Source organism: Zhenhengia yiwuensis, from assembly GCF_014384995.1.
Lineage (GTDB): Bacteria > Bacillota > Clostridia > Lachnospirales > Cellulosilyticaceae > Zhenhengia > Zhenhengia yiwuensis.
On sequence record NZ_JACRSY010000001.1, the window covers coordinates 1 to 230,686 of the forward strand.

Annotated in this window: 198 protein-coding genes, 2 tRNA genes, 3 riboswitches and 1 other annotated feature (1 of these 204 cut by a window edge); of the genes, 166 read left to right on the forward strand and 34 right to left on the reverse strand. The window is 34.6% G+C overall.

The genetic code is table 11. From position 1 onward, the window contains the following. Nucleotides 1-298: 298 nt before the first annotated feature. The 9 genes from H8718_RS00005 to H8718_RS00045 all read left to right on the forward strand — a co-directional run bounded on the left by H8718_RS00005 (nt 299) and on the right by H8718_RS00045 (nt 10,737). A complete protein-coding gene (locus tag H8718_RS00005; RefSeq protein WP_177671326.1) occupies nt 299-739 on the forward strand; it encodes a MarR family winged helix-turn-helix transcriptional regulator in 441 nt (146 codons plus the stop codon). Nucleotides 740-824: 85 nt separating this feature from the next. Further along, nucleotides 825-2,561 carry an ABC transporter ATP-binding protein gene (locus H8718_RS00010; RefSeq protein WP_249331068.1) on the forward strand — a complete coding sequence of 579 codons (1,737 nt, stop codon included), beginning with the start codon at nt 825-827 and terminating at the stop codon, nt 2,559-2,561. After that, on the forward strand, nt 2,554-4,413 hold the full coding sequence (locus H8718_RS00015; protein ID WP_330597554.1) for an ABC transporter ATP-binding protein: 1,860 nt from the start codon (nt 2,554-2,556) through the stop codon (nt 4,411-4,413). The genes H8718_RS00010 and H8718_RS00015 overlap by 8 nt, the downstream gene beginning before the upstream one ends. A 165-nt stretch (nt 4,414-4,578) precedes the next feature. Then, the gene (locus H8718_RS00020) at nt 4,579-6,021 is read left to right on the forward strand and encodes a sulfatase-like hydrolase/transferase (RefSeq protein ID WP_177671323.1); all 1,443 of its coding nucleotides are present in this window, start codon (nt 4,579-4,581) and stop codon (nt 6,019-6,021) included. A gap of 192 nt (nt 6,022-6,213) precedes the next feature. Then, nucleotides 6,214-7,521 carry an MATE family efflux transporter gene (locus H8718_RS00025; RefSeq protein WP_249331196.1) on the forward strand — a complete coding sequence of 436 codons (1,308 nt, stop codon included), beginning with the start codon at nt 6,214-6,216 and terminating at the stop codon, nt 7,519-7,521. A 79-nt stretch (nt 7,522-7,600) separates the two neighbouring features. After that, a complete protein-coding gene (locus H8718_RS00030; protein ID WP_249331069.1) occupies nt 7,601-7,831 on the forward strand; it encodes a hypothetical protein in 231 nt (76 codons plus the stop codon). Between the two features lie 223 nt (nt 7,832-8,054). Beyond that, entirely contained in the window at nt 8,055-8,666 is a 612-nt protein-coding gene (locus H8718_RS00035; RefSeq protein WP_249331070.1) for a hypothetical protein, read from the forward strand. Nucleotides 8,667-8,916: 250 nt separating this feature from the next. Then, entirely contained in the window at nt 8,917-10,203 is a 1,287-nt protein-coding gene (locus H8718_RS00040) for an HD-GYP domain-containing protein (protein ID WP_249331071.1), read from the forward strand. A 3-nt stretch (nt 10,204-10,206) separates the two neighbouring features. Next, the gene (locus H8718_RS00045) at nt 10,207-10,737 is read left to right on the forward strand and encodes a DUF5317 domain-containing protein (RefSeq protein ID WP_177671318.1); all 531 of its coding nucleotides are present in this window, start codon (nt 10,207-10,209) and stop codon (nt 10,735-10,737) included. A 46-nt stretch (nt 10,738-10,783) separates the two neighbouring features. Here the strand turns inward: H8718_RS00045 and H8718_RS00050 are convergent, their stop codons facing one another. After that, nucleotides 10,784-11,386 (reverse strand): TVP38/TMEM64 family protein, encoded by a 603-nt coding sequence (locus tag H8718_RS00050; RefSeq protein WP_283246115.1) that lies wholly within the window; start codon nt 11,384-11,386, stop codon nt 10,784-10,786. A gap of 618 nt (nt 11,387-12,004) precedes the next feature. Between H8718_RS00050 and H8718_RS00055 the strand changes: the two genes are divergently transcribed. From H8718_RS00055 to H8718_RS00065, 3 genes are all read left to right on the forward strand, one after another. Continuing rightward, a complete protein-coding gene (locus H8718_RS00055) occupies nt 12,005-14,101 on the forward strand; it encodes a DEAD/DEAH box helicase (protein WP_249331072.1) in 2,097 nt (698 codons plus the stop codon). A 69-nt stretch (nt 14,102-14,170) separates the two neighbouring features. Beyond that, nucleotides 14,171-14,214: riboswitch (PreQ1 riboswitch) on the forward strand. A gap of 98 nt (nt 14,215-14,312) precedes the next feature. Continuing rightward, a complete protein-coding gene (locus H8718_RS00060) occupies nt 14,313-15,281 on the forward strand; it encodes a nucleoside hydrolase (RefSeq protein WP_249331073.1) in 969 nt (322 codons plus the stop codon). Between the two features lies 1 nt (nt 15,282). Continuing rightward, nucleotides 15,283-15,972 carry a radical SAM protein gene (locus tag H8718_RS00065; protein ID WP_177671315.1) on the forward strand — a complete coding sequence of 230 codons (690 nt, stop codon included), beginning with the start codon at nt 15,283-15,285 and terminating at the stop codon, nt 15,970-15,972. A 188-nt stretch (nt 15,973-16,160) separates the two neighbouring features. Here H8718_RS00065 and H8718_RS00070 read toward each other — a convergent pair whose 3' ends face one another. Next, nucleotides 16,161-17,429, reverse strand: a complete 1,269-nt coding sequence (locus H8718_RS00070; RefSeq protein ID WP_249331074.1) for a dicarboxylate/amino acid:cation symporter — start codon at nt 17,427-17,429, stop codon at nt 16,161-16,163. A 228-nt stretch (nt 17,430-17,657) separates the two neighbouring features. On the opposite strand from H8718_RS00070, the gene H8718_RS00075 reads away from it, so the two are divergent. The 5 genes from H8718_RS00075 (at nt 17,658) to H8718_RS00095 (ending at nt 21,254) form a co-directional block, all read left to right on the forward strand. After that, on the forward strand, nt 17,658-18,227 hold the full coding sequence (locus H8718_RS00075) for a DUF5317 family protein (protein ID WP_177671313.1): 570 nt from the start codon (nt 17,658-17,660) through the stop codon (nt 18,225-18,227). Between the two features lie 16 nt (nt 18,228-18,243). After that, nucleotides 18,244-18,711, forward strand: coding sequence for a hypothetical protein (locus tag H8718_RS00080; protein WP_177671312.1), 468 nt, complete (start codon nt 18,244-18,246; stop codon nt 18,709-18,711). Beyond that, nucleotides 18,704-19,375, forward strand: coding sequence for an accessory gene regulator ArgB-like protein (locus H8718_RS00085; RefSeq protein ID WP_177671311.1), 672 nt, complete (start codon nt 18,704-18,706; stop codon nt 19,373-19,375). The genes H8718_RS00080 and H8718_RS00085 overlap by 8 nt, the downstream gene beginning before the upstream one ends. Continuing rightward, nucleotides 19,362-19,493: a cyclic lactone autoinducer peptide gene (locus H8718_RS00090; protein WP_249331075.1), complete on the forward strand. Its 132-nt coding sequence runs from the start codon at nt 19,362-19,364 to the stop codon at nt 19,491-19,493. Before H8718_RS00085 ends, H8718_RS00090 begins: the two co-directional genes overlap by 14 nt. 63 nt (nt 19,494-19,556) lie before the next feature. Then, a complete protein-coding gene (locus H8718_RS00095) occupies nt 19,557-21,254 on the forward strand; it encodes a bifunctional diguanylate cyclase/phosphohydrolase (RefSeq protein WP_249331076.1) in 1,698 nt (565 codons plus the stop codon). Nucleotides 21,255-21,355: 101 nt separating this feature from the next. On the opposite strand, the gene H8718_RS00100 is transcribed toward H8718_RS00095, so the two are convergent. Next, nucleotides 21,356-22,483: a GNAT family N-acetyltransferase gene (locus H8718_RS00100; RefSeq protein WP_249331077.1), complete on the reverse strand. Its 1,128-nt coding sequence runs from the start codon at nt 22,481-22,483 to the stop codon at nt 21,356-21,358. 86 nt (nt 22,484-22,569) lie between these two features. Here H8718_RS00100 and H8718_RS00105 point away from each other — a divergent pair, with 86 nt between their 5' ends. After that, nucleotides 22,570-23,331, forward strand: coding sequence for a YdcF family protein (locus tag H8718_RS00105; protein WP_249331078.1), 762 nt, complete (start codon nt 22,570-22,572; stop codon nt 23,329-23,331). A gap of 46 nt (nt 23,332-23,377) precedes the next feature. Here the strand turns inward: H8718_RS00105 and H8718_RS00110 are convergent, their stop codons facing one another. Beyond that, the gene (locus tag H8718_RS00110) at nt 23,378-23,836 is read right to left on the reverse strand and encodes a hypothetical protein (RefSeq protein ID WP_177671306.1); all 459 of its coding nucleotides are present in this window, start codon (nt 23,834-23,836) and stop codon (nt 23,378-23,380) included. Nucleotides 23,837-23,863: 27 nt separating this feature from the next. Beyond that, nucleotides 23,864-25,132: an ArsB/NhaD family transporter gene (locus tag H8718_RS00115; protein WP_249331079.1), complete on the reverse strand. Its 1,269-nt coding sequence runs from the start codon at nt 25,130-25,132 to the stop codon at nt 23,864-23,866. A 266-nt stretch (nt 25,133-25,398) separates the two neighbouring features. Here H8718_RS00115 and H8718_RS00120 point away from each other — a divergent pair, with 266 nt between their 5' ends. Continuing rightward, the gene (locus H8718_RS00120; protein ID WP_249331080.1) at nt 25,399-27,213 is read left to right on the forward strand and encodes an oleate hydratase; all 1,815 of its coding nucleotides are present in this window, start codon (nt 25,399-25,401) and stop codon (nt 27,211-27,213) included. Nucleotides 27,214-27,433: 220 nt separating this feature from the next. Here the strand turns inward: H8718_RS00120 and H8718_RS00125 are convergent, their stop codons facing one another. Beyond that, entirely contained in the window at nt 27,434-28,351 is a 918-nt protein-coding gene (locus tag H8718_RS00125; protein WP_177671303.1) for a dihydrodipicolinate synthase family protein, read from the reverse strand. Between the two features lie 308 nt (nt 28,352-28,659). Between H8718_RS00125 and H8718_RS00130 the strand changes: the two genes are divergently transcribed. The 5 genes from H8718_RS00130 (at nt 28,660) to H8718_RS00150 (ending at nt 32,026) form a co-directional block, all read left to right on the forward strand. Further along, nucleotides 28,660-29,346: an N-acetylmannosamine-6-phosphate 2-epimerase gene (locus H8718_RS00130; RefSeq protein WP_177671302.1), complete on the forward strand. Its 687-nt coding sequence runs from the start codon at nt 28,660-28,662 to the stop codon at nt 29,344-29,346. A 71-nt stretch (nt 29,347-29,417) separates the two neighbouring features. After that, entirely contained in the window at nt 29,418-29,678 is a 261-nt protein-coding gene (locus H8718_RS00135; protein ID WP_249331081.1) for a hypothetical protein, read from the forward strand. 140 nt (nt 29,679-29,818) lie between these two features. Continuing rightward, nucleotides 29,819-30,274 (forward strand): YhcH/YjgK/YiaL family protein, encoded by a 456-nt coding sequence (locus H8718_RS00140; RefSeq protein WP_177671300.1) that lies wholly within the window; start codon nt 29,819-29,821, stop codon nt 30,272-30,274. A gap of 5 nt (nt 30,275-30,279) precedes the next feature. After that, nucleotides 30,280-31,161: an ROK family protein gene (locus tag H8718_RS00145; RefSeq protein WP_249331082.1), complete on the forward strand. Its 882-nt coding sequence runs from the start codon at nt 30,280-30,282 to the stop codon at nt 31,159-31,161. Between the two features lie 10 nt (nt 31,162-31,171). Next, on the forward strand, nt 31,172-32,026 hold the full coding sequence (locus H8718_RS00150) for a MurR/RpiR family transcriptional regulator (RefSeq protein WP_177671298.1): 855 nt from the start codon (nt 31,172-31,174) through the stop codon (nt 32,024-32,026). A 40-nt stretch (nt 32,027-32,066) separates the two neighbouring features. Here the strand turns inward: H8718_RS00150 and H8718_RS00155 are convergent, their stop codons facing one another. Next, nucleotides 32,067-33,641, reverse strand: a complete 1,575-nt coding sequence (locus H8718_RS00155) for a sialidase family protein (protein WP_177671297.1) — start codon at nt 33,639-33,641, stop codon at nt 32,067-32,069. A 734-nt stretch (nt 33,642-34,375) separates the two neighbouring features. Between H8718_RS00155 and H8718_RS00160 the strand changes: the two genes are divergently transcribed. The 19 genes from H8718_RS00160 to H8718_RS00250 all read left to right on the forward strand — a co-directional run bounded on the left by H8718_RS00160 (nt 34,376) and on the right by H8718_RS00250 (nt 61,957). Further along, on the forward strand, nt 34,376-36,367 hold the full coding sequence (locus H8718_RS00160; protein WP_249331083.1) for a hypothetical protein: 1,992 nt from the start codon (nt 34,376-34,378) through the stop codon (nt 36,365-36,367). Between the two features lie 27 nt (nt 36,368-36,394). After that, nucleotides 36,395-39,298, forward strand: a complete 2,904-nt coding sequence (locus tag H8718_RS00165; protein WP_249331084.1) for an extracellular solute-binding protein — start codon at nt 36,395-36,397, stop codon at nt 39,296-39,298. A gap of 15 nt (nt 39,299-39,313) precedes the next feature. Then, on the forward strand, nt 39,314-40,258 hold the full coding sequence (locus tag H8718_RS00170) for a carbohydrate ABC transporter permease (RefSeq protein ID WP_249331085.1): 945 nt from the start codon (nt 39,314-39,316) through the stop codon (nt 40,256-40,258). Between the two features lies 1 nt (nt 40,259). Further along, nucleotides 40,260-41,147, forward strand: coding sequence for a carbohydrate ABC transporter permease (locus tag H8718_RS00175; protein WP_177671293.1), 888 nt, complete (start codon nt 40,260-40,262; stop codon nt 41,145-41,147). Nucleotides 41,148-41,163: 16 nt separating this feature from the next. After that, nucleotides 41,164-42,633, forward strand: a complete 1,470-nt coding sequence (locus H8718_RS00180) for an NHL repeat-containing protein (RefSeq protein WP_177671292.1) — start codon at nt 41,164-41,166, stop codon at nt 42,631-42,633. Nucleotides 42,634-42,645: 12 nt separating this feature from the next. Continuing rightward, nucleotides 42,646-43,272 (forward strand): YIP1 family protein, encoded by a 627-nt coding sequence (locus H8718_RS00185; protein ID WP_177671291.1) that lies wholly within the window; start codon nt 42,646-42,648, stop codon nt 43,270-43,272. A 6-nt stretch (nt 43,273-43,278) separates the two neighbouring features. Next, nucleotides 43,279-45,852, forward strand: a complete 2,574-nt coding sequence (locus H8718_RS00190) for a DUF5696 domain-containing protein (protein WP_177671290.1) — start codon at nt 43,279-43,281, stop codon at nt 45,850-45,852. 15 nt (nt 45,853-45,867) lie between these two features. After that, a complete protein-coding gene (locus tag H8718_RS00195; RefSeq protein WP_177671289.1) occupies nt 45,868-46,770 on the forward strand; it encodes a carbohydrate ABC transporter permease in 903 nt (300 codons plus the stop codon). Beyond that, entirely contained in the window at nt 46,760-47,806 is a 1,047-nt protein-coding gene (locus H8718_RS00200; protein WP_177671288.1) for a carbohydrate ABC transporter permease, read from the forward strand. The genes H8718_RS00195 and H8718_RS00200 overlap by 11 nt, the downstream gene beginning before the upstream one ends. Before the next feature lie 134 nt (nt 47,807-47,940). Further along, on the forward strand, nt 47,941-50,262 hold the full coding sequence (locus tag H8718_RS00205) for a glycoside hydrolase family 95 protein (protein WP_249331086.1): 2,322 nt from the start codon (nt 47,941-47,943) through the stop codon (nt 50,260-50,262). Nucleotides 50,263-50,288: 26 nt separating this feature from the next. Next, nucleotides 50,289-51,710 carry an alpha-L-fucosidase gene (locus H8718_RS00210; RefSeq protein ID WP_177671286.1) on the forward strand — a complete coding sequence of 474 codons (1,422 nt, stop codon included), beginning with the start codon at nt 50,289-50,291 and terminating at the stop codon, nt 51,708-51,710. Between the two features lie 36 nt (nt 51,711-51,746). Beyond that, entirely contained in the window at nt 51,747-53,987 is a 2,241-nt protein-coding gene (locus tag H8718_RS00215) for an ABC transporter ATP-binding protein (protein WP_249331087.1), read from the forward strand. A gap of 4 nt (nt 53,988-53,991) precedes the next feature. Then, a complete protein-coding gene (locus H8718_RS00220) occupies nt 53,992-54,465 on the forward strand; it encodes a DUF1854 domain-containing protein (protein WP_177671285.1) in 474 nt (157 codons plus the stop codon). Between the two features lie 28 nt (nt 54,466-54,493). Then, nucleotides 54,494-56,671, forward strand: a complete 2,178-nt coding sequence (locus H8718_RS00225) for an ABC transporter ATP-binding protein (protein WP_177671284.1) — start codon at nt 54,494-54,496, stop codon at nt 56,669-56,671. A 34-nt stretch (nt 56,672-56,705) separates the two neighbouring features. Continuing rightward, nucleotides 56,706-58,136 (forward strand): arylsulfatase, encoded by a 1,431-nt coding sequence (locus tag H8718_RS00230; RefSeq protein WP_249331088.1) that lies wholly within the window; start codon nt 56,706-56,708, stop codon nt 58,134-58,136. A 297-nt stretch (nt 58,137-58,433) separates the two neighbouring features. Continuing rightward, a complete protein-coding gene (locus H8718_RS00235) occupies nt 58,434-58,634 on the forward strand; it encodes a hypothetical protein (RefSeq protein ID WP_177671282.1) in 201 nt (66 codons plus the stop codon). Between the two features lie 184 nt (nt 58,635-58,818). After that, on the forward strand, nt 58,819-59,019 hold the full coding sequence (locus tag H8718_RS00240; RefSeq protein WP_177671281.1) for a cold-shock protein: 201 nt from the start codon (nt 58,819-58,821) through the stop codon (nt 59,017-59,019). 143 nt (nt 59,020-59,162) lie between these two features. Further along, nucleotides 59,163-60,092: a DnaJ domain-containing protein gene (locus H8718_RS00245; protein ID WP_249331089.1), complete on the forward strand. Its 930-nt coding sequence runs from the start codon at nt 59,163-59,165 to the stop codon at nt 60,090-60,092. Nucleotides 60,093-60,253: 161 nt separating this feature from the next. Next, the gene (locus tag H8718_RS00250; protein ID WP_249331090.1) at nt 60,254-61,957 is read left to right on the forward strand and encodes a M23 family metallopeptidase; all 1,704 of its coding nucleotides are present in this window, start codon (nt 60,254-60,256) and stop codon (nt 61,955-61,957) included. 27 nt (nt 61,958-61,984) lie between these two features. Here the strand turns inward: H8718_RS00250 and H8718_RS00255 are convergent, their stop codons facing one another. The 5 genes from H8718_RS00255 to H8718_RS00275 form a co-directional block, all read right to left on the reverse strand. Continuing rightward, the gene (locus H8718_RS00255) at nt 61,985-62,683 is read right to left on the reverse strand and encodes an amino acid ABC transporter ATP-binding protein (RefSeq protein ID WP_249331091.1); all 699 of its coding nucleotides are present in this window, start codon (nt 62,681-62,683) and stop codon (nt 61,985-61,987) included. An 11-nt stretch (nt 62,684-62,694) separates the two neighbouring features. Beyond that, nucleotides 62,695-63,357 carry an amino acid ABC transporter permease gene (locus H8718_RS00260; protein WP_249331092.1) on the reverse strand — a complete coding sequence of 221 codons (663 nt, stop codon included), beginning with the start codon at nt 63,355-63,357 and terminating at the stop codon, nt 62,695-62,697. A gap of 25 nt (nt 63,358-63,382) precedes the next feature. Continuing rightward, nucleotides 63,383-64,204, reverse strand: a complete 822-nt coding sequence (locus H8718_RS00265; protein WP_249331093.1) for an amino acid ABC transporter substrate-binding protein — start codon at nt 64,202-64,204, stop codon at nt 63,383-63,385. Between the two features lie 158 nt (nt 64,205-64,362). Continuing rightward, on the reverse strand, nt 64,363-65,769 hold the full coding sequence (locus H8718_RS00270) for an MATE family efflux transporter (RefSeq protein ID WP_249331094.1): 1,407 nt from the start codon (nt 65,767-65,769) through the stop codon (nt 64,363-64,365). A 93-nt stretch (nt 65,770-65,862) separates the two neighbouring features. Continuing rightward, the gene (locus H8718_RS00275) at nt 65,863-67,059 is read right to left on the reverse strand and encodes an alanyl-tRNA editing protein (protein ID WP_249331095.1); all 1,197 of its coding nucleotides are present in this window, start codon (nt 67,057-67,059) and stop codon (nt 65,863-65,865) included. Nucleotides 67,060-67,221: 162 nt separating this feature from the next. Here H8718_RS00275 and H8718_RS00280 point away from each other — a divergent pair, with 162 nt between their 5' ends. From H8718_RS00280 to H8718_RS00340, 12 genes are all read left to right on the forward strand, one after another. Next, nucleotides 67,222-68,112, forward strand: a complete 891-nt coding sequence (locus tag H8718_RS00280) for a DUF445 domain-containing protein (RefSeq protein ID WP_249331096.1) — start codon at nt 67,222-67,224, stop codon at nt 68,110-68,112. Nucleotides 68,113-68,132: 20 nt separating this feature from the next. Further along, on the forward strand, nt 68,133-70,385 hold the full coding sequence (locus H8718_RS00285; protein WP_249331097.1) for a HelD family protein: 2,253 nt from the start codon (nt 68,133-68,135) through the stop codon (nt 70,383-70,385). A 26-nt stretch (nt 70,386-70,411) separates the two neighbouring features. Beyond that, a riboswitch (cobalamin riboswitch) is annotated at nt 70,412-70,590 on the forward strand. 122 nt (nt 70,591-70,712) lie between these two features. Then, nucleotides 70,713-71,846, forward strand: a complete 1,134-nt coding sequence (gene cbiD, locus H8718_RS00290; protein ID WP_249331098.1) for a cobalt-precorrin-5B (C(1))-methyltransferase CbiD — start codon at nt 70,713-70,715, stop codon at nt 71,844-71,846. A 2-nt stretch (nt 71,847-71,848) separates the two neighbouring features. After that, on the forward strand, nt 71,849-72,529 hold the full coding sequence (cobI, locus tag H8718_RS00295) for a precorrin-2 C(20)-methyltransferase (RefSeq protein ID WP_177671270.1): 681 nt from the start codon (nt 71,849-71,851) through the stop codon (nt 72,527-72,529). Nucleotide 72,530: 1 nt separating this feature from the next. After that, entirely contained in the window at nt 72,531-73,286 is a 756-nt protein-coding gene (gene cobM / locus H8718_RS00300; protein WP_249331099.1) for a precorrin-4 C(11)-methyltransferase, read from the forward strand. After that, entirely contained in the window at nt 73,283-74,323 is a 1,041-nt protein-coding gene (locus H8718_RS00305) for a cobalt-precorrin 5A hydrolase (protein ID WP_249331100.1), read from the forward strand. The genes cobM and H8718_RS00305 overlap by 4 nt, the downstream gene beginning before the upstream one ends. Then, nucleotides 74,320-75,057, forward strand: a complete 738-nt coding sequence (gene cobJ, locus H8718_RS00310) for a precorrin-3B C(17)-methyltransferase (RefSeq protein ID WP_177671267.1) — start codon at nt 74,320-74,322, stop codon at nt 75,055-75,057. Before H8718_RS00305 ends, cobJ begins: the two co-directional genes overlap by 4 nt. Then, nucleotides 75,047-75,799: a precorrin-6A reductase gene (cobK, locus tag H8718_RS00315; protein WP_249331101.1), complete on the forward strand. Its 753-nt coding sequence runs from the start codon at nt 75,047-75,049 to the stop codon at nt 75,797-75,799. Before cobJ ends, cobK begins: the two co-directional genes overlap by 11 nt. 1 nt (nt 75,800) lies before the next feature. After that, the gene (gene cbiE, locus H8718_RS00320; protein WP_249331102.1) at nt 75,801-77,021 is read left to right on the forward strand and encodes a precorrin-6y C5,15-methyltransferase (decarboxylating) subunit CbiE; all 1,221 of its coding nucleotides are present in this window, start codon (nt 75,801-75,803) and stop codon (nt 77,019-77,021) included. Continuing rightward, on the forward strand, nt 77,018-79,021 hold the full coding sequence (locus H8718_RS00325; protein ID WP_330597561.1) for a cobyrinate a,c-diamide synthase: 2,004 nt from the start codon (nt 77,018-77,020) through the stop codon (nt 79,019-79,021). Before cbiE ends, H8718_RS00325 begins: the two co-directional genes overlap by 4 nt. A 205-nt stretch (nt 79,022-79,226) precedes the next feature. Then, nucleotides 79,227-80,306 carry an RNA polymerase sigma factor RpoD gene (gene rpoD / locus H8718_RS00335; protein ID WP_249331103.1) on the forward strand — a complete coding sequence of 360 codons (1,080 nt, stop codon included), beginning with the start codon at nt 79,227-79,229 and terminating at the stop codon, nt 80,304-80,306. A gap of 80 nt (nt 80,307-80,386) precedes the next feature. Continuing rightward, nucleotides 80,387-80,947 carry a DUF3793 family protein gene (locus H8718_RS00340; protein ID WP_249331104.1) on the forward strand — a complete coding sequence of 187 codons (561 nt, stop codon included), beginning with the start codon at nt 80,387-80,389 and terminating at the stop codon, nt 80,945-80,947. Here the strand turns inward: H8718_RS00340 and H8718_RS00345 are convergent. Beyond that, the gene (locus H8718_RS00345; RefSeq protein WP_177671262.1) at nt 80,944-81,930 is read right to left on the reverse strand and encodes a TDT family transporter; all 987 of its coding nucleotides are present in this window, start codon (nt 81,928-81,930) and stop codon (nt 80,944-80,946) included. The genes H8718_RS00340 and H8718_RS00345 overlap by 4 nt on opposite strands. Before the next feature lie 123 nt (nt 81,931-82,053). On the opposite strand from H8718_RS00345, the gene H8718_RS00350 reads away from it, so the two are divergent. Further along, nucleotides 82,054-82,962: a LysR family transcriptional regulator gene (locus H8718_RS00350; RefSeq protein ID WP_249331105.1), complete on the forward strand. Its 909-nt coding sequence runs from the start codon at nt 82,054-82,056 to the stop codon at nt 82,960-82,962. Here H8718_RS00350 and H8718_RS00355 read toward each other — a convergent pair. Continuing rightward, entirely contained in the window at nt 82,929-83,561 is a 633-nt protein-coding gene (locus tag H8718_RS00355) for a superoxide dismutase (protein WP_177671260.1), read from the reverse strand. The two genes, H8718_RS00350 and H8718_RS00355, sit on opposite strands and share 34 nt — an antisense overlap. Before the next feature lie 147 nt (nt 83,562-83,708). Between H8718_RS00355 and H8718_RS00360 the strand changes: the two genes are divergently transcribed. Genes H8718_RS00360 through H8718_RS00370 form a run of 3 tightly spaced genes read left to right on the forward strand, consistent with a single transcriptional unit; the run spans nt 83,709 to nt 86,747 of the window. Then, on the forward strand, nt 83,709-85,187 hold the full coding sequence (locus tag H8718_RS00360; protein WP_249331106.1) for a YjjI family glycine radical enzyme: 1,479 nt from the start codon (nt 83,709-83,711) through the stop codon (nt 85,185-85,187). Continuing rightward, complete coding sequence (locus H8718_RS00365; RefSeq protein WP_283246116.1) at nt 85,184-86,020, forward strand: YjjW family glycine radical enzyme activase; 837 nt, start codon at nt 85,184-85,186, stop codon at nt 86,018-86,020. The genes H8718_RS00360 and H8718_RS00365 overlap by 4 nt, the downstream gene beginning before the upstream one ends. A 22-nt stretch (nt 86,021-86,042) precedes the next feature. Next, nucleotides 86,043-86,747 (forward strand): hypothetical protein, encoded by a 705-nt coding sequence (locus H8718_RS00370; RefSeq protein ID WP_320651528.1) that lies wholly within the window; start codon nt 86,043-86,045, stop codon nt 86,745-86,747. 29 nt (nt 86,748-86,776) lie between these two features. Here H8718_RS00370 and H8718_RS00375 read toward each other — a convergent pair whose 3' ends face one another. Then, nucleotides 86,777-87,883 (reverse strand): SLC13 family permease, encoded by a 1,107-nt coding sequence (locus H8718_RS00375; RefSeq protein ID WP_249331107.1) that lies wholly within the window; start codon nt 87,881-87,883, stop codon nt 86,777-86,779. Nucleotides 87,884-88,043: 160 nt separating this feature from the next. Here H8718_RS00375 and H8718_RS00380 point away from each other — a divergent pair, with 160 nt between their 5' ends. Then, entirely contained in the window at nt 88,044-88,415 is a 372-nt protein-coding gene (locus tag H8718_RS00380) for a VanZ family protein (protein ID WP_249331108.1), read from the forward strand. 19 nt (nt 88,416-88,434) lie between these two features. On the opposite strand, the gene hcp is transcribed toward H8718_RS00380, so the two are convergent. Further along, the gene (gene hcp / locus H8718_RS00385; protein WP_249331109.1) at nt 88,435-90,075 is read right to left on the reverse strand and encodes a hydroxylamine reductase; all 1,641 of its coding nucleotides are present in this window, start codon (nt 90,073-90,075) and stop codon (nt 88,435-88,437) included. Between the two features lie 102 nt (nt 90,076-90,177). Here hcp and H8718_RS00390 point away from each other — a divergent pair, with 102 nt between their 5' ends. Next, nucleotides 90,178-90,867, forward strand: coding sequence for a Crp/Fnr family transcriptional regulator (locus H8718_RS00390; RefSeq protein WP_177671255.1), 690 nt, complete (start codon nt 90,178-90,180; stop codon nt 90,865-90,867). On the opposite strand, the gene H8718_RS00395 is transcribed toward H8718_RS00390, so the two are convergent. Beyond that, nucleotides 90,864-91,721 carry a DegV family protein gene (locus H8718_RS00395; RefSeq protein WP_249331110.1) on the reverse strand — a complete coding sequence of 286 codons (858 nt, stop codon included), beginning with the start codon at nt 91,719-91,721 and terminating at the stop codon, nt 90,864-90,866. The two genes, H8718_RS00390 and H8718_RS00395, sit on opposite strands and share 4 nt — an antisense overlap. Before the next feature lie 149 nt (nt 91,722-91,870). On the opposite strand from H8718_RS00395, the gene H8718_RS00400 reads away from it, so the two are divergent. The 14 genes from H8718_RS00400 to H8718_RS00465 all read left to right on the forward strand — a co-directional run bounded on the left by H8718_RS00400 (nt 91,871) and on the right by H8718_RS00465 (nt 109,009). After that, nucleotides 91,871-92,371 (forward strand): DedA family protein, encoded by a 501-nt coding sequence (locus tag H8718_RS00400; RefSeq protein WP_249331111.1) that lies wholly within the window; start codon nt 91,871-91,873, stop codon nt 92,369-92,371. Nucleotide 92,372: 1 nt separating this feature from the next. Continuing rightward, complete coding sequence (locus H8718_RS00405; RefSeq protein ID WP_249331112.1) at nt 92,373-93,869, forward strand: carboxypeptidase M32; 1,497 nt, start codon at nt 92,373-92,375, stop codon at nt 93,867-93,869. An 18-nt stretch (nt 93,870-93,887) separates the two neighbouring features. Then, complete coding sequence (locus tag H8718_RS00410; protein ID WP_249331113.1) at nt 93,888-94,727, forward strand: Cof-type HAD-IIB family hydrolase; 840 nt, start codon at nt 93,888-93,890, stop codon at nt 94,725-94,727. A 54-nt stretch (nt 94,728-94,781) separates the two neighbouring features. Then, a tRNA-Leu gene (locus tag H8718_RS00415) sits at nt 94,782-94,865 on the forward strand. 82 nt (nt 94,866-94,947) lie between these two features. Beyond that, nucleotides 94,948-96,660 carry a family 20 glycosylhydrolase gene (locus H8718_RS00420; protein WP_177671250.1) on the forward strand — a complete coding sequence of 571 codons (1,713 nt, stop codon included), beginning with the start codon at nt 94,948-94,950 and terminating at the stop codon, nt 96,658-96,660. Between the two features lie 144 nt (nt 96,661-96,804). Continuing rightward, nucleotides 96,805-98,541, forward strand: a complete 1,737-nt coding sequence (kdpA, locus tag H8718_RS00425) for a potassium-transporting ATPase subunit KdpA (RefSeq protein ID WP_283246117.1) — start codon at nt 96,805-96,807, stop codon at nt 98,539-98,541. Nucleotides 98,542-98,563: 22 nt separating this feature from the next. After that, nucleotides 98,564-100,636, forward strand: a complete 2,073-nt coding sequence (kdpB, locus tag H8718_RS00430) for a potassium-transporting ATPase subunit KdpB (protein ID WP_177671249.1) — start codon at nt 98,564-98,566, stop codon at nt 100,634-100,636. A 29-nt stretch (nt 100,637-100,665) separates the two neighbouring features. After that, nucleotides 100,666-101,271, forward strand: coding sequence for a potassium-transporting ATPase subunit KdpC (gene kdpC / locus H8718_RS00435; RefSeq protein WP_177671248.1), 606 nt, complete (start codon nt 100,666-100,668; stop codon nt 101,269-101,271). A 21-nt stretch (nt 101,272-101,292) separates the two neighbouring features. Next, nucleotides 101,293-102,168 (forward strand): hypothetical protein, encoded by an 876-nt coding sequence (locus H8718_RS00440; RefSeq protein ID WP_249331114.1) that lies wholly within the window; start codon nt 101,293-101,295, stop codon nt 102,166-102,168. A 101-nt stretch (nt 102,169-102,269) separates the two neighbouring features. Then, the gene (locus tag H8718_RS00445; protein ID WP_177671246.1) at nt 102,270-104,972 is read left to right on the forward strand and encodes a sensor histidine kinase; all 2,703 of its coding nucleotides are present in this window, start codon (nt 102,270-102,272) and stop codon (nt 104,970-104,972) included. Beyond that, nucleotides 104,965-105,672: a response regulator gene (locus H8718_RS00450; RefSeq protein WP_249331115.1), complete on the forward strand. Its 708-nt coding sequence runs from the start codon at nt 104,965-104,967 to the stop codon at nt 105,670-105,672. Before H8718_RS00445 ends, H8718_RS00450 begins: the two co-directional genes overlap by 8 nt. A 255-nt stretch (nt 105,673-105,927) precedes the next feature. Further along, nucleotides 105,928-107,349: a pyruvate kinase gene (gene pyk / locus H8718_RS00455; RefSeq protein ID WP_249331116.1), complete on the forward strand. Its 1,422-nt coding sequence runs from the start codon at nt 105,928-105,930 to the stop codon at nt 107,347-107,349. Nucleotides 107,350-107,960: 611 nt separating this feature from the next. Then, nucleotides 107,961-108,332, forward strand: a complete 372-nt coding sequence (locus tag H8718_RS00460) for a CidA/LrgA family protein (RefSeq protein WP_177671244.1) — start codon at nt 107,961-107,963, stop codon at nt 108,330-108,332. Then, nucleotides 108,329-109,009, forward strand: a complete 681-nt coding sequence (locus H8718_RS00465) for an LrgB family protein (RefSeq protein ID WP_177671243.1) — start codon at nt 108,329-108,331, stop codon at nt 109,007-109,009. The genes H8718_RS00460 and H8718_RS00465 overlap by 4 nt, the downstream gene beginning before the upstream one ends. A gap of 272 nt (nt 109,010-109,281) precedes the next feature. On the opposite strand, the gene H8718_RS00470 is transcribed toward H8718_RS00465, so the two are convergent. Continuing rightward, nucleotides 109,282-109,354: transfer RNA gene (locus H8718_RS00470), tRNA-Thr, on the reverse strand. A gap of 158 nt (nt 109,355-109,512) precedes the next feature. On the opposite strand from H8718_RS00470, the gene H8718_RS00475 reads away from it, so the two are divergent. The 4 genes from H8718_RS00475 to H8718_RS00490 all read left to right on the forward strand — a co-directional run bounded on the left by H8718_RS00475 (nt 109,513) and on the right by H8718_RS00490 (nt 113,580). Further along, the gene (locus H8718_RS00475; RefSeq protein ID WP_249331117.1) at nt 109,513-110,139 is read left to right on the forward strand and encodes a CBS domain-containing protein; all 627 of its coding nucleotides are present in this window, start codon (nt 109,513-109,515) and stop codon (nt 110,137-110,139) included. 82 nt (nt 110,140-110,221) lie between these two features. Continuing rightward, complete coding sequence (locus H8718_RS00480; RefSeq protein WP_249331118.1) at nt 110,222-111,088, forward strand: DegV family protein; 867 nt, start codon at nt 110,222-110,224, stop codon at nt 111,086-111,088. A 423-nt stretch (nt 111,089-111,511) separates the two neighbouring features. Continuing rightward, nucleotides 111,512-113,050, forward strand: a complete 1,539-nt coding sequence (locus H8718_RS00485) for an AbgT family transporter (RefSeq protein ID WP_177671240.1) — start codon at nt 111,512-111,514, stop codon at nt 113,048-113,050. A 122-nt stretch (nt 113,051-113,172) separates the two neighbouring features. Further along, nucleotides 113,173-113,580, forward strand: coding sequence for a hypothetical protein (locus tag H8718_RS00490; protein WP_249331119.1), 408 nt, complete (start codon nt 113,173-113,175; stop codon nt 113,578-113,580). A 21-nt stretch (nt 113,581-113,601) separates the two neighbouring features. On the opposite strand, the gene H8718_RS00495 is transcribed toward H8718_RS00490, so the two are convergent. After that, entirely contained in the window at nt 113,602-114,795 is a 1,194-nt protein-coding gene (locus H8718_RS00495) for a cation diffusion facilitator family transporter (protein WP_249331120.1), read from the reverse strand. A 123-nt stretch (nt 114,796-114,918) separates the two neighbouring features. On the opposite strand from H8718_RS00495, the gene H8718_RS00500 reads away from it, so the two are divergent. Both H8718_RS00500 and H8718_RS20730 read left to right on the forward strand, forming a co-directional pair. After that, nucleotides 114,919-115,743, forward strand: coding sequence for an HAD family hydrolase (locus H8718_RS00500; protein WP_249331121.1), 825 nt, complete (start codon nt 114,919-114,921; stop codon nt 115,741-115,743). Nucleotides 115,744-115,796: 53 nt separating this feature from the next. After that, the gene (locus tag H8718_RS20730) at nt 115,797-116,648 is read left to right on the forward strand and encodes a hemolysin family protein (protein ID WP_249331122.1); all 852 of its coding nucleotides are present in this window, start codon (nt 115,797-115,799) and stop codon (nt 116,646-116,648) included. Between the two features lie 41 nt (nt 116,649-116,689). Here the strand turns inward: H8718_RS20730 and H8718_RS00510 are convergent, their stop codons facing one another. Then, nucleotides 116,690-117,208 carry a QueT transporter family protein gene (locus tag H8718_RS00510; protein ID WP_249331123.1) on the reverse strand — a complete coding sequence of 173 codons (519 nt, stop codon included), beginning with the start codon at nt 117,206-117,208 and terminating at the stop codon, nt 116,690-116,692. Nucleotides 117,209-117,389: 181 nt separating this feature from the next. On the opposite strand from H8718_RS00510, the gene H8718_RS00515 reads away from it, so the two are divergent. The 11 genes from H8718_RS00515 (at nt 117,390) to H8718_RS00565 (ending at nt 129,832) form a co-directional block, all read left to right on the forward strand. After that, nucleotides 117,390-118,127, forward strand: a complete 738-nt coding sequence (locus H8718_RS00515) for a class I SAM-dependent methyltransferase (RefSeq protein ID WP_177671234.1) — start codon at nt 117,390-117,392, stop codon at nt 118,125-118,127. A 21-nt stretch (nt 118,128-118,148) separates the two neighbouring features. After that, on the forward strand, nt 118,149-118,295 hold the full coding sequence (locus H8718_RS00520; RefSeq protein ID WP_177671233.1) for a hypothetical protein: 147 nt from the start codon (nt 118,149-118,151) through the stop codon (nt 118,293-118,295). A gap of 113 nt (nt 118,296-118,408) precedes the next feature. Beyond that, the gene (locus tag H8718_RS00525) at nt 118,409-119,998 is read left to right on the forward strand and encodes an ABC-F family ATP-binding cassette domain-containing protein (protein ID WP_177671232.1); all 1,590 of its coding nucleotides are present in this window, start codon (nt 118,409-118,411) and stop codon (nt 119,996-119,998) included. A 67-nt stretch (nt 119,999-120,065) separates the two neighbouring features. Further along, the gene (locus H8718_RS00530; RefSeq protein WP_249331124.1) at nt 120,066-121,334 is read left to right on the forward strand and encodes an L-cysteine desulfidase family protein; all 1,269 of its coding nucleotides are present in this window, start codon (nt 120,066-120,068) and stop codon (nt 121,332-121,334) included. Between the two features lie 62 nt (nt 121,335-121,396). Further along, the gene (locus H8718_RS00535; protein ID WP_249331125.1) at nt 121,397-122,782 is read left to right on the forward strand and encodes a cation:dicarboxylate symporter family transporter; all 1,386 of its coding nucleotides are present in this window, start codon (nt 121,397-121,399) and stop codon (nt 122,780-122,782) included. Then, nucleotides 122,779-124,119, forward strand: a complete 1,341-nt coding sequence (locus H8718_RS00540; RefSeq protein ID WP_249331126.1) for a CoA-disulfide reductase — start codon at nt 122,779-122,781, stop codon at nt 124,117-124,119. Before H8718_RS00535 ends, H8718_RS00540 begins: the two co-directional genes overlap by 4 nt. Before the next feature lie 185 nt (nt 124,120-124,304). After that, nucleotides 124,305-124,952: a hypothetical protein gene (locus H8718_RS00545; RefSeq protein WP_249331127.1), complete on the forward strand. Its 648-nt coding sequence runs from the start codon at nt 124,305-124,307 to the stop codon at nt 124,950-124,952. Between the two features lie 33 nt (nt 124,953-124,985). Continuing rightward, nucleotides 124,986-127,586 carry an ATP-dependent chaperone ClpB gene (clpB, locus tag H8718_RS00550; protein WP_249331128.1) on the forward strand — a complete coding sequence of 867 codons (2,601 nt, stop codon included), beginning with the start codon at nt 124,986-124,988 and terminating at the stop codon, nt 127,584-127,586. Nucleotides 127,587-127,743: 157 nt separating this feature from the next. Next, on the forward strand, nt 127,744-128,484 hold the full coding sequence (locus tag H8718_RS00555) for a polymer-forming cytoskeletal protein (RefSeq protein WP_177671226.1): 741 nt from the start codon (nt 127,744-127,746) through the stop codon (nt 128,482-128,484). Between the two features lie 11 nt (nt 128,485-128,495). Next, nucleotides 128,496-129,206 (forward strand): hypothetical protein, encoded by a 711-nt coding sequence (locus tag H8718_RS00560; RefSeq protein ID WP_249331129.1) that lies wholly within the window; start codon nt 128,496-128,498, stop codon nt 129,204-129,206. Further along, a complete protein-coding gene (locus H8718_RS00565; protein ID WP_249331130.1) occupies nt 129,206-129,832 on the forward strand; it encodes a DUF4004 family protein in 627 nt (208 codons plus the stop codon). The genes H8718_RS00560 and H8718_RS00565 overlap by 1 nt, the downstream gene beginning before the upstream one ends. Nucleotides 129,833-129,961: 129 nt before the next feature. Here the strand turns inward: H8718_RS00565 and H8718_RS00570 are convergent, their stop codons facing one another. Next, nucleotides 129,962-130,816: a YitT family protein gene (locus H8718_RS00570; protein ID WP_249331131.1), complete on the reverse strand. Its 855-nt coding sequence runs from the start codon at nt 130,814-130,816 to the stop codon at nt 129,962-129,964. Between the two features lie 216 nt (nt 130,817-131,032). On the opposite strand from H8718_RS00570, the gene H8718_RS00575 reads away from it, so the two are divergent. Genes H8718_RS00575 through pduL form a run of 3 tightly spaced genes read left to right on the forward strand, consistent with a single transcriptional unit; the run spans nt 131,033 to nt 133,841 of the window. Then, a complete protein-coding gene (locus H8718_RS00575; protein WP_249331132.1) occupies nt 131,033-132,325 on the forward strand; it encodes a hexokinase family protein in 1,293 nt (430 codons plus the stop codon). Between the two features lie 21 nt (nt 132,326-132,346). Continuing rightward, on the forward strand, nt 132,347-133,252 hold the full coding sequence (locus H8718_RS00580; RefSeq protein ID WP_249331133.1) for a type I phosphomannose isomerase catalytic subunit: 906 nt from the start codon (nt 132,347-132,349) through the stop codon (nt 133,250-133,252). Between the two features lie 10 nt (nt 133,253-133,262). After that, nucleotides 133,263-133,841: a phosphate propanoyltransferase gene (pduL, locus tag H8718_RS00585; protein WP_249331134.1), complete on the forward strand. Its 579-nt coding sequence runs from the start codon at nt 133,263-133,265 to the stop codon at nt 133,839-133,841. A 57-nt stretch (nt 133,842-133,898) separates the two neighbouring features. Here pduL and ilvA read toward each other — a convergent pair whose 3' ends face one another. Continuing rightward, nucleotides 133,899-135,098, reverse strand: coding sequence for a threonine ammonia-lyase (gene ilvA / locus H8718_RS00590; RefSeq protein ID WP_249331135.1), 1,200 nt, complete (start codon nt 135,096-135,098; stop codon nt 133,899-133,901). Between the two features lie 801 nt (nt 135,099-135,899). On the opposite strand from ilvA, the gene H8718_RS00595 reads away from it, so the two are divergent. The 8 genes from H8718_RS00595 (at nt 135,900) to H8718_RS00630 (ending at nt 144,129) form a co-directional block, all read left to right on the forward strand. Next, nucleotides 135,900-137,357: an efflux RND transporter periplasmic adaptor subunit gene (locus tag H8718_RS00595; protein WP_249331136.1), complete on the forward strand. Its 1,458-nt coding sequence runs from the start codon at nt 135,900-135,902 to the stop codon at nt 137,355-137,357. Further along, a complete protein-coding gene (locus H8718_RS00600; protein WP_177671217.1) occupies nt 137,344-138,036 on the forward strand; it encodes an ABC transporter ATP-binding protein in 693 nt (230 codons plus the stop codon). Before H8718_RS00595 ends, H8718_RS00600 begins: the two co-directional genes overlap by 14 nt. A 13-nt stretch (nt 138,037-138,049) precedes the next feature. After that, on the forward strand, nt 138,050-139,258 hold the full coding sequence (locus H8718_RS00605; RefSeq protein ID WP_177671216.1) for an ABC transporter permease: 1,209 nt from the start codon (nt 138,050-138,052) through the stop codon (nt 139,256-139,258). A 10-nt stretch (nt 139,259-139,268) separates the two neighbouring features. Continuing rightward, on the forward strand, nt 139,269-140,312 hold the full coding sequence (locus H8718_RS00610; RefSeq protein ID WP_177671215.1) for a TolC family protein: 1,044 nt from the start codon (nt 139,269-139,271) through the stop codon (nt 140,310-140,312). Nucleotides 140,313-140,434: 122 nt separating this feature from the next. Then, the gene (locus H8718_RS00615) at nt 140,435-140,815 is read left to right on the forward strand and encodes a hypothetical protein (protein ID WP_249331137.1); all 381 of its coding nucleotides are present in this window, start codon (nt 140,435-140,437) and stop codon (nt 140,813-140,815) included. 27 nt (nt 140,816-140,842) lie between these two features. Then, the gene (locus H8718_RS00620) at nt 140,843-141,715 is read left to right on the forward strand and encodes a hypothetical protein (protein WP_249331138.1); all 873 of its coding nucleotides are present in this window, start codon (nt 140,843-140,845) and stop codon (nt 141,713-141,715) included. 74 nt (nt 141,716-141,789) lie between these two features. Then, nucleotides 141,790-142,851, forward strand: coding sequence for a GerMN domain-containing protein (locus H8718_RS00625; protein ID WP_249331139.1), 1,062 nt, complete (start codon nt 141,790-141,792; stop codon nt 142,849-142,851). A gap of 12 nt (nt 142,852-142,863) precedes the next feature. Next, nucleotides 142,864-144,129, forward strand: coding sequence for a transglutaminase domain-containing protein (locus H8718_RS00630; protein ID WP_249331140.1), 1,266 nt, complete (start codon nt 142,864-142,866; stop codon nt 144,127-144,129). A gap of 26 nt (nt 144,130-144,155) precedes the next feature. Here H8718_RS00630 and H8718_RS00635 read toward each other — a convergent pair whose 3' ends face one another. Then, on the reverse strand, nt 144,156-144,350 hold the full coding sequence (locus H8718_RS00635; protein WP_177671210.1) for a hypothetical protein: 195 nt from the start codon (nt 144,348-144,350) through the stop codon (nt 144,156-144,158). Between the two features lie 147 nt (nt 144,351-144,497). On the opposite strand from H8718_RS00635, the gene H8718_RS00640 reads away from it, so the two are divergent. The 5 genes from H8718_RS00640 (at nt 144,498) to H8718_RS00660 (ending at nt 149,995) form a co-directional block, all read left to right on the forward strand. Then, nucleotides 144,498-145,361 carry a hypothetical protein gene (locus H8718_RS00640; protein WP_249331141.1) on the forward strand — a complete coding sequence of 288 codons (864 nt, stop codon included), beginning with the start codon at nt 144,498-144,500 and terminating at the stop codon, nt 145,359-145,361. A gap of 76 nt (nt 145,362-145,437) precedes the next feature. Next, on the forward strand, nt 145,438-146,808 hold the full coding sequence (locus H8718_RS00645) for an MATE family efflux transporter (protein WP_177671208.1): 1,371 nt from the start codon (nt 145,438-145,440) through the stop codon (nt 146,806-146,808). Between the two features lie 63 nt (nt 146,809-146,871). Further along, on the forward strand, nt 146,872-147,123 hold the full coding sequence (locus H8718_RS00650) for an NAD(P)H-dependent oxidoreductase subunit E (protein WP_177671207.1): 252 nt from the start codon (nt 146,872-146,874) through the stop codon (nt 147,121-147,123). Further along, nucleotides 147,114-148,823: a [Fe-Fe] hydrogenase large subunit C-terminal domain-containing protein gene (locus H8718_RS00655; protein WP_249331142.1), complete on the forward strand. Its 1,710-nt coding sequence runs from the start codon at nt 147,114-147,116 to the stop codon at nt 148,821-148,823. The genes H8718_RS00650 and H8718_RS00655 overlap by 10 nt, the downstream gene beginning before the upstream one ends. Then, nucleotides 148,823-149,995 (forward strand): SpoIIE family protein phosphatase, encoded by a 1,173-nt coding sequence (locus tag H8718_RS00660; RefSeq protein WP_249331143.1) that lies wholly within the window; start codon nt 148,823-148,825, stop codon nt 149,993-149,995. The genes H8718_RS00655 and H8718_RS00660 overlap by 1 nt, the downstream gene beginning before the upstream one ends. 65 nt (nt 149,996-150,060) lie before the next feature. On the opposite strand, the gene H8718_RS00665 is transcribed toward H8718_RS00660, so the two are convergent. After that, a complete protein-coding gene (locus H8718_RS00665; RefSeq protein ID WP_249331144.1) occupies nt 150,061-150,987 on the reverse strand; it encodes an exonuclease domain-containing protein in 927 nt (308 codons plus the stop codon). A 269-nt stretch (nt 150,988-151,256) separates the two neighbouring features. Between H8718_RS00665 and H8718_RS00670 the strand changes: the two genes are divergently transcribed. The 5 genes from H8718_RS00670 (at nt 151,257) to H8718_RS00690 (ending at nt 156,993) form a co-directional block, all read left to right on the forward strand. Next, a complete protein-coding gene (locus tag H8718_RS00670) occupies nt 151,257-152,090 on the forward strand; it encodes a DUF4358 domain-containing protein (protein ID WP_249331145.1) in 834 nt (277 codons plus the stop codon). 14 nt (nt 152,091-152,104) lie between these two features. Next, nucleotides 152,105-153,490: an MBOAT family O-acyltransferase gene (locus H8718_RS00675; RefSeq protein ID WP_177671202.1), complete on the forward strand. Its 1,386-nt coding sequence runs from the start codon at nt 152,105-152,107 to the stop codon at nt 153,488-153,490. A 10-nt stretch (nt 153,491-153,500) separates the two neighbouring features. Continuing rightward, entirely contained in the window at nt 153,501-154,622 is a 1,122-nt protein-coding gene (locus tag H8718_RS00680; protein ID WP_249331146.1) for a DHHW family protein, read from the forward strand. 345 nt (nt 154,623-154,967) lie between these two features. Continuing rightward, entirely contained in the window at nt 154,968-156,224 is a 1,257-nt protein-coding gene (gene hflX, locus H8718_RS00685; protein ID WP_249331147.1) for a GTPase HflX, read from the forward strand. 610 nt (nt 156,225-156,834) lie between these two features. Continuing rightward, complete coding sequence (locus H8718_RS00690) at nt 156,835-156,993, forward strand: YfgJ family double zinc ribbon protein (RefSeq protein ID WP_177671199.1); 159 nt, start codon at nt 156,835-156,837, stop codon at nt 156,991-156,993. Between the two features lie 38 nt (nt 156,994-157,031). Here H8718_RS00690 and H8718_RS00695 read toward each other — a convergent pair whose 3' ends face one another. Beyond that, nucleotides 157,032-158,114: a phosphodiester glycosidase family protein gene (locus tag H8718_RS00695; RefSeq protein ID WP_249331148.1), complete on the reverse strand. Its 1,083-nt coding sequence runs from the start codon at nt 158,112-158,114 to the stop codon at nt 157,032-157,034. Between the two features lie 175 nt (nt 158,115-158,289). Here H8718_RS00695 and H8718_RS00700 point away from each other — a divergent pair, with 175 nt between their 5' ends. Beyond that, nucleotides 158,290-159,777: a TRM11 family SAM-dependent methyltransferase gene (locus H8718_RS00700; RefSeq protein WP_249331149.1), complete on the forward strand. Its 1,488-nt coding sequence runs from the start codon at nt 158,290-158,292 to the stop codon at nt 159,775-159,777. Nucleotides 159,778-159,973: 196 nt separating this feature from the next. Further along, on the forward strand, nt 159,974-160,549 hold the full coding sequence (locus H8718_RS00705; RefSeq protein ID WP_177671196.1) for a flavodoxin family protein: 576 nt from the start codon (nt 159,974-159,976) through the stop codon (nt 160,547-160,549). A 55-nt stretch (nt 160,550-160,604) separates the two neighbouring features. Here H8718_RS00705 and pdaA read toward each other — a convergent pair whose 3' ends face one another. Further along, nucleotides 160,605-161,369, reverse strand: a complete 765-nt coding sequence (gene pdaA, locus H8718_RS00710) for a delta-lactam-biosynthetic de-N-acetylase (RefSeq protein WP_249331150.1) — start codon at nt 161,367-161,369, stop codon at nt 160,605-160,607. 290 nt (nt 161,370-161,659) lie between these two features. On the opposite strand from pdaA, the gene H8718_RS00715 reads away from it, so the two are divergent. From H8718_RS00715 to H8718_RS00725, 3 genes are all read left to right on the forward strand, one after another. Further along, on the forward strand, nt 161,660-161,926 hold the full coding sequence (locus H8718_RS00715) for a hypothetical protein (protein ID WP_249331151.1): 267 nt from the start codon (nt 161,660-161,662) through the stop codon (nt 161,924-161,926). 90 nt (nt 161,927-162,016) lie between these two features. Beyond that, the gene (locus tag H8718_RS00720) at nt 162,017-162,514 is read left to right on the forward strand and encodes a GAF domain-containing protein (protein ID WP_330597562.1); all 498 of its coding nucleotides are present in this window, start codon (nt 162,017-162,019) and stop codon (nt 162,512-162,514) included. Next, the gene (locus H8718_RS00725; protein WP_249331152.1) at nt 162,514-162,957 is read left to right on the forward strand and encodes a metallophosphoesterase family protein; all 444 of its coding nucleotides are present in this window, start codon (nt 162,514-162,516) and stop codon (nt 162,955-162,957) included. The genes H8718_RS00720 and H8718_RS00725 overlap by 1 nt, the downstream gene beginning before the upstream one ends. A gap of 287 nt (nt 162,958-163,244) precedes the next feature. Here the strand turns inward: H8718_RS00725 and H8718_RS00730 are convergent, their stop codons facing one another. Then, nucleotides 163,245-165,851: a cation-translocating P-type ATPase gene (locus tag H8718_RS00730; RefSeq protein WP_177671191.1), complete on the reverse strand. Its 2,607-nt coding sequence runs from the start codon at nt 165,849-165,851 to the stop codon at nt 163,245-163,247. Nucleotides 165,852-166,181: 330 nt separating this feature from the next. Between H8718_RS00730 and H8718_RS00735 the strand changes: the two genes are divergently transcribed. The 7 genes from H8718_RS00735 (at nt 166,182) to H8718_RS00765 (ending at nt 175,572) form a co-directional block, all read left to right on the forward strand. Next, on the forward strand, nt 166,182-166,796 hold the full coding sequence (locus H8718_RS00735) for a hypothetical protein (RefSeq protein ID WP_249331153.1): 615 nt from the start codon (nt 166,182-166,184) through the stop codon (nt 166,794-166,796). A gap of 59 nt (nt 166,797-166,855) precedes the next feature. Further along, nucleotides 166,856-168,760, forward strand: coding sequence for an ABC-F family ATP-binding cassette domain-containing protein (locus H8718_RS00740; protein ID WP_249331154.1), 1,905 nt, complete (start codon nt 166,856-166,858; stop codon nt 168,758-168,760). Between the two features lie 128 nt (nt 168,761-168,888). Continuing rightward, on the forward strand, nt 168,889-170,637 hold the full coding sequence (locus H8718_RS00745) for a cache domain-containing sensor histidine kinase (protein WP_249331155.1): 1,749 nt from the start codon (nt 168,889-168,891) through the stop codon (nt 170,635-170,637). Further along, entirely contained in the window at nt 170,637-172,211 is a 1,575-nt protein-coding gene (locus tag H8718_RS00750) for a response regulator (RefSeq protein ID WP_177671187.1), read from the forward strand. Before H8718_RS00745 ends, H8718_RS00750 begins: the two co-directional genes overlap by 1 nt. A gap of 81 nt (nt 172,212-172,292) precedes the next feature. After that, nucleotides 172,293-173,681, forward strand: a complete 1,389-nt coding sequence (locus H8718_RS00755; protein ID WP_177671186.1) for a carbohydrate ABC transporter substrate-binding protein — start codon at nt 172,293-172,295, stop codon at nt 173,679-173,681. Nucleotides 173,682-173,795: 114 nt separating this feature from the next. Continuing rightward, nucleotides 173,796-174,707, forward strand: a complete 912-nt coding sequence (locus H8718_RS00760; RefSeq protein WP_249331156.1) for a carbohydrate ABC transporter permease — start codon at nt 173,796-173,798, stop codon at nt 174,705-174,707. Between the two features lie 13 nt (nt 174,708-174,720). Beyond that, entirely contained in the window at nt 174,721-175,572 is an 852-nt protein-coding gene (locus H8718_RS00765; RefSeq protein WP_177671185.1) for a carbohydrate ABC transporter permease, read from the forward strand. 58 nt (nt 175,573-175,630) lie between these two features. Here H8718_RS00765 and H8718_RS00770 read toward each other — a convergent pair whose 3' ends face one another. Beyond that, entirely contained in the window at nt 175,631-176,983 is a 1,353-nt protein-coding gene (locus H8718_RS00770; protein WP_249331157.1) for a sodium-dependent transporter, read from the reverse strand. Between the two features lie 211 nt (nt 176,984-177,194). Here H8718_RS00770 and rpsA point away from each other — a divergent pair, with 211 nt between their 5' ends. The 4 genes from rpsA to H8718_RS00790 all read left to right on the forward strand — a co-directional run bounded on the left by rpsA (nt 177,195) and on the right by H8718_RS00790 (nt 182,230). Beyond that, nucleotides 177,195-178,361, forward strand: coding sequence for a 30S ribosomal protein S1 (gene rpsA, locus H8718_RS00775; RefSeq protein WP_177671183.1), 1,167 nt, complete (start codon nt 177,195-177,197; stop codon nt 178,359-178,361). A gap of 51 nt (nt 178,362-178,412) precedes the next feature. Then, nucleotides 178,413-179,069: an HAD family hydrolase gene (locus H8718_RS00780; RefSeq protein ID WP_249331158.1), complete on the forward strand. Its 657-nt coding sequence runs from the start codon at nt 178,413-178,415 to the stop codon at nt 179,067-179,069. Nucleotides 179,070-179,106: 37 nt separating this feature from the next. Next, nucleotides 179,107-179,318: a binding site (T-box leader), on the forward strand. 50 nt (nt 179,319-179,368) lie between these two features. Continuing rightward, nucleotides 179,369-179,566 carry a hypothetical protein gene (locus H8718_RS00785; protein WP_177671181.1) on the forward strand — a complete coding sequence of 66 codons (198 nt, stop codon included), beginning with the start codon at nt 179,369-179,371 and terminating at the stop codon, nt 179,564-179,566. 21 nt (nt 179,567-179,587) lie between these two features. Next, nucleotides 179,588-182,230, forward strand: a complete 2,643-nt coding sequence (locus tag H8718_RS00790; RefSeq protein ID WP_249331159.1) for a valine--tRNA ligase — start codon at nt 179,588-179,590, stop codon at nt 182,228-182,230. 70 nt (nt 182,231-182,300) lie between these two features. On the opposite strand, the gene H8718_RS00795 is transcribed toward H8718_RS00790, so the two are convergent. Further along, on the reverse strand, nt 182,301-183,674 hold the full coding sequence (locus H8718_RS00795; RefSeq protein WP_249331160.1) for a citrate/2-methylcitrate synthase: 1,374 nt from the start codon (nt 183,672-183,674) through the stop codon (nt 182,301-182,303). A 167-nt stretch (nt 183,675-183,841) separates the two neighbouring features. On the opposite strand from H8718_RS00795, the gene H8718_RS00800 reads away from it, so the two are divergent. The 17 genes from H8718_RS00800 (at nt 183,842) to H8718_RS00880 (ending at nt 200,971) form a co-directional block, all read left to right on the forward strand. Then, on the forward strand, nt 183,842-184,276 hold the full coding sequence (locus H8718_RS00800) for a hypothetical protein (protein ID WP_177671178.1): 435 nt from the start codon (nt 183,842-183,844) through the stop codon (nt 184,274-184,276). 446 nt (nt 184,277-184,722) lie between these two features. Continuing rightward, nucleotides 184,723-186,468 (forward strand): ABC transporter substrate-binding protein, encoded by a 1,746-nt coding sequence (locus tag H8718_RS00805; RefSeq protein ID WP_249331161.1) that lies wholly within the window; start codon nt 184,723-184,725, stop codon nt 186,466-186,468. A gap of 167 nt (nt 186,469-186,635) precedes the next feature. Then, nucleotides 186,636-187,604 carry an ABC transporter permease gene (locus tag H8718_RS00810; protein ID WP_177671176.1) on the forward strand — a complete coding sequence of 323 codons (969 nt, stop codon included), beginning with the start codon at nt 186,636-186,638 and terminating at the stop codon, nt 187,602-187,604. Nucleotides 187,605-187,618: 14 nt separating this feature from the next. After that, on the forward strand, nt 187,619-188,620 hold the full coding sequence (locus tag H8718_RS00815; RefSeq protein WP_249331162.1) for an ABC transporter permease: 1,002 nt from the start codon (nt 187,619-187,621) through the stop codon (nt 188,618-188,620). A 17-nt stretch (nt 188,621-188,637) separates the two neighbouring features. Next, on the forward strand, nt 188,638-189,795 hold the full coding sequence (locus tag H8718_RS00820) for an ABC transporter ATP-binding protein (protein ID WP_249331202.1): 1,158 nt from the start codon (nt 188,638-188,640) through the stop codon (nt 189,793-189,795). Beyond that, the gene (locus H8718_RS00825; protein WP_177671174.1) at nt 189,796-190,770 is read left to right on the forward strand and encodes an ABC transporter ATP-binding protein; all 975 of its coding nucleotides are present in this window, start codon (nt 189,796-189,798) and stop codon (nt 190,768-190,770) included. Then, entirely contained in the window at nt 190,757-191,038 is a 282-nt protein-coding gene (locus H8718_RS00830) for a hypothetical protein (RefSeq protein WP_177671173.1), read from the forward strand. Before H8718_RS00825 ends, H8718_RS00830 begins: the two co-directional genes overlap by 14 nt. Before the next feature lie 124 nt (nt 191,039-191,162). Further along, nucleotides 191,163-192,530: an MATE family efflux transporter gene (locus H8718_RS00835; RefSeq protein ID WP_249331163.1), complete on the forward strand. Its 1,368-nt coding sequence runs from the start codon at nt 191,163-191,165 to the stop codon at nt 192,528-192,530. Between the two features lie 12 nt (nt 192,531-192,542). Then, entirely contained in the window at nt 192,543-193,430 is an 888-nt protein-coding gene (locus tag H8718_RS00840) for a YitT family protein (RefSeq protein WP_177671171.1), read from the forward strand. 30 nt (nt 193,431-193,460) lie between these two features. Continuing rightward, nucleotides 193,461-193,562: riboswitch (purine riboswitch) on the forward strand. An 81-nt stretch (nt 193,563-193,643) separates the two neighbouring features. Further along, nucleotides 193,644-194,180 carry a nucleoside-triphosphatase gene (locus tag H8718_RS00845; protein WP_249331164.1) on the forward strand — a complete coding sequence of 179 codons (537 nt, stop codon included), beginning with the start codon at nt 193,644-193,646 and terminating at the stop codon, nt 194,178-194,180. Between the two features lie 15 nt (nt 194,181-194,195). Further along, entirely contained in the window at nt 194,196-195,293 is a 1,098-nt protein-coding gene (locus H8718_RS00850; protein WP_177671169.1) for an ABC transporter substrate-binding protein, read from the forward strand. Beyond that, entirely contained in the window at nt 195,290-196,261 is a 972-nt protein-coding gene (locus H8718_RS00855) for a FecCD family ABC transporter permease (protein WP_177671168.1), read from the forward strand. Before H8718_RS00850 ends, H8718_RS00855 begins: the two co-directional genes overlap by 4 nt. A gap of 26 nt (nt 196,262-196,287) precedes the next feature. Beyond that, nucleotides 196,288-197,073, forward strand: coding sequence for an FAD binding domain-containing protein (locus H8718_RS00860; protein WP_283246124.1), 786 nt, complete (start codon nt 196,288-196,290; stop codon nt 197,071-197,073). Nucleotides 197,074-197,085: 12 nt separating this feature from the next. Then, on the forward strand, nt 197,086-197,544 hold the full coding sequence (locus tag H8718_RS00865) for a (2Fe-2S)-binding protein (protein ID WP_177671166.1): 459 nt from the start codon (nt 197,086-197,088) through the stop codon (nt 197,542-197,544). A 1-nt stretch (nt 197,545) separates the two neighbouring features. Further along, nucleotides 197,546-199,816 (forward strand): xanthine dehydrogenase family protein molybdopterin-binding subunit, encoded by a 2,271-nt coding sequence (locus H8718_RS00870; protein WP_249331166.1) that lies wholly within the window; start codon nt 197,546-197,548, stop codon nt 199,814-199,816. 1 nt (nt 199,817) lies between these two features. Further along, nucleotides 199,818-200,411 carry a nucleotidyltransferase family protein gene (locus tag H8718_RS00875; RefSeq protein WP_249331167.1) on the forward strand — a complete coding sequence of 198 codons (594 nt, stop codon included), beginning with the start codon at nt 199,818-199,820 and terminating at the stop codon, nt 200,409-200,411. Continuing rightward, nucleotides 200,399-200,971, forward strand: a complete 573-nt coding sequence (locus H8718_RS00880) for a xanthine phosphoribosyltransferase (RefSeq protein ID WP_249331168.1) — start codon at nt 200,399-200,401, stop codon at nt 200,969-200,971. Before H8718_RS00875 ends, H8718_RS00880 begins: the two co-directional genes overlap by 13 nt. A 66-nt stretch (nt 200,972-201,037) precedes the next feature. On the opposite strand, the gene H8718_RS00885 is transcribed toward H8718_RS00880, so the two are convergent. Beyond that, nucleotides 201,038-202,597 carry a hypothetical protein gene (locus H8718_RS00885; RefSeq protein WP_249331169.1) on the reverse strand — a complete coding sequence of 520 codons (1,560 nt, stop codon included), beginning with the start codon at nt 202,595-202,597 and terminating at the stop codon, nt 201,038-201,040. A 149-nt stretch (nt 202,598-202,746) separates the two neighbouring features. On the opposite strand from H8718_RS00885, the gene glgB reads away from it, so the two are divergent. Both glgB and H8718_RS00895 read left to right on the forward strand, forming a co-directional pair. After that, entirely contained in the window at nt 202,747-204,954 is a 2,208-nt protein-coding gene (gene glgB, locus H8718_RS00890; RefSeq protein ID WP_249331170.1) for a 1,4-alpha-glucan branching protein GlgB, read from the forward strand. 179 nt (nt 204,955-205,133) lie between these two features. Beyond that, nucleotides 205,134-205,670 (forward strand): transposase, encoded by a 537-nt coding sequence (locus H8718_RS00895; RefSeq protein WP_249331171.1) that lies wholly within the window; start codon nt 205,134-205,136, stop codon nt 205,668-205,670. Nucleotides 205,671-205,692: 22 nt separating this feature from the next. On the opposite strand, the gene argH is transcribed toward H8718_RS00895, so the two are convergent. Continuing rightward, the gene (gene argH, locus H8718_RS00900) at nt 205,693-207,072 is read right to left on the reverse strand and encodes an argininosuccinate lyase (RefSeq protein WP_249331172.1); all 1,380 of its coding nucleotides are present in this window, start codon (nt 207,070-207,072) and stop codon (nt 205,693-205,695) included. A gap of 13 nt (nt 207,073-207,085) precedes the next feature. Next, complete coding sequence (locus H8718_RS00905) at nt 207,086-208,300, reverse strand: argininosuccinate synthase (RefSeq protein ID WP_249331173.1); 1,215 nt, start codon at nt 208,298-208,300, stop codon at nt 207,086-207,088. Nucleotides 208,301-208,494: 194 nt separating this feature from the next. On the opposite strand from H8718_RS00905, the gene H8718_RS00910 reads away from it, so the two are divergent. The 8 genes from H8718_RS00910 to H8718_RS00945 all read left to right on the forward strand — a co-directional run bounded on the left by H8718_RS00910 (nt 208,495) and on the right by H8718_RS00945 (nt 217,228). Then, nucleotides 208,495-209,247, forward strand: a complete 753-nt coding sequence (locus tag H8718_RS00910) for a YesL family protein (protein ID WP_249331174.1) — start codon at nt 208,495-208,497, stop codon at nt 209,245-209,247. A 34-nt stretch (nt 209,248-209,281) separates the two neighbouring features. Next, nucleotides 209,282-210,562, forward strand: coding sequence for an O-acetylhomoserine aminocarboxypropyltransferase/cysteine synthase family protein (locus tag H8718_RS00915; protein ID WP_249331175.1), 1,281 nt, complete (start codon nt 209,282-209,284; stop codon nt 210,560-210,562). A 54-nt stretch (nt 210,563-210,616) separates the two neighbouring features. Then, the gene (locus H8718_RS00920) at nt 210,617-210,955 is read left to right on the forward strand and encodes a YHS domain-containing protein (protein WP_177671155.1); all 339 of its coding nucleotides are present in this window, start codon (nt 210,617-210,619) and stop codon (nt 210,953-210,955) included. A 76-nt stretch (nt 210,956-211,031) separates the two neighbouring features. After that, nucleotides 211,032-211,820, forward strand: coding sequence for a divergent polysaccharide deacetylase family protein (locus tag H8718_RS00925; RefSeq protein WP_177671154.1), 789 nt, complete (start codon nt 211,032-211,034; stop codon nt 211,818-211,820). A gap of 53 nt (nt 211,821-211,873) precedes the next feature. Continuing rightward, nucleotides 211,874-214,777: an insulinase family protein gene (locus H8718_RS00930; protein WP_249331176.1), complete on the forward strand. Its 2,904-nt coding sequence runs from the start codon at nt 211,874-211,876 to the stop codon at nt 214,775-214,777. A 127-nt stretch (nt 214,778-214,904) separates the two neighbouring features. Then, complete coding sequence (locus H8718_RS00935; protein WP_249331177.1) at nt 214,905-215,669, forward strand: glucose 1-dehydrogenase; 765 nt, start codon at nt 214,905-214,907, stop codon at nt 215,667-215,669. A 10-nt stretch (nt 215,670-215,679) separates the two neighbouring features. Beyond that, nucleotides 215,680-216,240: a hypothetical protein gene (locus H8718_RS00940; protein ID WP_177671151.1), complete on the forward strand. Its 561-nt coding sequence runs from the start codon at nt 215,680-215,682 to the stop codon at nt 216,238-216,240. A gap of 13 nt (nt 216,241-216,253) precedes the next feature. Beyond that, complete coding sequence (locus H8718_RS00945) at nt 216,254-217,228, forward strand: RluA family pseudouridine synthase (protein WP_249331178.1); 975 nt, start codon at nt 216,254-216,256, stop codon at nt 217,226-217,228. Between the two features lie 12 nt (nt 217,229-217,240). Here the strand turns inward: H8718_RS00945 and H8718_RS00950 are convergent, their stop codons facing one another. Then, a complete protein-coding gene (locus H8718_RS00950; protein WP_177671149.1) occupies nt 217,241-217,963 on the reverse strand; it encodes a hypothetical protein in 723 nt (240 codons plus the stop codon). 200 nt (nt 217,964-218,163) lie between these two features. Here H8718_RS00950 and H8718_RS00955 point away from each other — a divergent pair, with 200 nt between their 5' ends. The 8 genes from H8718_RS00955 (at nt 218,164) to H8718_RS00990 (ending at nt 227,593) form a co-directional block, all read left to right on the forward strand. Further along, on the forward strand, nt 218,164-218,703 hold the full coding sequence (locus H8718_RS00955; RefSeq protein WP_177671148.1) for a Holliday junction resolvase RecU: 540 nt from the start codon (nt 218,164-218,166) through the stop codon (nt 218,701-218,703). A gap of 39 nt (nt 218,704-218,742) precedes the next feature. Further along, nucleotides 218,743-219,945 carry a glycosyl hydrolase gene (locus H8718_RS00960; protein ID WP_177671147.1) on the forward strand — a complete coding sequence of 401 codons (1,203 nt, stop codon included), beginning with the start codon at nt 218,743-218,745 and terminating at the stop codon, nt 219,943-219,945. A gap of 81 nt (nt 219,946-220,026) precedes the next feature. Next, complete coding sequence (locus H8718_RS00965; RefSeq protein ID WP_249331179.1) at nt 220,027-221,949, forward strand: PrkA family serine protein kinase; 1,923 nt, start codon at nt 220,027-220,029, stop codon at nt 221,947-221,949. 9 nt (nt 221,950-221,958) lie between these two features. After that, nucleotides 221,959-223,134, forward strand: a complete 1,176-nt coding sequence (gene yhbH / locus H8718_RS00970) for a sporulation protein YhbH (RefSeq protein ID WP_177671145.1) — start codon at nt 221,959-221,961, stop codon at nt 223,132-223,134. Continuing rightward, nucleotides 223,134-224,414, forward strand: a complete 1,281-nt coding sequence (locus tag H8718_RS00975; protein ID WP_177671144.1) for a SpoVR family protein — start codon at nt 223,134-223,136, stop codon at nt 224,412-224,414. Before yhbH ends, H8718_RS00975 begins: the two co-directional genes overlap by 1 nt. A gap of 146 nt (nt 224,415-224,560) precedes the next feature. Next, on the forward strand, nt 224,561-225,361 hold the full coding sequence (locus H8718_RS00980) for an MBL fold metallo-hydrolase (RefSeq protein WP_249331180.1): 801 nt from the start codon (nt 224,561-224,563) through the stop codon (nt 225,359-225,361). Nucleotides 225,362-225,397: 36 nt separating this feature from the next. Continuing rightward, nucleotides 225,398-225,994 (forward strand): zinc dependent phospholipase C family protein, encoded by a 597-nt coding sequence (locus H8718_RS00985; RefSeq protein WP_249331181.1) that lies wholly within the window; start codon nt 225,398-225,400, stop codon nt 225,992-225,994. A gap of 114 nt (nt 225,995-226,108) precedes the next feature. Then, nucleotides 226,109-227,593 (forward strand): magnesium transporter CorA family protein, encoded by a 1,485-nt coding sequence (locus H8718_RS00990; protein WP_249331182.1) that lies wholly within the window; start codon nt 226,109-226,111, stop codon nt 227,591-227,593. Here the strand turns inward: H8718_RS00990 and pepF are convergent. After that, nucleotides 227,590-229,383, reverse strand: coding sequence for an oligoendopeptidase F (pepF, locus tag H8718_RS00995; protein WP_249331183.1), 1,794 nt, complete (start codon nt 229,381-229,383; stop codon nt 227,590-227,592). The two genes, H8718_RS00990 and pepF, sit on opposite strands and share 4 nt — an antisense overlap. Nucleotides 229,384-229,521: 138 nt before the next feature. On the opposite strand from pepF, the gene H8718_RS01000 reads away from it, so the two are divergent. Continuing rightward, nucleotides 229,522-230,322 (forward strand): M55 family metallopeptidase, encoded by an 801-nt coding sequence (locus H8718_RS01000; RefSeq protein WP_177671139.1) that lies wholly within the window; start codon nt 229,522-229,524, stop codon nt 230,320-230,322. Nucleotides 230,323-230,377: 55 nt separating this feature from the next. Continuing rightward, on the forward strand, nt 230,378-230,686 hold the beginning of the coding sequence (cbiB, locus tag H8718_RS01005) for an adenosylcobinamide-phosphate synthase CbiB (protein ID WP_249331184.1). The gene runs 660 nt beyond the window's last position; 309 of the gene's 969 nt are visible here — the first part of the coding sequence; it begins with the start codon at nt 230,378-230,380; its stop codon lies beyond the right edge, outside the window.

A 230,686-nucleotide genomic window follows, 5' to 3' on the forward strand; every position in this document is an offset into this window, starting at 1 on the left:
TAGAGGCTGCTTGAAAAAAATATGCAGTTGGCGAACTATTCAATATGCCTTAAGGCATTGCTAGTAACATGCCCTTATAGGGCTAGAGCAAACCACCCGTTAGACGGGTGGTTATGATTATGGAATACATCCTTAATTGTAGGTTATTTTTACAGAATAAATTATAATAGGTAGAAAGAGCTTGTAACTTTTTACTTTTTAAGAAACGGGAAAAAATTTATGGTGAAAAGAAGGAAGTTGACAAATAAGAAAAATAAGATAAAATATATAGCATGCTATATATTTGGAGGATAAAAAAGTGAAATGTACAGATCATCATCAGCATATAGGGTTCTTAATTAAATGCATTGATAAGACTATTGTTAATGAAATTAATAAGGAGTTAGAAAAATATGATATAACAGCAGTACAACAGGAAATTCTCGTTTATTTATATTTTTCAAAAAATCAAGGACCTGTGTATCAAAAAGATATTGAACACTATCTAAGGTTGTCCAATCCAACTGTGGCAGGCATTGTAAAACGTCTAGAAAGCAAGAAGATGATAAATCGTTTTCCGGCAAAAGAAGATGGTCGTTTTAAATGTCTAGTACTTACAGAAAAAGGTGAAGAAGTTGTACTTGAAACTTTAAGTATTGGTCCTAATAAGATAGAAGGCTATTTAACAAAAGGATTAAACCAGGAAGAGCGTAAGGAACTGGTGACACTGTTAAATAAAGTGCTTAAGAGCATAAAATAGATAATTATCAGTAAATAGATAGCTTGCTATATAGTTGTTATACCGGTATATAGACAGAATTAAAACAACAAGAGGGGTGACTAGAATGATTAAAAAACTTATGCCGTATATGAGTAAATATAAAAAGGCACTAGGCCTAGCTGTCATGTTTGCAGCATTAGAAGCGGTATTTGAGTTGTTGATTCCATTAGTAATGGCTCGTATTGTAGACGTTGGAATTAGTACAGGAGATATGAGCTATACAGTAATGATGGGTATACTTATGGTTGTAATGGCACTTATTTCATTAAGCTTTGGATTAGCACTTTCTAAGTATGCAGCTATTGCGGGGCAAGGATTAGGAGCGGAGCTTCGTGAAGCTGAATATAGAAAAATACAGACTTATTCCTTTAAAAATATTGAGAAGTTTAGTACAGCTTCTTTAATTACACGTTTAACAACAGATGTTACAGCAGTACAAAATGCTGTAACAATGGGAATTAAATTATTAGTTCGTGCACCAATGATGCTTATTTGTGCATGTATTTTAGCAACGCTCATTAGTCCTAAATTAGCATTAATTTTCCTTGTTTCAATGCCAGCATTAATTTGTGCTATAGGTTTTATTATTATGAAAGTAAGACCTAAGTTTGAAATGATGCAAAAACGTATTGACCAAATGAATACGACTGTTCAAGAAAACTTAGTAGGTATTCGTGTGGTTAAGGCATTTGTTAGAGCAAAGAAAGAAAAAGAAAAGTTTAAAAAGAGTAATGACGAATTAAGAATGGCATCAGAGGGTGCATTTAGCATTGTTGTATTTAGTATGCCAGTAATGCAACTTGTAATGTTTGCAAGTATTATTGTTATTTTATGGAATGGTGGGCATTTCGTCTATAATGGAGAGCTTACTATTGGGAATCTTACAAGTTTTGTTGTGTACTCTAATCAAATTTTAATTTCTTTAATGATGTTAGCTATGGCACTTATGATGATTTCACGTTCAATTGCATCAATAGCACGTATTATTGAGGTATTAGAAGAAGAAGTAGATATTAAGAACCCAGAAGTATCTCCTATTTTGGAAGTTAAAGATGGTGAGATTGAATTTAGGAATGTAAGCTTTAAGTATGAAGAAGATGGTGACCAAAATAATTTAGAAAATATAAATCTTAAGATTAAGGCAGGTCAAACAATAGGAATAATAGGTGGAACAGGATCAGGAAAAACAAGTCTTGTACAGCTTATTCCAAGATTATATGACGTAACCCAAGGAGAAGTATTAGTAGGTGGCGTTAATGTAAAAGATTATGAATTAGAAACACTTCGTAATGCTGTAGCTATGGTACTTCAAAAAAATACTCTATTTTCTGGTAGTATTAGAGAGAACCTTAAATGGGGGAATGAAAATGCTACAGACGAGCAAATAGATAAGGTATGTGAAGCTTCTTGTGCCAATGAGTTTATTAGCAGGCTACCAGGAGGCCTTGAGATGGACCTTGGCCAAGGTGGAGTCAATGTATCTGGCGGGCAAAAGCAAAGATTATGTATTGCAAGGGCACTTTTAAAAGAGCCTAAAGTACTTATATTAGATGATAGTACAAGTGCTGTGGATACTGCAACAGATGCTAAAATTAGGGCAGCATTTGGTAAGAATCTAAATGGAACAACTAAGATTATTATTGCACAAAGAGTTAATTCAATTTGTGAAGCAGATCAAATTATTGTATTAGATGATGGGAAGATTTGTGCAGTAGGTACCCATGATGAATTGATGATTCATAGTGAGATCTACCGCGATGTATACAATTCTCAACAGGAAGGAGCTGGTTTTAGTGAGTAAGGAACAGCAAATAAAGAAAACTAACAAGATGAAACAAACCCTTGGTAAACTAGCTGGCTACCTAGGTAAATATAAATTAATACTTGTGCTTGTAGCATGTTTTATTGTAGTCAGCTCATTTTCTATGGTAGCTGGTACTTATTTCTTAAAGATTATTATTAATGACTATATCTTGCTTGGAGATTTTGCAGGACTTCTTAAAATGCTAGTGATACTCGGAAGTATCTACCTTGCAGGAGCAGCAAGTGCTTATATTTATTCACGTCTTATGGTACGTGTTGCACAAAGTACAATTCAAGATATTCGTACAGATTTATTTAATAAGATGCAACAACTTTCTATTGCATACTTTGATAGACATACACATGGTGACCTTATGAGTCTTTATACGAATGATATTGACAATATTAGTGAGGCACTTAATAACAGTTTGACTAATATTATTTCTTCACTTTTAACTTTTATAGGAATTATCATCATGATGGTTGTTTTAAGTCCAGTATTAAGTCTTGTGACATTTGTAATGCTTGCTTTGATGTTTGGCATTATCAAAATGTTTGGTAAGAAGAGTAAATATTACTTTGGTATGCAACAACAAAAAATGGCAGATGTAAATGGTTATATTGAAGAAATGATTGAAGGGCAAAAAGTTGTTAAAGTATTTTGCCATGAAGATCAAGCATTAGAAGACTTTAAAGGATATAATGAAGCATTAAGAGAGGCTTCAACAGGTGCACAAACTTATGCAGGGATGATGATGCCTGCACTTGGAAATTTAACACACATTAGTTATGCTATTACTTGTTGTATCGGTGGACTTATGACAATTGCAGGTGCTTTTGATGTAGGGTCACTTGTTTCATACTTACAATATGTACGTCAAGTATCTCAACCTATTGCACAAGTATCGCAACAGGTTAATATGATTTTGGCTGCATTAGCAGGGGCAGAACGTATTTTTAATGTACTTGAAGAAGAACCAGAAGTAGATCAAGGTACAGTAACACTTTGTAAAGCTGAAGTAGATAGTAAGGATTGTTCTAAATTGACAGAAACGGATCAGTATACAGGTCACTGGGCATGGAAAATGAATGATGCACAAGGTACTTTAAAAGAACTTCGCGGGGATGTACAGTTTAAAAATGTAGTCTTTGGATATAATGAGAAGAAGACTATCTTAAAAGGTATTTCCCTTTATGCAAAACCTGGCCAAAAAATTGCCTTTGTTGGTTCAACAGGAGCAGGTAAAACAACAATTACCAACCTTATTAATCGTTTCTATGAAATTAACTCAGGAACGATTACTTATGATGGAATTGATATTAAAGATATTAAAAAAGATGACCTTAGAAAATCAATAGGTATTGTCCTTCAAGATACCCATCTTTTCACAGGAACAATTACAGAAAATATCCGTTATGGTAATCTACATGCTACAGATGAAGAGGTTATAGCAGCAGCAAAACTTGCCAATGCTCATAGCTTTATTAAGCATTTACCACATGGATACGATACTGTTCTAACAGGAGATGGGGAAGGTCTTTCACAAGGACAAAGACAGCTTCTTGCTATTGCTAGAGCAGCGGTTGCCAACCCACCTGTATTAATTATGGATGAGGCAACAAGTTCTATTGATACAAGGACAGAGAAGCTTATTGCAGCAGGTATGGACAAGTTAATGGAAGGCAGAACAGTATTTGTTATTGCACATAGACTTTCAACTATTCGCAATGCCGATGCAATTATGGTACTTGAACAAGGTGAAATTATTGAAAGAGGAAACCATGAGTCTTTATTAGAACAAAAAGGACGTTATTATCAACTTTATACAGGTAAAGCTCAATTACACTAAAAATAGAAGCTGTCGTAACACTCAATTAAAGAGTTGTTTGCGACAGCTTTTTGCACATAAGTATTTAATTTTTTCAAATAAGCATTTAAATTCATGTAAAATTATTTATAATAGGTTATAGGATTGCAATTTATTTTAATTATGAAACTTCTAAGGAGAATAAGTATGCGTAAAAAACCCAATATTATATTTATATTAACAGATGATCAAGGGGCATGGGCTATGAACTGTGCAGGTAATGCAGATATTAAAACACCAAATCTTAATTATTTAGCAGAGAGTGGTATAAGATTTGATAATTTCTTCTGTGCATCTCCTGTATGCTCACCAGCAAGAGCTTCTATTTTAACAGGATGTATTCCTTCACAGCATGGTGTGCATGACTGGATTCGCTCCGGAAGCTTAGATAAGGAAAAATTAGGGGAGAAGAAAAATGATCCTTACTATAGCAATGAAGATAGACCTATTCAATATTTAGAGGGCTTAAGAACTTATACAGATATTTTAAGTGAAAATGGCTATACTTGTGCACTAGCTGGAAAGTGGCATCTTGGAGATAGTATGACACCACAGCATGGATATTCCAAGTGGTTTACCATAGGCCGAGGAGGTTGTTATTACTATAAAGCAGATGTTATTGAGAATGGTGAAATCTATTATGAAAATCGTTATATTACAGATGTCATTACAAATAAAGCTATTGAGTATATTGAAGAGCTTAGTAGTAAAGAAGAGCCTTATTACATAAATGTCAATTATACAGCACCTCATGACCCTTGGGATGAAAATCAGCACCCGAAGGAATTTGTAGACCTTTACAGAGACTGTGAATTTAATGCAACACCAAATGAACCTATCCATCCAAATCAAATTCATAGCGCACCAATTGGCATAGGAGAAGAAAGAAAGAGACTCTTAAGAGGTTACTATGCTGCAGTAAGTGCTATGGATGCAGGTGTAGGACGAATTTTAGACAAGCTTAGAGAAAAAGGTGAACTTGAAAATACCATGATTATATTTAGTGCTGATAATGGTATGAATATGGGACATCATGGTATTTGGGGAAAAGGCAATGGAACTTTCCCGATGAATTTATATGACACAGCTGTTAAAGTACCTTTTATTATAAGTTATCCGAAGGCATTTGAAGGTGGCAAGATAAGTTTTGATATGGCAAGTCACTATGATATTATTCATACATTAGTAGATTGGCTGGAAATTGATGAAGAGCTGAGTGACCGCTTACCAGGTAGAAGCTTTAAACACAGTCTTCTAGGAGAAGAGGCCGAGGATCAAAGCATTATCATTTTAGATGAATATGGTCCGAACCGTATGATTCGTACAAAAGAGTGGAAATATATACATCGCTATCCTTATGGACCACACGAACTTTATCATCTAAGTGAAGATCCAGGAGAAAAGAATAATTTAATTGGCCAGTTAGAGTACAAGGAAATAGAAGAAAAACTTCGTAGTGAACTGGCGAACTGGTTTACTAAATATGCAGATCCAAAGTTAGATGCAGCAAAAGAAGCTGTAACAGGTTGTGGACAGCTTAGAAAAGCTGGTGTTTATTCTGAAGGAAAGATGACATACCATCCTCTTTAGTTTTCTAAAGAGGATTTTTTTATAGACTTTAACTTTAGATGAAGGTTTAGAATAAATAAATTGAAATACAAGATAAATTTGAAATATAATAATTTAGTAACTGAATCATACTAGAAGAAAGAAGAGACAAATGTGGAAACTGATTTTTCAAAGGGAAGTGTCATAGGTAGTATATTAAAACTTGCTGTGCCTATGACATTAGCACAACTGATTAATGTACTCTACAATGTAGTAGATAGGATGTACATAGGGAGGATGCCAGAAAATGCTACTTTATCTTTAACTGGGCTAGGGTTAGCATTGCCTATTATTACAATTGTAATTGCTTTTGCCAATCTATTTGGTATGGGTGGTGCACCACTTTTTTCTATAGCAAGAGGGGCAGGGGAGGATGAAGAAGCAGAACATATTATGGGAAATGCTTTTGTACTACTCATAAGTTTTGGAATACTGCTTACTCTATTAGGCTTACTCTTTAAGAAACCCCTGCTCTTCTTGTTTGGAGCAAGTGAGTCAACCTTTCCTTATGCAAATGACTATATTACTATTTATCTTTTAGGGAGCTTATTTGTGATGATAGGACTAGGTATGAATAGTTTTATCAATGCGCAAGGATTTGGAAAAATAGGTATGCTAACTGTAGCTATTGGTGCTGTAGCTAATATTATTTTAGACCCAATTTTTATATTTGGTTTTAATATGGGGGTTCAAGGAGCAGCTTTAGCTACAGTTATTTCACAAATCCTATCAGCTATATGGATTATAAAGTTTTTAACTGGGAAGAAAGCTCTTCTAAAGCTTAAAGTAACTTGTTTTAAGCTTAAGAAGGAGCGTGTCAAAAAGATAGTAGGTCTTGGATTATCAGGATTTATTATGGCTATTACCAATGGTGCTGTTCAGATTGTTTGTAATGCTAGTCTGCAGTTTTACGGGGGAGACCTCTATGTAGGGGTTATGACTATTATTAATACAGTAAGAGAATTAGTGACCATGCCTGTTTTAGGTGTGACCAATAGTGCTCAACCCGTAATAGGTTATAACTATGGTGCAAAGGCTTATAGTAGGGTTAAAATTGCTATCAAATTTATGTCAGGAGCATGTATTTTATATACATTAGTGGCATGGGCTGTTGTACATGGTTTTCCAGCTTTCTTCATCCAAATTTTTAATCATGATGAAGCTATTATTCAGGCAGGTATACCAGCTATGAAGATTTATTTTTTCGGATTCTTTATGATGGCGCTTCAATTTGCAGGACAATCTGTATTTGTAGGACTCGGGAAGTCTAAGCAAGCTATATTCTTTTCCTTATTTAGAAAGGCCATTATTGTTATTCCACTTACACTTATTCTGCCGAGATTATTTGGATTAAATATAGAAGGTGTATTTATGGCTGAACCTATCTCTAATTTTATCGGAGGAGCGGCCTGCTTTATTACTATGTTGATGCTCATCTGGCCTGAGTTGAATCAGAATAAGACTTTGCAACAAAATATTTAGGTTGTATACCCTAAAAGGTAGAATTATAGTAAGTAACAAGGTATACTAAAGGTATAAAAGATACGAGGGAGGGACTAGGATGCAACAACTTATAGAACGTGTAAATAGTCAAGTTACTAACTTTAAAGTAGAAGATTGGTTTATTTTTAAAATGGCTATTCTTATTGTAGGAGCTATTATAGGATGTAGTTTTTCTGACACCTGTAAGAAGCTTCGCCCATTACTTATAATAGTTTGGGTGTGTGCATTTACTTATATTATACTTCGCATTTTTATATTAGAAGAAAGTCCTTTAAAATTGGAAAAGTAATACTATTATAAAACTCCTTAGATTATAATCTAAGGAGTTTTATAATTTTTATAACGGATCAATTTGATAGAAAAATTTTAATAAGAAAAAGTTAGTAGTAAAAAATATATAAACTTATAAGTAAAATTATGCTGTGTTAGATTATTATATTGTTGTAATATAATATATGAATATGTATAATAAAGCTAGAATATGAAAAGAGGGGCAGAAATGAGGCGAGAGAATGAATTATCAGCTATTTCATGATATGATCAAAAAAATTGATGGTATCTTACATGTTAAAATACAATTTGATGAAGAGACTATAAAAGAGATACATATTGTAGCGGGGAATAATAGATCAGCTAAGCAAATTGTGAGGGATATAGAATCTACTCTATTAGCAGTATTTGATTATGAGATTGATCGCAAAATTATTAGTATTGCCCAAATAGATACAGAGATTGTAAAACCTATTAAGCGAATTAAGTATGAAGGACTTTCTATAGGTAATGAAGGTAATGAACTTCAATGCCAAGTAAAATTAGAGCATGAAGGGGAAATTCATTCTTGTATAAAACAGTGTATTAAAACAACACGTAATCGATATAACATTATTGCGAGAACAACAATTGGAGCCATAGAAGAAATTACAAAAGGTAAGTATATTTTTGATGTACAAGATACTTTTGTAATAGATAGTAAAGAGATTAGTTTTGCCTGCGTTATTGTTAATATGATTGAAAAGGGCAAAGAAGATCATTTAATAGGAACAGCTTTAATTAGGGATGACATTAACGAAGCAATGGCTCGTGCAACCCTAGATGTAGTAAATCGGAAACTTACCGATTATTAATTTGGTATAGAGGCCAATTATAGAAAATGCAATAACCCTTTAGCGGAGAGGAAACATGACGGATGATTAGCGGAGGTCTGTTAATCTACATAAAGGGGGAAACACTGATGAAAATTGCTAAATATATGCCAATCGTATTCGCTTTAGTTGCACTCGCAATCGCTGGCGGATCACAATTAAGCTGGGTATTCTAATCATTAAAAAATTATAGTATCTATAGTTGGCTTTTATATATAGAGGGAGAGTGAAAATGAGAGATTTACCTGTTAAACAGAAGATGTTTTTTGGAAGCGTATATATATGTACATTAATTGCATTAGGGTATAATCTTATTCATTGTAAAGTTACAGTTGGAGTAGAGAACTATGCTGGATTAATCTTTTTTATAGTCATAACAGGATTGACAGAAAGCGTCACGCTATATTTTAATAAAATATCTTTTAGTACAACATTTGCAGTCACTTTAGCAACTTATATATTGTTTGGCCCGTTTGAGGCATTATTGATTTCTATAGGGGGATTTTTAATAAGAGTGCTAAAAATAGATAATGATACATACAAACATCTATTTAATACTCCTTGGTATGGAACTTTATTTAATTGTAGTATGTATAGTATTAGTTTATTAATAGCACATTGCATAGTAGATTATATACTTGCAAGGTTCTCCTATACAGCATCTAAGTTAGTTATAAGTGTAATACTTTTTAGTATTATATATGCTATAATTAATAAAATGATAGTAGCAAGTATGATGAAGATCTATACAGGTCAAAGTTTAATATACTGCTTTATGAAAGATATTAAACTAGCTCTGTTAAATTATATTATTATGATTCCGTTTGGAGTTATTCTAGTTCATTTATATACACAATATAGTTACTGGGGAATTATCTTTATTTTGTTTCCAGTATTACTTGTTAAATATACTTTTACGTATTATGCAGATTCTCAGTCTCAGTTCATTCAGACTGTTGAATCTTTAATGAATGCCATAGAAGCAAGAGATAACTATACAGAAGGGCATTCACACCGTGTAGCAGAAGTGGCTGCTATTTTAGCAGAACGTATGGGATTTAATGAATGGAAGATAGAGAAGCTACGTATTGGGGCTATGTTACATGATGTAGGGAAAATAGGCATTAGTGATGCTATACTGAATAAGCCAGGGCAATTGACAGAAGAAGAATTTACAATTATTAAGAGTCATCCAATTATAGGTGAAGGGATTATTAAAGGAATTAAAAATTTTGATGATATTAAAATGATTGTGAGACATCACCATGAGCGCTTTGATGGAAAAGGGTATCCTGATGGTAAAAAAGGTGATGAATTACCATTAGAGGTATATATTATTCAAATAGCTGATGCTATAGATGCTATGGCAAGTGATAGGCCTTATAGAAAAGGATTACCTAAAGACGTTATTATAAAAATAATAGAAGAAAATATGGGTTCACAGTTTCATCCAAATGTAGCAAGGGCTTACTTAGAAATCGCACAAGACAGTACAAAATTAGATCAAATATGGGAGTAAACAATGTTTGGTATATCACTTATTGTTGCAATTATACTAGGGTATTTATTAAAAGGTAGATTGAGTCATCTAATAAATTTACAGATAAGAGGTATTTGGCTTATTCTGATAGGTTTCTTGTTAGAAAGAGGGCTAAATCTTTTATTAAAGATAGGTTGGATGGAGCTAGGAATTCTTACTTACCTATTAGATTTATTGATGTACATACTGATACTTATATTTATTTGGAGAAATAGTAGATTAAAACCTTTATGTGCTATGGGAATAGGCTTTGTAATGAATGCAATACCTATTTTTGCAAATGGAGGAGCTATGCCAGTGAGTCCTAAAGCCATGGACTATATGGGGATTTCTACTGATGCATCACTTACAGGTCTCTATAGTATTATGAGAGAAGAAACACATTTTAAAATTTTATCAGATATCATACCTATCTTTTTAGGCAAAGTAGGCTTTGTCATTAGTATAGGTGATATTGTACTTTGTATAGGGATGATTTGGTTAGTTATAAAAGGTATGAGAACTAAGCAATAAAAAAGAAGCGATTATCTTCTATTATAGGAAGATAATCGCTTCTTTTTTATCCTAGAGTTTTCATAATGGCTTCTAAAGCAGTAGTAAGACCTAAGCTATAAACTAATAAAGAAGCAGGTTTTCCTAGTACAATAATGGTAATAAATTTTTTGTAGGTCATTTTTGTAAGACCTGCTAGCATACATAAGAAGTCATCAGGAGCAACGGGCATAAAGATGGCAAGAGCAAAGAGTTTGTCAAAATGCTTGCCTCTATCAAGCCAGCTAATATATTTGTTATAAGTTTTTTTAGACACTATAGTTTCAATAAGAGGTTTTCCATAATGGCGTGCAAGAATAAAGTTAATAAGTGAACCAAGTAAGATCCCTATGTAATTATAGATGAAACCATAAAAAGGACCAAATAGGATAATGCCAGCTACACAGCTTAGGCCACCTGGGATAATAGGAATAACACATTGAATAATTTGAATAAATATAAAAATAAGAGGTCCCCATATGCCAGCTTGACTAATCATATAAGAGAGCTGCTCAGCAGAAGAGAAGATACCGGCTTGATATCCATAAATAAGTAAAGCAATAGTAGCTAATATACCTATGATAGAGGATAAATTAATAAGTTTTTTTATAAAAGTTTGATTTATACCCATTTGAATCACCTTTAGTAGTTAGTTTGCATTTGCAAACCTTTTAATAATTCTAGAATAAGGGATAAATCTTAATATGGCCTGTAGAGAATTCTTAAAGATTCTTAAGAAATTAAGAAAGATAAACTAAGAATTGATTGTATGATGGAATTGCTCCGTAAGATGCATTCTTATAAACTGACAAAGAAGATAAATAGAGAAAGTGTGGAGAGTAAAGTTGTAAAACAAAGGTTACGAGTTAATAGCTACTTTTTTTATAAGTTTGGCTAGGAGTATAGCAAGATAGGGTTAAAGGTAGATGAAAGTAAAAGATATGTAAAGAGATTAAGTAATCTCTACTTAAAGGCTTAGTTAGCGATAGTAGAGATAACAAAATACATAACAAAGTCTAATAATGTTCTTTTTTTCATATAGATTTCCCTTTCTATTAGTGTTTTTAATCAAGTCCCCTTAGGGGAGATTTACCATTATAGCACTTTAAAAGTATAAAGCTAGTGGAAATTTGTAGTAATTTCAAAAGGTTTGTTATATAATTGAAGAGAATTTAATGTATAAAATCCTCAAACTAGCTAAAGAATAGTTGTTTGAGGATTTTATATGTTCCGGAAAGAGGTGAAACATATGGATTTAAAAAGAATACCAGAGCTTTTAAAATTAAATACAGATCGCCAGAAGTTTGTAAGTGGGCAGGCACTCTTTAAAAATGGACAAGTCTTTGGGGAGTATGCTAGAGTAGAGACTGTTACGGCTACATTCTATGCTAATGTCAAAGATGAATACCATCATCAACATTATACATGTATGGCTAATATTAATGGGCTTAAGGGCACCATTGATGCAAGCTGTGACTGTCAAAGCTATGTAAGTGTTACAAGTAATTTGGCCCTTTGCCCTCATGTAGTGGCAACAGTGCTTAAAGGTCTTGATAGTTTGAAACATCAAGCTGAAGAAGGTGTTTCGAATGAAGGTGTTATTTATAGCCCAGAGGTAACAGTAAGTATGTCACCAGGACGTAATGGCTATATGAAAATGGAATTTGATATTGAGGGAATAGAACGAAGTGAGTACCGTAAAATTTACAATGCCTATAAAGAAAAGAAAAAACTGTACCGTTTTCAAGATGGAAGCTGCTTAGACTTGGCAGATGATAAATTACAGTCTACTTTTAAGCTTATTGATTTATTAGGACTCTTCAATGACTTTGAAGATTTACGTATACCTAATGAAAAAGCTTTATACTTAGAAAGTTATATAAATGAACATATGGATTTTCTTGAAGGGCAAAGATTTGTAGCTAATGTGGTGGCTAAGCTTAAAGGAAAACAAAAAATAGAAGATACATTGCCAGAAACCTTACAAGCTACATTAAGAGATTATCAAGTAAAAGGCTTCGAATTTTTAAATAGTTTGGCAGCCTATAACTTTGGCGGCGTATTAGCAGATGAAATGGGACTTGGAAAAACGCTTCAAATCATTACCTTCTTATTAGTAAGAAAGGGACAGAAAAGCTTAGTTATTACACCAACGGCTCTTCTTTATAACTGGAAGAAGGAAATAGAAAAATTTGCACCAGCACTTAAAGTTGCTATTGTACATGGTATCAAGGAAAGAAGCCAGCTTATTAATAAATACAAAGAGTATGATGTACTCCTTACTACTTATACTACTTTTAAAAATGATGCATCCTTCTATGCAGGAAAGGTTTTTGATTATTGTGTAATTGATGAAGCGCAAACCATTAAAAATCCAGATGCAACCCTCACAAAAGTGATTAAAAGTATTAAGGCTAACGTAAAATTTGCATTAACAGGTACACCTATTGAAAATAACCTTTTAGAGCTCTGGTCTATCTTTGACTTTGTTATGCCAGATTATCTTTATACACGAGCTAAATTCCAGAAGATTTTCATGTCTGGTGAAGACCAGTATGGGGAACTGAAACAAATGATTCAGCCTTTTATGTTAAGAAGAAGTAAAAAGGAAGTTGCTAAAGAATTACCAGATAAAATTGAGCAAGTATATTATGTACCTTTAGAAAAGGAGCATGAGCGTGTTTACCGTTCCTATACGCAGCTGGCCAAAAGAAAAATGGAAGAGGATGAAAGTACAGGGTTTATGGCCTTTTCCTATTTGACTAAGCTTAGACAGCTAGCACTAGCACCAGAGTGGCTTGTGAAAAACTATGAAGGCCAAAATTCTAAGTTAGAAGTCCTGGTCAATCTTATTAAAGAGTCAAAAGGTAGGAAGATACTTGTCTTTTCACAGTTTACTAAAGTACTAGGCGGGATAGCTGATAGACTTGAACAAGAAGATATTGTTTACAGTTATTTAGATGGAAGTACGCCTGCAGCAAAACGTATGCATCTGGTTGAGGATTTTAATCAGGATGAAAGTAAACAGGTCTTTCTCATTTCTTTAAAAGCAGGTGGAACTGGGCTTAACCTTACAAGTGCAAGTATAGTTGTACACTTTGACCCATGGTGGAATCCAGCTGTAGAGAATCAGGCTACAGATAGGGCCCATCGTATCGGGCAAGAGCAAGTGGTAAATGTTGTTAAGCTTATTGCTAAAGGAACGGTAGAAGAAAGAGTGTTGCAACTGCAAGAAAGTAAAAAAGAATTAATTGATGCAATCATGACAGATGGACTAAATAATGGTAATATCTTTAAACATTTATCAAAAGAAGAGATGATAGAGCTGTTTATGGAGCGCATTTAACCTAAGTAAGCTTGAAAAAGAAAACTAATAATGCTAGTATATGTCTTGTTGAAACCTAAACTTATAAGGTTAGGACTGGTTCGGGAACTCCCAGTATAAAAAACTAAGGGCATGTATAGTGACAGTATATAGTCGTATCCTTAGATACGACTTTTTTAGGTTGAAAAGTCGTATAGTTCTCCTTAAAACCACTATTAAGGAGGAAAGAGATATGGAAAAAAGAAAAGTAATTATTGACTGTGACCCAGGTATAGATGATGCACTTGCCATTATGCTTGCGGTCCATTCACCAGAACTAGAGGTATTAGGTCTTACTGTATGTAGTGGGAATGTACCAGCATATATGGGAGCTAAAAATGCACTCATTGTTCTTAAAAAGTGTGAAGCATTACATATTCCTGTATATGTTGGAGAGACAGATCCACTTGAAAGAGAACTTGTAACGGCGCAAGATACCCATGGCGAGGATGGTCTTGGTGAGAATTTTTATGAAGAGGTAGAAGGTATAAGCTACAGGGATGGCGCTGTAGATTTTATTCTAGACACTTTAAGAACTCATGAAAAAGTTTCTATTATTGCATTGGGGCCACTTACCAATTTAGCAAAAGCCTTAATGAAGGATAAAGAAGTTTTTACGTATTTAGATGAATGTATTTCTATGGGAGGAGCCTTTAGGATACATGGTAACTGCTCACCAGTAGCAGAATTTAACTATTGGGTAGACCCTCATGCAGCGCAGTATGTTTATGAGATGTTAGGTCATAAAATACATATGGTAGGGCTAGATGTTACAAGAAAAATTGTACTCACACCTAACATTATACAATTTATTAACAGGTTAGATCAAAATAAGGCTAAGTTTATAACAGAAATAACACGTTTTTATATAGATTTTCATTGGATGCAGGAAGGCATTATTGGATGTGTGATTAATGACCCGCTTGCTGTAGCCTATTTTATAGATAGAAGCTTATGCGATGGATTTGATTCCTATGTACAGGTAGCTACTGATGGCATTGCTATAGGCCAAACATTGGTAGATGTAGCAAGTTTTTATAGGAAAGAACGCAATGCCAAAATTCTTATTTCGGTAGATGAAAAACGCTTTATGGATTTCTTCTTAAAACGCATCTTTAGAGGTTATGAAGAAGTCATTGAGCATACGGAGGGGGTATACTAGAATGGATAGATATAGTGAAGTCACTAATAAAAATATAAGAGAGATTGTACTTTTAAAGGGGTCTCCTTGTGTGTGGGGAAAATGTAGCTTCTGTGACTATATATTAGATAATGGTACTCATGAAGAGGAAATGAACGCACTAAACTTTGAAGTATTAGGGCAGATTACAGGTAAATATAAAGTACTTGAAGTTATTAATTCAGGAAGCTGTTTTGAACTGCCACAGGCTACATTAGAAAGAATTAAAGCTATTATTAAGGAAAAGGGCATTGAAAAGCTTTTCTTAGAGAGTCATTGGGCGTATAGAAACAGAATTCAAGAAATGAGAGATTTCTTTGGTATTCCTATTACTTTTAAAATTGGTGTAGAGACTTTTGATGAGGATTTTAGAAATGGGTATCTTAATAAAAGTGCTCATTTTAAATCTATAGATGAGCTGAAAAAGTATTTTGATTCACCGTGTATGATGGTGGGTATCAAAGGGCAAACAAAAGCAATGATAGATAGGGATATGGAGCTTGTTCTTAAGCATTTTGACCATGCTACCATTAATGTTTTTATAGATAATACAACGACAGTGAAAAGAGATGAAGAGCTTGTACAGTGGTTTATACAAAAATATAAGTTTTTAGATGAAAATCCTAAAATAGAAGTCCTCTATAATAATACAGATTTTGGAGTAGGTGACTAGATTTTAAAGAATTGCCTAATTCTTAATTAAAAATCAGTTGTAATATAAGTACGTATAGTGATTAATACTTTTAAAATAATGTAACGATGATACTAGTAAAGGAAGCTGAAGAAGTACTGACAGCTTTAAATCCAGAAGCTTAATAGAAATGAAAAGAGCGTATTGCATTCATGGCAATACGCTCTTTTTTAGTCTAAATCTACCATAGGACGGTTATAAACAGTTTCATCAAATTCATTTTCCTGTTTAGCAATAAGGAGTGTACAGACGTGATCGCCTGCAACATTAATACCCGTACGAATCATATCTAGAATTCTATCAATACCCATAATAAGGGCAATACCTTCAATTGGTAGGTTAATGGCACTAAGTACCATTGTAAGCATAACAAGTCCAACACCTGGAACACCTGCTGTACCGATTGAAGCAAGTACTGCAGTTAAGATAACCATCATATACTCTCCAAGACCAAGCTGAATACCATAGATTTGAGCAATAAATACAACGGCTACCCCTTGCATAATAGCAGTACCATCCATATTGATTGTAGCACCTAAAGGAAGAGTAAAGGAACTAACTTTTTTAGATACACCAAATTGTTTGTCTGAGCTCTCAAGGCCAAGTGGAAGTGCTGCACTTGAAGAAGCAGTTGAGAAGCAGAAGTTGAATATTGGTGTAAATTTCTTGACAAATATTTTAGGGCTAAGTTTTCCAATGAATAATAGCATACTTAAATAGACAATAAAGAACTGGATAGCAAGTGCTACTAGTATACTTAATGCATATTTAAAGAGTGGAAGCATAGCAGAGAAGCCAAAAGTTGCAAATGTATTGGCTACAAGTGCAAATACCCCAAATGGAGCAAATTGCATAATGAGTGTAACCAGTTTAAGAAAGACTTCGTTAAGGCCATCAAATAGTACAAGTACAGGTTGTGCTTTTTCACCTACTAAAGTAATGCTAAGTCCCATTAATACAGCAAAGAATAAAACACCAAGTACATTATTTGTACTGAAGGCTTCAAAAATATTTGTAGGGATAATTTGAAGTAAGGTATCAATAAAGCTTATAGAAGCAACTTCACTTACCCCTTCACCAGATGTAATCATACTGAGGTCAATGCCTATACCTGGTTTAATGACATTGGCAACAGTAAGTGCTACTACAATAGCTATAGCAGTTGTAGTTATATAATAAAGGAAAGTTTTGCTACCAATACGTCCAATTTTTTTTATATCATCTAAAGAAGCTGTTGCATATACAATAGAAACGAAGATGAGTGGTACAACAAGTAGTTTAATAGCATTTAAGAATCCTGTACCAATAAGTTTCAGTATACCATCAAGCATAAGGGTATGTTTAATGAAATCAGATTCTAAATGAGAAAGAAGAACTCCAAATAAGGCACCTAATATAAGTGAAAGGAGTATTTTCGTAGTTAGTGTCATTTTTTTCATTATGTAAAACCTCCTAAAGATAAGTCAAATACATGATGTAAGTAGGGTAACATAAAAGTGAATTGTATACAAGTATAAAACTAAAATATGGAATAATAATGATTATTTTATGTTTTTTTGACATATTTAGTTAGGTAATTAAAGAATAATATATACATTTATTAAATAGTGGATAATTATTAAAGTATGTAGTATAATTTAATAAAGAAAAATATGAAAGAGGCAATAATGTTAGAAACGGTCATATTGGTACTTATATACAGTAAATATAAAAAATATAAAATTTCACCTATATTCAAACAGAAAGAAATGTACTATATATTAGGTATTGAGCTTATTTATATAGGTATTCAAATTGCGCTGTTTAAACAGCATTATGAATGGATTAAATATGCAGGTCTACTAAAAAGTATTTATCTATGCACTTATTTAGGACTGATTTTCAGATACGAACTTTATAAAGAAGCCTTAGTTGGTTCTGGCTGTGTCTTTTTAGGAGGCTTATGCAATGATATAGCCATAAAAGTCAATGGAGGGAAAATGCCTGTATTTCCAACTTTGACTTACTGGACAGGGTATGCATCTCCAGAAGCTTTTGAAAAAGCTAGGCAAGTAGCGAATGATTTTCATATTCTAGGTAGTGACCAGACTAAGTTAAAATGGTTAACAGACTGGATTGATCTAGGCTATAGCGTACTAAGTATCGGTGATGTACTGATTAGAGTATTTGTTGTACTTGTTTTATATGGGGCGATTAAAGAGATTAATAGTTCCTTGAGTCAAGAGAAAGGAATATAGGGGTAAAAGAGAAGAAATGTTAAAAGTAACGTTGATAGAATTTATTTTAAGAGGTATTCCAGAGGCTTTTATTCATCTTTTTGCGATGTATGCTTTTACTGGAGTAAAATTGGACAAGCGCCGTTATGTTAAGACAGGCATCATTTTAGCGATAATGATGCTTTTTATTAGGTTTTTACCAATTAGTTATGGTATTCATACGATCCTAATCATTATGGCTATGATTACATTATCTATTACACTGAATAAACTAGGTATTATAGAGACTATACGTGCCGCGATTATTAATGTTATTGTGCAGTTCTTGGCAGAGGGGATTAATATGCTATTAATCCAGGGAATGTTTAGAAAAAGTGTACAAGAGATAGTAAGTGATCCTATTACAAAGGTTATTTATGGTATACCATCTCTTATAATCTGGATGTTAGTTATATTTATCTACTATAAGTGGATAAGTAAAAAGAAAGGGAGAAGTCATGATTGATAAGGTGTGCACTAGGCTTTCAAATAAAATAGGTAGGGAATTGCAAGTAAGTGAGAATGAAAAGGCAGTTATCCATTACGGATTATTTGCGATTATTCATACAAGTATCTCTATAGGAGCTATTGTACTAGCAGGAAGCCTTTTAGGTGTACTTATACCTGCGCTTATACTATCTGTAACAACAGTTATTCTTAGAAAATACTCAGGTGGGGCACATGCTAGTTCACCAGAGTCATGTGCTATTATAGGTGTTATTATTTCGGTAGGAGGTGCATGGTTATTATCTAAAATGCATTGGAACTTAATAGTTGTAATAATTAGTGTACTAGTTATATTTATTCTAGGGTTTTATAAAGTCTATCAGTTAGCACCTGTTGATAGTATGGCAAAACCTATCAGAAAGCAAGAAAAGAAAGAAGCGCTTAAAAAGAAATCTATATTTACTTTAGGAGTCTACTTAGTAGGAACAATAGGTTTGCTAAGTATATATTTGACCAAACAGAAAGATATAGTATTAGTCTGGGTTATGTGTATATGCATAGGTATATTTTGGCAAATTCTTACTCTTACACCTCTTGGACATCTTATAGTAGAAAAAATAGATTTATTTTTAATACATACTATTTTAAGACGAAAAGGAGAATGTACAGATGAAAAAGATTAATGCAAAAGTTTTAATGACACTTGCAGCTGTAGCAACAGTATTTGCATCTCTTGTATCTACATCAGCATGTTTTGGGTTTACGTATCAACCAGAAGAGCCTGAATGTTTAAGAGACTAGTAAATAAAGATCGGTTTTTACCGATCTTTATTTATTGTAAAGTTAAGAGAGAGGGGAGTGAACATGCATAAACGACTAGAAGATACAAAGTATGAACAGGTTAATAATATACTTGTAGTTGTTAAGTTGTCTGCCTTGCTATTTTGTGGGATTATTTGTTTTAAATATTTAGCTACAAAAACAATTACTGGTAGTCTAGAGGAGTATGGCTCAGCTTTTTCTATGTTATTTATAGCTTTATTCCTACTTGGTATATATTTAATATGGTCAACTGTCGCTGTTAGACAATTTAGTGAAAAAAGAAAGAAGTATAAACAGGTTATTGAAAATTGTATTTTTATAGCTATCTTTTTTGTAATGATTCTTATATCAGGGGGGCCAGACAGCCCGCATAAGTTTTTATTTTTATTTACTATTATGACGACAACGATTCAGTCGGGTATGAAAAATGGGATGGTAATGGCAGCTGTATCAGCAGTACTTATATTATTAGTAGACTTAATGTTTTTTCCTGCTTTAGCAATTAATCCTTATTTTGAAGATGACCTTATTTTAGTAGGTATATTTGTCTTAACAGCTGCTCCGTTAGGCTATTATGTTAAACTTGGTAATGAGCATATAGAAGAGCTAAAAGAAATGGTAAATCGCGATGGTCTTACAAGCATGTATAATCATCGTTTTTTTCAAGATGCATTAAGAGAAAACATTCATGTAGCGTCTCAAAACAATCAACCTATTTCTATGCTTTTCTTAGATATAGATAACTTTAAATATTATAATGACCTAAATGGGCATCAAAAAGGTGATGAGGTTCTAAAAGAAGTTGCCAAGCTCATTGAAGGTAGTGTAAGAAAAGGGGATTTAGTAGCACGATATGGTGGAGAAGAATTTGCTATTATTTTGCCGAATACAGATAGAGAAGAAAGTATTAAAGTAGCTGAAACAGTTAGAAAAAAAGTGCAAGACACTTATATTATGGGGCAGGAAAATCAGCCTACAGGAAATCTTACTATTTCAATAGGTATAGCTACTTATCCAGATAACGCTAAGGATGAACTAGCACTTATTAAAAGTGCTGATGACGCCTTATATAGAGCTAAATTTTTTAAGAAGAATCGCGTAGAAGTCTATGTATCTGTACTAGATGAGTTAAAACGAGAAATTAATGATGATCATAATGAATTAGTAACTTCTATTAAGACGCTTATTAGCGTTATTAATGCGAAGGATAAATATACTTATGGACATTGTGAGCGTGTAGTGATGTATAGCCGAATTATAGCAGACTATCTCGGACTTAGTGAAAAAGACAAGAAAACGCTCGTGTATGGAGCTTATATGCATGATATAGGTAAGATTAACATTCCAGAGCAAATTCTTAACAAGAAAATGCCTTTAGATCAGGCCGAATGGGAAATGCTTAAGAAGCATCCAGAACATGGTGTAGAAATTATAAAAACAGTAGATTCTTTAAAAGAAATTATACCACTTATTTTACATCATCATGAAAAATATGACGGTACAGGCTATCCAAATGGTATGAAGGGAGAGGAGATTCCTTTATTAGCACGTATACTGACTATAGTTGATAGCTTTGATGCTATGACGTCTAATAGACCTTATCACACAAGACGTAAAAGTGATGAGGATGCATTTGCAGAACTTAGAGCATGTAAAGGTATACAGTTTGACCCAGAACTTGTAGAAACTTTTATTAAAGCTTTAACCATAGCAAAACAGGAACTTGAAATTTATAATTAGATGAAACAGTGTTTTATAAACCTTGATGAATAAAAGCCATATATAGCTAGAGTGCGTTCTAGTTATATATGGCTTTTTGTATAAGAAAAGATGTTATTTTTTTATACGTTATCAATGCTACAGAAAGCAAAAGGAAGAGGAAACCAAGATTTGATAAGCCTATTTTTCTCATGATGATAATCTATATATACTTGAAGGGGATCGCATAAAAGGTGGGTAGCCTCTAAATGGGTTAAAGATAAGTCTGCCTCTAGGGTGGTTGGCATTACGTTGATATTTTCACCTACTTCAATAAGAAGGTTTTCAGTTCCTTGAACTTCTAGTACAAGATGACCTTTTTCTAAAGCAGTATAACTCTTTTTTAAATTTAAAAAGGCGTTAATAAAATTTTGGTAGTTCAAGATATTTAAGCAGGTAGAAAGCCTAGTAGTATACCCTTCGCAGATGTTTATAAGCAGTTTAATAAGTGTTGTTTCATATGTATTAAGGCAAATAGTGCATTCATTCCAAGATAAAGTTTGCATAAGTGAGGCTAATGCTGGAATAAGTAAGTCAGAATGAGAGACATAAAAGTCTTCTATACAATTATTTTTATAAAGGACATAGCCACACAGTTCATTTTTGTTGTATATAGCAAAGGATTCACTTTTCCAGCTTCTGCAAATAGATATAAAGTTTTGGAATGAGCGTGTACTAAAAAGTGGTTTTGAATGATGCATTTTATGGATACAAGATAAAGTAGGAGTATCTAGTGCATCAAAAGATTTAAAGGTGAAATTAGGTGAAGCAACTATATGGTGGTGTCTTAAATTAGTAGCAGTAAGTGTAAAGTTTAGATGAGTCCCACTGGGTGTAAAACCAAAATATTCATAGCGCTGTTTTTGGCCACCAAGAACGGCAAAGTCAGCTTTTTCTTCATGCATTTCAGCTAAGGCGTTTGTCATAAGTTGTTTCATGTAACCTTTACTTCTTGCATCAGGGTCTACGCAGACTGTGCCAATACCAAAGCCTTTAAGATCATAGTCAAGTACATGAAGGTCCAAAGGAAAAGAACCTACAAGGGCTTTAATACCATCCTCTTCTTCAGCAAGAAAGTGGGAAGTAGCTGTATTAACAGAAGGTGAGTAAAGTTTAGGAAGAAGTGCAGGAAAATCTGTATCAAATACATAATTACCTAAATGAATAATAGCTTCTTGATCATTTGAGAGGCCTTTTCTATAAAGTGTCATAAAAACTCCTTTTGGTATTTTAAATTTTTTTATTATATTATAATATTTTATTATATGTAAAACAATATATATTAAGAGGAGTTTATATGAAAGTATTACTAGAGATAATAGCACTTATAGTAGTAGATTTTTTATTAGTTTTAACTTTGGAATTAAGTTTTTCAGCTATCTTTATGATCATAGTTTTATGGCTTGTTTATGGGATAGTTATAGTAAGGCGGTTAGCATACTCTTATAAGAAGAAGTGGTTATGTATTTTATCAAAAATATATATGTGGGGAATAGCTATTTTTGTGGGTTCATTTATCTTAATAGAAGGATTTCTTGTCTATAATATAGGACATCATCAATCAGTAGAGAGCTTAGAAGAAGTAGATTATATGATTGTACTAGGGGCTGGGCTTAGAGGAGAAGATGTATCGCCTACTTTAAAAGCTAGGTTAGATCAGGCGATAGCTTATTATAATCTTCATCCCAAAACTATGATTATTGTGTCAGGTGGGCAGGGACCAGATGAAGTCATATCAGAAGCAGAGGCAATGAGAAAATACCTAGAAGAAATGGGAATTCTAAGAGAATCTATTATAAAAGAAGACCGTTCTACAACAACACTAGAGAATATTGCATTTAGTAAAGAAATTTTGATGACGAGAGAAGAAACGGTTGAAAGTGTACTTATTATTACACATGATTATCACCTTTTTAGAGCGCAAATGCTTGCCTATTTTATGGGTTTAGAGAGTATAGGGCTATCGGCAGAAAGTAGTCTTTTAGGAAGAATCAATTATTTAATAAGAGAATACCCTACTATGATTATTGATTTTTTTAGAGTGAATGTTAATTATTAATAAAAAGATATAAAGGCTGTTACATAAAAGTGACAGCCTTTATATCTTAAACAATAATGTGGGCACTACGTTTTTTAGCGTTAGAAATAATTTGATGAATAGCATTTAACTCTTGGGTGAGTTCATCTAAGCATTCTTTATCTACATTGTAATTTAAAAAGAATGTTTCAATCTCTTTGGTTGTTTCACCAATCATATTGGTAACATGTATAAATTGAGCAAAGTTGTGACTATGTTTAGCATTTCTAAATTTCTTAAGGTCACGTTTGATAAATTCTACAACTTGCTCTTCGTCAGAGAAGATACCCTCAGGGAGAGGGTATGGTTTAATACGTTGAAGAAAATATTTATTTTTACCATTTATATTATAAGAGTAGGAGACTTCATGTTCTCCTTCTTTGAAGGTTACAAAGTACAAAATGCCCTGTACCTGTTGAACACTATCAGCACCGAGGCATCTAAGCCTTGCCTCAATGGTATCACCTTTAACAGATGAAGCATTCATAATAACACATCCTTTTCGTCATAGAATTTAAGTAAAGAAAAAAAGTAAATAAACAGTGGAGATAATAATGGAAAGAATCATAAGCGGAAAGCCCACTTTGAAGTATTTTCCAAATGAGATTTTATAGCCATTACGTTCACCAATATTAGCCAGTACAACGTTAGCTGAAGCACCAATAAGTGTACCATTTCCACCTAGGCAGGCTCCAAGAGATACGGCCCACCAAAGTGGTCTAATATCAATCCCTTGAGTACCCATTGTTAAAATAAGTGGAATAAGTGTAGCAACAAATGGGATATTGTCTAAGAAGGAAGATACAATAGCTGCTAACCAAAGGAGTAAGATCATAGTCATAATTGGTCTACCTGATGTAAGGTCGATGAGCCAAATTGCAAGGCTATGAATAATGCCTACTTCTTCAAGTCCTCCAACAAGGACAAAGAGACTTGTAAAAAAGGCAATGGTAGGCCATTCTATGCCGCAGATAATCTCTTCTACATCTTGTTTACCAATAAGTAGAAGGATGACAGCACCAGTTAAAGCTACTGTACTAGATTCAAGATCTAATGATTGGTGTGTCATAAACCCTATTAAAATAAGTGCCATAACAATAAGACTTTTAATGAGTAAGGATTTGTCTTTTATAGTTTTTTTCTCATCTAATGCTAGAATTTCTTCTTTATATTTATCATCTACCATTAAATCTTTGCGGTATAAGAAGTACAAAATAGCAATAGTAACAATGAGAATAACAAGAGCAGCTGGTCCTGTATGAGTAAGAAAATCATTGAAACTAAGCCCGGCAGCACTACCAATCATAATATTAGGAGGGTCACCTATTAAAGTAGAAGTACCTCCGATATTAGAGGCTAATATTTCTGTAATAAGAAACGGTATAGGGTTAAGTTCAAGAATTTGTGTAATAACTAAAGTCATGGGACCAATAAGCAAAACAGTCGTAACGTTATCAAGAGTAGCAGATAAAATTGCTGTAATAATGGCAAAGCTAATAAGGATTTTCCAAGCATCTCCTTTAGCTTTTTTTGCCGTATAAATGGCTATATATTCAAACAGGCCGGAGTTTTTGACAATAGACACAACAAGCATCATGCCGATAAGCACGCCTATTGTATTAAAGTCAATATAACCAATAGCGCTAGGAGCAGGTAAGATTTTTAATAATACCATTAAAATGGCTCCACTCATAGCAGCTACTGTACGGTCGATTTTCTCCGTAATAATACAAAAGAGAACAACAAGAAAAATTAAAATAGCTATAATTTGAGTAACGTTCATAAAGTGTACTCCTTTCAAGAGTTTACATGATGTCTCTAAATATTAATCTTTTTATAGGATTTGTTTTTAAGTATTTTTTCATACTTAAAACTATATTGACAGAATAGTTTTGAATAAAATTCACTTTATAAAAGTGAGGTTAGAATAGGAATAATAACTTTTTGAATGAAATAATGCAAATGCATAATTGAATAGAAGATTGTTTAAGCTATATCTAGTATGACTTAAAAGTTTTAGGCACGCCTATAGAAGATGGAGGGTTTGAAATGAATAAAAAGCATTACAAAAAAGCTTATAAAAAAGCTTATAAAAAAGCTTATAAAAAAGCGATAAAAAGGTTTAATAGAAAATCTAGAAATAATACTAATAGAACTTTATTAACGGTAGGTGCAATAGCAGGTGGTGCGGCACTTGCAACCCTTGCTGTTAAAAGTAGTAAAAACAATCAAACCTATAAAACAGCTCAAAAACAGCTTAATCTACTTCAATACGAGGAATATGGAGATAGAGAAGTATATTTTATCGGTGGTGGTTTGGCATCTTTAGCAGGTGCAGCTTATCTTATAAGAGACTGCCATTTTAAAGGCGAAAATATTCATATTATAGAAGGCTTGCATATTCTAGGTGGTAGTAATGACGGTGCAGGTAGTGAGGCTGATGGATTTGTATGTCGAGGGGGAAGAATGCTTAATGAAGAAACCTATGAGAATTTCTGGGAACTTTTTTCTAGTATTCCATCTTTGGATATGCCAGGAATGAGTGTTACAGAGGAGATTTTAAACTTCGACCACCATCACCCAACACATGCTCAGGCACGTCTTGTTGATAAAAATGGTAAAATCTTAGATGTGAAGAGTATGGGCTTTAATCAAGCTGACCGTATGGCCTTAGGCAAACTTATGATTACGCCAGAAGAAAAACTAGATGATATGACTATAGAAGAGTGGTTCGCTCATACACCTCATTTCTTTGAAACAAATTTCTGGTATATGTGGCAGACTACTTTTGCTTTTCAAAAATGGTCAAGCCTATTTGAATTTAAACGTTATATGAATCGTATGATTTTTGAATTCTCTCGCATTGAAACGTTAGAAGGTGTAACACGTACGCCTTATAATCAATATGAATCTGTTATTCTTCCGCTTAAGGCTTATTTAGATACTCATCAGGTAGATTTTAGCATTAATGCTACTGTAACGGATATTGAATTTGCAGATGGTGAAGGTATTACAGCTACAGCGCTTTACATTGAAGATTCAGAAGGTGAAAAGGTCATTAAATTAAATAAAGGTGATGTATGTATTATGACCAATGGCTCTATGACAGATAGTGCTACTTTAGGCGATCTTCATACTGCACCAGAATATAAACCTGAAGATCCAATTTCAGCTAAACTTTGGAAGAAAGTAGCGAGCAAGAAACCGAACTTAGGTAATCCTAGTCCCTTCTTTGATTATCCAGAAGAAACTAACTGGGAAAGCTTTACTGTAACATGTAAGGGTAATAAGCTCCTTAAACTTATTGAACAATTTTCAGGTAATATACCAGGAAGTGGTGCTTTAATGACCTTTAAAGATTCTAATTGGTTAATGAGTATTGTTGTAGCAGCACAGCCACATTTTAAAGCACAACCAATGGATACAACTATTTTCTGGGGATATGGTCTTTATACAGATCGCATGGGAGATTATGTGAAAAAAACAATGCGTGAATGTACAGGTGAAGAGATTCTTATAGAACTTTTACATCATTTACATTTAGAAGATAAGCAGGAAGAGATTTTAGAAACAGTTATTAATGTAATTCCATGTATGATGCCTTATATTGTTTCTCAGTTTCAACCTCGTAAAATGACAGATCGTCCAAAGGTTGTTCCAGAGGGCTCCACTAACTTTGCTATGATTAGCCAGTTTGTGGAAATTCCAGAGGATATGGTCTTTACAGAAGAATACTCTGTAAGAGCTGCACGTATTGCAGTATATACCTTATTTGGTGTGAAAGATAAAGAAATATGTCCGGTAACGCCATATAAGAAAGATCCAAAGGTTTTAAAAGAAGCCTTAAAAACATCTTATAGATAAAAGATAAGAAAAAAGTGAAAGTCTATTCAATAAAAAAAGAAGTAGAACTCAGTAAATAAGTTCTACTTCTTTTTTAGGTTATAGGATAAAAACCTTCTTTTATAACGTGATAGTTTTGCCCTCATTAAATCCATCATATGTTGTAGCATTATAGTAGCCATGAGCATTGGAATCACTATAACATACTATTGTTTTTTGTAGGTACACATCTCTTCATGTATTAAAGAGATTTACTTGCTTCTACAGCAGCGCGAATATCTTTATAAAGAGCAATAATAGCTGGATCTTCTGATGAAACTGGTAAGAATGGAAGTCTTGGATTACCGATTGGGCAGCCATCTAAACCGATAATTGTTTTGCATGCACCATACATAGATGGGAAGCTGCAAAGGCGATAAATAAATGCAGTGATTGTATTTTGTAGTTCTTGAGCTTTAGTAATTTCACCACGTACAATGAGTTCTTCTAGCTTGAGGTAAAGCTCTGGCATTGCACCATATGTGCCACCGATACCAGCATCAGCCCCCATTAAACGACCTGCTAAATATTGTTCATCAGGCCCGTTGAAAACGATGAAGTCTTTACCACCTGCTTGTTTAAAACGTAAAATGTCATGGCAAGGTTCGGAAGAGTTTTTAATACCTGCAACGCGTTCGTTTTCAAGCATACGATTAAATAAGTTCATAGAAAGGTTAAAGCCTGTGAGCTGAGGAATATTGTAGATAAAGAAAGGAAGGTCAGCTGCTTCAGTAATAGTGCTCCAGTGACGGTAAACACTTTCTTCACTTGGTCTATAGTAAACACAAGGCACAGCGGAAGTAGCAGCAGCACCAACTGCTTCAGCATGTTTAGCTAGTTCAGCTGCATGTCTGCTAGAAGGTGTACCTACATGAACAATAATATTCATTTCTTTACCGGCTTCATCCAATACTGCTTCCACAACTTGTTTACGTTCGTCATGGTCGAGTAAGAAACCTTCACCTGTACTACCACATACATACATATTTTTAACACCTTTATTGATATAGTAGCGAGTAAGTGCCTTTGTTGCTTTAAGATCGATATCACCTGTAGAAGTAAAAGGTGTATTAAGTGCAATAGTTACATTTCTAAATTGAGAAGTATTGTATTTTGACATTTTAGAGCCCCCTGATTTTTATAGGTTAGAAATATATCATAAAATTATCATAGCATCACTAAAATTGGAAATCAATAAAAATAGAAAAAAATTTTCTAGTTTAGTAAAGATAAATAGAAAAAAAGAAAATAATTTTCTTGATTAGATAAAAAGCTTATAGATGAAATTAAAATTAGAAAGAAATAGTATAAAATGAATAAATAGAATAAGGAAAAAGGAAAAAAATTCCCAAAAGCTATTGAAAAAAACTTTTTTTTATATTACCATTTATTCAGAAGAAAACATATAATTCTGAAGGAGGAAGAGCTATGACACAGTCAATATTAGAAAAACTTAAAGGTGGACTAGTGGTATCATGCCAAGCTCTTGAAAATGAACCTTTACATAGTTCTTATATTATGTCTAGAATGGCCTATGCAGCCTATTTAGGTGGTGCTGTTGGGATTAGAGCAAATACAATAGAAGATATTATAGAGATTAAGAAGGTGGTAGACCTTCCTATTATAGGTATTATTAAAGCTGAGTATGAAGATTCACAGGTATATATTACCCCAACTTTAAAAGAAGTTCAGGCGCTTGTAGAATGTGGTGTAGATATTATTGCTGTAGATGCTACGGATAGAATAAGACCAGATGGTAAAAGTTTAGATGAATTCTTTAAAGAGGTAAGGGAACTTTATAAAGACCAACTCTTTATGGCAGATTGTTCAAATTATGAAGAAGGTATACATGCAGCAGAGATTGGATTTGATTTTATTGGAACAACCTTGCATGGATATACGGACTATACAAAAGGGGTAAGCTTACCAAATTATGATTTAGTTCAGGCACTTGTAAAAGATTGTGGTAAACCAGTTATAGGTGAAGGTGGTATCTGGAGCCCGGAACAATTAAAAAGAGTAATGGACTGTGGCGTATTTACGGCAGTAGTTGGTACAGCCATTACAAGACCAATGGATATTACAAAAAAATATGTTGAAGCACTTAAAGCGTAGGTAAAGGAAATAAATTTTGGATCTATCAGATGTAAATCTGTAATCGCTATAAAACTATTTGAGAAGGTAAAATGGACTTGTCTAATGACGACAACTTTTATGTAGCTGTTATTGCAATTATTAATTCTTTTCAATGTTTCTCTCTAGTCCAGCTTTTGACATCGGGAGGATTTAACTCTTCTACAAGTACAATTATGTACTTTGTTTATGAAAAAGTTTTTAAATTTTCACAGTTTGGCTATGTCAATGTTATGGCAATTTCTAAACAAGCTAAGTTTGTAACCAATTATAGTGTTATTATGGCTGGAATAATGCTAGAGGCTATCCACTAGTGTATTAATGTTTATATGCTTTCTGAAATACTTTACTCAAGGTATTGCGATGGGAGCTGTTAAAGGATGATGAGGCATATGCCTCATCATTTTTTCGTAAAAAGTAGTTAATATAGTTTTAATCAAAGGAGATAGAATATATGATTTATGATTTATTAAAAAATATAGAACGTTATGAAGGTATTTCTAAAAATTTAGATACAGCGATTAAATTTATCAAGGAACATGATTTAGATACCTTACCATTAGGTAGAACAGATATAGATGAGCATCGTGTCTTTATTAATGTAATGGAAGCTGTAGCTAAACCAGAAGATGAAATTTATTTTGAAGTACATAAGAAGTATATGGATATACAAATTGACTTAGAGGGGATAGAAGTTATAGAAACAGCTGTAGGAGATTTAGAAGAGATTACACCTTATGATGAAGGAAAAGATATAGGATTTTATGGAGCGGTTACAAGTGCAAGATGTGTAATGGGGGCAGGAAGGTTCATTGTATGTATGGCAGAAGAGGCGCATAAACCTAGTATAGCATGCCAGGATGAAAGAACTCTTAAAAAATGTGTTATAAAAGTAGCTGTGGAGGAGTAAGAAAGATGAAAATTGTAGCACTAGATATAGGGGGGACATCTATAAAGAGTGGTTTATGGGTGGATGATATATTAGAAGATTTAAAAGAACGTGATACACAGGCGCTAAAAGGCGGGGAGCATGTTCTTCAAAGAGTAATTGAACTTATAAGTGAATATGAGAGCTTTGATGCTATAGGAATTAGTACAGCAGGTCAAGTAAATTCTAAGGAGGGGGTTATTCGATATGCTAATGAAAATATTCCGGGTTATACAGGGATGCGTATTAAAGAAAGGTTAGAAGAACGCTTTAAAGTGCCTGTGGTAGTGGAGAATGATGTGAATGCGGCTGCTATAGGAGAAGCACACTTTGGAGGTGGGCGAGAATTTAATGATTTTTTATGCCTCACTTATGGGACAGGTGTAGGTGGTGCTATTGTAATCAATAAGCAGATTTATACAGGGGCAGCTTTTTCGGCAGGAGAATTTGGTAGCATGATTATTCATCCTGAAGATAGGATAAAGAGTGATTATTTTAGTGGATGTTATGAAAAATATGCTTCTACAACGGCATTAGTTGCTAGAGCGAAGGTTTATGATGAGTCTTTAAGTAGTGGTAGGGCAATTTTTGGAAGAATAGATGAATCTGATATTCAGGATATTGTAAATGGATGGTTAGAAGAAGTAGTATATGGGCTTACTACACTTATTCATATATTTAATCCACCATGTGTTGTATTAGGAGGAGGTGTACTTGCTCAACCTTATATACTAGAAAAATTGAAAGAAATACTATACACTCAGATTATGCCAAGCTTTAAGAATGTGGTTTTAAAGCAAGCTGAACTAGGTAATCAGGCTGGAATGCTTGGAGTGATTCATCTTGCTAGAGGTTTAGAAAAAGAATGAGGTGAAAGAAGTGTCAAATCATGATTTGATTAGGCGAATAAGAGAAGACTATCCTAATTATACTAAGGCAGAGAAAAAAGTAGCAAGTTTTGTATTAGAGAATCCTAAAAAAGTACTCTTTATGTCAATATCAGATTTAGCAGATGCCTGTAAAGTAGGAGATACAAGTGTATTTAGGTTTTGTAGAAGATTAAAGTTGCAGGGATATCAAGAATTTAAAATGCAGCTCTCTTTAAGTATGCATGTAGAAAATGCTACGCTAGAAGAATTAGGAGAAGTTAGTGTTAAAGATTCTTTTGATGTGCTTGCTAAAAAAGTGCTTCAAAATAATCTAAGTGCTATTAACGAAACATATTCTTTAATTAATGCGCAGGAATTTGATAAAGCTATGCATTACATACAAGATGCCCAGCATATTCATTTTTTTGGAGTAGGAACTAGTATGCTTACAGCTATGGTGGCTATGAATAAGTTTTTAAGAATTACGCCTAATGTGCACTGTGTGATGGATTCTCATATGCAAGCCATGGCAGCATCTATGATGACACAGCGGGATGTAGCGATTATTATTTCCTATTCTGGAGCTACAAAAGATACAATTCATGTTGCAAAGCAAGCTAAAAAATCAGGGGCAAAGGTGATATGTATTACTAAGTTCGCTAAATCTCCCCTAACGGCTTATTCGGATGTAACTATATTGTGTGGCTCTAAAGAAGGACCTTTGGAAGGGGGATCTACCTCTTCGCAGATTAGTCAAATGTTCCTTATTGATTTAATGTATATGGATTTTTATAGAGGTAAATTTGAAGTAAATACTAAAAATAGACATAAGACTGCAGATGCGGTAGTCGAAAAGATTTATTAAAAAATGCTCCTGATATTTAGAATATCGGGAGCATTTTTAATTAAAGATTTAAAAGTATTGGTTGTAAATCTGAGTTGCATTTAGGTAATGCAGTAACATATTTCTCAAGATTTGGATCTTGGAAAGATGTCGATAATCTGAAAGATGTTTTATCATGATTTGCCGCTAGGCAGTTTACAACAGAGACACTTAATGTATCTATACTAGATTGAGTATAGTAGAGCTCATAATGGAAAGTATCAGTACCTTGACTAGTAGGAATAAGTGCTAAAGTAGCACAATCTGTACTTTGCTCTAAAGTAGTATGAGTAAGGTGACAATTTGCAAGATCGTGTTGCTCAACGTCAGATTGTTTTAGTTTTAGTGTAATAAGTTCATTATGATTAAAGCTTAATAGATTTAGATTGAGAAGGAGGAAGCCTCCTTTTTTTATGTTTACATCTAGAAGTTTATACCAGTTATCTGGATGAGAAATTGCATGATGATGTCCTTGTGAATAAACAGGATATTGATGTATTGTGCTTAGTGCTTGATGATCGTAGCTTCTTGTATTTTGCATAATAAGTGGAAGGAAGCAGGTTAGGTTATAGAAAACAATAGAACCTTTTTGCTCACCAAGTAAATAGAGTTCATGTTTTTTCTCATCATAGGTCATACAAGTGTAGCCATCATTAGGCATATGTATAATTTCTGCAATGTAATTCCAGTGAGTATAGTTGTCACTGCACATAAGTGTAAGCTTATTGCGCTCCCATGGAGAGTGAGTTTGTTGTGGAGCAGTATGAAGTGCGTAAGTTTTTTGGTTTGGAGCAGTAATCTTAAGGAAAGCAGATTGGCAACCACCAAATTCTAATAATGTATCATGGCTTATATGTGGGGTCCAAGTTTTACCTAAATCATTTGTTACATAGAAGCCGCGTGCTTCAGTAAGTGGAGAACGACAAGAAATAAGAATTTCATTTGGTTTGTACTCTACAACTGCACTTTCGGAAGTGTAAGTATCTATAAGTGTTTCGCATTTTTCCCAAGTTAGACCGTGGTCTTTAGAGTAGATGATACCTGCTTGAGAACGATTGCGATGAGGGACAGGCACCCATCTTTGAATAGGGATAACAAGTGTACCGTCCTGGAGTTGAATGCCGTTACCAGGGCCTTGGAAGAAGAGGATACAGTCATCATCATAGAAATGTCTAAGACTGATTTCTTCTGACCATGTTAGTCCATCATCATCAGAATACTTATAAACGAAACTTTGATGCTTATTGTCTGTGGAGTCTAGGTGCATGTGTAAATCTAAAGAAAGTGCAAATAAAAAGATTCTTCCTGTTACTTTGTCAACTACAATACAACCATCCATTTTACGAGAATGTTCATGGATGCTGTTATTTTTGAAAACAATTTGTTTATCTATCCAAGTTTTTCCACCATCTTCACTACGGGCAATACCTATATCAATTTGGTTGTAGTCACTTCCGTCTGTATAGCGTACATCACTGCCTGCAATAAGTGCTCCTTTAGGAGTTGATGTGAGAAAAGGAATTCTGAAGTATTTAGAATTAAAGTCTTTTAAAGGTTCAAAAACAACTGTAGAGTCTAATGTAATTTGTGAGGCCATATCATGAGGCTCCTTTCTGAGAAAATTAAGTAAATCATATACTAAAATAACAACATGCACAATAGAAAAAACATAATTTAGTAAAAATTAAGTTCTTGTTTTACTAAAATAGACAACTGAGATTATTTAGTAAAAGATTGATAAATTACAACATTTTTAGTAAAAATAAGACAAATATCTTGAAATTATATGTGATATATGCTAATTTATATATAAATAAATAAAAAAAAGCTATTTTTTTAGTAAAATGCACAATGAGCATTAAGAATAATTAACTAAAAGCAAATGTACATTAACTAAAAAATAAGTGAATTCCTGTAAACATTCTTTTGGACAAAAAAGTACATAAGTAAAATAATGTAAGTTATTAACAAATCCTTAATTGTACATATTTAACAGGAAATCGCAAAGTATTTGTTGGATTATATATTTAAAGAAGTTATAACACTTTTTAAATATGTCATAAAACAGATGGTAAAAATATAGTTTTAAGTACTTCATATGATAAAATGCATCTACTATAAGCAGAAGGTAATGCGGGAGATGTAGGAAACATACATTATTCAGAGCTTGGATAATGTATGACTTTTTAGGTTATGACAGAAGGTATAAGACAACAGGGGAAAAGTAACTGTAAGTAGTAAGAAATTCATTAGAATGGACAAGAAGCTTGAACTAGTTTAAACGTCATTCTCTAAAAAAGAATGGCTAAAAATAAAAAAGGAGTAGTTAATATGAATAAGAATTTTAAAAAAGCTCTTACTCTTGGGCTTGCATGCACTATGATTCTTACAGGCTGTGCTGGGGGACAAGAAGGTAGCAAAACCGAAACAGCTGGTAAAGGGAGTGAATCAGATTCAGTAGTTATCCGTTTTGGATCACATGCTGGTAACTCTATGAATCCAGATTACAAAGATCCTGTAACAGGCGAATATGCGATGAGTGAAGAATATCGTGAGATAACACTTGCAGCAATGAAAAAAGTTGAAGATGAATTAAATGTAAAAATTGAGTGGGTACAGTTCCCGGGAGAAACAACAGAGGTATTACTTCAAAGTGTTATGGCTGGGGATCCAGTTGCTGATGTTGTTAACCTTTATGCGAACTCACAAGGAACTATTTTAGGACAAAATATTCTTCAACCACTCGATGATTATTTAGAGTATTTTAATGAAGAAGCGCCTGCGGCACTTTATGGAAAACATTATTTCCTTTCTGTAGCAGGTGACTATACACATCCATTATCACCATTGTTCTACAATATTGATTACATTGAACAAGTTGATGCTTTAAAAGAAAATGGGAAAACTGTTTATCCAACAGACCTTTACAAAGCTGGTAAATGGACATGGAGTACATTTGAAGATTATTTAGCAAAAATCGAAGCACACTATGCAAACAGTCAAGCGCCAGAAAGACCAGAAAAACGTATTGATGCCTATAGAACAGACTATACAGAAACACTTATCCAAGCTATGCACTCAGCAGGTGGTAGTATCTACGGTGACGAGGGGCTTGCAATTGAATCACAAGAAACTAAAGATGCTGTTGCATTCGTACAAAGACTTGTAGATAAAAAACTCTTAGTTTGTGAATTACAAGAAGGTACAAGTAACAGACCATACAATGCACAAGGAGCACCATTTAATCAAGGTGAGTCAGTATTTACAAATATTGAAGACTGGCGTTCAGGTGAAGCAGCAACTAAAGCAGCAGAACGTGGACAATCTATTGGTTTCATTCCATTCCCAAGACCAGATCATATGGAGTTTGATGATCCTAATTATCGCCAAGTTCGTACAGGTGGAGAAAGTTGGGGAATCTTAAGAGGTGTGGATGAAGAAAAAATTCCTTTAGCTATCCAAGCTTATGAAATGTTTATGGCTGAAGAAACAAGACTAAAAAAAGAACTTGAAGCAGGTACATCTTCAGAAATTAAATTAACAATTGATATCTATCATCCAGAAATTGGTGCAGATATGGAAGCAATCTATAAAGAAAGTATCGCTAGAACAAAAGTTAATGAATTCTCTAATATGACAGGAGTTTATTGGGATTTCATGCAAATTGCAGGTGATGCAATCTATGGTATTGGTGGCTCACCAAGCTATGATGTAGCGATTGAAGCTAAAAAAGCACTTATTACAGACAAAATCAGTACTGTAGAAAAACTTCTTAATACAACAGAAGCAAAAGATAATATTCCACCAGCATTTACAGAAATCGAAGCAGGTAAATCTTATACATTACCAGTAGGTACAGATCCGTCTTCAATTGAATGGAGTGCAAATTACACAGTAGCAGATAACTTAGATGGTGAGCTTGATGCAAGCCAAATGACAATTGATACATCAGCAGTAGACTTTAATACACCAGGTATTTATCAAGGCGGTGTAATTGGTACATTAAAAGATTCAAATGATAATGAAGGTAAAGTAAAAATTAATGTTGTAATCTACGATGCAAATAATACAACAGCACCAACATTAACAGCTAAAGAAGCACCAAGAACAATTGCATTAAATGAAGATACAGCAACCATTAACTGGGCTAATGACTTTGTTGAAACAGCAGTAGATAAAGATGGTTTAGACCTTAAAGCAAATGTTGTAGCAGATTTATCAGAACTGGATACAACAGCAGCTGGTACATATAATGTTATGCTTTCAGTAACAGACTATGCAGGTAATGAAGCAAGTCAAACAGTAGAAGTTGTTGTTGAATAATAAATTTGTTTTTTAGGAGGCGAGGCAATGAAAAAAAGGCTTATCGGCTTTGGACTGACACTGGTTGCCCTAGCTGCCATTGGTTTTAGCTACAAAAATGCAAGTGATTCAAAACAAGGCATCTATACAATAGGTGTATCTGAAAGAGAAACTTTCTATGAAAGTACCTATCAATCTTACCTTGAGGCCAATGGCTATCAAGGTAAGATGGCAACTGGGGAAGTAGCAGTAGACCTTAGTCAGTATAGTGTTTCAGAAAATGCAGTAGCTACATTAGAACCAAATGGCATTAGTACATCAGAACAAGGAAAAGTGACATGGCAATTTGAAGTAGACACACCAGGGTTTTATAATCTGGAAATCGGATATGTTCCATTAGAAGGAACTAACTCAAGTGTTGAACGTAAGTTATACCTTGATGGTGAAAGTTTCTTTAAAGGAATGGAACAAATAAGTTTTGATAGAAGCTGGGTTAATGAAAGTGACGAAATAGAAGTTAGAAGAAATGATGAAGTAAGACCAAACACTATTGAAAAAGTAGGAGAACAAGTAGTATTTATTGAAGATAGTCAAAAAAGAGTGGCAGAACCTTATAAATTCTATTTATCAAAGGGTACACATACTCTTACACTAGAAGCTGTTAAAGAGCCTATGTGTGTTACAGGTATTACTTTTAAAGAAGCGCCAGAACTTATAAGCTATGATGAAAAGATTGAACAGTTAAAAGAAGAGTATCCAGTTTATGGTGGTAGTCTACTGATTGGACAAGCTGAGCGTGTAGATGGCATGACAACAAATGTTGTGAAATCATCAAGATCTATTCTTATGAATTCAAACTACTCAAGTCCAAGACTTCAGCCAGCACATGCTTACAATATTGTCTTTAATACAATTGGTGGTGACAGCTGGAAGACACCAGGAGATGCTGTAACATGGGAGATTGAAGTGCCTGAAAAAGGGCTTTATCAATTAAGCTTTACAGCAAGACAAAATATCAATCGAGGTAGTGTATCTTACAGAAGACTTAAAGTAAATGGCGAAGTGCCATTCAAAGAAGCAAATAGCATTGGTTTCCCATACTCAACAGAATTTGTTAACTACATTATTGGAGACGAAAATGGAGCTTACCTCATTCCACTTGAACAAGGGAAGAATACGATTACTTTTGAAACAGTACTTGGTGAATTTGACAGAGCTGCAACAGAAGTAGAAGAGTGTTTATTTATTATGAATGAAACTTATCGTAAGATCATTCAATTAACAGGTACAGTACCTGACCAATACATCGATTATGAGATTGATAAAAAGCTTCCAGAAGTTAAACAAGTTTTTGAACAAGAAGCTATAAGACTTAATAGCCTTTTAGAAGATGTTATTGCGGTGACAGGTGAGAAAGGTGAAGAAGCTGTTATTTTAGAAAAACTAGCTTATCAGCTTACTAACTTAGCAAAAGATCCAAATAAAGTTGTAAAAGAAATTGAGCAGCTTAAAAACAATATTTCTTCATTAGGTCTTTGGAATATGGATATTGCTTCTATGCCACTTGAAGTGGATACGATTACATTAAGTAAAGAAAATGATGAGCTTATCCAAACAATTCCAGGATTCTTTGAAAAATTTATGCATGAAACAAAGCGTTTTGCAGCAACATTCTTTGGTGATAATACATCATTCTCGGATGAAGCTGGAAAAGATGAACGTTCTGTTAAAGTATGGATTGGTACAGGGGCTGTAGCAGGGGCTACGACTGGATCAGGTCGTGACCAAGCACAAGTTCTTATGAACCTTGTAGAAGAAGCCTTTACACCTCGTACAGGTATTAATGTTCAATTAGAACTTATTCCTGATAGTGTTATTATTCCAGCTACACTTGCTGGTGAAGGGCCAGATGTTGTTATTGGTCTCCCAGACACACAAGCTATGAATTTTGCAGTACGTAATGCATTAGTAGATTTATCTCAATTTGAAGATTTTGAAGAAATTGCAAGCAGATATTATCCAAGTGCTTTTGAAAGCATTACTTACCAAGATGGTGTTTATGGGTTACCAGAACAGCAAACATTCATGATGATGTTTTATAGAAATGATATTTTACAAGAACTTGGGCTTGAGGTACCAAAAACATGGGAAGAAGTTAAAGATATGATTCCTATTTTACAAGCTAATAACTATGATTTTTATATGCCATCAACAGGTTTATATCCTTCACTCGTTTACCAAGCAGGTGGAGATTTATACTTAGGAGAAGGTAAAGATTATGGTATTGAAACAGGTTTATATGAAGAAGAAGCCATGCAAGCCTTTAAAGAGCTTACACAATTCTTCACAAGCTATCATTTACCAGTTGTAGCAGACTTCTCAAACCGTTTTAGAACAGGGGAAATGCCGATAGGGGTTGCTCCATATAGTACATATACACAGCTTCAAGTATTCGCATCTGAAATTAAAGGTCTTTGGTCATTCGGTCCAATTCCAGGTAAGGTAAATGAGGACGGAGAGATTAACAATACATTCGTAACCGCAACAAGCCAAGCTATGATGATGGATGTAGCAAAAGATAAAGAAGCAGCTTGGGAATTTATGAAATGGTGGGTAGATACAGAAACTCAACTTCAATATGCAACAACAACAGAAGGGATCATGGGACCTGCAGCACGTTATCCATCTGCAAATGTAGAGGTTCTTAGACAGTTACCTTGGTCACGTAGTGAAATTGAAGCGTTAGAAACTCAGTTTAAAGCAACAAAAGGGGTACCAGAAGTACCAGGTGCTTATATGACAACACGTATGGTGGATTATGCATTCAAAAATGTTGTGACAGATGGACAAAATCCTAGAGAAGCCCTATACCTCAATGCTAAGACAATCAATGAGGAATTAACAAAGAAACGTAATGAGTTTGGTTTATCTACACTAGAAAATAATGAGTAGCATTAGGAGGGTAGAATGAAAACACTAACCAGTACAAATCAAAAAGTAGAAAGAGAGAAAAAAGTAAAAGTCTCTTTTAAAGAAGCCTGGAGTCTACATAAAGAAAAATATTTATTAATCGCGCCTTTTGCTATCATATTTGTGATCTTCAACTTAGTGCCTGTTGCAGTTGCAATGGGCCTGAGCTTCACATCTTTTAATATGTTAGAAGCGCCTGACTTTATAGGACTTGCAAACTACATACAGCTTTTAGCTTATGATGATGTTTTCTTAATAGCAGTCAAAAATACACTTTTATTAGCAATTATTACAGGACCTATTAGTTATTTGATGTGTTTCCTTTTCGCGTGGCTTATTAATGAACTTCCACCAAAACCACGTGCCATTTTAACACTTATTTTCTATGCACCATCTATATCTGGTAATGTGTATATGATCTGGAAACTTATCTTCTCATCTGATATGTATGGTTTTGCTAATGCATGGCTAATCAAAATGGGAATTATTGATTCACCGATTTTATGGTTTGAAACTGCAGAATATATTTTACCGATTTTAATCCTTGTTCAGTTATGGCTAAGCCTTGGTGTAAGTTTCCTTGCTTTTATCGCTGGTTTACAGACTGTAGACAAATCACTTTATGAAGCAGGTGCAGTAGACGGTATTAAAAATAGATGGCAAGAACTTTGGTATGTTACATTACCATCTATGAAGCCACAGCTTATGTTCGGTGCAGTTATGCAGATTACAAATTCACTTTCTATCTCTGCAATTTCTATAGAGTTAGTTGGATTCCCATCTATTGACTATGCTGGACATACAATCCTAACACACTTACATGACTTCGGTAATGTAAGGTTTGAGATGGGTTATGCAAGTGCTATAGCCACTGTACTATTCTTGATAATGCTTATAGCTAATATTTTAGTTCAAAAATTATTAAGAAAGGTTGGGGACTAAGATGCAGATTATTGACAGAGTAAAAAGTAGTATAAAGAGTAGAAAATTTACACGAAGAAATAGAAGTATTGGGGGAGACCTGGGGTTAATGGTCTTACTTGGAGCTTTTGCACTTTTTAGTGCTTATCCTCTTATTTATGCCATTAACAATGCCTTTAAACCTTTAAGTGAGATCTTCTTATTCCCACCTAAACTTTTTGTGCAGAATCCAACAATGGATAACTTCTTTGATTTATCAACAATTATTGGAAACTCATGGGTACCTTTCTCAAGGTATATGTTTAATACACTTTTTATTACGATATTAGGAACAGGCGGTACAGTTTTACTTGGGACAATGGCGGCTTATCCTTTAGCAAAATATAATTTCCCAGGTTCTAAAGTTATGTCTAACATCATTGTTTACGCACTTATGTTCAACAGCACAGTTACAGCAATCCCTAACTACATCATTATGAGTAAAGCGGGACTTGTGAATACTTACTGGGCAGTTATTCTCCCAGTTATTGGTTCAACACTTGGACTTTATCTGATGAAGAACTTCATCGTACAAATTCCAACATCACTGATTGAAGCAGCTAAAATTGATGGTGCAGCTGAATTTAGAGTTTTCTGGACCGTTATTATTCCATTATGCAAGCCAGCTTGGATTACACTTTGTATTTTATCTTTCCAAACTCTATGGGGAGCAACAGGTGGTAACTTCATTTATTCTGAAAACTTAAAGCCTATTAGTTATGCTCTTTCACAAGTTGTAGGTGGAGGGATTGCAAGAACAGGGGTAGCATCGGCAGTATCCCTTATTATGATGATTGTGCCGGTAACGGTATTTGTTATCTCACAAAGCAATGTCATTGAGACAATGGCAAGTTCTGGTATGAAAGACTGATAAAGGAGTGGGTAAATTGAGAACAAGAAAAAAACTTATAGCCTTAATCTTTACCACGATTTTAATGCTTCAAAACATTGTATTTGCCCAAAATACCGTAGAAACAACTTATAACTACAATTGGTGGGGAAATGGAATTGAAGATATTCCTTTCTTTGAACTTTATAAAACAATTGATAAGGAAGCTATGGGGGATATTACCCTTTCAGGGATGGATGATGTAACTGTTGTAGGGGATAGAATTTATATAATCGATACAACAGAATCACGTCTTAATGTTTTTAATACAGAGTTTGAATTAATAAATAGTATTAAAGTTGTACGTAATGCAGAAGGAAAGATTGCAATCGATCCTAAGACAAAAAGCCAAGTCACTTTAAAAAACCCAGAGGGTGTCTTTATTCATGAACAAAACGAAGAAATCTACATTGCAGATACAGGTAATGAGAGAATCGTTATTTTAAATGAAAAAGATTTTACCCTTAAACGTATTATTAATAAACCAGATAATATGGTAGGGCAAACAAGCTTTAAACCTTCTAAAATTGCGGTAGACCGCATTAATAGAATTTATATTATTGTACAGTCTGGATTCGAAGGGATTATAGAGCTTACTAGTGAAGGTGAATTCACAAGATACTTTGGGGTAAATAAGCCAAAAGTAGACTTAATGGATCACTTCTGGAGAAACATGGCTTCAGAAGAACAAAAAGCAAAAATGCAAAAAGTTTTAGCACCATCTTTCAATAATATTGAAATTGATGATGAAGGCTTTATCTATGCGACTACTTTTGACACAAGTGCAAAAGATATGGTATTTAGATTAAATCCAAAAGGTGAAAATGTACTTCGTGAAAATGGGGCATGGCCAGTACGTGGAGACTTAATAGACAAAACGGAATTAGTTGTAACACAATCACCAAGTAAATTTGTAGATATTGCACTTACAGATTACGGTACTTATGCACTTCTAGATAAAAATAATGGGCGTGTATTCATTTACAACTTTGACGGGGAGCTTATGAATGTCTTTGGCAAAAAAGGTTTCATGAAAGGCGAACTGAATGACCCAACATCCTTAGCATGGATGGGAGATAATCTTATTGTAACAGATAAACAAATGAAATGTGCTTATGTTTATAAACCAACACAATTTGGTGAGTTAGCACTTCGTGCATCTGAGGCTTACTATAACGGTGAGTGGGATAAAGCAACAGAACTTTTAGAAGAAGCAATTAGTATCAACGGAAACTTTGAAATGGCGTATACAACTATTGGTAAATCTTACCTTATGAAAGAAGACTATGATACAGCAATGTATTACTTCAAATTAGGTAATAATCGAGAATATTATTCTAAAGCTTTTAATGGTTATCGTAGTATATGGATTCAAGAGAATTTTGGATGGATCTTTGCAGGTATGATCCTTGTAGTAGTAGGCGTTGCATACTCTGAATACCGCTATTTTAAAAAGCAAAGAAAATAAGGAGGGGTTGAAATGAAACAATTTATTGAAGATTTTAAATACTTAAAGTATACAATTTTCCACCCGTTTGATGCTTTTTATGAAATTAAATGGCGTGGTAAAGGTAATATGCTTTTAGCAACTTTATTACTTGTACTTTATAGTATCGTGCAAGTTATAAGTTATCAATATACAGGATTTATTATGAATGAAAATCCATTATTTGAAATGAATAGTATTGCGATTATTGTCATAGCTGTTGCACCATTATTCTTATTCATGATAAGTAACTGGAGTGTATCTACACTTTACAATGGTAAAGCAAAGATTAAAGATCTTTATGTTTTAGTAGCCTATTCACTCTTTCCAATAATTATTATTAATGTCATTACAATGCTTTTAAGTAACATTGTAATTATGGAAGAGGCTAGTTTAGTATTTGCTTTTGGCACAATAGGAACACTATGGTTTTTGTTCTTAATGTTTACAGGCTTGACAACTATGCATGAGTTTACATTAAAAGAAAATATTATGACACTTCTAGCAACAGCTGTTGCAGCTATTATTATTATCTTTTTATGTGTTCTTTATTTTTCTCTTATGGAACAAGTTATTAACTTTGTGACAACAATTAGCCAAGAATTCATGAGAAGGTGGTGATAGGGTATGAATAAGAAAATAAGAAACATGATTATTGCTTTGGCAGCCATTATACTTGTAACAACAGGTGTTGTACAAACTATCCCACAAATGACCCTTAAAGCGGAGGCTATAGAGCCTTACGCAAAAGGGGAGTTGGCACCGGTAAATAGTGAAATTGCTATTAAACAAGGCGAAATGCTTGTTGCGGCTTCAGATGGTAAACAACTTTTCGTAAATACTGATGATTTATCGATTCGTGTTGTAGATGAAGCATCAGGTAAAGAATGGTCTAGTCAAATTAAAGATGCAGCAAATAATAAAGAAAAATCTATCGTAAATATTACTTACATTGGTAAAGATGATAAAAAAGTAGAGTGGGATGCATACAGTAATATTATCGAACAAGGTAACTATGAAATTGCTCAAATTGAAGATGGTGCTCGTATCACAATGCATTTCCAAAATGGTACAAAAACTATTGAGCAACTTGTACCAAGCTATATTACCAAAGAGCATTATGAAGAGCGTTTCATCAGTCCAATTGAGCAAAAAGAAAAACAAGGTCAATTAACAAGTAAGCAAGTTGCCACTTATAAAAGTGTATTAAACTCTGTTTATGTAAAGGACTCAGGTAAAGGCGGCCTTAAAATTAAATCAGGTAATACACTTCCACCAAGTGGTATTAAACAATTAAATGAACTTGTTGAGGTGATTGGCTATACAGAAGATATGGTAAGAGCAGATAATGAAGCTGCAGGACTTGATATTGAAATGCCACAAATGGCTAGCTTCAAAATTGTTATGAATCTTACACTTGATGAAGGTGACTTACTTGTTAATATTCCAACTTATGAATGCGTAAGTGGTAATGATTTCTTCACACTTCAAAAAATTGAAGTACTTCCTAACTTTGGATATGCTTCATCAGATGTTGTAAAAGATGGTTATATTTTTGTACCAGATGGTTCAGGAGCTCTTTTTGAACTTAATAGCTACAATGCAAGCTATCCTCAATATTCAAGACCACTTTACAACAATACATACTTTGACCAAATGTACACAAGAGATACATTCAGTGAAAACGTGTCTATGCCAGTCTTTGGGATTATGTATGGTAAAGATGAAAATGCTACACATGGGATGATGGGAATTATTGAATCGGGGGAAGAACTTAGTTCGGTTAATGTTCAACTGGGTACAGATGATAGTTCAACAGGCGGTGGTATCAATAATAAAGTATACTCTGCTGTGGACACATCTCAATACTCAAGGGTTAAATTACAAGGGCCTTATGCTGAAGAAAGTACACGTTACTTAACTTCTACAGGACCTATTGAAATGGATTACACTGTAAGATATAAATTCTTTAATGAAGCAACTACATACTATGACTTTGCAGAAGCTTACAAAACATATCTAAGTGAAAAACATGGCATGGAGCTTACTTATAAAAATGAACCTAAATTATACTTAGAAGTATTAGGTGCACTTACATTACCAAAACATTTTGTAGGTGTTCCATATGATGAAGTTGTTTCAATGACAACTTATAATGAGTTAGGTCAAATTATAGAAGATTTAAGTGACATGAACTTAGTAGTAGATTATCAAGGGGCTTTCAATAATGGTGAAAAAACAGGCATTATGAATAAAGTAGAGCTGGTAAAAGAAAATGGTTCTAAAAAAGAACTTGAAGCTTTAATGCAAGTAGCTAATGATAAGGGTGCTGAGCTCTTACTAGGAACAAACCTTATGACAATTAAAGATGCAAGCTTCCCATTCAAAGCGAAAGTACATGCAATCAATGGATACGATGGTAAACCAGCAGAGATTTATAAATACAATTTAATTGATGGCAAGTTCTCACCAAGTAAAGTAGATCGTAAGTATTTACTTCATCCACAATACTTTAAAGATGTAATGGATAATTTCTTAGGTGCTACAGAGACGATTTCAAATATTTCGGTAGCAGACGTACCAAATACATACTATGCAAACTACAATGTAAAAGATATCGTAACACCTATTCAGGCAAATGCTGTAATTGAAAGAGAGCTTCAAAGACTGGATGAATCAAAAGAAATTGTAGCATTCAATAATCCTAACGCCAATACACTTCCATACTGTGACTATGCTGTTAATATTTCAAGAGAGAGCAGTCCATATGGAACAATGTATACAGCAGTTCCATTTAGACAATTAGTAATGAACGGGTTAGTAGAGTATACAACTTTAAATGTTAATATGTCTAAAGAACGTATGGAGTATTACTTACTTCAAGCACTTGAAGTAGGAAGCTACCCTAAATTTACAATTAGTTACCAAAAAGAAGATATCTTAAAAGATACACCTTATACACATTACTTCACAGTAGGTTATGAAAATCTTAAACCTAGAATTGAAGAGCTTTATAGTGAGTATGAAAATGCATTCAATCAAATTGGTACAACTGAAATTGTAAATCATCGCCTTGTAACAGATGGTGTATTTGAGACAGAATATGCAAACGGTGTTAAAGTACTTACAAACTACAATGAAGATGCTGTGACAGTAGAAGGGCATAGCCTTTCACCAGTAGGCTTTAAAATTATTAAATAGTGAGGGAGGGATAAAATGAAACAGTTAAAATACGAGACAAAAAGAAAGTTCCATGGGTTTGTTTTTATCTTGCCTTGGCTAATTGGTTTTATTATGTTCTTTGCAGTTCCTTTAGTGAATACAGTAGTATACTCTTTCAATGAAGTAAGTGTTAGGGAACAAGGAGGAATGAACCTGGAATATTCAGGTATTCAAAACTATATAGACTTATTCCAGAAAGAGGTTACAACAGCTAATGAGCAGGTACTTAGACTTTTGGTTGAAGAAAATCAACAAATGATTATTAACGTACCACTTATTGTTATCTTCAGTTTATTCTTAGCACTTATTATTAATGCAAAATTCCCAGGGCGTGGCGCGGTAAGGGTAATCTTCTTCTTACCGATTATCCTGGGGTTGGATATCGTTATGAGTATGATGCAGCTTGATACAGGTATGATGGGACAAGCTGCAGCAACAACTTCAGCCTTTGCAGATGCATCTATTGCAGAATCAATTTTAAAATTCACAGGCCTACCAGCAGAAGCTATTGTATTTATTAAAGATATCATCAATAATATCTTTACATTAATTACACAGTCTGGTGTACAAACTTTAATTCTTTTAGCAGGTCTTCAATCTATTACACCATCTATGTATGAGGTAGCAAAGATTGAAGGGGCAACAAGTTATGAGACATTCTGGAAAGTAACAATTCCAGCTATTGCAAATATTATCTTCTTTGCATCTATCTACACTTTAATCGATGTATTCTTAAGGTCACCAATTACAAAAGAAATCCATCAATTTGCGTTCCTTAAGAGTAAAATTGGGGTAGGATCTGCCCTTTCTGTAATCTTTATTTTAAATGCAGTTGTATTATTAGGGCTTATTAGTTGGTTCCTTAAAAAGGTGGTGAAGTTAGACTATGGCAAATAATAGAGAGCTAGATAAAATGCAAGTCAATAATGTATATATTCCTGAAAAATTTAAAAAGGCTAAAATACCATGGGAAGGTTATCGTATCAAAAAAGAAGCGATGGGCCTTGTTCAAAAAGTCTTCTTCATCTCATTAGTAGTAGGACTTTGCTTCATTATTTTATACCCACTTTTAAAACTTTTCCCAACAGTATTTGGGGAAATGAGTGATTTAGGAAATCCAGACGTTGTTTGGATTCCTAAAGAATTCTCAACAGTAAGTTTTAGGGCAGCCTTTAAGATTGCTATGGGTGGAAGTATTGGAAGTTTAGTGATTTCGGTACTTTATGCTTTAAGTATTACAGCTATTCAGATTTTTATGAGCGCCATGGCGGGTTACTCTATTGCACGTATTAACTTTAGAGGACGTAATATTATCTTTGCATTAGTTGTATTAACAATTCTTGTGCCACCACAAGCACTGCTTATTTCTCAATACCTTCACTTTAAACAGTTTGATGTTTTAGGTCTTATCACAATGTTTACAGGTGGAACAATAGATCTTATTAATAAACCTTATGTACTTTACTTAATGGCATTCCTTGGATTTGGTCTTAAACAAGGACTTTTCATTTTCATCTTCAGACAGTTTTTCATTACAATGCCAAATGAATTTGAAGAAGCAGCTGTAATTGATGGTTGTGGTTTCTACCGTACATATTTCAAAATTATGTTACCAAATGCTATGCCACCAGTTATGACAGTAGGAGTTCTTTCATTTGTATGGAACTATGGAGATGTATACTATACAAACTACTTCCATCCAGATGGACCATACTTAAGCGTTATATTACAACGTATGTTTGACCCAACAAGACGTGAGGCAGTTAATGATGCACTCTTCAAGCACTTTGACATTTTCCTCACTAATCAAATGACTTTTGATGCAACAAAACAAGCGGCACTCTTTATTTTCTTAATTCCGCTTTTAATTATTTACTTCCTAGCTCAACGTAAGTTAGTAGAAAACTTAGAGCGTTCAGGTATCGTAGGTTAAAAACATATTGAATGAATAAGTTGGAGGCGAGTCATTCTTTTGTATTCAGTTCGTGATTATTAATTCCCCTCGAATGGATACTTTAGAGTGCCTCGTCTTTAATATTATATAAAAAATAAGAGGGAAGATATTTTATGAATCATGCGAGTAGATACTTATATTACAACAGACCAGCTACAAAATGGAATGAAGCATTGCCTTTAGGCAATGGCAAACTAGGGGCCATGTTATTCGGGGGAATAGATGTAGCACGTATAGATTTTAATTTAGATACTTTATGGTCCGGAGAAGGCAGAAATAAAAGCAACCCTTCAGATAAGAAAGATTGGAACGCTATAAGAACTGCTATTTTAGAGGAAGATTATAAAGCAGCTGAGAAAAGTCTTCAAGAAAATATACTAGGAGACTGGTCAGAGGCTTACTTGCCACTAGCAACATTAACTTTAGAAAGAAGAGAAGAAAGATTTGGGGAAGATCTAGAAGAATACAGTAGAGGGCTTGATTTAACTCAATCGCTGTATAAAGAAACTTATATAGAGGAAGGTATAAGTTATGAGCAGGAGGCATTTTGCTCAATAGAAGACAAAGTCTTTGTCTTAAAGCTTAAAGCATCTAAGACGATGCTTAACTTAAAGTTAAAGCTTAAGCCTCCATTAAAGGGTATAGTAGAAGGTGAGAAACAACATACTTTAATATTAACTGGTCATGCACCTATTTATGTGGCACCTAACTATTATCACTGCGAAGATCCAGTGGTATATAAGGAAGGCAAAGGAATAGCTTATGCTATGGGACTTAGGGTACAGACCACAGGATTAGTACATATAGAAGAAGATACAATACATATTGTAGACGCAGATGAAATAGTATTAATAAGTACTGCAACAAGTGATTTTGAGCAGGAAATAGGGTATAACCCTGCAAGTGTAGTAGCAGAACAGTTAGAAAATATTTCTCATATGCCTTATGAAACACTTAGAGAAAGACATATAGAAGCTTATCAGCATTATTTCAATGCCATGCAGCTTGAACTTGGAGAAGCAAAAACAGATAGGACAACAGATGAAAGACTGCGTTTATTTGAAGAAGAAGGATGTAAAGATACAGCACTTATTACATTACTCTTTAATTACGGACGTTATCTGATGATTAGTTCATCTATGCCAGGTACGCTCGCTGCCAATCTGCAAGGTATTTGGAATAGTGAAGTAAGACCACCTTGGAGCAGTAACTATACGCTTAATATTAATACACAGATGAATTACTGGCTGGCGGAAACGACTAACCTTTCTGAGTGCCATATTCCCCTTATTGAACTCATTAAAAAGCTGAGTAAGATGGGGCAAAAGGCTGCTAAAGAACTTTATGGGCTTGATGGATGGGTAAGCCATCACAATACAGATCCTTGGGGAATGGCTACACCTGTAGGACATTATGAGCAAAACTGCCCACCCGTATGTTATGCTTTCTGGCCAATGAGTTCGGGATGGTTATGTAGACACTTATGGGAGCATTATGTTTTTAATCAAGATGAGACTTTTTTAAAAGAAGAAGCCTTTCCTATTATTAAAGAAGCAGTTCGTTTTTATCTAGGCTATTTAGTACCTTACCAAGACTATTATGTGACTATACCGTCTACCTCACCAGAAAATACTTTTAAAGATGCTAAAGGTCATACTTATGCAGCCACGATAGCTTCCACAATGGATATAGCTATTTTAAAAGAGTTATTTGAGACTTATGAAAAAATCTGTACCCTTTTAAATGAACGAGATGAGCTTTTAGAAGAGGTAAAGGTTGCAAAAGAAAAACTGCCACCTTATCTAATTGGCAAACATGGTCAGCTTCAAGAGTGGCTTATGGATTTTGAAGAGTCTGATCAGCATCATAGACATGTTTCACATTTATATGGTCTGTATCCGGGAGATCAAATTACACCAGATCATACACCAGAGTTAGCAAAAGCCTGTGAAGTGACATTAGAAAGAAGAGGCGATGCAGGTACAGGTTGGAGCCTAGCTTGGAAGATTAATCTGTGGGCTAGACTAAAAAAAGGTGAAAGAGCACTAGATTGTATTAAGAAACAGCTTACTTATATTGGTATGGACGGTATTAATATGGGGGGGGGTGGAACCTATGCAAACCTATTATGTGCACATCCACCATTCCAAATTGATGGAAACTTTGGATTTACATCGGGTGTTTGTGAGCTTTTAATGCAGAGTCATACAGATGTGATTGAACTACTACCAGCATTACCTAAAGATTGGTCGCATGGTAGGGTGAAAGGATTAAAAGCCAGAGGTGGCTATACATTAGATTTTAAATGGCAAAATCATAAAGTAGTGCAGGTGACTTTACGTGGTTTAAAAGAGGGAAGCTGTACACTTAGGATAAATGGTGTACTCCATACATTAGAGTGTCAAGCAGGAACAACAACTATTATTAACCTTTAGATTTAAAAGAAAAGAGGATATGAAAGATGAACAGTTTAGCAGAAAGATTAGTTTCAGTTATACCATCTCCAAGACAGCTTAAATGGCATGAATTAAAGTATTATGCCTTTATCCATTTTGGGATGAATACTTTCTACAATTCAGAATGGGGAACAGGTAAAGAAGATCCTCAAAGATTTAATCCTACAGAACTAGATACAGACCAATGGTGTCATACATTAAAAGAAGCAGGGATGAAAGCTGTTATTTTAACTTGTAAGCACCATGATGGTTTTTGCTTATGGCCAAGTAAATATACAGAACATAGTGTAAAGAATAGTCCATACAAAGATGGAAATGGTGATATTGTAGGTGAAATGGCAGCATCTTGTAAAAAATATGGTCTTAAATTTGGTGTATACCTTTCACCATGGGATATGCATGAACCTTGCTATGGTGATTCTCCAAAATACAATGAGTATTTTGTAAAACAATTAACGGAGCTTCTTACACAATATGGGGAAATCTTTAGTGTATGGTTTGATGGTGCATGTGGAGAAGGACCAAATGGTAAAAAACAAGAGTATGATTGGGAGCTTTATCATCAAGTCATCCGAGAGCATCAACCAGATGCTGTTGCAGCAATCTGTGGGGAAGATGTAAGATGGTGTGGGAATGAAGCTGGTCATTGCCGTAAAGCAGAATGGAATGTTGTACCTAGACGTTTAAGTAAACAGGAGACTATAGCAGAAAATAGTCAGCAAGAAGATAATACAGAATTTAGAGAACGTCCAATTACTCCAATGGATCAAGATCTTGGAAGCCGTGAAGTCTTAAAAGATGAAAAAGATTTAATCTGGTATCCAGCAGAGGTAGATACTTCTATTAGACCAGGTTGGTTTTATCATGAAAGTGAAAATGATCATGTCAAACCTTTAGAAAAATTAATTGAAATTTTTTATAATTCTGTAGGTGGCAATGCCTCTCTACTTTTAAATATACCTGTTGATACAAGAGGGCTTATTCATGAAGCAGATGTACAAAGACTTAAAGAACTTTCAAGTTATCTTAAAAAGACTTTTAAAGAATGTATTACTGAAAAAGCACATATTACATCTCTACATGCACAGGCTGAGTATCCGGTACAGCATGTAACAACTCGTAATGAAGATTACTATAAAGCACCAGATGGTACAGAAGCAGATACAATCTGCTTTGCATTTGACGACGTATATGAAATTAATCATATTGTTTTAGAAGAAGCTTTAGCACTTAGTCAAAGAATTGAAAAGTTTGAAATTTTAGCGGAGACTGAAGAAGGTGAAAAAGTAATTTATGAAGGAACAGTTGTAGGTAGTGCTAAGATTTGTAAATTTGAAGCTGTTAAAACTTCAAAAATTTGTATTAGAGTTTTAGAATCTAGAGTTTCTCCGACGCTTAGATTTGTCGGTATTTATACAGTGCAATAGAGGGCGCTTTGGGGAGTAAGAAAAGAGGAACAGAACTTGAACTATTTTTATAGTATGCCAAGCAGTGTAAGTGACGCACTTCATGAAAGAGGTGTGGATGTAGAACATTTATTATATTGTGTGAAGGCGGATCTAAATAAGGAAGGTCATTATGTGGATGTACATATGACATTTGATCAAGGAGCCCTGTATATATTACAGGGCTACGATGCTGTAGCACAAGATTATTTTCAGGTTGTAGATTATGAAGAAATCGATATAAAGAATATAGAAGATCTCTATATAGATAGACAAATTCATACTGCAAGGTTGATTGTTAGGGAAGAGAATAGGGAATATGAGATTGCACGTTTCTCATTAGGTAAAAGTGAGCAATTTGAACAGTTTAAAGACCGTCTTCTAAAAACCAAAAATAATGAGCCGATTGATGATACAGACCTTAAAAATAGAGAGGAATTTTGTCCTAAGTGTCATAATAGATATCCAAATAGGGAAAGGAAGGTATGCCCTAACTGTTTAGATAAAGGAAGTACATTTAAACGCCTCTTAGGTATGTATATGCGCTATAAGAAAGAGTTTATCTTTGTTATGGCTATGATTACAGCTAGTACCCTTTTTAATTTAATCACACCATACTTTAGTGCGCAGCTGCTTTATGATGAGGTACTTACTAAGGGTGGTAGTTGGTATGGAAAAGTAACAGCTATTGTATTATTAATTGCAGGGATACGTTTTATAGGTATTGTGCTGTCAGCCATTTATGGTATTGTACTTGCACGTATGACACCAAAGATTACAAGAGATATTAAGGTAGAGATTTTCTCAAAGCTACAGACTTTACCAGTAGGATTCTTTTCAAGTAAACAGACAGGATCCCTTATGGCACGTGTAGATCAAGATGCTACTAATATTTATTGGTTCTTTGTAGATGTAGTACCTTATGCTATCGTAAGTATTGTAACCATCATTGGACTACTTGGGCTTATGCTCTTTATTAATGTATGGATTACGATTGTGATGTTTACAGGAGTTATGATTACAGTAGTCATCTTAAAACGTTTTAGAAAGAAACAGCGTAAGCTCCATAGAAGGAAGCATCATGCTGTAAGGGCAACGAATGCACTGATTAGTGACTCTTTAAATGGGCAGCGTGTTGTTAAAGCTTTTGCAAAAGAAGATCAGGAAATAGGTAGATATACTATTAAGAATCAAGAGTTTTATGACGTGAGCCTTCATTTAGGTGAAAGATCCGCTAATATGTTTCCATATGTACGTATGATTTCAAGAGCTTCTGACACAGCTGTTCTAGCTATTGGTGCCTTCTCTATTCTTTATGGCAATTTGACTTTAGGAAGCCTATATGCACTCTTTTCCTATACAAGTATGATTCAGAATTCTATTACTTTCCTTGCTAATATGGGGGATAGATGGGCAAGATGTATTGATGCTGCCTCTAGAATGTTTGAAATACTTGACACTTTTCCTTCTTTAAGGGAAGCAGCTGAGCCGATTCAAAGAGATGTACTAGAAGGGGATATTGTACTAGATAATGTAAGCTTTGAATATGAAGTGGGTAGACCAATATTAAAACATATCTCTTTTAATATTGAAAAAGGTCAGATGTTTGGGATCGTAGGTAAGACTGGAGCAGGGAAATCCACACTTATTCACCTGATGTCCAGACTGTACGATACAACAGAAGGTACCATTACAATAGATGGCGTACCGATTAAGCAACTTTCTTTTGAAAGTTTACGTAAAAATATAGGTATTGTATCTCAAGAAACTTATTTATTTATAGGAAGTATAGCAGAGAACATTAAATATGCTAAACCAGATGCAACAATGGAGGAAGTTATTTTTGCAGCTAAAGCAGCATATGCGCATGACTTTATTATGAAGCATGCAGAAGGGTATGATACGATTATTGGTTCTGGTGGCGTGAATTTATCTGGTGGAGAGAAACAGAGACTTTCTATTGCAAGAGCGATTTTACAGAAGCCTTCTATTCTTATTCTAGATGAAGCAACGGCTGCTATGGATACACAGACTGAAAGAAAAATTCAGGAAGCTATCGAGAACTTAAAAGAAGGCCGTACAATTATTGCCATTGCCCACCGTTTATCTACTTTAAGGGATGCAGATAAACTAGCTGTTATTGAAAACGGTGAACTCTTTGAAATGGGTACTCATGAAGAGCTTATAGAAAAGCAAGGCAAGTATTACGAGCTGCATAAGTTGCAGACTGAAGCGATCAAGTTTATAGAAGAAGGGTGATAATATGTTTATAGATGCCACAAAAGTCAAATTTGAAACGCTAGAAAATGGTTTTTTAAAATTAACTTTAGAAGATAAAGTTTATGATAAAGTAACACTAACGAGACTTTTACCCTACAGTCAGGAAGAGGCTTATATTGCAGTGATACAAAATCAAGAAGAAATTGGTATTATTAAAGATTTAAGTGAACTTGAATCTAAAGAATATGATCAAGTTATTAAACATCTTAATTATAAATACTACATACCAGAGATCACAAAAATCAATAGTGTAAAAGAGAAAATGGGATTTCTTTACATTAACCTTGACACAAAAGGTGGGGAGAAAGAAATCTGTATTGCAGACTTTGTAAGTAATATTAGGCTGATTAAGGAAAATCTTCTCAGTATTACAGATGTAGAAGGTAATAAGTACCGTATGAGCAATATCCAAAAGTTAGATAAGGACAGTAGACAAAAAATAGATGTTTTCTTATAGATGAAGTGCTTGGGGAGGGTAAATAAAAATGAAATTAAAGTTTAATCTAAGCCCTGAAATTGAAAAGTCTTTAGAGGAAGACATCATTTATGCACTTCCTTACGATTTGGATTTTGAAGGGGAACAAGTAGACGGGTTCTTAGTTGTAACCCAAACTAAATTGCACCTTTTTAAAGCGCATATGTTAGATAAAACATATAGTTTAGAAGCATTAAAGGACTATGAGGTAGAGCAGTTTATTGGAAGTGGTGCGCTTAAAGTAACTTATGAAGGGGAAGGCGCGAGGATTTGTGCCTTTACCCCTAAATGGTTTAGACGTTATGCAGAACTTGCTAAGATGCTTAACTACTATGCACAAAATAAAGTACATAGTGACTATGATGAAAAAAAGGATGAGTACATTTGCGAAAAATGTGGTTATCCACTTTTAAATGGAAGTACACATTGTTTCAGGTGTCAGAAAAAGAGTACAGTACTGATTAAGATGATGGAGCTTTGTAAGCCTTATAAAAAGTTACTCGTTGGTTCTATTGTAGTCACACTATGTGTGGAACTGTTATGGATTATCAATCCTTATATATTAAGACTTGTTATTGATGGTTATATTGTACCACGTAACCAGGATCCTATAGGGCTTATGCAACTTATATTCGTTTACCTTGGTATCTTTATGACGATTTCCATTTTAGAAAGATGTACTATGAGGTTAACCAATGAACTTTCGAATAAAGTAGCAAAAGAGCTAAGAGGTATGGTATTTGAAAAAATACAAGCCTTATCGCTTAAAGATGTATCTAACCGTACAGTAGGTGAACTGATGAACAGAATGGGGCAAGATACAGAGAAAATCCAAAACTTTATTGCAGAGTATGGAAGAGACGTTATTATTAGGGGATTTTCTTTAATTGTATTAAGTATTATTCTGTTTGTAACAGATTATCGTCTAGCTATTTTAGTGCTTTTACCACTTCCACCTGTGTTATGGATGGTTTCTAAACTTCAGAATACCATTGAACTTAAATACTGGAAACAGTGGCGTAAACATGGGCAATCTAGTAGTTTGCTACATGATATTTTAAGTGGTATTCGTGTTGTTAAAGCTTATGGAAACGAAGAGATAGAAGTTGAACGTTATACAAAAGCTGCAGATAAAGTAAGCGAAGCTATGATTAGTGCAGAAACTTTTTGGTCTAAGACATTTCCATTCCTAGGTTATCTTATTACACTTGGTGAGTTTCTAGTTCTTTGGTTTGCAGGAAATTTAATTTTGAAGAATCAGATGCAAATTGGTGAACTTATTCAGTACACCACTTATGTATCTATGATTTATGTACCGCTTAGATGGTCTATTCAATTGCCTCGTGTACTAGCTGATACTATGGTTAGTGGAGGGAAAGTTTTTGAATTACTTGAACAGGAAAGTGAGCTTGTAGAAGATAAGCAAGCTGTTGAGCATACTATTCATGGGGATGTAACTTTTAATCAAGTAGGTTTTGGCTACACTGTATATGAGCCTGTTTTAAAGAATGTGAGTTGTCAGATTAAGGCAGGGGAGATGATAGGAATTGTAGGCGCTTCGGGAGAAGGTAAGTCTACGCTTATCAACTTACTTATGAGACTCTATGATGTAACAGAGGGAAGTATTGAAATAGATGGCATTGACATTAGAAAGTTTTCTCAAAAATCTCTAAGAAGTCAAATAGGGGTTGTGCTCCAGGAGACGTTCCTATTTGAAGGTACTATTTTAGATAACATTGCTTATTCTAAGCCTAATGCAACTTTTGAAGAAATTATAGAAGCTGCTAAAATTGCTAATGCCCATGAGTTTATTGTAAAATTACCAGATGCTTATCATACGGTAATCGGTGAGAGAGGTTATACTTTGTCGGGAGGTGAAAGGCAGAGAGTGGCGATTGCAAGAGCTGTGCTCCATCACCCTAAAATTCTTATACTGGATGAAGCGACATCAGCACTGGATACACAGACTGAAAAGAAAATACAAGAAGCATTAGATAGAGTCATTGAAGGTAAGACAACCTTTGCCATTGCCCATAGACTTTCAACACTTAAGAAGGCAGATCGCTTAATTGTACTTAATAAAGGAACTATTGAAGAAATAGGTACTCATGAAGAGCTTATGAAAAATGAGTCTGTATATTATAACCTTGTTATGGCACAAAGACAGACTGCACATATTAAACAGTAATGAAATCAAATAAACACAAAGAGGGGAAAATAAAATGAGTAATAGACCTAATATCGTTCTCATTGTAGACGACCAACATAGGGGAGACTGTCTAGGAATAGCAGGACATCCTGATGTTAAAACACCCTATTTAGATAGTTTAGCTATGCGTGGTACCTTATTTGAAAATGCTTATTCAGCATGTCCGACATGTATTCCGGCAAGAGCTGCACTTATGACGGGGATGGCACAGGAAAATCATAAACGTGTAGGCTATAGAGATGGTGTGGCATGGGATTATGAACATACATTAGCAGGCGAGCTTAGTAAAGCTGGCTACTATACACAATGTGTAGGGAAAATGCATGTAAGCCCACTTCGTAATTTGCTAGGCTTTCATCATATTGAGCTTCATGATGGTTACTTACATCATAATCGCTATGCTAATGTACCTTACTATGAAAGTCAAAAGGTGGCAGATGATTATCTTTATTGGCTGAAAGAAGAAAAAGGCATTAGCTGTGATGTGACAGATACAGGACTTGAATGCAATTCATGGGTAGCAAGACCATGGATGTATGAGGAACAAACTCATCCAACGAACTGGGTTGTTAACCGTTCATTAGATTTCTTAAGAAGGAGAGATAGAAGTAAACCATTCTTTCTTATGACGTCTTTTGTAAGACCTCATCCGCCATTTGATGCACCAAATTATTACTTTGACCTTTACAGACATAAAGAGCTTCAGCCACCTCATATTGGAGACTGGGTTGATACTGAAACATATAAGAGATGGGGGAGAGTATTTGATTCTTCAGAAGGTATTGCAGATCCAGAACTTGTAAGGGAAGCACAAATTGGTTACTATGCATGTATTACACATATGGATCATCAAATTGGTAGACTTATTCAAGCCTTAATTGAAGAAGGTGTTTACTATAATACAGTTATTTTATTCGTTTCAGATCATGGTGAGCTTTTGGGTGATCATCATATGTGCAGAAAAACAAGACCGTACCAAGGTAGTATTAAAGTACCGTTTATCTTATCAGGTCCAGAACACCTAGTAGGACCAGGTGGCAGACGTGAACAAAAGTTGGTAGAACTTCGTGATATTATGCCAACTTTATTAGACTTTGCAGATGCGCCTATTCCAGATAGTGTAGATGGAGAAAGTGTGCGTAATTGTAAAGAAAAAGAATGGCGTAAAGTGCTTCATGGAGAACATTCTGGTGGACATATGGGGAATCATTACCTTGTAAGTGAGCAGTATAAATATATTTGGTATACACAAAGTGGCAAGGAACAATTCTTTGATTTAGAAAAAGATCCCTATGAGTTACATAACTTAATAGTAGATGAAAATTATCAAACACATATTACAGCATTTAGAGAAGAAATGATTAAAACTTTAAAAGATAGACCAGAAGGTTATGTGCAAGAAGGTAAACTTCAAAAAGGTTGTGAAGAAAGAACTATATTATAGAAGAAGCTACTATGTTTTCATAGTAGCTTCTTCTATAATATATTATTTATTTCTTACAAGAGATACAGACTGGGCAATGTCTCTTAAAGATGCATCTCCATAGATTTTAATTAATAACTCTATTTGTTGTAATACTTCACGAATGTTTCCCGATACGCTCATGACTAAACTCTCCTTCAAATTTCATGTTATAAAAAGATTATAGCATAAATCGAACAAGTGTTCTATAGTTTTTTTGACAAGAAATAAAAAAATCTGATATAATAAATTGTATAACATAGATAAAGGAGATTTGACATGATTACATTAAAACAGCTTAAAGATGAGATACTTGTTTATGATATTATTAATTTTATAGATGAAGAAGGTAAGCATATTGAATGCGTAGAAGTAACGCTTACAGATCGTGTTATAGATGTGTATATGGATACAAAGGAAGTTAATATTGGTATTATTGCTAAGAAAATTCTAGAACAAGGTTTATATAAAGAAGATTAAAATAAGAAAGAGGTTCTGCTTGACATTTATATATGTAATATCATATAATAAAGAAGCAGTTAATATGTATTTATAAATTTCACATGTTGTTAGAGATTATATAATGCTTATTTCGTGCTTATCTAATCTGTAATAACATGTGAATTTTTTAGTTTACTGTGAAATTTTATTAGGAGGTACCATCATGAACAAAGGTACAGTTAAATGGTTTAACGCAGAAAAAGGTTTTGGTTTCATTGCTAGAGAAGACGGTGACGATGTATTCGTACATTTCTCAGCAATCACAGGTGAAGGTTTCAAAACTCTTGAAGAAGGTCAAGCTGTAAGCTTCGATATTACTCAAGGACCACGTGGCGCTCAAGCAGAAAACGTAGTTAAATTATAATAATAATGATAAGAGGTAGGGCTTAGGCTCTACCTTTTTTTAGTGTTCACAGTATGTTTATTGTAGAATAGGTATGAATGTGATAAAATAGGCAAATAATGAGAACATTTAGAGATGGCTTACAGAAGAAGAGGTGAAATAGAGTGAGTTATTTATTCGGTCTTATTCAGAGTATATTTAGTATTGGATTTACCTTAATAACAATGATTTTTACAATTATTCTTGCGTTCGTTATCGCAGGAATAGCTGCTTTTAAAGGAAGAAGTCCTCTGTTTTGGGGGATATTAGGATTCTTTTTCCCATGGATTGTTTTTATTATGCCTTTTATACCAAGAAAAATGCCTAAGTTTGTAGGAGATTTAAAGTATCATGAAGCATTTAGAGGGAAAAATCCGGTTGTAGCATCTATTATGGCGTTATCAGCTATTGTCGCAAAATCAGATGGTAGTATTAGCCGAGAAGAAATTAAAGTGGTTAAACAATTTGTTGTAAAAACTTTTGGCTTATCTTATGAAGAACTTAATGACTATGCAGGTGCATTTGAGTATGGTAAAGATCATCCTGAGCAATATAAGGAATTTACGCATGTGATTACAAGCTATTACAGCAGAAAAGATATTTTAGTTGCTATAGCTTATTTACTCGTAAAAATTACAATGCAGGATGGGACAAGCATCTCAGTAGCAGAAGATGAGCAAGTACGTAGTATTTTAGCTGAACTAGGTATTAGTAGGTATGAATATGAGAGTATTAAAGCCTCCTTTAGACAAGAGCAGTATAGCTATGGTTATAGTAACTATAGTCAGTATGGTTATAATCAGTCAAATAGTAGTGGTTTCCATACGCAGGGGACGCAATCTCTTACAAAGAAGTATGCGGATGTGCTTGGTGTGGATGAAAATGCTAGTTTATCTGAGATTAAAAAAGCTTATAGAAAGTTAGTAAAAGAGTATCATCCAGATAAGATGGCTGCAGAAAGTATGCCAGAGGATTATGCTAAATTTGCTAATCAGAAGATTATTGAGATTAATGAAGCTTATGAGTACCTGAAAAATTTACGTGAAAATGGATAGAAATTTTAAAGAGGTGTGCAGTAAAAATTCTGTACACCTCTTTAAAATTTAAGGAAAACTTTACAGCTTGATAAAACTTTGATAAAATTTATACGTTGTAATAAGTATGTAATAAATTTAATATTAACAAAATAATTTTAGGGACTAGAGAAGGAACGCACATGAAGGACTTTTTAATAAATATAAAATCAAGTAAGCATACATATAAGATTATAGCTGGCATTGCAGTTGTAGGTTTAACATTTGGGATAATAGGAATGCAAAATAATTCCTATGCCATTTCTGTAGATGGTGAAGTTGTGGGTGTTGTAAAAACAAAAGAAGAGGCACAAGCAGCCTTCGAGAATATTGTAACGGAACTTAAGGATCAAAAGGGCGTAGATATTGCTATTAAAGAAACAGTAACTGTAGAGCATGTTAATAGTAAAGTAAAAGAAATTGAGACACAAGATATTTTAGAAGCAACTTTAAAGGATACAATCAGCTATGAAATAGAGGCATATGAAATTCTGGTAGATGGTGAAGTGAAAGCAGTTGTAGAGACTCAGAAAATAGCAGAGCGTATTTTGTCTGATATTGCTAAAATGCATCTACCAGAAGGCTCCGGAGTAGAGCTAGATGTAAAAAAAATAGAAGAAGTTAATGAGACATCTGGTTCAGGGCAGGTAGAGGTGACAGAATCTATAGAAGCAACTAAGTTAGAACCAGCTACTATACAGACAGTACAAGACAATGGGAAAGGAGAAAATGCATTAGCGACTGAAAATGAAACTTCTCCTATTGAGGTTTTAGAAGTTAAAGATGCACTTAAAGAACCAGAGGTTAAGTCGGAGGTAAAAGTAGGTACTGTAGACAAAAAAGAAGAAGAGAAGGAAGAGCCTACAGAAGGACAGAAAATAGCACGTGAGCTTACAGAGTTTGACTTTAATGAAGAAGTTATTGTAAGAAGTACATATATTGATGAAGAGCAAATTCTAAGTGAAGAAGAAGCTAAAAATATTCTTTTAGGTAATACAGAAGAAATTGTAGAATATGAACTTAAAGAGGGCGATAATATTTGGGATATTGCCATTAAACATGGTACAACTATGGACCACATTTTAGAAATCAATCCGCAGATTGAAGATGAAACACGTATGCAGATTGGAGAGGTTATTAAGTTAGAGGTACCAGATCCTATTTTATCTATTTCTACAACGGAGCAAGCTACTTTTAAAGAACTTATTCCAGCAGAGATAGAGTATGTAGAATTCTCAGACCTTTATAAAGATGAGACTAAAGTTTATCAAGAAGGATATGATGGCGTAAAAGAGATTACAGTAGATGTACATAAAGTAAATGGTAAGGAAGTAAGTCGTGATTTAATTACAGAAAAAGTACTTAAAGAGCCGAAAACAAAAGTTATTGCTTTTGGTACAAAAGAAAAGCCAAAACCAACAAGTACAAGTACCAATAAAAAACCAAGTTCATCTGCGTCAAGTAGTAATTCAGGTATGTTCATGCATCCATTAAATGGTGGGGGTACCCTAACTTCAAATTATGGAAGCAGATGGGGATCATTCCATAGAGGACTTGATATTGCAGCATCTGCAGGAACACCAATTTATGCGGCGGCATCAGGAACAGTTACTTATTCAGGATATAATAATGGTGGATTTGGTAAACTGATTATCATTGACCATAATAATGGTTACCAAACTTACTATGCACATTGTAGTAGTTTATATGTACAAGTAGGGCAAAAAGTATCTAAAGGCCAAAATATTGCTGGAGTAGGAAGTACAGGTAATTCCACAGGTAATCATGTTCACTTTGAAATCAGAAGTAATGGGACACCAATTAATCCATATAACTATGTATATTAATATATAAATAAAACAGGCAGCTTATTATCAGCTGCCTGTTTTTTCATTATCATACATATGCTCATTTGTAATTTGACCTTGGTCCATAGAGACAATACGGTCAGCTACTTTCTTAGCAAACTCCATATCGTGTGTAATAATCAACATGCTCATACCTTTGACTTTTAAACTTTTAATAAGATTGGCTACATCATCTGTCAGTGCTGGATCAAGAGCAGAAGTAGGTTCATCAAAACACATGAGTTTGGGATTAAGTGCTAAAGCACGCCCGATAGCAACACGTTGTTTCTGGCCACCAGAAAGTTCATAAGGATAACTGTTAGCTTTACCTGATAGACCTAAAAAACCTAAAATATTTAGAGCATCTTGAGTAGCCTTTTCTTTTGCAATGCCTAATACACGGGTAGGAGCTTCAGTTATATTTTCTATTACAGAAAGGTGTGGGAAAAGATTGAAGTTTTGAAAGACTAAGCCAATGTTTCGGCGAATAGCTTTTAAATCTTGTTTACTGGCATAGCGCCCATCTTTTAAGAGATAATTATTTCCCAGGCAAATAGAGCCTGATTCACATTTCTCAAGATAATTAATACTACGTAAGAGTGTAGTCTTTCCACCCCCTGAAGGCCCCACTACAACAAGGATTTCACCAGGATAAATATGAAGGTTTACACCTTTTAGAACGGCATTAGAGCCAAAGCTTTTATATAAGTTTTCAATATGTAGCATAGAGGACCTCCTTATTGGTAGTAATCATATTTTTTTTCTATAACAGTCATAATTTTAGATAAAATAGCTGTAAGGATGAGATAAACAATAGCAATGATAATAAGTGGTATTAAGGAAGAATCGCGATTGCAGGCAATTTTTCCAACCTTTAAGAGCTCATCAAGTCCAATAATGTAAACGAGAGCTGTATCTTTAATAAGTGTGACAACTTCGTTGCCTACAGGGGGCAATACACGCTTTAATGCCTGTGGAAAGATAATATGAAAGAAAGTCTCTCTACCAGAAATTCCAAGAACTTCTGCGCCTTCATACTGTCCTTTGTCAATAGAGGTAATGCCAGCTCTAAAAATCTCTGCAAAGTAAGCACCATAATTAAGAGAAAAGGCAAAAAGGGCAGCTGGGAAACGGTCAAAAGTAATTCCTATAAGAGGAAGGCCAAAGAATACAAATACAATTTGAAGTAAAAGGGGAGTTCCGCGTATTACTACAATGTAAAGACTTGTAAGTGCCTTAACTAGTTTAAAACGGGATAGTCTCCCAAGTGCAAGTAGAATACCTAAAGGTATAGAAAAGATGAGGGTAAGTGCAAAAAGCTTTAGGGTAATCTCTAAACCTTCTAGTACTTGCGGCATAAGTAAAAGTGTATATTCAAAAATGTTGTTAATCATGTCCATAAAGGTTCCCCCTTAAAAATTAAATTTATTTACTCACATCACTGCCAAACCATTTTTCAGAGATTGCAGTAAGTGTACCGTCTTCCTTAAGATCGTTATAAGCTTCGTTAAAAGCCTCTACAGCTGATGTGTCGCCTTTACGGAAGCCAACACCATATTCTTCAGCACCAAAGTCTTCATCTAAAATACGATACTTGTCAGACCCTTTTAAGCTTATATAATAACGTATGACAACTTCATCAGCTACAACAGCATCAATACGACCAATATCAAGATCCATAAGGGCCTGATTGTTATCTTCATAAGTTGTAGCTTTACCACCATCAAATGACTTATAGAGTTCAGTTTCTTTTTCCATTGCTGTAACAGCACTAGATTCACTTTGAGCCCCTATTTTCTTACCAGCAAGATCTGCTTTAGACTGTATAGATGAATCTGCCAGTACAACTACAATTTGTTTATTATCTAGATAAGGCAAGGAAAAATCTACTTTTTCTTTACGTTCTGGTGTAATCGTATAGCCGTTCCAAATTAAATCGATATTGCCAGCAGAAAGTTCAGCTTCTTTCATAGACCAGTCAATAGGTTGGAGGGTAACTTCTTTGCCTAACTTTTTACACATAGCAGTAGCTAAATCTACGTCATATCCAGTTAGATTTCCATCTATATCTCTAAATCCGAGTGGTGCAAACGTATCGTCAAGACCGATAACCCAAGTATCTTTATCCACTATGGAAGAGGCTTTGTCAGAAGTAGTGTTGTCTGGTGTATTAGAGCAAGCTGCAAGACCTAGACTTAGTAATCCTATAAAAGATATAGTAAATAATTTCTTTACTAATTTTTTCATTATAAATCCCCCTTAATATAAATATATAGAATAATTAATTTAAACAATTTAGTATAGCAAAACTTTATCACATTAAAGTGAAGAAGTCAATGATTATTCAAAAAAATTTAAGAGCATAAAAAAAGACTTCTTACAAGTATAGAAGTCTTTTTTGTATTTTATAATTTAATTTTAATCCAGTTACCTTCAGAGAAACGGATGATATTAAGAATAAGACGTAGCCCCTGATCAAGAAGTAGTGCAATCCATGCCCCAAATAGTCCAAGTCCTAATGGGTAACAAAGAATATATGTAATAATAGGTCTAATAACTAAAATGCTGATAAAAGAAGTACGTGCTACGAATTTAGTATCTCCTGCCCCACGTAGTGAACCAGAAATGATAACTTGAGAAATCTGAAGAGGGGATACAGCTGCTACAATAAGCATAATGACACTTCCAAGAGCAATAATTTGTGGATCGTCTGTAAAAGCACCTATAAGAGGTATACGTCCAAAAATATAACCTAATACTAAAATGGATGATAAGATAAGACCAATACGCTGAGCGGTTTTACCATAAATAATAGAAAGGTCTGAACGTTTTGCACCAAGGTGACGACCTACCAGTGAAGAAGCAGCCATACTCATACCATCCCCAGCACTGAAAGTCATATTTAAAATGTTATTGCAGATTTGATGTGTTGCAAAAGCAACTGTACCAAGACTCGTAATCATTTTAGTATAGGCTAGGAAACCTATACGCATACAGAGCTGTTCTACCATAGCACTGCTACTGATATTAAAAATACTTTTTAATATTTTAAAATCTAGTTTCCAACTATCTTTAAGATGAAGTTTAAGTGGTGTTTTAGAACGAATAATCCCATAGGTAGAAATACTAAAAGCTACTATATTGCCAAGTACAGTAGCAATACCAGCACCGGCTACACCAAGAGCTGGAAAGCCAAAATGTCCCCCAATAAGTAAAAAGTTGAATACAAGATTAACGAGGTTAGCGGTAATATTCGTATACATAGCAATCTTAGTATTACCTGCACCTCGTTGAGCAGCATTAATATTCAGACTAAGTGCGTTGAAGAACATACCAATAACAATAATTCTAAAGTAAATAGTAGCATCAGTAAGTGTGTCACTACCTGCTCCCATCCAGTTTAAAATAGGTCTAGCAAAAATAAACCCTATACAGGCTAAAAGAGCTGAAAGAATACCTACTAAGATAATAGACTGACGTAGAATTTTATTAGCACTTACATAGTCTTCCTCACCACATCTCCTTGCAACTAATGCCGTTACCCCAATGTTAAGGGAAAAGATAATAGCAAGTAGAATAAAGGTAGGTTGCTGTGTAATCCCTACGGCAGCAATAGCTTCTGCACCAAGTATACCTACCATCATAGTATCCATAGCACCGACTAAACTAACCAGCACTCTTTCTACAGCAGATGGCCAAGCGAGATTAATCGTATTTTGATAAATCTGTTTAGAAGGTGGAATAGTACCAATTTGCTGAGCCGGTTTAATCATTTTTTCACAATTAAAAAAGTTAGATAAACTAAGTTCCATTGTATGTGACATCTCCCCAATAATACATAGTATAATTTAATATTTCAACTTATTAATATACTATAGATTACTATATATTACAATGAACATAAGTTAAGATTTAGATATTTTTAAGTAAGCATAATCTAAAGCAGATTCTAAATTGCTAAGGGATTTACCACCGCCTTGAGCAGAGAAATAACTGCCGCCACCACGGCCATCGATAAGGGTAATACTATCTTTCAGAAGGGTATCCATATTAAATTTCTTCAGCTCTTTAGAACACATAAAGATGAGATAGGCCTGCTCATCTAGCATAAGTCCAAGAAGGGCAATAGTATTTGGAGTAGCAGTAAGTTTAGAACCTAGCAACTGTACTTCTTTAAGTGTCCTATTTGAGAAGGACTTTTTGACAATGTGGCAATTGCGAATAATAGGGGCTTCTTCAAGTAAGCCTTTTACTTCGAATTCTGCAATTTTTTCTTTAAGCTTTCGGTTTTCGCTTATAAGGGTATTGGTATGTTGAGTAAGCGTTTCTACTCTAGTGAGAACATCTTGTTCATTGCCTTTAAGCATATGGCAAAGATGACGTACAAATTGGTCTTTAGAAAGGCTATCTGCTACACCGCGGTCCCCAGCAAGGAAGGTGATACGAAGATTTGTTTTATTCTTTTCCCATTTTATGAGTTTAATGAGCTGAACTTCTATGGTTGAAGAAGGATGTGTACCACAGCAAGGATTAATGTCTAGGTCTCCTATTTTTACAATACGAATCGGTTCGTAAGTTTTAGGAAGAGATTTTCTAATATTTAATTTTTTAAGCTCTTGCTTAGTAGGATAGAGGATTTCTACTTGAATATTTTCGTTAATAATAGCATTGGCAAGACGTTCTCCTTCTAAAAGCTGCTCAGATGTAAGCATTTTATCAATATCAATTGTACAGATTTCCCTACCTAAATGAAAGCTTACTGTGTTAGCCTGGAAAGCATCTAAAAGACAGGCCGATAGAATATGCTGAGCCATGTGTTGTTGCATATGATCTAGTCTACGTGCCCAGTCTAAACGGCATTTCGCCTTATGAATTTTAATTGGTTTTTTAGGGCTTACATGATAGATGGTGCCGTTTTCTTCATAGACATAAGTGATCGGTGAGTCTTCTATAAAACCTGTATCACTTGGCTGGCCACCGCCTTCGGGATAGAAAGCTGTTTGATCAAGAACAATATGAAAGTCTCCGCTTTTTTCAGTAATAGAAACTACTTCAGCAGTAAAAGTTTTTTGATAAGGATTAGTATAGTAAAGTTTTGACATGGTATAGCTCCTTTATTAATAATAAAAAATTGGTTATAGTAAATGTAAGTAATGTTATCAGTATAACAGGGTATAGGTATAAAGCGAAAGGTTATTGTTTTTTGAAGATAAGGTAGCTATAATAAAAGACTAGACAAAAGAGGACATCTAAGGAGGAAGGATATGAACTTAGAATTTTTAATAGGACCTTTAGTAGGTGGCTTAATCGGTTATATTACAAATGGCATTGCGATTAAAATGCTATTTAGACCACTAAGACCCCTTTATTTATTTGGGAAAAGAGTGCCTTTTACCCAAGGAATTATTCCAAAGGAAAGAGATCGTATAGCACATAGCGTTGGAGAAGTAGTAGCTAGAGAACTTATTAATCAAGAGACACTTAAAGAGAACCTTCTTTCACAAGAAATGTATACAAAAATAGAACGTGGTATAGAAGAATGGTTTATAAGTCAAAAGCAATCTAAAAAGACTGTAAGGCAGATACTTTGTGAAATGAGTACTCCTAAAGTTATTGAGGACTTATCAGATACATTAAAAGAAAAAGTTACAGATCTTTCTTATAAAAAGATAGTAGAGCTAGATATAGCAAGTAGTCTTTCAGAGTCGGCATGTAAAGAAATTAAGGGTCAACTTGGCATGTTTGCTATGTTTATGAATGATAGTATGATCGAAACTGCTAAATTAAAAATTGAAGAGCTTATTAACAAGATGATAGAAGAAAAAGCTGAAGATATGATTTATGATGTCATTGATAAAGAAGGTGATAAGCTTTTAGATGCATCTATTGAAACTGTTGCAGAGCATATAGAAGAATACTTGCCTAAGATTAAATATATTTTAATGAAGCAGTATACAGCTGTTGTAGAAACTCAGTTAGGAGATATGCTAGAGGGGCTAAATATTGAAAAGATTGTAGAAGATAAAATTAAAGCTTTTGATATGATAGAGCTTGAAAAACTTATTTTAGATATTATGGATAAAGAGTTAAAAGCAATTATATGGCTAGGTGCTGTAATCGGTGTTATCATGGGAACAATTATGAGTTTATTTTAGAAGAGAAGGATATGGGGCAAATGAGCGAATATAAAACAGCATTAGAAGAAGAAAAAAAGTATTTAGAACGTGTAACGGAATTCCTAGAAGAACAAATTCAAGGTTGTGGTATTGATATAAAAGGACAGAGAAAAAATCTTGTAGACATTAGAAGAGAAATGTATACAGAGGGCTCACGTTATACAGATGAGATGGACCGTATGGCTGAGCTTAATCAGTATATTACAATGGAAGCTGTTGAAAGCTCTCAGTATAAACATAAACTAGAAACACTAAAAAAATATGAAAAGATGATAGATAAACCTTATTTTGGACGTTTTGACTTTGCAGAAGAAGGTGAAGAGAAGGAATCTATTTATGTAGGCTATCATAATATCATGAATGATGATACTTATGAGGTATTAGCTTATGACTGGCGTGCACCTATTGCTAGTGTTTTTTATAGAAGTGAATTAGGACCTGCTAAATATATAGCACCTTATGGAGAAATTGAAGGAGAAGTATCTCTTAAGAGACAGTATGAGATTAAAAAAGGAGAATTAGAGTACTTCTTTGATTGTAGCTTAACGATTACCGATGAACTCTTACAGCAAGCATTAGGTAAAAATACATCCAGTAAAATGAAAAATATTGTGGAAACCATTCAAAAAGAGCAGGACCAGATCATAAGGGATAGGGAAAATGACCTTCTCATTGTGCAGGGCGTAGCAGGAAGTGGTAAAACATCTATTGCTATGCATCGTGTGGCCTTTTTGCTCTATGACAGATTAGAAAGTGGTTTAACACATAATCAGATTATGATTTTATCACCTAATCATCTTTTTGGAGAATATATTTCTAATGTTCTTCCAGAACTAGGGGAGGAAGATGTAGCTCACTTTACAGTAGAAGATATTTTTGAAAAATATTTTGGAAATCATTTACGTATACGTAATCGTAATAGTCAAATGGAATATATTATCGGAAGTAAGCATAGACAAAAAGTAAGAGAAACAATTGCTTTTAAAGGTTCAAAAGCGTATATAGAACTTTTAGATCGTTTGGTGGATTACTGTGAAACACATATGATTAAATTTACGGATATTTATTATGATAAGGAAATTGTTGTAGATAAGGATACATTAAAAAAAGATTTCTTAGATAATGCCATTAATATGTCTATTGTTAAGAGGCTAAATCGTATCGAAAGAATTATACTTGAGAAAATTAAACCTTTAGAGAAAGAAAAAAGAAAAGAAGTACTAGAAGAAATCGAAGCTTCTGGTGCATATGCCTTTGAAGAAGAGCGTAGATGTAAGGAAGTACTTAATGAATTTAGACAAGAGGTATTCAATCAGCTGAATCGTTTTATAAGGGTTAATATTTTCTTTGTGTATAAAAGAATGTTTACAGATGAAAAGCTCTTTAATCAGTTAGCTAAAGGACTTGATATGCCGTATAATGCTTTCCAAATGATGCGTTATAGCCTACGCGCTTTAAGACCAGAGTGTATACCTTATGAAGATGGAGTTGCCTTACTTTACTTAAAGCTTAAAATAGAAGGTACTAATCTTTATCAAGGCATTAGACAGGTTGTTATTGATGAAGCACAAGATTATTATCCAATACATTACAAAGTATTTGGGGAGCTCTTTAAAGGTGTACAGTATACTGTTCTAGGAGATGTGTGTCAAACTATTGAAAAGGAGGCTAGCCATACGATTTATGATGATGCCATAGAACTTTTAAATCCTAAACGTGCACTTAAGCTAGAACTTAATAAAAGCTACCGTTCTTCTTATGAAATTAATCAGTTGGCTATGAACTTAAGAGAAGATCAAAAGGCTTGTATTGCTATTGAAAGACATGAAGAGGCTCCTCTTATGCAAAAAGCTAATAATGAGGAAGATTTAAATGAAAAGATAGTGAATCAGGTAAAGGCTTATAAAGCAGCTGGACTTGAAAGTATTGCTATCTTGTGTAAAACAAAAGGTGAGGTACATGAAGCCTATGAAGCTTTAAAAGACCAGTTAGAGCTTAGTATTTTATCTTCAGATGATACGATACTTGAAAAAGGTATTCTCATTATGCCAATTTATATGGCAAAAGGATTAGAATATGATGGGGTCGTTGTTTATGATGCAAACGCTGAGAGGTATAAAGAAGCTTTTGATAAACAACTTTTATATATTGCAACTACAAGAGCACTTCATAGACTTTCCTTTATTTATAAAGGCCAGATAAGTCCTTTCTTAGAAGAAGCCATCAAGAAGGGAAGCATTGACAAGGCATAGAGGATGCACTAATATACTACTTGAAAAACTTAATAATTGTTAGAGGTGCTATTTACTAGCTTAATAGGGAAACAGATGCAATTGCTGTACGGTCCCGCCGCTGTGATGAGGAGAAACGATGATAAACCACTTTCTTAAAAAAGAAGGGAAGGGCATCGTTTTGATGATTCTAAGTCAGAAGACCTGCCTTTTAATAAAACACTATGAACTCTACGAGCGATGGAGGGTGTGCGAAACATAACTGAAAAACAGTTATGTATTTTAGCGTGCATTGAATCTCCCACTTGTAGTGGGAGATTTTTTTATAACTAAAAAAGGAGTTTGCCTATGGATACATATGTTGTAAAAGGTCAACAAGTATTGAGATATGGATATACCACAGGAAGCTGTGCAGCAGCTAGCGCTAAGGCTGCTACTAGAATGCTTTTGATGAATGAAGAAGTGAGTGAGGTTAAGCTTATAACCCCTAAGGGGATTACACTTTCGTTAGAAGTGTGTGATATAGAGAGAAGTCAGGATGCAGTCAGCTGTGCTGTTGTAAAAGATGCCGGAGATGATCCAGATGTAACGCATGGTATGAAGATTTATGCAAGTGTCAGAAGATGTAAGGGAGCTGGGGTCCATATTGATGGAGGGATTGGTATTGGCAGAGTCACTATGAGAGGGTTAGCGTGTCCTGTAGGGAGTGCTGCCATTAATCCTGTGCCTTACAAAATGATTGGAGAAGAAGTAAAAAAAGTATGTGATGAGGTAAGTTATAGTGGCGGGATAGAAGTTATTATTTATGCACCAGAAGGGGAAGAAGTAGCTAAGAAGACTTTTAATCCTAGATTGGGTATAGTAGGGGGGATTTCTATACTAGGAACAAGTGGGATTGTAGAACCTATGAGTGAAGCAGCTCTTATTGATACCATAAAAGCTGAATTAGATGTGCAGTATGCAGCTGGTAAAAAGTGCATTTTAATTTGTCCTGGTAATTATGGAGCGGACTTTGCAAGGGATAAGTTCGGGCTAGATTTAAATAAGGCTGTTAAATACAGTAATTATTTAGGTGAAGCTTTAGACTACATCGCTTATTTAGGCTTTGAAAAAGTTTTAGTTGTCGGGCATAGTGGTAAGTTAGTTAAGGTAGCAGCAGGAGTTATGAATACCCATTCTAGATATGCAGATGGTAGATTGGAAGTACTGGCTGCTCACGGAGCTTTATGTGGATGTAAAGCGAATATTATTAAGCGAATTATGGAAAGTGTAACAACAGAAGAAGCATTGAGACACTTGAAAGAAGCAGGTAGCTTTGAAAGTACCATGCAAAGTGTCATGAATAAAATAAAAATGCATATAGATTTTAGGGTACAGCATAAAGTAAATGTACAAATTATTATGTTTTCAAATGAAATGGGCGTTATTAGTAAGACTGATAAGGCATTAGAAATATTAAAAGACTATCAGATGGAGGAGTAGAAATGAAGGGAAAATTATACGGTGTAGGAGTAGGTCCAGGAGATCCAAAACTAATGACTTATAAAGCAGTAGAGACAATACAGAAATGTCAAGTTGTTGCAGTACCTAAATCAGGCAATTCAGAGCAGGTCGCATTAAATATAGCAAAAGAATTTATTAAGAATCAAACACTGATTGATTGCTATATGCCTATGATTCGTGATAAACAAGCCCTAAGAAAACAGCATGAAGAAGTAGTAAGTGAGCTTAAAGGATATTTAGATAAAGGGCAGGATATTGCTTTCTTAACATTAGGTGATCCTACTATTTATTCTACATATATGTATATTCATCGTCTTATAAAAGAGATGGGGTATGAAACAGAAATTATTCCTGGCATCTCTTCTATATGCAGTGTAGCTGCTGCTTTAAATGACTCTTTGTGTGAGGGAAGTGACTGTTTACATATTATCCCTGCTTCTTATAAGGGGAAGGAAGACTATTTGGATTTAGAAGGGACTAAGGTGCTTATGAAAACAGGTAAATCTATGGAGAAGGTTAAACAGCATCTGAAAGAGAAAGGCTTATATGAAAGAGCACGGGCAGTAGAATGTGCAAGTATGCCTAATGAAAAAATTCATGAGAGTTTAGATACAGTGGAAGAAAGTAGTTATTTTTCTGTCATTGTAGTAAAGGAGAGATAGAATGATTCATTTTGTAGGTGCAGGTCCAGGAGATATAGAGTTAATTACAGTTAAGGGGCAGAGATTACTTAGTGAAGCCGATTTAGTGATTTATGCAGGTTCTTTAGTTAATCCAGAATTACTCAAAGTATGTAAAGAGGAAGCTGTTATTTTAGATAGCGCTTCTATGACGTTAGAAGAAGTGATAGAAGAAATGGTTAGAGGATGGAAAAAGGGGCAGAAGATAGTTCGTCTTCATACAGGAGACCCGAGTATTTATGGTGCAATCAGAGAGCAAATGGATCTTTTAGATACCTATGGAGCAGATTATGAAGTCGTACCTGGTGTAAGTTCTTTTTGCGGAGCGGCATCAGCACTTAAGGCGGAGTATACTTTGCCTAATGTTAGTCAGACTGTTATTTTGACACGGGCTGGAGGGCGTACGCCTGTGCCAGAGAAGGAGGAATTGTCTCTACTAGCATCTCATGGTGCTACTATGGTCATTTTCCTAAGTATAAGTCTAGCTGACAAGGTCAAGGAAGAGTTACTTAAAGGAGGCTATGCCTTAGATACACCAGTAGCTATTGTCTACAAAGCCACTTGGCCAGAGGAGAAGGTGTATAGAGGTATACTTGAAAAGTTGCCTCAGATGATAGAGGAGCACCATTTAACGAAGACAGCACTTATTGTAGTAGGGGAGTTTTTAGGAGATAGATATGAACGCTCCAAACTTTATGACCCTACTTTTACCCATTTATTTAGAGAGGCTTCAAAATGAGATATGCCATTATTTCTTTTACAGTACATGGAGCAAAGCTCAACAGAAAGTTAGGAGAACTTTTAGAAGATGCCAAGGGTTATCATCTTTCTAAATACAAAGAAGAGGGGCTAAAGGGGGTAGAGGGTTCTCTAAAAGAATGGACTAAAATGAACTTTAAGGACTATGAAGTGCTTATTTACATAGGAGCAACAGGGATTGCTGTACGTGCTATTGCCCCTTTTCTAGTAAGTAAAGATAAGGATCCCGCAGTTTTATGTATAGATGAACTTGGACAAAATGTTATACCTTTAGTATCAGGTCATATAGGAGGAGCTAATGGTTGTGCCAAGTATATTGCAAGTTTAATAGGTGGAAGAGCCATTATTTCTACAGCTACAGATTTAGAGGGGCGTTTTGCTGTTGATGAATGGGCAGTAGAAAGAGGACTTATTTTAACAGATTTAAAAAAAGCTAAATCTATAGCAAGTGATATTTTGAAGGATAAGACTATTGGTTTTGTAAGTGATTTCCCTGTAGAAGGGAAACTTCCTAAACAAGTTTTAGAGAGTAGCTATGGAGAAATAGGTATTTATATTGGATATGATAAGGGTAAAAAACCTTTTAAGGAAACATTGTGGCTCATTCCTAAAGGGTTAACGTTAGGAATAGGATGTAGAAAAGGAACATCTTTTGAGCAGATAGAAAGGCTTATAAGAGGGCAGCTAGAAAAATTAGATATACCGATAGAAGCTATAGGAAAAGTTGTATCTATAGACCTAAAGCAGGAAGAACAAGGTTTATTAGAATGGGCTACTCATTATCATAAGTCTATAAGTTTTTATAGTGCCCATGAATTAAATCAAATAGAAGGTGATTTTACTCCTTCATCTTTTGTGAAACAAATTACAGGTGTAGAGAATGTATGTGAACGCTCAGCTGTTAAAGGGAGTGATGGAGGTAAATTACTTTTAAAAAAAGTTGCTTTAGATGGGGTAACAATGGCACTTGCTATGCCTTATTATACAGTGACATTCGAGAGAGAGGGATTAAGATGAAATTATATGTAGTAGGGCTTGGACCTGGTGGTGTTTATGAAATGACAAACCGAGCTGTAGCAGCTCTTGAGGCAAGTGATGTAATTGTAGGGTATACAGTATATGTCGATTTAATTAGAGAGCAGTTTAGTTACAAAACGTTACTTGCAACAGGTATGAAGAAGGAAGTAGAACGCTGCAAAATAGCTGTGGAGGAATGCTTGAAAGGTAAGACTGTAGCGATGGTATGCAGTGGTGATGCTGGTGTATATGGTATGGCAGGCATTGTTCATGAAGTAGCTAGAATGTATCCGGAAGTGGATATAGAAGTTGTACCGGGTGTTACAGCAGCCTGTAGTGCAGCAGCAGTTTTAGGAGCACCTCTTATTCATGATTTTGTACTCATTAGCTTAAGTGATTTACTTACACCATGGGAGAAGATTGAAAAGCGTCTCCTGCTTGCGGCAGAGGCAGATTTTGTGATTTGTCTTTATAATCCATCAAGTAAGAAGCGACATGACTATTTAGAAAAAGCTTGTGATCTAATAATGAAATATAAAGCAAAAGATACAGTATGTGGCTATGTACAACATATTGGAAGAGAAGGGCAGATGAGTCATACTTGTACTTTAGAAGAACTTAAAAGTGCAAAAGTAGATATGTTTACTACAATCATTATAGGCAATAGTGAAACAAGACTTATTCATGAAAAAATGGTTACACCTAGAGGGTATGAGAAGCGTTATGAAGTATAAGAAAATTTTTATTTTAGGTGGAACGACAGAAGGCAGAATGCTTGCAGAGTATTTAATAAGAAAAGATGTAGAAGTATGGCTTAGCGTAGCTACAGACTATGGAAAAGAACAGATGCATCATACAGAAGGTATTTATCTTATAGAAGAGCGATTAGATGAAAGGGCTATGTTGCAATTGCTTAAAGAGAAACAGTTTGACTGTGTGTTAGATGCTACACATCCCTATGCACAGCTTGTGACACAAAATATCAAGTCTGCTTGTGAAAAAGTAGGTGTGCTTTATAAAAGAATTATCCGAGAGAGCTATGACAAGGAAGAGGGGATTTATTATTTTGATAATGTAGCAGAAATAGTCCATTTCCTAAGTCAGGTGGAAGGCGATGTACTGCTCACTACAGGTAGTAAGGATTTAGCATCTTTTACACTACTTAACCACTATGAGCAGAGGCTATATGTACGTATGCTACCTATGCCAAAAGGTATTGAGATTGCTATAAGTTTAGGATATCAGATGAGTCATTTAATTTGTATGCAAGGTCCTTTTTCTTATGAAATGAATAAGGCTTTATTAAGGCATGTTAAAGCTAAATACCTAGTGACAAAGGATTCCGGAGATATAGGTGGTATGCAAGATAAAGTAAGAGCGGCTAAGGCGTTAGGGGTAGAGGTCATTTGTTTAACAAGGCCTGTTAAAGAAGAGGGTCTTAGGTTAGAGCAAATCTATCAGTGGCTGGAGGAGTGAGATGGAAAATATAATTTATATCATTGGAGTAGGACCAGGAAATCCTAGGCTTCTGACAGAAGAAGCAAGGACTTGTATTACAGAAAGTGAAGTAATCCTTGGACCTAAAAGGCTTATAGAAGGCACAAGATCTATTGCATCAGAAAAAAGCATACAGATTGCTTGTAAGCTAGGGGAAATGGAAGGTCTGATTGCATCCTATAAAGATAAGAAAAAGGTGAGTGTATTAGCGTCTGGCGATACAGGATTTTATAGCATAGCAAGTTGGCTTAAAAATAAATTTGAAGTGCAATTTAAGATAAACTATATTACAGGGATAAGTTCTTTACAATATTTCTGCAATCGGTTACAAAGACCTTATAATGCTATACATACAGTGAGTGTGCATGGAAGAGAGAATAGGGTATTAGGAGAAATACTCACACATCCTGAAGTGTTTGTGCTTACAGGTGGCACATATAAAGTGCAGCACGTCTGCCAAATGCTTACACAGCAGGGAATGGGGAATGTTAAAGTTTATGTAGGAGAATATCTGTCTTATCCAGAAGAGCGTATTATACAAGGACTGGCAGCAGAATTTATAGAGGAAGAATTTGATGATTTATCTGTTATGCTTATTGAAAGAACAACTGTAGAAGAAAAGAAAGTTGTAAGTTATGGACTACCTGATGAAAGTTTCATAAGAGGTAAGATACCTATGACGAAGGAAGAAGTACGTAGTGTATGTTTATCGAAGTTAGGGCTTATAGAACAGGATATTGTTTATGATATAGGAGCAGGCACCGGTTCAGTAGCTATTGAAATGGCTAGGCTATGCCCAAAAGGTTATGTCTATGCGCTGGAGAAAAAAACAGAAGCAGTAGAACTCATTAAGCTTAATCAGAAGAAGTTTGAAGTCTATAATATGGATGTTATAGAAATGACTTGCCCAGAAGGTATGGAATTATTACCATCACCTGATAAAGTGTTTATAGGAGGAAGTAGCGGCAACTTAAAGGAGATTTTAGAAGTACTCCTTACAAAAAATGAGAATTTAACAATAGTTTTGACAGCTATTACCCTTGAGACTGTAAGTGAGGCATTAAATTGTGGGAAACTTTATGATTTGAGTTTGGACGTAATACAGATGAGTGTGGCTGTAAGCAAAGAAGTAAGCAATTACCATATGATGATGGGCCAAAACCCAATATTTATTATAACAATGAAAGGGAAAAAACAATGAAAACAATACCGAGGCTTATGATTGCAGCCATAGGAAGTGGATCTGGTAAGACAACTTTAACTTGTGCCCTGCTTAGAAATTTTTATATGAGAGGGCGCAAGGTGGTTGCTTTTAAATGTGGGCCAGACTATATAGATCCTATGTTCCATAAAGAAGTACTTCATACACCTTCATATAATTTAGATGTCTTTATGATGGGAAAAGAAAATTGTACTTATTTACTAGAAAAGCATACGAGAGAAGCAGATATAGCTTTAATAGAGGGTGTAATGGGCTTTTATGATGGATTAAGTGATAGTACTCAGGCAAGTTCTTATGAGCTGGCTTATGAAACTAAGACGCCGGTTGTACTGGTAGTTTCCTGTAAGGGAATGGGGCTATCTATTGTACCATTACTTAAAGGCTTTATAGAATTTAGAAAAAACACTATACAAGGAGTTATTTTAAATGATATATCTTCTATGAGTTATGTATACTACAAAAATATGATAGAGAAGCATACATCTCTTAAGGTATATGGTTTTATGCCACATATGGAAGCTTGTAGCTTAGAGAGTAGACACTTAGGGCTGATTACAGCAAAAGAAGTAGAAGATTTAGCAAATAAAATAGAGATTTTAGGAAAAGAGACTAGGGAAACTATTGATTTTGATGGGCTTATCAATTTAGCAAATTCAAGTGCGCAGTTACAGGTTGAAAAGCCTAGGTGCTTGAGGGAAATGAAAGTGCAGGAGGAGAAAGTTAAAATAGGTATTGCTAAAGATAAAGCATTTTCTTTTTATTATGAAGATAACCTAGAGCTTTTAGAATCATTAGGTGTTGAGCTTGTTCCTTTTTCACCCATGGAAGATAAAATATTGCCAGAAGGTATACAAGGTCTTATTTTAGGAGGTGGATATCCGGAAATCTATAGTGCCGAGCTGGCTGCTAATCATGAAATGAAAAGTGCTATTTATAAAGCACTTCAAAAAGGTATGCCATGTATGGCAGAATGTGGTGGATTCATGTATCTGCAAGAGAAAATTAAATTATTAGATGGTACATCTTATGAAATGGTAGGTTATTTAAAGGGTGAGGCTTTTATGACAAAACGCCTTATTAGATTTGGTTATATGGAGCTTGAGTGTGAGAGGGATAATATACTAACGGATAAGGGAGAAAAGCTTAGAGTGCATGAATTCCATTATTCAGATTCTACATATAATGGAGAAAGCTTTATAAGTCGTAAACCTTATAAACAGCAAAACTGGCCAGCTATTATAGCGGATGAACATATTTTTGCAGGCTATCCTCATATTCATTTTTATAACAATCCAGAACTTGCAAAACGTTTTATAGAAAAATGTAGCCAGTATGCTATAATACCAGATAAAATGCATGTTTTACCTAATGAGATTGAAAAAGAAAGTTTTAGAATGATAGAAGAAATTTTAGGTGAAACTGTTCTAGATCCTATTGAAGCACCCATTATTAAACGTGCTATCCATACAAGTGCAGACTTTGATTATGCAAAAAATATGAAGTTTTCACAAGATGCAGTAACGTTAGCTTTAGCGGCTATTAAAAATGGAGCATGCATTGTGACAGATACGCAAATGGCTAAAGCAGGTATTAATAAAACCACACTTAAAAAGTTTGGTATGGAAGTTTTCTGTTTTGTGGCAGATGAAGATGTAGCTGCAGAAGCTAAAGAAAAAGGGATAACACGTTCTGCTATAGCAGTAAAAAAAGCAATAAGTCTTAATAAACCTATTATTTTTGCTATAGGGAATGCACCTACAGCGCTTATTGCCATTGCAGATTATATTGAGCAGGGTATATTGAAACCAGAACTGGTTATTGGAGTACCTGTAGGTTTCGTCAATGTCGTAGAATCTAAAGAGTTAATTATGCAAAAAAATGTACCGTATATTGTAGCGAGAGGAAGAAAAGGAGGCAGTAATGTAGCAGCAGCTATATGTAATGCACTTCTTTATATGGCAGATAATAGAAAATTATAACAAAAAACCCTTTAACCAGTATAAGGTAAAGGGTTTTTTGGCGATTTATGATTATATTATAAAAATTATGTTTAAAATATTGACAAGACAGCTTAAAAAGGGTATTATTAAAAGGTTAAATAATATAATCTACAGTATACTACAGAATAGTGTTTTAGTCAATATAAATTTTCATAAAATATCAGCAAAAGGAGCGTACAGAATATTGAAAGAACAAGTACAAGATCCCAAATTACTGTTTAAGGCTAAATTAGAACAACTTATCACCTTAGCTAAAGAAAGAAAAGGTGTTTTAGAGCAGAGCGATGTTATTGATGCATTTGTGAATATAGATGTAGATCCTGCTAAAATCGAGCAGGTATATGAATATTTAGAAGCTCAAGGTATCGATATTATCGGTAACATGAAAGAAATGGAAATCGAAGAAGAAATCGATATCTCACTCCCAGATGATATGAGTATAGATGATCCTGTACGTATGTATTTAAAAGAAATTGGTAAGGTACCACTTCTTTCAGGAGCAGAAGAGATTGCATTAGCAGAACGTATTGAACAAGGTGATGAAGAAGCAAAAAAACGTCTTGCAGAAGCTAACCTTAGACTTGTAGTAAGCATTGCAAGAAAATATATTGGCCGTGGTATGGCCCTTCTTGACTTAATTCAAGAAGGTAACCTTGGTCTGATTAAAGCTGTAGAAAAATTCGATTACCGTAAAGGTTTTAAATTCAGTACTTATGCAACTTGGTGGATTAGACAAGCTATCACAAGATCTATTGCAGACCAAGCGCGTACTATTCGTATTCCAGTACACATGGTAGAAACTATGAATCGCTTAATGCGTGCTTCTAAACAACTGCTTCAAGAGTTAGGTCGTGACCCACAACCAGAAGAAATTGCAGAATTTATGGACATGCCAGTAGAAAAGGTACGTGAAGTTATGAAAATTTCAAGAGAGCCAGTATCTCTTGATACGCCAATTGGTGAAGAAGAAGATAGTCATTTAGGAGACTTCATTCCAGATGAGGATACGCCAGTACCTATCGAGGCTGCTTCCTTTGCACTTCTTAAAGAGCAGTTAAGTGAAGTACTTGAGACACTTACAGAAAGAGAACAAAAAGTACTTATGCTTAGATTTGGTCTTGAAGATGGACGTGCACGTACCCTTGAAGAAGTAGGTAAAGACTTCAACGTTACAAGAGAGCGTATTAGACAGATTGAAGCGAAAGCTTTAAGAAAACTTCGCCATCCAAGTAGAAGTAACAAACTTAAAGATTATTTACAATAATAAAAATCCTAGTTATTTAGCTTGCTGAATAACTAGGATTTTTTTATCCATACTATTCCTATAAGCAAGGGAGGGAAGGTATGGAAGGAATGAGCCAGATTTTTTATAAGGTTTTAAGTCATTATAAGGATGAAGATTATTTGTATTTTTATTTTAAATATCATCTAGCACCTGTGGTAGAACATTTAAAACCGGCTGCAACATTAACTATAACAAGAGATATACGGGAGAGATGGGATCAGTATGGAGCAGGTGTTGTGAAAAAATTAGGGTTAGAATGGCAAGTGTTAAGAAATAAGGAAAAGAGTATCATTCTTTTTTTATATCGAAAGGAAGCTTTAGAAGATGTAATAAAAGATAGGGATATAGAAGAGTATTTAAGAAAGATTGGATATCCTGTAGAAGATTTAGAAGGTGTGATACAATTTTTGATTAAAAGATATACTTTATTTTCTTACCCTCATGAGATTGGCCTATTACTAGGGATTCCATTAGAAGATGTGAAAGCCTTTACTGACGATCCTTATAGACCATGTCTTTTAAAAGGTTATTGGAAGGTTTATAGTAACCAAGAAAGAGCGAAAGCTCTTTTTAAAGCATACGACCAAGTGCGGCTCAATACTCTAAAAGCACCTATTTAATGTTGAATAGGTGCTTTGCTTACAGAAAGTTTATAGAATAATAAGCTTAACAGTTTATAAACAATATAGCCAATGACTAAAGTTGCTACAAAAAGTTCAATATAAAAAAGCTGATTGACAAAGGTTGCCCATATAGAATTGATAGAATCAAGGTAATGTGCAAACCTTTGAATTGCAACACTTCCAACAGCTAAAGGGAAAGTAAGTGGAGCCAGACCTGGGTGGAATGGAATTTTAAGAAGCTGTGGAAGAAGTGTATAAACATAAGCTGTAGATAAAAGTGCAAGTGGCACTAAAACACTAAGTAGAATAGGGTTAGGATTACTAAAAGTTGCTAAATAACCAGCTAGACATACACTAGCAGGAGCTGCAATAATAGCTAGTGTAACGCGTTTATCATCTTCTACCTTACCATGTGTTGCAATGCGATATAAAAAGGCAAGAAGCATGATAATATAGAGGCCAAAAGCTATATAGAAAATAGAGCGAGATACGTAAGTGGTTTCAACAGCAGGGCTACTTACTGCTGCAACACCAATGCCTACTGTAGGGATAAACCAACTTGGTACAACGTGTTTCCAGTGGAAATTTTGTGTTTGAGCTAGAATGAATAATCCTGCAAGTATAATAAAAAGGACAATAGCAAAAAGCCATACCGCTTGTCCAAAGGGTTTCCCAAAGGTGCGTGCGATAAATCCTGAAAAAACCATAAGAGTCATGGCAATAGTAGGATAGAAGCTTCCAATAAGGCAATGCTGCATTTCATCAAAGCTTTTTTTAGGATGAAGGCAGATTTTAATAAGCATAAGCGTAACAGCTGTAGCTGCAAAAAAATTAGCGAAAGCACGAATCCATAAAGCGCCAAAGTCTCCCCAAAGGTTACCTAAGGTAATGAATCCTAAAGAGATACCAGTAATCGCTACAGGAATATTACCGAAATCATGTTTTGTTAAGTTAATAGATCGATGATGTATAGGGTGCATAATTTCCTCCTAGTGCGTTTATTATGTATATAAATAAAGTATAATAAAAGTGTAATGATAAGTAAAATAAATGTATTTAATGAATATAATAGAAAAAATTAATAATTGAATTAGGGTGAAAATATGTTGGAAGAACTTAAAACTTTTATAGCAGTAGTAGAATGCAAGAATTTTACTAAAGCGAGTGAAAAAATTAATTTATCTCAACCTAGTGTAAGTATTCACATTAAAAACTTAGAAAAGTTCTTTGGAGTAGAGCTCATTATAAGGTCGGTAAAACAAAAGAATATTATTATTACAGAAAGTGGACAGCTTCTTTATAGGAGAGCAAAGGAAATGATTAATCTTTTAGAAATGACAAGGGAGGAGGTTGTGAATCTTTCTAGTAGTGTGAAAGGACATTTAAAAATAGGAGCAACTTATACAATAGGAGAATATATTTTGCCAAACTTTCTGCAGATGTTTTGTGAGCAGTATCCTGAAGTGGAGATAGAAGTAGTCATTGGGAATACAGAAGAAATTAGTCGTAAGGTACAAGGCTTACAAATTGATATAGGGCTTATAGAGGGGATGGGTCATATGGAGGAGTTTAGACAGACTTATTTTTTAAAGGATGAACTTGTTTTAATTCTCCCAAAAACACATGAACTTACTCAAAAGAATCTATCTAATGATGCACTTCAAGAGCAGAAGTGGGTAACAAGAGAGATAGGTTCAGGACTTAGAGAATACTTAGATGTATTTTTAACACATCATCAAATTGTGCCTAGGAGTAAACTGGTTTTTGGGAGTAATTATGCTATTAAAGAAGCAGTAAAAAATGGATTAGGAATTGCTATGGTTTCATGGTATGTGGCAAAAGATGCTGTATTACGTGATGAAGTAAAAATGCTCACGTTAGAGGAAACCTATTATAGAAACTTTTCCTATATTCTTCCTAAAGATTTAGTGACTATGAAAGTTATAGAAGTTTTTGCTCAGACTTTAGAGAGCTTTTATCAAAGTTCTTCAGGAGACTGTTTACCATTATAAATATTTTCAGCACGATCCCAGTTAATGATGTTGAAGAAAGCATCAATATATTCTGGGCGTCTATTTTGATATTTAAGATAATAAGCGTGTTCCCAAAGGTCAATAGTCATAATAGGGGTGAGCCCTAAAGTAATAGGTGTAACTTGGTTTGGTGTATTGAAAATCTCGAGTTTATTATCTGCATTTTTAACAAGCCAAGTCCAGCTTGAGCCAAAGTTTTTAATAGCAGCATCTTTAAAGGCTGTTTTAAAAGCTTCAAAGCTTCCAAAGGTTGTATCTATGGCTGATTTTAAATTGCCTACAGGTTCTTTTGAAGCATTAGGAGCCATGTTATACCATAAGAAATTATGATTATAGACACCACCACCTTGATTGGTTAAATTTGTTTTAAGAGGTTCTGTTAGTGAATCAAGATGAGTAAGGAGTTCGGTAAGAGATTTTTCTCCTAACTGAGGATTGTTAGTAATAATCTCATTAAGCTTATCTACATAAGCCTGATGATGTTTGTCATGATGAAAATGAAGAGTTGCTTCATCGATATAAGGTTCTAATGCAGTATAAGCATAAGGTAGAGGAGGAACAGAAAATAATGTAGACATCAAATCATCCTTTCAAAAATAAGATTGTACTCTTAATATATGTCAGAATACATAAGACCATACATTAATGCTTTACGAAGGCATAGGATATAGGCTACAATAGAGGGAAAGCCATTAGAACAATAGACAGCTAAGGAGAGTGACAACATGGCCTTAAATATTATACAAGACACGACTCTAACTTTTGAACAGAAAGTTGTTGCACTTGCGAGGCATGCAGAAAATAGCCTAAATGTTTTAAATATCAGTAAAGAAGTGCAAGATTTAAGAGATAAGGGTATTATATGTGATCTTTTTGAAGGAAATGCCCCTTATAGACCACGTTATATTTTACCAGATTACGAGAAATTCATGAAAGAAGGCTGTAAGTTCTTAGAACTTGCCCCACCTACTAATATTTGGGAAGCTACACATGCTCTTTTAATTTTTTATAAACATGTACCTTCTATTACAACGATGCCAGTTTACATCGGTAATTTAGATACATTACTTGAGCCATTTGTAAAAGATGAAGATGAGGCGAGACTTGCTATTAAGCTATTCTTAACACACATTGACCGAACGATTACAGATTCATTTTGTCATGCTAATATTGGACCATATGCTACAAAAGCAGGACAAATTATATTAGAAGTAGAACGTGAACTTGAAAATGCTACACCAAATATTACTTTAAAATACAGTGAAGTAACACCAAAAGCTTTTGCTATTGAGGGGATTAAAACAGCTTTAAAAACAGCTAAACCAAGTTTTGCAAATGATAAGATGTTTACACAGGACTTAGGGAACTATGGTATTGCAAGTTGTTATAATGGACTTCCAGTAGGTGGAGGTGCCCATACACTTGTCCGTATGAATTTAGTTAAATTAGCCCATACAGCTAAGAGTGTAGAGGATTTCTTTGAAGTAAAACTACCTCAGGCTATGGCTGCTATGGCCGAATATATTGAGGAACGTATTCGTTTCTTAGTAGAAGAAAGCACTTTCTTTGAAACGCATTTCCTTGTAAAAGAACAATTTATTAGAAAGGATAACTTTACTTCTATGTTTGGGTTAGTAGGCTTGGCAGAATGTGTTAACCATTTATTAGGTGCGACAGCTAAGGAAGAACGTTTTGGTCATTCTAAAGAAGCTGATGCACTAGGCCTTCGTATTATTGAAACTATGCATGGCTTTATTGAGACTCATCCAAGTCCAAATTGCAAGGCTACAAATGAAAAACTTTTATTACATGCACAAGTTGGTATTGGCGATGATATTAATACAAGTCCAGGGTGTCGTATTCCAATTGGAGAGGAACCTGAGCTTTGGAAACATCTTGTACAGTCAGCTGCTTTCCATAAATATTTCCCATCAGGAATTGGTGATATCTTCCCATTTGAAGTAACAGCTATGCAAAATCCTGAGGCTATTTTAAATATTATTGAAGGTGCTTTTGAAGAAGGTATGCGCTATATTTCAATTTATAGTTCAGAATGTGATGTAATTCGTATTACAGGATACCTAGTTAAGAAAAGTGAAATAGAAAAGCTAGATCGTGGTGAAGCAACCCTTCAAGATACGGTTGTACTGGGTCAGGGTCAAGTAAGAAATGGAAAAGTTTTAGAAAGAATGATCCGTGTATGATAGAAGGCGTTATTAATAAAATTATTCCTTTTAGTTCAGTAGATGGCCCAGGAAATCGAACAGCAATCTTTTTGCAGGGATGTAATTTTAATTGTATTTATTGTCATAATCCTGAAACTATTCAGCTTTGCACAGGTTGTGGTAGGTGCGTAGGGAGCTGTCCAAAAGATGCCTTATATCAAGCAGAAGCTACTATAGTGTGGGAAAAAGATAGATGTTGTGAATGTGACACATGTACCGCTTTATGTCAAAAGAGTAGTAGTCCTCGTACAATGAAGATGGATACAGATAGGTTGTTTGAAGAGATGAAACTCTATAAACGCTTTATTGATGGTATTACTGTATCTGGTGGAGAATGTACATTACAGCAAGAGTTTCTAGTAGAGTTGTTTAGGCGTGCTAAGACAGAAGGCTTAACTTGTATGATTGATACTAATGGTTCTAATGATTTTAAGAAGATGCCAGAACTTGTAGCATTATGTGATGGCTTTATGCTAGATGTAAAAGTGTATGATGCTAAAGCTCATGAAAAATATATAGGTGCGCCTAATGAGGCTGTATTAGCAAACTTGCACTATCTCGCTTCTATAGGAAAACTCTATGAAGTAAGGACAGTAGTCGTACCAGAGTTATTCGACAATGAAGAGACAGTACGCTATACAGCAAGTATTCTTACAGGATATGATGCTTCGATTAGATATAAGCTTATTCAGTATAGAAGTATGGGAGTAAGAGAAGAAGGAAAAAAATTACGATCACCTTCTAGAACAGAAATGAATCAGCTTGAACAAATTGCTAAGAAGTTAGGATGTAAGCAAGTCATTGTTGTATAAAAACATTTAAAGGAGAAATTGAGTGAAGAAAATTAATTGGAAAAAGATATTAAATTATTTTGTTATGATGTCGCTTATTTTTTCGATTGTGTTCATTATTATGACCATGATAGCGGCACCAAGTATGGCAGATCCAAATGAACCTTTTGTACGTGTGAAAAGTGATTATGTTTTAATGTTATTACAATGTATAGTTGGAGTATTTGCGATGCTTCTTCCAGGACTATTAAAGAAAAAGATTAATTTAGAAATCCCTTCTAATATGATGATTTTATATACAGTATTTTTATATTGTGCGATTTATTTGGGAGAAGTGCGTAGTTTCTATTATACAGTACCACATTGGGATACTATTTTACATACTTTCAGTGGAGCCATGCTAGGAGCATTAGGATTTTCCTTTGTAAGCTTCCTCAATAAGGCAGAAAGAGTACCTATGCATTTAAGTCCTATGTTTGTTGTTGTGTTTGCTTTCTGTTTTGCAATTACTTTAGGTGTAGCATGGGAAGTATATGAATTTATGGCAGATGGTCTACTTGGTACGAATATGCAAAAGTTTGGACTAGAAGATGGAACAGGCTTTGTAGGAAGAGCAGCATTAATAGATACAATGAAAGACTTAATTGTAGATGCTGTAGGTGCCTTTGTGATGTCTGTTATTGGATATATTTCTCTTAAGTACAAAAAAGGTTGGGTAGAAAATCTACTCCTTGAAATTAGAAAATAAAAAGAACTCAGCGCAGGCTGAGTTCTTTTTTATAGAATGCTGATAATATAGATAAGCGGTACAAATAGAAGAAGACCCGATACATTATAAAAAGTAAATTGTTTAAGGTAAGTACCTTTTTCATTTTCATAGGTGCCTATGTAAAGTTTATAAGAGATGACACTTGCTAAGGAAGCAAGAAGTGTACCTAGGCCTCCTATATTAACCCCTAGAAGTAAAGGCTCATAATAAGATGTAAAACCAGATAAAAGCATAGTAGCGGGAACATTACTTATAAATTGGCTACTAATGAGGGCGGTGAAGTAAGTGCTACTTTCGCTACTTAGTATACTTTGCATAGATGCACGTATGGTAGGAAAAGTAGATACATTCCCCACAAAAATAAAAAAGCCTATAAAAGTTATAAGTAGGCTATAATCTACTTGTTTAAACAGTTTTCTATTAAGAAGAAGTACAAAAGCTAGCACTATAAGGAAAGCCAGTGTACTGTCTAATACATGAAAAACAGAAAGTAAAATAATAAAAAAGAGTATACTAAAACCTATAATATGACTTACTTTACCAACGGTAGGTAGCTCAAGCTCTAAAGACAAAGTTTTCTTAGGCTCTGTAAGTGTAAGTCCTATTAAAAAAATAATAGCTAAAAGCACTACTGGGAGCATAATAGCAAAGAAAGTGCCTATAGATAAATTGTAATAGGAATATAAAAATAAATTTTGAGGATTGCCCATAGGTGTTAGGCAGCTACCTAAATTAGCTGCAAGCGTTTGAAAAATAACAGTTTTAAGTACAGGAAGCTGTACTTTCTTTGAAATAATTAAGGTTAAAGGAACAAAGGTAATAAGGGCCACATCGTTGGTAACGAACATAGCACTTATAAAAGTTATGAAGGTAAGTACAAAAGCCACCTTTTGATAAGAACTGCATTGTTTAAGTAAATAAATGGCTAAGTAATCTAATACCTTAAGTTCTTTAAATGCTGCTACAACGATCATGAGGTTAAAAAGGAGTAAGAGTACCTTAAAGTCAATATAAGACCATTTAGGTATACTGAAACAGGAACTGACAAGAGCCAGTAAAAGAGAAAGTGTAAGGACACTATCTTTCTTTAAGTGATGGAATAGTTTATAAAGCATGATTAAATCTCCCTTGTGTGACTAACATTTTATAACTTAAACTATTGTATAACGAAATAAGAGGTTTATCAATTTAAGAAATAGATAGAACTAGACAACTTATTTAAAGATACGATACAATAAATGCAGCCATATTGTGAGTTTAGAAAAGGAGAATGATATGCAGTGGGTTAAACAGTATAAGTTGACATTAGTAGTCATCCTACTTATTTTAGTTGCAATTTTAATGCCAGGGGATAGTGTACCGAGTGTAGGGATACCAGGGATGGATAAATTAGTGCATTTTGGTATGTTCTTTACATTATCGGGGACTTTCTGTCTGGAGTATGTATGGCAGTATAAATGTATGCCTCGTATGCTCTATACTTTTTTTGGTTTATTTATTTTTGCTTTTATGACAGAAGTGATGCAGCTTTTTGCTGTAAACCGTTCCTTTGATTTAAAAGATTTAGTAGCAGATACCATAGGATTTGTAGTTGCTGCCTTATTATGGAAGGCTTATATGACTTTAATACATAAGAAAAAAGCCTAGTATTCCTAGGCTTTTTTGTTTAGTTATTCATAAACATTTCAAGGTCATCTTCTACACTTGTAATGCCTCCTATATTAAAGTGTGTAATGAGGACATTTAATACATTTGGAGATAAAAATGCAGGAAGTGTTGGTCCAAGATGAATATTTTTAATACCAAGGTGAAGAAGAGAAAGCAGAACGATAACGGCTTTTTGCTCATACCAGGCAATATTGAAAGCAATTGGAAGCTCATTAATATCACTAAGGGCAAATACTTCTTTAAGTTTAAGTGCAATAAGAGCTAAAGAATAAGAATCATTGCACTGACCAGCATCTAATACACGAGGGATGCCGTTAATATCTCCAAGGTTGAGTTTGTTGTATTTATATTTTGCACAGCCAGCTGTCAAAATAACTGTATCTTTTGGAAGGGCTTTAGCGAAATCTGTGTAGTAGTTTCTAGAAGCTTGACGTCCATCACAACCAGCCATCACAAAGAACTTCTTAATAGCACCAGATTTTACAGCATCGACAACTTGGTCAGCAAGTGCAAGTACTTGATTGTGAGCAAATCCTCCCAGAATGCTACCTTGTTCAAGTTCAGTAGGAGCTGTGCATGTTTTAGCAAGTTCAATAAGAGGAGAGAAGTCTTTGTGACCGTTTGCATCTTGTGTAATATGTGTGCAGCCTACAAAGCCAGCAGCTCCTGTTGTGAAAAGGCGATCTTTATAAGAAGCTTTTGGAGGTACAATACAGTTTGTTGTCATAAGAATTGGACCATTGAAGCTTTCGAATTCTTCTTTTTGTTTATGCCATGCATTACCATAGTTTCCTACAAAGTGGTCATATTTTTTGAAAGCAGGATAGTAGTGTGCTGGAAGCATTTCAGAATGTGTATACACATCGATGCCAGTACCTTTGGTTTGCTTGAGAAGTTGTTCTAAGTCTTTAAGGTCATGACCTGAAACAAGAATACCAGGATTTTGGCCTACACCAATATTAACTTTAGTCATTTCGGGATGTCCATAAGTTGTGGTATTGGCTGTATCAAGTAGAGCCATAGCATCTACACCGACTTTACCTGTTTCAAGAGTAAGAGAAATAAGCTCATCTATACTTAAAGAATCATCTAAAGTAGCAGAAAGGCCTTTTTGCATAAAAGCATTAATAGTCTCATCATCAAAGCCTAATTCATTAGCATGTTTCATATAGGCAGAAAGACCTTTAATACCGTAGATAATTAACTCACGAAGACTTCTTACATCTTCATTTTCTGTAGCCAGTACACCTACAGTAAGAGATTTTTGGTCCAATTCACTGCGCTCGCTAGAGGTCCATAGAGCGGCTTCACTAAGGTCTTCTTGGTGTGTAAGTTTTGTTAAAAGATTATTCTTTAAAGCAAGTGTATCTAAAATACGTGTATAAAAAACTTCATTATCGAAGTTAGCATTTGTGATAGTTGTAAAAAGATTTAAAGTAATAGTATGGTTAACAGATGGCTCTACTCCTTTTTTTTCTTGGCGTAATGCTGTTGTAATTTGAGAAAGCCCTTTTGTTACATAGATGAGTAAATCTTGAAGACGTGCAAGTTCAGGAGATTTACCACATACACCGTAAGAGGTACAGCCTGTGCAGTGAGCAGTTTCTTGACATTGATAACAAAACATTTTATTTTCCATTGATAGTATCACTCCTTATGTGAGTTGTATGATTTCTTGACATAAGGATAATATAAATAGAAAAGAAAGTATGTTGCTATAGCAACAAAAAGGAGTACGAAAATGAAAGATTATTTAAGTGTCTTAGAAAAGACGCGTTTATTTAAAAATATAGAGCCTTCTGATTTAGAGAAGCTTATAAATTGTCTTAGAGGTGAGGTGAGAAAATATGAGAGTGGTACATGTATTATAGCATTAGAACAGGAGGTGAATCATATTGGAATTGTGCTTGAAGGACAAGTGGAAATTGTTAAAGAGAATATAGCAGGAGATCGTAATATTATTGCCATGCTTGAAAAAAGTGGTATGTTTGCAGAAGGAATTGTCTGTACACAGAAACGTCTAAGTCCTGTGACAGTACGAACAAAGACAAAAGCAGATGTACTTATGATACCTTATGAGAAGATTATTATTACCTGTGGTGAAAGTTGCACTTTTCATAGCCTGCTGATTCATAATATGCTTATGCTTTTAGGGGAGAAAAATTATGCTCTAAATCATAAGATAGATTTTTTAATCCTAAAGGGAATGAGAGAGAAATTAGCACTTTATTTGTTAGAGGAGGCAAAGAGAAATAAAAGTATGGCCTTTAACATTACTCTAAGTCGTAATGATTTAGCAGAATATCTGAATGTATCACGAAGTGCTATGAGTAGGGAGCTATCGAGAATGAAGGAAGATGGGCTGATTGATTACTATAAAAATAGCTTCAAAATTATAAATGAGGAAGCTTTAAAGAGCTTCCTCCGTTAGTCTTTATAATGGTAGGCAATACCAATACTTCCTGGGCCTACATGTAAGCCAATAACAGGCCCTATGGATTGGATGCGTATAGGTTTATGGAGCTTTTCTTCTAAGGTACTTGCTAAAGCTAAGCCCTCTTCTTCACAGTTAATATGGTGAACAATAAGCTCTTCTAGATTCCCGGGAGATTTAATATCCTCAAGTAAAATGTCTATAAGTTTAGAAACAGCTTTCTTTTTGGTACGTACTTTAGTAAAAACATCTGTCTTACCTTCTTTAGAAACAGTTAAAATAGGTTTAATTTGTAGGAAAGTACCAAGTAGTGCGGCAGCGCCCCCAATCCGCCCACCTTTTTGAAGGTAAGTAAGTACCTCAGGTGTAAAGATAAAGCGACTGTGTGCACGTACATAAGCTGCCCTAGCAAGAACCTCCTCCATACTTTGATGAGTCATAGCAGCCTTCGCAGCCTCTAGTACTACGAATCCCATTTGCATGCAGTTTGTTAAAGAGTCAAAAAGCTCAATAGTTGCATTAGGATATTTTTCAAGTAGCATCTGACGTATAAGGTGACTGCTGGCATATGTTCCACTCATTTCTGAAGAGAGGAAGATACCGAGTATACTATGCCCTTCTTTAATAATATTTTCAAAGGTAGTCAGCATCTCATCAGGTATAGGTTGTGAAGAGGTAGGAATTTCATTAGAAGATGCCATTTGTGTATAGAAATGAGTGTTGGAAAGTTCTGTTTCACGTGTACTTACACCATCTAAAATGACATTTAAAGATACAATGGAAATATCATAGGTGGTGCAAAGGTCTTCAGGAAGATAGGAAGTGCTATCTGTTACAATTTTAATACCCATAATCATGCTCCTTGTAAAGTATAATATTTACTTATTATATCATAATTTTTTTATTTCTTTATCATTTCTTGACTTTTCTATAGTATAAATTTATATATAATAAAGGCAAAATAGATCTAGAAAGTACATAAAGTAAGAGAGGTTAATCTATGGAAAGTTTTGACGTTGTGATAAGATATATGCAGGACTACGGTATAATCTTTTTATTTGTAATCGTATATTTAGAGTATCTGAACTTGCCAGGTCTACCAGCAGGTATTATTATGCCAGCAGCAGGGATGCTTATAGCAAGAAGTGATATAAGTTTTATTTATGCTTTGAGTATATCTGTTCTAGCAGGCCTGCTTGGAAGTTATACCTTATATGCTATAGGGTATTTTATAGGGACTCCTATAGTAGATAAGATTTATGAGAAGTATGAAAAAATGAGACCTTCCATTGATAAGAGCTTTGGCTATATTGATAAGTATGGGAATGGAGGAGTTTTTGTCAGTAGACTTATTCCTGTTGCGCGTACACTCATCTCTTTAGTAGGGGGAACTGTACGTATGAAACTTAGAGGTTTTACCTTCTACTCTATTATAGGGATTACTTTATGGAATGCAGGTTTTATTTTAGCAGGTTATTTATTAGGAATATGGGGGAGATAAAATGAGTACTTTAGAGCAATTTAAAAACTATGTTAAGAAAATCAATGATTTTGAGCATGCAGCTATGATTCTAAACTGGGATATGGAAACTAAGATGCCTAAAAAAGGTGCTAAGGCACATATTTCGGCGCTTACGACGCTTTCAAGTGAGGCGTTTAAAATGAGTATATCAGGCGAGATGAAGGGATATTTAGATACTTTATCTATGCCAGATGAGTGGGCGAATTTAGATGAAATTTCACGTAAGATGGTAGAACATATTAAAGAAGGGTATGAGGAGTCTAAAAATATTCCAGAAGACCTTTATGCAAGATATGTAGAGCTTACTTCGACTTCACAGAATGTATGGGGAGAAGCAAAGCATAACAGTGATTTTGAAACAATGCGTCCTTATTTTGAAGAAATGATTAGTCTTAATAAGACTATGGCACAGTATATAGATCCTAATAAAAAGCCTTATGATGTGCTTTTAAATAGATATGAAAAAGGGATTGATGAAGCTACTATTACGCGTACCTTTGAAACGCTAAAAAAAGGTGTTATACCATTGGTAGAAGCTATTAAAGAAAAGCCTAAAGTAGATGAAAGTATGTTTAAAGGTGAGTTCTCTAAAGAAGATCAAGAAAAGCTTGGTTACTATTTATTAGAGGCTATAGGCTATTCTTTAGAAGCAGGAAGGCTTGATGAAAGTGAACATCCTTTTACTATAGGAAATGCACCTTGTGATGTAAGAATTACGACGAACTATGATTTAACAGACTTAAGAAGCTCTGCATTTAGTATTTTACATGAAGGTGGACATGGACTTTATGAGCAGCATATTAATCCTGCACTTATAGGGACTACTTTAAATACAGGCACCTCTATGGGTATTCATGAGAGTCAATCTCGTTTTTATGAAAATATTATAGGGCGTAATAAACATTTCTGGATGAATCACTATAATAAGATAAGTGAAATTTTTCCAAGTTATAAAAATGTATCATTAGAGGCATTTTATAAAGGAATGAATGTGGTACAGCCATCACTTATTCGAACAGAAGCAGACGAACTGACTTATAATCTACATGTTATTATCCGCTTTGAATTAGAGAAAGCTTTATTTGATGGCACTCTAGAAGTTAAAGATTTACCTATAGCGTGGCATGATAAGATGCAAGCATACTTAGGCATTGTACCAGTAAATCATAAGGAAGGGGTGCTTCAAGATGTGCATTGGGCAGGAGGTATGTTTGGCTACTTCCCATCTTATGCATTAGGTAATATTTATGGTGGACAGTTCCTCATGCAGATAGAGAAGGAACTGGGAGGATTAGATACTCTTCTTGAAAAAGGTGAGCTTATGAAAGTATCAGATTGGCTTACTGAACATGTACACACTTTTGGATGTATGAAAGCGCCTATGCAGATTATACAAGATGCATGTCAGAGCCATTTAGATGCAACACCTATTATAAGATATTATACGGATAAATATACTAAACTTTATAATCTTTAAAAAGTGATGAGGATGATGATGAAATATAGACTAATATGTATTGATATGGATGGTACTTTACTCAATAGTAAAGGTGAAGTAACAAATGAGAATAAAGAGACGCTTCAAAAGGCACAGGAAGAAGGCGTTAGTATCGTCATTACAACAGGGCGTATTTATCAATGTGCCAAAGGTTTTAATAAGCAAATAGGTATAAATGGACCTATTATTAGTTCTAATGGAACTTATATAGGCCTACCAGATGAAGCAGAGCCTTTTTATCATAAAGGTTTAACTTATGATGAAGTGATGACTTTCTATAAATGCGCTAAAAAATATCCTATAGAGATACATTTTTCCACAACAAAAGGCATTTTGTGTGATGTACGTGTAAAAGCGACTGAAGACTATCATAATAAGCTGAATGAAATGCTACCAGAGGAAGAGCGTTTTGAGATTGCTTACGTAGAAGACTTTGATGATGCGTTTGAAACTTATGATGGACAAATTTTAAAAGCTTTTTGTATGTCTATGGAGGAAAGAGATGCATTAGCAAAGTTAAAGGCAGAATTGATAGCACTTGATTTATATGAAGTCTCATCATCAGGTGGTGACAATATAGAAGTGATGCCTAAAGGTGTAGATAAAGGATATGGTGTTAACAAACTTGCGGAGCACTTAAATATTCCTAAAGAAGCAGTAATTTGTATTGGAGACAATGAAAATGATTTGTCTATGATTGAATATGCCGGCATGGGCATTGCGATGGGTAATAGTACACCAGAAGTACTAGAAAAGGCAGATGATATTACGCTAACAAATGATGAATCAGGCGTTGCTAAAGCAGTACAAAAATATATCTTTAATTTATCTGAATAGACTTGAAATAGCTTAAGCTTGGTGATAAAATCTAGATAATTAAGAATTTTACCAGCAGGTATGGCGGAAATGGCAGACGCGATAGATTCAGGTTCTATTGAGGGTTTCTTCATGCAGGTTCAAGTCCTGTTACCTGCACTAACAAAGGAGCTACTACAAGGCTAAGAAAGAAGTTATGTAGTAGCTATTTTTGTATTTACAAGAGAAGAAGGGGGATCGTATGAAGATACAAGAACAATTACAGAAAGTGGTAGAACACTTACAAGTAAGGCCTATAACTATGCAGGATATCGAAGTACCAATACCGACTGTGCCAGAAGGTATTGGTATAGAATTTTTAGGAGCAGATTATAAACAAATTATAGATGATGATGGGATTATTCATAAGCCGCTTGTAAATAGTAAGGTGATTATTGACTTTAGGATTTTTTGTGAGGAAGAAGAAGTCTGGACAAAGGGGATAGAGGTTACTGTACCAGGAAGCTATGGGAAAGATGTAGGAGAAAATACTAAACCTTATGTCATTCCTGAAATAAAAGAATGGATAGGATTAGAAGGCAAATGTTTTATTACGAGTGAATCTACAATTAGAGTAGGTCAGATAAATAGAGAGGCGTTATTACCTATTGCAACTATTCTAAAACAGGATATGAGTGAAATGATGGGACTAGACTTAAAGGTAGAAATAGGAGGAGAGCCTAAGCAGTCAGATATATACTTACAGCTAGATGATGAAGATAGAGCTATAGGAGAAGAAGGTTATTTGATTCATATCCGTGATTATATAGCTCTTACTGCACTAAGTAAAAAGGGTGCTTTCTATGCAACGAGAACGTTACTACAGATATTACAAAGGCAAAACAATAGTATTCCTCAAGGTATTATAAGAGATTATCCTAGGTATAAAAAAAGGGGATTTATGCTAGATGTAGGAAGAAGATTTTCTTCCATAGAAGCTTTAAGACAATATGTTAAACTTATGGCTTGGTATAAGATGAACGATTTCCAAATCCATTTAAATGATAATGAAATCCATTTTGATGATACAAAGTGGCGTACAGAGTATGCAGCATTTAGATTAGAATGTGATACCTATAAGGGATTAGCGGCACAAGATGGCTATTATACCAAAAAAGAGTTCGGAGAACTTATTGATTTTGCTAAACAGTATAGTGTAGATATAGTACCAGAGATTGATACACCAGCTCACTCTTTAGCATTTGTTCAGTATGATGAAACGTTAGCCCTAGGACCTGGTAAAGGAAGAGACCATTTAAACATTATGAAGGAAGATACATATAGGTTTGTAGATGACTTATTTGAGGAATATATGAGAGAGGATGAACCAACTTTTAGATTTCAAGATGTGCACATTGGAACAGATGAGTATTTTGGCACTCATGAAGAATTAGAAGCTTTTAGAGCGTATACAGATAGATATTTAAGATGGATTAAAGCTAAAGGGAGAACACCGAGGTTATGGGGAAATTTAAGTAGTTTTAAAGGGAAGACCCCTGTTATAAGTGAAGGGGTTATCATTAATATTTGGAGCCTAGATTGGGTAGATGCTATAGAGATGATTAAGGCGGGTTACGATATTATTAATTCTGATGATACAAGGTTATATATTGTGCCTAATGCCGATTACTATAGAGATTACTTAGATAAAGAAAATTTATTTAATCAATGGGAGCCTAATATGTTTAGGGACGCCTATACTATTCCAGCAGGGCATCCTAAATTACTTGGTGGGGCTTTTTCTATTTGGAATGATATGATAACCATTAAAGTTTCAGAAGATGCAATCTATGATAGGGCTAAAGAAGGCATCCAAGTATTAGGACAAAAATTATGGAGTAGAGATTTTTCCGGGGATTATAAGCAGTTTAATAGAGTATGCAAGGAAGTTGATACATACTACTTACAAGAATAAAAATAACAAAGAGGCTGTCATTTAGACAGCCTTTTTTGATGTGGAAATCTTAATGCCATCTTAATCTCTTTATAAACTATCCTAACACCACATTAATTTTATAGATGTTAAACTGTGGTCAAAGAAATGAAGGAGGAAAGCATTATGCAAGCTATTTTACAATATGGGTTTTATTTAATCATTCTTGTAGTGTTAGCCATTCCACTAGGCAGCTACATGGGAAAGGTAATGAATGGAGAAAAAGTTTTTCTTTCTAAAATTCTCTTACCATGCGAGAACTTCATTTATAGAATGTTAAAGATTGATAAGAAAGAAGATATGCATTGGAAGAAATACGCAATGTGCACCCTGGCATTTAATGCTATAGGTTTCGCATTTTTATATTTACTATTAGTATTACAAAGGTTCTTGCCACTCAACCCAGAAAATATAGAAGGGAACTCTTGGCATCTGGCATTCAACACAGCATCGAGCTTCATAACAAATACGAACTGGCAAGCCTACTCCGGTGAAAATGCATTAAGTTACTTCTCACAAATGATGGGACTTACGGTACAAAACTTTGTGTCAGCAGCAGTAGGTATTGTTGTACTCTTTGCACTTATCAGAGGGTTTGTAAGAGTTGAAGAAAAAGGAGTTGGTAACTTCTTTATAGATATGACACGTACTATTCTTTATGTACTTATTCCGCTTTCAATTGTAGTTACATTAGGAATTGCATCACAAGGTGTTGTTCAAAGCTTTAAACCTTACGAAACAGTTACTTTAGTTGAACCTATTGAACTTGAAGATGGCAGTGTAGTAACAGAACAAGTTGTGCCACTTGGACCGGCAGCGAGTCAGATAGCTATTAAGCAATTAGGAACTAATGGTGGTGGTTTTATGGGTGCTAACTCGGCTCATCCACTTGAAAACCCAACACCATTTTCAAACTTACTTGAAATGATTTCAATTTTACTTATTCCTGCAGCACTATGCTTTACTTTTGGACGTAATGTAAAAGATAAAAAACAAGGTATTGCAATCTTTAGCGCTATGTTTATTATGCTAGTCATCGCACTTAGTGTTATAGCCGTGAATGAACATGCAGCTACACCACAGCTTGCACAAGAAGGTGCTGTTAATATATTAGCTGAAAATCAAGCTGGTGGTAACATGGAAGGAAAAGAAGCAAGATTTGGTATTGCAACTTCTGGGACATGGGCAGCCTTTACAACAGCGGCTTCTAATGGATCTGTAAACTCCATGCACGATAGTTATACACCAATAGGTGGTATGGTTACAATGCTTCTTATGCAACTTGGAGAAGTAGTGTTTGGTGGCGTGGGCTGTGGCCTTTACGGTATGCTTGGATTTGCAATTTTAACAGTCTTTATTGCTGGTCTTATGGTAGGACGTACACCAGAATATTTAGGTAAAAAAATTGAACCTTTTGAAATGAAGATGGCAGTACTGGTATGCCTTGCAACGCCTATTGGTATCTTAGTAGGAAGTGGTATTGCAGCACTTATACCGACTATTGCAGATAGTTTAAATAATTCAGGAGCTCATGGCTTCTCAGAATTACTGTATGCTTATTCATCAGCAGGTGGTAATAATGGTTCAGCTTTTGCTGGTTTTAATGCAAATACACCATTTTTAAATGTAAGCATAGGAATTGTTATGTTATTCGCACGTTTTGCTCCAATGGTTGCAACACTTGCAATTGCAGGAAGCTTAGTAGGTAAGAAAAAAGTAGCAGTAAGTGTAGGAACATTACCTACACATAATGCTTTATTTGTTGCTTTATTAATCTTCATTGTACTTTTAATTGGCGCACTGAGTTTCTTCCCAGCTTTAGCGCTTGGTCCTATTGCTGAATATTTCCAAATGATTGCATAAAGATTAAGAAAGGGTGACCTCTATGAGTTCTAAAAATACAAATAATTTTGGGGGCAAAGCAATGATAACAAGAGCGATTAAAGACTCTTTTCTTAAGCTTGATCCTAAAGTTCAGGTGAAAAATCCTGTTATGTTCTTAGTTTATATATCTTCTATTTTAACAAGTGTTTTATATGTGTTCGCACTATTTGGATATAAAGATGCTGCGCCGGGCTTTATTTTAGGAACAGCTATTATTCTTTGGTTTACTGTACTTTTTGCTAACTTTGCTGAAGCCATTGCAGAAGGTAGGGGTAAAGCGCAAGCAGATGCCTTACGTGCTTCTAAAAAAGACGTAGAGGCACATAAAATTGAATCTATTGCTACGAAAGAAATGAGTATAGCAGTTCCATCTACCAGCCTTAAAAAAGGTGATCTTGTTATTGTTCACGCTGGTGAGCAAATTCCAGCTGATGGTGAAGTTATAGATGGTGCAGCTTCTGTAGATGAAAGTGCCATTACAGGTGAGTCAGCACCAGTTATTCGTGAAAGTGGTGGGGATAGAAGTGCCGTAACAGGTGGAACAACAGTTATTTCAGACTGGATCGTTATTGAAGTAACAAGTGAGGCTGGAGAAAGTTTCCTTGATAAGATGATTGCAATGGTTGAAGGTGCATCACGTAAGAAGACACCTAATGAAATTGCACTTGAAATTCTTCTTATTGCCTTAACCGTCATCTTTATTCTTGTAACAGCATCACTTTATTCTTATTCAGATTTTTCTGCTAAACAAGCAGGCATAGACAATCCAATTTCTATTACATCTTTAGTGGCCTTACTTGTATGTCTTGCACCTACAACAATCGGTGCCTTACTTTCAGCAATTGGTATTGCAGGAATGAGTAGACTTAATCAGGCGAATGTACTTGCTATGAGTGGTCGTGCCATTGAAGCTGCTGGTGACGTCGATATCTTAATGCTTGATAAAACGGGAACTATTACACTTGGTAACCGTCAAGCATATGCTTTTATTCCAGTAGATGGTGCTACAGAGGAGGAAGTTGCAGATGCAGCGCAGCTCTCATCACTGGCTGATGAAACGCCAGAAGGACGTAGTATTGTTGTACTTGCAAAAGAAAAATTTGGTATACGTGGCCGTAATCTTAGTGAGCTTCATATGGAGTTCATTCCATTTACAGCTAAAACACGTATGAGTGGTGTAGACTTTAATGGGATAGAAATCAGGAAAGGTGCAGCAGAAGCTGTCAAAGAATATGTACTTCAAAATGGTGCTAAATATAGTAAACAATGTGAAGAAGCTGTTAAGGCTATTTCTAATCAAGGTGGTACACCACTTGTTGTTGCTAAAAATTACAAAATTTTAGGTGTTATTCACTTAAAAGATATCATTAAACAAGGTGTTAAAGAGAAATTCGCAGACTTACGTAAAATGGGTATTAAAACAATCATGATTACTGGGGATAACCCCCTTACAGCTGCAGCAATCGCAGCAGAAGCTGGTGTAGATGACTTCTTAGCTGAAGCAACACCAGAAGGTAAGCTTGAAATGATTCGTGATTTCCAAGCAAAAGGGCACCTGGTAGCCATGACAGGTGATGGTACAAATGATGCACCAGCCCTTGCACAAGCTGACGTAGCTGTAGCAATGAATACAGGAACACAGGCAGCAAAAGAAGCAGGAAACATGGTAGACTTAGATTCTTCACCAACTAAACTGATTGATATTGTACGTATTGGTAAACAGCTTCTTATGACAAGAGGAAGTCTTACAACATTTAGTATTGCAAATGACCTTGCAAAATACTTTGCAATTATTCCGGCCTTATTTATGGGACTTTATCCAGGGCTTTCTAAACTTAATATCATGGGGCTTCACAGTGCAGAAAGTGCAATCTTTTCAGCAGTTATCTACAATGCACTTATCATTGTTGCTCTCATTCCACTTGCGCTTAAAGGTGTTAAATATAGAGAAGTCTCTGCTACAAAATTACTTACACGTAATCTTTGGATTTACGGTGTAGGTGGCATTATCACACCATTTATTGCAATTAAAATTATCGATGTTTTTATTACTGCAATTGGATTCATACGATAAGGCGTATGAATCCTAAAGGAGGATTTATAATGGAAAGTATGAATAAAGTTTTATTAAGAGTGTTAGGTTTTTTCCTCATTCTTACAGTATTATGTGGGGGTATTTATACTTTTGCTATGACAGGAGTTGTTCAAGTATTATTTAATGAAAAGGCGAATGGTAGTATTATACAAATAGATGGTAAGAAATACGGAAGTAGTTTATTGGGTCAACAATATACAGATATGGGACATATGTGGGGGCGTATTATGAATATTGATACAGGTACTTATACTGATGATGATGGTAATCCTGTAATGTATGCAGGTCCATCTAATATTAGCCCAGCAGGTGAAGGATATGAAGCACTTGTTGCAGAAAGAGTAGAAATGATTCGTGCAGCCCATCCTGAAAAAGGTGACGCGCCTATTCCAGTAGACTTAGTTACAAGCTCCGGTAGTGGTTTAGATCCACATATTTCACTTGCAGCAGCCGAGTACCAAATCACACGTATTGCAAATAACTCGGACCATTCTGAAGAAGAAATAAGAGCGATTGTTGAGAAGTATACAACAGGAAGATTCCTTGGGGTATTAGGAGAACCCGTTGTTAATGTATTAAAAGTTAATCTTGCACTGGATGGTATTTTAAAATAGAAAAATAGAGGGGGACGTGAAATGCAGAAAAAAATCATTGTTTCATCTTGCAAAATAGACAGTGTAGGTTCTGTAAGGGATATGTCACCTTTGAAAATGGCTATTCTACTGGTTTATGAAATAAGTCATACACTTAGAATAAAACCACAAGTTTATAGCTTGCAAGATGAACGCACACTTTGGGTACTCTTTCCAGAAGGTTGCATAGAATGTGATGAGCTACTAGAAGAGTATGGTATGATTATGGCACTCATTTCTAAACACTATCCGCTTACCTTATATGGTATGATTGATGAATTAGAAGAGGGTGAGGTAGAGGTAAGGATGGAGCATGAAGAGGTCTTATGTAAGAAAAGAAGCTTTACAGGAAAAGGTTTTAATATGCTTACTTCGGTTTATATGACGTTGAAATTTAATAGTCTTATAGAACTCAGTTTTATGGATGAGGGTTTACGTCAGATAGATTTTAATAAAAAATGTATTGCACTTTGTAGTAAATGGCGAGTTGCGCCATTTGCTGCAAAGATTTTTATACCTAATCTGTTAACGTATTATGCGTACATAGAAACAGGTGAAATTGATAATTTAGAATCTAATCTTTTAGAAGCATTAACAGTAAAACAAATTATGGGACTCTGGACAGTGTTCCTAACAGAAGGTACTACAACTGGAGAGTTTGAATATCTATATGATCAGTTTTCACAGGGGAGGGCACTTAAGATGGCCTATTGGGAACTAGCCTTAAGGCTCACCCTATCACAACTTAATATTAAAATTGACTACACAGACAATACTTTTAAAATAGAAAATCAAGAAGGTAAATGTATGCGATTAGATTTTGCATCATCATCAGCTGCTGAAAAACTATTTTTAAAGATTCTCTTTCCGTCATCTTAACATAATCTTAATACTACACCTTAAATCCTAATGCAATGTTGATTTAAGGTGTAGTATACTATTGCATAGAAAAACAGGTGATTAAAAGAGGTGATTTATAAATGCTAGATAAGCGTCCTAATCCTGATGCCTTATTAAAGCAGATTACTACGGAAGATTCTCAAAAAAAAATAGGAAAACTTAAAGTTTTCTTTGGTTATGCAGCAGGAGTAGGGAAAACTTTTGCTATGCTAGATGCAGCACATACTGCCAAAAAAGAAGGGATAGATGTTGTAGCAGGTTATATAGAACCGCATACAAGGCCAGAAACGCTAGCGCTTTTAGAAGGGTTAGAAATGCTTAAGCCTCTTAATGTTGTACATAAGGGGATTACTTTAAAAGAGTTTAACTTAGATGATGCTATTAAGCGTAACCCGGAACTTATTTTAGTAGATGAGCTTGCACATACAAATGCAGAAGACTGTCGTCATCGTAAAAGGTATCAAGATATTGAAGAGCTGCTTAAAGCGGGTATTAATGTTTATACAACAGTTAATGTACAACATTTAGAAAGTCTTAATGATATTGTAGCATCTATTACTGGTGTTATTGTAAGAGAGCGTATACCTGATAGCGTATTTGATCGTGCAGATCAGGTAGAACTGGTAGATATTGAACCAGATGATCTTATTGAAAGATTAAATAAAGGTAAAATTTATAAAGAAAAGCAAGCTAAAAAGGCGCTAGATCATTTCTTTACAAGAGAAAATTTAGGAGCACTTAGAGAAATTGCTATGCGTCGTACAGCAGATAGGCTTAATAAGGTAGTAGAAAAAAATAAAACCTGTGCTCATAGTGGGGAGTATTTTATAGCAGAGCATATTTTAATTTGTCTTTCTAGTTCACCATCTAATGCAAAAGTTATTAGAACGGCAGCAAGGATGGCAGATGCTTTCCATGGGTCTTTTACGGCCTTATTTGTAGAGACACCAAATAGACAGGAATTGTCTAGAGAAAATAAAATACGATTGCAAGAAAATCTAAAACTTGCTGAGCAGTTAGGTGCGCGTATTGCAACCGTATATGGAGATGATGTACCTTATCAAATAGCAGAATATGCTAAGGTAAGTGGCATTTCTAAGATTATTATTGGACGTTCTAATAATAAAAAGTCGTGGTTTAACAGAAAAGCTAGTTTTGTAGAGCGTCTAACAAGTTTAGCACCTAATATAGATATTTATATTATTCCAGATAGTAGAGCACCTTATCTTGTCAAACAAGTTAAGCGACTGAAAGTTTATAGACTTTCGGTAGTAGAGCTTGTAAAATCTCTATCTGTATTAGGTGTTGCAACTTGTATTGGCTTATGGTTTGCTCATATAGGATTTAGCGAGGAGAATATTATAACTATTTATATTTTAGGTGCCTTAATGACAGCTATGATTACAAGAGGTCGTATTTATAGCATCTTATCATCTTTTGCAAGTTTACTAGTATTCAATTTTTTCTTTATAGAACCGAAGTTTACACTATATTCATATGATGCAGGTTATGCTGTAACTTTTGCTGTAATGTTTATAGCAGGTTTTATTACAAGCAACTTAGCCATAAGGGTAAAAGAACAAGCTCGGCAGTCTGCTTTAAAAGCCTATCGTACCGAAATTCTACTGGAGACTAGCCAAAAGCTTCAAAGGGCTCGAAATAAAGAGGAGATTTATAGCGAAGTTGCACATCAGATTAATAAACTTTTAAGTCGGATGATTATTCTGTATCCTGGAAATGGAGATGTATTAGGGCCTCCGACTGTTTTTGCTAACCCGATAAATAATAATGAAGCAGATTATTATACCAATACAGATGAGCGTGCTGTAGCGCAGTGGGTTTATAAGAATAATAAGCATGCAGGGGCAACGACTAATACACTTCCAGGAGCAAAGTGTCTATATCTTGCTATAAGAAATCAAAATATGGTATTTTGCGTAGTGGGCATTGTAATGGAGAAAGATAAAACTTTAGGCGCATTTGAAAAAAATCTTTTAATTGCTATGCTTGGAGAATGTGCACTTGCTTTAGAGAAAGATTATATAACAGAGACAAAGAATCAAGTTGAGATGGAAGCTCAGAGGGAGCAGCTTAGATCTAATCTCTTACGTGCTATTTCTCATGATTTACGTACACCTCTTACAAGTATATCTGGTAATGCAGGTATATTACTAAGTAACTCAGATGTATTAGATGAAATGAAGAAACAGCAACTTTATGGGGATATTTACGAAGATTCTATGTGGCTTATTAATTTAGTTGAAAATTTACTTTCTATAACGCGGATAGATAATGGTACACTGAATTTAAAGATACATCCTGAACTAATAGATGAAGTCATTCAAGAAGCACTTGCACATATTACTAGGCGCAGTAGTGAACATTGTATTACAGTAGATGTACAGGGTGATTTGCTTATGGCAAAGATGGATTCAAGATTGGTTATACAGGTCATTATTAATATTGTTAATAATGCTGTGAAGTATACAAAGGTGGGGTCACATATTCATATTATGGCTAAACCTTTAGGCGATAAAGTTTTAGTAGAGATAGGTGATGATGGAGAAGGAATTTCAGATAAAGATAAGGAGAAATTATTTGATATGTTCTTTACTGTTGATAAAAATAGCGGAGATGGTAGACGAGGATTAGGTCTGGGGCTATCACTTTGCAAATCTATTGTACATGCCCATGGTGGAACAATTTATGTAAAGGATAATAAACCTAAAGGAACACTATTTGGTTTTACCTTACAGGCTGAGGAGGTAAATGTGGATGAATAAACCTATGATTTTAGTAGTAGAAGATGATAAAGCAGTAAGAAATCTTATTACCACAACATTAGAGACGCAGGATTATCAGTTTCATACAGCAAGTACTGGAGGTGAGTCTATATTAGAGGCTATATCACATAAGCCAGATATTATTATTTTAGATCTGGGATTACCTGATATGGATGGCATTGACATTATAAAGAAAATACGTACTTGGTCTAATGTGCCTATTATTGTTGTTAGTGCAAGAAGTGAAGATCGTGATAAAATTGATGCATTAGATGCAGGAGCAGATGATTATTTAACAAAACCTTTTAGTGTAGAGGAGCTTTTAGCTAGACTACGTGTAACATTGCGTAGAGTACAATACGATTATATAAAAAATATACAAAATGATAGTGTGTTTATTAATGGGGGGCTTAAAATTGATTATGCAGCGGGCTGTGTATGGGTAGATGAAAAAGAAATTCATTTAACGCCTATTGAGTATAAACTTTTGTGTTTACTTGCTAAAAATGTAGGAAAGGTACTTACTCATAATTTTATCTTAAAAGAAGTATGGGTTAATGCCTTACCAGATGATACACCTTCCCTACGTGTTTTTATGGCAACTCTGAGGAAAAAAATTGAGAAAGTACCATCAAATCCTAAATATATACAAACGCATATTGGAGTAGGTTATCGTATGCTGCGTATCGATGAAATTTAGTATTTATTTTAATAAGTTTGTTTTGCTATTAATTTACAGTTTCATAAAAATATATAAAAATAGAACAATTTATCTAGAAAAAGGGAAAAAACGCACATCATAAGCACTAAATAAAAGTAAAATAATTAGGCATACTATATAAATATCAACAAAAATAAGAAATTCAGCTATTCACACTTGAATATAACCATTTAAATACAGTATTATGTTAGTTGAAGAAATAGTTAAGACAGCTAGAATATTGGAGTGAAAAACATGAGAAAAACAAAAATTATATGCACACTTGGTCCAGCAACAGAAGATGAGAAAGTATTACGCGAATTAATGCTTGCCGGCATGGATATTTGCCGTTTTAATTTTTCACATGGTGACCATGAAACACACAAGCAAAAATATGACACAGTTGTAAAAATTAGAGAGCAATTAGGCCTTCCAGTAGCAACGATGCTTGATACAAAAGGTCCAGAAATCCGTATCTGTAAATTCAAAGATACAAAAGTAATGCTTCAAAAAGGTGATACATTCACACTTACAACACGTGAAGTAGAGGGTACAAAAGACATTGTAAGTGTTACTTATAAAAACTTACCAAGCGATGTACATGTAGGCTCTGCTATTCTTTTAGATGATGGTCTTATTGAACTTAATGTTCTTGAGATTAAAGATGGTACAGATGTTATCTGTAAAGTTATGAATGATGGTGCTGTTTCAAACAACAAAGGTGTTAACTTACCAGATGCAAGCCTTTCAATGCCATTCATCAGCCAAAAAGATAGAGAAGATATGATCTTCGGGGCTAAAACAGGATTTGATTTTATTGCAGCTTCTTTCACAAGAACAGCTGATGATATCTTAGAAATTCGTAAAATCCTTGAAGAACACGATCGTACTGATATGAAAATCATTGCTAAAATTGAGAACCGTGAAGGTGTTAACAACATTGATGAAATTATCCGTGTTGCAGATGGTGTAATGGTTGCTCGTGGGGATATGGGTGTTGAAATTCCTCTTGAAGAAGTACCAGGACTTCAAAAAATGATTATCAAAAAAGTTTACAATGCAGGTAAACAAGTAATTACAGCAACACAAATGCTTGATTCTATGATGAAAAATCCTAGACCAACTCGTGCGGAAACAAACGACGTTGCAAATGCTATCTATGATGGTACAAGTGCAATTATGCTTTCTGGTGAAACAGCAGCAGGTGCTTACCCAATTGAAGCATTAAAAATCATGGCACGTATTGCACTTCATACAGAAAAAAATATTGATTATATCAAACGTTTTAAAAACAGAGATTCAGATGGCGTACAAAATGTAACAAATGCAATTTCTTACTCAACATGTGCAGCAGCACACGACTTAAATGCGAAAGCAATCGTAACTGTAACAAAATCAGGACGTACTGCACATATGATTTCTAAATATCGTCCATTAGCACCAATTATTGGATGTACAACATCAGAAAAAACATATAGACAACTTAGCATGACATGGGGCGTTATTCCTGTACTTATTGATGAACAACAAGATACAACAGATCTTTTTGAAGTAGCTATGAAGGCAGCAGAAAAAACAGGTATTGTATCAAAAGGTGATTTAGTTGTATTAACAGGTGGTATGCCACTTGGTGTTTCTGGTACAACAAATATCATGAAAGTTGATGTAATTGGTTAAATCCTTCTATTAGGAACAGGTCTTAACGATAAAATCGTAAGCAGAAATGTATACACCTGTCACAATAAGGAAACTGTTAAGAGAAATTTACAAGTTTCAAATGAAATTTTACCATTTATTAAAAAGTAGCTGGTATCATTACATAACAATCTAACCTTAACTCACAGATAGTAATTATAGGGATAGCATTGGATATTCCAGTAATTGTTAATGCAGCTTATGCAACTAAAATCTTAAAAATGGTACAACAGTAATTATGGATAGTGCACGTGGTGTAGTATCATACATGTCTTAATTGGATTGAAAGTAGCTTACTTTTGTAAGCTACTTTTTTATGCATTAAATAGGGGACAAAATAAAAGGTACATGCATATTATAACTATCATAATGTCTAGGGGTGAGAAAATGAGGGAGAACTATTATAATGCATTTTGGAGTAGTACTTTTTTTAAGAAGAGAAGAGGGCAAATGGAACAATTAGAGGAACTATTTAAACATCTTAAAAAAAGGAGATTTAAACTAAAAGGCTGATTAACAGCCTTTTTTATTGTGAATAAATTATTGAAGTTGTATAATGAATTATTGAATAATGAATACAAAGGAGACAAGCAATGTATACATCAATTTTATTGCAGACGGCTATTATATTTGCATTATATTTTATGGGAGAAGGTATTGCCACGCTGCTTCCTATCACAATTCCAGGTAATATTATAGGGATGCTCTTAATGTTTATAGGGCTACTGCTTAAGTGGATTAAAGTTAAACATGTACAGACTGTAGGACGCTTTTTACTAAGCCATATGGCATTTTTGTTTATTCCTGCAGGTGTATCTATTATAGAGAGTATTGAGCTTATACAAGATGATTGGTTTAAGATTTTAATAGTATGTGTTCTAACAACTATTATTACATTTGCAGCTACAGGTTTAACAGCTAAAGCTGTTATAAGATTACAGGAAGGATGGAAGAGAAAAAAATGAGAGAACTGATAACATCGCCTTTATTTAGTATTATGCTTTGTATAGGTGCTTTTGAAATGGGAGGATGGATTCATAGGAAAACAAAAATAGATGCACTGAATCCTTTATTAATAGCTATTGCACTTGTTATTGTTATGCTTAAGATGCTAGACATACCTCTTGAGATTTTTAATGAAGGTGGAGATATGATTAACTTACTACTAGGACCAGCAACTGTAGTATTGGCTGTACCTATGTATGAACAAGTAGAGATTCTTAAGAAGAATATTATTCCTATTATAGTTGCAACGGGAGTAGGTGCGTTAACTTCCATAGGAAGTGTTCTTTTACTTTGTAGAGCATTTGGATTAGATGAAGCTTTATTAGCTTCACTGCTACCTAAATCAGTAACAACACCTATTGCTGTTGAAGTGTCTGTTCAGCATGGAGGGATTGCTTCTATTACTATAGCAGCAGTAGTTATTACAGGAATATTAGGTGCTGTAATAGCACCAGGACTTATTAAGATTTTTAAGCTGGAAGGATGTTCTGTAGCATCAGGACTTGCTATTGGTGCTTCCAGCCATGCAATGGGAACAAGTAAAGCTGTACAGATTGGCGAAATTGAAGGAGCTATGTCTGGGCTTGCTATAGGTATAATGGGAATCTTCACAGTATTATTTTCATTGTTTTTATAACTTAAGAGTGAAAAAGAATAAAGAGTTTTATATTTTATTCAGAGGTCTTATTGGGCTTGAATGCATTAGAAAAAGAAGCCAGCTGTGTTGAGGACTTATAGGATTGTATGTATGGACGCTGCACTTATTATGATTACGAACCAATATGCATTTATTAAGCCGAGCACAAGGGGGGAGGCTATATAGAAGAGCTTTAAAATTATAGAGATAAAAAAATAGGCTAAAAAAATCCAGGTTATGCCATAAAGGGATAACCTGGATTTTGCTTTTTAAGCTGGAAACGTGACTTGAACACGCGACCTATTGATTACGAATCAATTGCTCTACCGACTGAGCTATTCCAGCACAAATTAAAGTTATTAGTATATTCTATATTACATGATAAAAGACAAATAGTAAAGAGGAAAAGTATATAAAAATAGGATAATTAAATAATACAATTAAATGTTTGAAATATTTATGCTATAATGAGATAAATATATAAACTAGGAGGGGATAGAAAAATGATGGTTAAGAATATTATGATACCTATAGAGAAGCTTACGACAGTAGCATTAGAAGACACTGTTAAAGACACAATTGCACTTATTGATGCACATAATTTGCTCTCATTACCTGTAGTTCAAGGTAATAAATTTGTCGGAATCATTTCAAAGAAATACATCTTCGAAGAGTATTTTAAGAGTAATGAGGACAAGGAAGAATTTTTAGAGCGTAAAGTAGCAGAATTCATGAAGACGAAGATTGATGCCGTGAGTGAAAGAGATTTGGTTGAAGTACCGGGAAAAATACTAGCAGAACATAACTTGCAGTTTGTACCTGTAGTTAATGAAAAGGGAAATTTTAATGGGATTGTAACGCATAAGGCTATTTTTAAAACCTTTAATAAAATTTTAGGTGTTGGGCATACACGTATTGAAGTCATCACAAGAGATGTAAAAGGTAGACTTGCTGCTTTAACAGAAATTATTACCAAACAAGATGTTAACATTCTTAGTATTGCAGAAATTGATATAGAAGTCATGAATTTAAGAGAGATTATTATGCGTGTAGATAGTAAAAATATTAAAGCGCTTATTGAGGCACTTAATGGAGGGGGATTTACTGTTAAGCGTGTAGATGAAGAATAAAGACGACCAGATTGGTTGTCTTTTTCAGAGTCAAGTAGTTTGAATATGAAAATTTTTGGGATAGATTAGGGAGTGTGATAATATGGCAATTCGATTAATAACAGATTCAGCATGTGATTTACCACTTGCATATGTACAAGCACATCACATAGATATCGCATCTTTACAAGTAAATATTAAAGGTGAATTTTATAAAGATGATCTAGGACAGACTGTACAGTATGATACCTTCTATCAGATGCTCCGTGAAGGAGAACTGACTTCTACGTCACAAGTTAATGTGCATACCTTTGAAGAACTTTTTGAAGGATATGTATTAAATGGAGATTCTATTATTTTTATTGGTCTTGCAAGCGTATTAAGTGGAACAGTAAATAGTGCACTTATGGCAAGAGAAAATATGCTTGAAAAATATAAGAATGCGGATATTACCATTATTGATTCAAAAAGTGCAACTTTAGGAGAGGGGGCGCTTGTCTATGGAGCTGCAGAGCAGATAGAGAAGGGAGCTTCAAAAGAAGAGGTTATAGAATGGATTCTTAGCCATAGGGAAAAAGTTGTACATGCTATTGTAGTAGATGATCTTAATTTTTTAAAAAGAGGTGGACGCATTTCGAGTACAACTTCTGTAGTCGGTTCTTTGCTTAATATTAAACCAAGTGTTAAGTTAGATTTAGAAGGGAAAGTTATTCAAGGTCCTAAACTAAAAGGAACAAAAGCTGCCTTTAAATTTTTAGTTAACACCATAGAAGAAAAAGGGATAGATTTGGAAGAAACTACAATCTTTGTTGCTCATGGTGATGACGAGGAACGTGCCATAAAATTAAAAGAAATGATTTTAGAAGCTTTACCAGTTAAAGAAGTCATTATTAATCCTATGGGAGCCATTATAGGAACTCATGTAGGCCCGGATGCTTTAGGTGTATTATTTGTAGGTAAAGAAAGATAATTCTAAAAAGTGAGATATAAGAAATATAAATTGCAGGATTAGGGTTTTGAACTTGCAAAATAATAATAGGGAAAGAAAAAAATAAAAAAATATTTAACTAAAAAAACATCTTTTTTAAGATGTTTTTTTTATGTTTAACTCAAAAAATGAAAGCTTTATACACTTTAATTAAATAAAGTGAGTTACTTATTATCAATGGTTTAGTGGAAGTTTTTGTAGATAGCTTGAAAAAATAAATGCATTTTTATAACAAGCAATAAGTAAAAAAAGAAGTAAGGGGAATTTTATGGTATTCATAAGAAAATGCATAAAATAGGTTTACAAGTTGCAATGGACTGTGTTATGATAGGGGCAAGAAAAGTTAACATAAGGTTGATGAAGAGCTAGAAACGAGACAGTAAAGTAAAGACAGGAGGAATAAATATGAAAGAGAAAAAGAAATCAAGTACATCTCTAATAGAGAAAATTGGTAAAAAAATACCTGATCCAGTTATTATCTTTATGGGATTGTATGTCATTACAATGATACTTACTCTTGTAATGGGTGGTAAAACATTTGAAACAATGAGTGCCGATGGTGGTACCATTGTTCATGAAATAAAAAATATGTTTGAAGCAGAAAATATCCAATGGATATTTAATAATGCCTTACTTAAAAACTGGTTATCCTATGGTGGTGGGGTACTTGGTACAATCCTTATTGTTATGTTAGGGGTAGGGATTGCAGAAGAATCAGGTTTACTTACAGCATTAATTAAAAAAATAGGACTTAAAGTATCAGATAAATTTTTACCAGTTGCTTTAGTATTTTTAGGGATTATGAGTAGTATTGCATCAGATGCAGGATATCTTATTCTTATTCCTCTTGCAGGGCTTCTTTACGCAGGACTTAAGAAAAATCCTCTTATCGGTATGGCTGCGGCTTTCGCCGGGGTATCAGCAGGATTTAGTGCGAATTTATTCCCAAGTACACCAAGTGATGTTATCATCGGTAAAAATGCTCAGCTTTTCGCAGAGAGTCAAGGTGTACCTTTTGCTAATGCAGCGGGCGAGGCACTTAATGGACCTACAATGCACTACTTCTTCATTGCAGCTTCTACAATCTTATTAACACTTGTAGGTGCTTTTGTAACAGTTAAATTCATTAAGCCTAGATTAGAAAAACAAAGCTATACCATTCCAGATGATATTGATTTAAGTGATTTCACAGTTAAACCAGAAGAAAATAAAGCACTTAAGTTTGCTGGACTTGGTTTACTTCTTGCAGGCGTGGTTGTAGCATATTTAGGGTTTGGACCACTTGCTTCTTTTGTTACAGAAGAAGGTACAAAAGTAACACCATTTATTGATAACATTATTTTAATGATTACATTCTTATTCTTTGTACCAGGTTTATTTTTCGGTATTAAAATGGGGCTTTTCAAAAGTGCTCAAGATGTTATACGTGCTATGGCAAAACAAATGGGTAATATGGGATATGTACTTGTTTTAACATTCTTCTCATATAACTTCTTAGCACTTTTAACAGAATGTAACCTTGGAACATACATTACATTCTTAGGAGCTAAGGGACTTCAAGCTATGGGACTTGATAATTCTCCAATCCTTCTTATTATTGGATTTATTATTACAACAGCGATTATCAACCTTTTCGTAGGTGGTTTAACATCAAAATGGATGCTTCTTGGACCAATCTTCATCCCAATGTTATTCCAAGTACATTCAGGTATGACACCAGATATTGTTGCAGCGGCTTATAGGGTAGCTGACTCATCAACAAATATCATTACACCACTTATGTCTTACGCAGGGGTTATCCTAGTATTCATGAGAAAATACAAGCCAGAATATACAATTGGTGATCTTATTGGACTTATGTTCCCGTATTCAGTAGCTTTCCTTGTTGTTTGGACAGCACTTTTAATTGGATTCTTTACATTTGGTATTCCATTAGGATTTTAGTTAAAAAGGACTCTGAAAAATTTTTCAGAGTCCTTTTAGGTTAGAATAACAAATAAATGGTAATAGGAATATAATAGTATAGATGAGTTTAGTCTATTAAGGACTAGAGGAGGCTAGCTATTATGAATTCAAAGATGCACTCAGCGTTAGCTGCATGGACTCTTTTTTCCTTACTCAATCGTTCTGATGAGAACTCTGAATGGATTAAAGATGCAGGTCTTAATATAGAAGAGGACTATTTTACATTATTACCTGGATACAATCAGTGTACAGTGGGGCAGATTCTTAGAATTGAACTTGATGAAGTTGCAGACGGGCGTTTTACATGGAAGTTAAATATACCTGTTGGAATAAAGCACATTAAAGATAGTGTAGATGAGGATCATAAACATAGATGGCTTATTGAGGTTGTTCAAGCAGGAAGATATAAAATTGCAGTAGATTACATTGATAAAAAACGTATGTATCGTATAAAAAAGCGTGTTATATTTGAGGTAGAGGCACTGCCTGCGCCTGGAAGAGATGAATAAAAAATGATAAACACCATGAAGTTAGGACTTCGTGGTGTTTATCATTGTAGGAATATAATTACGGTCTATAGTAATAACGCTATGGAAAGATTCATCTTGAGTTTTAAGCTGTTTGTCAATAAGGTAAGCTAGCTCTTTATCTGACATTTTAAATTCAGGGGGAACTGTAATATCAAAAATAAGATTAGTGTGTGTTACCCCTTGGACAATTCTGAAATCATGGATAGATAAAATAGGGTCTATTTCATCTAAGATACTTAAAATAATATCTTTAAGAGCATTTGAGACAGCATCATCTTTAATAATAGGATCTAAATGAATAACAAGATGGATACCTAATTCTAGAATAAAGTCACGTTCAATACGGTCAATAAGGTCATGACTCTCTAAAATATCTTCAGCTGCAGATACTTCCACGTGCACGGAAGCAAAGCATCTGTTTGGTCCATAGTTATGTACCATTAGGTCATGTAAGCCTAGTACACCTTCATAAGTTAAAATTTTGCTATGAATTTTATCTACAAGTTCTGTTGTAGGTGCTTCTCCTAAAAGGGGGTTAATGGTATCTTTAATAATATTAATACCGGAGTAGATAATAAAGCATGCTACAATAAGCCCAATAAAGCCATCTAAGTTAATAGAAGTGAAATAAAAGATCACCATAGAAATAAGAACGCTACTTGTAGCAATCACATCATTTAAGCTATCTGTTGCAGTAGCGTTAAGTGTAGTGGAATCAATTTTTTTACCTAAGTGTCTGTTGAAGAGACTCATCCAAAACTTGACTAAAATAGAGATACTAAGGACAAGCATTGTTATCCATGAAACATATATAGGTGTGGGTGAAAAAATTTTGGAGATAGAAGAACCTGCTAATTGAAGACCTAAGAAAATGATGATAAAGGAAATAACAAGTCCAGCTACATATTCTACACGTGCATGACCAAAAGGATGGTCCTGATCAGCAGGTTTAGAGGAAATTTTAAAACCTACCAAAGTTACAATGGAGGAAGCTGCATCTGATAAGTTATTAATAGCATCAGCTGTAATAGAAACACTACCAGATAAAATACCTACAATAAGTTTAAAAATAAAAAGTAAGATGTTACAGAAAATGCCTACAGCACTACCTAGAAAACCATACTTTTCACGGATAATGGGATTTTGAATATCTTGATAATCTTTAATGAAAGTACGAATAAGAAACTGCGTCATAGTACCCTCCTACATAAATAATATGCTATCAGTTTAGCATTTCTAGCTATTGTATGCAAATACCAAAAGAAAAGTAGAGGAAAATCTGTTATAATAGAAATAGACTACTTATGAGGAGGCATTATGGCAAATAAGACATTATGGATTTCAGATTTGGATGGAACCTTGTTAAATAAAGAAAAGAAAGTATCAGACTATACAAAGAAAATCTTAAATGAAAAAATAGCAGAGGGGCTTTGTTTTAGTATTGCAACAGCACGTACTCCTGCAACTGTAGTGGATATGCTAAAGGGTGTAGAAATTAGTGTGCCAGTTGTAGTAATGAATGGAGCAGCTGTTTATAATATGGCGACATCAACTTATGAACATGTTAATTACTTAGAGATTGATATGGTAAAAGTGATAGAGAACCTTCTAAAAGAGAAGAAACAAAATGCTTTTACTTACTGTATTGACAATAATCAGCTCATAGCTTATCATGGAGCTTTCACAAATGAAGCACAAAAGAAGTTTTATGAGGAAAGACAAAATAATCCACGTAAACTTTTTAAAGCAGAAGAAACACCATTAGATGCAAGAGTTGCTTATTTTGTTGTAATAGGTGAGGAAGAGGCAGTACGTAGTATCTATGAGGTTTTAAAAGGTTATGATAAAGTTAACCAAGTATTTTATGAAGATATTTATAACGCAGGCGTATATTACTTAGAAATTTATAGTGAGGAAGTTTCTAAAGCAAATGCAATTAAGTTTTTGAAAAAAACATTTGGATTTGATAAACTTGTCTGCTTCGGAGATAATTATAATGATATAGAAATGTTTGAAATGGCAGATGAAGGCTGTGCAGTAGCTAATGCTGTTGAAAAAATTAAAGAACTTAGTACACAAGTGATTGGTCACCATAATGAAGATGGTGTGGCAAAGTTTATTGAATCAAAGTGGCAAAAATGATAAAATGATGCATATAGTTATATATAAGTTTAATTGATAAAGGGGGAATCGCCGTGGAAGGCCAGCCGAGGTCTAGGCAGATTTTTAAACGTATTAAAGAATCTCTAATACCTAAAAAAGCAAGATTAAAAAAAGAAGTATCGGAAGAAGATATTAAGACACTGATCAATCAAGGGAATGAAAATGGGCTTATTGATCAAACTGCAAAAGATATGCTTTATGGTGTCTTTTCATTTGATGATAAGACTGCTCTAGAGATTATGACACCGCGAGCAACTGTTGTAAGTGTAGAGATGAAAAAGTCAGGCAAAGCTGTGCTTGATATGATGATGAGTCATCCTTTTTCACGTATTCCGGTCTATGAAGACGTACCACATAATATTGTAGGAATACTACATGCTAAGGAGTTGTATGAATGGGCACTTAGGGAAGGCGTAGATAACCTTGAAGTAAAAAAACTTATGAAGCCAGCCTATTATGTTCCTGAGACGAAAACCATTGCAACACTTTTTAGAGAACTTCAGGAGACGAAAAATCATCTAGCGGTTATTTTAGATGAGTATGGAGATTTCCAAGGTATTGTTACAGTAGATGATATTGTAAGTCAGGTAGTAGGAGAGATTGCAGATGAGCATACCTCCTATGAGGAAATCGAGCAGATAGATGAACATACTTATCTGGTGGATGGTTTGACTCATATTGAGGATGTTAATAAACACTTAGGGCTAGAAATTGAATGTGAGCATTTTGATACCATTGGTGGATTTGTGATCAATTTAATCGGGTGGATTCCTAAACAGGCCGTTTCTGTATCGTATAAAAATATTGTATTTGAAGTGGAAAAGGTAAAATCTAATCGTGTCGAAACACTTAAGATTTATCTTATGCACTCCATTGCTGTATAAAAAGAACCGTCACCCTTTTATAAGAGGGGTGACGGTTCTTTTTATTGCATATTTTGTCTATGTGCATGAAGTAAATGTGGATACTTCTTCATAATAAGTATGAAGAGTGGTCCACCTACAATAGTAACAACAACGAATTCTCCAATACCTACTTCAAGCATGGTTAAAGCAAGTGGGAGTTCAAATAAGTAATGTAACATCCAGCCAATAATAAGTCCATTGAATAAAGTTGGCCATAAAGAACTTAGCCAAAGACCAAGCTTAGAGCCTTTAGTGAACTTTGCTGTTAGGCTGATAGCAGATACGCTGATAAAGGTAGCCAGTGTACCAAAAATCACATCCATTATACCATTAGGGCCTAATAAATTAGCTACAAGGCAGCCGAGTGTAAGACCAGCGATATAAAATGGATCAAAGAAGGCGAGCAGCACAAGAAGTTCAGAGACTCTAAACTGCAGATTGCCATAGCTGATTGGTGCTAGTGCAACAGTCAGTACGGCATAAATAGCTGCTACTGCTGCTACTGTTACAAGTCTTTTTGTTGAATTGATGTTTTTCATGTTTATTCTCCTTTACCGTAGTTTTATTTAGAGACAGGAGGCTTCCGAACTGTCTACAAGTATAAAAGTTTATACCACAAGGTAGTATACGTGTTTTAATTTTAAAAAGCAACCCTTTGAATAATTTAATAGCCATTGGTTATTATACTATACATATTACCAAGAAAAGGAGGCGCATATCATGTCTTTTTATAGTACGATTGCTCCTTATTATGATTATATTTTTCCTGCCCACCCAAGTCAGATTAAGTTTTTAAAAGAGATTATAGGAAATGGTACGAAGCAAGTGTTAGATATAGCCTGTGGTAATGGCAGTTATGCGATTGCTATGGCGAAGTCTGGCTACCTGGTAACAGCACTTGATAATGATGCAGGCATGATTGAAAGTGCCAAAGCTAAGGCTGATCTTGAAGAGGTATCCCTTGCTCTTATTCATTGTCCTATGGAAAATATGAAAAACTATATACAAGGTAAGTTTGATGTAGCTTACTGTATTGGTAATTCTCTTGTACATTTGGAAGATGAAGAGAAGATAGAAAGCTTTTTAAAAGACCTATATAAAGTTCTTCAGGAAGATGGAAAAGCAATTATTCAGATTATCAATTATGACCGTGTTCTTAAACATGGGCAGACTAAATTACCTGATATTTTTCATGAGGAGGTAGGACTTAAGTTCTTTAGAAGCTATGAAGTGGATGAGAATGAGAAATATGTGGATTTCAAGACCAAGTTACACCTAAAAGATAAGGTAGAGGAGCACGCTACGAAACTTATCCCACTCTTAAAAGATAATCTGGTAGCACTTTGTAACAAAGCAGGTTTTAAAGTAAATACTTGTTATGGAGATTTTGGAAAATCAGATTTTAATGAAGATGAAAGCTATCACTGTATAGTAGTTCTAGAAAAAGGGGCATACTAAAAAGAAAAGGGTGTATAACAAATGACAAATGAAGCATTGAATAGTTTGTTAGAGCAAGGTCTTAGGGGTTGTGAAGATAGACATATAGAAACACATAAATGTGCGCATTGTATTTATAACCTTCCTAAAGACGGAATAGATTACTGCATGTTTCATGATATGGAATAAAGAAAAGGATGGCCAAATAGACCATCCTTTTCTTTAAGTATTTTTTGTGGTATAATTACAAATTGTGAAATTGAATTTGCTTATTAATTTGTTTTTAAATAAAGGAGAATCTCATGATTACAGTATCAGACGTAAGCTTACAGTACGGTGGTACCAAGCTATTTAAAGATGTAAATCTTAAATTCACACCAGGTAACTGCTATGGTGTAATTGGTGCTAACGGTGCAGGAAAATCAACATTTCTTAAAATTTTATCTGGTGAAATTGATAGTTCAACAGGTGAAGTTAGCATTCCTTCTAATATCAGGATGTCAGTTTTAAAACAGGACCACTACCAATATGATGAGTGTCAAGTGCTTGAAACTGTTATTCGTGGTAATGCAAGACTCTATGAAATTATGCAAGAAAAAGAAGCACTTTATGCTAAAGAAGACTTTACAGACGAAGATGGTGTACGTGCTTCTGAACTTGAAGGTGAATTTGCTGAAATGAATGGTTGGGAAGCAGAGTCAGAAGCATCTCAACTTCTACAAGGGTTAGGGGTAGGTATTGACCTTCACTATAACCTTATGAAAGACTTAAATGGTGGAGATAAAGTTAAGGTACTTCTTGCACAAGCTTTATTTGGCCAACCAGGTATCTTATTACTCGATGAGCCTACTAACCATTTAGATATTCAATCAGTAAACTGGCTTGAAGATTTCTTACTTGACTTCCCAGGTACAGTTATCGTAGTATCTCATGACCGTCACTTCTTAAATACAGTATGTACACATACAGTAGATATTGATTACGGTAAAATTAAAATGTATGTAGGTAATTACGACTTCTGGTATGAATCAAGTCAAATGATTCAAAGCTTAATGAAAGCACAAAATAAGAAAAATGAAGATAAAATTAAAGAACTTCAAAACTTTATTACCCGTTTCTCTGCTAATAAATCAAAATCAAAACAAGCAACATCACGTAGAAAAATGCTTGATAAAATTTCTCTTGAGGAGATGCCAGCTTCTTCACGTCGCTACCCATTCGTAGCTTTCAATCAAGACCGTGAAGTAGGAAATGAAATTCTTTATGTAGAAAACGTATCTAAAACAATCGATGGTGTAAAAGTACTTGATAATGTTACTTTCAGAGTTAATAAAGAAGATAAAATTGCCATTATCGGTGAAGATGAAATCGGAATTACTGCATTATTTAAGATTCTTGCAGGTGAAGAAGAACCAGATACAGGTACTGTAAAATGGGGTGTTACAACATCTACATCTTACTTCCCTAAAGATAATAGTGAATACTTCAATGATTGTGATCTTGACCTTATTAACTGGTTACGTCAATACTCAGATGAAAAATCTGAAAGTTACCTTCGTGGTTTCTTAGGACGTATGCTCTTTGCAGGTGAAGATGCACTTAAGCCAGCTAAAGTATTATCAGGGGGAGAAAAAGTACGTTGTATGCTTTCAAGAATGATGCTTGCTGGTTCTAACGTATTACTTCTTGACCAACCAACTAACCACTTGGATCTTGAGTCTATTACAGCACTTAATAATGGTCTTATTAACTTTAAAGGCAATGTTCTCTTTACATCACATGACCACCAATTTATTCAAACTGTTTCAAATCGTATTATCGAAATAAAAACAGATGGTATTGTGGATCGTATGATGAGCTATGATGATTACCTAGAGCAAAAAAACAAATAAGGTTTGGAAAGTCTACTTCTTTTAAGGTATAGGAAGTAGACTTTCTTTAAAAGCAGGGAGAATAAGTATGATTAAAGACTATTTAGAGATTTTAAGAGAAGAACTAGTAGTAGCAATTGGATGCACGGAACCTATTGCAGTAGTACTCGCAGCAGCAAAAGCAGGAGAAGTGCTAGGAGGCTTACCAGAGAAGGTAGATATCAGATGTAGTGGGAACTTTATTAAAAATGCAAAAAGTGTAGAAATTCCTAATGGACAAGGTTTAAAAGGTATTTTAGCTTGTACAGCTCTTGGCTTTGTTGTAAAAGGAAGTGATAAGGAATTAGAAATCTTACAAGAAGTAAGTAAGCAGCAAATAGATCAGGCTAAGGCACTTTTAGAAAAGGGAAATATAACACTGCATAAACTAGACACAACTGAAAAGCTTCATATTATTGTAGAATGTATGAAAGGTGATACACAAGTTAGTGTAGAACTTAAAAGAACACATCATAATATTAGTAAGGTTATAAAAAATGGAAAGATATTATTTCAAGAAAATCTAGAAGAAACAAATCCAAAAGGCTATAGTGTAGATAGAAGCATATTAAGTGTTTCAGGAATCTGTCAGTTTGTTCAGGAAGTGGATCAAGATATATTAAAAGATTTATTAAATGAAGTGGTATGTAACAACACGAGTATCGCAAAAGAAGGGCTTGAAGCACGTTACGGTAATGAAGTAGCTAGAACGATTTACAAATATTATGGAGAAGATAATATCTATGCAAGACTTAAGGCAATGGGAGCAGCAGGTTCAGATGCCCGTATGGGAGGATGTCCTTATCCAGTTGTAACAGTAGTAGGAAGTGGCAATCAAGGTATGACTTGTACACTACCAGTTGTAGAGTATGCACACTATAAAAATGTATCTGAAGAAAAACTTCATAGAGCGTTAGCTTTAGCACTTCTTATTAGTATTCATCAAAAAACAGGTATAGGTAGATTGTCAGCTTATTGTGGTGCTGTAAGTGCATCATGTGGAGCAGCATGTGGGCTCACTTATTTAGAAAAAGGTGCTGATTTAGAGGCTATTAGCCAGACTATTACCAATACCTTAGCTGTTGCATCAGGTATTGTTTGTGATGGTGCTAAACCATCTTGTGCAGCTAAGATTGCAACAAGTTTAGAAGCAGCACTTCTTGCGCATCTTATGGCTTTAGAAGGGAATACTTTTGAGCCAGGAACAGGAATCATCAAAGAGGATGTAGAGGGAACTATTGCGGCAGTTGGAAAACTTGCAAGTGTAGGTATGCATCAGACAGATGAAGTGATTTTAGACATTATGTTAGAAAACTAATTCCTAAGGGATATATGATAGATTTAATAGACATTATAGATTAGGCATTAAGGAGGCAAAGTATGAATAGTGTATTTTTTACAGATTTTTTAATGTTAAGTGACCTTAGAACACTTCTTTGTATTGTGCTCTTAGTAGGTCTTTTTGCAGTTATGCATAGACTTCAAAAGAAAAAAGTAAACTTTTCTAAACGCATGATTATAGGAACAATTCTAGGTCTTGTATTAGGACTTATTATACAATTTATTTCAGGATTTTCAAATGATCCAATGCAGATTACTTTCGTAGCTGAAACAACTAAGTGGTATGGATTGATAGGGAATGGATTTATAGACCTTATTAGAATGCTTGTTATACCTCTTGTAATGGTTTCTATCATTCATGTTATTATTAATATGAAAGAGGGCGCTAATATTGGAAAGCTTACAAAAAATGCTATGATTGTTACTATGACTATGGTTATTATAGCAGTACTTGTAGGATTAGGTGTAGGTATGGCCTTTGGTGTAGGAAAGGGTATGGCAGTAGTAGGTGGTAGTGCTGAGATTAAGGAAGTAACGAATGTAGTAGATACTTTAAGAGGTTTACTTCCAGCAAATCCAGTAAAAGCTATGGTAGATGTCAATATCATTGCACTTGTAATTATGGCAGTATTTTTTGGAATGGGTGCAAAACGTATGTCTAAAAAATACTTTGATATAGTTAAACCATTTTTTGATTTAATTAATGCACTTCAAAAGATTATTATGAGTGTGGCTATGACGATTATTAAATATATGCCATACGCAGTTATTGCACTTTTAGCTAATACCATCGCTCAGCGTGGACTTGCAAGTATTTTAGAAGTAGGTATTTTCATTATAGCACTTTATGTAGCTGTTGCTATTATGTTTGTGATTCAGCTGATAGCGCTTGCAATTTTTGGAGTAAATCCAGTTATTTATATGAAAAAAGCATTACCTGTTATGATTTTAGCTTTTACATCTAGATCAAGTGTAGGGGCATTACCGCTTACAATTGAAACTTTAACAGATAAATTAGGTGTTAATGATGGGACGGCTAGTTTTGTAGCTGGATTTGGTACAACAGCAGGTATGCAAGGATGTGCAGGGGTCTTCCCGGCGTTACTTCTTATCTTTGTAGCCAATGTAAATGGTATGCCGATAGATATAACTTTTATTGCCATGTCAGTCATTGTTGTAGCACTAGGTTCATTAGGAATCGCAGGAATTCCAGGTACAGCAACTATGGCAGCTTCAGTAGCTTTATCAGGAGTTGGTTTAGCATCATCATTCCCAGTAGTCAGTCCGATTTTAGCCATAGACCCTATTGTAGATATGGGAAGAACTTTAATCAATGTAACCGGTTCTATGGTTAATGCTATTATAGTAGACCGTACGTTAGGACAGATGGATATGGAGCACTTTAGAAAAGAGGTATCTAAATGAAAGTAGTTATTATTGGTGGTGTAGCAGCAGGTATGAGTACTGCTACAAAGTTAAAACGTAATCTAGGTGAGCAAGTAGAGATTGTCGTATATGAAAAAGGTAATGAGATTTCTTATGGTGCATGTGGTATACCTTTTTATGTATCAGACCACATTAAAAAAGGTGAAGACCTTATCGCACGTACACCTGAGCAATTTGCAGCAAGTGGTATACCCGTGAAAATCTATCATGAAGTAATCGCAGTGGATGAAGTGCAAAAAATGGTTACAGTACGTGACCTTGTAAAGAATGAGACTTTCACAGACCATTATGATAAGCTTGTAATAGGAAGTGGAGCAGGTGTTAACCGTTTTGCTCCGTTTAATTATCCGTATAACAATTTATATGAAATTCGTAATGTGGCAGATGGTACCTTAGTTAAGGAACGTCTTCAAGATGCATCTGTAAATCATGTGGTTGTAGTAGGAGCAGGCTTCATTGGTCTTGAAATGATTGAAGCGTGTAAGAAATACAATAAACAAGTAACCTTAGTAGAGCTTTCAGATCGTATTTTAAGTGTTATGGATGAAGAAGTAACAAGTGTTTTAACTGAGGAGCTTATTAAAAACGAAGTAAAAGTCTTTACAGGATTTAAAGCTACTAAACTTATTTCAGAGAATGATAATATTTGTCAGATGGTTATTGCAAATGAGGAAGAGACTATAACGTTAGAAGCTGACATGGTTATTAACTGTGCAGGTATTAAACCTTATACAGATTTTATTAAAGGTGTAGATAAAGCAGCAAATGGCGCTATTATCGTCAATGAAGATATGGAGACAAGTATATCAGATATTTATGCAGCAGGAGATTGCAGTGTTATGAAATCTTCTGTAACAGGCGCACTCTTATATGCTCCTCTTGGAACAAATGCTAATAAACAAGGTAGAATTATAGCAGACTTAATTGGTGGTAAAGAAAGAAAGCCTTTCAAATTAATTGGAAGTTCTGCGCTTAAGCTTTTTGAAGTAGATGCTGCAAAAGTAGGTATTTCTGAAAATGAAGCCAAAAGATTAGGTATTCCTTATAAGGCTAATACTATTACAGGAAATAGTTATGCTTCTTATTATGGCAATGAAAAAGTGACAATTAAAGTCATTTATCATGCTGAGACAAGAAAAATATTAGGTGCTCAAGCCGTAGGAAGTGGTGTTGTAGTACCAAGAGCCAATTATTATGCTATTGCTATTTATAGCGGTCTTACAGTTGATGAATTTGGCTTTATGGATTTATGTTATTCACCACCATTTAGCGGTGTGTGGGATACAGCACTGATTGCATCTAATACAGCTAAATAATTAATAATCAAATCAAAACATCAGTCTTTTAGGCTGATGTTTTTTATTTGCAAGAAAGTACATACTATAAGTGAAGCATATAAAACAAGGAAAAAATTACTAAAATAATCCGTAAATATAATTATATAATGATATTGACAATAAAAATAAAAAGTCATACAATAATACCATAAAGAGGTGATGAGATGAAGAAAAGTGTATATAGTATCGTTCTTATGGATGATGTAGTAGAAGCAATAGATGCACTTGCCTATAGACTAGGAACAAGTCGCTCGAATTTAATTAATCAAATATTAGCAGAAAAGGTAGCACTCATTACCCCAGAAATGCAAATGAGAAATGTGTTTAATGAAGTAGAGAAGCTATTGGATGGCTATAGCCATTTTCAGATTCAACCTCAGGCAGCAGATTCTATGATGAGTATACGAAGTGTTTTAAGATATAAATATAATCCAACTATTCGGTATGCTATTACATTAGATCGAAGTGCAGGAAGTAGAATAGGTGAACTCAAGGTAATCTCTAGAACGCAGAGTGATGTTCTTCAAAAATACCTGTCACACTTTTTTGAGTTATGGACTATGCAGGAGAAGCAGGTAAAACTTCCAGGATGGCAAATTGATCAGGGAGGTAAGTGGATGCGTGAGCTCATTAAACAGGATGATAGGATTTGTGAAGGGGAACAGATTGCAAGTGCTATTGCAGATTATATTAAAGCGGTAGATAAAGGGATTAAAATTTATTTCCAATATATCGATAATATACCGTATTTAAATAGGGAACTTAGCAATCATTTTAATACGTATATACAAAGTAGTTTAATACTTGTTTAAAATTAATACCTATAAATGAAGGAGGGTATTTGTATGAATATGCAAAAGTTTACACAAAAATCATTAGAAGCTTTAAATCAAGCACAAAGCGTTACAATCAGTCATGAAAATACACAGGTTGATCAAGAGCATGTTTTCTATGCCCTTTTAGATCAAGAAGATGGACTTATTCCAAGTATTTTAACTAAAATGAACTGTGATGTAAAAGCTGTTAAAGAAGCGGTTGTAACAGCTATTAATAAAAAACCAAGAGTTTCAGGACCAGGTAGAGAGCCGGATAAGATTTATATTTCACAAGATGTAGATAAAATGCTTGTGAAGAGTGAAAAAATAGCTGGAAAGATGCAAGACGATTATATTTCTGTAGAACATATTATGCTTGCACTTATTGAGACTGCTAACTATGAAGTAAGTAATATACTTCGTGCTTATAATATTAATAAGAAAAACTTCAGTGAAGTGCTTAAAACAGTGCGTGGTGCTAGCCGTGTAACAAGTGATGCACCAGAAGGCACATATGATGTACTTTCTAAATATGGTTATGATCTAGTACAACGTGCAAGAGATGGCAAGCTAGACCCTGTTATTGGTCGCGATAGTGAAATTCGTAATGTTATCCGTATTCTTTCTCGTAAGACAAAGAATAATCCAGTTCTTATTGGTGAACCTGGCGTAGGTAAAACAGCTATTGCAGAAGGACTTGCACAACGTATTTTAAATGGTGATGTTCCAGAAAGTCTTAAAGATAAAACAATCTTCTCACTTGATATGGGGGCACTCATTGCAGGGGCTAAATTTAGAGGAGAGTTTGAAGAACGTCTTAAAGCTGTACTTGAGGAAATTAAGAAAAGTGAGGGGCGTATTATCTTATTCATTGATGAAATTCATAATATTGTAGGAGCAGGTAAAACAGAAGGCTCTATGGATGCAGGTAACCTTCTTAAACCAATGCTTGCAAGAGGGGAGCTTCATTGTATAGGCGCGACTACTCTTAATGAACATCGTCAATACATTGAGAAAGATGCAGCGCTTGAAAGACGTTTTCAACCTGTTATGGTAAGTGAACCTACTGTAGAAGATACTATTGCTATTTTACGTGGTCTTAAGGAACGCTATGAAATTTATCATGGTGTACAAATTCAGGATAATGCTCTCATTGCAGCAGCTACACTTTCAGACCGTTATATTTCAGAGCGTTTCTTACCAGATAAAGCTATTGACCTTGTAGATGAGGCATGTGCTATGCTTCGTACAGAAATGGATTCTATGCCAACAGAGCTTGATGAGATTGCACGTAAAGTCATGCAACTTGAGATAGCAGAAGCGGCTCTTAAAAAAGAAGAGGATGCTGTTTCTAGAGAAAATCTTAAAGAGACAAGAAAAGAACTAGCAGAACTTAAAGATAAATTTAATGCAATGCACATCAAATGGGAAAACGAAAAAGAATTGATTACTTCTGTAAGAAATACAAAAGAAGAAATTGAACAAGCTACAGCAACTATGCAGAAATATGAACGCGATTATGACCTTAATAAAGTCGCAGAATATAAATACGGTATTATTCCGGGACTTGAGAAAAAACTCAAAGAAGCTGAGGAAAAAGTCCATGAGCTAGGTGAAGCAGGGCTCCTTCGTGATAAGGTAAATGAAGAAGAAATTGCAAAAATTATTTCAAGATGGACTCATATTCCAGTGACAAAATTGATGGAAGGTGAACGTCATAAACTCCTTCGTTTAGAAGAAATTATCCATAAACGTGTTATTGGACAGGAGGAAGCTGTATCCAAAGTAAGCGATGCTATTATTCGTGCACGTGCGGGTATTAAAGATCCACGTAGACCAATTGGTTCCTTCTTATTCTTAGGACCAACAGGTGTAGGTAAAACAGAACTCGCTAAGGCTCTTGCAGAATCACTCTTTGATGACGAAAATGCTATGATTCGTATTGATATGAGTGAGTATATGGAAAAACATGCAGTGGCAAGACTTATTGGAGCACCTCCAGGGTATGTAGGATATGAAGAAGGTGGTCAGCTTACAGAAGCTGTAAGACGTAAACCTTATGCAGTTATTCTTTTTGATGAAGTTGAAAAAGCACATCCAGATATCTTTAATGTGCTGCTGCAAGTATTAGATGATGGGCGTATTACAGATTCTAAAGGGCGTACAGTAGACTTTAAAAATACTATTATTATCTTAACTTCTAATATTGGCTCTGACCTTATTTTAGAAGGTATTACAGATACGGGTGAAATTACAAATGAGGTAGAGGAAGGTGTTAATAATAGATTAAAAATGCATTTTAGACCTGAATTCCTTAACCGTCTAGACGATATTGTTATTTATAAACCACTTATGAAAGAACAAATTATCCAGATTGTAGACTTACTTGTGACAGACCTTAACAGACGTTTAGCGGATAGACAGCTTAGTGTAAAACTTACTCATGAGGCAAAGGTTTATCTTGCAGAACAAGGCTTTGATCCTGTATTTGGAGCAAGACCACTTAAACGTTTCTTACAGCGTAAAGTAGAAACACTGATTGGGCGTATGCTTATTGCTAATGATGTAGAACCGTTCTCAACCTTTGTAGTAGATTATGATGGGCAAGAACTTAAAATTTCAATAGAATAGAAATAGAGAGATTAAAAAAGAGGTTTTCGCGAAAGGAAAGCCTCTTTTTTAATACAACAATATAAATGAAACAATGTTATATTTATATATTTACAATAAAACATTGTTGTGATATATTAAATTTAACATAGAAAATAGAGAAGAGGAGATGTTTTAAATGAGAAATAGAGATTTGCATATTAGTGGAGCAGGGAGTTATCCAGGAGGAGAATTTGATAGTGTATCAATTAGTGGTTCTGGGAAAATAAATGGAGATATACGCTGTAAGAGTTTCTCAGGGTCTGGTGCAAGTAAAGTTGTAGGAAATGTTGTATGTGAAAGGTTTAGCTGTTCAGGTTCAGGAAAAGTAACGGGTAATGTAGAAGGGTTAGAGATTAAAGCCAGTGGATGTTGTAAAATAGAAGGCGATGTTAAAGGGGGAAGCTTATCTGTATCTGGTGCTACAAAAATAGTAGGTAGCGTAAAGGGAGAAATAGTTTGTGGTTCAGGTGCTTTATCAGTAGGGAAAAATATAGAAGCTGAAGAAGTACGCATAGATGGTAGTATTAAAAATGAAGGAACTATTAATGCTGAAAAAGTAATTATTGAATGTAGAAGTGGTAATGGAACTTGTTCTTTTAATGAGATTGGTGCATCTACTGTTTCTATTAATGGCTATAGTGAAACATCTAGACCATATCTTTACAAGCTTTTTGGTATGTTTACTGGTGGGAGCATGGAGGGTATAACAGGTAATTTAATCGAGGGAGATACTATTTATGTAGCTAATGCTAAGGTAGATACCATTAGGGGAGAGCATATAACACTTGGACCTAATGCGGAGGTAAGATGCGTAGAATATACTCAAGAAATTAAAGTGAGTGAGACTGCTATTGTAAAAGATATAATTAAGCTATAGGGAGGATGGATATGGCTAGTGGAAATGTTGTAATAATGGGCGATGGCAAGTGTATAGAAGGGACTTATAATAAAGTACGTATTATGGGAAATGGAGAAGTTGATGGGAGCATAAAGTGTAATAAATTTTCTTCAGCAGGTAGTGCTGAAGGAAATGGAAGCATACAGTTTTGTAAATGTAAAACAGCTGGATATTTTGGTTTTAAGGGATACTTAGAAGGTAATGAATTGCAGATAATGGGTTATGGGCAAGTAGATGGACATATTAAAGTAGATACATTTAGAGCATATGGTATGCTTAATCTTACGGATACATTGCAAGCTGAAACATTCATTTTAAGAGGTGGAATAGAGCAGGCACAAGCTATCCATTGTGAACAAATTTTCATAGAACTTCTAGGGGGATGCAATGTAAAGGAAATAGGTGGGGGAGAAATTCGTATAGGAAAAACAGTTAAAATTGTAGAAAGTGGGTTAAAAAACAAATTCTTAAGTAGTGTAAAAATAAAGGTAGGGGATGAGAATAGCCGATTAGAGGCAGAAGTGATAGAAGGAGATACTATTTATGTAGATACAGCTAAAATAGGAGTTGTAAGAGGGAAACATATAGAGATTGGACCAAAGTGTGAGATTGATAAAATTGAATATAGTGAATCACTTAAGATTCATGAAAGTGCTAAAATAGGCCAACAGATCCAAATAACAACAAGAAGAGACAGGTGATGAATATGGAGGAACTTATTTCAAAAAAAGAATTATTAGAACAAACAGGAATTTCCTATGGACAGCTTTATAGGTGGAAACGTAAAAATATTATTCCTGAAGAATGGTTTATAAAAAAATCTGTTTCAACAGGGCAGGAAACTTTCTTTCCCAGGGAGAAAATTTTAGACCGTATTGAAATGATAGTCAATATGAAAGATGAGGCTTCTTTAGATGATTTAGCCAAGATGTTTAGTGTAGAATTTGAACATGCTAATCTAGATTTAGATAGACTCATCAGAAAAAGTGTTATTACAGAGCATGTTATTAACATTTATAAAGATATTACGGGGAGTAAAAAGATTGACACCATAGAACAGGTAGTAGGGATTAAGGTCCTTAAAGATAAACTGACGGCAGGGGAGTTAACTTTACCTGAGTGTCAGGAACTTATTCGTTTTATTCATGCCCATTTTGAAGCACTTACAGGTGAGAGTAATAGAATCTATGTGTTAAGAGCTATGGGGGTACCTTTTGTTATGGGTGTTAAATCAGAACAAGATATTGTCTTTAATGATAATTATAGAATGGTAACATGGGTAAATTTATATGATGAAATAAGCACTATTAAATTTGAACTTATGTAATTTAAACTTCTATAATTTAAACGGCAATAGCTCATCAAGTAAGAAGGTAAATATAAAGAAATGCATACAGCACAAGCTAAGTGGTATGTATTAAAAAAGAGCAAGTATAAAGATTATACTTGCTCTTTTTTAATTATTTTGTTCAAGTGATAAGAAGCCACGACCGTTTCCAATTACTTGTGCTACGTCAGAAACAGTGACAAAGGCATGGCTATCATGCGCAGATACAATGTGTTTGAGTTTAGCAACTTCTCGTAAGTTTACATTTGCATAAAGAATATATTTATTTTGATGAGTATAACCACCTATAGCAGGAACAATAGTTACACCTCTATTCATGACTTCCATAATATCTTTGGCGATAGCTTGACCTGTATCAGGAGAGGTAATGATGGAGACTGTACGACGTCTGTTAAGTCCATCTACTACATAATTTGTAGTTTGACTGCTAATAAACATACTTGCTGCAGTTAAGATGGAAATATCAATACCAAATGCAAAGATAGAAGTCAACATAATGACCATATTGATAGAAAGAATAACATTTCCCATACTAAATGAGAAAAACTTATTCAGGATTTTAGCTATAATGTCTGTTCCTCCAACAGAAGCATCACCTCTAAAGAGAATTCCCATGCCTAGGCCATTTAAAAGACCTGCTACAAGAATAATAGTAAGAGGACTTTGAGTTGGAATGACAAAGCCATTGGTTAGTTCAAGCCAAAATGAAAAGCATATCATACCAAGTAAACTAAAGTAGATGAATCTTCTTTTGAGAAAAATGAAAGCTAGTATAAAGAGTGGAATATTAAGTAAAATATTCGTCAAACTTAAATTCGTACCAGCTAAAAAATGTAGGAATAAAGAAATACCACTGATGCCCCCACTAAGCATCTGATTTGGAACAAGAATCCCATTAACTGCGATAGCCATTAGAAAAGTTCCAAGCAAAATAGAAAAAATACTTTTAATCTTGTTATTCATCACACAAGTCTCCATAAATATGTATTATTCAACTAAAGCAATGTGTCAATTATACCTTTTTAAAAGTTAAAAATCAACAAGATAGAACGTAATTTTAGTAAGAACCAAAAAATACTAACATTTATATAAAATTACTCTTAACGGAGGGACTTATACATGATATGATAAGGTAGAAAATGATTAAAGTTTGAATGTGATAAAGGAAAGGGAAAGAATATGTCAAAGACAATTATTACTCAATTTTTAAGTCAGCATGGCATGTACTATGGCGATCTTAACTTTGAAGCAGAATGCCAAAAGTTTATTGAAGAAATGGATAAGGGCTTATCTACAGAAGGTAGTAGTTTAGCTATGATTCCTACATATTTATCTGTAAAAAATGAGATTCAAATGAATAAACCAGCTGTTGTTATTGATGCAGGTGGGACGAACTTCAGAGTAGGTCTTGTAAGCTTTGATGATAACATGAAAGCTTCAGTAAGCGATTTTTCTAAAACACAAATGCCAGGTATTGCACGTGAACTTAGTAAACAAGAATTTTTCGGTGCTTTAGTAGATCATACAAAAGAAGTGGCTGAAAAATCTACAGATATAGGTTTTTGCTTCTCTTACCCTACAGAGATTAATAAAGACAAAGATGGTGTCCTTCTTTACTGGACAAAAGAAGTAAAAGCACCAGAAGTTGTAGGTGAAAAAATTGGTGCTAACCTTGTAGCTGGGTTAAAAGAAGTGGATGGTAAAGATCGCACAGTAGCCATCTTAAATGATACAGTAGCAACACTTCTTGGTGGTAAAGGAATTACGAGTCATCGCGTATTTGATGGATATATTGGTTTCATCTTTGGTACAGGGACAAACCTTTGCTATATTGAAAATGTAGACGCTATTACTAAAATCAATGATGCAGAAGATCAAACAATGATTATCAATACAGAATCTGGTGGTTATAACAAACTACCAAGAGGGATAATGGATGCTAAGCTTGATGAAACTTCTAACAATCCTGGAGAGTATCAGTTAGAAAAAATGGTAAGTGGTAGATACTTAGGACCACTTGTACAAGAGGTGTTAAAAGGTGCAGCAAGTGAAGGGATATTCTCAGCTGAATGTAATAAGGCTTTATTACAACTTGAAGGCTTAGAGCTTATTGATGTAAGCTTCTTTATGGCTGCCCCACACAATCAAGAAAATGTACTTGTAAAATGTAATGCAGAAGAGGCAGATACAACACTTATGTATGAATTAATTGATGCTATGATTGAGCGTGCAGCTAAAATCTGTGCAATCAAATTAAGTGCATGTATTCTTAAAACAAATACAGGTCGTGATATGGCAAGACCTGTAGCTATTGTTGGAGAAGGGACTACTTTCTACAAGCTTAAAGGCTATAAAGAAAAACTTGACTATTATATGAAAGCTTACCTTGTAAAAGAGCATGGTCACTACTATGAATTTATCAAAGGTGAAGATCTTAACTTAATTGGAACAGCTATTGCTGCATTATCATAATCAAAACAAAGGAGACTTAATATGAAACCACTTTTATTTAAACCAGTTTATGTAGAACGTATTTGGGGTGGACGTGACCTTGAAAAATATAGAGATGATATGCCAGAAGGTGTAATCGGTGAAAGATGGGATGTATCAGCACATACTGCAGGTATGAGTGTTGTAAGCGAAGGTGAGTATGCAGGCAAAACTTTACTTGAGCTTGTAGAAACTTTAGGAGAAGAGCTTGTAGGAAGTAAATGCGCGGGTAAAGAATTCCCACTTCTTATTAAACTTATCAACTCATGTGACAGCTTATCAGTACAAGTTCACCCAGGTGATGAGTATGCAAGACGTGTTGAAAATCAATTTGGTAAAACAGAGTGCTGGTATGTTATGGATGCTAAAGAAGGTGCAGCACTTGTAATCGGTACTAAAACAACAGATAAAGATGCTTTTAAAACAGCAGCACTTGAGGGGACACTTGACCAATATCTTAATACAATTCCAGTTAAAAAAGGTGATTTCTTCTACATTCCAAGTGGTTTAATCCATGCTATTGGACCGGGCGTAATCATTGCTGAAATTCAACAAAGTAGTGATATTACATACCGTGTATATGACTACAACCGTGGTAGAGAAATGCATCTTGATAAAGCAATGGAGGTAACGGATTTTACACTTACTCCAGAAACAGCAATTAGTGAAACACTTCTTTGCCAAGGTGAATACTTCACAGTTGAAAAACATACTATTACAGATTCATTCAAAGATACAAGCAATGAAGAAAAATTCTTCCTTTTCACATGTGTTGAAGGTGAAGGAACACTTATCTGTGATGGATTTGAAGCTAAAATCAATCTTGGTGAAAGTTTCTTAATTCCAGCTACTACAGGGGAATATGAAATCAAGGGTAACTTAACAGTGCTTAAAAGTTTTGTAGCATAGGGGGATTACAATGAAGACATTACAAATACCAGTAGGGATTTCGGCAAGACACTTACATTTATGCCAAGAACATCTTGAAGTGCTTTTTGGAGAAGGAGCGCAGCTCCATCCGATTAAAACACTTATGGGTGGTCAATATGCAGCAGATGAACGTGTAACAGTCGTAGGTAATGCAGGCCGTAAACTCGAAAATGTACGTGTTTTAGGACCTCTTAGAGGAGCAACACAAGTTGAGATTTCTAAAACAGATGCTATGTTCTTAAAGGTAGAAGGTGTACTTAGGGATTCAGGAGATATTGAAGGGACACCAGGTGTAACACTGATTGGACCAAAAGGTGAAGTAACTCTTGAAACAGGATGCATTGTAGCTAAAAGACATATTCATATGTCACCTGAAGATGCTAAGAATTTTGGACTTGAAGATAAAGCACGTATTTCAGTAGAACTTGAGGGTGAAAGAGGCGGTATGATGCACAATGTGCTTGTACGCGTTGATCCTACTTTTACACTTGAAATGCATATTGATACAGATGAAGCTAATGCCTTTGAGGTAAAATCAAATCAAGTCATTAACTATACAGTAGAATAAAGAGAGTAAAAAAAGACCTAGGAGGCGTGTGAAGTGCTTCCTAGGTCTTTTTCGATATTAATAAAGTTGTGTAATAAAGTATCCATAGTCTTCAAATGTATTTTTGATAAGATGAATGTGTTCTGGACCATTTGTCTCAACAGTTACTTCGAGAAGAACATTTTTGAAACGGTTACGTGCTTTAAATTGATTATGATCAAGATTTACAACATTGGCATTAATGCTACTTAAGATTTTAGAAACTTCAAGAAGTTGACCAGGTGTATTAGGAAGCTCTACTGTGAAGCAGAAGAGGCGTCCACGAGATACAAGACCACTGCGGATAAGGGCAGAAATAGTAAGCATATCAATATTACCGCCGCTAATAATAGCAGCAACTTTTTTGTTTTTGAAGTTTAATTTTTTAAGTGCCGCAAGAGAAGCCGCTCCGGATGTTTCAGCAAGTAATTTATGTTTTTCAGTCAGTACAAGAAGACTATCTACAATAGCACTATCTTTAACTGTAATAATGTCATCAACATATTCTTTTATGTAAGAGAAAGTTAAGTCTCCTGGTGTTTTTACAGCAATACCTTCAGCAATAGTATCTACACGGTCAAGGGATGTAAGTTTACCCGCTTTAAAGCTACGTTCCATAGCATTAGCGCCTTCTGCTTGAACCCCAATAACTTTAATGTTTGGATTGATAGATTTTGCATAAAGGGCAACACCACTGATCAATCCACCCCCGCCAATAGGGCAAAGGATAGCATCAAGATTTGGGAGTTCTTCTAAAATTTCAAGACCTACTGTACCTTGTCCATAAATAATATCTGGGTCATTGAAAGGATGAATAAACGTTGCACCTTTTTCTTGTTCGATACGACAAGCTTCTTTAAAAGCATCATCATAGCAACTTCCAGTTAGAACCACATTACCGCCAAAGTCTTTAGTAGACTGTACTTTTAAATAAGGTGTTGTCTCTGGCATAACAATAGTGGAGTCTACATGGCTTAAAGTAGCTGCATAGGCAACGCCTTGTGCATGATTACCAGCAGATGAACATACAACACCTTTTTCTTTTTCTTCTTCAGAAAGACTTCTGATTTTATTTAGGGCACCACGGATTTTATAGGCACCTGTCACTTGAAGATTTTCACATTTTAAATATACCTGATTGCCACTTAAATTAGAAAAGACTGGACTATAGAGAAGCGGTGTCTTAATAACAACATCTTTTATATTCTCACGTGCATCTTGAACTAATTTTGCATACATAATGAGCACCTCATTTCAGAATAGAAAATTACTTTTTCATTATAAAACAATCTTACTCATTGTACAAATAAATAATACGAATGAATAAGGAAATATATAAATAAGTAAAAATAAATAACAAATATCAAAAAATATAATTATAAAGATAATTGTGAATAAATGCCTGGATTATTGCAGTGTTTAAACTTAAGATATAATAAATAAAATATATTTTGTATATAAATTTAAAAGGCTAGTGTGAAAAGATTATCTATATAAACTACAAGCTTTCTTGGATATAGGTTTTAAAATGGACTTTGGGGAATTTGTGTCTATTATGGAGGCATCGGGTTGTGGGAAGACTACCTTTCTTTCTATTTTAGGATGTTTGGATTAAGCTTTTAATTGGCTGCCGAAACTTACTCTATTAGAGAATGGGGGTATGGAGGAGTAAAGCCGAGAGAGCGGCGTAAGCTTGCACTAGGAGCATTAGAAAAAATAGGCCTTAGTGATAGAATTAAAAATAAGCCTAATAAAATTTCAGGAAGCAGAAACAAAGAGTAGCGGTTGCACGAACCTGAAATTGCTTCCTATACAAAGAGAAAAGTGGGCCTACTATTACCGATGAAAAACTTTACCAAATTAAACTAAAGTAAAGAAATACACATAGAATTTACATCGGAAATTTATAATGAAAGTTGCCCAGAAGGGAATTAAAACATAGAAAGTACGTTTGACAATTTTGTAACCATCAACTATAGTAGAGGGCATGTTAAGCTTTCTAATATATGGGAATTTTGATTTAAATATAAGGAGGACATTATGAAAATTAAAAAAAAGCTAGTTGTTGCCATAGGCGCAACACTTATTGTATTAGTAATGGGGATGAGTTTATTAGGAACCCAAAATAAAGGTCCTGTTTTAATAGGAGATCCACAAGGACAACTTGTTAATGTAGAAAAAGCTATTGAAGCAGACATTCAAACAAAGATATCTGCAACAGGTATGGTAAAAGCTGATAAAAACGAAACAGTATTGGCGCAGCTCAATACGCAAGTTGAAAAAATAAACGTTGAAGTAGGTGATTTTGTTAAAAAGGGTGATGTACTTCTTACATATGAACAAGAAACGAAAGAAAATCTTCAAAGAGATTTAGAGAAATTAGATCTTCAGATACAAAGTAGTAAGATTTTATTAAATCAGATGCAAAGTGCAAGTAAACAATCTATAATGGGAGCTGAGACAGCTGTTGCCAATGCAGAAAAAAATATTCTAGATTTAGAAGATAGTATTAAGAGTATAGAAACTTCTTTAGAGATTTCAAAGAAGAGTTTAGAAAAAGTACAAAATAATTATGATGTAACAAAACAGCTTCATAGTGAGGGACTAGCTGCTAAAACAGAGTTAGATGATGCAGAGCAGGCACTTATGAATGCAAAAGATCAAGTGAATTCTCTAGAAACAAAAATTCAGTCTACAAAGAAAAGTTTAGAGACGGCTAAAATGCAGCAGGAAAGTGCACAGTATGATTTAGATGTCTTATTAAATAAAGTAGAAGACCAAACAAAGTTAGAGAATATAGCAGTTAAACAAAATGAGATTGCATCTTTAACCCTTCAAAAACAGGCACTTTTAGAGCAGTTAGAAAAAGCTGCTGTAAATGTGATTGCACCAATGGATGGTGTGATTTCAGAAGTGAAGGTACAAGATGGCAGTTATGTAGCACCAGGGGCAGAGCTTGTAAAAATTATTAACCCAGACCAATTAGTAGTAAAAGCTGAAATTTCACCTTATTATGCAGCACAACTTGAAACAGGGCTTAAAGTAGCAGTGAAGTACAATGGTTCTACAACTGTAGAGACAGAGGGAACAGTTTCTATGGTTTCTCCAGTGGCTGTACAAAAATCAGCGCAGGATAAAAGTGCAACAAGTACAGCTATTCCGATAGAAGTAGCACTTGATAGTAGTAAAGGTCTTAAAGAAGGATTAACTGTAGACCTTAAAATCATTACTTCAGATGTAAAAGATGTTATAGCAGTACCTCTTCTTGCAACCATGACAGATAAAGAAGATAATAATTACCTCTTTGTAGTAGGGGAAGACGGTAAGCTTTCAAAACGAATGGTTAAACAAGGTGCAGCAGATAATCAGTATGTACAAGTAAGTGATCTAGAAGTTGGAGATATTGTAGTAACAAACCCGACAGAAGCACTTGAGGATGGTATGAGTGTAAGATATCTGCCATTTGAAGAAGCAGGTGAGCAAAATGATTCAAATTGAAAAAATGAATAAAATTTATAAAAACGGTAAGATGGAATTACAAGCTTTATTTGATGTAGATCTTAAAGTAAATCCAGGGGAGTTTGTGTCTATCATGGGTACATCAGGTTCTGGCAAGACAACCTTCCTTTCTATATTAGGTTGTTTAGACCAGGCCACAGAGGGCACTTATATTTTAGATGGTGTTAATGTTTCTGAAATGCACGATAAAGATTTTTCTAAACTACGTAATGAAAAGATAGGCTTTGTTTTTCAGGCTTTTAATCTATTACCTAAGTTGACTATTTTAGAAAACGTAGAAATACCTCTTATGTATGGTGGTGTTAAACCAAAAGAAAGAAGAGAGCGTGCAACAGAAGCATTAGAGAAAGTAGGTCTTGGTCATCGTCTTAAACATAAGCCTAATGAAATTTCTGGGGGGCAAAAACAAAGGGTAGCCATTGCACGTGCCCTTGTTAATAATCCGGCCATTCTTTTTGCAGATGAGCCTACAGGAAATTTAGATAGTAAATCAAGTGTAGAGATTATGAAAATTTTCCAACAGCTTAATGATGAAGGGGCTACTATTGTTATGGTTACGCACGAACCTGAAATTGCTGCCTATACAAAGAGAAAAGTTGTCTTTAGAGATGGACGTATTATTGCAGATGAAAAACTTGACCAGATTAAACTAGACTAAGGAGGAGAGGGTTATGAATTTAATAGAATGTATTAAGAGTGCAATGAACCAGCTCCTTGGTAATAAAATGAGGACCTTCCTTACTATGCTTGGTATGTTTATAGGAATCGGCTCTGTTATTATGGTACTTGGGCTAGGTGCAGGTGTAAAAGATTTAATGATGAGTACTTTTGATGCTATTGGAAAAGGTACTGTTATGATTAATGTAAAAGATGGCAGACCAGAAAATATGCTTAACCAATCAGATCTTGAGGCTATCCGTGAAATGCAAGAAGTTGAAGATGCTGTATTTGTAGGCGAGAACTGGATGACAAGTATCAAGGACTATAAGAAAGAAGATAAATGGATTTATTTCGCAGGTGCACCTTATAATATATCTATTGTACAGGATGTAGAGATTACAGCAGGGCGTATGTATGCAGAATCTGAGGAGCTGGCAAAGGCCAATGTATGTGTTGTTTCAGATACTTATGCCAAAGTGATCTTAGGCAGCGATACACCAAGTGATGCAATAGGTAGAATGCTTGAACTTGATATTGCAGGCGAAAAGCATGAGTTTGAAATTGTAGGAATTAAGAAGGAAATGAGCTTTCCTGGAATGCCAGAAGAGATGATGCCGCTTATTGCTTATATTCCTTTCCATACGATGGATCAAATTACTAACTTTGGAGATTTAAGAAGCTATACGGGTGGTTTTAAAGTTAAGGAAGAATACAATCCAAATGAAGTAGCTTATCAGGTAAGTAGACTCCTAGACAAGAGACATAATACTCAAAATGGCTATCAAACTCAAAGTGCGAGTAGTATGTTAGATCAAATGAATACAGTTATGAGTGTTGTAACAGGTTTCATCAGTTTTGTAGCTGCTATATCCCTAGTAGTAGGCGGTATTGGGATTATGAATATTATGCTTGTAACTGTTAAGGAACGTACAAGGGAAATTGGTGTACGTAAGGCTGTAGGGGCAAGTAATAAAGAAATTTTAAGACAATTCCTAGTAGAGGCTGTTATACTGACATTATTAGGTGGTATAATAGGGATGTTATTAGGTTATGTAGGAGCAGTGGCGTTAGGGAATGCCTTTGGTATTACTATTAGCTTAACTTCAGACATGATTTTATTTGCAGTAGGAACATCGAGTGCTATTGGTATTATTTTTGGAGTATATCCAGCGCGCCAAGCTGCAAAGCTTGATCCTGTAGAAGCACTTAGATATGAATAGGAGGGGAAAAATGGATACTAGAAAGATTATGGCCTGCTTACTTGGTGCAACTTTGATGGTGGGAGCGAATAACTTTACATATGCCAAGGAAGTCAAAGAGGAAAAAATTCTTACGCTTAAAGAAGCTGTAAATAAAGCACAATCTAAAAGTCTCCAGCTTCGTATAACAGAAAGAAATACAGAACTTGCTAAAGAAAATGCAGAGATGGCCTATTTACAGGGCGGTTATTATGCATATGATAGCAAAAATGTAGATTATCAATATACACAAAAACAGCAAGGTGTCATTAAAGACCAAGTTGCATTAAGTGTTACAAATCTTTATGAAGATATTATTTTAAGTGAAAAAAAATTAGATAATTTAAGTGCAAGTTTACAGCTTTGGGAAAAACAAAATATGAAAGATCAGATTGAGTTTGATAGAGGGCTTAAAAGTAACCTTTATATGCAACAAAAGGAGCTAGAACATCAACAGTCTCTTCAGAGTAAAGCAGATCTTGAAAAGCAGCTTGAACTTAAGTATATGCAGCTTGGCAATATGGTAGGGCTAACTATGAAGTACTATACGCTTGAAGAGCCAGAACTTGTTTTTGAGCCTTATAGAGATGTGGCTCATTTAGATAGTTTTGCTTCTAGCAAAGCTGAGGACCATGTGGCACTTTGGAAAGCAACGGAAGAATTACGCGTTGCATTAGAAACACCTATTTTTACACAAGACTATATGACTGTGATTACCATGAAGGCTAACCGTGAAACAGCAAAAGATAATCAGAGACTTACAAAAGAAAATCTAGAAAAGTCCATTCGTGAAATTTATGTGCAAGTGAAACAATTAGAATCTCAATATAACCTTTTAGTAAGCCAACTAGAGCTTAAAGAAAAAGAACTTAAGGTGAATGAGCTATACTTAGAAAGAGGCATGATTTCTAATCTGCAATATGAACAGAGTAAAATAGCTTATGATAAAGCAAAGCTAGAGCTTGATCAAGTGATAAGTCAGCATAATCAACTTAAATATCAGTTGGATCATCCACATCTTATTCCAGCTGTATAAAAGTTAAAAGATAGTTATACAAGGTATAACTATCTTTTTTTATTATCTTACAAACAGTTAATATTGTGTTAAAAATTATTAGGCATAATACAAATATCTACAATGAGATAGAGGGGATACATATGTTGCATTATTATCTTACAAAAGAATTAACCGTAGTGGAAGTTGTAGCTAAACTAAAGAATCAGCTTAAAGAGGAAAATATTTTAAGCGTAGGTTGCAATAAAAAAGGGAGAGCTTTTGTAGAGACAGACTGGTATATTTATGAAGTGAATGTAAAAGGGGATTGTTACACACTTTCAGTCATGTGGTCAAAGTCCAAGAAGCCGTTTTTAATTGCAGGTATTTTGACTGTTTTATTTTTAATGTTTTTTGTAGGAGGGCTTATTACTGATTTTATGGTTATTACAATTTTGTGTAGTTTAGGACTTGTTAATGTATTTAAACGTACAGAAATCAGGAAGATGAAGCTAGCTATTGAACGTGTACTTAGTGAAAGTTAAGTCTATAAAAAATTAAAGGAGTCAGTCATGAAAATCAAAAGGTATGCTATAGGGCTTATCAGTCTAATATTTATAGTGCTGACGAGTGCTTGTTATCTTTTCTTTAGCAAACATCAGTCACGTTATTCCCCTAAAGGAGAGCCTATACATGAAGAACAGACTATAGTACAGGAACAAACTATAACAGGTGAGGAAAGCGAATATTTCTTTGCGTTTGCTAAAAAAGCATTAGAAACTTATTTTGAAGAAGATTTAGCTATTATAGATCCTGCTATAAGAAGTATTCAAACAGATGGCTTACAAAAATATTTTATTACATTAGATAGCATAGGTATTGATAATGAGTATAATGTAGACATTTATCATTACTATATGGTAATTCATAGAAATCCAGAGGATAAGCTTTATGTAATGCCTTTTGGTATAGAGGTTGTAAAAGGTGAAGTAGATAAAGTAAGGCAAGACCTTCTTACAAGTATGCTTAAATCTGTTAATGGATGGGGACTTGAACATGAGAAAACATGGGAAAGATGGCAGGATGTTATGGTGAATATGAACTATAAAAATGCAGAATCACGGCAAGGACGTATGCATACTACAGAAACTATCTTTTATGTCCAAAGCCTAATTTGTTTTATTAATGAGTATATTACCAACATGCCAGATGAAGCTTTTATGCAAATTAGTAAGGATGGACTTTATCAAAAAGTACTAGATTTTGAAATAAAGAGCATTACAGATGTGAATCAGCATGAAGAAAGTTATGCCATAGTAGAAGGAACGGTGCGCGTTTATGAAAAAGAGCGTATTCATGATTATCAAGTTGAGATGACTTATAAGATAAAAAGAAATAGAGATAGAAGTTTTACCGTTGTTCATCAAATGGGGCAAGTTAAATAAAAAACTAGATTTTATGACTGTTTTTAGGTAAGATGTTAATAAGAAGATACATTTAAGATGGAAGGAATGTATATATGCAAGTGAAGAAAAAAGTCATTATAGGTAGTGTCATTGTACTTGCTTTCCTATTAATCACATGGGCAGTTATAATGAGAAAGCCTATAAAAGACATTATCATAGAAGAAGAGATAACAGATTTACCACAAAAGCCAAGGGTTTCTCTTGATACATATATGCCAATTATAAAAGATACTATGTGGATTTATGAAGATTCTACTACACCTTATGTGCCTATAAGTGTATGGGTTGATTTTATTAAGGATAATATTATTCAGATTAGATTTAAACAAGGTGATAAGATTACTGCAAAAGTTTTTATAGAGGAAGAGGAAGCCATTTATGAAGTGGCTACCGTAGAGGATGCAACGATTAAGCAGGATTATACCACACTTAGACAATATAATAATATTATCATGAAATTGCCGATAGAAGTAGGAAGTAGTTGGATAATGTCTGATCATTCTATTCGTACTATTACACAAACAGATGAAGTATATGAAACAGAGTTAGGTGAACAAACAGGTATAGAGATGACTACGAGACATGAGGATTATACTATTACAGAGACTTTTGTAGAAAAGATAGGACTCTATTCAATAAAATATGAAACCCCTCAGAAAACAAGAACGATTCAGTTTTCAGAAATGATTTCCAATAAACCTCAAGAAGAGGTAGTAGAGCTTTATTTAATGAATAAAGCGACGGGAAAAATGGAGACTGTTTTTGAAAAGGTAGCTGTTATGACGAATGAGGAACCTAAACATTTCTTAACAGATTTATTAAAAAAAGCACCTAATGAAGATTATCTCATAGATATTTCAAATGGAGCTATTATCAATAAGCTTTTTTTAGATGAAGAAGAAGCTTGTTTATATGTAGAGATGAGTGAAGATTTTATAGATCCTCAGTATAGTAAGACAGAAGAAGAAAAAATCATAACAAGTTTAGTAAATACATTAGGACATTATTACAATGCAGAATATGTTGTCATGACAGTTGAAGGTGAAGCATATCCTTTAAAGAGTCCGTTAAATGATATTAATGGACGTATCAAAGTGAAAGACTCATTTTACTAAGGGGGAAAGCTGTTGAGGAAACATATTTTATTAATGGGATTTATGGTTTTCATATGGGTTCTAAGTAGTAGATTAACGTATGCTACAGAACCCTTTTTTGTATCTTTAGGGAGTGTTCAATCTTATACGGTACCTTATGCGGAGCAAAATACCTTATTACTTTCACGAGATGGTAGCTATGCTACTAAGGTACAAAAAGGAAGCCGTATTACAAAGCCTGGTACATATTATTTAAGTCAATTAGAATCAGATACACTTAAGGGAATAACAAAATTTCAAATTCCCTATAACATGAATCAAAATGAGTGGCGCATAGATAGTGAAAAGGAACTGACTGAAATACTTAAGTATACGCTTGAAAATTATAAGGAAAAAATCACAATTAAGTTTAATAAGGGTAGCTATACGATCAATCAGATGAATGAAGTCATTTATAAAGTCTTAGATGAACTGATGGTAACTTATCCTAAAGTAACATATGTAAGTTATAAGCTCACAAGCTATGGTAATAAAGCGCCTAAAATTTTATTAGAATTTACTTATGCACTGCCTCAAATTCCTACTTTGAAGCAGTATGATAAAAATACAGATCAGAAGATAGAACAACTTATTAAACAGCTTATTCAGCCGGGTATGAAAGACTATGAAAGAGAATGGGTATTAGGTGATTACCTCATTAAAAATATTATTTATGCAAAGCAGGAGACTCATTTAAATCATACTATGCAGGGTGCCATAACAGAGGGGAGAGCTGTGTGTGATGGTTATGCAAAAAGTTATATGTATTTACTTAATAGTATAGGCATTCCAACACAGTTTGTAACAGGTGTGGCAGATAACATTCCTCATGCATGGAATTTAGTTAAGCTTATAGATGGTTATTACCATGTAGATTTAACATGGGCTGACTTAGAAGAAGACCATATAGGCAACTTTTATAATTACTTTAATGAGACAGATACATATATGGAATTAACCCATATATGGGAAAAAGGGCATTTTCCAAAGGCAGAAGGGAAAAAGTATTTGTCTATCTATTTACCTATACCTAGAGAGGGGATTTATAAGGTGAGTTCTCAAAAGGAGTGGCAAGCATTGAAAAAACAGCTTGGTCAGGATGGCTTAAAAGAGGCTAATATTATTTTCTATAATGTGGGTGAGGAGCGTTGGTCTATAGAATCTGTTTTAGATAGTATTTTAAAAGTAGAGCAGGCAGCTATTACTTATTCAGCCTATTATAAATACGATAGCTTAATTATTAATTACAAAGGCCACTAAAAAAAGAGGTGTAAACACCTCTTTTTTTAGTGGCCCCAATTTCCTTTGGCATGGCAAAATGGACACTCAATTTCACTGTCAGGCTTAGTGCTCAGATTAAGCAGAGCAGTACTTGGATAGTAAGCATCACTTGAGTAAGCAAAAGGGTCAATAGCATTAGAGAGATATTCAGGACCATAGAGATCATAGCCACAATTTTTACAACGTAAATAATTTGCCATTTGCATCACCTCGTCTCTAAAGTAAATCTCTTATTTATAGGATGTCCAGAATTTAGCAGTCTATGCATTTCTAGATTTTGGAAGGATAGAAAGAATAAAATCTCACATCCTAATAAAGAGATATAAGAACGAAGGAGAGATAAAATCATGAAAAAGTTTTCAGCAAAAATGCTTTGTGGTGTAATGGCATGGAGTTTGGTTATTAGTCCAATCTTTGCGTGTACAGCAGCTCCAAAAGCAGATGTAAGTAAACCTGTACCTAATCAAAATTCTTCTACTTATTGTGAATGTATGATAGCAAGTGCCCAGAAAGCACCAGAACAAAAATCTAAAGAAACAGAAGAGGCTGGTACTCGTGCAAAATGTGGAAGTAACAAACCTATTTCGAAGCCAGAGACAAGTAAGCCAGCAGCACCAGTAAAACCAGAAACATGTAAGCCAGCAGCACCAGTAAAACCAGAAACATGTAAGCCAGCAGCACCAGTAAAACCAGAAACATGTAAGCCAGCAGCACCAGTAAAACCAGAAACATGTAAGCCAGCAGCACCAGTAAAACCAGAAACATGTAAGCCAGCAGCACCAGTAAAACCAGAAACATGTAAGCCAGCAGCACCAGTAAAACCAGAAACATGTAAGCCAGCAGCACCAGTAAAACCAGAAACATGTAAACCAGCAGCGCCAGTAAAACCAACACATAATAAACCTGCTACAGATAATGAATCTACACAAAATACTTTCGTTATTGATAACTTCAAAGTTATTCAAGGTGCACTTCAAAAATTAGGGGTACAACCAGAAGAATTAGAAGGCATGATTAAAGAAGGTAAGAAATTACCTGAAGTACTTGAACTAAAAAATATTCCTGTAGCTAAATTTAAAAAGGCTCTTTTAAAACAATACTATGCAGCTATTAATGAAGGTGTAAAAAATAAACAAATTACAAAAGAAGAAGCTAAAATGTTAAGAGCTGCAATTAAAGAAAAAGTCATGTCATGGCTTCAAACGAAATAGAATGCTTGACAAAAAATAAAAAATACTTTAAACTTCCATAAGTTTAAAGTATTTTTTTATACATAGGAGAGAGAAAATGATTCAATTTATGAAAGACATGATAAAAGATAAGCCATTTTTAAAAATGCTATTTGTACTTGCTATTCCAATCGTTATTCAAAATCTTATTAGTTCATCCCTCAATATGATTGATACCTTAATGATTGGAAGACTAGGAGAAGGTGAAATAGCAGCAGTGGGGCTAGCTAATCAGCTCTTCTTGCTCATCATTACAGGACTTACAGGAATTTGTGCAGGTGCAGGGGTGTTTATTTCTCAATATTGGGGGAAAAAAGACCTTGTGAATATAAAGAGAATGCTAGGGCTTGCACTAACAGTAGGAAGTATCTATGCCCTAGTTATTACTGTATTTGTACAATGTTTTCCAAGTCAATCTATAGGTTTCTTTAATAAAGATCCTAAAATTTTAGAATTAGGAACAGTTTACCTTCAAATTGTATCTATCAGCTATATTTTTACAGCCATTACTTTTGCCTATAGTTTTGCACTAAGATGTATAGGGCGTACACAGCTCCCTATGGTTGCAAGTGGTATTGCAGTAGCCATTAATGTCATTTTTAATACAGTGTTTATTTTTGGTTTAGGAGAATTCATTCCGGCTATGGGTGTAGCAGGTGCAGCCTTAGCAACTTTACTTGCACGTATTATAGAGACTGTTTTCATTATAGTAGGTGTATATAAAATGAAGTACGAATTAGCAGCCCATATCAAAGAACTCTTACCTATTCCACGTGAGCTTATGGAAAGGGCAGCAAAACCTATGCTTGCTATTACAGGTAATGAAATATGTTGGGGGCTAGGGAGTGTTGTCTATACTAAAGCCTATGGGCATATTGGTTATGAAGCGGTAACGAGTGTACAGATTGTAAATACAATAACTAATTTCTTCTTAGTTGTTATTTTCGCTCTAGCTTCTGCAGTATTGACTATTGTAGGTAATGCTATAGGTGAAGGGGATGTGCCAAAAGCTAAGCTTTATGCAAAGCGTATTATTGTATTATCAATGGGGATAGGTATTTTAATCTGCCTAGGGATTATTTTACTTGCACCTTTTATTGTAAGCTGCTTTAATGTGACGCCTGAAGTAGCTCATGTAACGGTTAATATTCTGCTTATTAATGCCGTTATTATTATTCCTAGGGTTTTTACTATTGTTATGATTATGGGGATTTTCAGAGGGGGTGGAGATACAAGATATTCCCTTATACTTGAATCTTCTACAATGTGGCTTATTGGTGTGCCTTTATCCTTTATTGGTGCTTATCTCTTAGGATTTAGACTAGAGTATGTAGTAGCTATGATTATGATGGAGGAATTAGTAAAATCTATATTCTGTATGGTGCGCTTTAAGTCATCTAAGTGGATACATAATATGGTTGAACATTAAGAATAGAAAAGTTATAATAAAATCATACTATTTGTTAAAATTTAGACTATTAGGGGTGGGTCTATGGAAATCAAGGTATGTGTAGGTAGTGCTTGTTATGTAAAGGGATCACATGAAGTGATTGAAACACTTCAGGAACTTATTAAAGTGTATGGGTTAGAAAAGCAAGTTGTTTTAAAAGCAGCTTTTTGTTTAGGCCATTGTACAGAGGCTGTATCCATACAGATAGGGGATGTAATCTATGGTGTACCTAAAGAAGAAGTGGCAACTTTCTTTAAAGAACAGGTGTATAGGAGGATTCAATCATGCAAGTAATGAATTTCTCGAGCACAAACTGTAAAAACTGCTATAAATGTGTAAGGACTTGTGCTGTTAAAGCTATAGAAGTTAAAGATGATAAAGCACATATTATCACGGAAAGATGCGTAGCTTGTGGGCATTGTCTAGTAGTGTGTCCACAGAATGCCAGAGACGTAAAATCGAGTTTAGAAAGTGTGAAGAAAGCTTTAGAAGAAAAGCGCAGGGTAGTCGTTTCACTAGCACCTTCTTACAGGGCTTACTTCGAAGAAAGTGGTAAGTTTATTGCGGCACTTAGGCGATTTGGATTTGATCAAATAGAGGAGACTGCAGTAGGAGCAGAAGTAGTCTCTAGGGCCTATGAGGATTATATCCATCAAACAGATAAGACTGAGCTTATTACGACGTGTTGCCCTTCTACAGTAAGGCTTATAGAAAGGTATTACTCTGATCTTATGGATACCATGATCCCGATTGTATCACCTATGATTGCGCATGGTCGTATGATTAAAGAGCAGTGTAAAGAAGCTTATACGGTCTTTATAGGACCTTGTATTTCTAAAATATGTGAAGCACTCAGTGATGAGCTTGAAGGGGATATTGATGCTGTTTTAACCTTTGATGAAATGCTACATTGTTTTAATGAAAAAGGTATTGATTATAGGAACCTTGAGCCTGAAAGTCCAAGTCAGATAGGCACCTTAAGGGGAAGCAAATATCCTGTAGTCGGAGGCGTTTTAAATGGCATTAGACCGACTTTGGAAGAGAAACACTTAGAAGTACTTCGTGTGCATGGCATGGAGAATTGTAAAGAGGTTCTTAATGACTTAAGAGCAGGTAAGCTTAAGAACGTATGCATTGAAATGAATATTTGCAGTGAAAGTTGTATTGCAGGTCCAGGAGGGCATAATCAGGAAGGTAGTGTATTTACAAGGCTAAGTGCCATCCAGAAATTTATGAGAAAGCCTGTATGTGAAGGTGTAGCAATTAAGGCATATGATCCTCAAGTTTCCTTTGAACGTACTTTTAAGAATAAGCAGGTGGAGGTTTATACGGCTACCGAGCAGCAGATTAAGCAGGTTTTTGAGACAATGGGTAAATATGAGAAAAGTGATGAGCTAAACTGTGGGGCTTGTGGGTATGAAACTTGCCGTGACAAAGCTATTGCAGTACTTCATGGTATGTCCCAAATAGATATGTGCTTGCCTTATACACGTAGTATAGCAGAAAGACTAAGTAATGAGATTTTCTATAATTCCCCTAACAGTATTTTATTACTAGATAGACACTGCAGATTACTTGATATGAATCCAAGCGGGGAAGTCTGCTTTGGTTACAAGACAGAACTTATGAAAGGTAAAGATATTCAAATTATGATGGATAAAACACCTTTTGAAACGGCACTTAAAGAGAAGGTTTCATTAGGTAAAGAGAAAATAGAACTCCCTACATATGATTTGATAGCCTATAGAGATATTATTTATTTAGAAAAGCAGCAGGCTCTTCTCGTTATTTTTGCAGATGTGACAGATGAAGAAAAACGTAAAAAAGAAGTTTCTACTTTAAAGGGAAATACTTTAGATGTGACTCAGTCCATTATTGATAAACAGATGCGTGTTGCCCAGGAAATAGCCAGCCTCTTAGGGGAGACAACAGCTGAGACAAAAGTAGCGATTATGAAGCTAAAGAAGGTATTAAGTGAGGAAGGTGACTGCTGATGTCTTATTCGATAGATGTAGCGAAATGCAGCATGAACAAATATCAGGAAGAGTTGTGCGGGGATCATGTAGAAACCATTAAAACGAAAGATGGCATGATTGTGGTTCTGTCAGATGGACTAGGAAGTGGTGTAAAAGCTAATATACTAGCGACCCTTACTTCTAAAATAGCCATTACTATGTTAAAAGAAGGCGCCAGTATTGAGGATACCATCTGTACTATTGCAAGTACCTTACCTGAGTGTCAGGTAAGAAAGTTGGCTTATTCTACCTTTACCATTGTAGACCTTAAAAATAATGGAGATGTTTATATGGTAGAATATGATAATCCTCCCGTTTTTTATTATCGAAAAGGTAGTCCACTTTCTATCCATAAAGAAAAGCGTACTATTAATAATAAAGTTATTTATGAAAGCAATTTTAAAATGAGAGTAGGAGATACGCTGGTAATCATCAGTGATGGTGTAGTTCATGCAGGGGTAGGGATGACCCTTAATCTAGGATGGCAGTGGGAGCATATTGACCAGTATTTACAAGACCTAGTAGTTGTAGAACAAGATGCCTTATGTATAGCAAGAGATTTACTAGGAGTATGTGAAAATCTTTATGACAATAGACCAGGAGATGATACAACTGTTGTAGCAATCAAGCTTAAAGAGGCTACTTACCTAGACTTATTTACTGGTCCACCGAAAGATAGACAAAGTGATGAAAAAATGATCGAAATCATTAAGCATGCAAAAGGTAAAGTAGTCCTATGTGGAGGAACAACGGCTAATATTGTAGCAAGAGAGTTAGATGAATCTATTATGATTGACTTAGAACATTATACACCTAAGGTTCCACCTATGGGGTATATGAAAGGAATTGACCTGGTGACAGAAGGTTTACTGACACTTAATGCTACAAAAGAACATTTAGAAAAATATTTAATAGAGAAACAAAAAGGACTAGTTCCTGAAAAAATAATGGGACTAGATGGTGCTTCACGTTTAGCAAGGCTTTTAATAGAGGATAGTACTTTTGTTACATGTTGGGTAGGTCAGGCTATTAATCCTGCACATCAGAATCCAGATTTCCCGGAAAATTTTAATTTAAAAAATGCAGTTATGCATGAAATTGTGAAATTGCTCAAACAAATGAATAAAGAAGTAGAAGTCTATTATTTATAAGAACTATAAAAGATAGGATAGTCCTTTAATAAAGGCATAACAGCCTAAGGGACTATCCTATTTTATTAGCGCATAAGCTCTAGAAAATCATCTTCATTTAGAAAGACAATCTTTTGACCACGCTCTATAAGCATCATGGCACGTCTAAGCTTAGTACTCATTTGCGCAGGTGTAAGCATATGCACATTTTTCATGCCTGTAACGACAATACTAGTTTTGAGTGTGACAGAAGGACTGTAGTCACCACCGCAGCGTTCAACAAGTGAGATGGCTTCACTTCTTGATAAAGAGGAAAGTGAACCAGTAAAGGCTACAATTTTATCCTTGAAAAAGTCCGTTGTACAAGAGTAATAATCTAATTTAGGCTGAGCGGATGCGTTATAGATGTTCTGAGAAGTCACGCCGCCTCCATTTGTGCCACAGGCATTATATCCCCCTGGAAACAGTTTGCCTAATTTAAAGCCTACTGCAGCTGCTATGGCATTGATATCATGAAGCTGAAGTTCCTTAGAGATATTCATAAGGATATTGGCACAAGCTGATGCATCGGCACCTGCATGGTGATGAGTAAAGCTATAACCTAGATGTTGATTAACCGTATTTAACTTAGCATTTTCAAGATAAGAATAAAAGTGTCTAGACATAACCATAGTGCAACAATAATCAAAGGTTGGAAAAGGTATACCATAAAGTGTAAGGGTTTGCCTAAGTACACTTATATCAAAAGCGGCATTATGAGCCACTACTAATCTATCCTCTAGAAAAGGACGTATTTCTTCCCAGAGTGCATCAAACTCTAGTGCATTTCTTACATCTCCTTCACGGATACCATGAATCCATATATTCATAGGGCTAAAACGCATCTCTTTAGGACGGATGAGCCAATATTTCTCAAGTATAATTTGGCCCTTTTCGACTACAGTAATCCCAAGTGAACAAGGGCTATTACGTTTTTCGTTTGCTGTTTCAAAGTCTATTGCAGTAAAGTTCATTTTAACCTCCTTAATTATGCAATTTCTTCTAGTGTAACCTATATAAGCTCAATCACATCTCGATATAGGAATTTTTCATTGAGGGACTGAAGAAATATTTTAGCATAGTATTAAGCATGTTATAAAGGATAGATTAAAATATGCAAAGCAAAATATGGAATCTATAAAAATAGGGAACTTTAGTTTTTTTTTATGCGTCTTATACTTATCAAATAAAGTAAAAAGCTAGGAGATGACGTGATGAAACTGACAAAAAAATTATAGGATTTATGCTTATAGCTTCTTTAGGAGGAGCAGTAGTAGGATGTAGTTCTTCAAATAATACACAAGAACAAGATATAGTAGCATCTGTACCAGAGCAAGAAGAAAGTGCTCCAGAGGATGAAAAGACAGAAGATGAAGTAACAGATGAAAAGAGTCAACCTGAAGGAGAAGAAAAGACAGAAGAGGTAAAAGTTGAAGAAGATACAAAAACAGATTCTAATAAGGAAGAAGTAAAACAGGAAGAGGAGAAAAAGCCAGAAACGACTAAACCTGTAGAGAAACCGGCAGAACAGCCAGCACAAAAAACTGAAACGACTAAGCCAGAGGCAAACAAGCCAGTAGCTAAGCCAGAGCAAAAACCAGAGGTAAAGCCGGAAGTTAAGCCAGAAGTTAAGCCAGAAGTTAAACCAGAACAAAAACCAGAAACTGAAAAGCCGGTGGAGACACCATCAATGAGTGCTTCAGAATTGTATAGTAAAGTAGTAACAAGTGATATGGAATTACCATCTTTACTGGAGATGGATAGCAGTTTCTTTGCTGATACTTATGGAATTGATACTTCTATCTTAAAAAGTTATAAAGTACAAATGCCAATGATGATGGTACATGCTTCAGAAATTGCAGTATTTGAGTTAAAAGATGCAGGTGATGCATCAAAGGTTATAACTGGAATCAATAAGCGTATAGAAGGACTTAAGGCACAATGGGGTTCTTATCTTCCAGATCAGTTAGAACTGGTAAATAATTATAAAACAGCAACAAAGGGAAATTATGTGATTTTCGTAGTCAGTGAATATGCAGACACAATTATTAGCAACTTTAATACAAATGTCATATAAGGTGGTAAGGCACTATGGTATTTAGTAGCTTATTATTTCTTTTTATCTTTTTACCTCTATTTTTAATGATTTATTACGTAGCACCTAAGAGGTTACGTAATTTCATCTTGTTTATAGCCAGTCTTATTTTCTATGCATGGGGAGAGCCAGTCTATGTGCTGATTATGATTTTTTCTACTTTGCTAGATTATACAGTAGGGCGTGTTATTGATCATTACCGCACGGATAAGTTCATTCCTAAAATAGCTTTAGCTGTATCAGTATGTGGTAATCTAGGAATGCTAGGTTTCTTTAAATATGCTGATTTCTTTATTGAAAATCTAAACAACTTTTTAGGTCTAGATATAAACCTTTTAAAGATTGCATTGCCAATAGGTATATCTTTTTATACCTTCCAGACTATGTCTTATACAATAGATTTATATCGTGGAAAAATAGGCGTACAGAAGAATATTATTTCATTTGGTGCTTATGTAGCTATGTTTCCACAACTTATTGCAGGGCCTATTGTAACGTATGAAACTGTTGAAAAGGAACTTAATGAAAGAACAGAAACTATTGAGCAATTTAGCGAAGGGGTTATGCGCTTTATAGAAGGTCTGGCAAAGAAAGTTTTGCTAGCTAATAATATAGGATTAGCATGGGAGACTATGAAAGCTATGCCAGAAGGCAGTCTTACTTTTGTAGGAGCCTGGTTTGGCATTATAGCGTTTGCCCTTCAGCTGTATTTTGATTTTAGTGGGTACTCTGACATGGCTATTGGACTTGGGAAGATGATGGGATTTAAATTCCCAGAGAACTTCAATTATCCATACCTTTCAAAAAGTGTTACAGAGTTTTGGCGTAGATGGCATATGACACTTGGAAGTTGGTTTAGAGAGTATCTTTATATCCCTCTTGGGGGTAATAGAGTAAGTAAGCCAAAATTCTACCGTAATTTAATGATTGTATGGTTTTTAACAGGCTTTTGGCATGGGGCAGGTTGGAACTTTGTCCTTTGGGGACTTTTCTTTGGGGTACTTATTATTGTAGAACGTATGGGACTTTTAAAGGTGCTTGAAAAATGTCCAGCTTTTATAAGTCACATTTATTTACTGTTTGTGGTTATGATTAGCTGGGTCCTGTTCTCATTAGAAAGTGGCAGTCAAATTATGATGTATTTAAAGGCTATGTTCGGTATAGGTGAGGGTGGCCTAATAAGCACAGAAACTTTGTATAACTTAAGTAACTTTGGCCTAACACTCTTAATAGGAGTAGTGTTTGCAACACCTCTTATGAATAGACTTAAAGAGCACTTAAAGCCTTGGATGTTATATGTTTTCTATGCAGTGATGCTTGTACTAAGTACAGCTTATCTAGTAGATTCTACATTTAATCCATTTTTATATTTCAGATTCTAGGAGGTAGACCGTGAAACGTAAATTTCATATTGGGATGACACTAGGTTTTGTGGTGTACATTGGAGGATTTTTTACACTTCAATTATTAGGTCAAGATAAAACTTTTTCTGACCTTGAAAATAGACCTCTGGCAGGGAAACCTGTATGGAGCAAAGATAAATTTTTTAATGGAACTTACGGCAAAGATGTAGAGAAGTATATTGCAGATCAGTTTCCATTTAGAAATCAGTTTATTGCCATTAAGTCACAAAGTGAACTTATGCTTCAAAAGAAAGAAAATAATGGTGTTTATATAGGGGAAGATGATTATTTTCTTCAAAAGTTTAATGTGCCAGATAAGCAGCTTATGAAGAAGAATATAGAATATATCAATCGGTTTGCTGAAAGTTTTGATGTATACTTTATGCTTGCACCTACTGCAACTAAAATCTATGCAGAGAAACTACCAAACTTTGCAATGCCTTATGATGAAGAAAGCTTTATAGAAGAAGTAAGTGGGGGGTTAGGCCAAAAGGTTCATAAGATTGATGTTTTAGAAACTATGAAGGCCCATAAGAATGAAGAGATATACTATAAAACAGATCATCATTGGACCACACTTGGTGCCTATTATGGCTATGAAGCTTTTTGTAAAGGTTATGGTATAGAGCCTATGCCTATTAGTGCTTTTGAACGTGTTATAGGTAGTAATAGCTTTTATGGCTCATTGTTTTCAAAAGGAAATTTTACTTTTGCAAAACCTGATACATTAGAACTATTTATACCTAAAGTAGAAGAAACATTAGATGTGTACTATATGGGAAGTGATAAACATACAGATTCTCTTTATGAAATGAGTCATTTAGATAAGAAGGATAAATATAGTGTTTTTCTAGATAACAATCATCCTATTATTCAGATTAAAACAGGTGTTAAAAATGGTAAGAAATTAGCCATCGTAAAAGATTCTTATGCAAATGCACTCATTCCATTCTTAACAAATCATTTTGAGGAAATTCACGTACTAGATTTAAGATTTCTTAATATGCCTATTGCTGCTTATATGCGTTCAAATAATTTAAAAGATGTACTCGTGCTCTATAACGTACAAAATTTTGCAACAGTTAATCAGTTTAGTTTGCTTGGAAAATAAAAATAATTGTTTACAATTGAACGAAACTTATTTATAATGAGCTTATAAACTATTTATAAGAGAGGAGTAATGATCATGAAAAAAACAATGGACACTTTCAAACATTTAAAAATAAATGCATTGCTCCCACTAATGTTCATATAAATAGGACTAGGTAAATAAGGTATACATTCCCCCTTGGAGCAGAGTATATGTGCACATGCGCCACGGGGGTATTTTTATACCTTTTTATAGATTAAAGGAGGACTAAGGCCATGAGACTAAGAAAATAACGCACGAGGTGTGAGTCATCATAATCTCGTGCTCATTCGTGCTTAATGAAACAGAATAAAAGGAGATTATGTTATGAATAAAAGAGGAATAATAGTCGGTTTAAATAAAGATAATCAAGTAGATTATACAGAATCTATGGTTGAACTTGAGAATTTATGTGAGGCATGTGATATCCAGGTGGTAGCACATATGGTGCAGAATGCTAAGAAGATCAATGCTAAATATTATATTGGAAGTGGTAAACTTGAGGAACTGGCTTATTTAAGAGCTGTGCAGGAGATAGACATTGTCGTTTTTAATAATGAACTGTCTGCTTCTCAGATTAAAAATATTGAGGATGAAATAGGCTGTAGAGTAATTGATAGAACAGTGCTCATTCTAGATATATTTGGTGAGCGTGCTAAAACACGTGAGGCTAAACTTCAAGTCGAAGTAGCAAGCCTTGAATATGCCCTGCCAAGATTAATTGGAGCAAATGAAAATCTAGGTAGACAAGGTGGCGGTGTAGGGACTAAAAATAAAGGGGCAGGGGAGAAGAAGCTAGAGTTAGATAGAAGACAGGTAGAAGAAAAAATTGCTGCGCTTAATAAAGAACTTGAGAAGTTAAAAGGTCAGCGCACTACTCAGCGTAACAAGAGAAGAAAATCTCATTTGCCTACGGTAGCACTTGTAGGCTATACCAATGCAGGTAAGTCCACTATTATGAATCGGCTCGTGAGCCAATTTAATAAAGGAGAAGAAAAGCTTGTATTTGAAAAAAATATGCTCTTTGCTACACTTGAAACTTCTGTTAGAAGTATCAAACTGCCTGATCATAGAGCCTTTCTACTTTCAGATACAGTAGGGTTTGTAAGCAATTTACCACATCATCTTGTAAAAGCCTTTAGATCAACTTTAGAGGAAGTATGTGAAGCCGATTTATTAATTCATGTTGTCGACCTTTCTAGTCCACATTATAAGAAGCAGATAGAAGTAACCAATGAAACTTTAAAACAAATAGGTGCAGAGCATGTACCTATGATTTATGTCTATAATAAAGTAGATTTAATAGATGAACTTGAAATGGATAGTATAGAGCAGGAAGGTATTAAAATTTCTGCTAAGCAGAATAGGGGAATGGAAGCCCTTATCGAAACAATATGTGAGGAAATTTTTGCAGAATATATAAAGACTCAGTTGTTTATTCCTTATAAAGATTTAAATCTTATCTCTAAGATTAATGAAGACTGCATGGTAAAAGGTCAGGCTTATAAGGAAGAAGGGGTTGTACTGGATATTGAATGTATGACCACCTATGCAGATAAATACAGAGACTACACAAGGGTATAAGTAGAAACTTAAATAGAATAATAGAAAAGTATTAAAAGCCAGCACAAAGCCATCCCCCCTTAAAATTGATGGCATTGTGCTGGCTTTTTGTGTGGCAATATATAAACCAAAAGATTATTACGAGATAAAAGAGAAGAAGCATTTTCTTAAGCAAACTATACGGGCTAGATGAGATGTCCATAGAGCTATTCGTGATAGGGATGACCAGATCATGTATCACAGAAGTGGTATGGAGGCAACATAGAGACAGTAGAGTTTAACAGCTGATAAGGCTTATAACTTTTATGAAGTTAGGTAAATCTTATGGATATATATGAGGGTAGGCTCTTTAATAGGCTGCCACAACTCCTATTAAAGAGTTGGTTGTAAACCAGCATGTAAAGTATTAGAAGGGGGACTAATACATTTGCAAATGCGGCATACAACATATAGGAATAAAAACGACCTAGAATTTGTTTGATTCCTATACTCTATATATACGGATGAGTAGTAGAAATGCGTCATAAAATTTTTATAGATTAACTTAAATGTTCTTTATATAATAAAAGAAGAGTAGAATTACAAAAGATTAGCAAGTTTATACATCTAAAAACGTAAAAGGAGCAGGAATATGAAAGAGAAACTAATTTGTCCAGATTGCTATAACCAAGAAGTAGAAGAAATCAATGCTTGTGGTGCAAGCAATTATTTTTGTAATCATTGTAAAAAACTTATTTCTAGTGTACGTGTGAAAGAAGCCAACGCACATAAAGATCATGAAGTAGAGTAAAAAAAATAAGGACTATGCCTTGTGGCATAGTCCTTATTTTATTTAATAATCCAAGCGTTGTTAATGTAGCGCTCATGGCCTAAACTTGGTTTATTCACATAGTCATCTTTATAATACATAACAGTGGAGCTACCACCATCTAACATAGCTGCATTGATACAGCCTGCATCATAAAGGGTGTTTTGAAGGACATCTAAGTCTGTACCAAGGCTATGTCCCGGCTGTCTACCATCTATACAGAGGAAAAGTACTTCACCTGTTTTACGCTGACCAATAGCTGTACGAGGAGCAATTCCCCAACCACCTGTACCTTCTTTAATCGTTTTTTCACCATTCACAATGAGGAAAGGTCTAAAGTCTACAGCATCTCTAAGATTAGCATCTAGGGCTTCTTGCTTTGTCATTTTTCCAAGGACGAGGACATTGTCCTGATTAAAACCAATAACACTATGTTTCATATTGCCATTAGATTGAATGAGCTCATTATTGACAATAAGAAGTCCAGCTGGTGTGCCACCGTTTGAGTCATAGTTAGGACCATCTACAAAGCCACCTGCATTAATACCAGCACGTGCATTGTGGGTTTGCACCATTGTTTTAACTAAGTCACCACGTTCAAATTGATAACGTGTTTGAGCGAGCGTAACACGGGATGGGTCACTAATAAGCATAAGTTTCCCTTTCCATGTGCCACCACTTACATCTTTCACATAAATACCTTCTTCAAGTTTTGTATACCCTTCATCTATGTAATCTTCTTTAGGTGTTTCTGTATTAGAAGAAGCTGTTTCATCTTTAGAAGAAATAGGAATTTCAACGAGGTCTGTGGAAGTTTCATAACCTGAATCATCTACTTGATTACGCTTCATAATATCCTCTATAGTCTCTTCTTTAATAAAAGCAGTAGCAAGCCATTTATGATTTAAGGTAGTCATAGCTGTTGTGACCCAAAGTTCTTGAGTAGGTTTAATCCAGCCGGATACAATGAAAATATAAAAAGAAGCAATACCTGTCAAAATAAGACCAAGAAAGGTATAGATGCAGGATTTTAGAAAGAGACCTAATAAGGTTTTCTTTTTCTTAACATTCTTTTTATAGCGAGGTTTAGAATTTCTTAACATTTTAATCTCTCCTTATAAGCTCCCATAGTCTTTTATAGTATAGAGTAAATAAATGAACGAATATTGAATAAGATACTACAAAAGTATAAAAATAAAGTAGAAGAGTTGTGTAATACATCAAAAGATGTTAGATTAAGTAACAGAATACAATAAGAGTAATACGTTAGGAGACGGCATGATTACAGAACTTTATAAACAAGTGGTACAAGGTAATGAAGTAAGAAAAAATTTAATTGAGCTAAGAAAGCTTATTAAAGATTATCATAACAAAAGAGTGTTTATGTATGAACTAGATGGGGATTACAGTACCCTTTATACATTATTAGAGGATGAAGATGCAAAAATACGAAAAAATGTAGCACTTATTATGGGAGAGCTTAGTATCCCAGAGTTTATGGACAAGCTTTATGCAGCTTATGAAAAAGAAGAGAAGCTATTCGTAAAAAGTGATTACTTAACTGCCTTAAGCTTTTTTGACTATATGCCATTAGTGGAGCAGTTTAAAGCCAGACTAAACGATTTAACACAGACACCTGTAGAAGAAAGTAATAAAAAACATATTCAAGAAGAAATTCGCATTTTAACCAGTTTGCTTGTAAAGGTAGAGGAGCCAAAGCCACATACGTTTAATGGTTATACTGAAGCAAGTGATCTTGTTCTTATTACAAATCGTGAGCATCAACATATAACAGCAGATCAAATTAGAAAGGGACAGGCAAAAACTTTTGGAGCAGGTGTTCTGGTACGTACGAATCACCTTAAAGAGATTCTTAAAATTAGAACGTATAAGGAACTGCTTTTCAAATTAAAAGAAGTAGGAACAGTAGAATATGATCCAATCAAAGCAAGTAAGACTCTTGTAGAAGGTGGATTATTAGAATTTATGAATGAGAGACATATGGGGTATCCACCTTACTATTTCAGAATTGAAATGAAAACCAAGATGCCTCTTGATAAAAAAAGTGCCTTTACAAAAAAGATGGGTGCAGAATTAGAAAATTTAACAAAAAGACAGCTTATTAATTCTACTTCACACTATGAATTTGAAATCCGCCTTATTGAAAATAAAGAAGGCCGTTTTAATGTCTTACTTAAATTATACACGATAGAAGATAACCGATTTAGTTATAGAAAAAATACAGTAGCAGCAAGTATAGCGCCAGATACAGCAGCACTTATTACACAACTTGCTAAAGATTATTTAAAAGAAGAGGCTCAGGTATTAGATCCATTCTGTGGTGTGGGCACTATGCTTATTGAACGTAATCAAGTGAAGAAAGCTAAAGTAATGTATGGCGTGGACCTTTATGGAGAAGCTATTGATGGTGCTATTGAAAATAGTAACTGGGCAGATACAGATATTTACTTTATAACAAAAGATTTCTTTGATTTTACACATAAGTATCTTTTTGATGAGTTATTTACTAATATGCCAACAGCCACAGGAAGAACGACTGAGGGGGAACTGGCTCTTTTATATGATAGATTTTTTGAAAAGGTACCTCATTTGTTAGAAGATGAAGCCGTACTTATTCTTTATACAAGAAACAAAGGACTTATGGAAAGAAGTTTAAAACAAAGACCTTCTTATACTATATTAAAGACAGAAATGTTATCTAAAAAAGAAGGTGCTTATCTCTATATTTTACAATTTAAAAAATAAGATGTGAGAGTCATTCCCTGCATATACTGTAATAAAGGGAATATGGAGGGGAGCCTATACATCTATTTATAGGATGACTATACTAGCAGAAGAAAAAAGCAGATTGATTTATCTACTTTATAATAGGAAAATAAAAGAATTTTTGATAAAATAGAAGCACAAATATTAAATTTTTAAAGAAAGTAAGGAAGGAAATATGAAAGTAGTTGCTTTAAATGGGAGTCCAAGAGCCAATGGTAACACCATGGCTGGACTAGAAGTTATGAAAGAAATTCTTGAAAAAGAAGGTATTGAAACAGAGATTATTCAATTGGGTGGACATACTTTTGCGGGATGCAGGGCTTGTAATGGTTGTTTTAAAATGAAAAATGGAAAATGTGTAACAGATGATGGGATGAATGAGGTTATACAAAAAGTATTTGAAGCAGATGGACTTATTATTGGTTCACCTTCTTACTTTAGTAATGTGACAACAGAAGTTAAAGCTTTTATAGATAGATGTGGTTATGTTGCTATGGCAAATGGTAACCCGTTAAAACGTAAAGTGGGTGCAAGTGTTGTACCAGCACGTAGAGCAGGGAGCAATTTTGTTTACTCAGCAATCAACTTTTTCTATGGCATTAATGAAATGACGATAGCATCTTCTAGTTACTGGAATATGAGTTTAGCGCTAAAAAGAGGAGACTTGCTAAAAGATGAGGAAGGGGTAGCAACCCTTGAAACACTAGCAGATAATATGGTATTTTTAATTAAACAAACAGCAAAGGCTTAATATACATAAAAAAAGAGTAGAACAAAATGAATTTTGTTCTACTCTTTTTTATGAGTTACTGGAAAAGTTCAAAAGTATATCCCATTTGACGAGCCTGATCAATCACTTCGCCTAGAACTTCTGTGTTCGTTTTGGAAATAGCATGTAAAAGCATGATAGAACCATTGTGCAGATTATCTAAAATCATTTTCTTAGCTGTTTCGTGAGAAGGTTGTTTGTCTACATTATAGTCGCTATAAGCAAAACTCCAGAAAACCGTTTTATAGCCTAGTTCTTTAGTCATAGCAAGGCTCTTCTCAGAATAATGTCCCATAGGTGGTCTAAAAAGTTTAACCATAGGCTTACCTATAATTTCTTCGTATTTAGCAGCTACATCGTTAAGCTCATTAGCAAATTTATTAGGATCCCCTGTATAGCTTGGCATAGAAGGGTGGTGATTAGAGTGGTTAGCTACAATATGCCCTTCATCTACCATACGTTTGATGAGGTCAGGGTTACTTTTTACATAAGGAGAAGTTACAAAGAAAATAGCCTTTACATCTTTTTCTTTTAAAACGTCTAAAATTTTAGGTGTATAGCCCTTTTCATACCCCTCATCAAAAGTCAGGTAGAGCACTTTAGAGGAAGTATCACCTACATAATAGGCATCATAAGTTTTAAGATCAAATTTAAGATCTTCATTAATACGTGGTGTAGAATGGTCCTTGCTTCTAACAAGCCACCAGTCTATTTTAGTATTATCCAGTGAGCTTGCATAAATAGGCATAAGCAGGCAGACGAAACTTAAGAGAAGTACGCCTAAATGATAAAGTTTTTTCATATGAAGCCTCCTTTAAAAATCTTTTACATACCTGCTAGTTTATCCAAGTTTGAAAAAGTTATTAAAATTTAAGATGAAATAAGATCTTTTATTAGATAGATTTGGTATAATGAACAAAAAAAGTGTAAAAAAAAGTTCATATTGGCTAATTGAAATCCTTACCATAAGTAAAGAAAGAAGAAAAACTGCTCAATTAATTTTTTGAATTTAATACATAGTGCTGAAAATGGTATTTACAATTTATGGAAAATAGGTTAGAATATAAACGTCAAAGGGAAAGGGTGAATAAAATGACTACGAATATGGATGCCTACACTATTTTATATCAAGCAAAGGCACAAATGTGTAAAAGCAGTTATAAAGCGCAAAAAGGAAATGTTTTAAAGGAAGAAGAAATTAGACATATGGCATTAGCAGTACTTGAAGAAGGAATTAAGCAGATAAGGTATGAGTATCCGCCTAATGTCTCAAAACGTATGCAAAAATATTATCATCAAAATAAAGCTTTTTTGATAGATCGATTTTCAGATGATGTAAAAAATCTCTTAGCCTTATAGGGTGAGAGATTTTTTGTTTTCCATTGAAATAGGCGTGAGGATTTGCGATAATAAGAAAAATAGGATTGATACAGTAAAGGAGTAAGAACGATGTTTAGTGTAGAAAAGACAACAAGTGAAGATAAACATGCTTTTTATGAGCTTATGCTTATGCAGCTTCAAGCACTACTTGAAGGAGAAGAAAATCCTATAGCTATTTTATCCAATGCATCGGCACTTTTAAATGAATGTTTAGAACAGATTAACTGGGTAGGTTTTTACCTGATGAAAAAGGGAGAGTTACTTCTTGGACCATTCCAAGGCAAAGTAGCTTGTATGCATATTGCTGTGGGACGCGGTGTATGTGGTACGGCAGTGAGTGAGAATAAAACACAACTTGTTAAGGATGTACATGCTTTTCCAGGACATATTGCTTGTGATAGTGCATCAAGGTCTGAGATTGTCATTCCTATAAGAAAAGGGAATGAGATTATAGGGGTATTAGATATAGATAGCCCAATCTTATCAAGGTTTGATGAAATAGATGCTATGTATTTAGAAAAATGTGTGAATGTGATAGAAGACCTTTGCAAATGGGATGAAGCGTAATGAAAATAGGTATTTTATCAGATACACATGGTATTTTAAAAGAAGAAGTCCTAAAGAACTTAGAAGGATGCATGGCTCTATTTCATGCAGGTGATGTAGGCGGTATGGAAATTCTTGAGAGGCTTAGAAAGATAGCACCTGTTTATGGAGTGGAGGGCAATAACGACTCGATAGAAATGGGGTTACCCAAAAGCTTAGAAGTAGAATTAGAAGGTTATAAGTTTTTTATGATTCATGACCTTAAGAGTATTAAGGAAGTGCCTAAAGGTTATGATTTTATTATAAGTGGTCATTCTCATCAGTTTGATATACATTATAAAAGCAAAACAACATATATTAATCCTGGAGCATGTGGAAAAAGGCGATTTGGATTACCTTTAACAATGGTCTTAATGAACTTAGAAAAAGGTACGCATTTAGAAATTATCACACTAGATAAATAAAAATAAAAGGATAGTCTTTGATAAAAGACTATCCTTTTATTTTTATTTAAGTTAAAGACCTAAATTGTCAAATTCTACAAGGTCTACATGACTTGTATGGTCTAAAGCTAAGAATCCAAGATAGAGTTAGTGAGCATGCTACACGAGTAAGGTTACTATTTAGGTTAAATGTAACATAAAGTTGGAAAGAATATTCCTAGTAAAATAGAGGAGTTTGGAAAGGTTATAAAAAATAGTGCTAATCAACTTAAGTATTTTAAGGATAGCACTATTTTTGAAGAATTATATTATTTTAAAAAACGTTCACGAAGGACTTTGTAAATTTGAATAATAACAGTAGGCATGAAAGCTAGACCATAGATCGTTAAAGTTGTAGAAAGTGTAAGTGGTGCAACTTCAAATAAATATGTAAGTCCTGGTATAAAAAGAACGGCATTTAGGAATAAGAATCCAGCTAAAAAAGCCCAAAGACTATATTTATTTGAAGCAAAGCCAAGTTTAAAGATTGACTGTTTGCCTCTACAGTTAAAACCATGGAATAAACGTGCTAGACATAAAGTAGCAAAAGCCATGGTGCTTGCCAGCTGAGGACTAGTAGTAAGGCCTATATGGTAAGCGATAAGTGTAAAGAGACCTATAATACTTCCTTCTACTAGAATGCGTACTAAGAAGTCTTTAGATAAAATAGAAGCCCTTGGATTACGTGGTTTCTGGTGAAGGAGGTCATCTGTAGCTTCTTCCATACCAATCGCAATAGCAGGTAAACTGTCTGTTACCAAGTTGATAAAGAGTAGGTGAACAGGTGCAAATGGCATAGGAAGTGCGCAAATAGAAGTATAGAGAACAGCTAAAATACCAGAAGTATTACCTGAGAGCAGGAACTTAATAGAGTTTTTAATATTAGTATAAACATTACGTCCATTTGTAATAGCTTTGACAATAGTTGCAAAGTTATCATCTGTCAAAATCATAGCAGCTGCATCTTTAGAAACTTCCGTTCCTGTAATACCCATAGCAATACCAATATCAGCTTTCTTAAGAGCAGGAGCATCATTAACACCATCACCAGTCATGGCTACAATTTTACCTTTACGTTGCCATGCATCTACAATACGAATTTTATTTTCAGGAGAAACACGTGCATAAACAGCGATATGTTCGAGTTTCTCATCGAGTTCAGCATCTGTCATATGATCAAGAGTTGTACCTTCTACAGCAATATCACTATCTGCTAATATACCGATTTCACGTGCAATAGCAGAAGCAGTAACTTTGTGGTCTCCAGTAATCATAATAGGTTTAATACCAGCAAGTCTTGCATCTGCAACCGCAGCTTTTGATTCTTCACGAGGTGGGTCAATCATGGAAATTAGTCCTAGGAAGGTATAATCTGTTTCATCTTCTAGAGTAAGGAGTTTTTCGCTAGGAAGAACCTTATAGGCGAAAGCTAATACACGAAGGCCATTTTCGGACAAAGATTGATTAGCTGCATTAATTTGATTACAATCCTCTAAAGTAAGCTCGCGGATACCCTCTGTGGTAGCAATGGTATTTGTACGGTCAAGTAAAACATCAAAAGCACCTTTTGTAAATAAGATGTACTGCCCATCAATAAAGTGAAGCGTAGACATGAGCTTTCTATCTGAATCAAAAGGTATTTCACTAAGACGAGGATAGTCCTTACGTAAACTTATCTCACTAAGACCGAGTTTTTGTCCTAGGTTAACAAGGGCAACTTCAGTGGGGTCACCAATTTCTTGACCTTCTTGGTTGGTGGAATCATTAGCGAGTACAGCACTTTGAAGTAATAGACGCTCCAGTGGATTTGTATAATCTAAAGTATCACCATCTACGAGAGTGTGGTTAAGATAAACTTTTTTAGTAGTCATCTTGTTTTGAGTAAGTGTACCTGTTTTATCGGAACAGATAATAGAAATACTACCTAAACTTTCTACGGCTTTAAGCTCTTTCATAATAGCATTTTGTTTAGCCATTTTTTGTGTGCCCAGTGCTAATACTATTGTAACAATAGAACTAAGAGCTTCAGGAATAGCAGCAACAGCAAGCGCTACAGCAAACATAAGAGAATCTAGTACAGGAATCTTACGATAAATACTAAGGGTAAAGACGATAAAGCAAATACCTAATATAATCATAGCAAGCTTTTTACTAAAATCGTCTAAATTCACTTGAAGAGGTGTTTTCTTTTGTTGGGTCTGATTCATAAGTGTTGCAATTTTACCAATTTCAGTTTGCATACCTGTTGCAGTAACTAAGACAATACCACGTCCATAAGTTACAAGAGAACCAGAAAAGACCATATTAATTTGGTCACCTAAGGCAACTTCAGTGCGATCAATAATTTCAGCAGTTTTATTAACGCTTTCAGATTCACCTGTAAGAGAACTTTCATTAACTTGTAAAGAATAACTTTCAATAACCCTTCCATCAGCTACAATAAGGTCGCCAGCTTCTAGGAAGATAATATCGCCTGGAACTACTTCACTAGAAGGTATTTCTATTTTTGTGCCATTACGAATGACTTTAGCAGAGGGTGCAGAAAGAGCCTTAAGACTACTTAAAGATTTTTCTGCCTTAAAGTGTTGTACGGTGCCTAAAATAGCATTTAGAATAATAACGGCAAAAATAACAATAGTACTTTCTAAATTTCCTGATAGTGCGGAAATAATAGCAGCAGCAATTAAAATAAATACAAGTAGATCTTTAAATTGCTCTAGAAATACCACGACCATGCTTTTCTTTTTTCCTTCAGAAAGTGCATTAGGTCCATAGTTTTGCAAGGCTTCTTGTGCAGCCTTGGTGGTAAGACCATCTAGAGATACATGAAAATGTTTAAGTACGTTACTTGGGGATTGATTAAAAAACTTATCCATAAAGAGCCTCCTAATTCGAAATTTTAGAATTGAGTAGAATAAAAAAAGACTTTTAATGGATTTTCAGCTTAGTATCACTGAAAATCCATTAAAAGTCTTGTAACCATCAGATGGTATATATCACCAGATTGTGAGCAATCGCGATTGTTGATGATATATTTCAACTACTCCCTTTTAAAGTTAAAATTTAAACTATCATGTAAGCTAATATGATAATAACGATATAAATAGAATTTGTCAATAGAAATTTTTAGATGCATATTCAAAGGCTGAGATACCATAGTATATAGAATAGGACAAAGAAATCATAAAAGGTATAGGAGTAAAAGCATGCAAATTATAAAGGGTATAAGGATTTTATTAATCATTAATATGATTTATCTAATATGTACAATGCAGTGGATTCAAGTGCTTGTTGTGGCCTCTGTGCTTTTGGTAAGTTTTCTACCTGAAGCATTAAAGTTTACAACAGGTGTAGAGCTAACAAAATTTATGAATTACTTTTTTATAGTGTTTGTTCTATTGTCTCAGTGGTGTGGGACATATTTAAGAGCTTATGATGTGATCAGTTGGTGGGATCTATTTTTGCATGGATTATCTGCTTTTGTAGTAGGATTAGGCGGACTTGTCATATTAAGATTATGTGATCCAGAACTTATGACTTTTAAAAATCAAAAATATGGGCTTATTAGTATTATAATATTCCTCACTATTTCATCGAGTGCAGTGTTTTGGGAAATCTTCGAGTTTGTTGGAGATACTTTCTTTGGAACCAATGCACAGCTTGGAAGTTTAAGTGATACAATGGAAGATATGCTTATTTGCGTTATTATAGGAATTATTTTTTCGTTTTGGATTTATAGGAGCTTAAGAAAAGGAAAAGATAATTTTGTCACAAAACAAATGAATGAATTTATGTTGCTGAATAAAGATAAGGCAAAATAGGACTTCTATGCTATAATAAAATTAAAATTTTAGATTGACTTAAAGTGAAAGGAAATAATATGATTTTATTAGCAGCAACAGATATAAAAAAAGTCTATGGTGAAAAAATAATTTTTAATCAATTAGCATTAAGTATTCATAGTGAAGATAAAATAGGATTAATCGGGATTAATGGTACAGGAAAATCAAGTCTTCTTAAAATATTAGCAGGGCTTGAAACAGCTGACGCAGGAGAAATTACAACTTCTAATGAACTTATGATAGAATATTTGCCACAGAACCCTTATTTTGATCCTGAGGCTACAGTTATTGAACAGATTTTCAAAGGAACTTCTCGATTTATGCAGGTTCTTAAAAATTATGAAGAAGTCACAATAGCCTTAGAGAAAGAGCCAGATAATGAAGCTTTACAAGAAAAATTATTAAAACTTACAACTGAGATGGATGCAGTAGATGCATGGCAAGCAGAAAGTGAAGCGAAAGCAGTATTAACCAAACTGGGGATTAGTGAATTTAATCAGAAAGTAGGAAATTTATCAGGTGGGCAGAAAAAGCGTATCGCACTAGCAGGTGCACTCATTAGACCATGTAATCTACTTATTATGGATGAGCCTACTAACCACCTGGATAATGGCACTATCGATTATTTAGAAGAAGTTCTTAAAAATAAAAAATGTGCTGTACTTATGGTAACTCATGACCGTTACTTCCTTGACCGTGTAACAAATAAAATTGTGGAACTAGAAGATGGTAAGCTCTATACGTATGAAGGTAATTATGGGACTTATCTTGAACTTAAAGCACAGAGAGAAAGCATTCAAAAGCGTATGGAAGATAAACAGAAAACCCTCTATAAGCAAGAATTAGAATGGATGCGTAAGGGAGTAGAGGCAAGAAGAACAAAGCAGAAAGCAAGACAGGAACGTTTCTACGAACTCAAAGACCAAATGCAGTTTAAGCAAAGTGATAAGATGGAGATGGGGTTTGCCACTTCAAGGCTTGGTAAAAAAGTGATAGAAATGCAAGATGTATGTAAGGCTTATGGAGATAAGGTACTTATTCGTGATTTTACGTATAACTTTATTAAAGGTGAACGTATTGGAATTATCGGTAATAATGGTTTAGGCAAATCTACCCTTTTAAATCTTATTACAGAAGAAATTAAACCAGATAGTGGGACGATTGAAATTGGGGAGACAGTACGTATTGGTTACTATAGCCAAGAAAGTAAAGGCATGGATGATACCATGCGTGTAATTGATTATGTGAAAGAACGTGGTGAATATGTAAGAGCAGAAGATGGCAGCCTTATATCAGCAAGTAAAATGCTTGAGCGTTTCTTATTCCCATCACATATGCAGTATACGCCAATTGGCAAGCTATCAGGTGGTGAAAAACGCCGACTCTATTTATTAGGAGTACTGATGAATGATGTCAATGTACTTCTCTTAGATGAGCCTACTAATGATTTAGATATACAGACATTACAAATATTAGAAGATTATATCGAACAGTTTGCAGGGCCTGTTATTGCTGTTTCACATGATCGTTATTTCCTTGACCGTATTTCAGACAAGCTTTTTGTATTTGAAGGTAATGGTGTGATTCGTGATAGTGTAGGTGGTTATAGTGACTATATAGAGCACCGTAAGCAGGAAGGGCAAATCGCTACGCCAGTTAAACAAGATAATAAAGCAAAAACAGACAGTTGGAAGAAAAACAGTCAAACAAAACTTAAAATGAGCTATAACGAAAAAATGGAGTTTGAACATATCGAGGCAGATATTGAAAAGTTAGAAGCAAGTCTTGAAAATATAGAATCAGAGATGGCGAAGGAAGCAAGTAACTATAGTAAATTAAATGACTTAATAAAAGAAAAAGAACAACTAGAAAGTCAGCTTGAGCATAAAATGGAACGTTGGGAATACTTAAGTGAGCTTGATGAGAAAATCAAAAACCAATAAGCAAAAGGAAGCTATTAAGAATAGCTTCCTTTTTTAGTGCACAAAAGACAAAGTAAATTATATTTTGATAAATTATTTTATATATATTATAATGTTATAATAAATTTAAAATATAAAGAGGAATCAATATGGCTAATAAAGTTCGAATGAATTTGAGAAATATTACAATTGAAAATAGATTAATATATGCATTTTTTCTTATTGCCTTTATTTCTATTTTAATAGTTGGCCTATGTACCATGCAAATTACTTATGATGGCGTTATGAATAAAAGTACCAATTATAGTGTTCAGCTTGTGGATGCTATAGGAGATAATTTAAAGAATGAACTTAGTAATTACGAAGCCTTACTTAATGAACTTATAGTCAATAAGACAGTTCAGAAGGGTTTATATGAGTATGATCATAATACATATGTCGAGAAGGCACAATTTAAAAATCAAATTGATAAAGTTGTAATTCCGAAATTATCTTCCTATCCCTATATAAGAGATATAAAAATAGTCAATTTAAAAGATGAAGTGGTTTATCAGCATGGCTATTTACTTAATGATGAAAGTCATGTAAAAACCATGACACATGTAATCGAGCAGATGGGAGGCTTTGTCCAATGTTTTATGCAAGCCATTTATGGAGAGGAGTATGTGATTTTATCTCGAGCTATTTACTCAAGTTATACTCAAGAAAAAGTAGGCTATATCATTATGGTACTGAAAGAGGAGGCTCTTAAAAAGGTATATGAGCATATGAATTTTGGAGAAGGGTCAGGTATTTGGCTTATTGATCAGAATCAGAACATTTTATCAAGTCAGTTAGAGGAAAATACTTTCTTAAACGAAGAGATTATAAAGCAAATTAAGGGCTTTCAAAAAGATGGGAGACGTTATTTTACCATACATAAGCATTATGAACAGTTATTTGTAATTCCCACATTGATTAAACCTTATAATATACAGCTTGTCGCAACGATTCCTTATACGTATTTATTAAAAGAAGTGATGCTCATTTTAAGACAGATAGTTGTCATTATGATTCTATGTGGGCTTTTATGTATGATGATTGCAAAGAGGATCTGTAGAAGTATTATAGAGCCTCTTAAAAAATTAAAGTATTATATATCAGCCTCTATGGAGGAGAAGTTTAGAACGAATCTAGATGATGAGAGCCCAGATGAACTAGGCATGCTCAGCCGAAGTTATGTACAGATTACTAAAGAAATGCAAGAGATGATTACTGCTATCGAAAAAAATGAAAAAGAAAGAAGAGAGTTAGAACTTAATATGCTACAAGCGCAAATTAATCCTCATTTTCTTTTTAATACACTTAATTCCTTAAGGTGGATTGCTATGATGAGCAAGGCGGATAGTGTAAGCGAAGGTATTTTAGCGCTATCTTGTTTACTTAAAAATACGATTATCCAGAAAAAGGAGTATATCACCATAGAGGATGAACTAGAAAATGTAAAAAATTATATACTTATTCAGAAGCTAAGATACGGAGATTCTTTTAGACTTTTAATGGATGTAGAGAAAGGGCTTCTAAGCTGTCAAACTTTAAAGTTTATTTTGCAGCCTATTGTAGAGAATGCTATTTTACATGGTATTAAAGAAGATCAAAGTGTCTTGCAAATTCTGATCTCAATAAGAGAAGTAGGTGGACATATAATCTTTACAGTACAAGATGATGGGAAAGGCTTTGATCCTAGTATATTAGATATATCAAGAGCTAAAGATGTAAAGCTTTCTGGAATAGGTGTTGATAATGTAAGGGATAGAATTAGGTTGCATTTTGGAGAGAACTATACCACTATTATTCAAAGTGAAATAGGAAAGGGGACTATAGTAACCTTACATATACCAAAGATGGAGGGGAAATGATGTACAACGTATTGATTGTAGATGATGAGAGAATTATCCGTATTGGACTTAGATCACTTATTAATTGGGAGGAAGTAGGGTTTAAGATTATAGATGCAGTAAGTGATGGAAAGCAGGCTTTAGCGGTTATAGAAAGAGAAAAAGTTGATTTGATTTTGACAGATATTAAGATGCCTTATATGGACGGCATTACATTGGTACAGAATTTATATGAACGAGGCTTTTTGGGAGAAATTATTATGCTTACAAGTTATGGAGAATTTGAGTTTGCAAGGCAGTGTTTGCGCTACGGCGTAGGAGATTATCTGCTTAAAGGAACGCTCGTGCCGGACGAATTAATGCAGGCTGTTCTTAAGGTACAGAGAAAATTAGATGAGAAAGGTGAAAAACTCTTTGAAGAGGAGAGAGAAGATATAAATAATGAACAGGACTTAAAGGTAATAGAGCGTATTTTTAAAACAAATCATTTAGAAGGGGAAAACAACATAGAGAAAGAAAGCTTATCTATGCCTTATGTTTTTCTACTATTTAAACATGTCCAAAGTAAAGCACAGAAAGAAAAACATAGGGCCTGTACGTTAGAAGCATATAGAGAATCAATTGAAAATATTATTTCAGAGGCTGTCCCTAATCAAAGTATACCAAGATTGTTTTTCGAAGGGGAATGGGGGCTTTATTTATTTCCTAAGGGATATGTGGAACAAAAAGATGTTTTACATAGGATTAGTATGCATATCTTAAATCTTATTAAACTTTACACTAATATTAAAATAATAGGAGTTATAAGTAAGGTTATTTATACTTCTTATGATTTAAGAGAGTCCTTGAAGAAAACTCAGGATGTGGCTGAATTAAGTTTTTATAAAGGTTATGAAGAAGTGTTAGAAGAAGAAATGCATATACTTATGAAACCCTATTTAGGTAGGAGTGCTCAAATAGTAGAAGAAAGGCTTCACCAAGCTATGAATAAGGGGGATTATAGCGAAGCCAATAATTTGCTGGATATGTATATGGAAGAAATGAGGCGATCTTATGTACCAAAGGAGCAAGTAGAAGAACGACTTAATCCTTTATTACAAGGTATTATATTAGACTATAGTATTTATCTTGAAAGTGATAAAAGTAGATTAAACGAACTTGTAGAGTCCTATAGAGCCAGTACATTACTTGATGAAATGCAGGGGTTAATTAAAGAACTTATTTATATGATTTGTACTTTAATTTTACAAATTAAAAATAAAAATTATCGACGTGAAATAGTAGAGATTATGGATTATATAGAACAGCATATTACGGAGAAAATTACACTAAATTCTATAGCAAATCAAATTAATATGAATGAAAGTTATATCAGTAGATTATTTAAAAGTGAAACAGGTATGAATATTATTCAATACATTAATGTAAGTAAAATGGAAAAGGCCAAAGAACTTTTGAAAGAGAAGAATATGATTGTAAAGGACGTGGCTTATGCTTTAGGGTTTGAAGAACAGTCTTATTTTAATAGAATGTTCAATAAGTACTTTGGGGTTAATCCTAAAGAGTATAAAAAATATACAAATTTGAGTCAATAATGTTCATGTTAATTCTGAAAATTGTTTAATATAATAAAAACAAGGAAAGATACTATAGAAAGTTTAGAGGGGGAATTAATAGTGAAAAGAAAACTTATTGCAGCTTTAATGACTACAGCACTTATGGGTTCAGTATTTACAGGATGTGCTCAAGGTGACGTGGAACCAGCTCCAGAAACTGGAGAACAACCAGTAGCTGAGAAGCCAGCTGATGAGCAAAAAGAAGAACCAGCAACAAGTGAAGAAAAACAAACTTTAGATGTAGCAGTATTTGAGGGTGGATATGGACGTGCTTACTGGGATGCAGTGGCAGAGGCATTTGAAAAACAAAATCCTAATGTAGATGTTGTCATTAATGCGAACCCTGAAATTGGTGAAATCATTCGCCCAGATTTATTATCAGGTAATGCACCAGATTTTATTTATTTACCAACAACGAATAAATCAGGTGTAACGAATGCACTTATTAAAGACAAACTTTTAGCAGATATTAGTGATGTTTTTGAAGATCCAGCTATTAAAGATAAAATTTTACCAGGTTTTATAGATAATGTTGCAACCAGTCCTTATGGAGATGGTAAAGTCTATTTAGCACCACTTTACTACTCTACAACAGGTCTTTTCTATAATAAAACAGTATTTGAACAAAATGGTTGGGAAGTGCCTGTGACATGGGATGATTTCTATGCATTAGGAGATAAAGCAAAAGAAAAAGGCCGTGCACTTATTACATACCAAGGTCTTGCACCAGGGTATATGGAAGCTATGCTTATTCCAGCTATGGTAGCTTCGGTAGGACCAGAAAACTTCGAAAAAGCACTTAACTATGAAGATGGTGCTTGGGAACAAGAAGGTATTGTAAAAGCAATGGAACAAGTTGCTAAAATGTCTACCAATAATTATTTAATGGAAGGTACTGTGGCCCTTAGCCATACACAAGCACAACAACAATGGTTAAAAGGAGATGCACTCTTTATTCCTTGTGGTAGCTGGCTTGAAGGTGAGATGGCAGAATCACCAAGAGAAGATGGATTTGAATGGGGATTTACAGCCCCACCAGTTATGAATGCAGAGGATACTAAATATGTATTCACTACATTTGAAGAAATGTTTATTCCAGCTGATTCAGATCAAATTGACCTTGCAAAAGAGTTCTTAAAATTCCAATACAGTGATGAAGCAGTAGCACTTAATGCTGAAAAAGCAAAAGGTATCCCACCAGTAAAAGGTGCAGCAGAACAACTTAAACAATATGTATCTGGTGCAACTTATGAAACTTATAAATTATTCGATCAAGGTTATGAACCAACAATCGTAAGATTTGCAAGTGTTCAAGGGACAGAACTTGATCCAAGAACAGAACTCTTCAATCAAGTAGCACCTGTAGTAAGTGGTGAAATGTCAGCAGCTGAGTGGGCAGCTTATATGGAAAATATCTCTGACTCGGTAAGAGATTATGTTGTAAAATAATCGCTTTCATAGATTGTATAAAAAGGAGAGGGCTAGAGAACTGTGACCTCTCCTTTTTTGTATCTAACAGAGCATGAGAACAAACTGTAAAAATAGGAATAGGAGGGGAAGTCGATGACCAATTTAAAAAAATATATGCCAAAGAAACAGCAGACCAGAAGAAATATAGCAATCACTGTATCTTTGCTGCCTGCGTTAGCCCTGTATGCATTATTTGTAATTTATCCAACTTTTAATGTGTTTCGCACATCTATGTACCAATGGAGTGGTTTATCTAAACAAAAAACTTTTATTGGTTTTGAAAATTTTATAAGGCTTTTTAATGACACCAAGTTTTGGACTGCACTTCAAAATACGATTTTTTTACTTATCTTTTGTACAGCTATAACAATGATTCTAGCCTTGTTTTTTGCGGCAGCCTTAACACAATCTAAACTTAAAGAGAAAAACTTTTACCGTGTACTTTTCTTCTTTCCCAATGTACTTTCTATTGTTGTAATAGGTGTACTCTTTAGTAATATTTATGAACCTAATATGGGGATTTTAAACTCTTTATTAAGAGGTATAGGACTTAATCACTTAGCTCAACCTTGGTTAGGAAGTGGTAAAACTGTTTTATGGGCTATAGGTGTTGCCATGATTTGGCAAGCTGTTGGATACTATATGGTTATGTACATGGCAGGGATGGATGGTATTTCGCCAGAACTCTATGAAGCAGCGGATATTGATGGGGCATCTAAGTTTGTACAGTTTTTTAAGATTACTATTCCGATGATCTGGGGAATCTTACGTGTTACTTTGGTCTTCTTCATTACTTCAACACTCAACATGAGTTTCCTATTTGTTAATGTTATGACAGATGGTGCACCAAACGGTAGTTCAGAAGTACTGCTCACGTATATGTATAGGCAGGCCTTTACAAATGCAAACTTTGGTTATGCCATGGCTATTGCAGTTATTATCTTTATTGTTGCTTTTGCACTAGCGATTATTAGTAATATTTTAACAAAAAAGAATGATGCGTAAAGGAGGAAGCATAATGAAAGGCAGACATCCCCAAAATATTCGTAGATTGATCGGTAATACTTCCCTTAGAATGGTTCTGATTTTAACCAGTTTAATTGTTGTTTTGCCAATTCTATGGGTAATCTATACATCTTTTAAAACAAGTGCAGAGTTCCTCAATAATCCTTGGGCACTGCCAAGTTCACTTAATTGGTCGAACTATGCTAATGCGATTAGTAAAGCCAACATGGGGGATTATTTTATGAATTCCATAGGGGTTACACTTGGGTCATTAGGGTTACTCTTTGTATTAATTGTACCCGCAGCTTATGCACTTTCAAGGTTTAAATTTAAATTTTCTAAAGGCATTACAATGCTCTTTATGGCAGGTCTGTTTATTAACTGTAACTATATTGTTGTACCTATCTTTATGATCTTAAAAGATATGGGACTCCTTAATAATTTATTTGTACTGTGTATTGTATATGCAGCGACAACAATGCCTTTTAATATTTATTTGCTTACAGGGTTTATGCAAGGTATTGCAAAAGAATATGAAGAAGCTGCACAGATTGATGGGTGTGGTTATTGGGGGACTTTATTTAGAGTTATTATTCCTATGTCTAAACCAGGATTTGTAACAATTGGCGTATTTGCTTTTATGTCTTATTGGAATGAATATATATTAGCTTTAACTGTATTAAAACCAGATCATTACACACTACCAGTAGGGCTTAAAAACCTTATGGAAGTTCAGAAGTTTGCTACAGATTGGGGCGCTATGTTTGCAGGACTTGTTATTGTTATGATGCCAACTATGGTATTCTATGCACTTGTACAAAAGAAATTAACATCTGGCTTAAGCCTTGGTGGTTTAAAAGGATAAGAAAAAATAATATTAAAACAAGGGCTATTCATAATATTATGAATAGCCCTTGTTTTAATTAAAGAGAAGTAATAATAAGTGCTAAAATGATAGGAGGAATAGCCCATTTAAGGAGGGTAAAGAAGATTGGACCTTCCACGTTGCTTTTGTAAAGGCCTTCACTTGTAAGTTCATGCTCCATATTTTTGTATTTCCAGAACCAAGTTGCAATAACAGCAGTTAAAGCACCTGTTAATGGAATTGTAATATTATTTGTAATAGCATCAAGGAAACCAAAAATCGTGCTGCCATTTAAAGTAACATGTGACCAAGGGCCTTCACCTAAGATGTTAATAAGTGATCCTACTAAAATAGCTATTACAACGATTACAGTAGCTTTATGTCTTGAAATATGAAGTTTCTCTAAAAGACAAGTAATAATAATTTCAAAGATAGAAATCATAGATGTAATAGAAGCTACAATAACAAGTAAGAAGAAGAGTGCACCAAACCATCTTCCACCTGGCATTTGAGCAAACACTTGTGGTAATGCTTCAAAAAGAAGAGATGGACCTGCTGCAGGAGAACCACCGTATGTAAATACTGCAGGGAAGATAAGAAGCCCTGAGAAAATAGCAATAAGTGTATCTGCAATAACAACTTGTCTTGAAATAGCACGAAGGTTCTTGGTTTTTGGTACATAGCTACCATAAGTGACAAGAAGTCCCATTCCTAAGCTTAATGAGAAGAAAGCTTGTCCAATAGCAGAAATAATAGTACCTGGTGTTAAAGCACTAAAATCAGGTTTAAATAAGAAGTTTACTGCTACAGTAAATCCATCTAAAGTCATAGAGTAACCAATAAGGACGATAAAGATCACAAATAGAAGTGGCATAAGTACTTTAGAGTATTTTTCTACGCCATCTTTAATACCTGAGAAATTGATAAAGCCTGTTGCAAGAACAGCTATGACCATACCAATGATTGGCCATACTGCATTTTGATTCATTGTTTTAAATACTGTCTCGAAATGAGTAGCAAGTTCTACATTTGGTGTAATTGTATAAAGTTCACCTGTAATCGAAATGATGAAGTAATAAATTACCCATCCTGCAATCATAGCATAAAAAGTTGCTACAAGGAAAACTGTTCCAACAGCGAGGTAACCCACTATATTTAAAAATTTCTTTCCTGTAATTTTGCCAAAAGCGTCAATAGCATTAGAACAGCCGCGTCTACCTAGCGCAAATTCTGTATAAAGAAGAGGGTATCCCATAAGGACTACCGCTATCAGATAAACAAAAATAAAGGCTCCCCCACCATTTTGACCAGCCATGTAAGGGAATTTCCAAATGTTCCCTAGGCCGATTGCAGAGCCAGCAGCTGCTGCAATGATTCCTAACTTACTTGAAAAATTGTCACGTTCGTTCAAAATCTCCACCTACTTTCTTGTATTGCCTAATATAACGTGAATAAGAGTAGATTATATAGAAATATAAATTATACATCAATATAAAAATCTTAATTTGTAATAGTAAGTTTATTCTAAATTAATAATCTGCTGTGTGTATATAAAATTCAGGCTATATTTTTATCCTTAAAATGTGTATAATAAAATCATATGGTAAAAAGGAGGAATTATAATGGAAGACAATAACTTAACTATGGCGGATTTTATGGATGAAATAGAAAAATCAATGGTACGTATTCGTAAAGGTGATATTAAAACAGCAAAAGTTGTATCGATTGAAGATGCAGGGCTTATCACCAATATTGGTTCTCATGCAGATGCGATTGTACCATGGAATGAATATAGTTATGAAGAAGTGAAAATGGAAGATGTACAAGTTGGTGATACTTTCGATGTACTTGTTTTAAATACAGATGACGGAGATGGTAATATTATTGTTTCTAAAAAACGTGCTGAGGCAGAAGTAGCATTAGAAAATATTGAACAGCTTTACAAAAATCATGAACACTTTGTAGTTAAAGTAAAAGAAGTTGTAAAAGGTGGGGTTATTGCCAACCTTCAAGGTATGCGTGCTTTCATTCCTGGTTCTCAAATTACAGATGTTTATGTAGAAGATTTAAATGAGTTTGTAGGTAAAGAAATTGAAGTAGAAATTATCGAGTTTAATCCTAAAAACAAAAAACTTGTTCTTTCAGGTAAGGCTATTGCAAAGGCTAAAACACAGCAAGCTAAAAAAGAACGTTTTGATTCTATTATAGAGGGCGAAAAATATACAGGTACAGTGACAAAACTTATGCCATATGGTGCATTTGTTAACATTGGTGGTGTAGAAGGTCTTGTTCATAATACAGATCTTTCATGGACACGTATTAAACATCCTTCAGATGTTGTTAAAGAAGGGGACAAGCTTAATGTAACTGTTCTGAGCATAGATAAAGAAAAAGGTAAAATTGCTCTTGGTGCTAAAGATGTAGCGATGGATCCTTGGTTCTTAGAAACAGCAAACCTTGAAAAAGGACAAGTTGTGAAAGGTAAAGTTGTGAAATTTATGAACTTTGGTGCGTTTGTATCTCTTAGTGAAAATGTAGAAGGTCTTCTTCATGTTTCTCAAATTACAGAGAAACGTATTTCAAAACCAGAAGAAGCATTAGAGATTGGTCAAGAAGTTAAAGTAAAAATTACACAACTTGATAAAGTAAATAAAAAAATTGGTTTAAGCATGACAGAAGTAGAAGAAGAGATCGATCCTTCTATGATGGCATATATGAACGAAGAAGAGGAAAGCATCTCAACTATGGGTGATGTTTTAGGAAATGCTTTTAAAGATTTATTTAAATAGAATGATTAAAAGAGTGCCTAATGGGCACTCTTTTGTATGTGGAGGCAAGGGATGTTACAAGATACGAGAGTAATTATTTTTGATATAGATGGAACGCTTTTAAACTCTGTTTATTTTAATGTGGAAAATATGAACAATACTTTGGAGCACTTTGATTATGTTTATCGTGTGAGTGAGGAGCGTGTAAGGGGCTATTTAGGTTGCACAGCAGAAGAGTATTATAAGGGGGTATTGGATGAGAGTTGTGTAGAGAGATGGGAAGAAATTAGAGCTTATAATAGAGCGCATATGGCAGAAGCTATGGCAGCCTATGGTAAGGGATTTGAAGGTGTAGATAATACTTTTTCTATACTTCATAAGACGGGTTATAAACTTGTACTCTATAGTAACTGTTCAAGAGCTTATATGGAGGCAGCACTTGATGTACTAGGTATTAGAAATTATGTAGATTATGCGGAGTGTGTTAAAGATAATGGATTAGCTAAACCACAACTTTTAGCGAAAATACTTAAGATGTATGAGGGATGTAAGGGTGTGGTTGTAGGTGACCGTATTCATGATATAGAAGCAGCACATTGGAATTATATACCTTGTATAGCTGCTTTGTATGGATTTGGTCAGGAAGAAGAGATGAAAGAAGCAGACTATACACTTTATAGCATAAAAGAATTACCAGCTCTACTTGACAAAGAAAAGGCTCATGCATAAAATAATAAGTAAATGTCACATAAAGTAAACGTCATAGAAAAATGCGATGAAAAAGAGGAGTATAATACACCTGCATTTAGAGAGAGAAACTTATAAGCTGAAAGGTTTCTTATGTAAGGATATTAGAAGGTAGCTTTTGAGCACTGTTTTTGAAACTAAGTAGGAAGCAGCGGGTAGGCCCGTTACAGCATAGAGAGCCAGATAGAAGTCTGGAATTAAGGTGGTACCGCGAGCATTTTCGTCCTTATTAGGGGCGAGAGTGCTTTTTTTATATTCTTATTTCAGAAAGAAGGTGTCCTATGAAGCCTATGGGTTTTGTACTTTTGGTCATTGGTGTCATGCTGATCTTTGCAGCAAGGCGTATCGTGCTTTCTAAAGTGCGTCTAGAAGAAAAGGATAAAAATGAAATGGAAATGCTAGCAAGTGGCGGTGTTATTGCTGTTAAGGTCTCAGGCTTTATTGTGGCTGTTATGGGATTTCTATTTCTGATGATGTAACAAATAAAAGGAGGATTCAATATGAGTAACTTAGAAAAAGTTTATGATCCAAGTACCGTAGAAGAAAGACTTTATAAAAAATGGATGGACAATGGTTATTTCCATGCTGAAGTTGAAAAAGACAAAGAGCCATTTACAATCGTTATTCCACCACCAAACATTACAGGGCAACTTCATATGGGGCATGCACTTGATAACACACTTCAAGATATCTTAATTAGATATAAACGTATGCAAGGTTATAATACACTTTGGATGCCAGGAACTGACCATGCCAGTATTGCAACAGAAGTGAAAATTGTGGCCAAAATGGCAGAAGAAGGTCTTACAAAAGAAGACCTTGGACGTGAAGGTTTCTTAAAACGTGCTTGGGAATGGAAAGAAGAGTATGGCGGCACAATTATCGGGCAGCTTAAAAAACTTGGTTCTTCATGTGACTGGGAAAGAGAACGCTTCACAATGGATGAAGGTTTATCAAAAGCAGTACAAGAAGTATTCATTCGTCTTCATGAAAAAGGATATATTTACAAAGGTTCACGTATTGTTAACTGGTGTCCAATATGTCAAACAACTATTTCAGAAGCTGAAGTTGAGCACATTGAAAGTCAAGGCAACTTCTACCACTTACGTTACCCAGTAGTAGGGAGTGATGAGTTCGTTGAAATTGCGACAACAAGACCAGAAACATTGCTTGGAGATACTGCAGTAGCAGTTAACCCAAAAGATGAACGCTATACACATTTAATTGGTAAAATGCTTAAATTACCTCTTACAGATAGAGAAATTCCAGTAATTGCAGACCATTATGTAGATATGGAATTTGGTACAGGTGTTGTTAAAATTACACCAGCACACGACCCTAATGACTTTGAGGTAGGTCGTCGTCATGACTTAGAAGAAGTCTGTGTCATGAACGATGATGGTACAATGAATAACTTAGCAGGCAAATACGCTGGTATGGACCGCTATGAAGCACGTAAAGAAATGCTTAAAGATTTAGAAGAGCAAGGTCTTCTTATTCAGATTAAACCTCATATGCACAATGTAGGTACACATGACCGTTGTAAAACAGTTATTGAACCTATGGTGAAAGCACAATGGTTCGTTCGTATGGAAGAAATGGCTAAACCTGCTATTGAAGCGCTTAAAAAAGGTGACTTACGTTTCGTTCCAGAACGTTTTGGTAAAACATACCTTAACTGGTTAGAAAATATTCGTGACTGGTGTATTTCTCGTCAGCTTTGGTGGGGACACAGAATTCCAGCATACTACTGCCAGGAATGTGGTGAAGTAACTATTGCACGTAGTATGCCGGAAGCATGTAGTAAATGTGGTCATACACATCTTGTTCAAGATGAAGATACATTAGATACATGGTTCAGTTCAGCTTTATGGCCATTCTCAACACTTGGCTGGCCAGATAATACAGAAGAACTTAAACATTTCTATCCAACAAGTGTACTTGTAACAGGTTATGATATTATTTTCTTCTGGGTTGTACGTATGGTATTCTCAGGTCTTGAACAAATGGGTGAAGTACCATTTAAAGATGTTCTTATCCATGGTCTTGTACGTGACTCTGAAGGACGTAAGATGAGTAAATCTTTAGGAAATGGTATTGACCCACTTGAAGTTATTAAAGAATACGGCGCAGATGCACTTAGACTTACACTTATTACAGGTAATGCACCTGGTAACGATATGCGTTTCTATTATGAACGTGTAGAAGCGAACCGTAACTTTGGTAACAAACTTTGGAATGCAACACGTTTCATTCTTATGAATTATGAAGAGGAAGATTTAAATCTAGAGGTAGGCCTTGATGAACTGACTGCAGCAGATAAATGGATTCTTTCAAAAGTTAATACACTTGCAAATGAAGTAACAGAGAACATGGATAAATACGACCTTGGTATTGCTGTTCAAAAACTTTATGACTTTGCATGGGAAGAATTCTGTGACTGGTATATTGAAATGGTAAAACCACGTCTTTACAATAAAGAAGATGCTACACGTCATGCTGCATTATGGACACTTAAAACAGTTATGATTAATGTTCTTAAGATGCTTCATCCATATATTCCATTTATTACAGAAGAGATCTTTATGGGACTTCAAGATAGAGAAGAAAGTATCATGATTTCTAACTGGCCAGTATATAAAGAAGAATGGAACTTCCAAGTAGAAGAGGAAGAAATCTCTCTTATTAAAGAAGCAGTACGTTCTATTCGTAATGTAAGAAGTGAAATGAATGTACCACCATCAAGAAAAGCACAAGTATTTGTTGTTTCTGAAAATGAAAAAGTACTTGATATCTTTAATAGAGGTAAAGTATTCTTTGCTACCCTTGCTTCTGCATCAGAAGTTGTTATGCAAAAAGATAAAGCAGGTATTGATGAGGATGCTGTATCAGCAGTTATTCCAGAAACAGTACTTTACATGCCTCTTGCGGAACTTGTAGATTTTGAAAAAGAAATTGAACGTTTAACAAAAGAAAAAGCAAAACTTCAAAGTGAAGTAGATCGCGTTGTAAAAAAACTTTCTAATGAAGGTTTCGTAGCGAAAGCACCTGCTAAGCTTATTGAAGAAGAAAAAGCAAAACAAGCTAAATACGAAGCTATGCTTGCAGAAGTTGTAGCGCGCCTTGAAAAGTTTAATAAATAATGCAGTAATGAAAAAGGACTCTCTAAAACCAATTTAGAGAGTCCTTTTTGTGTGAAAAAAAGTAAATAAATTATTGGCGCATAGAAAGAGGGATATACTCCTTTCTCTGAGCTACGCTCTTATAAGCTGGGCGGATAATCTTGCCTGCATTGACGATTTCTTCGATGCGGTGAGCGCTCCAGCCAGCTATTCTGGCGATGGCGAAAATAGGTGTATACATTTCTAAAGGTAAATCTAATAAGGTGTAGACAAATCCAGAATAGAAATCTACATTGGCACTAACGCCTTTATACATTTTACGAGCCTTGCTAATCACTTGTGGTGCAAGGCGTTCAATACGTGTATAGAATTCAAATTCATCTTCGACGCCTTTGGCGGCAGCAAGTTTACCTGCATATTCTTTAAGGATAACGGCACGGGGGTCAGATATGGAATAAACGGCGTGACCAATGCCGTAAATAAGTCCAGCTTTATCAAAAGCTTCTTTATTAAGAAGTTTGGTGAGATAGGTACAGATTTCATCTTCGTCTTGCCAATCTTTAATTTTTTCACGCATATCTTCAAACATTTTAACAACTTTTAGGTTGGCACCGCCGTGTCTAGGTCCTTTTAGTGAACCTAAAGCAGCAGCGATGGTAGAGTAAGTATCTGTCCCAGAAGAGGTTACAAGGTGGGTTGTAAAAGAAGAGTTATTACCACCACCGTGTTCAGCGTGTAAAATAAGAGCTAGGTCTAAAAGGAGAGCTTCAAGTTCGGTGTATTTGCGATTTGGTCTAAGCATATAAAGGATATTTTCTGCTGTAGAGAGTTCTGGCCTAGGTGTGTGAATATAGAGACTTTGATTTTGATGGTAATGAGCATAAGCTTGATAGCCATATACAGCTAAAGAGGGAAAACAAGAAATGAGGTGAATACATTGTTTAAGGACATTAGATAAAGAAGTATCATCAGGATTATCCTCATCGTAACTATAGAGTGCAAGTACGCTTCGGGCCATGCTATTCATAATATCTTTTGTAGGTGCTTTTAGAATCATATCACGGACAAAGTCATCAGGTAGTTTGCGCTTTTCACTTAATATTTTATTGAAATTTTCAAGTTGTCTAGGATTAGGGAGTTTGCCAAAAAGTAAAAGATAAGTAGTTTCTTCGAAACCATAGCGATGATCAGTTAAGTAACCTTTAGTGATATCAGCAATATCGATACCTCTATAAAGTAGACGACCAGGGACAGGAATAATTTCGTTTTCGTCTACAATATAGGAATGGACTTCGCCTATTTCTGTTAATCCTACAAGTACACCTCGTCCATCTAAGTCACGTAGACCACGTTTAACAGCGTACTTTGTAAAAAGTTCAGGATTGATAAGGTTATTTTCTTGAGCTAAGTGGGTAAGTTCGTTGAAAGGATCAGTAGAAGTGTAAAGAGTATTTTGTTCTATCATATAATACCCCCCTTTTTTATGAAGTTTTCTGAATAATTATAATTAATAGTAACATTATGGGTAATAGGGTGTCAATATGTATAAAAGTAAGTGCTTGATACTGAATAATAAGTAAGTGAAAGAGATATTATAAATAAGAAGAGTATTATAATAATGGAGGAAAATTTATGAAGTATGTAGTTTTATCACCAGCGCGTAAAATCATTTGCTTTGATCATGGTGAACAAGTAGCGCAGTATTGCGATGAAAAAGAACGTTCAGATATAGATGCCTATTGTAAGGACCAGCAGTACACATATGAAACAATGAGTTCGGTAGATGTGGGATATGTCTATACCCTTATAGGGGCAGAGGCTGGGGTGTGTTATATTTATGAAACAAAAGATGTATTAAAACATATGAAAGAACTTCAAGTAGAATCTGATTTAATTGATGCAACAGCGGATCTTTTTAATGATAGAAGATTAAATGAAGAGATAGATTGCCCGGGCTATTTGAGTGATGTGCTTATGGATTTAACACCGATGACAGTTTCCCAATTGCTTGATCCTTTATATACAATGCAAAATATAGATGAGTGGGCTACTGAAGGGAATGAATAAAAAAGAAGTGTTTAATAGCTAGCTATTAAACACTTCTTTTTTATAAATATATAGTAAAAAAATATAGTTTATGATATTATTTCTAATAATAAATAATGTTTAGTTATTTTTGTGAGAATAAATAATATAATTTTTGTATAATCAAGCATAAAGTGTACGACATATACAAACATAAGTATTTATTAGGGATAAACATTGGTTGAAATAAATTCAAAAATATGATAGATTGTGTTATAAATAAATCATGTACATGTATACAATTATTTTGTTTGAAATAAATATTATTATAAAATCCAAGAATAAGATTGAATAACCCATAATATTATGGTAATATGAAGGAGAAAAATAAAAATCAATTATACGATATGAAGTTTATTTGATAAAAACTTGCAAAAACAGTATCGATACTTGAAATGAAAAATAATGAAATAAATGGAGGGGTTAAGATGAAAAAGTTTGCTAAGAAATTTTTAGTTTTATCTGTAGTATCAGGTTTAGCTGCTTCTACTTTAGTAGGTTGTAGCCAAGATAAGCCACAAACAGATAACGGTACAAGCCAAGCAGCAGGAGAGAAAGAGAGTAGTGGTGATACTCAAAAAGAATCAAAATACAAAACAGTAGTTGTTGCTTCACTTGAAATGAATGGAGTATTTAGCCCATTCTTTGCTACAACAGCACCTGATAATGACATTGTAAGTATGGTTCATGGAGCATTGATCAAAACAGATCGTAATGCACAACCAGAAGCAGATTTAGCAGATTATAAAATTGAACAAGTGGAAGCGGAAGATGGTAGCGTTTCTGAAACAATCTACACCTTTACACTTAAAGATGGTGTCACATTTAGTGATGGAACACCTGTAACAGCAGATGATATTATTTTCTCATATAAAGTATTAGCGGATCCAGCATATGATGGTCCATCTACATTTTCTACATTACCAGTAGTGGGTATGGAAGAGTACAATAAAGGTGATGCTACAGAAATTAGTGGTATTGAAAAAGTAGATGATAAAACTGTTAAGATTACGCTTAAAGGCATTGATCCATCAGCTATTTGGAAACTTGGTGGTATTGAAGTAGCACCAAAATCATACTACGGCGTAGATGATGCAGGTAAAGAATATGCTAAAGGGGATATGAGCGTACCTAAATCAAGAAATGCAGCACCAATGGGAGCAGGAGCATATAAATTTGGAAGCTTTGAAAATAACGTTGTAACACTTAATGCAAATGAAAATTATTATGGTGGTGCACCAGCAACACCAACAATTAAATATCAAGTAACAGCAGAGTCTAATAAACTTGAAGGTTTAAAGCTTGAAGAGTTTGATATTTCAGATCCATCTTCTTCACCAGATATGGTAGCAGATGTAGAAGCTGCAGGTTTTGAATATGAATTAATTGATAACCTTGGTTATGGTTACATTGGTATGAATGCTGAACGTATTCCAGATAAAAATGTTCGTAAAGGTTTAATGCACCTTATGAACCGTCGTCCAGCTATAGAAACTTATTATGGTGACTTAGCTACAGTTATTGAAAGACCAATGTCAACAGTATCATGGGCTTATCCACAAGATGCAACAGAATACTATGGTTTTGATCCAGCTAAAGCTTTAGAGTACTTTAAAGCAGCTGGTTACGAACAAGTAGAGAAAAATGGTAAAGTAAGCCTTGAAAAAGATGGGGTACAACTTCGTGTTGAAGTAGGTATTCCAGGTGGCGGTACTATGGAACATCCAACTGCTCCAGTACTTACACAAATGAAAACAGAAATGGAAAAAATGGGTGCTGTTCTTGAAATTGCAGATACAGACGGAACAGTATTCTTTGATAGACTAGAAACAGGTGATTGGGATATGTGGGTAGCAGCTTGGCAAGCAACTGTTGATCCTGATATGTATCAAACATACCACTCACAAGGACCATCAAACCATTACAACGTTCAAAATGAAGAACTTGATAAACTTATTGTAGAAGCACGTCAAACAAATGATATAGAAGTAAGAAAAGATTGCTATAGCAAAGCGCTTGATATCATTATGGATGAAGCGGTAGAAATGCCAGTTTACCAAAGAAAAAATATGTATGTATTCAACCAAGAAATCGTAGATATGGAATCTCTTCCAGAGAACATGACTCCATACTATACATATTTTGCTGAAGTTGAGACATTCAGACTTAAATAATCATAGGGCATGAAACTAATCACCAACTCCTTAGGGGTTGGTGATTAATATCAGCCTATAATAAATGTTATGTAAATAATGCAAAAAAATCCAATTATTGTAAGTTGATATTAATCAGAAAGAAAGCGCATTGTTTAAGCACTAAACTAGAAAAGGAGTGAATAGAGATGAGACAATATATTATTCGAAGATTATTTATTTCTATCTTTATATTATTGGGTGTATCGGCTATCATTTATGGTTTACTACGTACTGCGCCAGCAGATTATGTAAGTACTATAACAAACGGAATTCCAGATGCAACACCGGAAATGAAAGCAAAATTAACTGAACTCTATGGTCTTGATAAAGGGATAGTAGAAGGTTATGTGGATTGGTTAAGTTCAGCCTTAAAAGGTGATTTAGGCCAATCTTTCATTTATAACAAACCAGCACAAGATGTTATTAAAGATAAGATGTGGGTATCCTTCTGGATGGCACTTCCATCCTTTATTTTGCAACTCTTAATCGCAATTCCATTAGGAATTATTTCAGCAACAAAACAGTACTCTATTACAGATTATACTGTTACAACAATTGCTTTAATTGGGATTTCTCTTCCAAGTTTCTTCTTCGCAGCTGTACTGCAAAGAGCGTTCTCAATGGGACTTGGATGGTTTCCGCTTCAAGGGATGGTTACAGCTCGTGAAGATTATGTAGGCTTTGCACATATTATGGATATGGCATGGCACTTTGTTCTGCCTATCACAGTACTTACTGTATTAAGTATTGGAGGACTTATGCGATATAGCCGTACCAATATGCTTGAAGTTTTAAATGCAGATTACATACGTACAGCAAGAGCTAAAGGCCTTAGTGAACATAAAGTAATTTACAAACATGCATTTAGAAATACACTTATTCCAATTGTAACAATGGTTGGTGGTATGATTCCTGGACTTTTCTCAGGGGCTATGATTACAGAAGGAATCTTCTCTATTGAAGGTCTTGGATATATAGGGCTTAAAGCACTTAGATCAGGGGACATTCCATTTATGATGGCCTTTACCATGTTCCTTGCCATTCTTACATTATTAGGAACACTATTATCTGATATTCTCTATGCGGTGGTAGACCCTCGCGTACGACTTAAATAGAAGGGAGTAATGAAATGGCTGAAGAAAAAGTATTACAAACAAATAATCAACCAGAGGAAGTTGCAAACTTAGAGAAAATCGTTACTCCAGGGCAGCTTGTTATGAAGCGTTTCTTACGTAATAAGCTTGCTATTGCAGGAGTAGTCATTCTTGTATGTATGTTCCTGTTTTCTTTCTTAGGGCCTCTTTTTACAAGTTATGGTGAATATACTATTTTCTTTGTAAAAGATGGTGTAGAATTTAGTTCAGATGATCACAAGGGTATGGATCCACAAGAAAGTGGTGTAAAAATTAATGGGAAAGCAAAACCATCAAAAGCACACTTACTTGGAACAGATAAAGATGGTCGTGATATTTTAGTTCGTTTGATGTATGGTGGCCGTATCTCTTTATTAATTGGTTTTGTAGTAGTAGGTCTTCAATTAGCAGTAGGTGTTATTATGGGTGGTATAGCAGGATATTATGGTGGTGTGATTGATAACCTCATAATGCGCTTGGTAGATATATTCTATTGTATACCAACTCTTCCTGTTATGTTAATTGTAAGTTCTATTATGGTAGCATATGGCGTACCACAAGAATATAAGATTTATATTTTGATGCTTATCATGGGTATATTAGGTTGGGCAGGTGTAGCACGTCTTGTACGTGGTCAAATTCTAAGCCTTCGTGAACAAGAGTTTATGGTGGCAACAGAAGCGATTGGCCTTCACCCAGCTAAACGTATTATGAAACACCTTATACCAAATGTTATGCCACAACTGATTGTTATTGCAACAATGGGTATGGGGAGTGTTATTTTAGCAGAAGCATCTTACAGTTATCTTGGTATAGGGGTACCATTCCCACTTGCGTCTTGGGGAAATATGGTTAATACGGTAACAGATCCTATTATTATGAGGGAGTATTTGAATATTTGGTTCCCACCAGGATTCTGTATTTTATTAACAGTACTAGGATTCAACTTTGTTGGCGATGGTCTTCGTGATGCCTTCGACCCTAAAATGAAAAGGTAGGTGATAACATGAGCGGTATGACAGCAGAAATGAAAAAGATAAAAAAAGCTGAACAAAAAGAAGCTAAGCTACGTATGAAGCAAATTTCTAAAGAAAATAATAAAATCATTAAGAAGTTTGAGAAAGAGAAGAAACGCAAAAAGGTTGATCCTTCTGAGTATCAAACAACTATGGAAAATCCAGATAACATTATTGAAATTGATAATTTACATACTTATTTCTTTACAGATATGGGGACAGTTAAATCTGTAAATGGTGTCTCTATTGAGGTGCCAAAAGGAAAGACAGTTGCATTAGTAGGAGAGTCTGGATGTGGTAAGTCTGTTACGAGTCTTTCTGTTATGAAGCTTGTACAAGGACCTACAGGTCAAATCGTAGATGGAGCTATTCGCTATAACCGTAAAGGTGGTGCAGTAGATATTGTTAAGACTCCAATTAGCGAAATGCAACATATTCGTGGTAATGAAATTGCCATGATTTTCCAAGAGCCTATGACAAGTCTTAATCCAATCTTTACAATTGGTTATCAAATTGATGAAACCATTAAACTTCATCGACCTGATATGAAAGATGAAGATATTAAAAAGCAAACTATTGAAATGCTTAAATTAGTAGGGATTGCCCGTGCAGAGGGGATTTATGACTGTTATCCACATGAACTTTCAGGTGGTATGCGTCAACGTGTTATGATTGCTATGTCACTTTCTTGTGACCCTCAGTTTATTATTGCAGATGAACCTACAACTGCACTTGATGTAACGATTCAAGCACAGATTTTAGACTTACTTCGTGATATTAAGCAAAAAATAGATGCAAGTATTCTCCTTATTACACATGACCTTGGTGTAGTAGCAGAAATGGCAGATTATGTTGTGGTTATGTATGCAGGTAAAATTGTAGAACAAGGCACAGCTCATGAAGTCTTCCTTAATCCAAAACATCCTTATACAATGGGGCTTATTAAGAGTAAGCCAGCGGTAGGTAAAGTAGTAGACCGTCTTTACTCTATTCCAGGAGCGGTACCAAACCCTGTAAGTATGCCAAATTACTGTTTCTTTAAAGACCGTTGTGATAAGTGTCTTGCAAAATGCAATGGAGATATTCCAGAACTTAGATATATATCAGAGGATCATAAAGTGGCTTGTCATCTTTATGATAGCAAAGGAGGGAAATAAATGTCAGAAAATATTTTAGAAGTTAAAGAACTGAAAAAATATTTCCCTATTAAAGCAGGGGTTATCCAACGTGTAGTAGGGCATGTTAAAGCTGTTGACGGTATTTCTTTTAATATCAAGAAAGGTTCTACTTTTGGGCTTGTAGGGGAATCAGGTTGTGGTAAAACAACAGTTGGTCGTACACTTCTTCGTCTTCAAGAAAGTTCAGGCGGAAGTGTTATGTTTGATGATAAAGATGTTTTCAAGCTTTCTAACAAACAATTACGTGCTATTCGCCCAGATATGCAGCTTATTTTCCAAGATCCATATAGCTCCCTTAGTCCAAGAATGCCAGTTGGTGAAATTATTGGGGAAGGTGTGCGTGAGCATAATATTGTACCTAAAGAAGAATATAGAAGCTATATTATGAGTATTATGGAAAAATGTGGTCTTCAACCTCATCATATTGACCGTTATCCACATGAATTCTCAGGTGGACAACGCCAACGTATTTGTATTGCACGTGCTATAGCGCTTAAACCAAAAGTTATTGTATGTGATGAGCCAGTATCTGCGCTTGATGTATCTATTCAAGCTCAAATTATTAACTTACTTAAAGACCTTCAAGAAGAATTTGGATACAGCTACTTATTTATTTCCCATGACTTAAGTGTTGTTGAACATATTTCAGATGAAGTAGGGGTTATGTACCTTGGAAATTTAGTAGAAAAAGCTCCTAAAGAAGAGCTTTTCAAAAATCCTAAACATCCTTATACAAAAGCACTTTTCAGTGCTATTCCAGTGCCAGACCCAACAGTAAAAATGAATCGTATTATCCTAGAAGGAGATATTCCTTCACCTGCAAATCCTCCATCAGGGTGTAAATTCCATACAAGATGTCAGCATTGCATGGAAATTTGTAAGACAGTGGCACCAGAGTATAGAGATTATGGTAATGAACATTTTGTAGCATGCCACTTATATGACAATGAATAAGGTAAATGATGAATTCAAAGATGATGGAAGAACAGTAGCAGATATGGATATACCAGGTATGCCATGGTATGCAGGTCCTAATGACCGATTAGGCGATAGACCTAAGGCAAAACGTAACTCTCTTGTAGAAGAGCGTATTGTACTCACTAAGGGAGAGAAACGTGCTATTTATAAAGGTATTATAGCTGCCATATTGCCATTAGTCCTTGCATTCGCGGTAGGTTATTTCTTTATTTTCCTATTTTTAGACAAAGTATGGCTATCTTAAATAGAGGCGTGTAAGATATGAAATCTTACACGCTTTTATAATGTACGACTATTGAAATATAATGAGTTTTTTTGTATACTACCTAAAGATTAAAAAGGTTTACAGAAAGTATGAGGGATATGATATGCTTGTTACAAGGGATAAACAGTTTTATAAATTATTATTAAGCATTGCACTTCCTATTGCTATGCAAAACTTAATTACTTTTGCAGTAAGTATGGTAGATACTTTAATGCTTGGGACACTAGGTGAAGTAGAGTTATCAGCAGCATCTATTAGTAATAATCTTTTCTTTGTCTTTATGATTTTGAACTTTGGGCTTGCAGGAGGTTCTAATATTCTTATTTCTCAATATTGGGGAAAGAATGATGTAAAGGCTATTCATAAGGTGCTTGCTATAATGTATAAAGTGTGTGTAGCTTTATCTATTGTTTTTACGGCTATAGCACTATGTGCACCTCGTCTATTTATTAGTATTTTCACACCAGATATGGCAGTTGTGGATGCTGGAGAAAAATACTTACGCATTGTAGGATTAGGATACTTTTTCTATGCTATTACAAATTGTAGTATTATGATGCTTCGTTCCGTGAAGACCGTTAAAATCTCTATGGTAGTCTATTCTATTTCTCTACTTGTTAATGCATTCTTTAACTGGATTCTTATTTTTGGTAACTTAGGTGCACCACGTTTAGGGATAGAAGGTGCGGCAATTGCTACGGTTTTAGCGCGTTTTGTAGAATTTGCAATTGTAATGTGTTTTATGGCATTCTTTGAGAAAAAAATCAAGTTTAGACTAAGCTACTTTAAAATAAAAGATGCCCTAATGAAAAAGGACTACATTAAAACTTGTACACCAGTTGTATTTAATGAGTTTCTTTGGGCAATGGGATCTTCCATGGTAGCTGTTATTGTAGGTAGACTAGGAACAGAAGTTGTAGCAGCTAATAGCATTAGTAATGTGGTGAATCAATTTGTAACGGTCTTTATTTTTGGTTTATCAAGTGCAGCAGCTGTTATGATTGGTAATAGTATTGGGGAAGGGAACTATAAGAAGACTAAAGAATATGCAGCAACTATTGCAATTTGTGTAGCTTGTTTAGCTGTTTTTGCAGGATTTCTTACTTTTACACTTAGACCTTTCATTGTACAGTTCTATAATGTATCAGATTTAACGAAGTCTATTGCTATGGATATTATGGCGGTTAACTCTGTGATTGTATTCTTCCAGGCCATGGCAAACACAACTAATATTGGTATTTTGCGTGGTGGTGGAGATGTGAAGTTTGTACTGGTTAATGATGTCATTTTTATGTGGCTTGTAGCTATTCCGTTAGGGTTTATTGCTGCTTTTGTATGGAGCTGGCCAGTTATTGCTGTATTTTGTGTTATAAGAGTAGATGAAATATTAAAGGTTATTTGTAGTACAAGACGTATTATAAGTTGGAAATGGATTACCAATGTTACAAGAGATGAAGAATATGCAGCTTAAAGAGGAGACGGTATGAAAATATTAGGTATTACAAAGAAAGAACTATTCCTAATCTTATTAGGAACAACCCTTCTTGCTTTAGCTATTAACTGGTTTTTATCACCAAGTGGCTTAGTTACAGGAGGAATTTCAGGAACTTCTATTATTGTAGAGGAAGTCACAAGCAATGTGTTTGGCGTAGGTGTACCTTTATGGGTAACGAATATTTGTTTAAATATTCCTCTATTTTTAATAAGTATTAAACAACGTGGTTTTAAATTTGCGCAGAAGTCTTTATATAGTGTTTTATGGCTTTCTGTCGCTTTATGGTTCACAGGATTTTTCCCTAATCCATTCCTTACAACAGGAGACTTACTTCTTCCAGCTATTTTTGGAGGAGCATTAATAGGGGCGGCAATTGGTCTTGTTATACAAGCAGGAGGGACAACAGGTGGAACAGATATGCTTGCCTCTATTATTAAATTTAAGAACCCATCTTTTCCTATCACTCAGCTTATGCTTATGATTGATGGTATAATTATATTATGTGGTTTCTTTATTTTCGGGCAGGAAAAAGCTATGTATGCTGTTATTGCTGTATTTATTACTTCAAAAGTAATAAGCAATATTATAGAAGGTGTACATTATGCTAAAGCAGCATTTATCATATCAGCCCATAGTGATAAGATTGCTAAAGAAATTATGGAGAAAATTCCACGTGGTGTAACAGGACTTAAAGCAACGGGAATGTATTCTAAATCAGATAAAGAAGTCCTTTATGTGGTTGTATCTCAAAAAGAAATTACAAGGCTTCGTGATTTAGTAAGAGATATAGATCCTAAGGCTTTTGTGACCATTGCTGATGTAAAAGAAGTACTTGGAGAAGGCTTTATAACTGAATACAATGATTTAGCAGCATAACTTGTCAAAAATACTTACATTGAGGTATAATGTTAATTGACTATAAATAATCGTATAAATTCGATAATATGGATCGAAAGTTTCTACCTACAAACCTTAAATTTGTGGACTACGAGGTGTTTATGTTTTGCATGCTATGCAAAGCTTATAGACTCCTCTTTTTTTTGAGGAGTCTTTTTTTTATTACTATTTTATAGAAAAGGGTGTTAAATCATGAATGTATCCAATTTCTTTATTACAGGTGGTAAAGGTGTGGGAAAATCTACACTTTTAAAGGCACTTACAGAGGAACTAGAGCTGACTAAAGATTTAACTGGATTTGTTACTTTACCTTACTTTGAAAAGGAGGCAAGAAAAGGATTTTATCTGCATAGTATGATAGAAGTAGAGGGGAATGACAAGCCTATTTCTATTCAGCCTGATGAAGTGTCTTGTGAAAGTATTAGGGAAACTTTTGAAACCCTTGGTGTGGATGTCCTCATTAAAAGCTTGGAATATCCAGAAAAACATGTAGTAATGGACGAACTTGGCACTTTAGAAGGAGAGGCTTATCTTTTTCAGGAACAAGTACATAACTTATTAAGCAGTCCTAAAATTGTACTAGGGGTTATAAAGCATAAGGAACATCCTTTTTTAGATGCCATTAGGCAAAGAGAAGATACAATGATTTACACAGTCACTGAAGAAAATAGGGATGAGATAAAAGAACAGATTAAACAAGATTACCTAAAAAGGTTTTCAAATAAATAGATTAAGGGGAATAGCATGAAAATGAAAAAGTTTATGTATATGGTAGCATGTATGAGTTTATTAGTAGGCTGTGCAAAGGCACCAGTGGGGTCACCTGAAGTAACATCTGAGCCTATATCAGCTGAGCAAGGAGGTACAGAAAATAAAGAAGCAACTGCAAAACAGCCAGAACAAGAAACTGTAGAACGTGAGATTACAGTTACAGATCAGCTAGGTAGAGAAGTAACAATCAAAGGAGATGTAAACCGTATTGTCTCTTCTTATTACATTACATCTTCTATGCTTATTGCCTTAGATGCAAAAGATAAAGTAGTAGGGCTTGAAATGAAGGCAGATACAAGAGAAATTTACAAACAAGCAGCACCGCAGTTCTTAGAGCTTCCAGCAGTAGGATCCGGTAAAACTTTCAATGTAGAAGAAGCACTTGCATTAGAGCCAGATCTTATTATTTTACCGTATAGATTAGAATCTTTTATTCCACAAATTGAATCTTTAAATATTCCAGTTATTGCAGTAGAGCCTGAAAGTATGGAAGACTTCCTTGCATGTATTGAGTTAATAGGAACAGCTATTGGACATGAGGAGGAGGCTGAGAAGCTTCTTAAATATTTTGATGATGTGACAAAAGAAGTAGAAGGTCTTACGGCTTCACTTACAGATAGACCTTCTGTATATCTAGCAGGAAGTAGTAATCCTCTTGTAACTTGTACAGGACTTATGTATCAAAACGATCTTATTGAGATTGCAGGTGGGGAGAATGTAACAAAGGAGTTAACAGATGCTTACTGGCAGACAATCTCAAATGAAGAACTTTTAAGTATGAATCCTGAATATATGTATGCTGTAAGTTATGCAGATTATGATTTAACAGCTATTACAGAAGAGGCTAACTTTAAAGATATTGAAGCTGTAAAAGCAGGAAATGTTGCATACTTCCCATCTATCCTTGAACCTTGGGATTATCCAACACCATCAGCAGCACTTGGTATGCTTTGGCTTTTAAATGATCTTCATCCAGATCTTTATGACGAAGAAGCGTATTTAGAAGATGCAAAAGCCTTTTATAAAGAATTCTATGATATTGAGGTAACAGAGGAAGCACTTGGACTATGAGAAAGAAAACTCTTTTTGTAGGTAGTCTTTTAATCTTATGCATCATGATGGCCCTTTCATTAGGGCGTTATAGTCTATCTTTTAAAGAGGTCTTAGAAGTTATAATGGGGACTTCTAAAGAAAGTCTCCATTATACAGTTGTTTATGGAATGCGCTTACCGCGTATTATGCTTGTTCTATTATGTGGTAGTGGACTTGCCCTAGCAGGACATACCTATCAGGTTGTCTTTAGGAATCCTCTTGTATCGCCAGATGTATTAGGGGTAAGTGCAGGATGTTCTTTTGGTGCAGCTTTTGCCATGGTTTTTCTAGGTGGAGGGCTTATGGCAATAGGAGGCATGTCTTTTTTATGCGGTATAGTTGTTGTAAGTTTAACTATGCTACTTGCAAGGCGTATGAGAAATAAGACACTTGGTTTGGTACTTTGGGGGATTGTAACAAGTTCCATTGCCTCATCAGGACTGATGCTCATTAAATATGGAGCAGACCCTTACAAACAGTTGCCAGCCATAGAGTTTTGGCTTATGGGTGGTTTTTATCAAGCAAGTTGGCAACAAGTTGGGGCGATAGGTTTAATATTTAGTATAGCTATAGTCTCTTTATATTTATTAAGATGGAAGTTAAAAGTTATGATGCTTGGAGATGAAGCGGCACATGTATTAGGGGTCAATGTAAAGGCTGTACGTTATGGTGCTTTAAGTGTAGCAACTTTTTTAGTTGCAATCATTATTTCTTTAGTAGGACTTGTAAGTTGGATTGGACTTATTGCTCCCCACCTTGCAAAGCTTTATACAAAGAAAGAGGATTTAAGTTGCATGACCATGGCTATGGTGTTAGGGAGTTTAGTGCTTCTTATAGCAGATACCTGTGCGCGAACACTTTTTCCAGCAGAGCTTCCCATTAGTATTTTAACATCTTTTATGGGGGCTATTTTACTAGCCATCATTTTATTACAATCAAAACAGTAATGACGGAGGATAGAGTTGTGTTCACAATGACAAATTATGTAACAGTTGGGTCACTAGAAGAGGCGTATGCCTTATTAGGGAAAAATAAAAGTAATAAGATTCTAGGGGGTACTTTATGGATGAGAATGGGGAGCCAAACAATCCATACAGGTATTGACCTTAGTCAATTAGGATTAGATCAAATTGTAGAAAATGAAGAAGCTATAGAAATAGGGGCAATGTGTTCCTTAAGGATGATTGAAACACATCCCCTTATGAATGAATATTTTTCAGGGATAGTTGCTGAAAGTGTGAAGGATATAGTAGGTGTACAGTTTAGAAACTGTGCAACTATTGGAGGAAGCATTTACAGCCGATTTGGGTTTTCTGATATACTTACAGCACTACTTGCCCTAGATACTTATGTAGAACTTTATCATGGGGGGATTCTATCTTTAGAAGATTTTATTAAAACATCTTATGAAAAAGATATTCTTGTTAAAATAATTATTAAGAAAGAACAGATAAAGGGGACTTATCAGACAGAACGTTTGAGCCATACAGATTTTCCAGTTTTAGCTGTGGCTGTTACGAAAGGTCAAAAGGGCTATAAAATCTCTGTAGGTGCTAGGCCAAGTAAAGCAGCACTTGCCTATGAGGCAATGCATTATTTAAATACACGAGATGAACTTGGTGAAGAAATGATAGAAAGTGCAGTACATAAAGTAATAGAAGAACTGAACTTTGGGTCAAATATGAGAGCAAGTGAAACTTATCGTAAACATCTTGCAAAAGTGCTTATCAAACGTTCTTTAAAAACACTTAGTTACTAGAGGGGGAAAGACATGAAAATTAAAGTATGGGTTAATGGAAAATTAGTTCAAGATGATATTGCACCAGATATGACTTTATTTAACTACTTAAGAGATAAAGGCTATAAAAGTGTAAAATGTGGTTGTGATACAAGTAATTGTGGGCTTTGTACAGTATGGGTAGAAGAAAAAGCAGTACTTTCTTGCAGTGTACTTGCTATGCGTGTTGATGGAAAACATGTAACAACTTTAGAAGGCTTACAAGATGAAGCAGAAGCTTTTGGAATGATGCTTGCAAGTGAAGGAGCAGAGCAATGTGGTTATTGTAGTCCTGGTCTAATTATGAATGTATTAAGAATGAAAAGAGAGCTTAAAAATCCAACAGATGAGGAAATTAAAGCTTATTTATCAGGAAATCTATGTAGATGTACAGGTTATATGGGACAGTTACGTGCCATTAAAAAATACATGAGTCAAAATGGGGAGGCATAACATGAAGACAGTTCATCAACCTATTATAAAATTAGATGCAAAAGCGCTTGTAACAGGAAAGCCTGTTTATACGGAGGACTTAGCACCAAGTGACTGCCTTGTTGTAAAACTTTTACGTAGTCCACATGCTTATGCAAAAATATTAGAGATTAAAAAAGATATCGCACTTAAAGTACCAGGGATAGAATGTATCTTGACTTATGAAGATGTGCCACAACAACGCTTCACTATGGCCGGTCAGTCTTACCCTGAACCAAGTCCTTATGATAGGCTAATCTTAGATAAATATGTACGTTATGTGGGTGATCCTGTTGCTATTGTAGCAGGAGAGAATGAAAAAGCTGTTGACCGTGCACTTAAGCTGATTAAAGTACAATATGAAATACTTGAGCCTGTTCTTGATTTTGAACAAGCTATAGATCATCCTTCATGTATTCATCCAGAAGAAGATTATCATGTAAACTTTGATATTGGTAATGAGGTAAAACGTAATATTTGTTGTAAAGAAGGTTTTGAAGTAGGGGATATAAATAAGGCATTTAGTGAATCAGATGTTGTACTAGAACGTACATATCATACAAAAGCAAACAACCAAGCTATGATGGAAACGTTTAAGACTTATACTTATTTAGACTATAATGGGCGACTTAATATTGTAACAGCAACACAAATTCCTTTCCATGTAAGACGTATTTTAGCACGTGCACTAGATATGCCAAAGAGTAAAGTACGTGTTATTAAGCCACGTATTGGAGGAGGATTTGGAGCAAAACAAACCGTAGTAAGTGAGCCTTATCCAGCACTTGTTACACTTAAGACAGGCAAGCCAGCACGTCTATTCTTTACACGTACAGAGACTTTTATGGCTTCTACAAGTCGTCATGAAATGAAGATTACTGTTAAAATAGGAGCAGATAAAGAAGGTCATATTAAAGGGATTGAGATGTACACTTTATCGAATACAGGTGCTTATGGTGAGCATGGACCTACAACAGTTGGCCTATCAGGGCATAAAACCATGTCACTTTATAATAAAGCAGAGGCACTTAAATTCAGCTGTGACGTTGTCTATAGTAATACCATGTCTGCAGGCGCATTTAGAGGATATGGTGCTACGCAAGGTACTTTTGCATTAGAGTCTGCTATGAATGAGCTTGCTGTAGAACTTAATATGGATCCTATTGCTTTGCGTAAACTCAATATGTTAGAAGTAGGCGAAAGTATTAAAGCCTACTATGGTGAGATTCTTCAAAGCTGTGGGCTTTTAGAATGTCTTGAGACAGGTAAAAAGATGATTGAGTGGGATAAAAAATATCCAAGTTATAGAGTAGATGACCATAAGGTAAGGGGCGTTGGAATGGCTATGACCATGCAAGGTTCAGGTATCTCGAATATTGATATTGCATCAAGTCAGATCCGTTTAAATGATGATGGGTTCTATACCTTACTTATCGGTGCAGCAGATATGGGAACAGGGTGTGACACAATCCTTGCACAGATGGCAGCAGAATGCTTAGAGTGTGATTTAGATAAAATTGTTGTAAATGGCGTAGATACAGACCAATCTCCATATGATACGGGTTCTTATGCATCGAGTACAACTTATGTAACTGGAATGAGTGTTATTAAAGCTTGTGAAGAACTTAAAGAGAAAATGCTAAAAGAAGCAGCACTTCAACTAGGTATTGCACAAGAAGCGTTAATCTTTGAAGGTCACCAAATTAGTAATGAGGAAGGTACGGTAACGATTAGTTTAGATACACTTGCTCAAAATGCAGTAGTAGGTGAGCATGATTGCCTCATTGCTCAAGCATCGCATTCAAGTCCAGTATCACCACCACCTTTTATGGTTGGTTTTGCTGAGGTAGAAGTAGATACTGAAACAGGACACACTGAAATGATTGATTATGTAGGAGTTGTAGATTGTGGAACAGTCATCAATACAAGTCTTGCAAGAATACAGGCAGAAGGTGGAATTGCACAAGGAATTGGCATGGCACTTTATGAAGATATTACTTATACAGCAGAAGGGAAGATGCGTAATAACACCTTTATGCAGCATAATATTCCAACAAGGTTAGATGTGGGGAATATAAGTGTAGCATTTGAAAGTACTTATGAACCAACAGGACCTTTTGGGGCTAAATCGATTGGTGAAGTTGTTATTAATACACCTTGTCCAGCTATTGCACATGCTATTTATAATGCAACGGGTGTACGTGTGAGAGAACTGCCAATTACCCCTGAAAAAATTATATTAGGCGGTGAATAAAATGCGTATCCATGCTATTGTACTTGCAGCGGGTTTGAGCACACGTTTTGGTGATGATAAGCTTGCGAAACTTTATAAAGGACAAACGGTCCTTAATTATCTTTTGAATAAGTTAAAAGAACTACCATTTGAAGAAGTTTACGTTGTAACGAATGAAAAGACTTATAAGCTTATAGATGAAAGACTAAAGTTCAACATTTTAATCAATAAAGATGCACAGCAAGGGATAAGTACTTCTATACGATTAGGTTTGCAACTAAGTAGTGAATGTGAGGCTTATTGCTTTATAGTTGCAGACCAGCTTGCTTTAAAAAAAGAGACAATAGCGGATATGCTTAACACTTACAAGGACAATCAAACAGGTATTTTATGTGCTTCCCATAGAGGGGAATTAGGTAATCCTGTTATTTTTAGTAACTGCTATAAAGAAGAACTTATGCAGCTGAAAGGAGATGTGGGAGGTAAAAAAGTGCTGAAGAAACATTTAGCTGATGTAACCCTTTTTGAAGTAAGCGATAAGAACGAACTTATAGATATAGACACAAAATTAGACTGGAATAGATTACTAATGGAGGAAAAATCATGGAGCAACTAAAACAAAGAATTTTAACAGAAGGTCGTGTGAAAAGCGGGAATGTATTAAAGGTAGATAGCTTTTTAAATCATCAGATGGATATTCATCTATTTGATGAGATGGGAAAGGCATTTAAAGAGCGTTATAAAGAAGATGAAATTACAAAGATTGTCACAATTGAGGCATCAGGTATAGGGATTGCTTGCATAGTTGCAAGACACTTTAATGTGCCTGTTGTATTTGCTAAGAAGTCAGAATCACGTAACTTAGATGGAGATCTTTATACAAGTCCAATCTATTCTTTTACACATCAAAAGGAATATATGGTACGTGTAAGTAAGAAATTCTTATCAGCAGAAGATAAAGTACTTGTTATTGATGATTTCCTTGCAAATGGGAAAGCACTTATTGGATTATTAGATATCATTAAACAATCAGGAGCGACACTTGTAGGTGCAGGGATTGCAATTGAAAAAGGATTCCAAGGTGGTGGAGATGCACTCCGTGAACAAGGTATACGTATTGAGTCACTTGCGATTATAGATGAAATGGGCGAAGATTTTATCAAATTTAGAGATTAAATAGGATTATAAAAAACACCCTATAAGAAGGAGGATAACCTGCTACTTATAGGGTGTTTTTCTAATTTATGAGTGGTGGTGATGTCCACACCCACAGTCGTGATCATCATCGTGATGATGCCCGCCGCAGCACTCATGGGTGTCATGGTGATGGTGTCCACCGCAACATTTATGATTTTCTTCATGATGGTGATGGTCATGTCCGCAACCACAGTGGTCATCATGCTCCATACCGTAAAGTGGTGAATCATCATAGTAATCATCTTCAAAATCATAAGGTACATAGCCATCTTGATCCACGCCGCTTAATGTATCAAAGAAGCCCTTTTCTTCAAGGACATTGCTTAAGTACATCATAGTGAATAGATTACGTTTTGGATCAGATACATTTTCAAAACCTTGCATAATATAGTTATAGAAAGTTTGTTCATTCATAATGAAAGGCACAACAGACATAAAGTATTGCATACGTAATTTGCGAGGGATAGGAGCAAGCGTATTTAGTCTTGTACGTAAATCACTCATAAAGTCTTTAAGTACCTCTAGTACTTCTTGGCTATAAGGCTCATGCTTACCAGCATCAAATCCAAAGACATGATGAACAGACATGCTTAGGTAAGTTTGCATCAGTACAAAGAGTGGATCGATCTCTTTTGTTTTGCAAGCTTTTTTATAAAGTCCATTTAACTCTTCTTTAATGGTTCCAACACGTTCAGGAAGTGTTTCAAGGAAGATATCTTTATCATCTGAATCTGTTAAGATGTTTTGAATTGTACAGTATAAGTCATAGAAGCTTACATGTAGATCTGTAAGGGTTTCGAAAGAAAGTGCATCAAAAATAAGTAAGTTACTAAATGAACAAATCATATGATAAAGATTTTGGAGTAAATCAATAGCAAAATCTAAAGTTTCATTTGTAAGATCGGCTTCTTCGAAGAATTCTTCAGGGTCTTCAATGAGTTGAAGTTCTTCAAGACTTCTTCTAATATCTACAAAGCTTAATCCGTAATTTTCATAAAGTTGTCCATCAAAAAGTTGAAGGAGGATACTTGTTAAAAACTCAGCATTTTCTTTTGTATCTTCAATGTTAATTTTTTGAAGGCTCTTCTCAACATAAGCTAAGAAGCTGTCTTTAGTCATACGCATTGGAACGTATGGAAGTAGGCTTGCTGCACGGTCTTGGCGTTTGTGAGGGACTTTCTCAGCGAAGACAAAGCTACTACAGTCTTTAGCAAGCATATTAAAGTCCATATTTTTAGCATCTTCTTCTGTCAGATGGTAATCTTCATAAGTTGCTTCATTAATAGAGCTTTTAAGATTGTAAAGAGAAGTAAGATGCATAAGTTCACGTTTATAAGCACTTAAACTACGGAATTTCTCTTCTAGAGTTTTACGGTAGTCTACTAAATTTTGAGCATAAGTTTCTTTAAATTCACTTTCGCCATCTAAAAGACTAGGAAGTGTTGTAAAGAGTGTTTTTAAGTCAGATAAAATGCCTGATACGTCTTCATCAAAGTATTGGAAAGAAGAAGTACAAGGATTTTTAAGTACATTTAAATAATCATCTATCATACAAATATATGAATAGGAAACAGCTGCAAATATAGATTTTTGATTGTTGTCCATAAAAATCTCCTTTCAAAGTCATACTCTATTAAGAATATACAATTTCTATATAACATGCAAGCCTAATTCTAAGGTATTTGTAAAAATATGGTTTATTTTCTTGAAATTATTACCATAGTCAATTAAAATAATATAAAGGGGGTAGAAAAATGGAACAATTCAATCTAATCGGTCAGGATAAGAGACAAGCTCTCTTAAATGGCGAATCTAAAAATCCTCATCAATTACTTGGTTTACATGAATATACAATAGATGAAAAAATGAAACTAACAGTATGTATTTATAGACCAGATGCTAAAAGTATAAGTATTGCACCAGTAGGGGATAAGCAAAAAAAATATAAATTAATGCCAGTTGGTGAAGGATTATTTTTTTGTGTACTGCAACGTAGAAAACATAGATTCATTTATAGGGTATTTTGCGAAGATGAACAGGGAAATAAATGGGATTATATTGACCCCTACCAATTTGAAAGCTTTTTATCAGGGGAAGATTTAAGACTTTTTGAAGTAGGGAAGCATTATACACTTTATGAAAAGCTAGGGGCACATTTTACTACATTAGGAGGGGTAAAAGGCGTTTCTTTTGCAGTATGGGCGCCTAATGCCAAACGTGTGAGTGTAGTAGGAGACTTTAATCTATGGGATGGTAGAAGACATAGTATGAGATGTCTAGGGACAAATGGTATTTGGGAAATCTTTATACCAGAGATTGAAGTAGATAGCTGCTATAAATATGAAATTAAAACACAGGATGACACACTTCTTTATAAAGCAGATCCCTATGCTACAAGAAGTGAGCTAAGACCTCATACAGCCTCTAGGGTTTATACGCAGGATAGTTATAAATGGCATGATAAAAAGTGGTTAGAAAGTAGAATGAAAAAAGAATGGCATAGGTCCCCTATGTCTATTTATGAGTTACATATAGGTTCATGGAAAATGCATGCTGATGGAAACTTTTATACTTATAGAGAGCTTGCAGATGAGTTAGCGGATTATATTAAGGAAATGGGCTATACCCATATAGAACTATTAGGCATTTTAGAGCATCCTTTTGATGGATCATGGGGTTATCAGGTAACAGGTTACTTTGCACCAACGAGTAGATATGGTACACCTGATGATTTTAAATACCTTATAGATAAAATGCATCGTAATAAAATAGGTGTTATTTTAGACTGGGTACCTGCACATTTTCCTAAGGATGCATTTGGACTTGAAAAATTCGATGGGACGGCACTGTATGAACATTTTTTACCTGAACAGGCTAATCATCCACAGTGGGGCACGTTAATTTTTAATTATGGAAGAAAGGAAGTATGTTTATTCCTTATCAATAGTGCACTTTCATGGTTTAGTCAATATCATATTGATGGGCTTAGGGTAGATGCTGTAGCTTCTATGCTTTATTTAGATTTTGGAAGAGAAGGTGGAAATTATATTCCAAACCGTAATGGAGGCAGGGAAAACCTAGAAGCCATTGCGTTTTTAAAGCAGCTTAATACGGTAGTTTATGAAAAGTTCCAAGGTATTATGATGATTGCGGAAGAGTCTACCGATTGGGCTGGTGTCACACATCCTGTAGATCAGGGAGGACTTGGATTCGGATTTAAATGGAATATGGGATGGATGAATGATTACCTTAAATACATGGGGATGGATCCTCTTTTTAGAAAGTATGAGCATAATAAAATTACATTTAGTTTAATGTATGCTTTTAGTGAAAATTTCATTTTACCTTTATCTCATGATGAAGTTGTACATGGTAAGAGCCCGATGATTTATAAAATGCCAGGCGATGAGTGGAAGAAGTTTGCCAACTTACGTGTATGCTATGGTTATATGTTTACACATCCAGGTAAGAAAATGCTCTTTATGGGAAATGACTTTGCTCAAACTAATGAATGGACAGAAAAAGAAGAACTTAAATGGGGGCTTTTACAGTATGAACCACATAGACGGATGCAACGTTTTGTAAAAGACTTAAATACTTTCTATAAAGAACAAAAGAGCTTATGGCAGTTAGATGATACCTATGATGGGTTTGAGTGGATTGACTGCGATAATAGGGACCAAAGTATAGTCTCTTTTATACGTAAAGGGAAAAAAGAAGAAGATTATTTAGTTGTTGTAGTCAACTTTACACCTGAAGTAAGGCATAGTTATAGGATTGGTGTGCCAGAGAGAGGTACTTATAAAGAAATACTCAATAGTGACCATCCTATTTATGGAGGAAGTGGCGTTTTAAATACTCATGTAGTAGCGGTAGATGCACCATGGCACAATCAAAGTCAGCATATTGTAATAGAAATCCCACCTCTTGCAATAACTGTATTAAAAAAAGAAAAAAACTAAAGAAGGAGACTTTTTCATTATAAATGGGAATTCGGAGGGGGATAATGGGAGGTAAAAGTATCAGTGATTTATACATGGAGTTCTAGGAAGGTAGTTTCTCTATAAAGGTTCTTAAGAATACTCCTTTATTTGTTTAATTATTAGAAAGTATGTAAATAATTAAATAAAGGAGTGAGTCGATGCAAGGATTAAGGATACAACAGGATCCAGCTTATCATCAACTAACCATTACTCATATAGGTACAGAAGAAGTATTACAAACTTTATATGATACAGAACTGGGACAATTTTATCACTGGCTTAGGTTTTACAATGAACCACTTGATTATATAGAAGTGCCTTTTAATGAAGCTTATATCGAAATTATCTATGTTTTAAAACCAAAGGTGCTGATTGTTATTAATAAAGAAACGGTTTATCAGTTTCTGACTAGACTGTTTGGCAAGGATGCTTTATATTGTATGGAAGAAGTAGCAGCAACGTTTGTGCAAGGTAGTGATTTAGGATTCAGTTATGATATAAAGGATTTTCTTGTAAAATTTTATAATGCATCTACAAGAGGAGAGGCACTCCAAGTTTATAATAGGTGGCAGGAACTTATTCCACTTAATAATGAAGGCCTTTATAAAGTATTAGAGATTATAGAATATTATCTAGATGAGATTTTAAACTATTTTGATTTAAGAACAAAAAAACGAGAGAAAGTTATGGGATAACTTTCTCTCGTTTTTTATGCACTCATTTTGATTGTTCTAAAAAAGCATGAGCGGCTTTTAAATGGTCTAAGACAGCTTCTTTACTTGGCCCACCTTTAACACGTCTTTCATTAACGCAAGTTGTAAGACGGATAGCCTCATAAATATCTTCTTCAAAAATTGGATGAATAGCCTTATAAGCTTCTAAAGAAAGATTTTCAAGGTCAGTACTATGCGTAACACAATGAAGGACAAGTTTACCAATAACCTCATGGGCATCACGGAAAGCCAATCCTTTCTTCACAAGATAATCGGCTGCATCAGTAGCATTGGTAAAGCCACCTGAAGCTGCCTTATACATAGCTTCCTTACATACAGTCATAGTTTGAAGCATAGCTGTAAAGATAGGGAGACACATTTTAATCGTATCTATAGCATCAAAAGTGCGTTCCTTATCTTCTTGCATATCTTTGTTATAAGCAAGAGGCAGGGATTTCATAGTGGATAAAAGACCTATTAAATCGCCATACACACGGCCGCATTTGCCACGTACAAGCTCGGCGATATCAGGGTTTTTCTTCTGAGGCATAATAGAGCTACCTGTACTGTAAGCATCATCAAGTTCAATAAAGTGGAATTCATGACTACTCCAAAGGATAATTTCTTCACTGAAGCGGCTTAAGTGCATCATCATAGTACTTAAATTAGATAAGAGGTCTATACAGAAGTCTCGGTCTGATACACCATCTATACTATTAGCACAGACTTCTTTAAAGCCAAGTGCATCTGCAACAGCTTGGCGGTCTAAAGGGTAAGTGGTAGTAGCGAGTGCACCACTTCCAAGAGGCAGGCTACTTGTCATCTCATAAGTAAACTCTAATTTTTTATAATCACGCTTAAACATTTCAAAGTAAGCCATTAAGTGATGGGCAAAAGTAATAGGCTGTGCACGCTGAAGATGTGTATAGCCTGGCATAATAGTTTCAGTATGCTCATTGGCTATATCTGTAATAACGCTCATAAGGTGGTGAAGCATATCTTTAATAGCTAAAATTTCTTCCATGACATAAAGACGCATATCAAGAGCTACTTGATCATTACGGCTTCTACCTGTATGCATTTTCTTGGCTACATCACCAATACGATGAATAAGAAGTGTTTCAATATTCATATGAATATCTTCAGCCTTAACATTAAATTCTACATAGCCTTCTTCTATATCTTGAAGGAGACTAAGAAGGCCTTCTTTGATCGTAACAGCTTCTTCCTCTTTAATAATGTTTTGTTTGCCAAGCATCATAACATGAGCGATGCTTCCTAAAATATCTTGCTTATAGAGCCTTGCATCAAAAGAGATAGAGGAGTTAAAATGATCCGTTAAAGCATCTGTATCTTTTGCAAAGCGCCCTCCCCAAAGTTTCATAAGTTCTATCCTCCTAGTTGTCTTCTTGATGAGCGGCCTCCATAAGTGCACGCACTTTAAGTGGAAGTCCATAAAGATTAATAAAGCCTGTTGCATCATGGTGATTATAAAGATCACCAGTTGTGAAACTTGCTAAGTTCTCGCTATAAAGTGAGTAAGGAGAAGAAGCACCTTGAGGAATAATATTTCCTTTATAAAGTTTAAGTTTCACTTCACCTGTTACGACTTTTTGGGTGCTTGTAACAAAAGCACCTAAAGCTTCACGAAGTGGTGTAAACCATTTGCCATTATAAATAAGGTCTGCGTATTGAAGCGCAACTTCTTGTTTATAACGGTAAGTTTCACGGTCAAGTGTAAGGTGTTCAAGTTCATCATGTGCTTTATAAAGAATAGTGCCACCTGGTGTTTCATAAACACCGCGAGATTTCATACCTACAACGCGGTTTTCTACAATATCTTCAATACCGATACCATTTGCTCCCCCGAGCTCATTAAGTTTTTCAAGAAGAAGAGAAGGTCTTGTTTCGACGCCGTTTAAATGTGTTGGTACACCGTTTTTAAAAGTAAGAGTGATAAAAGTTGGTTCATCTGGCGCTTGTTCTGGAGAAACACCTAGTTTAAGAAGTTTTTCATAGTGAGGTGCATTCCAAGGGTCCTCTAAGTCAAGCCCTTCATGAGAGATATGCCACATGTTACGATCACGGCTATAACTGTCTTCTTTCTTCATAGGAACTTCAAGGCCACGTTCTTCAAGATAGGCGATTTCTTCTTCGCGTGAAGAAATATCCCAGATACGCCATGGTGCAATAACTTTAAGGTGAGGCGCAAGTGCTGCAATACCTAATTCAAAACGAATTTGGTCATTGCCTTTACCTGTACAGCCGTGGCAAATAGCTACAGCCTTTTCTTTTAATGCAATTTTTACAAGTGTTTTGGCGATAACAGCACGTGCAATAGAAGTACCTAAATAATATTTAGATTCATAGATAGCACCAGATTGAATCATTGGAAATACATATTCCTCCATAAATTCATCTTTCACATCTTCTACGTAAACTTTACTTACTCCCATTTTTAGTGCACGTTCACGAAGGCCTACAAGTTCTGCATCCTGCCCTACATTAATACATACAGCAATAACCTCATAGTCATAGTTTTCCTTAAGCCATGGAATAAGGACGGATGTATCTAAACCACCTGAATAAGCTAAAACCACTTTTTCTTTCATAATGAATACCCCCTATAGTAATATAAAATAATATATATGATTATTTATGTATAATTATACATTAAAAAAATTAAATTTCAAGTATTATTTTTATTAACATTCAAATTATAATTTCTACATATGATTCGCTTATGATATATAGTATAATGATACTATCACTTCACAGTAAGAAGAATGACTAGGAGGTTTTTAAAGTGAAACTATTTGATTTAGACGGGCCAGTATACCGTATAGGAACGGAAATTGCTGATCTGCTCATTTTAACGTTTTACTGGATTGTGTGTAGTTTACCTATTATTTCAATAGGAGCATCTACAACAGCAGTTTTTTATGTGTATGGGAAAAAGGTAAGAGGTGAAGATGTCTATGTAACAAAAGACTTTTTTAAAAGTTTCAAAGAAAACTTTAAGGTCTCTATTCCAATTACGCTAGGAATAGGTGTTTTATGGCTTTCATGCTTTTTATACCGTATGATTTTAGTGGCTTATAATGGACAAGTTTCATTCCTGTTTACAGGATTTGCACTTTTCTTAGTGCTTGAAACATCCATATTAACACTTTATGTGTTTGCCATCTTGTCACGTTTCCATATGAAAGGTTTTAGCATCTTTTTAACAGGCTTTGTTTTTGCACATAAACATCTTGCATCAAGTCTTATTATGGTAGGTATTGCACTTTTAGTTCAGGTAGCAAGTATTGCATTTCCTATGATGCTTTTAATTACACCTGTATTAACAATGGCACTTTGTTCTTTCTTCATTCAAAAGAACTTCACACTTCATATTAAAGCTGCAGAAGAAGCTGCAAAACGTAGTGAGGATTCAGCAAATGAAGAAGACGATGAAGAAGATGATGAGTATGAAGATGAAGAAGATGATGATGAGTATGAAGAAGATGAATCAAATACTGAAGAAGATGAAGATAAATCTTTCCTAAAATATATCTAAGTAGAGTTTGATACAAAAGAAAAGGGGAATAAAAATGGAACATAACTGGAGAATTGAAACTAAACTTATACAAGAAGGATACAAACCAGGCAACGGGGAGCCTAGAGTACTTCCTATCTACCAAAGCACAACTTATAAATATGATTCAACTGAGCATGTTGCAAAGCTTTTTGACCTTGAAGTACCAGGTCATATGTATTCTAGAATCAGTAATCCCACAGTAGAAGCGCTTGAAAATAAAATTGCAGCTTTAGAAGGTGGTGTAGGAGCCTTATGTACATCATCAGGCCAATCAGCATCTATGGTAGCAATGCTTAATTTATGTGAAGCAGGGGACCATTTTATTGCCCTTAATACTATTTACGGCGGTACATATAACTTATTTGCTATTACTTTTAAGAAATTAGGAGTAGAGGTAAGCTTTGTATCTCCCGATGCCACAAAAGAAGAGGTAGAAAAACTTATTAAACCAAATACAAAAGCTATTTTTGGAGAGACAATTGCTAATCCAGCTTTAGTGGTATTAGATATTGCTTACTGGTCAGAAATTGCACATAGTTATGGTATACCTCTTGTAGTAGATAATACTTTTGCAACACCATACTTATGTAGACCGTTCGAACATGGGGCAGACATAGTAACTCATTCTACTACAAAATATATGGATGGGCATGCTACGAGTGTTGGTGGTGTTATTGTAGATAGTGGCAAGTTCGATTATACAAATGGCAAATTTAAAGGTTTTACAGAGCCAGATGATTCTTACCATGGTTTAACTTATACAAAAGCTTTTGGCAATGCTGCATATATTACAAAAGCTAGGGTACAATTTATAAGAGATATGGGAAATTGTATGAGTCCTCAAAATGCATTCCTCACTCATTTAGGTCTTGAAACCTTACATTTACGTATGGAAAGACATAGTGAAAATGCCTTAAAGGTAGCACAGTTCCTTAAAAATCATCCGAAAGTTGAAAGTGTAAGCTATCCACTTTTAGAAGGGGATAGTCAGTATGAAAAAGCTAAAAAATATTTACCTGAAGGGGCAAGTGGTGTTATTTCTTTTAGTATTAAAGGAAGTCGTGAAGATGCTGTAGCATTTATGGACCATTTAAAACTTGCAGCCATTGTTGTTCATGTAGCAGACGCAAGAACAGCTGTACTTCACCCTGCAAGCTCTACACATAGACAAATGAGTGATAAAGAGTTAGAAGCAGCTGGTATTAGTCCAACTATGATACGTTTAAGTATTGGAATTGAAAATGTATTAGATATCATTGAAGATTTAGAAGAAGCCTTTACATATTCAAACTAAATTCACATTCTTTAGGTATAATGGCATTATTTCTAAATAGAAAGGATCCGTCAAATGGTTGTTTTTGATTTTATATTAGATATTTTTCTTATTATGATGTTAATCAGTTTATTTAACTTAGTACGCTATACGCTTAAGATAAGAAAAATTATGAAAATGCATAAAGATAATCCAAATATCAAAGGCATCTCCATTGTGAATGGAGAGATTAAAATTATAGAAAATGTGCCAAACCTATCTGAAGTAGGCACTGAAGAAAAGGCAAAAGATTTAGTAACAGACCCTATATGCGGCAAAGAAATTCTTAAGCAAGATGCTTATCGCATTGTAAAAGATGGCGTAGAATATTTCTTCTGTAGTTGGGAATGTAGAGAAAAATTTTTAGCACATTAAACACTTGTTTAAAACAAGTGTTTTTTTTTGCCTAAAGACACATACTAAAACATAATGTGAAAAAAGAGGCGACAATATGAAAAGAACAACACGTATCATAAAAAGTTTAGTAAGTGCATTTATTTTATTAATGGGGTTAGTATGCCCACTATATGCACAGGAGGTTCAGAATCAAAAAGTATATATAGCTATAATTATTGATGACTTTGGTAATCAAATGGCAGGAACAGAAGAAATTGCAAAATTACCTATTCCACTTACAGGTGCTGTGATTCCAGGTATGCCTTTTGCAAAGGATGATGCTAAAAAACTTCATGATGCAGGTAAGGAAGTTATTTTGCATGTACCACTTGAACCTATTAAGGGGAAACCAAACTGGCTTGGGCCAAAAGGAATTACTTCAGGAATGAGTAGTGAAAAGATTAGAGGGGTATTAGAAGAATCTATGACAGAAATCCCTTATGCAGTAGGGATGAACAATCATATGGGATCTCGTGCAATGCAAAGTAAAAATGTAGTAGGAACACTTATGGACTTTGCTAATGAAAAAGGTTTTTACTTTGTAGATAGTAAAACTTATGATAATAAGGTTGCACAGGAAATTGCTACTGAGAGACATACACCGTATTTGGTAAGAGATGTTTTTCTAGATAATACACCAAGTACAGGTTATGTAGTAGAGCGCTTAAATGAAGCTTATAAAGTCGCGAAAGAAAAAGGTTATGCCGTTGTAATTGGTCATGTAGGTCCAGAGAAAGGTCCTCATACTGCAGCGGCACTGAAGTCTATGATTAGCCAGTTACAGGCTAAAAACGTAGAATTTGTAACGGTTAGCCAGCTTATGCGCAACTTGCAAGGACAATAGAAAAATGATAAACTGAAGTTTATAAATAAAAATTTAAAAATAAGGAGAATGTAATGGAACAGAAGGTTAAAGGATATACCCTTTTAAACACTGAATATATAAAAGAAATAGATAGTAATGTTCATCTTTACGAGCATGACTGTACAAAAGCAAAGATTCTCTATATGCAAAGTGAAGATCCTCATAAAACATTTGGGATTGCTTTTAGAACACCTCCTCATGATAGTACAGGTGTAGCTCATATTATCGAACACTCTGTCCTTTGTGGTTCTAGAAAATTTCCGCTTAAAGACCCCTTTATTGAGCTTTCAAAAGGTTCTTTAAATACTTATTTAAATGCTATGACTTATCCGGATAAAACGATTTATCCAATTTCAAGTCAGAATGATGCAGATTTTCATAACTTAATGGATGTGTATTTAGATGCTGTATTCTTCCCAAACATTTATAAGAATGATTATATCCTTATGCAGGAAGGTTGGCGTTATCATTTAGAAAATGAAAATGACCCACTAGAATACAAAGGGGTTGTTTATAATGAAATGAAAGGTGCTTTTTCTTCTCCAGAAGAGGTAGGGTTTAGAAAAATTAAAGAAGCCCTTTTCCCAGATACCACTTATCACAATGAGTCAGGTGGTGCACCAGAGGCTATCGTAGACTTAACTTATGAAGACTTTTTAGCCTTCCATAAAAAGTACTATCATCCATCTAATAGCTACATTGGGCTATATGGAGATATGAATATTGAAGAAGTCTTAACCTTTATAGATGAAGAATACTTATCTCATTTTGAATACCAAGAGGTAGACTCAAAAGTTGCTATGCAGAAGCCTTTTGATACACCTAAGGTAGTAGATACTTACTACTCTGTAGCAGAGGATAGACCAAATCAACTTTATGTATCTGCAAACTGGGTAGTAGGGGAGACAGTAGACCGTGAACTTATGGTAGGGTTATCTATATTAGAATACTTACTACTAGAAACACCAGCATCTCCACTTAAAAAGGCGCTCATTAAAGCGGGGATAGGAGAAGATGTATTTGGTGCTTTCCAAACTCATCTTAAACAGCCTATCTTTAGTGTAATGGCTAAAAATGTAGGTGAAGAAAATAAAGAACGCTTCTATGAAGTCATTGATACAACACTTCATACTTTAGTTAAAGAAGGTATACCAAAGTCACTTCTTCAAGGTGCACTTCAAGTAAAAGAATTTGAATTAAGAGAAGGTGATTTTAAAGGTTACTCCAAAGGCTTGCTCTATTATATAGGGACTATGAAGAGCTGGATTTATGATGAAGACCCTAATATCTATTTAAGATATGAGGATCTTATCGATTCTCTTCAAGCTAAAAAAGATACAGGTTACTTTGAAGAGCTTATTGAAAAATACCTCTTAAACAATAGCCATCATGTTAAAATGATGATTCATCCTAAAGTAGGATTAGATGCAGCTATAGAAGAAAAAGTACAGAAGAAACTAGAAGCTATTAAAGCAAGTTGGACACCAGAACAAATTAAAGCTTGTGTAGAAAAGACACGGGCTTTCAATCAGATGCAAAAAGAACCAGATAGTCTTGAGGCACTTTTAAGTATTCCACTCCTTAAAAAAGAAGAATTAGATAAAGAATCTATGTTCCCACGTTATGAAACAAGGCAGAAAGAGGGAACATCCTATATTATTACACCAATTTTTACAAATCAAATTGCGTATATTAATTACTTTATCAATTTAGAAGGTGTGCCAGATAAAAGTCTTCCTTATTTAGGTATGCTGGTAGGGATGTTAAGTAAATTAGATACAGCTTCTTATGATTATGAAGACTTATCTATGGCCATTGACCAGCACTTAGGTGGTATTGAATTCCATATTCAGTCTATGCATGACGTAAAAAATCCAGCAGCTTACAAAAAAATGTTTGTAGTGAAGATAAAAGCCCTTATTGATGAACTAAAAGACCAAGTAAAACTGGTTCATACCATTATGAATGAAACTTTATTTGAAGACCGCAATCGTATCCGTGAGATTATTAAAGAAATGAAATCTATGATGGAGATGTCATTAAGCAGTGAAGGGCATAAGATTGCTTATAGTATGCTTTTATCCAGTTTTTCACCAGCAGAAGCTTTTGATGAAACGACAAAAGGGTTAAGCTTCTATCAAACAGTTCGTGAAATTGATGAGAACTGGGATGCAAAACAAGATGAAGTTATAGAAAATCTTAAAGAAGCTTACCAGTTCTTTATGAATCGCAAACGCTATACAATAGGACTTACAGTAGATGAAGAGCGTGTTACAGAGTGTATGGATTGTACGTATGATGCATTAAGTAAGCTTGAGGAAGAAGAAATAGTAGAGCACAAAATACCATTTACATCACATTCTATGAAAATGGGACTTATCTATCCGGGGAATGTGAATTATGTAGCCATGGGATATAACTTTAAAAAATTAGGTTTTGATTATCATGGTGGTCTTGTACTTCTTAAATCTATCCTTTCTATGGATTATTTATGGAATGAAGTTCGTGTGAAAAATGGGGCTTATGGTTGCTTTGCAGATTTCAGAAAGAGCGGTAATATGTTCTTTGTATCTTATCGTGATCCTAATGTTGAGAAAACATTAGATATTTACAGACAGATTCCAGAGTATGTTGCATCATTAGAATTAAGTGAACGTGAATTGTTGCAATATTTAATTGGTACAATTAGCAGTATGGACTTCCCTTATACAGCATCTACAGAAGGTTATACAGCTCAAGTCTATGCTTTAGTTGGTACGACAAAAGAAGACATTCAAAGTATAAGAGATGATATCTTTAATGTAGATAATGAAATCCTTAGAAGCTTTGCGGAACCTATTAAAAAAGTACTTGAGCAAGACCAATACTGTGTATTTGGTAATACAGTAAGTATTCCGCAAAATGAGGCCTTATTTGAAGAAACCTTAAAAATTTAAGATATAAAGCAAAAAACACATAAGTTTCTTAAGACTTATGTGTTTTTTTGCTAAGAGATTCTTTTCAGACACGTTTTTTTTTGATAGAATAAACATTAAAGCACTAAACGGAGGTAGGAGGTGTGCTATGGATTTTTCAAATAAAATCGTCGTTGTCACAGGTTCAGGTCAAGGGATTGGTGCATGTGTAGCGACAGAATTTGCAAAATACCATGCAACAGTCATTATTGCTGAAATAGATGAAGAAGCAGGGCTTGAAGTAGAAGAAAACATTAAAGAGGCAGGCGGCGAAGCTTTATTTATAAGAACGGATGTAAGAGATGAGCAGTCTGTTAAAAATATGACTTTAAAAGTAGCTGAGCGTTATGGAAAAATAGATATTTTAGTAAATCATGCGGAAGTGACCACTAATGGTAATCTATTTCATGTATCTGTAGAGGCATTTGAACAGGTTATGCGTGTCAATGTAACAGGGGCTTATATCTGTAGCAAATACTGCGCACCTCATATGATAAGTGAAGGCGCAAGTATTGTGAATATCGCGTCTACAAAAGCACTTATGAGCGAGCCAAATTCAGAAGCTTATGCGGCTTCAAAAGGAGCTCTCCTATCTTTAACGCATGCACTTGCAGCAAGTTTAGGACCAAAGGTAAGAGTTAATGCTATTAGTCCGGGGTGGATTGAAGATAATGCATGGAAGAAAAAGAAAGACAGAAAATTTGTAGCATTAAGAGAGAGGGATCATCAACAACATTTAGCAGGTAGGGTAGGAAGACCAGAAGATATAGCAAGGGCAGTACTTTATTTAAGCAGTGAAGATGCAGGATTTATTACAGGGGGGAACTTTGTAATTGATGGCGGAATGACGGTAAAAATGATTTACGCCGAATAGGGGGATAAAAATGGTCAAACAAAAGAAAAACTATATTGCAGAGAAGAAAAAAAATCATTTCATAAAAGCGGTAATATGGGCAGGTGTCATTATAGCAATAATGGGAGCAGGTATTTTATTACTAGATACACGTTCAAGTTATTTTACAGTAGTGGCGGCAGTACTTGTTTTACCTCTTGCCCTACATATTACACGTTTTTTTGCTTTTGCAAAGTATAAAGATCCAAGCCCTAAGCAAGCGGCACTACTTGAGCAGATGAAAGGTCATTATGGGCTTTATCATAGTGCCATTATACCGGATACAACTTGTACACTCTATTTTGAACATATTATTGTTACAACAAAAAGTATCTATTTTATCAGTAAAAATAAAGAGATCATTCAAAAAGCTAAACCCATCTTAGCATTAAGACTTGGAAATAAAGGTATTCAAAATAGTAAATTACATTTTATTTATGCGGAAAATGGTAAGACTATAAAAAATGCTACCATTAGAATAGAAAAAGATGCGTGTCAAGTTGGTGAAGCACTAGAAAATACAATCAAGATAATTGATGGGATGTTAATGTAAATAGGAGTACATCATGAGAGAAATGGCTATAACCCAGTATGAAGAAGGCCAAAGACTAGATAAGTTTTTATTAAAGTATTTAAATAAGTGTCCCAAGAGCCTCCTTTATAAATTTATGAGAACAAACAAAATTAAATATAATGGTAAGAAACCAAAAGGTAATGAAATTCTGGTAAAAGATGATCAGATTAAATTGTTTCTTCATGACGAACAAATTGTAAGTTTGCAAGAGCAGAAGGAAATTAAAGAAAGTCCAATTCATTTCAAGACTGTTTATGAAGATAAAAATATTCTTATTGTAGATAAGCCTTTAGGATTATTAACACAAAAAGATAAGAAGGATGGACATAGTCTTGCTGAAGAAGTGATTTATCATTTAACCGCAAATGGTTCTTATAACGTTAAAATGGCTAAAGGTTTTACACCAGCACCCTGTAATAGACTTGACCGTAATACAGCAGGGATTGTACTTGTAGGGAAACACCTTAAAGCAACGCAAGAAATTAGTCAGATGCTTAAGACAAAGCAAATTTCTAAATACTATATGAGTATTGTTCTAGGACGTATTACAGAGCCTATTGTATTAAAAGGTTACCATTATAAAGAACCTGGCAAAAATGAAGTGAAAATTGTAGACCACTATATAGAAGGGGCTAAGCCTGTAGAAACGCGTATTTTACCACTTCAGACAAATGGACGTTATACTTTAATAGAAGTACAACTTGTAACAGGTAAAACACATCAAATTCGTGCACACTTAAGTCAGATTGGTCATCCTATTATTGGGGATCCAAAATATGGAGATGCCATTGAAAATGAGTATTTTAAAAATCGTTATGGCCTTTGTTATCAGGTACTTTGTGCATATAAGATTAAATTTGAACTTTGTGAAAGTTTATTTGAATATATGGAAAACCGTGTCTTTACTGTGGCAGCACCGAAGATTTATAGTGAAATCTGCTTAGGTGAAGGACTAATAGGTAGTTAAAGTGGCGAAGCTCTATGCATAGAGTTTCGCCACTTGTTTTGCAAGGGGTAAATTATTCGTATTAAAACAAATTTTAAGTGCACTAAAATAATTACCCTTATCAATAGCAAGTTTAAGAGCGTCATTGGAAGATTGATCTAAATAGTAATAAAGTCTTGCCCTATCCATATTTAAGGAAGCTATGTAATGTGCTGCTGTTAGATAGTTGTTTTCATGTGCTTCATAAGTTGCAATAAGTTCTTGCAGTCTTCTAACAAGCTCAGTATTCTTGCAGCGTTTAGCACATTCTAAAACAGAGTAATAATCGCCAAGTGCTTCAAAGAGCTTAAGGCTATCTTCATATTGTTTACTTAGATAAAGTACAATGGCAACTTCTTCAATTTGTCTGAGCCCGTCCAGTTTCTGAAGAGGGTCAGTCGCCTTATAGAAACATTCGATAGCCTGAAGAAATTGATAAGTTTTCATATAAGCTATACCTGCCTCATAGTAACAGTCACATTCTTTATACAGCTTAGCAGCATAAAGTGGTTTCGTGAAACTATAGAAGTAAGCAGCTTTTTTTTTGTTATGATGTTTCATACAGATAAGAGCACCCTGTTTATAATAACCATGTTCTTCAGCTAGTCCAATAGCACAGGAAGTTGCACCTAATTTTTCGTAGCACACCATAAGCTGCTTAAAGGCATGAGCTTTTTCAAGACAGTAAATGGCCTTTTGATAAGATTTGTTTTTCATATAAAGTAACCCAGAAGCGAAATAAAGGTGGTTTCTTTTAAGGACCAAAGCTTTTTCATTGGAAGTAAGACGAAAGAAATTGAACTTTGTAAATAGACATTTTATAATAAAAAGAACATAATACATAAAGCCCCCCCAATCTAATGAACTTAATTTTATTTTACCAAATAATTACAAAAAATCAAGAAAAGAGGAAACAAATGGGATATTGGAATACACGTGGTCTTAGGGGAAGCGTTCTAGAAGAAACGATTAATCTAACAAATGATCTTTATAGAGAAAAAAATTTGGCTTTAATTCAGAAGGTTCCTACGCCCATTAAGCCTATTAATATTGATAAGGGAAAAGGTGTTATTACACTGGCTTATTTTGACCAAAAAAGTACAGTTGACTACATAGGGGTAGCACAAGGGGTTCCACTCTGTTTTGATGCGAAAGAGACTACAAAAGAATCTCTGCCGCTAGCTAATATTCATCTCCATCAAATTACCTTTATGGAAGACTTTGTGAAGCAAGGGGGTGAGGCCTTCCTTATTGTGTACTTTAAAAAATACGATCGTTATTTCCTATTTATGATAGATGAAGTACGTAAATACTATGATGCATCAGTAAGTGGAGGACGTAAGTCTATTCCCTATACAGCTTTTCAAGATAATATGGAGATTTTTATAGAAGGGGGCCTATATCTGAATTATTTAAAGCCTTTATCCAGGTATATTGCATCTAAAAGAAGTATATAAAATTGAAAAGCTGTCCATAATCCTTATGAGGTGAGAAAGATGAAGAAAACACTCATAGGGATTTTTTTAATGACTGCTTTTTTAACAGGGTGTGCCAATCAGGTAGTGAGTGAGCCTGAATTGACTACGGAAGCTTTAATGGAGCTAGACGTTACAGAAAAATTAGTAGACTTATATCTACCTAAACAAATAGATTATAGCAAGCTAGAGCCAGCAGACGGCATTTATATCGGTGCTTATGTAGAGGATAATATTGAACTTGATTATAGTATGACGCAGTTTGAACAAGTGACAGGGCAAAAGCATGCTATTCGTGTCATGCAGTATAGGACTGCTTCAGATGTAACGAGTAGGCAAATGTTAGAATGTCTGGCAGATAAGCAAGTACCTTATATTAAAGTACTCCCAACTAAGGACTATGATATTAATCCTATTTATCATATGATTAGCGATATTAAGACACGTTATAGTATGCCTGTGTTTATTGAGCTTTATCCAGTAGATAGTTCTGTGAAGGATCCTTCGAATTATAAGAATTATTATGAAAGAGCCTATAAGCTCATTAAAAGGTATTTGCCAGAGTCAGTAGTCGTATGGAGTATTAGTGCAGACTCAGTTTATGACTGTATGACTTATTATCCTGGAGACCACATGGTAGATTGGGTAGGGCTTAATGTGTATATACCAAGATATCAAAATGGTAAGCGTTATGAATTCTCTTTAGGGGATGGGCTAGACTTTTGGTATAAAAACTTTCAGACTAGTAAGCCTATGATGCTCTCTGGAATTGCAGTCTCTCATTTTTCACGTGTAGATCATACGTATAAAGTAGGAGAAGCTACTGAAACTTTAAATTACTTTTATGATACGATTCCAAAGATTTACCCAAGAATTAAGGGCATGCTTTATATTGATGTAGATATGAAGGAAGTAGCGAGTAGCGGAAAGGATGATTACCGTATCTCTAGCCAAGCTGAGTTAGTGAATGCCTATCATGGGTTACTTCAATCCGATAGATTTTTGCATGAAGTCGAGGAAGAGACACCTGTAAGTGGAACGGAGCAGATGAAGTATACAGTCCCTGTTTTACAAATAGAAGATGAGAAATATATAGAAAAGGGCTATGTACGTACACTGTTTAATACAATTGATACAAGAGGAGTTCCTTATATTGATTATTTAGACGGCAATAGATATTTCAGTATAGAAAATTTACTCGAAACTTACAATATGCAGTTTTAATTTTTTAATCATGGAAAAGTAGTTTAAGCCATATATTTGATATAAGTAAGTTTATACACTTTTAAAGGAGTGATTAAATATATGGTAGATTTTTCTAAGATGATTTTAAACGATAGGCAGTCAAGGAAAGTTGAACATTTTGAAGGAACTTTTCTTGACTACTTACATATTTTATATGAACATCCAGAACTTTATAAGCTGGCGCATAAACGTATTTATGATTTAATAGTAGATCAAGGGGTTGAGTTCGTTAAAACGGAAGAAAATCCTAGACTAAGAAGAATCTATGGAAAGGATACTCTTAAACGCTATCATTTCTTTAAAGACAATTTCTTTGGCATTGATAAGACTTTGATGAAGATTGTAAGGTATTTACATTCTGCGGCTATGCAAGGAGAAGAAGCAAGGCAGGTGCTCTACCTAGTAGGACCAGTAGGTGCAGGAAAATCTTCTTTAATTGATAGTATTAAGAACTTAGTAGAAAATAGTGAGCCAATCTATGCACTAGAAGGTTGCCCTATGAGAGAAGAGCCACTTCATCTTATTCCTAAACACAGTCGTAAAGCATTTGAAGATATTTTAGGAGTAAAAATTGAAGGAGACTTATGTCCTGTATGTCGATACCGCTTAATTCATGAGTTTAAAGGAGAATATGAAAGATTTCCAGTAAGTCAAACAGATTATTCCATTCGTTCACGTAAAGGAATAGGTGTTGTGCCACCTGTTGATCCTAATAATCAAGATACGTCTGTATTAGTTGGTTCAGTCGATATTTCAAAAATGGACTTATATCCAGAGGATGACCCACGTGTACTTTCTTTAAATGGTGCTTTTAATGTAGGAAATAGGGGATTAGTAGAATTCATTGAAGTTTTCAAAAATGATGTGGAGTATCTCCATACGATGATTACAGCTACCCAGGAGAAAAATATCCCTTCACCAGGTAAAGGGGCTATGATTTATTTTGATGGTGTGATTTTAGCCCATTCTAATGAAGCGGAGTGGAATAAGTTTAAATCTGATCATACTAACGAAGCTATTCTAGACCGTATTGTTAAGGTAGAAGTGCCTTATTGCTTAGAATTAGATGAAGAAGTGAAGATTTATCGTAAGATGCTTAAAAGTTCTAATTTTGAAGCGCATATTGCACCGCACACACTTGAGATTGCTTCTATGTTTGCTATTTTAACAAGACTTGGCCCATCTGCAAAGGTTGATCCTATGACTAAGCTTAAAATTTATAATGGAGAAGAAATTATTGAAAAAGGAACAACAAAACGTATCGATATTATGGAACTAAAAGATGAAGCTGAAAGAGAAGGTATGTCAGGTATTTCAACAAGATTTATTTCTAAAGCTCTTGATACAGCTTTATCAGAGTCTGAATATGACTGTATTAACCCTATCGGCCTAATGGAAGTACTCTTAAAAGAAATTAAAGAAATGGCTGTATCGGATGAACTTAAAAAACGTTATTTAGGATTTTTGCAGGATACGATTAAAAAAGAATATCATAAGATGTTAGAAAAAGAAGTCACGAAAGCCTTTATTCATGGTTACAAAGAACAGGCTCAAGATTTGTTTAATAACTATTTAGACCATGCAGAGGCTTATGTGAATAAAACAAAGCTAAAAGACAGCAGTACAGGAGAAGAGTTAACACCTGATGAAGTATTCATGCGTTCTATAGAAGAGCAGATTGGTGTAACACAAAGTGGTGCTAAAGGCTTTAGACAAGATGTAACAGCCTATATGTTCTCAGTTATTCGTAATGGTACAAGTGTAGATTATACATCTTATGAACCCCTTAAAGAAGCAATAGAAAAGAAACTTACAGCGTCTGTAAGAGAACTTTCTCGTATTATTACAAAGAGTAAGGTAAGAGATAAAGAGCAAAATGAGAAGTATGATGCAATGGTTGAAGAAATGAAGAATAATGGTTACTGTGACCACTGTTGTAACGTTATTTTGAAATATGCTGCCAATAACCTTTGGAAAGACTAGGTGATGCACATGGCTATTTTTAAAGAGTTTCAACCGAATAGCAGAGATAGGAGTGTAGAAGATAGACGCAGGCATAAAGAATTAGTAGAAAAGAGTATTAAAGAGAATATAGGCAGCATTATTTCTGAAGAAAGTATTATTGGACAGACTAAAAATAAGAAGATTAAAATTCCTATTAAAGGGGTTAAAGAATATTATTTTAGATATGGTAAGAATCAGCAAAATATTGGGGCTGGAACAGGAAAGGAAGAAAAAGGAAAACGTGTAGCTAAAGGAGATGAAAGTGGTCAGAATCAAGGGGCAGGCAATGCAGAAGGTGAAGACATCTATGAAACAGAAATTACCATAGATGAGGCCATTCATTATTTGTTTGAAGATCTTGATTTGCCCTATCTAGAGCAAAAGAAATTTAAAGAAATAGAATCAGAGGCGAGTAGTAAAAAATGGGGTATTCAGCAAAAGGGGATCCCTCCCCGCCTTTCTAAAAAACATACTATGATGGCTAAAATCAAGAGGGAGAAGTGCTTGCAGCGTGCAGCACATGAGCTTGGTCTTGAGGTTACTAATGAGAGAATACCTTTTCATGAAGATGATCTGAAATATTTTAGAAGAAAGATTAAGATGCAAAGGGATTCTAATGCTGTTGTTATTTGTATCATGGATACCTCTGGCTCTATGGGACATACGAAGAAGTACCTAGCAAGAAGTTTTTATTTCCTTCTTTATCAATTCTTAAAGGTTAAATACATTAATGTAGAGATTGTCTTTATTGCACATACCACTACAGCTAAGGAAGTAACAGAAGATGACTTTTTCCATCGAGGAGAAAGTGGAGGGACTTATATTAGTAGTGGCTATCAAAAAGCACTAGACGTTATCGCAGAAAAATACCCTCCAGACAGCTGGAATATTTATGCTTTTCATTGTAGTGATGGAGATAACTGGGGAGAAGATAATGAACAGGCAGTAGTATTGGCTAATGAACTGTGTGATGTATGTAATCTCTTTGGGTATGGTGAAATTAAAATTAGTACTTATACGAGTACTATTATGAATAAATATATGGAAGAAGTAAAGAAAACGAATTTTTCAGCTGTTAGAATCTTCAAGAAGGAAGACGTGTGGAAAGCCTTTATGGATATGCTGAAAATTGAGAAGCGAACAAGTGAAGATGGGGGTGCGTAATGAACTATTCTTTGAAGGAGTTAATGGACTATAATACCCAGATAGAAGAAATTGCTCAAAGAATAGGCCTTGACTATTATGAGCAGGAGTTTGAGGTTATTAGTTTTGAAGATATGATTTGCTATGAAGCTTATGTAGGGATGCCCTCTCATTATCCACATTGGAGTTATGGGAAAAATTACGAGCGCATTAAGACACTTTATCAGTATAACTTGACAGGGCTCCCTTATGAGATGGTTATTAATTCCGATCCTTGTATTGCCTACTTAATGAAAGATAATAGTTTAGTATTACAAATACTGACTATGGCTCATGTGTATGGGCATAACGACTTTTTTAAGAATAACCGTCTTTTCAAAGAGTATACAAGGGCTAATTTAACGATTGACATGTTTAAAAACCATGCCAATCGTATCAGAGAATATATTCAAGATCCCAGCATAGGTTATGAAGAAGTGGAACGTATATTGGATGCGGCGCACTCTATTAAATATCATTGTGGTGCCTTCTGCCAGCTGACTACTAATTTTGAAGAGAAAATAGAATATCCCTATGAGAACCTGTTAGAATTCTTATGGAGAGAAGGGGAGCTTAATGAGTGGCAAAAAGACATCTTACTCATTGTTATGGAGGAAAGTAGATACTTTACCCCACAAATTGAAACTAAAATTATGAATGAGGGATGGGCAAGTTTTTGGCACTATCATATTGTTAATGAATTAGGACTCTCTTCCGGTATGCAAATTGAATTTTTGAAACATCATAATAATGTTATTTGTAGTGTACCCGGTAGACTTAATCCTTATTTTATAGGGTTTCAAATTTGGGAAGACCTTTATGAAAAGTATGACCATAGTTTTAAGGAACTTGCACGTATTAGAAGCGTGGAAAGAGATGCGTCTTTTATTCGTAATTATTTAACTTATGACCTTGCTAATACAGCTAACCTTTTTGAATTTGAAGAAGAAGAGCGCTATTATGTAATTACAGAAGTATCTAATGAAGACGGCTGGAGGCAGGTACGTAATACACTTGCTAATAATGTAGGAGTAGGTAGTATTCCTAATATTATTGTAGAAGATATGCAGCGTGGTGATCATACACTCATTCTCAGACATATTTATGATGGGCGTGAACTTCAGCTTTCTTATGCTACGGAAACACTTAAACATATTCAAGCTCTTTGGGGTGGTAAAGTCATTCTAAAGACATATCTTACAGGATTTGAACGTAAAGTGATTTGTAGTGAGGATAAAAAAGTACTTATTGAAAATAATTAATAAAGAGGCAAAAAGCTGGATGAGTCAAGGTTTATCCAGTTTTTTGCCCTCTATTTTTTGAGTGAGCTAAACGTATACGAATAGGGGTGAATATGATAAACTACATATATGTAACAAAATAAGCGTGACTAAAATGGAGGACTGAAATGGAATTTTATTTATGTCCCATTGCAAGTGGGAGTAGTGGAAACTGTACATATCTACATGCTGATGAACAAAGATTACTGATAGATGTTGGTGTAAGTGGGAAACGTGTAACAGAAGGACTTACCGAAATTGATATTGATCCTACTACACTAAAAGGTATTCTCATTACACATGAACATAGTGATCATATCAAAGGTGTAGGTATTATAAGTCGTAAATATGACTTACCTATTTATGCAACAAAACCTACTTGGGAGCGTATGGAAAGTGCTCAAATGCTTGGTAAAGTCAAAGAACATAATCAAAGAATTATCTCTAAAGATGAGCCTATTTACTTTGGAGAGTTAATGGTAACACCTTATAGCATTTATCACGACTCTGTAGATCCTGTAGGCTATGTATTTGAGTATATGGGTAAAAAAATGGTTCTTGCAACAGATATGGGAAAAGTGGACAGGAAAATAGTAGAGCGTTTTTATAATGCAGATGGTATACTCCTTGAGTTTAATCATGATGTGAATATGGTAGAAGTAGGAAGTTATCCTTTTCCACTTAAACAACGTATATTAGGCGACTATGGGCACTTAAATAATGAGCTTGCAGCAAAAGTACTGGCTCATATTTATCATCCAGACTTAAAATGGGCAATACTTGGGCATCTTAGCAACGAGAACAATCTTCCAGATTTAGCGTATTTAAGTGCTAAAAATGCTCTACTAGAGAAACAGATAGAAATAGGAAAAGACTTACAGGTTACGGTTGCTAATCGCTATAATCTTACACCTATTCATAGAGTTTAAAGAGCATATTATAACAAAGGAAAAGAGGTTAGGTAATTGAAAGTTAAGACACATCAAGTTATAGCTCATACAGCGTATGAACTTGTTAAGGCGTATCTTCCTATAACTTTTAATGAAAAAGCAATCAGTTTAGGGGCAGGAATGCCTGACCTAGCACCACATAGAAGATTCAAAGCACATAATATAAAAATTGCAGCAAAAGAATGGGAGTCTTTTACAGAATTTGTGCATAAGAGACGTTATACTATTTGGCTTATATCTTATGCGGCAGGCATTATGAGTCATTATATTAGTGATACCTTTTGCTATGCGCATAACTTTCATGATTTATCTTTAAGACAGCATCGTAAGTATGAGGTTTATATGCAGCGTCATATTAGAGACCTTACTCAGCATTTTGATATTAGTCTTATCTTTAAAAAATGGAATGAGCTTAGAAAAAAAGGAATAGATGCTTATATCTATATGGAAAATGAAAGTTATAAAGCGGAAATAGCAAATTGTCATACCATGCATGAGCGCATGGAATTAGATGTAAACAAGGCAGTGCTTAATAGTGCTGTATGGATGTTAGAAATTGCTTTCGTGCTTTACCCAACCTTTATTGAAGGCGTAGCAACTAAATATACTTAATCGAAATACCCTGATTCGTTTATAGAACGAGTCAGGGTATTTTTTATGTTCTTTTTACATAAACTTAGCAGATAAGTTAAACTAATAAAAGGTAAATGATGGGATGAATCATGTATGCAAGATAGTATTATAAGTACTCACGTATTTTATCTTCCTTTTTCATGGGAACTTAAAAATATTAGTGGAAGACAGGTACTTAAAGGACATAAACATAAAAAAACAAAGGACAGAATTCCCTTAGAAGGATGGAAGGATAGAGTATTTAAAGCTTTAACAGATGAAAGTTATAATGAATATGTATACTTTTATAAGCCAGCCTTTCAGATGCTTTATGATGTAGAAGGCAAGAGTATGGTTTATAACTATGAAAAACAGGGAATAGAGAAAGAAAGCTTTATTCAGATTAAAGTAGGAGAAAAGACATATAAGACAGTACTGAGAAACATGGAGCTTAGGCTATATAAAAATGGTATAGGACTTTTAAGCTTTAAATGTCTTAATAAAGAATATGGTAATCCAGAAGATATTATAGCTATTAATAGCTTAAGTAAGAGCGTCTATCCTTATAAGCTTCCCCTTGAAAATGCGCATAAAGACTTATTTCCTAAAGAGGTCATTATTCATTTTAATGCGCATGAAGAGATAGTAGAAAAGTTCGAAAAAGACTATAAGCAAGCACCTATGTGTATTTGTGACATGATTAGGAAAGTATTAGGACCAAGTTTTATCTTTGACTATAAGTTTCTAGAAAAAGGTAAGCTTTTTGTAGAGCCCTTATTTGGCAATCGTATGTTTGCTTTATGTATGTATCAAAATCCTAGTTTTCTTAGAGATGTTAAAAATAAGGTAGTTTCTAAACGCTTTTTAAATAGTTTTATTTTATTTAGTAAAAAAGAGAAGCTACTAGAAGGCGCAACTTATTTAGATTTACCTAAAGTCGTTTATGGGATTAGTAGATTTTCTTTAGTTTGTATGATGGAGTCTAATAAAGAAAGCAAGCTTTATAATCAGCTTGTGATTTTAGCACTTATGCAGAAAGCTTCATTGCTTCATTTTGGTAATCAGATTGCTTTTATTGCAGATTTACCTAAAAACGAATTGGTATCTGCTATAGGGAATTTATATGAAATTTATATTCAGTTTATCAGTCAAATGCGCTTTAATGAGGTAACAGTAGATGTACAAGGAAGCTATATTTATAATGAACTTTTAAGGCAGTTAAGTATTGAAAGAGGCGTGAAAGAACTGGATTTTGAAATGCAGGAAATTCATGAATATGCTACTTTAATTGATAAGGCACAATCTAAAGGGAAAATGGATTTTTTGACTATTATAGGTACAGCACTTGTTATCCCCACTTTTGTAACAGGCTTTTTTGGAATGAATATTCTACAAGAGCAGTTTATGGATTGGTGGAAGCATAGTGAGATTATGCTTTGGTTTAATGGTTATGTCATGTTACCTGTATTAGCTGTGTTACTTATATATAGTTTTTGGACTAAAAAAAGCAGAAAGTCCATGGTAACACGGAACATTCTGCTTGGTTTATTTGTTATAAGCTTCTATATTCTTATAAGATGGGGATGCGGTATTGGTTAAAGACTACGCATTTCCTCAATAAGATTTTCAAAGACTTTAAGTGCTGCTTCAATAGGTGCTGGTGTGCTCATATCTACACCGGCATCTTTTAGCAGGTCGATAGGGTCTTTAGAAGAACCACCGCTTAAGAAGTTTTTGTAACGTTTAACAGCTTCTTCACCTTCGCTTAAGATGCTTTCAGATAAAGCAATAGCTGCAGAGTAGCCTGTTGCATATTGGTAAACATAGAATGGTGTATAGAAGTGAGGAATACGTGCCCATTCCATAGCAATTTCCCTATCTACTACCATATGATCACCATGATATTTTTTAACAAGGGCATAGTAAGTGTCAGATAAAGTTTGGCTTGTTAAAGTAACACCTTCCATATGCATGTCATAAACCATTTTTTCAAATTCAGCAAACATAGTTTGGCGGTAGATGGTTGTTCTGAACTGTTCCATAAAGTAGTTTACAAGGTATTTACGGAATGCTTCATCTGTTGTTGTTTTAAGAAGGTATTGCATAAGAAGCGCTTCATTTACGGTAGAAGCAACTTCAGCTACAAAGATACAGTAGTCTGCATATGGATACGGTTGAGTATGAGAAGAAAGATAACTATGCATTGCATGACCTATCTCATGTGCTAAAGTAAAGAGATTGTTTACATTATTTGTATAGTTCATAAGAACATAAGGATGTGGTGCATCGAAGCAGCCCCATGAATAAGCACCGCTACGTTTTCCTTCATTTTCATACTTGTCTACCCAGCGATTTTCGAAAGCTTCTTTTACAAGAGCAGTGTAGTCTTCACCAAGTGGTTTAAGGGCTTCTAGCACAATGCTACAGGCTTCGTCATAAGTAATTTCTTTTGTAAAATCACTTACAAGTGGTACAAATAGGTCATACATATGAAGTTCATCTACACCCATGATTTCTTTACGAAGCCCCATATAACGGTGCATAAGATTCATATGTTCGCCCATTGTATGAATTAAATTATTATATACTTCAACAGGAATATTATTAGCATCTAAAGCTGCATGAAGAGGAGATTTGAAATTTCTAAGTTTAGCAAAAAGGCTGTACTGTGTCACATTAGCTGCAAAGTTAGTTCCTAATGTGTTTTTGAAGCTTGAGTACGTATGATAGACACCTTTAAAAGCTTCTTCTCTTACTCTGCGATCATGACCTTCCAAGAAGTCAATGAAGTTACCGTGAGTAATTTGGATAGGAGTACCTTGGCTATCTTGAATAGTAGGGAATTTAATATCCGCATTATTGAACATAGCATAAGTATTACTTGGTGCAGTAGCAATTTCTCTGAACTGAGAAAGTACATCCTCCATTTTAGCATCTAAAATATGTTCTTTTTGACGAAGTACTTCTTCTAAACTACGTTTGTAAAGTTTAAGGGGTTCATAAGAAGCAATAAGCTTCTCTACATCCGTTTCAGTAAGTGTACTAAGTTCAGGATTTACAAAAGAAAGAGCAGTCTGGAAGTCTACAAGAAGCTTTTCGCTTTGACTTGATAAATCTTGGTAAAAACTGTTGCCACCATCTTGATGAAGACGCATATGGCTGTATACATAAATTTTTTCAACAAGCTTGCTTGCCTCATCACTTTTTTGAAGTGCTTCATATAAAACTTCTGCAGAAGAAGTGAGTTTACCTTCATATACTTTAAAACTGTCAAGAAGTGCTCTAGCCTCTTTCATACCTTCTTTTACAAGATCATCTGTTGTAAAAATATCTTCAAGGCACCATGTATCTTGAAGTGCAACATCACTACGTTTAATTAAAGTTGACATCGTTTACTCCTTTCAAAATAAAGAAATTGAATAGCTTTAGTATACTACTTTTTTACTTAAAACATAATAGAAAAATGGAAATAATTATAAACGTTTGATATACTATAAACAAAAGATACAAAAGACAGGGGGAAAGGTATGCGTTTATTTATTACTGCAGATATTGAAGGAATTACAGGCATTTCTAACTGGAATATGGCAGCCGATGTGCCGCCGTATGAAGCAAAGGAACGTATGACAAAGGAAGTAGTAGCAGCATGTAAGGGAGCTATTAGTGCAGGTGCTTTGGATTTTGTTATTAAAGATGCACATGGAGAAGGTCATAACCTTTTAGGGAACTTATTGCCTAGAAATGCAAAACTTTTATCAGGATGGAGTAATCATCCTTATAATATGGTAGAAGGACTTGATGATACTTTTGATGGTATTATTTTTATTGGTTACCATAGTCAAGGCTTATCGAATACCTCTCCTCTTGCACATACATTATTTCCAAATGTAATTAGGGGGATTTATTTAAATAATCAACCAGCAAGTGAATTTACTTTATATGCTTATGTAGCTTACTTATTAAGTGTACCTATTATAGCTGTAACAGGAGATGGTGGTCTTGTACGAGAAGTAAATCAGTTTGATGATAAGATTGCAACCGTAGCTGTACAGGAAGGCTTTGGCGGGGGATTGATTAGTATTCACCCAGACCTTGCACTAGAGCGCATTGAAAAAACAGTTAAAGAGAGTCTATTAGATCTTAAGAAAGTAGGTTGGCAAAGTGATGTAAAAATACCAGAAGTCTTTAACCTAAAGATTGTTTTTAACAAGCATCAAGATGCTTACAAATATTCTTTTTATCCAGGGGCAAGACAGATAGATGAATTCACTATTTCCTATACTTCAGACAACTACATGGATATTTTAAGCCTTTTACTTTTTATATAACATATGGTAAATTGTAAAGATGGTAAAGTAGAATAAACAAAGAGAAAGGATTTATATGGATTCAATTATTTTGATTGTTATAAGTGGATTTATTTTAGACTTAATACTAGGAGACCCACATAACTTCCCTCATCCTGTTAGATTGATTGGTAATATGATTTCATGGGGAGAAAAGCACATAAGAAGTATACTACCTAAGACAAAAAAGGGTGAACGTATAGGTGGCATAATTCTTGTAATAGGTGTCGTAGGGATAACTTTTGGAGCGACATGGCTTATTTTAAAAGTTGCTTATGGTATTCATCCTCTTATTGGTTGGATAGTAAGTGTGATTTTGTGTTATCAAGCACTTGCTACCAAAAGC

Excerpts from the sequence above, each read along its gene's own strand:
- H8718_RS00010 (WP_249331068.1), top strand. The coding sequence starts at position 825 with ATGATTAAAAAACTTATGCCGTATATGAGTAAATATAAAAAGGCACTA.
- H8718_RS00020 (WP_177671323.1), top strand. The coding sequence starts at position 4,579 with ATGCGTAAAAAACCCAATATTATATTTATATTAACAGATGATCAAGGG.
- H8718_RS00025 (WP_249331196.1), top strand. The coding sequence starts at position 6,214 with ATGACATTAGCACAACTGATTAATGTACTCTACAATGTAGTAGATAGG.
- H8718_RS00030 (WP_249331069.1), top strand. The coding sequence starts at position 7,601 with ATGCAACAACTTATAGAACGTGTAAATAGTCAAGTTACTAACTTTAAA.
- H8718_RS00035 (WP_249331070.1), top strand. The coding sequence starts at position 8,055 with ATGAATTATCAGCTATTTCATGATATGATCAAAAAAATTGATGGTATC.
- H8718_RS00040 (WP_249331071.1), top strand. The coding sequence starts at position 8,917 with ATGAGAGATTTACCTGTTAAACAGAAGATGTTTTTTGGAAGCGTATAT.
- H8718_RS00045 (WP_177671318.1), top strand. The coding sequence starts at position 10,207 with ATGTTTGGTATATCACTTATTGTTGCAATTATACTAGGGTATTTATTA.
- H8718_RS00050 (WP_283246115.1), bottom strand. The coding sequence starts at position 11,386 with ATGGGTATAAATCAAACTTTTATAAAAAAACTTATTAATTTATCCTCT.
- H8718_RS00055 (WP_249331072.1), top strand. The coding sequence starts at position 12,005 with ATGGATTTAAAAAGAATACCAGAGCTTTTAAAATTAAATACAGATCGC.
- H8718_RS00060 (WP_249331073.1), top strand. The coding sequence starts at position 14,313 with ATGGAAAAAAGAAAAGTAATTATTGACTGTGACCCAGGTATAGATGAT.
- H8718_RS00065 (WP_177671315.1), top strand. The coding sequence starts at position 15,283 with ATGGATAGATATAGTGAAGTCACTAATAAAAATATAAGAGAGATTGTA.
- H8718_RS00070 (WP_249331074.1), bottom strand. The coding sequence starts at position 17,429 with ATGAAAAAAATGACACTAACTACGAAAATACTCCTTTCACTTATATTA.
- H8718_RS00075 (WP_177671313.1), top strand. The coding sequence starts at position 17,658 with ATGTTAGAAACGGTCATATTGGTACTTATATACAGTAAATATAAAAAA.
- H8718_RS00080 (WP_177671312.1), top strand. The coding sequence starts at position 18,244 with ATGTTAAAAGTAACGTTGATAGAATTTATTTTAAGAGGTATTCCAGAG.
- H8718_RS00085 (WP_177671311.1), top strand. The coding sequence starts at position 18,704 with ATGATTGATAAGGTGTGCACTAGGCTTTCAAATAAAATAGGTAGGGAA.
- H8718_RS00090 (WP_249331075.1), top strand. The coding sequence starts at position 19,362 with ATGAAAAAGATTAATGCAAAAGTTTTAATGACACTTGCAGCTGTAGCA.
- H8718_RS00095 (WP_249331076.1), top strand. The coding sequence starts at position 19,557 with ATGCATAAACGACTAGAAGATACAAAGTATGAACAGGTTAATAATATA.
- H8718_RS00100 (WP_249331077.1), bottom strand. The coding sequence starts at position 22,483 with ATGACACTTTATAGAAAAGGCCTCTCAAATGATCAAGAAGCTATTATT.
- H8718_RS00105 (WP_249331078.1), top strand. The coding sequence starts at position 22,570 with ATGAAAGTATTACTAGAGATAATAGCACTTATAGTAGTAGATTTTTTA.
- H8718_RS00110 (WP_177671306.1), bottom strand. The coding sequence starts at position 23,836 with ATGAATGCTTCATCTGTTAAAGGTGATACCATTGAGGCAAGGCTTAGA.
- H8718_RS00115 (WP_249331079.1), bottom strand. The coding sequence starts at position 25,132 with ATGAACGTTACTCAAATTATAGCTATTTTAATTTTTCTTGTTGTTCTC.
- H8718_RS00120 (WP_249331080.1), top strand. The coding sequence starts at position 25,399 with ATGAATAAAAAGCATTACAAAAAAGCTTATAAAAAAGCTTATAAAAAA.
- H8718_RS00125 (WP_177671303.1), bottom strand. The coding sequence starts at position 28,351 with ATGTCAAAATACAATACTTCTCAATTTAGAAATGTAACTATTGCACTT.
- H8718_RS00130 (WP_177671302.1), top strand. The coding sequence starts at position 28,660 with ATGACACAGTCAATATTAGAAAAACTTAAAGGTGGACTAGTGGTATCA.
- H8718_RS00135 (WP_249331081.1), top strand. The coding sequence starts at position 29,418 with ATGGACTTGTCTAATGACGACAACTTTTATGTAGCTGTTATTGCAATT.
- H8718_RS00140 (WP_177671300.1), top strand. The coding sequence starts at position 29,819 with ATGATTTATGATTTATTAAAAAATATAGAACGTTATGAAGGTATTTCT.
- H8718_RS00145 (WP_249331082.1), top strand. The coding sequence starts at position 30,280 with ATGAAAATTGTAGCACTAGATATAGGGGGGACATCTATAAAGAGTGGT.
- H8718_RS00155 (WP_177671297.1), bottom strand. The coding sequence starts at position 33,641 with ATGGCCTCACAAATTACATTAGACTCTACAGTTGTTTTTGAACCTTTA.
- H8718_RS00160 (WP_249331083.1), top strand. The coding sequence starts at position 34,376 with ATGAATAAGAATTTTAAAAAAGCTCTTACTCTTGGGCTTGCATGCACT.
- H8718_RS00165 (WP_249331084.1), top strand. The coding sequence starts at position 36,395 with ATGAAAAAAAGGCTTATCGGCTTTGGACTGACACTGGTTGCCCTAGCT.
- H8718_RS00170 (WP_249331085.1), top strand. The coding sequence starts at position 39,314 with ATGAAAACACTAACCAGTACAAATCAAAAAGTAGAAAGAGAGAAAAAA.
- H8718_RS00175 (WP_177671293.1), top strand. The coding sequence starts at position 40,260 with ATGCAGATTATTGACAGAGTAAAAAGTAGTATAAAGAGTAGAAAATTT.
- H8718_RS00185 (WP_177671291.1), top strand. The coding sequence starts at position 42,646 with ATGAAACAATTTATTGAAGATTTTAAATACTTAAAGTATACAATTTTC.
- H8718_RS00190 (WP_177671290.1), top strand. The coding sequence starts at position 43,279 with ATGAATAAGAAAATAAGAAACATGATTATTGCTTTGGCAGCCATTATA.
- H8718_RS00195 (WP_177671289.1), top strand. The coding sequence starts at position 45,868 with ATGAAACAGTTAAAATACGAGACAAAAAGAAAGTTCCATGGGTTTGTT.
- H8718_RS00200 (WP_177671288.1), top strand. The coding sequence starts at position 46,760 with ATGGCAAATAATAGAGAGCTAGATAAAATGCAAGTCAATAATGTATAT.
- H8718_RS00205 (WP_249331086.1), top strand. The coding sequence starts at position 47,941 with ATGAATCATGCGAGTAGATACTTATATTACAACAGACCAGCTACAAAA.
- H8718_RS00210 (WP_177671286.1), top strand. The coding sequence starts at position 50,289 with ATGAACAGTTTAGCAGAAAGATTAGTTTCAGTTATACCATCTCCAAGA.
- H8718_RS00220 (WP_177671285.1), top strand. The coding sequence starts at position 53,992 with ATGTTTATAGATGCCACAAAAGTCAAATTTGAAACGCTAGAAAATGGT.
- H8718_RS00225 (WP_177671284.1), top strand. The coding sequence starts at position 54,494 with ATGAAATTAAAGTTTAATCTAAGCCCTGAAATTGAAAAGTCTTTAGAG.
- H8718_RS00230 (WP_249331088.1), top strand. The coding sequence starts at position 56,706 with ATGAGTAATAGACCTAATATCGTTCTCATTGTAGACGACCAACATAGG.
- H8718_RS00235 (WP_177671282.1), top strand. The coding sequence starts at position 58,434 with ATGATTACATTAAAACAGCTTAAAGATGAGATACTTGTTTATGATATT.
- H8718_RS00240 (WP_177671281.1), top strand. The coding sequence starts at position 58,819 with ATGAACAAAGGTACAGTTAAATGGTTTAACGCAGAAAAAGGTTTTGGT.
- H8718_RS00250 (WP_249331090.1), top strand. The coding sequence starts at position 60,254 with ATGAAGGACTTTTTAATAAATATAAAATCAAGTAAGCATACATATAAG.
- H8718_RS00255 (WP_249331091.1), bottom strand. The coding sequence starts at position 62,683 with ATGCTACATATTGAAAACTTATATAAAAGCTTTGGCTCTAATGCCGTT.
- H8718_RS00260 (WP_249331092.1), bottom strand. The coding sequence starts at position 63,357 with ATGGACATGATTAACAACATTTTTGAATATACACTTTTACTTATGCCG.
- H8718_RS00265 (WP_249331093.1), bottom strand. The coding sequence starts at position 64,204 with ATGAAAAAATTAGTAAAGAAATTATTTACTATATCTTTTATAGGATTA.
- H8718_RS00270 (WP_249331094.1), bottom strand. The coding sequence starts at position 65,769 with ATGGAACTTAGTTTATCTAACTTTTTTAATTGTGAAAAAATGATTAAA.
- H8718_RS00275 (WP_249331095.1), bottom strand. The coding sequence starts at position 67,059 with ATGTCAAAACTTTACTATACTAATCCTTATCAAAAAACTTTTACTGCT.
- H8718_RS00280 (WP_249331096.1), top strand. The coding sequence starts at position 67,222 with ATGAACTTAGAATTTTTAATAGGACCTTTAGTAGGTGGCTTAATCGGT.
- H8718_RS00285 (WP_249331097.1), top strand. The coding sequence starts at position 68,133 with ATGAGCGAATATAAAACAGCATTAGAAGAAGAAAAAAAGTATTTAGAA.
- cbiD (WP_249331098.1), top strand. The coding sequence starts at position 70,713 with ATGGATACATATGTTGTAAAAGGTCAACAAGTATTGAGATATGGATAT.
- cobI (WP_177671270.1), top strand. The coding sequence starts at position 71,849 with ATGAAGGGAAAATTATACGGTGTAGGAGTAGGTCCAGGAGATCCAAAA.
- cobM (WP_249331099.1), top strand. The coding sequence starts at position 72,531 with ATGATTCATTTTGTAGGTGCAGGTCCAGGAGATATAGAGTTAATTACA.
- H8718_RS00305 (WP_249331100.1), top strand. The coding sequence starts at position 73,283 with ATGAGATATGCCATTATTTCTTTTACAGTACATGGAGCAAAGCTCAAC.
- cobJ (WP_177671267.1), top strand. The coding sequence starts at position 74,320 with ATGAAATTATATGTAGTAGGGCTTGGACCTGGTGGTGTTTATGAAATG.
- cobK (WP_249331101.1), top strand. The coding sequence starts at position 75,047 with ATGAAGTATAAGAAAATTTTTATTTTAGGTGGAACGACAGAAGGCAGA.
- cbiE (WP_249331102.1), top strand. The coding sequence starts at position 75,801 with ATGGAAAATATAATTTATATCATTGGAGTAGGACCAGGAAATCCTAGG.
- H8718_RS00325 (WP_330597561.1), top strand. The coding sequence starts at position 77,018 with ATGAAAACAATACCGAGGCTTATGATTGCAGCCATAGGAAGTGGATCT.
- H8718_RS00340 (WP_249331104.1), top strand. The coding sequence starts at position 80,387 with ATGGAAGGAATGAGCCAGATTTTTTATAAGGTTTTAAGTCATTATAAG.
- H8718_RS00345 (WP_177671262.1), bottom strand. The coding sequence starts at position 81,930 with ATGCACCCTATACATCATCGATCTATTAACTTAACAAAACATGATTTC.
- H8718_RS00350 (WP_249331105.1), top strand. The coding sequence starts at position 82,054 with ATGTTGGAAGAACTTAAAACTTTTATAGCAGTAGTAGAATGCAAGAAT.
- H8718_RS00355 (WP_177671260.1), bottom strand. The coding sequence starts at position 83,561 with ATGTCTACATTATTTTCTGTTCCTCCTCTACCTTATGCTTATACTGCA.
- H8718_RS00360 (WP_249331106.1), top strand. The coding sequence starts at position 83,709 with ATGGCCTTAAATATTATACAAGACACGACTCTAACTTTTGAACAGAAA.
- H8718_RS00365 (WP_283246116.1), top strand. The coding sequence starts at position 85,184 with ATGATAGAAGGCGTTATTAATAAAATTATTCCTTTTAGTTCAGTAGAT.
- H8718_RS00375 (WP_249331107.1), bottom strand. The coding sequence starts at position 87,883 with ATGCTTTATAAACTATTCCATCACTTAAAGAAAGATAGTGTCCTTACA.
- H8718_RS00380 (WP_249331108.1), top strand. The coding sequence starts at position 88,044 with ATGCAGTGGGTTAAACAGTATAAGTTGACATTAGTAGTCATCCTACTT.
- hcp (WP_249331109.1), bottom strand. The coding sequence starts at position 90,075 with ATGGAAAATAAAATGTTTTGTTATCAATGTCAAGAAACTGCTCACTGC.
- H8718_RS00390 (WP_177671255.1), top strand. The coding sequence starts at position 90,178 with ATGAAAGATTATTTAAGTGTCTTAGAAAAGACGCGTTTATTTAAAAAT.
- H8718_RS00395 (WP_249331110.1), bottom strand. The coding sequence starts at position 91,721 with ATGGGTATTAAAATTGTAACAGATAGCACTTCCTATCTTCCTGAAGAC.
- H8718_RS00400 (WP_249331111.1), top strand. The coding sequence starts at position 91,871 with ATGGAAAGTTTTGACGTTGTGATAAGATATATGCAGGACTACGGTATA.
- H8718_RS00405 (WP_249331112.1), top strand. The coding sequence starts at position 92,373 with ATGAGTACTTTAGAGCAATTTAAAAACTATGTTAAGAAAATCAATGAT.
- H8718_RS00410 (WP_249331113.1), top strand. The coding sequence starts at position 93,888 with ATGAAATATAGACTAATATGTATTGATATGGATGGTACTTTACTCAAT.
- H8718_RS00420 (WP_177671250.1), top strand. The coding sequence starts at position 94,948 with ATGAAGATACAAGAACAATTACAGAAAGTGGTAGAACACTTACAAGTA.
- kdpA (WP_283246117.1), top strand. The coding sequence starts at position 96,805 with ATGCAAGCTATTTTACAATATGGGTTTTATTTAATCATTCTTGTAGTG.
- kdpB (WP_177671249.1), top strand. The coding sequence starts at position 98,564 with ATGAGTTCTAAAAATACAAATAATTTTGGGGGCAAAGCAATGATAACA.
- kdpC (WP_177671248.1), top strand. The coding sequence starts at position 100,666 with ATGGAAAGTATGAATAAAGTTTTATTAAGAGTGTTAGGTTTTTTCCTC.
- H8718_RS00440 (WP_249331114.1), top strand. The coding sequence starts at position 101,293 with ATGCAGAAAAAAATCATTGTTTCATCTTGCAAAATAGACAGTGTAGGT.
- H8718_RS00445 (WP_177671246.1), top strand. The coding sequence starts at position 102,270 with ATGCTAGATAAGCGTCCTAATCCTGATGCCTTATTAAAGCAGATTACT.
- H8718_RS00450 (WP_249331115.1), top strand. The coding sequence starts at position 104,965 with ATGAATAAACCTATGATTTTAGTAGTAGAAGATGATAAAGCAGTAAGA.
- pyk (WP_249331116.1), top strand. The coding sequence starts at position 105,928 with ATGAGAAAAACAAAAATTATATGCACACTTGGTCCAGCAACAGAAGAT.
- H8718_RS00460 (WP_177671244.1), top strand. The coding sequence starts at position 107,961 with ATGTATACATCAATTTTATTGCAGACGGCTATTATATTTGCATTATAT.
- H8718_RS00465 (WP_177671243.1), top strand. The coding sequence starts at position 108,329 with ATGAGAGAACTGATAACATCGCCTTTATTTAGTATTATGCTTTGTATA.
- H8718_RS00475 (WP_249331117.1), top strand. The coding sequence starts at position 109,513 with ATGATGGTTAAGAATATTATGATACCTATAGAGAAGCTTACGACAGTA.
- H8718_RS00480 (WP_249331118.1), top strand. The coding sequence starts at position 110,222 with ATGGCAATTCGATTAATAACAGATTCAGCATGTGATTTACCACTTGCA.
- H8718_RS00485 (WP_177671240.1), top strand. The coding sequence starts at position 111,512 with ATGAAAGAGAAAAAGAAATCAAGTACATCTCTAATAGAGAAAATTGGT.
- H8718_RS00490 (WP_249331119.1), top strand. The coding sequence starts at position 113,173 with ATGAATTCAAAGATGCACTCAGCGTTAGCTGCATGGACTCTTTTTTCC.
- H8718_RS00495 (WP_249331120.1), bottom strand. The coding sequence starts at position 114,795 with ATGACGCAGTTTCTTATTCGTACTTTCATTAAAGATTATCAAGATATT.
- H8718_RS00500 (WP_249331121.1), top strand. The coding sequence starts at position 114,919 with ATGGCAAATAAGACATTATGGATTTCAGATTTGGATGGAACCTTGTTA.
- H8718_RS00510 (WP_249331123.1), bottom strand. The coding sequence starts at position 117,208 with ATGAAAAACATCAATTCAACAAAAAGACTTGTAACAGTAGCAGCAGTA.
- H8718_RS00515 (WP_177671234.1), top strand. The coding sequence starts at position 117,390 with ATGTCTTTTTATAGTACGATTGCTCCTTATTATGATTATATTTTTCCT.
- H8718_RS00520 (WP_177671233.1), top strand. The coding sequence starts at position 118,149 with ATGACAAATGAAGCATTGAATAGTTTGTTAGAGCAAGGTCTTAGGGGT.
- H8718_RS00525 (WP_177671232.1), top strand. The coding sequence starts at position 118,409 with ATGATTACAGTATCAGACGTAAGCTTACAGTACGGTGGTACCAAGCTA.
- H8718_RS00530 (WP_249331124.1), top strand. The coding sequence starts at position 120,066 with ATGATTAAAGACTATTTAGAGATTTTAAGAGAAGAACTAGTAGTAGCA.
- H8718_RS00535 (WP_249331125.1), top strand. The coding sequence starts at position 121,397 with ATGAATAGTGTATTTTTTACAGATTTTTTAATGTTAAGTGACCTTAGA.
- H8718_RS00540 (WP_249331126.1), top strand. The coding sequence starts at position 122,779 with ATGAAAGTAGTTATTATTGGTGGTGTAGCAGCAGGTATGAGTACTGCT.
- H8718_RS00545 (WP_249331127.1), top strand. The coding sequence starts at position 124,305 with ATGAAGAAAAGTGTATATAGTATCGTTCTTATGGATGATGTAGTAGAA.
- clpB (WP_249331128.1), top strand. The coding sequence starts at position 124,986 with ATGAATATGCAAAAGTTTACACAAAAATCATTAGAAGCTTTAAATCAA.
- H8718_RS00555 (WP_177671226.1), top strand. The coding sequence starts at position 127,744 with ATGAGAAATAGAGATTTGCATATTAGTGGAGCAGGGAGTTATCCAGGA.
- H8718_RS00560 (WP_249331129.1), top strand. The coding sequence starts at position 128,496 with ATGGCTAGTGGAAATGTTGTAATAATGGGCGATGGCAAGTGTATAGAA.
- H8718_RS00565 (WP_249331130.1), top strand. The coding sequence starts at position 129,206 with ATGAATATGGAGGAACTTATTTCAAAAAAAGAATTATTAGAACAAACA.
- H8718_RS00570 (WP_249331131.1), bottom strand. The coding sequence starts at position 130,816 with ATGAATAACAAGATTAAAAGTATTTTTTCTATTTTGCTTGGAACTTTT.
- H8718_RS00575 (WP_249331132.1), top strand. The coding sequence starts at position 131,033 with ATGTCAAAGACAATTATTACTCAATTTTTAAGTCAGCATGGCATGTAC.
- H8718_RS00580 (WP_249331133.1), top strand. The coding sequence starts at position 132,347 with ATGAAACCACTTTTATTTAAACCAGTTTATGTAGAACGTATTTGGGGT.
- pduL (WP_249331134.1), top strand. The coding sequence starts at position 133,263 with ATGAAGACATTACAAATACCAGTAGGGATTTCGGCAAGACACTTACAT.
- ilvA (WP_249331135.1), bottom strand. The coding sequence starts at position 135,098 with ATGTATGCAAAATTAGTTCAAGATGCACGTGAGAATATAAAAGATGTT.
- H8718_RS00595 (WP_249331136.1), top strand. The coding sequence starts at position 135,900 with ATGAAAATTAAAAAAAAGCTAGTTGTTGCCATAGGCGCAACACTTATT.
- H8718_RS00600 (WP_177671217.1), top strand. The coding sequence starts at position 137,344 with ATGATTCAAATTGAAAAAATGAATAAAATTTATAAAAACGGTAAGATG.
- H8718_RS00605 (WP_177671216.1), top strand. The coding sequence starts at position 138,050 with ATGAATTTAATAGAATGTATTAAGAGTGCAATGAACCAGCTCCTTGGT.
- H8718_RS00610 (WP_177671215.1), top strand. The coding sequence starts at position 139,269 with ATGGATACTAGAAAGATTATGGCCTGCTTACTTGGTGCAACTTTGATG.
- H8718_RS00615 (WP_249331137.1), top strand. The coding sequence starts at position 140,435 with ATGTTGCATTATTATCTTACAAAAGAATTAACCGTAGTGGAAGTTGTA.
- H8718_RS00620 (WP_249331138.1), top strand. The coding sequence starts at position 140,843 with ATGAAAATCAAAAGGTATGCTATAGGGCTTATCAGTCTAATATTTATA.
- H8718_RS00625 (WP_249331139.1), top strand. The coding sequence starts at position 141,790 with ATGCAAGTGAAGAAAAAAGTCATTATAGGTAGTGTCATTGTACTTGCT.
- H8718_RS00635 (WP_177671210.1), bottom strand. The coding sequence starts at position 144,350 with ATGGCAAATTATTTACGTTGTAAAAATTGTGGCTATGATCTCTATGGT.
- H8718_RS00640 (WP_249331141.1), top strand. The coding sequence starts at position 144,498 with ATGAAAAAGTTTTCAGCAAAAATGCTTTGTGGTGTAATGGCATGGAGT.
- H8718_RS00645 (WP_177671208.1), top strand. The coding sequence starts at position 145,438 with ATGATTCAATTTATGAAAGACATGATAAAAGATAAGCCATTTTTAAAA.
- H8718_RS00650 (WP_177671207.1), top strand. The coding sequence starts at position 146,872 with ATGGAAATCAAGGTATGTGTAGGTAGTGCTTGTTATGTAAAGGGATCA.
- H8718_RS00655 (WP_249331142.1), top strand. The coding sequence starts at position 147,114 with ATGCAAGTAATGAATTTCTCGAGCACAAACTGTAAAAACTGCTATAAA.
- H8718_RS00660 (WP_249331143.1), top strand. The coding sequence starts at position 148,823 with ATGTCTTATTCGATAGATGTAGCGAAATGCAGCATGAACAAATATCAG.
- H8718_RS00665 (WP_249331144.1), bottom strand. The coding sequence starts at position 150,987 with ATGAACTTTACTGCAATAGACTTTGAAACAGCAAACGAAAAACGTAAT.
- H8718_RS00670 (WP_249331145.1), top strand. The coding sequence starts at position 151,257 with ATGCTTATAGCTTCTTTAGGAGGAGCAGTAGTAGGATGTAGTTCTTCA.
- H8718_RS00675 (WP_177671202.1), top strand. The coding sequence starts at position 152,105 with ATGGTATTTAGTAGCTTATTATTTCTTTTTATCTTTTTACCTCTATTT.
- hflX (WP_249331147.1), top strand. The coding sequence starts at position 154,968 with ATGAATAAAAGAGGAATAATAGTCGGTTTAAATAAAGATAATCAAGTA.
- H8718_RS00690 (WP_177671199.1), top strand. The coding sequence starts at position 156,835 with ATGAAAGAGAAACTAATTTGTCCAGATTGCTATAACCAAGAAGTAGAA.
- H8718_RS00695 (WP_249331148.1), bottom strand. The coding sequence starts at position 158,114 with ATGTTAAGAAATTCTAAACCTCGCTATAAAAAGAATGTTAAGAAAAAG.
- H8718_RS00700 (WP_249331149.1), top strand. The coding sequence starts at position 158,290 with ATGATTACAGAACTTTATAAACAAGTGGTACAAGGTAATGAAGTAAGA.
- H8718_RS00705 (WP_177671196.1), top strand. The coding sequence starts at position 159,974 with ATGAAAGTAGTTGCTTTAAATGGGAGTCCAAGAGCCAATGGTAACACC.
- pdaA (WP_249331150.1), bottom strand. The coding sequence starts at position 161,369 with ATGAAAAAACTTTATCATTTAGGCGTACTTCTCTTAAGTTTCGTCTGC.
- H8718_RS00715 (WP_249331151.1), top strand. The coding sequence starts at position 161,660 with ATGACTACGAATATGGATGCCTACACTATTTTATATCAAGCAAAGGCA.
- H8718_RS00720 (WP_330597562.1), top strand. The coding sequence starts at position 162,017 with ATGTTTAGTGTAGAAAAGACAACAAGTGAAGATAAACATGCTTTTTAT.
- H8718_RS00725 (WP_249331152.1), top strand. The coding sequence starts at position 162,514 with ATGAAAATAGGTATTTTATCAGATACACATGGTATTTTAAAAGAAGAA.
- H8718_RS00730 (WP_177671191.1), bottom strand. The coding sequence starts at position 165,851 with ATGGATAAGTTTTTTAATCAATCCCCAAGTAACGTACTTAAACATTTT.
- H8718_RS00735 (WP_249331153.1), top strand. The coding sequence starts at position 166,182 with ATGCAAATTATAAAGGGTATAAGGATTTTATTAATCATTAATATGATT.
- H8718_RS00740 (WP_249331154.1), top strand. The coding sequence starts at position 166,856 with ATGATTTTATTAGCAGCAACAGATATAAAAAAAGTCTATGGTGAAAAA.
- H8718_RS00745 (WP_249331155.1), top strand. The coding sequence starts at position 168,889 with ATGGCTAATAAAGTTCGAATGAATTTGAGAAATATTACAATTGAAAAT.
- H8718_RS00750 (WP_177671187.1), top strand. The coding sequence starts at position 170,637 with ATGTACAACGTATTGATTGTAGATGATGAGAGAATTATCCGTATTGGA.
- H8718_RS00760 (WP_249331156.1), top strand. The coding sequence starts at position 173,796 with ATGACCAATTTAAAAAAATATATGCCAAAGAAACAGCAGACCAGAAGA.
- H8718_RS00765 (WP_177671185.1), top strand. The coding sequence starts at position 174,721 with ATGAAAGGCAGACATCCCCAAAATATTCGTAGATTGATCGGTAATACT.
- rpsA (WP_177671183.1), top strand. The coding sequence starts at position 177,195 with ATGGAAGACAATAACTTAACTATGGCGGATTTTATGGATGAAATAGAA.
- H8718_RS00780 (WP_249331158.1), top strand. The coding sequence starts at position 178,413 with ATGTTACAAGATACGAGAGTAATTATTTTTGATATAGATGGAACGCTT.
- H8718_RS00785 (WP_177671181.1), top strand. The coding sequence starts at position 179,369 with ATGAAGCCTATGGGTTTTGTACTTTTGGTCATTGGTGTCATGCTGATC.
- H8718_RS00790 (WP_249331159.1), top strand. The coding sequence starts at position 179,588 with ATGAGTAACTTAGAAAAAGTTTATGATCCAAGTACCGTAGAAGAAAGA.
- H8718_RS00795 (WP_249331160.1), bottom strand. The coding sequence starts at position 183,674 with ATGATAGAACAAAATACTCTTTACACTTCTACTGATCCTTTCAACGAA.
- H8718_RS00800 (WP_177671178.1), top strand. The coding sequence starts at position 183,842 with ATGAAGTATGTAGTTTTATCACCAGCGCGTAAAATCATTTGCTTTGAT.
- H8718_RS00805 (WP_249331161.1), top strand. The coding sequence starts at position 184,723 with ATGAAAAAGTTTGCTAAGAAATTTTTAGTTTTATCTGTAGTATCAGGT.
- H8718_RS00810 (WP_177671176.1), top strand. The coding sequence starts at position 186,636 with ATGAGACAATATATTATTCGAAGATTATTTATTTCTATCTTTATATTA.
- H8718_RS00815 (WP_249331162.1), top strand. The coding sequence starts at position 187,619 with ATGGCTGAAGAAAAAGTATTACAAACAAATAATCAACCAGAGGAAGTT.
- H8718_RS00820 (WP_249331202.1), top strand. The coding sequence starts at position 188,638 with ATGACAGCAGAAATGAAAAAGATAAAAAAAGCTGAACAAAAAGAAGCT.
- H8718_RS00825 (WP_177671174.1), top strand. The coding sequence starts at position 189,796 with ATGTCAGAAAATATTTTAGAAGTTAAAGAACTGAAAAAATATTTCCCT.
- H8718_RS00830 (WP_177671173.1), top strand. The coding sequence starts at position 190,757 with ATGACAATGAATAAGGTAAATGATGAATTCAAAGATGATGGAAGAACA.
- H8718_RS00835 (WP_249331163.1), top strand. The coding sequence starts at position 191,163 with ATGCTTGTTACAAGGGATAAACAGTTTTATAAATTATTATTAAGCATT.
- H8718_RS00840 (WP_177671171.1), top strand. The coding sequence starts at position 192,543 with ATGAAAATATTAGGTATTACAAAGAAAGAACTATTCCTAATCTTATTA.
- H8718_RS00845 (WP_249331164.1), top strand. The coding sequence starts at position 193,644 with ATGAATGTATCCAATTTCTTTATTACAGGTGGTAAAGGTGTGGGAAAA.
- H8718_RS00850 (WP_177671169.1), top strand. The coding sequence starts at position 194,196 with ATGAAAATGAAAAAGTTTATGTATATGGTAGCATGTATGAGTTTATTA.
- H8718_RS00855 (WP_177671168.1), top strand. The coding sequence starts at position 195,290 with ATGAGAAAGAAAACTCTTTTTGTAGGTAGTCTTTTAATCTTATGCATC.
- H8718_RS00860 (WP_283246124.1), top strand. The coding sequence starts at position 196,288 with ATGACAAATTATGTAACAGTTGGGTCACTAGAAGAGGCGTATGCCTTA.
- H8718_RS00865 (WP_177671166.1), top strand. The coding sequence starts at position 197,086 with ATGAAAATTAAAGTATGGGTTAATGGAAAATTAGTTCAAGATGATATT.
- H8718_RS00870 (WP_249331166.1), top strand. The coding sequence starts at position 197,546 with ATGAAGACAGTTCATCAACCTATTATAAAATTAGATGCAAAAGCGCTT.
- H8718_RS00875 (WP_249331167.1), top strand. The coding sequence starts at position 199,818 with ATGCGTATCCATGCTATTGTACTTGCAGCGGGTTTGAGCACACGTTTT.
- H8718_RS00880 (WP_249331168.1), top strand. The coding sequence starts at position 200,399 with ATGGAGCAACTAAAACAAAGAATTTTAACAGAAGGTCGTGTGAAAAGC.
- H8718_RS00885 (WP_249331169.1), bottom strand. The coding sequence starts at position 202,597 with ATGGACAACAATCAAAAATCTATATTTGCAGCTGTTTCCTATTCATAT.
- glgB (WP_249331170.1), top strand. The coding sequence starts at position 202,747 with ATGGAACAATTCAATCTAATCGGTCAGGATAAGAGACAAGCTCTCTTA.
- H8718_RS00895 (WP_249331171.1), top strand. The coding sequence starts at position 205,134 with ATGCAAGGATTAAGGATACAACAGGATCCAGCTTATCATCAACTAACC.
- argH (WP_249331172.1), bottom strand. The coding sequence starts at position 207,072 with ATGAAACTTTGGGGAGGGCGCTTTGCAAAAGATACAGATGCTTTAACG.
- H8718_RS00905 (WP_249331173.1), bottom strand. The coding sequence starts at position 208,300 with ATGAAAGAAAAAGTGGTTTTAGCTTATTCAGGTGGTTTAGATACATCC.
- H8718_RS00915 (WP_249331175.1), top strand. The coding sequence starts at position 209,282 with ATGGAACATAACTGGAGAATTGAAACTAAACTTATACAAGAAGGATAC.
- H8718_RS00920 (WP_177671155.1), top strand. The coding sequence starts at position 210,617 with ATGGTTGTTTTTGATTTTATATTAGATATTTTTCTTATTATGATGTTA.
- H8718_RS00925 (WP_177671154.1), top strand. The coding sequence starts at position 211,032 with ATGAAAAGAACAACACGTATCATAAAAAGTTTAGTAAGTGCATTTATT.
- H8718_RS00930 (WP_249331176.1), top strand. The coding sequence starts at position 211,874 with ATGGAACAGAAGGTTAAAGGATATACCCTTTTAAACACTGAATATATA.
- H8718_RS00935 (WP_249331177.1), top strand. The coding sequence starts at position 214,905 with ATGGATTTTTCAAATAAAATCGTCGTTGTCACAGGTTCAGGTCAAGGG.
- H8718_RS00940 (WP_177671151.1), top strand. The coding sequence starts at position 215,680 with ATGGTCAAACAAAAGAAAAACTATATTGCAGAGAAGAAAAAAAATCAT.
- H8718_RS00945 (WP_249331178.1), top strand. The coding sequence starts at position 216,254 with ATGAGAGAAATGGCTATAACCCAGTATGAAGAAGGCCAAAGACTAGAT.
- H8718_RS00950 (WP_177671149.1), bottom strand. The coding sequence starts at position 217,963 with ATGAAAAACAAATCTTATCAAAAGGCCATTTACTGTCTTGAAAAAGCT.
- H8718_RS00955 (WP_177671148.1), top strand. The coding sequence starts at position 218,164 with ATGGGATATTGGAATACACGTGGTCTTAGGGGAAGCGTTCTAGAAGAA.
- H8718_RS00960 (WP_177671147.1), top strand. The coding sequence starts at position 218,743 with ATGAAGAAAACACTCATAGGGATTTTTTTAATGACTGCTTTTTTAACA.
- H8718_RS00965 (WP_249331179.1), top strand. The coding sequence starts at position 220,027 with ATGGTAGATTTTTCTAAGATGATTTTAAACGATAGGCAGTCAAGGAAA.
- yhbH (WP_177671145.1), top strand. The coding sequence starts at position 221,959 with ATGGCTATTTTTAAAGAGTTTCAACCGAATAGCAGAGATAGGAGTGTA.
- H8718_RS00975 (WP_177671144.1), top strand. The coding sequence starts at position 223,134 with ATGAACTATTCTTTGAAGGAGTTAATGGACTATAATACCCAGATAGAA.
- H8718_RS00980 (WP_249331180.1), top strand. The coding sequence starts at position 224,561 with ATGGAATTTTATTTATGTCCCATTGCAAGTGGGAGTAGTGGAAACTGT.
- H8718_RS00990 (WP_249331182.1), top strand. The coding sequence starts at position 226,109 with ATGCAAGATAGTATTATAAGTACTCACGTATTTTATCTTCCTTTTTCA.
- pepF (WP_249331183.1), bottom strand. The coding sequence starts at position 229,383 with ATGTCAACTTTAATTAAACGTAGTGATGTTGCACTTCAAGATACATGG.
- H8718_RS01000 (WP_177671139.1), top strand. The coding sequence starts at position 229,522 with ATGCGTTTATTTATTACTGCAGATATTGAAGGAATTACAGGCATTTCT.